This is a genomic window from Streptomyces sp. NPDC006739 (assembly GCF_042869815.1).
GTDB lineage: Bacteria > Actinomycetota > Actinomycetes > Streptomycetales > Streptomycetaceae > Streptomyces.
This window is the reverse complement of sequence record NZ_JBIAGM010000018.1, coordinates 1-171,185: the sequence shown is the minus strand read 5'-3', so window position 1 is coordinate 171,185 and position 171,185 is coordinate 1. Positions and strand designations below refer to the sequence as shown.

At 71.0% G+C, this 171,185-nt stretch carries 137 protein-coding genes, 2 tRNA genes, 1 rRNA gene, 1 other RNA gene and 5 pseudogenes; 83 read left to right on the top strand and 63 right to left on the bottom strand.

Annotation, left to right across the window (positions count from 1 at the left end; translation table 11 throughout):
- Window positions 1–91 (top strand): 5S ribosomal RNA (gene rrf / locus ACFYMM_RS31140); the annotation flags it as partial.
- Window positions 92–213: 122 nt separating this feature from the next.
- Here rrf and ACFYMM_RS31135 read toward each other — a convergent pair.
- Genes ACFYMM_RS31135 through ACFYMM_RS31115 form a run of 5 tightly spaced genes read right to left on the bottom strand, consistent with a single transcriptional unit; the run spans window position 214 to window position 5,893 of the window.
- Window positions 214–1,524: a DUF58 domain-containing protein gene (locus ACFYMM_RS31135; RefSeq protein ID WP_388392416.1), complete on the bottom strand. Its 1,311-nt coding sequence runs from the start codon at window positions 1,522–1,524 to the stop codon at window positions 214–216.
- Window positions 1,524–2,513 (bottom strand): AAA family ATPase, encoded by a 990-nt coding sequence (locus ACFYMM_RS31130; RefSeq protein ID WP_388392444.1) that lies wholly within the window; start codon window positions 2,511–2,513, stop codon window positions 1,524–1,526. The genes ACFYMM_RS31135 and ACFYMM_RS31130 overlap by 1 nt, the downstream gene beginning before the upstream one ends.
- Window positions 2,513–3,709 (bottom strand): DUF4350 domain-containing protein, encoded by a 1,197-nt coding sequence (locus ACFYMM_RS31125; RefSeq protein ID WP_388392414.1) that lies wholly within the window; start codon window positions 3,707–3,709, stop codon window positions 2,513–2,515. The genes ACFYMM_RS31130 and ACFYMM_RS31125 overlap by 1 nt, the downstream gene beginning before the upstream one ends.
- A complete protein-coding gene (locus ACFYMM_RS31120; protein ID WP_388392411.1) occupies window positions 3,706–4,488 on the bottom strand; it encodes a DUF4129 domain-containing protein in 783 nt (260 codons plus the stop codon). Before ACFYMM_RS31120 ends, ACFYMM_RS31125 begins: the two co-directional genes overlap by 4 nt.
- Window positions 4,489–4,492: 4 nt before the next feature.
- Window positions 4,493–5,893, bottom strand: a complete 1,401-nt coding sequence (locus tag ACFYMM_RS31115; RefSeq protein ID WP_388392409.1) for a glycerophosphoryl diester phosphodiesterase membrane domain-containing protein — start codon at window positions 5,891–5,893, stop codon at window positions 4,493–4,495.
- Window positions 5,894–6,034: 141 nt separating this feature from the next.
- Between ACFYMM_RS31115 and mtnA the strand changes: the two genes are divergently transcribed.
- The 7 genes from mtnA to ACFYMM_RS31080 all read left to right on the top strand — a co-directional run bounded on the left by mtnA (window position 6,035) and on the right by ACFYMM_RS31080 (window position 14,719).
- Window positions 6,035–7,177, top strand: coding sequence for an S-methyl-5-thioribose-1-phosphate isomerase (gene mtnA / locus ACFYMM_RS31110; RefSeq protein ID WP_388392406.1), 1,143 nt, complete (start codon window positions 6,035–6,037; stop codon window positions 7,175–7,177).
- A gap of 4 nt (window positions 7,178–7,181) precedes the next feature.
- Window positions 7,182–7,871 carry a two-component system response regulator MtrA gene (gene mtrA, locus ACFYMM_RS31105; protein ID WP_198948386.1) on the top strand — a complete coding sequence of 230 codons (690 nt, stop codon included), beginning with the start codon at window positions 7,182–7,184 and terminating at the stop codon, window positions 7,869–7,871.
- Between the two features lies 1 nt (window position 7,872).
- Window positions 7,873–9,963, top strand: a complete 2,091-nt coding sequence (gene mtrB, locus ACFYMM_RS31100; RefSeq protein ID WP_388392403.1) for an MtrAB system histidine kinase MtrB — start codon at window positions 7,873–7,875, stop codon at window positions 9,961–9,963.
- Entirely contained in the window at window positions 9,953–11,794 is a 1,842-nt protein-coding gene (locus ACFYMM_RS31095; RefSeq protein WP_388392400.1) for an LpqB family beta-propeller domain-containing protein, read from the top strand. The genes mtrB and ACFYMM_RS31095 overlap by 11 nt, the downstream gene beginning before the upstream one ends.
- 106 nt (window positions 11,795–11,900) lie before the next feature.
- Entirely contained in the window at window positions 11,901–12,764 is an 864-nt protein-coding gene (locus ACFYMM_RS31090) for a ComF family protein (RefSeq protein WP_388392399.1), read from the top strand.
- A 314-nt stretch (window positions 12,765–13,078) separates the two neighbouring features.
- Window positions 13,079–13,771 (top strand): ribosome hibernation-promoting factor, HPF/YfiA family, encoded by a 693-nt coding sequence (gene hpf, locus ACFYMM_RS31085; protein ID WP_388392441.1) that lies wholly within the window; start codon window positions 13,079–13,081, stop codon window positions 13,769–13,771.
- A 201-nt stretch (window positions 13,772–13,972) separates the two neighbouring features.
- Complete coding sequence (locus ACFYMM_RS31080; protein ID WP_388392397.1) at window positions 13,973–14,719, top strand: response regulator; 747 nt, start codon at window positions 13,973–13,975, stop codon at window positions 14,717–14,719.
- Here the strand turns inward: ACFYMM_RS31080 and ACFYMM_RS31075 are convergent.
- Window positions 14,716–15,933 (bottom strand): winged helix-turn-helix domain-containing protein, encoded by a 1,218-nt coding sequence (locus ACFYMM_RS31075; protein ID WP_388392394.1) that lies wholly within the window; start codon window positions 15,931–15,933, stop codon window positions 14,716–14,718. The two genes, ACFYMM_RS31080 and ACFYMM_RS31075, sit on opposite strands and share 4 nt — an antisense overlap.
- A 117-nt stretch (window positions 15,934–16,050) precedes the next feature.
- Window positions 16,051–16,632 carry a GNAT family N-acetyltransferase gene (locus ACFYMM_RS31070; protein ID WP_388392392.1) on the bottom strand — a complete coding sequence of 194 codons (582 nt, stop codon included), beginning with the start codon at window positions 16,630–16,632 and terminating at the stop codon, window positions 16,051–16,053.
- 252 nt (window positions 16,633–16,884) lie between these two features.
- Here ACFYMM_RS31070 and secA point away from each other — a divergent pair, with 252 nt between their 5' ends.
- Entirely contained in the window at window positions 16,885–19,698 is a 2,814-nt protein-coding gene (secA, locus tag ACFYMM_RS31065) for a preprotein translocase subunit SecA (protein WP_388392389.1), read from the top strand.
- Window positions 19,699–19,912: 214 nt separating this feature from the next.
- Here secA and ACFYMM_RS31060 read toward each other — a convergent pair whose 3' ends face one another.
- Both ACFYMM_RS31060 and ACFYMM_RS31055 read right to left on the bottom strand, forming a co-directional pair.
- Window positions 19,913–21,115: an IS110 family transposase gene (locus tag ACFYMM_RS31060; RefSeq protein WP_388392387.1), complete on the bottom strand. Its 1,203-nt coding sequence runs from the start codon at window positions 21,113–21,115 to the stop codon at window positions 19,913–19,915.
- A 408-nt stretch (window positions 21,116–21,523) separates the two neighbouring features.
- A complete protein-coding gene (locus ACFYMM_RS31055) occupies window positions 21,524–22,060 on the bottom strand; it encodes an Rv3235 family protein (protein ID WP_388392384.1) in 537 nt (178 codons plus the stop codon).
- Between the two features lie 333 nt (window positions 22,061–22,393).
- On the opposite strand from ACFYMM_RS31055, the gene ACFYMM_RS31050 reads away from it, so the two are divergent.
- The 5 genes from ACFYMM_RS31050 (at window position 22,394) to ACFYMM_RS31030 (ending at window position 31,352) form a co-directional block, all read left to right on the top strand.
- Window positions 22,394–22,900, top strand: a complete 507-nt coding sequence (locus ACFYMM_RS31050) for a DUF6912 family protein (protein WP_388392381.1) — start codon at window positions 22,394–22,396, stop codon at window positions 22,898–22,900.
- Between the two features lie 54 nt (window positions 22,901–22,954).
- Window positions 22,955–23,626, top strand: a complete 672-nt coding sequence (locus tag ACFYMM_RS31045) for an HAD family hydrolase (protein WP_388392378.1) — start codon at window positions 22,955–22,957, stop codon at window positions 23,624–23,626.
- 702 nt (window positions 23,627–24,328) lie between these two features.
- Window positions 24,329–29,272 carry an NAD-glutamate dehydrogenase gene (locus ACFYMM_RS31040; RefSeq protein WP_388392376.1) on the top strand — a complete coding sequence of 1,648 codons (4,944 nt, stop codon included), beginning with the start codon at window positions 24,329–24,331 and terminating at the stop codon, window positions 29,270–29,272.
- Between the two features lie 132 nt (window positions 29,273–29,404).
- A complete protein-coding gene (locus ACFYMM_RS31035) occupies window positions 29,405–29,896 on the top strand; it encodes a GtrA family protein (RefSeq protein WP_388392373.1) in 492 nt (163 codons plus the stop codon).
- On the top strand, window positions 29,877–31,352 hold the full coding sequence (locus tag ACFYMM_RS31030) for a hypothetical protein (RefSeq protein WP_388392370.1): 1,476 nt from the start codon (window positions 29,877–29,879) through the stop codon (window positions 31,350–31,352). Before ACFYMM_RS31035 ends, ACFYMM_RS31030 begins: the two co-directional genes overlap by 20 nt.
- 63 nt (window positions 31,353–31,415) lie before the next feature.
- Here the strand turns inward: ACFYMM_RS31030 and ACFYMM_RS31025 are convergent, their stop codons facing one another.
- The 4 genes from ACFYMM_RS31025 to ACFYMM_RS31010 all read right to left on the bottom strand — a co-directional run bounded on the left by ACFYMM_RS31025 (window position 31,416) and on the right by ACFYMM_RS31010 (window position 37,311).
- A complete protein-coding gene (locus ACFYMM_RS31025; protein WP_388392368.1) occupies window positions 31,416–33,083 on the bottom strand; it encodes a glycosyltransferase family 2 protein in 1,668 nt (555 codons plus the stop codon).
- Complete coding sequence (locus tag ACFYMM_RS31020) at window positions 33,080–35,275, bottom strand: CDP-glycerol glycerophosphotransferase family protein (protein ID WP_388392366.1); 2,196 nt, start codon at window positions 35,273–35,275, stop codon at window positions 33,080–33,082. Before ACFYMM_RS31020 ends, ACFYMM_RS31025 begins: the two co-directional genes overlap by 4 nt.
- Window positions 35,276–35,519: 244 nt before the next feature.
- Window positions 35,520–36,326 carry an ABC transporter ATP-binding protein gene (locus ACFYMM_RS31015; protein WP_388392439.1) on the bottom strand — a complete coding sequence of 269 codons (807 nt, stop codon included), beginning with the start codon at window positions 36,324–36,326 and terminating at the stop codon, window positions 35,520–35,522.
- Window positions 36,327–36,396: 70 nt separating this feature from the next.
- Window positions 36,397–37,311, bottom strand: coding sequence for an ABC transporter permease (locus ACFYMM_RS31010; protein WP_388392363.1), 915 nt, complete (start codon window positions 37,309–37,311; stop codon window positions 36,397–36,399).
- Window positions 37,312–37,516: 205 nt separating this feature from the next.
- Here ACFYMM_RS31010 and ACFYMM_RS31005 point away from each other — a divergent pair, with 205 nt between their 5' ends.
- Complete coding sequence (locus ACFYMM_RS31005; RefSeq protein ID WP_388392360.1) at window positions 37,517–38,143, top strand: TetR/AcrR family transcriptional regulator; 627 nt, start codon at window positions 37,517–37,519, stop codon at window positions 38,141–38,143.
- A 92-nt stretch (window positions 38,144–38,235) separates the two neighbouring features.
- Here ACFYMM_RS31005 and galE read toward each other — a convergent pair whose 3' ends face one another.
- From galE to ACFYMM_RS30990, 3 genes are read right to left on the bottom strand one after another with little or no spacing between them, the layout of a single operon-like run.
- Window positions 38,236–39,216, bottom strand: coding sequence for a UDP-glucose 4-epimerase GalE (gene galE, locus ACFYMM_RS31000; RefSeq protein ID WP_388392357.1), 981 nt, complete (start codon window positions 39,214–39,216; stop codon window positions 38,236–38,238).
- A gap of 57 nt (window positions 39,217–39,273) precedes the next feature.
- Window positions 39,274–40,920, bottom strand: coding sequence for a glycosyltransferase family 2 protein (locus ACFYMM_RS30995; RefSeq protein WP_388392355.1), 1,647 nt, complete (start codon window positions 40,918–40,920; stop codon window positions 39,274–39,276).
- Window positions 40,921–40,964: 44 nt separating this feature from the next.
- On the bottom strand, window positions 40,965–42,254 hold the full coding sequence (locus tag ACFYMM_RS30990; RefSeq protein WP_388392352.1) for a glycosyltransferase 87 family protein: 1,290 nt from the start codon (window positions 42,252–42,254) through the stop codon (window positions 40,965–40,967).
- 52 nt (window positions 42,255–42,306) lie between these two features.
- Between ACFYMM_RS30990 and ACFYMM_RS30985 the strand changes: the two are divergent.
- A pseudogene (locus ACFYMM_RS30985) lies at window positions 42,307–43,017 on the top strand (glycosyltransferase family 39 protein); the annotation flags it as partial.
- Between the two features lie 983 nt (window positions 43,018–44,000).
- Here the strand turns inward: ACFYMM_RS30985 and ACFYMM_RS30980 are convergent.
- The gene (locus ACFYMM_RS30980) at window positions 44,001–44,501 is read right to left on the bottom strand and encodes a MarR family winged helix-turn-helix transcriptional regulator (RefSeq protein WP_388392350.1); all 501 of its coding nucleotides are present in this window, start codon (window positions 44,499–44,501) and stop codon (window positions 44,001–44,003) included.
- A gap of 93 nt (window positions 44,502–44,594) precedes the next feature.
- Here ACFYMM_RS30980 and ACFYMM_RS30975 point away from each other — a divergent pair, with 93 nt between their 5' ends.
- Window positions 44,595–45,008: an organic hydroperoxide resistance protein gene (locus tag ACFYMM_RS30975; RefSeq protein WP_388392347.1), complete on the top strand. Its 414-nt coding sequence runs from the start codon at window positions 44,595–44,597 to the stop codon at window positions 45,006–45,008.
- Here ACFYMM_RS30975 and ACFYMM_RS30970 read toward each other — a convergent pair.
- The 8 genes from ACFYMM_RS30970 to ACFYMM_RS30935 form a co-directional block, all read right to left on the bottom strand.
- Complete coding sequence (locus ACFYMM_RS30970; RefSeq protein ID WP_388392344.1) at window positions 44,998–46,272, bottom strand: hypothetical protein; 1,275 nt, start codon at window positions 46,270–46,272, stop codon at window positions 44,998–45,000. The two genes, ACFYMM_RS30975 and ACFYMM_RS30970, sit on opposite strands and share 11 nt — an antisense overlap.
- Window positions 46,269–48,494, bottom strand: coding sequence for a CDP-glycerol glycerophosphotransferase family protein (locus tag ACFYMM_RS30965; RefSeq protein ID WP_388392341.1), 2,226 nt, complete (start codon window positions 48,492–48,494; stop codon window positions 46,269–46,271). The genes ACFYMM_RS30970 and ACFYMM_RS30965 overlap by 4 nt, the downstream gene beginning before the upstream one ends.
- A 6-nt stretch (window positions 48,495–48,500) precedes the next feature.
- Window positions 48,501–50,702 (bottom strand): CDP-glycerol glycerophosphotransferase family protein, encoded by a 2,202-nt coding sequence (locus ACFYMM_RS30960; RefSeq protein ID WP_388392339.1) that lies wholly within the window; start codon window positions 50,700–50,702, stop codon window positions 48,501–48,503.
- Window positions 50,703–50,868: 166 nt separating this feature from the next.
- Window positions 50,869–53,133, bottom strand: coding sequence for a CDP-glycerol glycerophosphotransferase family protein (locus tag ACFYMM_RS30955; protein WP_388392337.1), 2,265 nt, complete (start codon window positions 53,131–53,133; stop codon window positions 50,869–50,871).
- A gap of 125 nt (window positions 53,134–53,258) precedes the next feature.
- Window positions 53,259–54,098, bottom strand: coding sequence for a carbohydrate ABC transporter permease (locus ACFYMM_RS30950; protein ID WP_388392334.1), 840 nt, complete (start codon window positions 54,096–54,098; stop codon window positions 53,259–53,261).
- On the bottom strand, window positions 54,095–55,438 hold the full coding sequence (locus tag ACFYMM_RS30945) for a carbohydrate ABC transporter permease (protein ID WP_388392332.1): 1,344 nt from the start codon (window positions 55,436–55,438) through the stop codon (window positions 54,095–54,097). The genes ACFYMM_RS30950 and ACFYMM_RS30945 overlap by 4 nt, the downstream gene beginning before the upstream one ends.
- A gap of 7 nt (window positions 55,439–55,445) precedes the next feature.
- On the bottom strand, window positions 55,446–56,831 hold the full coding sequence (locus ACFYMM_RS30940) for an ABC transporter substrate-binding protein (protein ID WP_388392329.1): 1,386 nt from the start codon (window positions 56,829–56,831) through the stop codon (window positions 55,446–55,448).
- 381 nt (window positions 56,832–57,212) lie between these two features.
- The gene (locus ACFYMM_RS30935; RefSeq protein ID WP_388392326.1) at window positions 57,213–60,731 is read right to left on the bottom strand and encodes an FHA domain-containing protein; all 3,519 of its coding nucleotides are present in this window, start codon (window positions 60,729–60,731) and stop codon (window positions 57,213–57,215) included.
- A 347-nt stretch (window positions 60,732–61,078) separates the two neighbouring features.
- Between ACFYMM_RS30935 and ACFYMM_RS30930 the strand changes: the two genes are divergently transcribed.
- The 4 genes from ACFYMM_RS30930 to ACFYMM_RS30915 all read left to right on the top strand — a co-directional run bounded on the left by ACFYMM_RS30930 (window position 61,079) and on the right by ACFYMM_RS30915 (window position 66,224).
- On the top strand, window positions 61,079–62,770 hold the full coding sequence (locus tag ACFYMM_RS30930; RefSeq protein WP_388392323.1) for a protein kinase: 1,692 nt from the start codon (window positions 61,079–61,081) through the stop codon (window positions 62,768–62,770).
- Window positions 62,771–62,888: 118 nt separating this feature from the next.
- Window positions 62,889–64,127 carry a serine/threonine-protein kinase gene (locus ACFYMM_RS30925; protein WP_388392320.1) on the top strand — a complete coding sequence of 413 codons (1,239 nt, stop codon included), beginning with the start codon at window positions 62,889–62,891 and terminating at the stop codon, window positions 64,125–64,127.
- A gap of 63 nt (window positions 64,128–64,190) precedes the next feature.
- Window positions 64,191–65,297 (top strand): peptide chain release factor 2, encoded by a 1,107-nt coding sequence (prfB, locus tag ACFYMM_RS30920; RefSeq protein ID WP_388392318.1) that lies wholly within the window; start codon window positions 64,191–64,193, stop codon window positions 65,295–65,297.
- A gap of 294 nt (window positions 65,298–65,591) precedes the next feature.
- The gene (locus ACFYMM_RS30915; protein ID WP_388392316.1) at window positions 65,592–66,224 is read left to right on the top strand and encodes an LPXTG cell wall anchor domain-containing protein; all 633 of its coding nucleotides are present in this window, start codon (window positions 65,592–65,594) and stop codon (window positions 66,222–66,224) included.
- A 94-nt stretch (window positions 66,225–66,318) separates the two neighbouring features.
- Here the strand turns inward: ACFYMM_RS30915 and ACFYMM_RS30910 are convergent, their stop codons facing one another.
- On the bottom strand, window positions 66,319–66,510 hold the full coding sequence (locus ACFYMM_RS30910; RefSeq protein ID WP_388392313.1) for a hypothetical protein: 192 nt from the start codon (window positions 66,508–66,510) through the stop codon (window positions 66,319–66,321).
- Window positions 66,511–66,736: 226 nt separating this feature from the next.
- Here ACFYMM_RS30910 and ftsE point away from each other — a divergent pair, with 226 nt between their 5' ends.
- From ftsE to ssrA, 5 genes are all read left to right on the top strand, one after another.
- Window positions 66,737–67,426: a cell division ATP-binding protein FtsE gene (gene ftsE, locus ACFYMM_RS30905; RefSeq protein WP_067235911.1), complete on the top strand. Its 690-nt coding sequence runs from the start codon at window positions 66,737–66,739 to the stop codon at window positions 67,424–67,426.
- Window positions 67,427–67,469: 43 nt separating this feature from the next.
- Entirely contained in the window at window positions 67,470–68,387 is a 918-nt protein-coding gene (gene ftsX / locus ACFYMM_RS30900; protein WP_388392310.1) for a permease-like cell division protein FtsX, read from the top strand.
- Window positions 68,388–68,454: 67 nt separating this feature from the next.
- A complete protein-coding gene (locus ACFYMM_RS30895) occupies window positions 68,455–69,627 on the top strand; it encodes a S41 family peptidase (protein ID WP_388392307.1) in 1,173 nt (390 codons plus the stop codon).
- A gap of 80 nt (window positions 69,628–69,707) precedes the next feature.
- On the top strand, window positions 69,708–70,265 hold the full coding sequence (gene smpB / locus ACFYMM_RS30890; RefSeq protein WP_388392437.1) for an SsrA-binding protein SmpB: 558 nt from the start codon (window positions 69,708–69,710) through the stop codon (window positions 70,263–70,265).
- Window positions 70,266–70,387: 122 nt separating this feature from the next.
- Window positions 70,388–70,773, top strand: a transfer-messenger RNA (tmRNA) gene (ssrA, locus tag ACFYMM_RS30885).
- A 29-nt stretch (window positions 70,774–70,802) separates the two neighbouring features.
- Here ssrA and ACFYMM_RS30880 read toward each other — a convergent pair.
- Entirely contained in the window at window positions 70,803–71,210 is a 408-nt protein-coding gene (locus ACFYMM_RS30880; protein WP_388392304.1) for a winged helix-turn-helix transcriptional regulator, read from the bottom strand.
- Between the two features lie 93 nt (window positions 71,211–71,303).
- Between ACFYMM_RS30880 and ACFYMM_RS30875 the strand changes: the two genes are divergently transcribed.
- On the top strand, window positions 71,304–72,242 hold the full coding sequence (locus ACFYMM_RS30875; RefSeq protein ID WP_388392301.1) for an NADP-dependent oxidoreductase: 939 nt from the start codon (window positions 71,304–71,306) through the stop codon (window positions 72,240–72,242).
- 90 nt (window positions 72,243–72,332) lie between these two features.
- Here ACFYMM_RS30875 and ACFYMM_RS30870 read toward each other — a convergent pair whose 3' ends face one another.
- The 6 genes from ACFYMM_RS30870 to ACFYMM_RS30845 form a co-directional block, all read right to left on the bottom strand.
- Window positions 72,333–73,343, bottom strand: a complete 1,011-nt coding sequence (locus ACFYMM_RS30870; RefSeq protein WP_388392298.1) for a LacI family DNA-binding transcriptional regulator — start codon at window positions 73,341–73,343, stop codon at window positions 72,333–72,335.
- Window positions 73,343–75,592: an alpha-xylosidase gene (gene yicI, locus ACFYMM_RS30865; RefSeq protein WP_388392295.1), complete on the bottom strand. Its 2,250-nt coding sequence runs from the start codon at window positions 75,590–75,592 to the stop codon at window positions 73,343–73,345. The genes ACFYMM_RS30870 and yicI overlap by 1 nt, the downstream gene beginning before the upstream one ends.
- Before the next feature lie 11 nt (window positions 75,593–75,603).
- The gene (locus ACFYMM_RS30860; protein ID WP_388392293.1) at window positions 75,604–76,425 is read right to left on the bottom strand and encodes a carbohydrate ABC transporter permease; all 822 of its coding nucleotides are present in this window, start codon (window positions 76,423–76,425) and stop codon (window positions 75,604–75,606) included.
- Window positions 76,422–77,387: a carbohydrate ABC transporter permease gene (locus tag ACFYMM_RS30855; RefSeq protein WP_388392291.1), complete on the bottom strand. Its 966-nt coding sequence runs from the start codon at window positions 77,385–77,387 to the stop codon at window positions 76,422–76,424. Before ACFYMM_RS30855 ends, ACFYMM_RS30860 begins: the two co-directional genes overlap by 4 nt.
- Window positions 77,384–78,676 (bottom strand): ABC transporter substrate-binding protein, encoded by a 1,293-nt coding sequence (locus ACFYMM_RS30850; protein WP_388392288.1) that lies wholly within the window; start codon window positions 78,674–78,676, stop codon window positions 77,384–77,386. Before ACFYMM_RS30850 ends, ACFYMM_RS30855 begins: the two co-directional genes overlap by 4 nt.
- A 187-nt stretch (window positions 78,677–78,863) precedes the next feature.
- Entirely contained in the window at window positions 78,864–80,189 is a 1,326-nt protein-coding gene (locus ACFYMM_RS30845) for an MFS transporter (protein ID WP_388392287.1), read from the bottom strand.
- Window positions 80,190–80,275: 86 nt separating this feature from the next.
- Between ACFYMM_RS30845 and ACFYMM_RS30840 the strand changes: the two genes are divergently transcribed.
- The 3 genes from ACFYMM_RS30840 (at window position 80,276) to ACFYMM_RS30830 (ending at window position 83,288) form a co-directional block, all read left to right on the top strand.
- The gene (locus ACFYMM_RS30840; RefSeq protein ID WP_388392284.1) at window positions 80,276–81,250 is read left to right on the top strand and encodes a LysR family transcriptional regulator; all 975 of its coding nucleotides are present in this window, start codon (window positions 80,276–80,278) and stop codon (window positions 81,248–81,250) included.
- Between the two features lie 353 nt (window positions 81,251–81,603).
- The gene (locus ACFYMM_RS30835; RefSeq protein ID WP_388392282.1) at window positions 81,604–82,254 is read left to right on the top strand and encodes a hypothetical protein; all 651 of its coding nucleotides are present in this window, start codon (window positions 81,604–81,606) and stop codon (window positions 82,252–82,254) included.
- Window positions 82,255–82,277: 23 nt separating this feature from the next.
- Complete coding sequence (locus tag ACFYMM_RS30830) at window positions 82,278–83,288, top strand: hypothetical protein (protein ID WP_388392434.1); 1,011 nt, start codon at window positions 82,278–82,280, stop codon at window positions 83,286–83,288.
- Window positions 83,289–83,607: 319 nt separating this feature from the next.
- Here ACFYMM_RS30830 and ACFYMM_RS30825 read toward each other — a convergent pair whose 3' ends face one another.
- Both ACFYMM_RS30825 and ACFYMM_RS30820 read right to left on the bottom strand, forming a co-directional pair.
- Window positions 83,608–83,817 carry a DUF397 domain-containing protein gene (locus ACFYMM_RS30825; RefSeq protein ID WP_388392280.1) on the bottom strand — a complete coding sequence of 70 codons (210 nt, stop codon included), beginning with the start codon at window positions 83,815–83,817 and terminating at the stop codon, window positions 83,608–83,610.
- A 7-nt stretch (window positions 83,818–83,824) separates the two neighbouring features.
- Complete coding sequence (locus ACFYMM_RS30820) at window positions 83,825–84,676, bottom strand: helix-turn-helix domain-containing protein (protein WP_388392278.1); 852 nt, start codon at window positions 84,674–84,676, stop codon at window positions 83,825–83,827.
- A 223-nt stretch (window positions 84,677–84,899) separates the two neighbouring features.
- Here ACFYMM_RS30820 and ACFYMM_RS30815 point away from each other — a divergent pair, with 223 nt between their 5' ends.
- Window positions 84,900–85,376 (top strand): ATP-binding protein, encoded by a 477-nt coding sequence (locus ACFYMM_RS30815; protein ID WP_388392275.1) that lies wholly within the window; start codon window positions 84,900–84,902, stop codon window positions 85,374–85,376.
- 41 nt (window positions 85,377–85,417) lie between these two features.
- Here the strand turns inward: ACFYMM_RS30815 and ACFYMM_RS30810 are convergent, their stop codons facing one another.
- The 3 genes from ACFYMM_RS30810 to ACFYMM_RS30800 are packed head-to-tail and all read right to left on the bottom strand — an operon-like array spanning window position 85,418 to window position 87,882.
- Window positions 85,418–85,903: a hypothetical protein gene (locus ACFYMM_RS30810; protein ID WP_388392272.1), complete on the bottom strand. Its 486-nt coding sequence runs from the start codon at window positions 85,901–85,903 to the stop codon at window positions 85,418–85,420.
- Window positions 85,904–85,912: 9 nt separating this feature from the next.
- A complete protein-coding gene (locus tag ACFYMM_RS30805; protein WP_388392270.1) occupies window positions 85,913–87,523 on the bottom strand; it encodes an alpha/beta hydrolase in 1,611 nt (536 codons plus the stop codon).
- Between the two features lie 41 nt (window positions 87,524–87,564).
- Window positions 87,565–87,882 (bottom strand): hypothetical protein, encoded by a 318-nt coding sequence (locus ACFYMM_RS30800; protein WP_388392268.1) that lies wholly within the window; start codon window positions 87,880–87,882, stop codon window positions 87,565–87,567.
- Between the two features lie 428 nt (window positions 87,883–88,310).
- Between ACFYMM_RS30800 and ACFYMM_RS30795 the strand changes: the two genes are divergently transcribed.
- From ACFYMM_RS30795 to ACFYMM_RS30760, 8 genes are all read left to right on the top strand, one after another.
- The gene (locus ACFYMM_RS30795; protein ID WP_388392265.1) at window positions 88,311–89,693 is read left to right on the top strand and encodes a nitrate/nitrite transporter; all 1,383 of its coding nucleotides are present in this window, start codon (window positions 88,311–88,313) and stop codon (window positions 89,691–89,693) included.
- A 102-nt stretch (window positions 89,694–89,795) separates the two neighbouring features.
- The gene (locus ACFYMM_RS30790) at window positions 89,796–90,956 is read left to right on the top strand and encodes a uroporphyrinogen-III synthase (RefSeq protein ID WP_388392263.1); all 1,161 of its coding nucleotides are present in this window, start codon (window positions 89,796–89,798) and stop codon (window positions 90,954–90,956) included.
- A gap of 295 nt (window positions 90,957–91,251) precedes the next feature.
- Window positions 91,252–91,851 carry a CGNR zinc finger domain-containing protein gene (locus tag ACFYMM_RS30785; protein WP_388392261.1) on the top strand — a complete coding sequence of 200 codons (600 nt, stop codon included), beginning with the start codon at window positions 91,252–91,254 and terminating at the stop codon, window positions 91,849–91,851.
- Window positions 91,852–92,181: 330 nt separating this feature from the next.
- Window positions 92,182–92,703, top strand: a complete 522-nt coding sequence (locus ACFYMM_RS30780; RefSeq protein WP_010039908.1) for a sigma-70 family RNA polymerase sigma factor — start codon at window positions 92,182–92,184, stop codon at window positions 92,701–92,703.
- A gap of 59 nt (window positions 92,704–92,762) precedes the next feature.
- The gene (locus ACFYMM_RS30775) at window positions 92,763–93,533 is read left to right on the top strand and encodes an anti-sigma factor family protein (RefSeq protein ID WP_388392258.1); all 771 of its coding nucleotides are present in this window, start codon (window positions 92,763–92,765) and stop codon (window positions 93,531–93,533) included.
- A 73-nt stretch (window positions 93,534–93,606) separates the two neighbouring features.
- Window positions 93,607–96,030 carry a HelD family protein gene (locus ACFYMM_RS30770; protein WP_388392256.1) on the top strand — a complete coding sequence of 808 codons (2,424 nt, stop codon included), beginning with the start codon at window positions 93,607–93,609 and terminating at the stop codon, window positions 96,028–96,030.
- Between the two features lie 331 nt (window positions 96,031–96,361).
- Window positions 96,362–97,777, top strand: a complete 1,416-nt coding sequence (locus tag ACFYMM_RS30765) for an NAD-dependent malic enzyme (protein ID WP_388392255.1) — start codon at window positions 96,362–96,364, stop codon at window positions 97,775–97,777.
- Between the two features lie 307 nt (window positions 97,778–98,084).
- Window positions 98,085–98,366, top strand: coding sequence for an HU family DNA-binding protein (locus tag ACFYMM_RS30760; protein ID WP_004000874.1), 282 nt, complete (start codon window positions 98,085–98,087; stop codon window positions 98,364–98,366).
- Between the two features lie 273 nt (window positions 98,367–98,639).
- On the opposite strand, the gene murA is transcribed toward ACFYMM_RS30760, so the two are convergent.
- On the bottom strand, window positions 98,640–99,980 hold the full coding sequence (gene murA, locus ACFYMM_RS30755) for a UDP-N-acetylglucosamine 1-carboxyvinyltransferase (RefSeq protein WP_388392254.1): 1,341 nt from the start codon (window positions 99,978–99,980) through the stop codon (window positions 98,640–98,642).
- A gap of 252 nt (window positions 99,981–100,232) precedes the next feature.
- On the opposite strand from murA, the gene ACFYMM_RS30750 reads away from it, so the two are divergent.
- From ACFYMM_RS30750 to ACFYMM_RS30715, 8 genes are all read left to right on the top strand, one after another.
- On the top strand, window positions 100,233–100,805 hold the full coding sequence (locus ACFYMM_RS30750; protein WP_388392252.1) for a YqgE/AlgH family protein: 573 nt from the start codon (window positions 100,233–100,235) through the stop codon (window positions 100,803–100,805).
- A gap of 29 nt (window positions 100,806–100,834) precedes the next feature.
- Window positions 100,835–101,110, top strand: coding sequence for a DUF3039 domain-containing protein (locus tag ACFYMM_RS30745; RefSeq protein WP_388392251.1), 276 nt, complete (start codon window positions 100,835–100,837; stop codon window positions 101,108–101,110).
- 96 nt (window positions 101,111–101,206) lie between these two features.
- Entirely contained in the window at window positions 101,207–102,838 is a 1,632-nt protein-coding gene (locus ACFYMM_RS30740) for a beta-N-acetylhexosaminidase (RefSeq protein ID WP_388392249.1), read from the top strand.
- Between the two features lie 222 nt (window positions 102,839–103,060).
- Window positions 103,061–103,954 carry an FAD binding domain-containing protein gene (locus ACFYMM_RS30735; protein WP_388392248.1) on the top strand — a complete coding sequence of 298 codons (894 nt, stop codon included), beginning with the start codon at window positions 103,061–103,063 and terminating at the stop codon, window positions 103,952–103,954.
- Complete coding sequence (locus ACFYMM_RS30730) at window positions 103,951–105,750, top strand: 2Fe-2S iron-sulfur cluster-binding protein (RefSeq protein ID WP_388392246.1); 1,800 nt, start codon at window positions 103,951–103,953, stop codon at window positions 105,748–105,750. Before ACFYMM_RS30735 ends, ACFYMM_RS30730 begins: the two co-directional genes overlap by 4 nt.
- Window positions 105,747–108,056: a xanthine dehydrogenase family protein molybdopterin-binding subunit gene (locus tag ACFYMM_RS30725; RefSeq protein ID WP_388392243.1), complete on the top strand. Its 2,310-nt coding sequence runs from the start codon at window positions 105,747–105,749 to the stop codon at window positions 108,054–108,056. The genes ACFYMM_RS30730 and ACFYMM_RS30725 overlap by 4 nt, the downstream gene beginning before the upstream one ends.
- A gap of 343 nt (window positions 108,057–108,399) precedes the next feature.
- Window positions 108,400–109,563: an SUKH-4 family immunity protein gene (locus ACFYMM_RS30720; RefSeq protein WP_388392240.1), complete on the top strand. Its 1,164-nt coding sequence runs from the start codon at window positions 108,400–108,402 to the stop codon at window positions 109,561–109,563.
- A 360-nt stretch (window positions 109,564–109,923) separates the two neighbouring features.
- A complete protein-coding gene (locus tag ACFYMM_RS30715) occupies window positions 109,924–111,081 on the top strand; it encodes a trypsin-like serine peptidase (RefSeq protein ID WP_388392238.1) in 1,158 nt (385 codons plus the stop codon).
- Between the two features lie 109 nt (window positions 111,082–111,190).
- Here ACFYMM_RS30715 and ACFYMM_RS30710 read toward each other — a convergent pair.
- Window positions 111,191–111,262, bottom strand: a tRNA-Cys gene (locus tag ACFYMM_RS30710).
- Window positions 111,263–111,413: 151 nt separating this feature from the next.
- Here ACFYMM_RS30710 and ACFYMM_RS30705 point away from each other — a divergent pair.
- From ACFYMM_RS30705 to ACFYMM_RS30695, 3 genes and pseudogenes are all read left to right on the top strand, one after another.
- A pseudogene (locus ACFYMM_RS30705) lies at window positions 111,414–112,873 on the top strand (MFS transporter).
- 175 nt (window positions 112,874–113,048) lie between these two features.
- Window positions 113,049–114,851 (top strand): DEAD/DEAH box helicase, encoded by a 1,803-nt coding sequence (locus ACFYMM_RS30700; RefSeq protein ID WP_388392235.1) that lies wholly within the window; start codon window positions 113,049–113,051, stop codon window positions 114,849–114,851.
- Between the two features lie 480 nt (window positions 114,852–115,331).
- Window positions 115,332–115,973 carry an IclR family transcriptional regulator gene (locus ACFYMM_RS30695; RefSeq protein WP_388392231.1) on the top strand — a complete coding sequence of 214 codons (642 nt, stop codon included), beginning with the start codon at window positions 115,332–115,334 and terminating at the stop codon, window positions 115,971–115,973.
- A 9-nt stretch (window positions 115,974–115,982) separates the two neighbouring features.
- On the opposite strand, the gene ACFYMM_RS30690 is transcribed toward ACFYMM_RS30695, so the two are convergent.
- Complete coding sequence (locus tag ACFYMM_RS30690) at window positions 115,983–117,527, bottom strand: PucR family transcriptional regulator (RefSeq protein ID WP_388392229.1); 1,545 nt, start codon at window positions 117,525–117,527, stop codon at window positions 115,983–115,985.
- Window positions 117,528–117,763: 236 nt separating this feature from the next.
- On the opposite strand from ACFYMM_RS30690, the gene ACFYMM_RS30685 reads away from it, so the two are divergent.
- From ACFYMM_RS30685 to ACFYMM_RS30675, 3 genes are read left to right on the top strand one after another with little or no spacing between them, the layout of a single operon-like run.
- The gene (locus ACFYMM_RS30685) at window positions 117,764–118,528 is read left to right on the top strand and encodes a chorismate synthase (protein ID WP_388392226.1); all 765 of its coding nucleotides are present in this window, start codon (window positions 117,764–117,766) and stop codon (window positions 118,526–118,528) included.
- Window positions 118,525–119,634: an o-succinylbenzoate synthase gene (gene menC, locus ACFYMM_RS30680; RefSeq protein ID WP_388392223.1), complete on the top strand. Its 1,110-nt coding sequence runs from the start codon at window positions 118,525–118,527 to the stop codon at window positions 119,632–119,634. The genes ACFYMM_RS30685 and menC overlap by 4 nt, the downstream gene beginning before the upstream one ends.
- A 50-nt stretch (window positions 119,635–119,684) precedes the next feature.
- Entirely contained in the window at window positions 119,685–120,476 is a 792-nt protein-coding gene (locus tag ACFYMM_RS30675; protein WP_388392220.1) for a S16 family serine protease, read from the top strand.
- Window positions 120,477–120,519: 43 nt separating this feature from the next.
- On the opposite strand, the gene ACFYMM_RS30670 is transcribed toward ACFYMM_RS30675, so the two are convergent.
- From ACFYMM_RS30670 to ACFYMM_RS30660, 3 genes are read right to left on the bottom strand one after another with little or no spacing between them, the layout of a single operon-like run.
- The gene (locus ACFYMM_RS30670; RefSeq protein WP_388392217.1) at window positions 120,520–120,702 is read right to left on the bottom strand and encodes a hypothetical protein; all 183 of its coding nucleotides are present in this window, start codon (window positions 120,700–120,702) and stop codon (window positions 120,520–120,522) included.
- A gap of 11 nt (window positions 120,703–120,713) precedes the next feature.
- On the bottom strand, window positions 120,714–121,298 hold the full coding sequence (locus tag ACFYMM_RS30665; RefSeq protein WP_388392215.1) for an ArsR/SmtB family transcription factor: 585 nt from the start codon (window positions 121,296–121,298) through the stop codon (window positions 120,714–120,716).
- 59 nt (window positions 121,299–121,357) lie between these two features.
- Window positions 121,358–121,843, bottom strand: coding sequence for an Lrp/AsnC family transcriptional regulator (locus ACFYMM_RS30660; protein ID WP_388392212.1), 486 nt, complete (start codon window positions 121,841–121,843; stop codon window positions 121,358–121,360).
- Window positions 121,844–121,966: 123 nt separating this feature from the next.
- Here ACFYMM_RS30660 and hppD point away from each other — a divergent pair, with 123 nt between their 5' ends.
- Entirely contained in the window at window positions 121,967–123,112 is a 1,146-nt protein-coding gene (gene hppD, locus ACFYMM_RS30655) for a 4-hydroxyphenylpyruvate dioxygenase (RefSeq protein ID WP_388392210.1), read from the top strand.
- Window positions 123,113–123,173: 61 nt separating this feature from the next.
- Here hppD and ACFYMM_RS30650 read toward each other — a convergent pair whose 3' ends face one another.
- Window positions 123,174–124,634, bottom strand: a complete 1,461-nt coding sequence (locus ACFYMM_RS30650) for a tetratricopeptide repeat protein (protein ID WP_388392209.1) — start codon at window positions 124,632–124,634, stop codon at window positions 123,174–123,176.
- A gap of 91 nt (window positions 124,635–124,725) precedes the next feature.
- Between ACFYMM_RS30650 and ACFYMM_RS30645 the strand changes: the two genes are divergently transcribed.
- Window positions 124,726–126,132, top strand: a complete 1,407-nt coding sequence (locus ACFYMM_RS30645) for an FAD-binding oxidoreductase (protein WP_388392206.1) — start codon at window positions 124,726–124,728, stop codon at window positions 126,130–126,132.
- Between the two features lie 17 nt (window positions 126,133–126,149).
- On the opposite strand, the gene ACFYMM_RS30640 is transcribed toward ACFYMM_RS30645, so the two are convergent.
- A complete protein-coding gene (locus ACFYMM_RS30640; RefSeq protein WP_388392204.1) occupies window positions 126,150–126,563 on the bottom strand; it encodes an SsgA family sporulation/cell division regulator in 414 nt (137 codons plus the stop codon).
- 241 nt (window positions 126,564–126,804) lie between these two features.
- On the opposite strand from ACFYMM_RS30640, the gene ACFYMM_RS30635 reads away from it, so the two are divergent.
- Both ACFYMM_RS30635 and ACFYMM_RS30630 read left to right on the top strand, forming a co-directional pair.
- Entirely contained in the window at window positions 126,805–128,154 is a 1,350-nt protein-coding gene (locus tag ACFYMM_RS30635; protein ID WP_388392202.1) for an RDD family protein, read from the top strand.
- Between the two features lie 57 nt (window positions 128,155–128,211).
- Window positions 128,212–128,817 carry an RDD family protein gene (locus ACFYMM_RS30630; protein WP_388392199.1) on the top strand — a complete coding sequence of 202 codons (606 nt, stop codon included), beginning with the start codon at window positions 128,212–128,214 and terminating at the stop codon, window positions 128,815–128,817.
- On the opposite strand, the gene ACFYMM_RS30625 is transcribed toward ACFYMM_RS30630, so the two are convergent.
- Entirely contained in the window at window positions 128,804–129,088 is a 285-nt protein-coding gene (locus tag ACFYMM_RS30625; protein WP_388392196.1) for a hypothetical protein, read from the bottom strand. The genes ACFYMM_RS30630 and ACFYMM_RS30625 overlap by 14 nt on opposite strands.
- Before the next feature lie 418 nt (window positions 129,089–129,506).
- On the opposite strand from ACFYMM_RS30625, the gene ACFYMM_RS30620 reads away from it, so the two are divergent.
- Together ACFYMM_RS30620 and ACFYMM_RS30615 are read left to right on the top strand one after the other, a co-directional pair.
- Window positions 129,507–131,867 (top strand): immune inhibitor A domain-containing protein, encoded by a 2,361-nt coding sequence (locus ACFYMM_RS30620; RefSeq protein ID WP_388392193.1) that lies wholly within the window; start codon window positions 129,507–129,509, stop codon window positions 131,865–131,867.
- A gap of 121 nt (window positions 131,868–131,988) precedes the next feature.
- Entirely contained in the window at window positions 131,989–132,321 is a 333-nt protein-coding gene (locus tag ACFYMM_RS30615; protein WP_388392190.1) for a hypothetical protein, read from the top strand.
- 26 nt (window positions 132,322–132,347) lie between these two features.
- Here ACFYMM_RS30615 and ACFYMM_RS30610 read toward each other — a convergent pair whose 3' ends face one another.
- Together ACFYMM_RS30610 and ACFYMM_RS30605 are read right to left on the bottom strand one after the other, a co-directional pair.
- Window positions 132,348–132,938, bottom strand: a complete 591-nt coding sequence (locus tag ACFYMM_RS30610; protein WP_388392188.1) for a nicotinamidase — start codon at window positions 132,936–132,938, stop codon at window positions 132,348–132,350.
- Between the two features lie 98 nt (window positions 132,939–133,036).
- Window positions 133,037–134,383: a nicotinate phosphoribosyltransferase gene (locus ACFYMM_RS30605; RefSeq protein ID WP_388392185.1), complete on the bottom strand. Its 1,347-nt coding sequence runs from the start codon at window positions 134,381–134,383 to the stop codon at window positions 133,037–133,039.
- Between the two features lie 8 nt (window positions 134,384–134,391).
- On the opposite strand from ACFYMM_RS30605, the gene clpS reads away from it, so the two are divergent.
- From clpS to ACFYMM_RS30560, 9 genes are all read left to right on the top strand, one after another.
- A complete protein-coding gene (gene clpS / locus ACFYMM_RS30600; RefSeq protein ID WP_388392182.1) occupies window positions 134,392–134,757 on the top strand; it encodes an ATP-dependent Clp protease adapter ClpS in 366 nt (121 codons plus the stop codon).
- Between the two features lie 11 nt (window positions 134,758–134,768).
- The gene (locus ACFYMM_RS30595; protein ID WP_388392180.1) at window positions 134,769–135,374 is read left to right on the top strand and encodes a DUF2017 domain-containing protein; all 606 of its coding nucleotides are present in this window, start codon (window positions 134,769–134,771) and stop codon (window positions 135,372–135,374) included.
- A gap of 361 nt (window positions 135,375–135,735) precedes the next feature.
- Window positions 135,736–137,154: an amino acid permease gene (locus ACFYMM_RS30590; RefSeq protein ID WP_388392177.1), complete on the top strand. Its 1,419-nt coding sequence runs from the start codon at window positions 135,736–135,738 to the stop codon at window positions 137,152–137,154.
- A 98-nt stretch (window positions 137,155–137,252) separates the two neighbouring features.
- Window positions 137,253–137,675: a Mov34/MPN/PAD-1 family protein gene (locus tag ACFYMM_RS30585; RefSeq protein WP_388392175.1), complete on the top strand. Its 423-nt coding sequence runs from the start codon at window positions 137,253–137,255 to the stop codon at window positions 137,673–137,675.
- 99 nt (window positions 137,676–137,774) lie between these two features.
- Window positions 137,775–137,870, top strand: coding sequence for a putative leader peptide (locus ACFYMM_RS30580; protein ID WP_322725075.1), 96 nt, complete (start codon window positions 137,775–137,777; stop codon window positions 137,868–137,870).
- A gap of 130 nt (window positions 137,871–138,000) precedes the next feature.
- Window positions 138,001–138,279, top strand: coding sequence for a MoaD/ThiS family protein (locus tag ACFYMM_RS30575; protein ID WP_388392173.1), 279 nt, complete (start codon window positions 138,001–138,003; stop codon window positions 138,277–138,279).
- Between the two features lie 18 nt (window positions 138,280–138,297).
- Window positions 138,298–139,248, top strand: coding sequence for a PLP-dependent cysteine synthase family protein (locus ACFYMM_RS30570; RefSeq protein ID WP_388392171.1), 951 nt, complete (start codon window positions 138,298–138,300; stop codon window positions 139,246–139,248).
- 287 nt (window positions 139,249–139,535) lie between these two features.
- Window positions 139,536–141,608 (top strand): putative Ig domain-containing protein, encoded by a 2,073-nt coding sequence (locus tag ACFYMM_RS30565; RefSeq protein ID WP_388392169.1) that lies wholly within the window; start codon window positions 139,536–139,538, stop codon window positions 141,606–141,608.
- Between the two features lie 129 nt (window positions 141,609–141,737).
- Window positions 141,738–142,244: a hypothetical protein gene (locus ACFYMM_RS30560; protein ID WP_388392166.1), complete on the top strand. Its 507-nt coding sequence runs from the start codon at window positions 141,738–141,740 to the stop codon at window positions 142,242–142,244.
- Window positions 142,245–142,256: 12 nt separating this feature from the next.
- On the opposite strand, the gene ACFYMM_RS30555 is transcribed toward ACFYMM_RS30560, so the two are convergent.
- On the bottom strand, window positions 142,257–142,715 hold the full coding sequence (locus ACFYMM_RS30555) for a type II toxin-antitoxin system PemK/MazF family toxin (RefSeq protein ID WP_388392164.1): 459 nt from the start codon (window positions 142,713–142,715) through the stop codon (window positions 142,257–142,259).
- 226 nt (window positions 142,716–142,941) lie between these two features.
- On the opposite strand from ACFYMM_RS30555, the gene ACFYMM_RS30550 reads away from it, so the two are divergent.
- Complete coding sequence (locus tag ACFYMM_RS30550; protein ID WP_388392162.1) at window positions 142,942–143,694, top strand: MBL fold metallo-hydrolase; 753 nt, start codon at window positions 142,942–142,944, stop codon at window positions 143,692–143,694.
- A 98-nt stretch (window positions 143,695–143,792) separates the two neighbouring features.
- Here ACFYMM_RS30550 and ACFYMM_RS30545 read toward each other — a convergent pair whose 3' ends face one another.
- On the bottom strand, window positions 143,793–145,004 hold the full coding sequence (locus tag ACFYMM_RS30545; protein ID WP_388392431.1) for a PTS transporter subunit EIIC: 1,212 nt from the start codon (window positions 145,002–145,004) through the stop codon (window positions 143,793–143,795).
- A gap of 163 nt (window positions 145,005–145,167) precedes the next feature.
- Window positions 145,168–146,481 (bottom strand): PTS transporter subunit EIIC, encoded by a 1,314-nt coding sequence (locus tag ACFYMM_RS30540; RefSeq protein ID WP_388392159.1) that lies wholly within the window; start codon window positions 146,479–146,481, stop codon window positions 145,168–145,170.
- Between the two features lie 161 nt (window positions 146,482–146,642).
- On the opposite strand from ACFYMM_RS30540, the gene ACFYMM_RS30535 reads away from it, so the two are divergent.
- The 4 genes from ACFYMM_RS30535 to rdgB all read left to right on the top strand — a co-directional run bounded on the left by ACFYMM_RS30535 (window position 146,643) and on the right by rdgB (window position 149,032).
- Window positions 146,643–146,900, top strand: coding sequence for a glucose PTS transporter subunit EIIB (locus tag ACFYMM_RS30535; protein WP_388392428.1), 258 nt, complete (start codon window positions 146,643–146,645; stop codon window positions 146,898–146,900).
- A 93-nt stretch (window positions 146,901–146,993) separates the two neighbouring features.
- Window positions 146,994–147,731 (top strand): ribonuclease PH, encoded by a 738-nt coding sequence (rph, locus tag ACFYMM_RS30530; RefSeq protein WP_388392156.1) that lies wholly within the window; start codon window positions 146,994–146,996, stop codon window positions 147,729–147,731.
- 148 nt (window positions 147,732–147,879) lie between these two features.
- A complete protein-coding gene (locus tag ACFYMM_RS30525; protein WP_388392154.1) occupies window positions 147,880–148,275 on the top strand; it encodes a hypothetical protein in 396 nt (131 codons plus the stop codon).
- Between the two features lie 154 nt (window positions 148,276–148,429).
- Entirely contained in the window at window positions 148,430–149,032 is a 603-nt protein-coding gene (gene rdgB, locus ACFYMM_RS30520; protein WP_388392151.1) for an RdgB/HAM1 family non-canonical purine NTP pyrophosphatase, read from the top strand.
- 42 nt (window positions 149,033–149,074) lie between these two features.
- On the opposite strand, the gene ACFYMM_RS30515 is transcribed toward rdgB, so the two are convergent.
- Both ACFYMM_RS30515 and bcp read right to left on the bottom strand, forming a co-directional pair.
- Window positions 149,075–149,159: transfer RNA gene (locus ACFYMM_RS30515), tRNA-Leu, on the bottom strand.
- Between the two features lie 415 nt (window positions 149,160–149,574).
- Complete coding sequence (gene bcp, locus ACFYMM_RS30510; protein WP_388392148.1) at window positions 149,575–150,042, bottom strand: thioredoxin-dependent thiol peroxidase; 468 nt, start codon at window positions 150,040–150,042, stop codon at window positions 149,575–149,577.
- Window positions 150,043–150,135: 93 nt separating this feature from the next.
- Here bcp and ACFYMM_RS30505 point away from each other — a divergent pair, with 93 nt between their 5' ends.
- Both ACFYMM_RS30505 and ACFYMM_RS30500 read left to right on the top strand, forming a co-directional pair.
- Window positions 150,136–150,465 carry a DUF3618 domain-containing protein gene (locus tag ACFYMM_RS30505; protein ID WP_388392145.1) on the top strand — a complete coding sequence of 110 codons (330 nt, stop codon included), beginning with the start codon at window positions 150,136–150,138 and terminating at the stop codon, window positions 150,463–150,465.
- A 9-nt stretch (window positions 150,466–150,474) separates the two neighbouring features.
- Window positions 150,475–150,831 (top strand): GroES family chaperonin, encoded by a 357-nt coding sequence (locus ACFYMM_RS30500; protein WP_388392142.1) that lies wholly within the window; start codon window positions 150,475–150,477, stop codon window positions 150,829–150,831.
- 54 nt (window positions 150,832–150,885) lie between these two features.
- On the opposite strand, the gene ACFYMM_RS30495 is transcribed toward ACFYMM_RS30500, so the two are convergent.
- Window positions 150,886–153,654, bottom strand: a complete 2,769-nt coding sequence (locus ACFYMM_RS30495) for a transglycosylase domain-containing protein (RefSeq protein ID WP_388392426.1) — start codon at window positions 153,652–153,654, stop codon at window positions 150,886–150,888.
- A gap of 781 nt (window positions 153,655–154,435) precedes the next feature.
- Between ACFYMM_RS30495 and ACFYMM_RS30490 the strand changes: the two genes are divergently transcribed.
- The 4 genes from ACFYMM_RS30490 to ACFYMM_RS30475 all read left to right on the top strand — a co-directional run bounded on the left by ACFYMM_RS30490 (window position 154,436) and on the right by ACFYMM_RS30475 (window position 158,027).
- A complete protein-coding gene (locus ACFYMM_RS30490) occupies window positions 154,436–155,236 on the top strand; it encodes an ABC transporter permease (RefSeq protein WP_388392140.1) in 801 nt (266 codons plus the stop codon).
- 94 nt (window positions 155,237–155,330) lie between these two features.
- Window positions 155,331–156,140: an ABC transporter permease gene (locus ACFYMM_RS30485; RefSeq protein ID WP_388392424.1), complete on the top strand. Its 810-nt coding sequence runs from the start codon at window positions 155,331–155,333 to the stop codon at window positions 156,138–156,140.
- Window positions 156,141–156,178: 38 nt separating this feature from the next.
- Complete coding sequence (locus ACFYMM_RS30480) at window positions 156,179–157,162, top strand: ATP-binding cassette domain-containing protein (RefSeq protein ID WP_388392137.1); 984 nt, start codon at window positions 156,179–156,181, stop codon at window positions 157,160–157,162.
- Window positions 157,163–157,253: 91 nt separating this feature from the next.
- Window positions 157,254–158,027, top strand: a complete 774-nt coding sequence (locus ACFYMM_RS30475) for a DUF1707 domain-containing protein (RefSeq protein ID WP_388392135.1) — start codon at window positions 157,254–157,256, stop codon at window positions 158,025–158,027.
- Window positions 158,028–158,096: 69 nt separating this feature from the next.
- Here the strand turns inward: ACFYMM_RS30475 and ACFYMM_RS30470 are convergent, their stop codons facing one another.
- Complete coding sequence (locus ACFYMM_RS30470; protein WP_388392132.1) at window positions 158,097–159,431, bottom strand: SGNH/GDSL hydrolase family protein; 1,335 nt, start codon at window positions 159,429–159,431, stop codon at window positions 158,097–158,099.
- 172 nt (window positions 159,432–159,603) lie between these two features.
- On the opposite strand from ACFYMM_RS30470, the gene ACFYMM_RS30465 reads away from it, so the two are divergent.
- Window positions 159,604–160,983, top strand: a complete 1,380-nt coding sequence (locus tag ACFYMM_RS30465; RefSeq protein WP_388392130.1) for a DUF445 domain-containing protein — start codon at window positions 159,604–159,606, stop codon at window positions 160,981–160,983.
- Between the two features lie 90 nt (window positions 160,984–161,073).
- Window positions 161,074–162,636, top strand: a complete 1,563-nt coding sequence (locus ACFYMM_RS30460) for an MFS transporter (protein WP_388392128.1) — start codon at window positions 161,074–161,076, stop codon at window positions 162,634–162,636.
- Between the two features lie 41 nt (window positions 162,637–162,677).
- Here the strand turns inward: ACFYMM_RS30460 and ACFYMM_RS30455 are convergent, their stop codons facing one another.
- Window positions 162,678–164,141, bottom strand: coding sequence for an alginate lyase family protein (locus ACFYMM_RS30455; protein ID WP_388392126.1), 1,464 nt, complete (start codon window positions 164,139–164,141; stop codon window positions 162,678–162,680).
- A gap of 160 nt (window positions 164,142–164,301) precedes the next feature.
- Window positions 164,302–164,604: a hypothetical protein gene (locus tag ACFYMM_RS30450; RefSeq protein ID WP_388392124.1), complete on the bottom strand. Its 303-nt coding sequence runs from the start codon at window positions 164,602–164,604 to the stop codon at window positions 164,302–164,304.
- A 149-nt stretch (window positions 164,605–164,753) separates the two neighbouring features.
- Between ACFYMM_RS30450 and ACFYMM_RS30445 the strand changes: the two genes are divergently transcribed.
- Window positions 164,754–165,197 carry an Hsp20/alpha crystallin family protein gene (locus tag ACFYMM_RS30445; protein WP_388392421.1) on the top strand — a complete coding sequence of 148 codons (444 nt, stop codon included), beginning with the start codon at window positions 164,754–164,756 and terminating at the stop codon, window positions 165,195–165,197.
- A 297-nt stretch (window positions 165,198–165,494) separates the two neighbouring features.
- Here ACFYMM_RS30445 and ACFYMM_RS30440 read toward each other — a convergent pair whose 3' ends face one another.
- From ACFYMM_RS30440 to ACFYMM_RS30430, 3 genes are all read right to left on the bottom strand, one after another.
- Window positions 165,495–166,037: an MOSC domain-containing protein gene (locus tag ACFYMM_RS30440; protein WP_388392122.1), complete on the bottom strand. Its 543-nt coding sequence runs from the start codon at window positions 166,035–166,037 to the stop codon at window positions 165,495–165,497.
- A 149-nt stretch (window positions 166,038–166,186) separates the two neighbouring features.
- Entirely contained in the window at window positions 166,187–166,390 is a 204-nt protein-coding gene (locus ACFYMM_RS30435; protein ID WP_388392418.1) for a DUF397 domain-containing protein, read from the bottom strand.
- A gap of 14 nt (window positions 166,391–166,404) precedes the next feature.
- Window positions 166,405–167,250, bottom strand: coding sequence for a helix-turn-helix domain-containing protein (locus ACFYMM_RS30430; RefSeq protein ID WP_388392120.1), 846 nt, complete (start codon window positions 167,248–167,250; stop codon window positions 166,405–166,407).
- A gap of 205 nt (window positions 167,251–167,455) precedes the next feature.
- Here ACFYMM_RS30430 and ACFYMM_RS30425 point away from each other — a divergent pair.
- Window positions 167,456–167,854, top strand: a pseudogene (locus tag ACFYMM_RS30425) (ATP-binding protein); the annotation flags it as partial.
- A gap of 59 nt (window positions 167,855–167,913) precedes the next feature.
- Here ACFYMM_RS30425 and ACFYMM_RS30420 read toward each other — a convergent pair.
- Together ACFYMM_RS30420 and ACFYMM_RS30415 are read right to left on the bottom strand one after the other, a co-directional pair.
- Window positions 167,914–171,062: pseudogene (locus ACFYMM_RS30420) on the bottom strand (DUF3427 domain-containing protein).
- 39 nt (window positions 171,063–171,101) lie between these two features.
- Window positions 171,102–171,185: pseudogene (locus ACFYMM_RS30415) on the bottom strand (transposase); the annotation flags it as partial.

Sequence of the window (171,185 nt, the reverse complement as noted above, 5' to 3'; positions counted from 1 at the left end):
GCCCGGTTACATTCCGAACCCGGAAGCTAAGCCTCACAGCGCCGATGGTACTGCAGGGGGGACCCTGTGGGAGAGTAGGACACCGCCGAACAATTCTTGGGAAAACCCCGCATCGAAAGATGCGGGGTTTTCTGCGTTCACAGCCCTTCAGAGCCCTTCAGGGCCTTTCCAGAGCTCTTTGGGGGGTTTTGCTTTTTTTCCCGGACGGCCACCTCAGAGTCGACCCGCCGCCTTCAGAGCCAGATAGGCGTCCGCCAGCGCCGGAGCCAGATCATCAGGCGTCGCGTCCACCACCGTCACACCGTGCCGACGCAGTTGCTCGGCCGTACGATGACGTTCCGCCTGCGCCTGAGCCGCTGCCGCGGCCTCGTACACGGCCTCGGTGCTTCCGCGAGCCGCCCCCATCCGGGCGACATGCGGGTCGGCCACGGACGCCACCAGCACCGTATGCCGTTGGGTGAGCCGCGGAAGGACAGGGAGCAGGCCCTCTTCGACAGGTGCCGCGTCGAGCGTCGTGAGCAGGACGATCAGGGAGCGTCGCGGAGCCGTACGAAGTGCCGTGGCCGTGAGACCACGGGCGTCCGTCTCGACCAGTTCCGGTTCGAGCGACGCCATCGCGTTCACCAGGGACGGCAGAACGTCGCCGGCCGAGCGGCCCTGCACCAGAGCGCGGACCCGGCGGTCGTACGCCAAGAGGTCCACCCGGTCGCCTGCACGCGAGGCGAGCGCCCCGAGGAGAAGCGCCGCGTCCATGGAGGCGTCCAGACGGGGTGCGTCGCCGACGCGGCCGGCGGACGTGCGGCCGGTGTCGAGAACCAGCAGGATGTGCCGGTCACGTTCGGGACGCCAGGTGCGAACCGCGACCGTGGTCTGCCGGGCCGTGGCACGCCAGTCGATGGAACGGGTGTCGTCACCGGGGACGTACTCGCGCAGGCTGTCGAATTCCGTGCCTTCGCCGCGAGTCAGCACACTGGTGCGGCCGTCGAGTTCACGCAATCGGGCGAGTTTCGACGGCAGATGCTTTCGGCTGGCGAAGGGGGGCAGGACCCGTACCGTCCAGGGAACCTTGTGGGTGCCCTGCCGGGAGAAGAGGCCGAGGGGGCCGTACGAGCGGATGGTCACGCGGTCCGCCCGGCGATCGCCTCGACGGGTGGGGCGCAGGCGCGTCGTCGCACGTCGGCGCTCGCCTGCCGGCACGGAGAGGCGGTGACGGGATGCGGCGACCTCCGTGCCCGGCTGCCAGCTGCTCGGCGGCCAGGCGTCCCTCAGCTCGGCGCGCAGCAGGCGGAAGGAGGGGTTGGTGACGGTGAGCGTGACGTCCGCGGCCTCGCCCAGACGCGCGGAGGTGTCGCCGGACCGGGACAGCACGAGACGGCGTACGGGTGCCGCGAGCGCGAAGTCGCAGGCACAGGCCAGGGCCAGCGGGCCGTTGACCGCGAGGAGCCCCGTCCAGCCCGGTTCCCAGATACCGACGGGGAGGGAGCCGAGAGCGGCCAGGAGAGCGGCTCGTCCGGTGAGGGCCATCAGCGGGGCACCGGGACGTGGGCGAGGATCGCGTTGATGACGGAGTCGGCGGTCACGCCCTCCATCTCCGCCTCCGGGCGCAGCTGGATCCGGTGGCGGAGCGTGGGCAGAGCCAGGGCCTTCACGTCGTCCGGGATGACGTAGTCACGGCCGGTCAGCCAGGCCCAGGCGCGTGCGGTGGCGAGGAGAGCGGTGGCGCCGCGCGGGGAGACGCCCAGGGTGAGGGACGGTGACTCGCGGGTGGCGCGGCAGATGTCCACCACATAGGCCGTGATCTCCGGAGAGACGGCCGTCTTGGCGACGGCGGCTCGGGCCGCCTCCAGGTCCGCGGGACCGGCGACGGGGCGTACGCCGGCGGCGCGCAGGTCGCGCGGGTTGAAGCCCTCGGCGTGCCGGGTGAGGACGTCGATCTCGTCCTGCCGGGACGGCAGAGGGATCGTCAGCTTGAGCAGGAAACGGTCCAGTTGGGCTTCGGGCAGGGGGTACGTCCCCTCGTACTCGACCGGGTTCTGGGTCGCGGCGACCAGGAACGGTTCGGGGAGCGGGCGTGGCGTGCCGTCGACCGTGACCTGACGTTCCTCCATGGCTTCCAGCAGGGAGGACTGGGTCTTCGGCGGGGTGCGGTTGATCTCGTCCGCGAGAAGGAGGTTGGTGAAGACGGGGCCGGGCTGGAAGGAGAACTCGGCGGAGCGGGTGTCGTAGACGAGCGAGCCGGTGACATCGCTCGGCATGAGGTCCGGGGTGAACTGGACGCGTTTCGTGTCGAGTTCGAGCGCGGAGGCAAGCGTGCGGACGAGCAGCGTCTTGGCGACTCCGGGGACTCCTTCGAGGAGGACGTGTCCGCGGCACAGGAGCGCGACGACGAGGCCGGTCACGGCGGGGTCCTGGCCGACCACGGCTTTGGCGATCTCGGCGCGCAGGGCTTCCAGGGAGGCCCGGGCGGTGCCCGCGTCCCCGGTGTACCCGGCGTTGTCAGTGGTCGGGTCCATCATGGACGGCGTACCTCTCTTTCGAGGGCGTCGAGTTGATCGGTGAGTGCGATGAGGGCCGCGTCGTCGCCGGGCGGCGGTCCGAACAGGAGGGAGTGCAGGTTCTGTCCGTCGCTGTGCAGGTGGGCGGAGAGGGCGGGCAGCAGGGCCTCGGGCGCGTGCGCCTGCGGGACGGGAACGCCTACGAGGGGGGCGAGACGAGTGCGGGTGGTGGAGCGCAAGGCGGCGGCCGCGCGGTCGCGGGCGTTGGCCTTGCGGTAGAGGCGGGCGCGGCCTTCGACGGTTTCCGAGGCGCGGATCGCGACGGGGAGTCTTTCGGGCACGAGGGGACCGAGGCGACGTGCCCGCCAGAGTGCCGCCAGGGCTGCCGCGACGAAGAGCTGCAGGATGCCCCACAGCCAGCCCGAGGGGAGTAGGTCGAGCAGGCCTTTGCGTCCGCTGTTCCCGGTGGCCGAGGTGTCCGAGAGGGAGGGGAGGTACCAGACCAGATGGTGGCGGGAGCCGAGGAGTTGGAGGGCGAGCGAGGCGTTGCCCTGCTTGTCGAGGCGGTTGTTGAAGAGGATGTCGGGCGCGCCGAGGACGATGGTGTCGCCGCCTCCGGATGCCGAGGGCACACGGACCAGGGTGGCCAGGCGTTCGCTGGGGTAGCAGGAGTCGGCGTCGAGGTGGGTGGTGGTGTAGCGGATGCCGCCGGTGTCGGCGCTGCCCGCGCGCCGGGCGTCGGGCAGGGCGCAGTCGGGGTCGAGCGTCGAGCGGAGGCTGGTGGCGGGGTCCGCGGTGACCCCGGGGGCGAGCCGTTCGATGGACCAGCCGCCGGCGGCGATGAGGACGGTGCGTGCGCCGGAGGCGGCGGTCGCGGAGTGCAGCGCGGTCTGCTGAGGTCGTGTCAGCAGGTCGGGGGTGGCGACGAGGAGGGTGGTGTCCGGGCCGGCCGTGGCGCGTGCCTGGCCGAGAGTGGTGACCACGCGGGTGGACACGCCCCGGGCGGCGAGGAGTTCGGCGACGGCGCGGCTGCCGTAGGGGTCGGCGGAGCGCGGGTCCAGCTCGCCGTGGCGGGCGGTGGAGCGGACGGCGGCGATGGCGACGGCCGCCACCAGGAGCAGGACGAGGGCGAGTACGACGCCTCGCGAGCGGGTCCACACCTGGCGGGCGGTGGGCGCTGCCGAGGTGGTCGGGAGGGCGGCCTCGACGGTCATTCGGCTGCCCCCTGGCGCGTGCTGGCGGCCGTGCTGTGGACGCTGCTCGTGAGGACGGGCCTGGTGCGTTCCAGTTCGGCGTCGAGTTCGGCGATGCGGTGGTACGACTGCTGGCTCGCCCTGCGTCCGCCGTATGTGACGTCGTCGAACTCCCGGGCGGCGGCGCGCAGTCGGTCGGCGTGGGACGGAAGGAGGCGTCCGGCCTCGGCGACTGCCTCGTCGGCGGTGCGGCCGGGGCGCACGTCGAGCAGGGCCCGCTCCTCCAGGGCGCGGACGACGGCCCGCATGCGTTCCTGGACGGCCTGGTTCCAGTGGCCCTGGGCACCGTGTGCCTCGCTGGCGGCGCGGTGTTCGGCGGCGCTGCGGGGGCGGTCGTCGAAGAGGGGGACGGCGGAGGCGGGTCGGCGGCGTGGAGTGCCCAGGCGCCACCAGAGGGCGGCCAGGACCACGACGACGGCCAGGACCACGATGACGAGGCCCAGGGTTCCGCCGGGGGTCGCGGACGCGGCGGTGCTGAGGAGGCGGTCGACCCAGTGCCAGAACGCGGTCAGGGCGCGCTGGAGCAGGCCGGGGTCGTTCTCGTGGTACATCCGCTTGGACAGCTCGCGGCGCGCCGCCTCCCGTGCGGGGTCGCGGGGGGTGGTCACGGGTGGCTCGTCGCCCGAGTGGGCCAGTGAGAGCACGCCCGTGGCCTGGGCGCGCAGCAGGCAGCGTGCCGCTGATGCGGCGGCGCTCGGCAGCGCAGGTGCCGTGGTGAGGACTCCCCCCGTCAGGCTCACCCCGTCAGCTCCCGGGGGTGGGGCCGGCGACGGCGGTGCCGTAGTCCTGGACTCCGGCGGCGCGGGCCAGTTCGAGGTCGAGGGCCTCGCGGCGGATGCGGTGGTCGATGTAGAGGAGGACGGTGACACCCGCGTTGATCGGGAGCGTGACCATGGAGCCGATCATCGAGCCGATGCCGCTGACGATCAGGAACGTCCAGCCGAGGTGTCCGCTGCCGCTGGTGTTGAAGATGCTCACGGCGCCGCCACCGCCGAGTATGCCCGCGAGCAGGGTGAAGGGGATCACGACGAGCGACGAGACGATGTTGGCGATGATCGCGGCGAGCAGCTGGATGCCCAGGACGCGCCACCAGGAGCCGCGGACCAGTTTCACGGAGCGGCTCATCGCCTTCGTGATGCCCTGCTTCTCCAGCATCAGTGCGGGAGAGGCGAGGGAGAAGCGGACCATCAGCCACAGCGTGACGATGCTCGCGCCGAGCACGCCCAGGACGATCAGCGCGACGGTGGCGGCGCTGCTGCCGCCGAAGACCCCGACGACGATGCCGGGCAGTGCGCCCAGGAGCAGTACGCCGACCACGATGACCATCAGCAGCCCGAGCAGGCCGAACAGCCTCACGACCTGTGGGCGGGCGTCCCGCCAGGCCTCGCCGGCGGTCACCGGCTTGCCGAGGACGGCGCGGCTGGTGACGGTCGTCAGCAGGGCGGTCGCGATGATGGTGCCGACGATGGAGATCACCGCGACGACGCCTGTGCTGATCGCGACCTCGGTCAGGGCGCGGACCACTTCACCGAGGGTGGCGCTGGGGTCGTTGAGGGTGCCGGTGGTCGCCGTGTCGTTGAGGACCAGACCCTGCAGGAGGATCATCGCGACCTGCGTGACGGCGCCGACCGTCAGCGAGATGCCGAGGACGGTGCGCCAGTAGGTGCGCATGGTGGAGACGGCGCCGTCGAGGATCTCGCCCACGCCGAGCGGGCGCAGCGGGATGACACCGGGCTTGGCGGCGGGCGGCGGGCCGCCCCAGCCGCCGCCCCAGGCTCCGTGGCCGGGCGTGCCGTATCCGCCGGGGGCCCCGTATCCGCCCTGGCCTCCGTAACCGCTGCCGTGGCCTCCAGGGGGCCCGTAGCCTCCGGGGCCCGTGGGGGGCCGGCCGCCCCAGCCCGGGCCGGGCGGCGGGGGTGGTGGGGCCTGCCCGGGGGCCGGGGGGCCCGTGGGCGCGGACCACTGGCCTGCGGGCGGCTGCTCCTTGGACCACTTCGAGCCTGGGCCCTCGGGGTCCGCTCCCGGCTGCTCGGCGGGTTGTGCCGGCCCAGGGCGGTCGGTGGGCTCGGCGGGGCCGGACGCGCCGGGTTCCCGCCCGTCGGACGGCGAGGATCCGGGCGAGGCCCAGCCCGGAGTGTCGTTCATCGAAGCTCCTTCACGGTGCCCGTCCGCGGGACGCGGCGGCAGGTTGGCAGCCATCGTGCCATGGGGTGGGCGCCCAGGTACCGGCCGCGGTATGGGCTGGGCACCTTCAATTGTCCGCCGGATACGGGGCAGACTGACTGCATGGCTGATCAGTACGCGCAAACCGGCGAGGACAAGCGGCTGACCGAGATACCGGTGATCCGATGGGAGGAACCACCTGAAGGTCCCGTGCTGGTCCTCCTCGACCAGACGAGGCTGCCGGCCGAGGAGGTCGAGTGGGTGTGCACGGACGCGTCGGCGCTGGTCGAGGCGATCCGTTCGCTCGCTGTGCGTGGGGCGCCGCTGCTCGGCATCGCGGGGGCCTACGGCGTCGCTCTCGCTGCCGTGCGGGGATTCGACGTGGACGAGGCGGCGGTGGCGCTGGCCGGTGCCCGGCCCACCGCGGTGAATCTGTCCGTCGGCGTGCGCAGGGCCCTTTCCGCTCACCGGGCCGCGCTCGCCCAGGGCGGGGACTCCGAGTCGGCGGCCGGTGCGGCGCTGGCGGCGGCGCGGGCGCTGCACCAGGAGGATGCCGAGGCCAGCGCCCGGATGGCGGCGCACGGGCTGGCGCTGCTGGATGAGTTGCTGCCGGGTGGCGGGCACCGGATCCTCACCCACTGCAACACCGGATCGCTGGTGTCGGGCGGCGAGGGGACGGCGTTCGCGGTGGCCCTGGCCGCGCACCGGGCCGGGCGGTTGCGGCGGCTGTGGGTGGACGAAACGCGTCCGTTGCTGCAAGGTGCTCGCCTGACGGCTTACGAGGCGGCCCGCAGCGGGATGGCGTACACCTTGCTCACCGACAACGCGGCAGGTTCCCTGTTCGCGGCGGGCGAGGTGGACGCGGTGCTGATCGGGGCGGACCGGATCGCGGCCGACGGTTCGGTGGCGAACAAGGTGGGGAGCTATCCGCTCGCGGTGCTCGCGCGGTACCACCATGTGCCGTTCATCGTGGTGGCACCGGTGACGACAGTGGATCCGGAGACGCCGGACGGGGCGTCGATCGAGGTCGAACAGCGCCCCGGATTCGAGGTGACCGAGATCACAGCACCGCAGGTGCCGGTGGCGGGAGCGGGAGGCGGGATTCCGGTGGCACCCCTGGGGACCCAGGCGTACAACCCGGCGTTCGACGTGACGCCGCCCGAGTTGGTGACGGCCATCGTCACCGAGGAGGGCGCCGTTTCGCCCGTGACCGCCGAGGCTCTGGCGGAGCTGTGTGCCAGGTCACGCCAGGTAACGATTAGCTAATGGGATGATGTCGTTTATGAAGGGACGAGTCCTTGTCGTCGACGACGACAGCGCACTGGCCGAGATGCTCGGCATCGTGCTGCGTGGTGAAGGTTTTGAGCCGTCTTTTGTAGCCGACGGCGACAAGGCGCTGGCCGCTTTCCGTGAGACCAAGCCCGACCTGGTGCTGCTCGATCTGATGCTGCCGGGCCGGGACGGTATCGAGGTGTGCCGCCTGATCAGGGCGGAGTCCGGGGTGCCGATCGTGATGCTCACGGCCAAGAGCGACACCGTCGATGTCGTCGTGGGCCTGGAGTCGGGCGCCGACGACTACATCGTGAAGCCGTTCAAGCCGAAGGAGCTGGTCGCCAGGATCCGTGCGCGGCTCAGGAGGTCGGAGGAGCCGGCGCCGGAGCAGCTCGCCATCGGTGACCTGGTCATCGACGTGGCCGGGCACTCCGTCAAGCGGGACGGGCAGTCCATCGCGCTGACCCCGCTGGAGTTCGACCTGCTGGTCGCGCTCGCGCGCAAGCCCTGGCAGGTCTTCACCCGTGAGGTGCTGCTGGAGCAGGTGTGGGGTTATCGGCACGCGGCGGACACGCGGCTGGTCAACGTGCACGTGCAGCGGCTGCGCTCCAAGGTCGAGAAGGACCCGGAGCGGCCGGAGATCGTGGTGACCGTGCGTGGTGTCGGTTACAAGGCCGGACCGAGCTGACGTGTCCGGGGACAGTGCCGCTTCGGCTCCCGGCCGGTCCGGGGACCGGCCGGGGCGGCCTGTCGGCCGGAAGCCGGCGGGTTCGCGCTGGGGACGCCTCCTCGAGGGCGGGTTGTTGCAGGGCGGGGTGCAGGGCAGTCCGGTCCTGCGGCTGTTCATGCGCTGGGTGCGGCGGCCGTTGCTGCCGGTCATGCGGCTGTGGCGGCGCAACATCCAGCTCAAGGTCGTCGTCACGACCTTGCTGATGTCGCTGGGTGTCGTCCTGCTGCTCGGCTTCGTGGTGATCGGACAGGTGCGCAACGGCCTGCTGGACGCCAAGGTGAAGGCCTCGCAGAGTCAGGCCTCCGGTGGCTTCTCCGTGGCCAAGCAGAAGGCCGACGAGGCCGCCAGTGGTACCGGGGACAGCGCCTCGGCGACGGACGGGCGGCAGTCGCAGAACGTCATCCCGTGGATGAGTGACCTCGTCGAGTCGCTGTCCAGCGGTGGTCAGGGTGCCTTCGACGTCGTGACGCTGCCGGTCGGTGACGACAGCGCCGGTGGTGGTCGCAGCCCTCGTGGTTCCGGGTCCGTCGACCCGTCCGCCAGCGTGCCGGGGGACCTGCGCGACCGGATCAACAGCAGTACGACGGCCGCCCAGAGCTACACCCGCATCATCTACAGCGACGGCAAGGAGTCCCAGCCGGCCCTGGTCATCGGCAAGCAGGTCAACGACCCCAACGGTGACCCGTACGAGCTGTACTACCTCTTCCCGCTCACGCAGGAGGAGAAGTCCCTGAGCCTGGTCAAGGGCACGCTGGCGACGGCCGGGCTCTTCGTCGTCGTACTCCTCGGGGCGATCGCCTGGCTCGTGGTGCGGCAGGTCGTCACGCCGGTGCGGATGGCGGCCGGGATCGCCGAGCGGCTGTCCGCCGGGAAGCTCCAGGAGCGGATGAAGGTCACCGGCGAGGACGACATCGCCCGTCTGGGCGAGGCCTTCAACAAGATGGCGCAGAATCTCCAGTTGAAGATCCAGCAGCTGGAGGACCTGTCGCGGATGCAGCGGCGGTTCGTGTCGGACGTGTCGCACGAGCTGCGTACGCCGCTGACCACCGTGCGAATGGCCGCCGACGTCATCCACGAGGCCCGTGAGGACTTCGATCCGGTGACCGCGCGGTCGGCCGAGCTGCTCGCCGACCAGCTGGACCGGTTCGAGTCCCTGCTCGCGGACCTGCTGGAGATCAGCCGCTTCGACGCGGGCGCGGCGGCGCTGGAGGCCGACGCGATAGACCTCAGGGAGGTCGTGCGGCGGGTGGTCAGCGGGGCCGAGCCGCTCGCCGAGCGCAAGGGCACACACATACGTGTCCTCGGTGACCAGCAGCCGGTCGTGGCCGAGGCGGACGCCCGGCGCGTGGAGCGGGTGCTGCGCAACCTCGTCGTGAACGCCGTCGAGCACGGGGAGGGCAAGGACGTCGTCGTGAAGCTGGCTTCGGCGGGCGGGGCGGTCGCGGTCGCGGTGCGCGACTACGGCGTCGGCCTCAAGCCCGGCGAGGCGACCCGGGTCTTCAGCCGCTTCTGGCGGGCCGATCCGGCACGCGCGCGTACCACCGGCGGTACGGGCCTGGGGCTGTCCATCGCCCTGGAGGACGCCCGGCTGCACGGCGGCTGGCTGCAGGCCTGGGGCGAGCCGGGCGGCGGGTCGCAGTTCCGGCTGACCCTGCCCCGCACCGCCGACGAGCCGCTCAGGGGCTCGCCGATACCCCTGGAGCCCAAGGACTCGCGTCGCAACCGGGGGCTCGACGACGCCGGGCTCCCGCGCGGGGGCGAGGAGAAACGGGCGACGGTGCCGATGCAGCAGGGCGGCGGTCAGCCGCCGCTGCCGCCGCGCCCCTCGATGTCGCCGAGACTGGCCTCCGTCACCCCCGCGGCCGACCCCACCGCCCTGCCCGGCAACGGCAACGGCGCGCGTGTGGTGCCACGGCCGGCCGGACCCGTACGGCGCCAGGACGACAGGCCGGCCGGTGCGGCGCCCCGTGAGGAGAGCGCGGGCCGGCCGGACCCGGCCGCCGGGGCGCAGGACTCGAACACGTCAGGGGAGGCATTTCGTGGGCGCTGAGCGCGAGGGGGGCGCCCGGCGCCGACCGGTGCGCGCGGTGGCGTACGCCGCCTGCGGGGCCGTACTGCTGGCCGGGTGTGCCTCGATGCCCGACAGCGGGGACCTGCGGGACGTCGACTCCACGCCGCGGCAGGACACACAGGTGCGCGTCTTCGCGATGCCGCCGAAGGAGGACGCCGCGCCCGGGGAGATCATGCAGGGCTTCCTGGAGGCGCTGACCAGCGACGACCCGAACTACGACACGGCGCGCAAGTACCTGACCGCCAAGGCCGCGCGGCAGTGGACGCCCGAGCGGTCGGCCACGGTGCTGGCCAACGGGCCGAGCATCGAGTCCCTCCGTCAGGCGGTGGGCCGGGAGGACCCCGACAGCCTCACCTACGTCCTCGCGGGCAACCGGGTCGGCACCGTCGACGCGCAGCAGGCGTACGCCCCGGCCGGCGGCCCGTACAGCGGGAAGGTGCATCTGACGCGGGACCGCAAGAGCGGACAGTGGCGCATCGACACGCTGCCCGAGGGAGTCGTCATGGGTAAATCCGACTTCCAGCGCAACTACACCTCCGTCAATAAGTACTACTTTGCGTCCGACACCGTGGTCGGGGCGAGCGGGCAGCCGGTGGCGGTCGCCGATCCGGTGTTCCTGCGCACGCGTGTGGACCCGATGACGCAGCTGGTGCGCTCGCTGATCAACGGGCCGACCAGCTGGCTCCGGCCGGTGGTCAGATCCACCTTCCCGACCGGTACGGCGCTGAAGAAGGGCGTGTCCGGGCTGACGCCCGACGACCAGAACAGGCTGACGGTGCCGCTGAACGCCAAGCCCGCCGCGATCGGGGCGGCCCAGTGCACCCAGATGGCGGCCCAGCTGATGTTCACCCTGCGGAACCTGACGCCCACGCTGGAGTCGGTCGAGTTGCAGGGCGCCGACGGCAGCCGACTGTGCGACCTGAGCGAGCGGCGGGCCGAGGAGATCGCCTGGCACGGCGCGACGAAGCACCCCGAGTACCTGTACCTCCTCGACGGCAAGCACCGGCTGGTGCGGATGCCGGCCGCGGGCGACAGCAGCAGCGCCGTGCAGGTGCCCGGCGCGCTGGGCGAGGGCCCCAAGGACCTGCGGTCGGTCGCGGTCTCGCGCGACGAGCACAGCGCGGCGGGGGTCAGCGGCGACGGCAAGGCGCTGTACGTCACCTCGATGGCGTCCGGCGGCTCGCTCGGTGACCCCGTGGTCACCAGCCAGGGGCCGACCGAGGACGACCGCTTGACGACGCCGAGCTGGGACGCCCGCGGTGACCTGTGGGTGGCCGACCGCGATCCCCGCAGGGCCCGCCTGTACATGGCGGAGCAGGGCGCCGGCCAGCCGGTGGAGGTGCGCGTACCGGAGCTGTCCGGCCGGATCAAGGACGTCCGGGTGGCCGCCGACGGCGTGCGGATCGCGCTGGTCGTGGACAACGGCGGCAAGCAGTCCCTGCTGATCGGCAGGGTCGAGCTGGACGAGAAGTCCGGGAAGCGGCCGCAGGTCTCGGTCCTGGAACTGCGTTCGGCGGCTCCCGACCTGGAGGAGGTCACCGCCGTGGCATGGGCCGGGGACAGCCGGCTGGTGGTGGTCGGCAGCGAGCAGGGCGGTGTGAAGCAGATGCGGTACGTGCAGGTCGACGGCTCCACGCCGAACGGTCCCGCACCCGCGGCTCTCACCGGGGTGACGACGATCGCCGCCTCCGAGGACGAGCGGGTGCCGCTGGTGGCCTACTCCAAGGACGACGGGATCGTCCGGCTGCCGTCCGGGGCGCAGTGGCAGAAGGTGGTCAAGGATGGCTCCGCGCCGGCCTATCCGGGGTGACCTCTCACTCGTGTGAGTGACGTATTGCGCGCGCCTCTCGGAGTTGTCCACAGGGACTTGTCCACAGGGGTGGTGGGCCGGCCCCGGCGTTGGCACAGTGGTGGGCATGAGGGGGTGGTGGCAGGACCTCACCGACCTGGTGCTGCTGGCCGAGTGCGGGGGCTGCGGGGCGTCTCGCACGGTGCTCTGCCCGGAGTGCCGTGCGGCCCTGCACGGATCCGCACCGCGCCGGGTGCGACCGGTGCCGGAGCCGCCCGGGATGCCGCCGGTGCATGCGGCGGCTCCCTACGCGGACGAGGTGAGGGCGACGCTCCTGGCCCACAAGGAACGAGGCGCCCTGGCGCTGGCCGGACCCCTGGGGGAAGCGCTTGCGGCAGCGGTCCGGGCGGGGCTGCGGGATGACCGGCGGGCCCGGGCGGGAGCCGAGGGCTCGGCGGTCGCCGGCGGCCGGCCCGCCGGTGTGCCCGTCCTGCTGGTGCCGGTGCCGTCCGCGCGCCGGGCGGTGCGGGCACGCGGGCACGACCCCGTCCGGCGGATCGCGCTCGCGGCGGCCGGGGAGCTGCGGCGCACCGGGACACCCGCCCGGGTGGCAGCCGTGCTGCGGCAACGGCGTGAGGTGGCCGATCAGTCGGGGCTCAACTCCCGGGAGCGGCTGGTCAATCTGGCGGGCGCGCTGGAGGTGACGGCAGGCGGCGCCCGGCTGCTCGCGGGCGGGCGCGTGGTGCTGGTGGACGACCTGATCACCACGGGCGCCACGCTGACGGAGGCGGCGCGGGCCCTGCGGGAGGCGGACCCCCGCGGCGGCGGGGCGGGGGGTGTGAACGACAGCGGGGCAACGGCCGTGTACGAGGCCGCAGCTCGGGAAGTAAGGGGGGAACAGCCGACGGCCGGATCAAGGACGGAGAGGGGGAGGTACCGCGCGGCAGTGGTGGCTGCCCCGCCGGATTCCTTCGAAATGAACCGGAACTGACTGCGAACTTGCATCGTTGCAGGTAGTGAGAGGACCAATTCACCGGAACGGAGGTACGCCGCAGTAGAGGGTGACGACATCCGTCCGGGCGAGATATGTTCGGTTGTGAGGGAAAGGCGCAGGCCACACCTCTCATATCCGAATGCCGTGTGTGGGTTTTCCGCAATCACCCGCTCCGGCGGGGTGGAGATCTTGCCCATGGGGGAGGAGGAGGTGGACGTCACCGAGTCCGAGGTTCCGGGGCTCACCGGAACTTGGTGCAAAAGGGAGATGCTCCGCCGATGGAGCGGAGTGATCCGGGAACGGAGTTCTGCGTGGACATCGTCGTCAAGGGCCGCAAGACCGAGGTGCCCGAGCGGTTCCGCAAGCACGTGGCCGAGAAGCTGAAGCTGGAGAAGATCCAGAAGCTCGACGGCAAGGTGATCAGCCTCGACGTCGAGGTGTCCAAGGAGCCCAACCCCCGACAGGCCGACCGTTGCGACCGAGTGGAGATCACGCTCCGCTCCCGCGGTCCGGTGATCCGGGCGGAGGCAGCGGCCAGCGATCCGTACGCGGCGCTCGACCTGGCGGCCGAGAAACTGGACGCTCGGCTGCGCAAGCAGCACGACAAGCGTTTCTCGCGGCGCGGCGCCCGCAGGATCTCGGCGGCCGAGGTTGCCGACCACGTCCCGGGCGCGGCGACGCTCAACGGGAACGGCAACCCTGTCCATGACGAGGACGCAGACGCGGTGCCGACCAAGAAGATCGGTTCGCTGGAGGTCAAGGGCGAAGGCCCGCTCATCGTCCGCGAGAAGACCCATGTCGCCTCCCCGATGAGCCTCGACCAGGCTCTCTACGAGATGGAACTGGTCGGCCACGACTTCTACCTGTTCGTCGACTCCGAGACCAAGGAACCGAGTGTCGTCTACCGGCGGCACGCCTACGACTACGGCGTCATCCACCTCAGCACGGACCCGATGGTCGCCCAGGCGCAGCCCCCCGCGGCAGGAGGCACCCTGGGCGGCTGACGTGCCGGCCGACGGCTGAGCCGGTGCCCCTGGAGCGCGTGTGCGCCCCCAGGGGCACCGGTGTGCGACCACTTCGCACCCCGCTCGTCACCGCGGTGTCGTCCGGGCATGAAATCATGGCCGTACCGGCCCAACGGATGGGTCGTTGCCTTGGGTTGGCGATGGCAGGACCACAGGCCACAGCCTTCAGGGGGAGGAACGATGGCGGAGAGCTTCGGACCGATGCGGGACGCGGATGCCGACGACAGTGTGGTCGGCATGGGCCCTGACGCGGGCCCGGCCCGCAAGGAGCCGATCAGAGTCCTGGTCGTGGACGACCACGCCCTCTTCCGCCGTGGTCTGGAGATCGTGCTCGCGGCCGAGGAGGACATCCAGGTCGTCGGCGAGGCGGGCGACGGTGCCGAGGCCGTGGACAAGGCCGCCGATCTGCTGCCCGACATCGTGCTGATGGACGTACGGATGCCCAAGCGGGGCGGTATCGAGGCATGCACCTCCATCAAGGAGGTCGCCCCCAGTGCGAAGATCATCATGCTGACGATCAGTGACGAAGAGGCCGATCTCTACGACGCGATCAAGGCGGGCGCGACCGGTTACCTCCTCAAGGAGATTTCCACCGACGAGGTGGCCACCGCCATTCGCGCGGTCGCCGACGGGCAGTCGCAGATCAGTCCCTCCATGGCGTCGAAACTCCTCACCGAGTTCAAGTCGATGATCCAGCGCACCGACGAGCGCCGGCTGGTGCCGGCGCCGCGGCTGACCGACCGTGAGCTGGAAGTGCTCAAACTCGTCGCCACGGGGATGAACAACCGCGATATCGCGAAGGAGTTGTTCATCTCCGAGAACACCGTGAAGAACCATGTCCGCAACATCCTGGAGAAGCTGCAACTGCACTCCAGGATGGAGGCCGTGGTCTACGCGATGCGGGAGAAGATCCTGGAGATCCGCTAGGACGGGCCCTGGGCCTGTCCTAGAGCGCGGCCGATTTCCCTGGTGAGGGATTCACGGAGGTCGGGTTCGGCCATGTGCTCCACCCGTACGTCCGTGCACTCCACCCAGCTCGCCGCCTCGACCAGGGCCTGGGCCACGGCCGGGACCGCCTTCGGCCCGTCCAGGGTGACCTGCCTGGCCACCAGGGTGCGGCCCTCGCGGGCCGGGTCGACGCGGCCGACCAGGCGGCCGCCCGCCAGCACCGGCATCGCGAAGTAGCCGTACACCCGCTTCGGCTTGGGGACGTAGGCCTCCAGGCGGTGGGTGAAGCCGAAGATCCGCTCCGTGCGCGCCCGCTCCCAGATCAGCGAGTCGAACGGGGACAGCAGGGTGGTGCGGTGGCGGCCACGCGGGGGTGTCCGCAGGGCCTCCGGGTCGGCCCAGGCGGGCTTGCCCCAGCCCTCGACCGTCACCGGGACCAGACCCGAGTCGCCGATCACCGCGTCCACCTGTTCGGCCTTGAGGCGGTGGTAGTCGGCGATGTCGGCGCGGGTGCCCACACCGAGGGACTCGCCCGCCAGCCGGACCAGGCGGCGCAGGCACTCGGCGTCGTCCAACTCGTCGTGCAGCAGCGTCTCCGGGATCGCGCGCTCGGCCAGGTCGTACACCCGCTTCCAGCCGCGGCGCCGCACACAGACCACCTCGCCGTACATCAGCGCGCGCTCGACGGCGACCTTGGTGCCGGACCAGTCCCACCAGTCGTTGGTCTTCTTCGCGCCGCCCAGCTCCGTGGCCGTCAGCGGGCCCTCGCTGCGCAGTTGCTTGATGACCTGCTCGTAGGCGCCGTCGGGGAGCTGGTGGTTCCAGTGCGGGCGGTTGCGGTAGGCGCGGCGGCGGAAGGCGAAGTGTGGCCACTCCTCCACCGGGAGGATGCAGGCGGCGTGCGACCAGTACTCGAAGGCGTGCGGCCGCACGGCGGGCGCGCCGGGGGGTGCCGGTGTCCAGTAGGCGGCCTCGACGTTCTTGCGGCCCACGGCGCCCAGGCGGGCGTAGGGGACGAGTTCGTGCGAGCGGGCGAGGACCGAGATGGTGTCGAGCTGGACCGCGCCGAGATGGCGGAGGACACCGCGGACGCCTGCCCGGCGGTCGGGCGCGCCGATGAAGCCCTGGGCGTGCAGGGCTATGCGACGGGCGTCGTCTGCTGAGAGGTCGGTGGCGGGGCGCGGGGTCGTCATGGTTCCGCACGATAGGGGGTGGCACTGACAGTGCGGGCTGAGCTGGGCGGTTCATGAGCGGCGGACGGCCGTGGCGGGCCGCCGTGCCCGCGTAATCGCCGCGCCCGCGCGGGACGACTACCGCGCGTGGGCCGGCGCCGGCAGGTACGGTGCCGCCGAGGGCAGGCCCAGATCCGAGGGGAGCAGGGACCCCACCCAGCAGTCGCGGCGGACGCCCCTGTTGTTGATCCCGGCGCGCAGGGTGCCCTCCAGGGTGAAGCCGGCGCGCTCGGCCACCGCGCGGGAGGGAGCGTTTCCCACCTCGGCCTTCCATTCGACACGGTCCACGGCCAGTGCGGTGAAGGCCCAGCGGGCGACGGCGAGGGTGCCCTCGGTGACGTAGCCGTGGCCGCGGTGCTCCTTGGCGGCCCAGAAACCGATCTCGCCGACGCCCAGGGCCCGCATGGTGAGGGCCAGCATGCCCGCCAGCTCGCCCCCGGACAGGAACGCGCCGAAGGTGAACACGGAGTCGTTCGCCCAGCCGTCGGGCACCATCCGCGTGGTGAAGCTCTCGGCGTGCTCGGGCAGATAGGGCGAGGGCAACTGGGAGATCCAGCGCTGGATGTCCGGGTCCTGGGCGGCCCGGTGGACAGCCTCGGCGTCGTGGAGGCCGACCGTGCGCAGCAGAAGGCGTTCGGTGGTGAGGGTGACGGGTTCCATCGGCCGATTCTGCTCGGGTCGCATGCCGGACGCCATGGGTTTTCGCGGTGAGTGACCGCGTGATCACATTTCGCGCAATTCCTGGCCGGGATGCGGCACTATCCGCAGGGCCGGGCCGTTGTTCCATTCGAAGCAGCCGTCGCGTGGCCGGGCCTCCCGGCGTGGCCGGGTCCTCGCATACGATGGCCGTTGCTCAGTACGTCACATGGAAACCGACCGTCCTAGGCCCGACCGGCAAGGAGACCAGCCCCCGTGTCCGTCCTCTCGAAGATCATGCGTGCAGGCGAAGGCAAAATCCTGCGCAAGCTGCACCGCATCGCGGACCAGGTCAACTCCATCGAAGAGGACTTCGTCGACCTCTCCGACGCCGAGCTGCGGGCCCTCACCGATGAGTACAAGCAGCGGTACGCCGACGGCGAGAGCCTGGACGACCTGCTCCCCGAGGCCTTCGCCACCGTGCGTGAGGCCGCCAAGCGCGTTCTCGGCCAGCGTCACTACGACGTGCAGCTGATGGGGGGCGCCGCCCTCCACCTCGGCTACGTGGCCGAGATGAAGACCGGTGAGGGCAAGACGCTCGTCGGCACCCTGCCCGCTTATCTCAACGCCCTCTCCGGAGAGGGCGTCCACCTCATCACGGTCAACGACTACCTGGCCGAGCGCGACTCCGAGATGATGGGCCGCGTCCACAAGTTCCTGGGCCTGACCGTCGGTTGCATCCTGGCCAACATGACGCCGGCCCAGCGTCGCGAGCAGTACCTGTGCGACATCACCTACGGCACGAACAACGAGTTCGGCTTCGACTACCTGCGCGACAACATGGCGTGGTCGAAGGACGAGCTGGTGCAGCGGGGCCACAACTTCGCCATCGTCGACGAGGTCGACTCCATCCTCGTCGACGAGGCCCGTACGCCGCTGATCATCTCCGGCCCGGCCGACCAGGCCACCAAGTGGTACGGCGACTTCGCCAAGCTGGTCATCCGCCTGAAGAAGGGCGAGGCCGGCAACCCGCTCAAGGGCGTCGAGGAGACCGGCGACTACGACGTCGACGAGAAGAAGCGCACGGTCGCCATCCACGAGTCCGGCGTCTCCAAGGTCGAGGACTGGCTGGGCATCGACAACCTCTACGAGTCGGTGAACACCCCGCTGGTCGGCTACCTGAACAACGCCATCAAGGCCAAGGAACTGTTCAAGAAGGACAAGGACTACGTCGTCATCGACGGCGAGGTCATGATCGTCGACGAGCACACCGGCCGTATCCTCGCCGGCCGCCGCTACAACGAGGGCATGCACCAGGCGATCGAGGCGAAGGAGGGGGTGGACATCAAGGACGAGAACCAGACGCTCGCCACGATCACCCTGCAGAACTTCTTCCGCCTCTACGACAAGCTCTCCGGCATGACCGGTACGGCGATGACCGAGGCCGCCGAGTTCCACCAGATCTACAAGCTCGGCGTGGTCCCGATCCCGACGAACAGGCCGATGGTGCGCAAGGACCAGTCGGACCTGATCTACCGCACCGAGGTCGCCAAGTTCGAGGCGGTCGTCGACGACATCGCCGAGAAGCACGAGAAGGGCCAGCCGATCCTGGTCGGCACCACCTCGGTCGAGAAGTCCGAGTACCTCTCGCAGCAGCTCAGCAAGCGCGGCATCCAGCACGAGGTGCTCAACGCCAAGCAGCACGACCGTGAGGCGTCGATCGTCGCCCAGGCCGGCCGCAAGGGCGCGGTGACCGTGGCGACCAACATGGCCGGCCGTGGTACGGACATCAAGCTCGGCGGCAACCCCGACGACCTCGCCGAGGCCGAGCTGCGCCAGCGCGGCCTCGACCCCGAGGAGCACATCGAGGAGTGGGCCGCGGCCCTGCCCGCCGCCCTGGAGCGGGCCGAGCAGGCGGTCAAGGCCGAGTTCGAGGAGGTCAAGGAACTCGGCGGCCTCTACGTGCTGGGTACCGAGCGGCACGAGTCGCGCCGTATCGACAACCAGCTGCGCGGTCGTAGCGGCCGGCAGGGCGACCCGGGCGAGTCCCGTTTCTACCTCTCCCTCGGTGACGACCTGATGCGCCTGTTCAAGGCCCAGATGGTCGAGCGCGTGATGTCGATGGCGAACGTGCCCGACGACGTCCCGATCGAGAACAAGATGGTCACGCGCGCGATCGCGTCCGCGCAGTCGCAGGTCGAGCAGCAGAACTTCGAGACCCGTAAGAACGTCCTGAAGTACGACGAGGTCCTCAACCGGCAGCGCGAGGTCATCTACGGCGAGCGCCGCCGTGTCCTGGAGGGCGAGGACCTGCAGGAGCAGGTCGTCCACTTCATGGACGACACGATCGACGCGTACGTCGGCGCGGAGACCGCCGAGGGCTTCCCGGAGGACTGGGACCTGGACCGGCTGTGGGGCGCCTTCAAGCAGCTCTACCCGGTGAAGATCACCGTCGAGGAGCTGGAGGAGGCGGCCGGTGACCGGGCCGGTCTGACCGCCGAGTTCATCTCCGAGTCCATCAAGGACGACATCCACGAGCAGTACGAGCAGCGCGAAGGGCAGCTCGGCTCCGAGATCATGCGTGAGCTGGAGCGCCGGGTCGTGCTGTCGGTCCTGGACCGCAAGTGGCGCGAGCACCTCTACGAGATGGACTACCTCCAGGAGGGCATCGGCCTGCGCGCGATGGCGCAGAAGGACCCGCTGGTCGAGTACCAGCGCGAGGGCTTCGACATGTTCCAGGCCATGATGGACGGCATCAAGGAGGAGTCCGTCGGCTACCTGTTCAACCTGGAGGTCCAGGTCGAGCAGCAGGTCGAGGAGGTCCCGGTCGAGGAGGCCGAGCCGGTCGCCGAGGGCGTGCAGGACACGGTGCCGGCGCAGGCGGGTGCCCGTCCCGAGATCCGGGCCAAGGGGCTGGACGCGCCGCAGCGGCGGGAACTGCACTTCTCCGCGCCGACCGTGGACGGCGAGGGCGGTGTCGTCGAGGGCGACTTCGCCGACGACGAGGAGCCGGTGCGTTCCGAGTCCGACGGTCTGACCCGCGCCGAGCGGCGCAAGCAGTCCAAGGGCGCCCGGCGCCGCAAGAAGTAGGAAGCCGACAGCGAGGCGTGAGTCGCCTCGCCGGCCGGGAAGGGCCGGGTCACCCCGAGGGGTGCCCGGCCCTTCGGCATGACGAGGGGAACTGGACGAGGGGTACTGGTGCCGCAACAGGCGACGTTCGCCCCGTCGCGACGCCCGGCACGCGCCCCCGCTCTCGAACCGGCTTCGCCGCCTCGGGCGGGGGGGGGTGCCTCTATGTCCTTCGTCAAGCGAGGCGAGGGGTTCGGTGTTCGTAGAAGGTGCCGTCGCGGAGCATCGCGAAGAGCACGCTGATGCGGTGCCGGGCGAGCCGGAGAAGTGCCTGGGTGTGGGTCTTCCCTCTGGCCCGGCACTTGTCGTAGTAGGTGCGGGAGGCGGGATCGTGCAGGGCCGCGAACGCGGACAGGAACATGGCTCTCTTGAGCTGGCGGTTGCCGCCTCTGGGGGCGTGTTCGCCGTGGATCGAGGTCCCCGACGACTTCGTGGCCGGGGCGAGTCCGGCATAGGAGGCGAGGTGGGCGGCGCTGGGGAAACTGGTGCCGTCGCCGACGGTGACCAGCAGGACTGCCGCGGTCCTGACCGCGACCCCAGGAATCGAGGTCAGGACCGGCGAAAGAGGGTGAGCCTCCAGCAACTCACTGATCTGGACTTCCAGGGCCCGGCGTTGGCCATGGACGGCTCCGAGCGAGCGGGCCAGCGATGGCACCACGATGTCCAGCGTGTCGGTGCCGGGGACGACGACGGTCTGCTCGTCCAATGCGTCGAAGACTTCGTCGATGAGACGGGTCGCCATGCGGGGAGCCTTGGGTCGGATGACCTCCACCAGCCTGCGTCGACCGGCTTTCCGCAGCGCGGCCGGGGAGCCGTAGCGTTCGAGCAGCCAGGTGACGGCCGGGTGGTCGAGCCGGGGGCCGAGGACCCGTTCCAGGCTGGGGTGGAACTGGGTGAGCAGGCCGCGTATGCGGTTGCTGGTGCGGGTGGCCTCGGCGGCGAGGTCCTGGTCGAAGCCAACAAGGACGGTGAGTTCGGCGGTGATCTCGTCGGAGAGTTCCAGCGAGCGCAGGGTGTGGGGCATAGTGCGAGCGGCGTCCGCGATGACCGCGGCGTCCTTTGCGTCGGTCTTCGCCTCACCCGGGTAGAGGTCGGCGATCCGCCGCATCGCGAGTCCCGGCAGGTAGGCGACTTTGCAGCCCGCGTCGCGGGCGACGGTCAGTGGCAGAGCACCGACCGAGGCGGGCTGGTCCACGATCACCAGCACGGTGCCGAACTTCGCGGTGAGCTTGTCGAACACCGCTCTCAGCCTGGGCTCGCTGTTGGGTAGCTGCTTGTCCAAGACCTTCTTGCCGGCCGGGGTGAGCCCGTGGCCGTGGTGAGCGGTCTTGCCGACGTCCAGAGCGAAGAACACGTCGACGTCGCTGATGTCGTACAACCCATCCTCCCGAACGGGGTTGGTGCAGTGCTGGCCAGGACGTTGGTGCCGTACTCGCGCATCCACGTTATGCAGACCTGCCACCCACGAGGTGCCGGGCGTTGCGCTCGGCGGGGCGGTAGTCGGACCTCTCATCAGCGTCTCCATCGGCACCCTCGGGCCCGGCGACACCACCCCCCAGGTCATCTCGGACAGGGGGACACAGTCATACCGGGCCCGGAGGCCAGCGGCCCTCTTGCAGGACCGCGAAGAAGATAACGGGGACCCCCTTCGCCGCACCGGGTACAGGCCCACGTACGTCCAGTACGAGGGCCCGCACCCGGCACTCCCCCAGCCTTCGGCCGGGGGGACCCCCAGAGCACGCACCGGACGCCGCTCCTTGACGGGCAGACGTTGCCTGCCGCGGCACTAGTCGTCGTCGCGGGGCGGGCGGGGGCCGCCCAGTTCCACGGCCGTGCAGCGCCAGCGCAGGTCCGGGCCCTGTTCCAGGCGGAAGGCCATGGCGCGCAGCCGGTCGCCGGCGGCGATGCGGGCGAAGACCTCGATGGCGCCGGTGCGCGGCACGTAGTAGCCGATGTCGCGGACGACGGGGCGGGCGCCGCGGGTGCGCAGGGGGCCGCGTTCGGCGAGCTGGGCCAGCTCGTCGTACGCGCGGCCCGCGGTGTGCCGGAGCATCCAGTGCACGGGCCGCCGGCCGCTCAGCACGGCCAGCAGACGGTCGGCGAACACATCGGTGGGGCGCAGGGGCGGCGCGGCCGTTTCCGGACCCGCACAGGCCGTGTCGGTGGCCGCGGGGACGGTGCCGGGGGCCGTGACCGCGGCGGGGGGCGCCGTACGGGTGTGGGGCGTCCGGGAGGGGGTCGCGGCGGGGCGGCGGGGGTCGCGGCGGCCCGGCGGGCGGGCGCCGGGGCGGGGCTGGGCGGTCCTGGTCATGACCTTGTTCAAGGGAGTCCCCGTTCTGCGGGCCCGGAGAGTACCGGGCGGTAACTTCCTGTCGGGGATCTTGTACGGGGCCGCGGGCGGCGGCGGCAAGGAAGCGGCGGCCCCCGTCGGACCGGCGGGCAGGTTCACTTATCCGGGTGACGGGGACGGTGCCGGAGCCCGTGGGGGAGCGGCCGGGGAGGGTGATGCGCGGGGTGCCGGGTGGACGCGTCCGGGGTCATGGGCGGGGACCCGAAAGGGGACGCCCGCACGTATCCTGAAGGTCCTCCGGGAGACGCGGGAATCGTTCTCGCCGGGGCCCAGCGGAGCCTTCGACCACGGAAAGAGCGGCCAGTCATGCGCGTCTACGTCCCCCTGACCCTCCCCGGCCTCGCCGAGGCGCACAAGACGGGCGAGCTGGGGACCGGTCCGTTCGTCGCGTACGCCGTCACGCCCGCCCTGCGCGAGTGGTACGTCTCCGACGACATCGAGGAACTGGAGTACGCGGCGCTCGGCCGGGCGGCGCTGGCCTCGCTGCGGCTGCTCGCGGCCGACCCGGGCGCTGCACGCCGCAGGGTCGTGGTCGCGGTGGACGTGCCCGACGGCGCCGCGAGTGCCGATCCGGACCGTGGACTCGACCCGGCCGCGGTCGGCGAGGTGCGGGTGAGCGGGACGGTGGCGCTGGCCAAGGCGGCCGCGGTGCACGTCGACGCGGACGACGCGGAGCAGGACGTGGCCGCGGCGGCGGGGGCGCTGGAGGCGGCGGACGGCGGGGACGACGACGCGCGGTTCGTCGTGGACGGGGCCGAGGACCACGAGCTGCTGTGGTACGCCACGCAGGAGGTCCCCAACCTGGTGCGCTGACGCCCCGAACGGCCGGCGTCACTGATTGTCAGTGGCGGCGGGTACGTTTTCGGTATGGGGAAGCACGCAAACGCGCACATCGTCTGGGACTGGAACGGAACGCTGTTCCACGACAATGACGCGATCATCGGGGCGACGAACGCGGCGTTCGCCGAGCTGGGGCTGGAGCCGATCACTCTGGAGCGGTACCGGGCGCTGTACTGCGTGCCCGTCCCGCGTTTCTACGAGCGGCTGCTGGGACGGCTGCCCACCGATGCCGAGTGGGAGGTCATGGACGAGGTCTTCCACCGGTACTACGTCGAGCACCGGGTGCGGTGCCGGCTGACCGAGGGCGCGGCCGAACTGCTGGCGGGGTGGCGGTCGGCGGGGCGCAGCCAGTCGCTGCTGAGCATGTACGTGCACGACGAACTGGTTCCGCTGGTGCGCGGGTTCGGTATCGAGCCCCACTTCATACGGGTGGAGGGGCGCGTCGGGCCGTCCGGGGGCAGCAAGGCCGAGCACATGGTCCGGCACCTCGAGGCCATGAGCGCGGTGGGCATCGAGGCGGTGCGTACGGTGGTGATCGGCGACGCCGCGGACGACGCCGTCGCGGCGCGTCACGTCGGGGCCCGGGCCGTGCTCTACACCGGCGGGTCGCACAGCAGAGCCAGCCTTGAGCAGGCCGGCGTTCCGGTGGTGGACACGCTGGCGGAGGCCGTGGCGGAGGCGGAGCGGCTGGCGGCCTAGTGCCGCGGCAGGCAACGTCTGCCCGTCAAGGAGCGGCGTCCGGTGCGTGCTCTGGGGGGAGTGCCGGGTGCGGGCCCTCGTACTGGACGTACGTGGGCCTGTGCCCGGTGCGGCGAAGGGGGTCCCCCGCCCGAGGCGGCGAAGCCGGTTCGAGAGCGGGGGCGCGTGCCGGGCGTCGCGACGGGGCGAACGTCGCCTGTTGCGGCATCAGTCCTCCGCTGCCCGGTACCGGGGTCGGAAGCCGTTTCGATACGCCACTCACCCCCTCCCCGCCCCTGTGCAGAACGTCAAAGTTCGACCCCCTGTTTTGTACACATACGGCTCATGACGGGGCGGGGGTGAGGAGCGATAGCCTGGGTGGCGTGATCAGCGCGATAGTTCGCGGGGGCCTCGGTGCCTCCGCCCTGCGCCCGGACAGCACGGAACATCTCCGTGACCGGGTGGCGGTCGCTGGTCTTCGCGGGCGGGAGGAGGCCGGACGGGCCTCCAGGACGCCGAGGACGGTCCGGGGCGTGGCGGTGCCGAGAGCAGCGTCACACCTGGTGGACGCGTCGAGAATGGCCGAATACCCCCCGCTCATCTCACCTCGCGGCATAGCGTCTGAACGGACCGGACACCCCGGGCCGTGGCGTCATACCGGGAGCGAAGAGACCGTACTTCCTTCTACGTCACGCAACGGCGCGCGACAGGAGCCAGAGGACAATGCAGACCAAGCTGGACGAAGCCAAGGCCGAGCTGCTCGAGAGGGCCGCCCGGGTAGCTGAGAACAGCCCGGTCGGGGGGCACCTACCGACTGGGACGACGAGCGAGGGCACTCCGGAGACCCCGGACCAGGAATCCGTGCTCGCGTTCCTCCAGCGCTACTACCTGCACACCGCCCCGGAGGACCTCGCCGGCCGCGACCCGGTCGACGTCTTCGGAGCCGCTGTTTCCCACTACCGCCTGGCCGAGACTCGCCCCCAGGGGACCGCGAACGTGCGGGTCCACACCCCCACGGTCGAGGAGAACGGGTGGACCTGCAGCCACACCGTGGTGGAGGTCGTCACCGACGACATGCCCTTCCTCGTCGACTCGGTCACCAACGAGCTGACCCGGCGCGGACGCGGCATCCACGTCGTCATCCACCCGCAGTTCGTCGTCCGCCGCGACCTCACCGGCAAGCTCATCGAGGTGCGGCCCACCGCCCCCGGCGACGAGCTGCCGCACGACGCGCACGTCGAGTCCTGGATCCACGTCGAGATCGACCGCGAGACCGACCGCGCCGATCTGAAGGAGATCACCTCCGACCTGCTGCGCGTCCTGTCCGACGTGCGGGAGGCCGTCGAGGACTGGGAGAAGATGCGCGACGCGGCCCTGCGCATCGCCGACCAGCTGCAGGACGAGCCCATCCCCGGCGACCTCGGCGGGCCCGAGGTCGAGGAGGCCCGCGAGCTGCTGCGCTGGCTGTCCGCCGACCACTTCACCTTCCTCGGCTTCCGCGAGTACCAACTGCGCGAGGACGACTCCCTGGCCGCCGTCCCCGGCACCGGCCTCGGCATCCTGCGCTCCGACCCGCACCACTCCGGCGAGGACAGCCACCCGGTCAGCCCCTCCTTCGAGCGGCTCCCCGCCGACGCCCGCGCCAAGGCCCGCGAGCACAAGCTGCTGGTCCTGACCAAGGCCAACAGCCGGGCCACCGTCCACCGGCCGTCGTACCTCGACTACATCGGCGTCAAGAAGTTCGACGCGGACGGCAACGTGATCGGCGAGCGCCGCTTCCTCGGCCTGTTCTCCTCGGCCGCCTACACCGAGTCCGTGCGCCGGGTCCCGGTCATCCGGCGCAAGGTCGACGAGGTCCTGCGGCTCGCCGGGTTCTCGCCCAACAGCCACGACGGCCGCGACCTGCTCCAGATCCTGGAGACGTACCCGCGCGACGAGCTGTTCCAGACCCCGGCCGCCGAGCTGCAGTCCATCGTCACCTCCGTCCTCTACCTCCAGGAGCGCAGGCGCCTCAGGCTCTACCTGCGCCAGGACGAGTACGGCCGCTACTACTCGGCCCTCGTCTACCTCCCCCGGGACCGCTACACCACCGGCGTACGGCTGCGGATCATCGACATCCTGAAGGAGGAACTGGGCGGAGTCAGCGTCGACTTCACCGCCTGGAACACCGAGTCGATCCTGTCCCGGCTGCACTTCGTCGTCCGGGTCCCGCCGGGCACGGAGCTGCCCGAGCTGAGCGACAACGACAAGGACCGCATCGAGGCGCGCCTGGTGGAGGCCGCCCGCTCCTGGGCCGACGCGTTCGCCGAGGCGCTGACCGCCGAGTGCGGCGAGGAGCGCGCGGCCGAGGTGCTGCGCCGCTACAACCACGCCTTCCCCGAGGGCTACAAGGCCGACCACCCGCCGCGCGCCGCGGTCGCCGACCTGGTCCACCTGGAGCAGCTCAGCGAGGACAGGACCTTCTCGCTGAGCCTGTACGAGCCGGTGGGCGCCGCGCCCGAGGAGCGCCGTTTCAAGATCTACCAGAAGGGCGGCTCGGTCTCCCTCTCGCAGGTGCTGCCGGTGCTGAGCCGGCTCGGCGTCGAGGTCACCGACGAGCGGCCGTACGAGCTGCGCTGCGCGGACCGGACCACCGCCTGGATCTACGACTTCGGCCTGCGCATGCCCAAGCCGCAGGGCGGCGCCGGCGGTGACTACCTCGCCGACGACGGCCGTGAGCGCTTCCAGGAGGCCTTCGCGGCGACCTGGACCGGCAAGGCCGAGAACGACGGCTTCAACGCGCTGGTGCTGAGCGCCGGGCTGAGCTGGCGGCAGGCGATGGTGCTGCGCGCCTACGCCAAATACCTGCGGCAGGCGGGTTCCACCTTCAGCCAGGACTACATGGAGGACACCCTCCGCAACAACGTCCACACCACCCGCCTGCTCGTCTCCCTGTTCGAGGCCCGGATGTCGCCGGAGCGGCAGCACGCCGGGCTGGAGCTGGTGGACGCCCTGCTGGAGGAGCTGGACGCGGCCCTGGACCAGGTGGCGAGCCTGGACGAGGACCGCATCCTGCGTTCCTTCCTGACCGTCATCAAGGCGACCCTGCGCACCAACTTCTTCCAGCGGACCGAGCAGGCCACCTGGCACTCCTACGTCTCGATGAAGTTCGACCCGCGGGCCATCCCGGACCTGCCGGCACCGCGCCCGGCCTTCGAGATCTGGGTGTACTCGCCGCGGGTGGAGGGCGTGCACCTGCGCTTCGGCAAGGTCGCGCGAGGCGGGCTGCGCTGGTCGGACCGGCGCGAGGACTTCCGTACGGAGATCCTCGGCCTGGTCAAGGCGCAGATGGTGAAGAACACCGTCATCGTGCCGGTCGGCGCCAAGGGCGGCTTCGTCGCCAAGCAGCTGCCCGACCCGAGCGTGGACCGGGACGCCTGGCTGGCCGAGGGCATCGCCAGCTACAAGACGTTCATCTCGGCGCTGCTCGACATCACCGACAACATGGTGGCCGGCGAGGTCGTACCCCCCAAGCACGTCGTCCGGCACGACGAGGACGACACCTACCTGGTGGTCGCGGCCGACAAGGGCACGGCGACCTTCTCCGACATCGCCAACGAGGTCGCCCAGTCGTACGACTTCTGGCTCGGGGACGCCTTCGCCTCCGGTGGCTCGGCGGGCTACGACCACAAGGGCATGGGCATCACCGCCCGCGGTGCCTGGGAGTCCGTCAAGCGGCACTTCAGGGAGCTGGGCGTCGACACGCAGTCCGAGGACTTCACGGTCGTCGGCATCGGCGACATGTCCGGCGACGTGTTCGGCAACGGCATGCTGCTCAGCGAGCACATCCGGCTGGTCGCCGCCTTCGACCACCGGCACATCTTCATCGACCCGGTCCCGGACGCGGCCACCTCCTACGCGGAGCGCCGCCGGGTCTTCGAGCTGCCGCGCTCCAGCTGGGGCGACTACGACACCGACCTCATCTCCGCGGGCGGCGGCGTCTTCCCGCGTACCGCCAAGGCGATCCCGGTCAACGGGCACATCCGCGAGGCCCTCGGCATCGAGGAAAAGGTCACCAAGATGACCCCGGCCGACCTGATGAAGGCCATCCTCAAGGCGCCGGTGGACCTGCTGTGGAACGGCGGCATCGGTACGTACGTCAAGGCCTCCACCGAGACCCACGCGGACGTCGGCGACAAGGCCAACGACCCGATCCGGGTCGACGGCGCCGACCTGCGCGTCAAGGTCGTCGGCGAGGGCGGCAACCTGGGCCTGACCCAGCTCGGCCGGATCGAGTTCGCGCTGCACGGCGGCAAGATCAACACGGACGCCATCGACAACAGCGCGGGCGTGGACACCTCCGACCACGAGGTGAACATCAAGATCCTGGCCAACGGCCTGGTCGCGGACGGCGACATGACCGTCAAGCAGCGCAACAAGCTGCTCGCCGAGATGACCGACGAGGTCGGCCACCTCGTCCTGCGCAACAACTACGCGCAGAACGTGGCCATCGCCAACGCCCTGGCCCAGTCCAAGGACATGCTCCACGCACAGCAGCGCTTCATCCGCCACATGGTGCGCGAGGGCCACCTCGACCGGGCGCTGGAGTTCCTGCCGACCGACCGCCAGATCCGCGAGCGCCTCGGCCAGGGACAGGGCCTGACCGGCCCGGAGACGGCCGTCCTGCTGGCGTACACGAAGATCACGGTCGCCGAGGAACTGCTGGCCACCACCCTGCCGGACGACGCCTACCTGCGCGGCCTGCTGCACGCGTACTTCCCGAGCGCGCTGCGCGAGCAGTTCGCCGAGCGGATCGACGGCCACCCGCTGCGCCGCGAGATCACCACGACCGTGCTGGTCAACGACACGGTCAACACAGGTGGTACGACCTATCTGCACCGGCTGCGCGAGGAGACGGGCGCGTCCCTCGAGGAGATCGTCCGGGCGCAGACCGTGGCGCGTACGATCTTCAGCTCGGCGCCGGTGTGGGACGAGGTCGAGGCGCTCGACAACCGGGTCGACGCCGCCGTCCAGACCCGCATCCGGCTGCACTCGCGCCGTCTGGTGGAGCGCGGCACGCGCTGGCTGCTGAACAACCGGCCGCAGCCGCTCCAGCTCGCCGAGACGGTCGACTTCTTCGCCGAGCGGGTCGAGCACGTCTGGCAGCAGCTGCCCAAGCTGCTGCGCGGCGCGGACCTGGAGTGGTACCAGCACGTGTACGACGAGCTGGTCGGCGCCGGCGTCCCGGACGAACTGGCCACCCGGGTCGCCGGGTTCTCCTCCGCCTTCCCGACGCTCGACATCGTCTCGGTGGCCGACCGCATGGGCAAGGAGCCGCTGGACGTCGCCGAGGTCTACTACGACCTCGCCGACCGGCTCAGCATCACCCAGCTCATGGACCGCATCATCGAGCTGCCCCGCGCGGACCGCTGGCAGTCCATGGCCCGTGCCTCCATCCGCGAGGACCTGTACGCGGCTCACGCGGCGCTGACCGCGGACGTCCTCGCGGCCGGCAACGGCACCTCGACTCCCGAGCAGCGCTTCAAGGCCTGGGAGGAGAAGAACACGGCGATCCTGGGCCGGGCCCGCACCACCCTCGAGGAGATCCGCGGCTCGGACTCCTTCGACCTCGCCAACCTGTCGGTGGCGATGCGCACCATGCGAACGCTGCTGCGGACGCACTCGTAGCCGTACGCCGTCGCGGACGCCCCGGGCCCAGGCCGGACCGGGGCGTTCCGTTTTTTGCCGATCCTTAGACAAAAAAGATCAACGAATTTACCGTTTCCTGCTAATCAACAGGTTTCGGATAGGGTCGGCGCTGTGACAGCCAACCTCACCGAGACCCGGCCGGCAGCCCCCGTCGCCGCCCCCGCCCCGGCTCCGGCTCCAGCCCGTCCAGTCAAGCGCGTCGTGCTGGAGATCGTGAAATTCGGGGTCGTCGGGGGCAGCGGTGTCCTCGTCAACTTCCTCGTGTTCAACATGCTGTTGCACGGGCTGCGCTGGCCGGCGATGACCGCGACGGTGCTGGCCAGCTGTGTCGCGATGGCGACCAACTACCTCGGCTTCCGCTTCTACGCCTATCGCGACCGGGCCTCGCGCACCCGTCGGCAGATCGCCCTGTTCTTCGTCTTCAGCGGTCTCGGCGTCGTCATGGAAAGCGGCCTGTTCTACGTCGGCTACCACAGCCTGGAGCTGACCGGGCCGTTCGGATCGAACCTGGTCAAGGCGCTGTCGATCGTCCTCGCCTCCGCCTTCCGTTTCCTGGTCTACCGCACCTGGGTGTTCCAGCAGGATGCGCACCACACCGCCTAGCACGGCGAGTGCCGGCCGGGCCCTGCCGCAGGCCGCCGCCGCACTCGTCCTGCTCCTGATGCTCCTGGTGATCGTCCGCCTTCCCTGGGCGGGCGATCTCGGCATGCACGCCGCCACCGTGCAGCGGCTGCGGCACAGCCTGCTGCACCCGGGCAATCCGCTCGTCGACGCGGACACGGCGAGCCCGTACTACTCGCCGTGGATGCTGGTCCTCGCCACCGTCGCCCGGCTCACCGGGCTGTCGGTGTTCGTCGTGCTGCGCATGGGCGCGGTGGTCGGGCTCGGACTGCTGGTCACCGGGGTGTGGCGGTACGTCCGGACGCTGAGCGCGCACCGTGCCGCGCCGGCGCTGGCGCTGCTGTGCCTGGTGTTCCTCTGGGGGCCGTCGCTGCTCAACTGGAGCGGCTTCATCGGCCTGAACTCGCTGGCGCTGACGATCGCGTACCCCAGCGTGTTCGCACTCGGGCTGTCCTTCCACTTCTGGGCGTGGCTGACGCGGGCACTGCGCGAGGATGCCGCGTGGGGGCGGTGGCTGTGGCTGGGGGCGCTGTGGTCGCTGATCCTGCTGTGCCACCAGTTCACCGGCGTGGTGGCCTCCCTGGGCGCCCTGGCCATGGTGATCGCGGCGCGGCCGGCCCGCGCCGTGCTGCTGCGGCTCGCCGCCGCGCTGGCGCTGGGCGTGGTCGTGCTGTGGCTGTGGCCGTACTACGACTTCTTCTCCCTCTTCTCCGCGGGCGGGGACCTGGAGGCCATCCACGAGCCGCTGTACGAGCACCTTCTCGGCCGGTTCGGGCTGGTGCTGCTCGGGGTGGCGGCGCTGGGCCTGCGCTGGCGGCGGGACCGCTGGGATCCGCTGGTGCTGTTCTTCCTGCTGGGCGTCCTGATGTTCGCCGCGGGCGGTCTGTCCGGCCACTACTCCTGGGGCCGGGCGCTGCCCGCCGCGCTGATCCCCGCGCAGCTCGCCGCCGCGCTGGAGGTCGTGTCGGCGGGGCGGCGGTCCCTCCGGACCGGGGTGGCGTGTGTGCTCGGCGCCGGTCTGGCCGTCGGGGCGTGGGCGCAGGCCGGCACCCTCGGGTACGTGACGGGACGGGCGGCGCTGCCGTCGCCCGTCGCGGCGAAGTACCAGACGCCGTGGGTCGGCTACCACTGGCTCACGCCGTGGGTGAAGTACGGCGATGTGGTGATGGCCCGGACGACTCCGGCACGCCAGATCCCCGCGTACGGGCCCTACACCGTGGCGCCGGGATATCCGGACATCTTCCTGCCGGACGCGGCGCGGCGGGAGGCGGCGGTGGAACGATACTTCGCCTCAGGTACCCCGGCGACGGAGCGTGCGGCCATTCTGCACCGGTACGACGTGCGCTGGGTGGTGGGCTCGCGCCGCCTGGCGGGGCCGGGCCTGCGCAAGGTGACCGGGGGACCGGCCCACCAGGTCCTGTACCGGGTGGTGCCCTGAGGCGCGGACATGACGCGCGGGCCGGTACTCGACGAGTACCGGCCCGCGCTCAGTTGCGCCCGCCTACCGCAGGACGCTCGACACCAGTTGGGCCGCCCGGCGCAGCTTGGGGTGCGCCACCCGAAGGGCGACGGGGCGGATGACACGGGCCGTTATGCCCACGGGGCGCCAGCGGATCTGGAGGCGGCCGGGGTTGCGGCCCTCCGGTTCGACGGTGACCGTGTGGGGCGTGGTACCGGAGTGGTAGTCCACCCGCGCCGTGCGGGTGGGGAACTCCAGGGGAGCCAGCAGCAGACCCGAGTTGGCGAGGCCCTGCTGGTCCAGACGGATCAGGGGGTGACGGATGCCCTCGAAGCCCTGCAGCGGTACCGGGGCCGCGGACAGGTCCACCTCGACCCGGCCCTCGAAGACGCCGGGCCGGACGGGGGCCAGACGGAAGGGGACCATCAGGCGGCGCCGGCCGGGGGCGACGATGAGGCGCGCGCGGTGCGGGCCCACGGGGAGGCGCAGACCCGGGTCGTAGGTGCGGATCGTCAGGGCGAGGGTGGCTCCCGGTCCCGGGGTCAGCTCCGTGATCTCGTGGCGGAACTGCGCGCTGGGGAAGGACCGGGTGTCCATCTCCAGGTCGGAGACGTCCAGTTCGCGGCGGGCGGCGTCGGAGGACGGGACGGTGTCACCCCAGTACACCGATCCGTCGGCGTCCGTGGTCACCTGGCGGGGGGCCACGTCGTGACCCAGGCCGCGTGCCGCCAGCTGGGCCTCGGCCAGCCGGCCGTCGCGCAGCAGCTGCAGGACGACCCGCTCCGGACGGGGCAGCCGCGCGTACGCGCCGGGGGACAGGGTGTCCAGGTACGGCGTGGTGATCTCCGCGAAGGACTCCAGCCACTCCGCGTCCCGGTAGGGCAGGTCACCCGCGTACATCCGGAAGTCGTGCTTGAGGAACTTGTAGTCCTTGTCCTCCCGCAGCGCCTCGTGCCCGCTCGCCACCAGGAACTCGTCGATCAGGTGCTGGACGTGGACGCGGTCGCGGACGTTGCTGAGCTTGTGCCGCTGGTTGGAGATCGAGGCCGCCTCGGCCGCCGCGTACGGCGCTATGTACCAGAGGTACACCGGGTCCGGGATGATCGTGAACGCCTTGGCCAGGCAGTACGCCTGGGCCGAGAACAGCTGGTCCTCGTAGTGGATGCCCTCGGGGAAGCGCAGGTCGTGGCGGTCCAGGAAGGACCGCGCGTACATCTTGCTGGTGGACAGGTGCTCGAACAGCAGCCGGGGGTCGGCCTCGATGCCCTCCACGGTGCGGCGCTCGGACACCAGGTGCGGCATCCAGGTCGAACGCTGTCCGGTGTCCACCCGGACCCGCCGGACGGCGCCCATGGTGAAGTCCACCTCGCGCTCGCGGTGCGCGGCGAGCAGCGACTCGACGGCGTGCGGCGGGAGTTCGTCGTCGCTGTCGAGGAACATCAGGTACGGCGCCCGGGCGATCTCGATGGCCCGGTTGCGGGGCGCGCTGCAGCCGCCGCTGTTCTCCGGCAGCCGCAGGTAGTGGACGCGCGCGTCCTCGGACGCCAGCCGCCGGGCCACGGCCGGGGTGTCGTCCGTGGAGTGGTCGTCGCTGATGATGATCTCGATGTTGGAGTGCGTCTGCGCACGCAGGGAGGCGACGGCCCTGGGCAGTCGTTCCGCGTCGTTGTAGACGATGACCGTCACCGTGACGTCGGGGGTCGTGGTCATGCCGTGGCCTCCTCGGGGCTCGGTGCGGGGGTGCGGTCCTCCACCGGGATCACTGGCGGCAGCGCCTCCTCGGGCTCGCCGAGGAAGACCCGCCGCACGACCCGTTCGGCGGCGCGGCCGTCGTCGTACTCGCAGAACCGGCGCCGGAAGGCGGCCCGCGCCTTCCTCGCGCTCTCGTCGTGCCAGGCACCGGAGGTGAGGATCTCGGTGAGTTCCTCCTGGGTGCGCGCCACCTGGCCCGGGGCCTCCGCCATCAGGTCGAAGTACACGCCGCGGGTCGTCGTGTACGTCTCCCAGTCGTCGGCGTAGATGACGATCGGCCGGTCGAGGTTGGCGTAGTCGAACATGATCGACGAGTAGTCCGTGACCAGCGCGTCGGCGGCCAGGCACAGCTCCTCGACGGGGTCGTACGACGACACGTCGATGATCCGGCCGGTGCGGCGCAGCCCGGTGAGCGGGGATGCGGCGCCGCCGTAGAAGTAGTGGGCGCGGACCAGCAGGACGGTGTCCTCGCCGAGGCGGTCGGCCAGCGCGGCCAGGTCGAGGCGGGGGGTGAACCCGGCCTCGTAGTCGCGGTGGGTGGGGGCGTACAGGACGGCCGTCTTGCCGGGCGGTATGCCGAGGCGCTCGCGGGCGGCGCGGACGTCGGCTGCCGTGGCGGTGTAGAAGACGTCGTTGCGCGGATAGCCGTAGTCCAGGGAGGTGTAGCGGGCCGGGTAGGCGCGCTCCCACATACGGGTGGAGTGGCTGTTGGCGCTGACGCTGTAGTCCCACTTGTCGATGCGGGCCAGCAGGGCGTTGAAGTCCAGGCCCTTGGCGGCGGCCGGGTGCTCCATCTGGTCCAGGCCCATGCGCTTGAGCGGGGTGCCGTGGTGGGTCTGGATGTGGACGGCGTCGGGGCGCTTGACGAACGCGTTGGGGAAGTTGACGTTGTTGACCAGGTACTTGGCGGTGGCCAGCGTCTCCCAGTAGCGGCGGGTGCCCGGGACCACATGGTCGGTGCCGGGCGGCAGGAGGGACGCGTTCTCGTTCGACACCACCCACACGGGGTGGATGTGCGGGGCGAGTTCGGCGAGCTTGGCGGCGATCGCGGCCGGGTTGCAGGCCACCCCGCGCTCCCAGTACGCGGCGAACACGGCCAGGTTCGGGTCGACCGGGCGGCACAGGGCGCGCCGGTACTGCTGGTCGCGGAGCTTGGCGCCGACCTGGCGCTTACGGGTGCGTACGGCCTTCTTGGCCGCGCGGCGGCTGCGGTTGGCGGCCTGGAACGCGCGGTACTTGGTGTACGCGCCCTCCTCCAGCAGGGCGTGCCGTACGCCCTCCAGACCCGCCGGGCGTTCGTGGTTCTCGGGGCGCCAGCGGACCGCGGCGAGGGAGGCGCGGCGGAAGAACTCGCGGGCCACCGCGTCGGGCAGGTTCTCGCCGGCGAAGGTGCGCACCAGGTCGCGCATCATCAGGTCGTAGAGCACCGTGCGGGCGGCGCGGCGGTCCCGGGTGTGGGGGAGCAGCGCCTCGTAGCGGTCGATGAGCGCGAACCGGTCCTCGGGGACGAGCGGCGGCAGGCTCTCGGGGCGCAACTCGCGGTTCTCGTAAGCCACCTGGTTCAGGCAGGCGATCCGGCCCGCGTGCAGCAGGGCCGCATGGGCGGCGTGCGGCTCGTCGTCGACGGCGAGCTGCTCCTGGTGTGCCCGCCAGAAGTCGGCGCGCAGGACGCGGTTGCCGAGCAGCGGGGTCAGGCGCAGCAGGTCGGCGGCCTCGTCCAGGGACAGGTCCTCGCGGCCGACGGCGGCGAGGAGGCGGCCGTCGCGGGACGGGGAGGCGGCGGTCTGCCAGGTGGTGGTGACATGGTCGAACAGGAGGACGTCCACCGTGTCCGGCAGTTCAGCGGCGCGCTCGGCGAGCAGCCGGGGCGTGCCGGCGGGCAGGCCGTCCTTGGCGTGCACGAAGTGCAGCCAGCGGCCGGTCGCCCGCGCCGCGCCGGCCACCCGGGCCGCCGCGTCCGAGGTGCCCTCCGGGAGCGGCACCACGACCGTCTCCGGGGTGTGTCCCTCGGCCGCCTCCCGCGCCCAGTCGCCGACGGCGGCGACGATCACCTCGGCGGTCGGCAACGGACGGGTGTCCAGCGCGTCTAGCAGCTCCGTCAAGTGTCCCTGGGCATTTGGCCCATGGACGATGACGCTGAGTTCTGGCATCGCGGTGGACTCCTTCATCTCGTCGTCTCCGGGCGCACCTTTCCCGTCATACTGTCATCAAGAAGATGAAAGGGATAATCGCGCTCGCCCCCGTGGGGGCTATGGAAGGAAGAGTGACTTTCTGGGGCTGTCGGTTTCGGTCCGGCTCGTCGGCGCGTGGCGCCTTACCGGCTTCCGATCTTGCCGGATGCCGGTCTTACCGGGTTCCAGTGTCTCAGGTTCCGGGTCTTACCCGTTCCCCGTCTTACTTGGTGCCGGTCTTGCCGGCCGTCTTCTTGTCGCCGCTGAAGTCCTCGTAGGCCTTCATGACGTCCTCGGTCGGTCCGTCCATGCGCAGCTCGCCGCGCTCCAGCCAGAGCACGCGCTCGCAGGTGTCGCGGATCGACTTGTTGTTGTGGCTGACCAGGAAGACCGTTCCGGCGCTCTGGCGCAGCTCGCGGATCCGTTCCTCGGACCGCTTCTGGAAGGAGCTGTCGCCGGTGGCCAGCGCCTCGTCGATGAGCAGGACGTCGTGGTCCTTGGCGGCGGCGATGGAGAAGCGCAGCCGGGCGGCCATGCCGGAGGAGTAGGTGCGCATCGGAAGGGTGATGAAGTCGCCCTTATCGTTGATCCCGGAGAAGTCGACGATGTCCTGATAACGCTCCTTGATCTGCTCGCGGGACATGCCCATGGCGAGGCCGCCGAGGTGGACGTTGCGCTCGCCGGTGAGGTCGTTCATCAGGGCCGCGTTGACGCCGAGCAGGGAGGGCTGGCCGTGGGTGTAGATGTGGCCGTTCTCCACCGGGAGCAGGCCGGCGACCGCCTTCAGCAGTGTCGACTTGCCGGAGCCGTTGGTGCCGATCAGGCCGATCGCCTCACCCTTGTAGGCGACGAAGGAGACCTTCTTGACCGCGTGCACCCGGCGCACGCCCGCCGCCTTCTCGGCCTGCTTGCGGCGCAGTATCCGGTTGAGGGCGGCGGTGGCGGAGCCGCGGCCGGCGCCGGTGCCGTTGACCCGGTAGACGATGTCGACGCCGTCGGCGATGACGGTGGGGACCGGGGCGCCGTCCACGACGGCGCCGGGCGCCTCGGAGCGGGGGGTGGAGTCGGTGGGGGTGTTGGAGAGGGTGTCGTTCACGTTCTCAGCCACGGCCGTACGTCTCCTCAGCCTTCCAGAAGTAGATGAAGCCGCCGACCCCGGCGAGCAGGGCCCAGCCGGTCGCCGCCGCCCACACGTGCGGGGGCAGCTGCTTGGCGTGGAAGCTGTCGATCAGGGCGTACCGCATGAGGTCGATGTAGACGGCGGCCGGCTGGGACTGCAGGACGACCGTCACGACGTGCGGCAGGTGGTCCGACTTGGTGAGCTTCGTGATGTTCCACATCACGCCGGACACGTACATCCAGGTGCGCAGCACGAACGGCATCAGCTGGGCGATGTCCGGGGTCTTCGCGCCCATCCGCGCGACGATCATCGACACGCCGGCGTTGAACACGAACTGGAGGACCAGCGCCGGGATGGCCAGCAGCCAGGACGCGGCGACGGGGATGCCGAAGCACAGCAGGATGACGACCAGGGCGGCCATCGAGAACAGCAGCTGCTGGAGCTGCTGGAGGCAGAAGGAGATCGGCAGCGCGGCGCGCGGGAAGTGCAGGGCGCGGACCAGGCCGAGGTTGCCGGAGATGGCCCGGGTGCCCGCCATGATCGAACTCTGGGTGAAGGTCCAGATGAACACGCCCGTGACCAGGAACGGGACGTAGTCCTTGACGCCGTGCTTGGTGCCGAGCAGGACGCCGAAGATGAAGTAGTACACCGCGGCGTTCAGCAGGGGGTTCATCACCTGCCACATCTGGCCGAGCTTCGCGTCGCTGTACTGGGCGGTGAGCTTGGCGGTGGCGAAGGCGGTGATGAAGTGGCGCCGTGCCCACAGCTGGCGGACGTACGCCGGCAGGGAGGGGCGGGCGCCACTGACCGCGAGGCCGTGGCGGGCGGCGAGCGCCGCGAGGTCGTCGCCGACCGGGGCCGGGGTCTGGGGCGGTGTGTGGAGAACCTGGCTCACATCCGCTGCTTTCGCTCGGGGGTGGGGTGCGTGCGTCCGGGCCGCCGCCGGGGCGCGGGGCGGGGGCTCCCGTCACCCGGCGGTTCCTTACGCTTCTCTTCACGTTTTCTTACGTCAGGACGGGTCCGTATCGTCGCAACGGGAGGGTAGGCCTATTCGACGTCGGAACGCAACCGTATCGTCGTTACGCCCTATGCTGGACCGCATGACGACGAACGCCGAGGAGCCCCAGACGCGTCCGCGCCGCCGCCCCCCTGCCGGCGCGGCCGTGCTCAGAGAGGACGTGACGGACGCCATCCGCGCGGCCGTCTTCGAGGAGCTGGCGGCCGTCGGCTACGCGCGCATGTCGATCGAGGGCATCGCCCGGCGGGCGGGTGTCGGCAAGACCGCCGTCTACCGCCGCTGGCGCTCCAAGCTGCACCTGGTCCTGGACGTGGTCTCGGCGCTGGCCGTCCTGGGCCTGCCCGTGCCGGACACCGGCTCCCTGGAGGGGGATCTCGCCCTTTTGTACGAGGTGACGTCCCGTGCCCTGCGTCACCCGGTGGCCTCGCAGATCATCCCGGACCTGCAGGCGGAGGCGGCCCGCAATCCCGAGATCGCCGAGGCCATGCAGAAGGCCCTGCGCGACGGTCAGGAGGGCGTGGCCAGCAAGATCATCGCGGCGGCCGAACGGCGGGGCGAGGTCCGCACGGGCATCGACGACGAACTGGCCCTCGACATGATCTCCGGCCCCCTCTACTGGCGTGCGGTCATCATCCGCACCCCGAAACTTCCCAAGGGCTATCTGGCCACCCTGGCCCGAGCCACGGCGGCGGCCCTCAAGGCGCTCTGACCGGACGGCCGGACCGGCCGGAGCCGACGGGCCCCGCGCGCGACGTCCAGGCGTCGCACACGGGGCCCGTCGGCTCCGGGTCAGGCGGCGGATCAGGCTCGGGCGGCCTCCGGGTGGAGCCGGACCCAGCCCTCCCAGGCCGAGGTGATCATGTCCTGCACGTCGTGCTTGGCCCTCCAGGACAGCTCCGTGGCGGCGCGGTCGGCGGAGGCGACGACGCGGGCCGGGTCACCCGGGCGGCGCGGGGTGACGGTCGGCGGGCGGTCGTAGGAGGTGATCGCGTTGATGTGGTCGATCATCTCGCGCACCGAGACGCCCTCGCCGCGGCCGATGTTGAGCGTCAGCTCGCGGCCGGGGGTGGCGCGCAGGGCACGGGCGGTGGCCACATGGGCCTCGGCCAGGTCCACCACGTGGATGTAGTCGCGCACACAGGTGCCGTCAGGGGTGGGGTAGTCGTCGCCGAAGATGCGCGGGGGCGTGTCCGCCGTGAGCCGTTCGAAGACCATGGGGATCAGGTTGAAGACGCCCGTGTCGGCCAGTTCCGGGGTGGCCGCGCCGGCCACGTTGAAGTAGCGCAGGCAGGCGGCGGACAGACCGGTCGCCCTGGCCGTCGCCCGCACCAGCCACTCGCCCGCGAGCTTGGTCTCGCCGTACGGGGACATGGGAGCGCAGGGCGTCTCCTCGGTCACCAGGTCCACGTCGGGCATCCCGTAGACGGCGGCCGAGGAGGAGAACACGAAGGACGGGACACCGGCCGCCGTCACCGCGTCGAGCAGGACGCGCAGGCCCTCGACGTTCTCCCGGTAGTAGTGCAGCGGACGGTCCACCGACTCGCCCACCTGCTTCTTCGCCGCCAGGTGCACCACACCGGTGACCTCGTGCTCGGCCAGGGTGTGCGCCAGCCGGTCGGCGTCCAGGGTGGAGCCCACCACCAGCGGGATCCCCTCGGGCACGCGTGCGGTGATGCCGGTGGACAGGTCGTCGTACACCACCGCCCGCTCGCCCGCCTCGGACATCGCGCGTACGACGTGCGCGCCGATGTAGCCGGCGCCGCCGGTGATCAGCCAGGTCATCTGAGGCCGTCTCCTCGTCAGTCGGCCCGCACCCATCGGCGGGCTGTTGTTCACTCCTCAGTGAAACAGGCGCCGCAGTCTGCCACGAACCACCTTCGTCGCTCCCTGGGCCCCCGCCGCCACCCGCAGGGCCAGCGCGCCGGAGTGGGTGGCGTACGGCTGCACGAGCAGCACACCGTGCCGGGCGCTCGCGACGGCGTGCCGGCGCAGCAGACCGGCGCCCGCGACGGCGTGCGCCGTGACGTCCCGGCAAGCGCCGTCCGCGAACCGCAGCCGCAGCCGCAGATCCCAGGTGCCCGCGCCCAGCGCGTTCAGGTCGACGGGCGCTTCGGCCGTCCAGCCCTGGTCACCGGCGGCCGTGAAGGCGACCGTGGTGCGCAGGGGCGTGTGTTTGTTCTCACGCGCCTGCCACTCCACCTCCACCTCCTGCGGTCCCGCCTGCGCCACCCGTCCGTACAGCTCGTGCAGTCGCAGCCGCAGCCGGGTCCCGCGCGCCCGGGGGCGCAGTTCCGCGTCCAGCGCGAAGGGGAGCACATGGGTGGGGCGGGTCAGGTAGGGAGCGAGCGAGACCTGGGGGAGGTCCTCCGACCAGACGGGGGTGCCGTCGTCGGCGCGTGCGTAGGGCGGGCGCAGCCGGGCCGGCCGGGCGGCGAGTTCCTTCAGCCGGGGCAGGTCACGGGGCTCCGGGGACTCCAGGACGATCCGGGCGAGCAGCGGGCCGGGCGCGGTCGGGTTGGCCTCCCAGTCGGTCGCGTCGTACCCCGAGAGATACGCCCGCGTGTGCTCCCACCAGGCGCGCCGGTAGTCCTCGCCGCGCAACCCCAGTTCGCGCACGTACATCCGCATCTCGTGGTCGAGGAACTTGGCACGGGCGGCCCGCGCCAGCTCCTTCTGCCCGGCGTTCAGCAAAATGTCGTACGCCATCGCGCACGCCCGGGTGCGTGCCTGCCAGTTGTCGATGCGCCCCCGGTCCAGGGAGAGCGACAGCTGCTCGGCGGACCGCCGCACGTGCCACACGTACACCGGGTCCGGGACCAGGGCGATCCGCGGCCCGGCGGCCAGCACGCGCGCGGTGAAGACGATGTCCTCGTAGAGGAAGCGGCCGTCCGGGAAGCGGATGTCGTTCTCCCGCAGGAAGTCGGTCCGGTACAGCTTGTTGACGCACAGCGTGTCGTGGACCAGGCGGGGGCGCTGGGAGGGGCGCGCGAGAACGGCGGGCTCGCCGTACAGGGGCGCCTCCCAGGGCTGCTCCTGCCCGGAGGGCAGCTCCCGGCGCACGCACAGGCCGCTCGCCACCTCGGCGCGCGCCTGAGTGGCCGCCGCGAGCAGTGCGTCCACCGCGCCGGGCGGCAGCACGTCGTCGCTGTCCAGGAACATCACGTACGGCGCCGTCACCGTCTCGATGCCGGTGTTGCGCGGGCTGCCGCAGCCGCCGCTGTTGACGCTGCGGCTCACCACCCGCAGCCGGGGTTCCTCTGCGGCCAGACGGGACAGCAGCGCGACGCTGTCGTCGGTGGAACAGTCGTCCACGGCGACGACCTCGCGGACCGCGGACCCCTGGGCCAGTGCCGACCGCACCGCGTCGAGGACGTGGGCCGCGTCGTTGTAACCGATGACGACGACACCCACCTGGTCGGTCGGTGAGGCGGGCGCGGTCGGCGAGGCTTGCGCGGTGCGCGGGTCCTGCCGGGTGTCTCTGTGCATGGGGTCCACGGGCCGTGAGAGTAAAAAATTCTGGTAATGGCCCGTTAAGAGTAGCTGGGGGCTCGCTTCGCAAGACGATCGGATCCGGCCCGGGGTTCCCTCATCGGCACGGTCTCCCCCGAAGGCGGCCGTCCGAAGCGCCACAACCGGACGAATGCCAGCACCGCGGCGGCCGTGAGCAGCCCGTTGCGGGCGAGCATCAGCAGACAGCCCGTCCAGGTGCCCGCCATGACCTCGTGGTAGAGCGCGGGGTAGGCGACGGAGGTCAGCACCGTCGCCGCCACGATCAGCGCGGCGACCGGCCGCTGGGTGGTGTGCCGCGAGGTCAGGCAGACGGCGGCCAGGCCCAGCAGCCAGATCATGTACTGCGGGCTGAGGACCCGGCTGGTCACGGTGAACAACAGGACCGCGGTCAGCGCCGCGTCGTACGGCGTCGCCGCGCTCCAGCGCCTGGCTCGCACCCGCCACACCAGCAGCAGCGCGAACGCGGCCGCGGTGAGCGCGAGCGACGCGGTCGCGACGGCGGACACGTACGGGCCGACGAGTTCCACCGAGCCGTACCGGTAGCGCGACGTACCGGGCCAGCCGGCATGGCGCGCCAGGTTGAGCGCCGTACCGCCGAGCGACTCGATCTGTACGCCCCGGCCGCCCTGCTGCCGCAGGAAAGCGAACGGGTTGTCGAACGACATCACGAAGAACGCCAGGGACACGGTCCCGGTGGCCGCCGCGCACAGCCACGCGGACCGCGTCCTGTGCCCCCGGTGCGTGCCGAACAGCACCAGCCCCGGCCACACCTTCACCAGCGCGCCCAGCGCCGCGAAGGCCCCGGCCGCGCGCGCGGAGCGCGACAGTGCCAGCAGGGAGACGACGGCCAGCGCCGTGACCGTCACGTCGTAGCGGGCGAGCGGGACGTGCAGCAGCAGCGGAAGACCGCAGGTCCACAGGGCCGCGCCGCGCAGACTGCGCCCCACACGCCCGCCCGCCCGCGCCAGCGCCCCCGTGACCAGCGCGTCGGCGGCCAGCGTGAGCACCACGAACGCCTGAAAGTACGTCAACCCCGGGACCAGGCCCGGCAGCAGCAGCACCACACCGGCGCCCGGCGGGTACTGCCACAGCGTGTCGTGGGCCGGGAAGGCGCCGTGGGACAGGACGGCGTACCAGTGGAAGTAAAGCTTCCACACCTCGCGCGCCACCGCTCCGTTACCCAGCACCGGCAGGCTGTCGTGGACGAGCAGCCACAGCATCAGGGCCCGGGTGGCGAGCCAGACGGCCGCGAGGAGGGGCAGGGGGCGGGCGGGGGTGGGCGGGACGAGGGCGTGAAGGCGGCGGTTCATCACGTGGGAGCCTAAGCCGCGCGGATGGTGTATCGACGGTGATACGCCGTCAATGCCGTGCAAAGGTTGGCTAATCGTAAAAGATCGGGCCGTGGTGAAGATCGCGCCTCTGGTGAAGCCCCGGTCGCGTCCGGCGAGTCCCTCGGGCGACGTGCCCCGCCGTACGGACCGGCGCGCGCCCGGCCGTACGCCGGTGCGTGTCGCGCGTCGGTTCCGGCATGTCCTGACCGTGTGCCCGCCGGCGCTGGTGATGCTGTTGCTCGGGCTCTGGGGGCTCGACCGGGGCGGGATGTGGCGTGACGAGGCCGTCACCTTCCAGGTCGCGCGGCGCACGGTGCCGCAGATCTGGCGGCTGCTGCACACCGTGGACGCGGTGCACGGCCTGTACTACCTCCTGATGCACGCCGTCCTCGCCGCGCACCCCGGCGAGGTACTGCTGCGGCTGCCCTCCGTGGCCGCCGCGACCCTCACGGCCGCCCTGGTGGCGGCGCTCGGCGCGCGGCTGGCCCGGCCCCGGGTGGGGCTGTGGGCGGGGCTGCTGTACGCCGTCACACCGATGGTCGGCCACTACGCGCAGGAGGGCCGCTCGTACGCCCTGGTCGCGGCCGGGGCGACCGGGGCGACGCTGCTGTTCGTGCGGGCGGCGGGAGGCGGGCGGTCCTGGTGGGCGTACGGCACCCTCCTGGGGCTCACCTGCTGGCTGCACGAGTTCGCGGTGCTGCTGCTGCTCGCGCACGCCTGTTCGCTGGCGCTGGGGCGGGTGGGCCGGCGGGTGTGGCGGGGGTGGGGGTGTGCGGCGGGGGCCGTGGTGCTGTCGCTGCTGCCGATGGTGGCGGTGTCGCGGGCGCAGTCGGCGCAGGTGGCGTGGCTGCGGGAGCCGACGGTGCAGACGGCGCAGGGGTTGTTGCGGGCGTTCGTCGGGGTGACGCCGGTCGTGTACTGGGTGTGTCTGGGGCTGGCGTTCGTGGGGGCGGGGAGGCTGGTGGGGCGGCGCGGGGAGGTCACCTGCGCGGCTGTGGCGCTGCCGTTGGCGGTGCTGCCACCGGTGTCGTTGATGCTGCTGTCGCGGTGGTCGTCGCCGCTGTACGTCGACCGTTATGTGCTGTACGCGCTGGCCGGGGCGCCGCTGCTGGTGGCGTCGGGCGCGGACCGGGTGGCCGGGTCCCTCGGGCGGCTGTGGCCCGGTGTGACGAGGAGGTGCCGGTGGCGGTCACCGCGGTCGGCGAGGACACGATCGTTCTCTTTCCCGATTCTTGCCTTCGGCGGCCTGCTGGCCATCGCCCTCGTCCCGCTCCTGCAGTTCCCCCTCCTTCGCGCCGACCGTTCCCCTGACCACCGGCCCGACAATCTGGCCGCCGTCTCCCGGGCGGCCGCACGTGTACTGCGTCCGGGTGACGCCGTGCTGTTCCTGCCGTCCCACGCAAGGGGGACGGCCTTGGCGTACCCGGGGCCCTTTCGGGGGACACGGGACGTGGCGCTCGCCCAGAACGCCGCGGCTTCCGGCACCCTGTACGGCCGGGAGGCCGCGCCGCGTGTGCTGCGGCCGAGGATCGCCGGGCTTCACCGGGTGTGGGTGGTCGCCGAGCGGGACGTCGCGGCCGGGCGATGGGTCCCGAGCGACCCCGTCGAGCGGCTGAAGATCGCCATACTGGACGAGCGGTTCGCGCCGGCCGGCGGCGAGTCCGTGGGGGACGGCGTCACCGTGCGGCTCTACGTCCGAGCGGCTCCACGTCCGCGAAGCCGCCCTCAGTCGTCCCCGGCCACTACCGGTGCCGCCGCGTCCAGGGCACTCGTGAGCCGGTCGAGGCGCTCGCGCAGTTCGCCGATCTCGGCCAGGTCGAGGCCCGTCGCCTCGGCGATCCGGCGCGGCACCTGAAGGGCCCGCTCGCGCAGCTCGGCCCCTTCCCCGGTCAGCCGGACCTGTACCGAGCGCTCGTCGCGCGCGCTGCGCTCCCGTCGTACCAGACCCGCTCCCTCCAGCCGCTTGACCAGCGGGGACAGCGTGCCGGAGTCGAGCCGCAGATGTGCGCCGAGCGTCTTGACCGGGAGGTCGCCCTGTTCCCACAGCACCAGCATCACCAGGTACTGCGGATAGGTGAGGCCCAGGTCCTTGAGGATCACGCGGTAGACGCCGTTGAAGGCGCGCGACGCGGCGTGCAGGGAGAAGCAGATCTGGCGGTCCAGGCGGAGCCAGTCGGCTTCGGAGGTGGTGGCGGTCATGGGTCCAGGATAACTCCGGCGGACCATTTAGTTGTGCACAACTTAATTGTGTGCTCTACTGGGTCTCGCAAGACACCGTGCCAGCACGGACCCCACACCACTTCAGAGGGATGGTTCTCCATGGACGCGCTCTACACCGCTGTCGCCACCGCCACCCACGGCCGTGACGGTCGCGCCGTCTCCAACGACGGCAAGATCGACGTCAAGCTGGCCCCGCCGGTGGAGCTGGGCGGCAACGGCGAGGGCACCAACCCGGAACAGCTCTTCGCCGCCGGCTACGCCGCCTGCTTCGGCAGCGCCCTCGGCCTCGTCGGCCGCCAGGCGAAGGTCGACGTCACCGACGCCGCCGTGACCGCCGAGGTCGGCATCGGCAAGCAGGGCGAGGGCTTCGGCCTGAAGGTGACGCTGCGCGTGGAGCTGCCCGACACCGTGGACGAGGCGACCGGCCGCAAGCTGGTCGAGACCGCCCACCAGGTCTGCCCCTACTCCAACGCCACCCGCGGCAACATCGAGGTCGACCTCGTCATCGAGTAAGTCCGGCGAGGTCGGACTGCCGCCCCTGCGCCGGAAGCGTCACCGACCGCCGTCCCAGGGGCTCCAGCAGCAGCGGCACTCCCACCACCGGCAGCAGCCAGGCCAGCACGATCAGCCGGCCACCCCAGACGTTGATGTCGGGGTGGCCGGCCTGCGTCATGATCCCGGTGCCCGCCGCCGCCAGCAGGAAGCAGCCGAACGCGGGCCGTCGCACGGCACCCCACGCACCCGCCGCCAGCCCCGTCACGAAGAGCGGCTCCTTGAACTGCCGGCGCAGCCACTCCTTCCAGAAGTCGCCCTCCAGGTGCAGCAGCTCCGGCCAGGGGTGCGCCCGGTCCGGGCGGGCGTAGTGGTTGGTCAGCAGGTCCTGGACGCTGTCGGTCTCCGTGGGGTAGTGCAGCAGCCGGGCGAGCAGCAGCGTGCCCAGCACCGCACAGCAGCCCGCCGCCGCGATCGCCACCACTCCGCGCCCCGGCGCCCGGCCCCGCCGACGGCGCCACAGCGCGACCGCGCCGCCCGCCCCGGCCAGGCCCACCCCGAGGAACAGCGCCTGCGAGTGCTTCACCGTGAACAGGACGAGCAGACAGCCGGCGACCAGTGCCGTACCGGCCCGGGCCCGCCCGCTCAGGGCCAGGGCGCAGCCCCACACCGCCGTCAGGGTCAGCGCCATCATCAGGCCCTCGGTCATCGGCCGCATCGCGGTCGTCCCGCACGGCAGGACGTAGTAGAGGGCCTGGCCGGTCAGCGCGAGCGGCACGGGCAGCGACAGGGTGCGCAGGACCAGGAAGACCAGGACCCCGCCCGCCACCGCCAGGACCACGCTCGCCAGCCACACCCCCCAGGTCACCCCGAACGCCGAGACGAACGGCAGCAGGAAGGCCGGATAGCCGGGCCGCACCTCGAAGATCCGCCGCAGGCGCGGCGCCACGAACGGCACGATGTGCCCGTCCGTCTGCCCGGCCCGCAGCCGTCGCTCCACCTTCGGCCACTGCGCCGCCCGGCACCGCGCGAGCGCCCCCCGGGTCGGGCTCGGCCGGTGGAAGCGCACCACGTCCACGCTCTGGTTCCGGCGGGCCCGGGACGCCCGGCCCGCGCACACCCAGTCGATGGTCGCGGTGGCCGCCTCCCGCTTGCCCGCACCGCCCAGGTCCAGCGCGTAGGAGACGTAGTTCTCGGAGTCCGGCGTGTCCCGGTCGGTCACGTTCGCGAGCTGGAGCAGCGCGAACACCGCGGCCAGCACCAGGACCCAGCCGCGCGCCCTCATGTCGAGGCCAGTTCGTCGCGGCCGGCGGCGGGACGGGGCACCCGGGCCGGCTCCGGACCGGGCATCGGCTGCCCGAGCAGCAGGGTCCGTACGACCCGTTCGGCGGCCCGGCCGTCGTCGAACTCGCAGAACCGCCCCCGGAAGTCCGCCCGCAGCCGCCCCGCCTCCTCGTCCCGCCACGCTCCGGAGGCGAACAGCCAGGCCAGCTCCCGGTAGGAACGCGAGACATGGCCCGGCGCCTCGGCGGTGATGTCGAGATAGGCACCCCGGCTCGCCGTGTACGCGGCCCAGTCGTCGGCGTGGACCACGATCGGCCGGTCCAGGTTGGCGTAGTCGAACATCAGTGCCGAGTAGTCGGTGACCAGCGCGTCCGAGGCGAGCATCACCACCTCGGCGTGCGGCTCGTCGGTCGCGTCGACCACGATCCCGCGCCGGTGCAGCTCCGCCAGGCCCATCCCGCGCGCGGGGCCGGTCGCCAGCGTCGGATGCAGCCGGACCACCAGGGTGTGCCCCTCGCCCAGGTCGGCGGCGAACCGGGCCAGATCGACCCGGTCCACATGACCGCCCCGGCGGTAGTCCCGGCGGGTCGGCGCGTACAGCACCACCGCGTGGTCCTCGGGAATGCCGTACCGGAACCGGAACTGCGCGGCGGCGGCCTCCGCGTCCTCACCGCCCTCGACCAGCACGTCGTTGCGCGGGCTGCCGGTGCGCACCGAGGTGAAGTGGCAGGGGTAGGCCCGCTCCCAGACCAGCTCGGAGTGCCGGTTGGCGACCAGGCTGTAGTCCCAGCGGTCGGCCCGGCGCAGTATCTGCGGCACGTCGAAGCCGTGCCGGGCGCCGGGCTTGCCCAGCAGATCGGCGCCCATGTACTTGAGCGGCGTGCCCTGATGCGTCTGGATGTGCACGCTGCCCGGCCGCTTGACCAGCGGACCGGGCCAGTTGACGTCGTTGACGAGGAACTTCGCCCGGGAGGTGACCTCCAGATAGCGCCGGGTGTCCGGCAGCACGTACTCGACGCCCGGGGGCAGCTGCTCGGCCGCCTCCTCGTCGCGTACGACCCACACCCCGCGCAGCTGCGGCGCGATCTCGCGGGCCTTGCGGTAGACGGCCTCCGGGTCGCCCAGCATCCCCCGGTGCGAGGACGCCGAGTACACGACGAGGTGCGGGTCCAGCGGGCGGTGCGCGAGCAGCCGCGCCAGCCCGCGCCGGGCCCGTACCCCCGCCGCCCGGCGCACCGGCGCCGCCCGCCGTCCCGCCTCCTGCGCCGCCCGCCCGGCCTGCCGTTTGAGCAGGTACAGCGGGTAACCGCCCTCCAGCTGCGCCACCTCGCCGTCGACCAGGGCGTCCTCGGGCCGGTAGCTGCGGAACATCTCCGCCGTACGCCGGAAGAACTCGGCCCGGTCCGACGGCGGCAGCCGGTCCGGCTTGGCCAGGATGTCCAGGCAGTGCTCGCCCATCTTGCGGTGCAGGTACGGCCGCCAGCTCCACAGCTCGGCGCGCGTGTCCACGAACCGGAAGACCCGTTGGTACTGCTCGTGGATGTCGAAGTGCTTGCGGCTGGTGGTGGACAGGATGTTGCCCTGGCGGCGCTGGCGGTAGTTCAGGCAGATCCGGTCGAGGGTGGCGATCTGCCGGGCGCTCAGCATGACCGGGAAGGTCCAGGGCGTGTCCTCGTAGTAACCGGGCGGGAACGCGAAGCCGTTCTCCTCGACGAAGTCCCGCCGGTAGACCTTGTTCCACACCACCATCAGCAGATCGAGGATCTCGGGGTGCTCACCGACCGTGAAGGTGCCCGCGCCCGCGTCGGCGAGCACCTCCGCCAGGACGTTGCGCCGGGTGCCGCCCCACCAGTAGGTACGCGCGTAGTCGAACACCAGCACGTCGGGGTCGCCGGCCTCGTCCAGGCGGTCGGCGATGGCGCGCAGCGCGCCCGGGGTGAGGGTGTCGTCGCTGTCGAGGAAGAACAGGTAGTCGCCGGTGGCATGCGGCAGACCCGCGTTGCGGGCCCGGCCCAGGCCCACGTTCTCGGGCAGGTGCAGCACCTTCACCCGCGGATCGCGGTTCGCGTACTCGTCGAGGATGGCCCCGCAGCCGTCCGGGGAGCAGTCGTCCACGGCGATCAGTTCGAGGTCGTTGAAGGACTGCAGGAGGACCGAGTCCAGGCACTCGCGCAGAAAGCCCTGCACCTTGAAACAGGGGATGATCAGGCTGAAGCGGGGCACGGCGGGTCAGCTCCTCACGAGGGTCGCGGCGGCGGGAGCGGGGATGCGCTCCGCGAGCGGGATCACGGGCGGGATCGCCTCCGGCGGCTCACCGAGCAGCACCCGCCGTACCACGCGCTCGGCGGCCCGGCCGTCGTCGAACTGGCAGAACCGCCTGCGGAACGCGGCCCGCCGCTCCTTGGACTCCGCGTTCGCGTACGAACCGTCGCGGAAGACCCGGGCCAGCTCCTCGGCCGTCCGCACGACCGGGCCCGGCGGCTCGGCCATCAGGTCGAAGTAGACGCCCCGGGTCTCCTGGTAGACCTCCCAGTCGTCGGCGTACACGACGATCGGCCGGTCCAGGTTGGCGTAGTCGAACATGATCGAGGAGTAGTCGGTGACCAGCGCGTCGGCGGCCAGGCACACGTCCTCGGCCGAGCGGTGCGCGGTGACGTCGATGATCCGGCCGCCGCTCGCGGCGAGACCCCGGTCGTAGAAGTAGTGGGCGCGCAGCAGCACGACCACGTTCTCGCCGGCCGCCTCGCAGAAGGCCGCCAGATCCAGGCCGGCCTCGAAGCCGGTGTGGTGGTCGCGGTGGGTGGGCGCGTACAGGACGGCCGTGCTGCCCTCCGGGACACCCAGCTCGCGCCGGACGCGGAGCACGTCCTCCGCGCCCGCCGTGCAGTAGACGTCGTTGCGCGGATAGCCGTACTCCAGCGCCTCGTACGAGCCGGGGAAGGCGCGCTCCCACATCTGGGTGGAGTGGCGGTTGGCGGAGAGGTTGAAGTCCCAGCGGTCCACCCGGTTCAGCAGCTTGGTGAAGCTGCCGGTCTGCGCGGCCACCACCGGGTACGTCGACTGGTCCACGCCCATCTTCTTCAGCGGCGTCCCGTGCTGGGTCTGCACGTGCACGCTGCCCCGGCGCTTGACCACGTCCTCCGCGAAGTTGGCGTTGTTCACCAGGTACTTGGCCCGGGCCAGCACCTGCCAGTAGCGGCGGCTGCCGATCACCGCGTAGTCGACGCCCTTCGGCATGGCGTGCGCCTGGCCGGCCTCGACGAGGAACACCGACCGGATGTGCGGGGCGAGTTCGCGGGCCTTGGCGTGGATGGCGGCCGGGTTGCAGGCGTAACCGCGGCCCCAGTAGGCGCAGTACACGGCGAGGCGGTCATCGAGGGGGCGGCGCAGATCGACGGCGTAGCGCAGCCGGGTGCGCAGCGCGCCGAGGCGCGGGGTGACCTCGGCGAGCCGCACCGCCACCTGGTTGGCGCCCCGCAGCGCGCGGAACGCCGTGTACGCCCCCGTGGCCAGCAGCCGGTGCTGCACGCCCAGCCTGCCGCCCGGCATCCGGAAGCCGGCCGGGCGGTGCCGGCGGTGCAGACGGCCGGCCCGGCGGAAGAACCGGCGGTGCCCGGACGGCAGCCGCTCCGGCCGTGATGCGGTCTTCAGGACGATGGTGAACAGCTGCTCGAACAGCGGTCGGGCCCGCTCGGCCGGAAGCCCGCTCTCGGCGGCCCGGGTCAGCACCAGCTCCACCTGGTCGAGCAGCTCGTGCTGGTGCGCACCCGGCAGATTGAGCCGGCTGCCCTGCCTGCGCAGCCGATGGCGTACGACCACCGAGCGCAGCACCGCGATCCGCTCGGCCGCCATGCCGACCAGGCCGCCCCAGCCGATGTCCGTGAAGTGGCTGTCGGGGAAGACCAGTCGGCGCTCGCCCAGGAAGGCGCGCCGGTAGAGCGCGCTCCACGCCGGGAACGGGACACCGGTCAGCCCGGGCGCCCGGTCGGGGGAGAAGGCGCCCTTCGGCGTCCCGGCCAGCAGCGGGGCGGCCGGATTGGTCGGCTCGCCCTCCCACCAGGGGGTCCGCTCGTGCTCGAAGTACAGCACGTCGGCGCCCGCCACCTCGGTGAGGCGTGCGTCCAGCGCCGCCAGCGCCCCCGGCACCAGGACGTCGTCGCCGTCCAGGAACAGCAGATAGGCGCCGGTCGCCGCCCGCATCCCGGCGTTGCGCGCCCCGCTCAGACCGGCGGAGGGCGGCGAGTCGACCGGGGTCACCCGGGAGTCCCGCTCGGCGTAACCGGCGGCCACCTCGGCGGCCGGGGTGTCCGGTGCGTCGCAGACCGGGATCAGCTCCAGGTCGCCGAAGGACTGGGCGAGGACCGAGTCCAGCGCCTGGGACAGCCGGCCCGCGACCCCATGGGACGGGACGATGATGCTGAAGCGGGGCATTCTGCTCTTTCTGTTGTCTCGCCTGGGCGCCCGGACGCGTGCGACCCGGCGCTCAGACCCTGCGGACGCGGCCCGGCCGCCCGTCCGGCCGCCAGGTGGAGGGCCGGGTCGGAGTGGGCCGCGAGGTGTTGGGGGGCATGGGAACTCCCGGTAGGGCAAACGGCGTTCAGTGGCTCTCGGTGACGGGCCCGGGAACGGAAGGTTGCGCGACGGTGGCGACCGGCGACTCCGGGAGGGCGGAGGCGGCCGACGGCACGGGGTGACGCTCGCCGAGCGGGGTGATCGCCAGCGGCTGCTCCGTCTCGCCCAGCACGACATGCCGTACGACCCGCTCGGCGGCGCGCCCGTCGTCGTAGGGGCAGAAACGCTCCCGGAACGCGGACCGCAGCTGGGCGGAGCGGGAGCCGCGCCAGTGGCCGGTGGCGAAGATGTCGATCAGCTCGTCCTCGCTGCGGGCGACCGCGCCCGGCGGACAGGAACGCAGGTCGAAGTAGGTGCCCCGGGCCGCCTCGTACGCCTGCCAGTCCTCGGTGTGCACGACGATCGGCCGGTCAAGGTTGGCGTAGTCGAACATGATCGACGAGTAGTCGGTGACCAGCACGTCCGAGGCCAGGCACAGCTGTTCGACGCTCGGGTGGGCGCTGACGTCGATGACCCGGCCGCCCCCGCCCAGCGGGCCGCCGTGCCAGTAGTGGGCGCGGGCCAGGACCACGAAGCGCGGGCCGAGGCGGCGCAGGATCCGCTCCAGGTCCAGCGCGGGGCGCTGGGTGCGGCGGTAGTCGCGGTGCGTGGGCGCGTACAGGATCGCGACCGCGCCCTCCGGGACGCCGAGCGACTCGCGCGCCCGGGTCACGTCCGCCGACGTGGCCCGCTGGAAGACGTCGTTGCGCGGGTAGCCGTACTCCAGCGTGGTGTAGCGGCCGGGGTAGACCCGCTCCCAGGTCAGGGTGGTGTGGCGGTTCGCGGACAGCACGTAGTCCCACTTGTCGACCCCCCGCAGCAACTCCTCGAAGTCCATGCCCCCGCCGACGGCCGGGCGCTCCTGGAGGTCGAGGCCCATGTGCTTGAGCGGGGTGCCGTGCTGCGTCTGCACGAACACCTGGCCGGGGCGCTTGCGCAGCCGGCGGTCGAAGTTGACGTTGTTCACCAGGTACTTGGAGCGGGCCAGCGCCGTCCAGTAGGCGGCCGTGCCCGGACGGATCCCGCGCGGCCCCGGCGGCAGGGTGTGCCGGTGCTCGGGACGGGCGATCCACGCGGTGCTGATCTGCGGGGCCAGGGTGCGGAACGCGACCTCCAGCGCGCCCGGGTTGCAGCCGTGGCCGCGGCCCCAGTAGGCGGCGAAGACGGCGCGGTCCGAGCGCAGCGGCAGGCGCAGTTGCACGCGGTAGTGCAGCTGGAGGGCGCCGGCCCGCAGCGCGCGGGCGAGCCCGGCGGCGAGCCGGAGGGTACGGAGGCGGGCGGACGCGGTCAGCTGGAGCGCGCGGTAGGTGCGGTGCAGACCGAGACGGACCAGGGTGTGGCGCAGCCGGGAGCGCAGCGGCACCGGGGCGCCCGGGGCGCGGTACCGGCGGCAGTGGGCGCGCGCCCGGCGCAGGAACTCGGCTCGGGTGCCGCGCGGCAGCCGGTCCCGCTTGGTGAACACCGTGGAGAAGTGGTCCATCATCCGGCGGTACAACAGCGGCCGCCAGCGGGCGAGTTCGGGCCGCTCCTCGACGAACGCGAACACCCGGTCGTACTGCTCGAAGATGTCGAAGTGCCGGCGGCTGGTGGTGGCGAGGATGTTGCCGCCCTGCCGGCGCTGCCGGTAGTGCACGCACACCCGGTCGAGCGTGGCGATCGACTCGGCCGCCATCAGGACCGGGTAGGTCCAGGGGGTGTCCTCGTAGTAGCCGGGCGGGAAGCGGAACGCGTGGTGCGCGAGGAACTCCCGGCGGTAGGCCTTGTTCCAGGCCACCATCAGCACCCGAAGCAGCCCCGGGCGGTCCTCCAGGCAAAAGGGTGCCGGGCCCTGTTCGGTCAGCTGCGGGGAGACCTTGTCGCCGGCCGCCCGGCCCGTCCAGAAGGTCCGCGCGTAGTCGTAGACCAGGACGTCCGGCTCGCCGGTCTCCTTGATCCGGTCGGCGATCGCCCGCAGCGCGTCCGGGGTGAGGGTGTCGTCGCCGTCGACGAAGACCACGTAGTCGCCGGCGGCCTGCTCCAGGCCCGCGTTGCGGGCGCCGCCCAGGCCCTTGTTCTCCGGCAGACGCACCGGCCGGACGCGGGCGTCGCGGGCCGCGTACTCGTCGATGATCGCACCGCAGGCATCCGGTGAGCGGTCGTCGACGACGATCAGTTCGAGATCGGGGTACGACTGCGAGAGCACCGAGTCCAGGCACTCGGACAGGTACGCCTGGACCTTGTACGCGGGGACAATGACACTGAACCTGGGCAAGGGACATCCATGGGTCGGTCGGCGCGGGCGTTCTGCCCGGGAACGGCCAATGGAGTGACTTGGTTACGGTTCGTACGGCATGTGGGGGACAAGGGGCGGGCCGGCGAGCGGCCCGCCCCGCACGTCTACTTGACCGCGCCCGCCATCACACCGGACACGAACTGCCGCTGGAACGCGAAGAACACGGCCAGCGGGATCACCATGGAGATGAACGCGCCGGGTGCCAGCACGTCGATGTTGTTGCCGAACTGCCGTACCTGCGTCTGCAGGGCGACCGTGATCGGCTGGCTGCCCGACTTGGTGAACACCAGCGCGACCAGCATGTCGTTCCACACCCACAGGAACTGGAAGATGCCCAGGCTCGCGATGGCCGGGCCGCCCAGCGGCATCACCACCCGTGCGAACAGGCGCAGTTCACCGGCGCCGTCCAGGCGGGCCGCCTCCAGCAGTTCGCGGGGGATCTCCGCGAAGAAGTTCCGCAGCAGGAACACCGCGAAGGGCAGGCCGAAGCCCACGTGGAACAGGATCACCCCGAAGATCGTCCCGAACAGGCCGATCTTCCCGAACAGTTCGGCGATCGGGATCAGGGCCACCTGCACGGGAACGACCAGCAGACCGACCACGGCCAGGAACCACCAGTCGCGGCCGGGGAACTCCATCCACGCGAACGCGTAGCCCGCGAGGGAACCGATCACCACGACGAGGACCGTCGCCGGGACCGTGATCAGCACGGTGTTCCACAGCGAACCGGTGATGTCGCTGTTCTCCAGCAGCTTCTGGTAGCTCTCGAAGGTGAGCTGGGACGGCTTGGCGAACACCTTCCACCAGCCGCTCGCGCTCATGTCCGCGGGCGCGCGCAGCGAGGAGATCAGCAGGCCGATGGTCGGCACCAGCCAGAACAGGCCCACGACGACGAGGAAGACCCGGACCAGCGCTCCGTTGAGCTTCTCCATGAGCCAGGTCATCGCCGCCCCTCCCGCCGCAGCCGTCGGATGTTGAACCACATCACCGGGATCACCAGGAGCAGCAGGAAGACCGCGATCGCGCTCGCGATGCCCGGCTGGCTCTCCGCGAAGCCCTTGCGGTACAGCTCCAGGGCCAGCACGTTCGCGTCGTCCTGGGAGGAGCCCGGCGCGATGATGAACACCAGGTCGAAGACCTTGAGCACATTGATCATCAGGGTGACGGTGACGACCGCGAGGACCGGCGCGAGCAGCGGCACCGTGACCTTCCGGAACACCTGCCACTCGTTGGCGCCGTCGACGCGCGCCGCCTCCAGCAGCTCCCGGGGCACGCCCGCGAGTCCGGCCGAGATCAGCACCATCGCGAAGCCCGCCCACATCCAGACGTACGATCCGATGATCGCCGGGGTGACCAGCGTGGGGCCGAGCCAGTCGACGCCGTTGTACGGCTCCTTGAAGTTGCTCGCGGGAAGCCGCAGCCGGGCCCCGTCGGCCTGCCCGGGAAGCGTGAAGGTGCCGTCGGCGGCGGCCTTCGTGGAGGCCACCACCTTGCCGTCCTTCACCGCCTCGATCCTCATCCCCGGGTAGCCCAGCTCGGACGGGTCGGGCACGCCCAGCCTGCCGACACCCTTGCCACGGGTGAAGTCCTGCCAGGTGGTGCCGGTGATCTTCCCGGCCTCCGGCTTCGCCGCCACCGCCCTCCTCGCGTCGTGGGGCATCTGGTCGGGAGCCACGCCCACGAGCGGCAGCGCGACGGCCCGCCCGGTGTGCACGGGCGCCGAGGTGAGGAAGCCGCCGCCGTCCGGCCGGAGCGGCGACTCACGGCCAGGGTGTGCTCTCGGGAACGCCGACGACTGGGCGAAGGTGTCGTGGACGCCCACCCACACCGCGTTGGCGACACCCTTGGACGGATCCTGGTCGTAGACCAGCCGGAAGATGATCCCGGCCGCCAGCATCGAGATCGCCATCGGCATGAAGACGACCAGCTTGAACGCCGTACCCCAGCGCACCCGTTCGGTCAGCACCGCGAAGACCAGACCGAGGGCCGTGGAGACCGTGGGCGCGAACACCACCCAGATGATGTTGTTCTTCAGGGCGGTGCGGATGCCGTCGTCGGTGAACAGCGCCTTGTAGTTGTCGAATCCGGCGAACCCGTCCCCGTTCGCGTTGCCGAAGCTGCGGATGACCGAGTACCCGATCGGGTAGACCACGAGCGCGCCGAGCAGCACCAGGGCGGGCAGCAGGAAGAGGGCTGCCACGGTCTTGCGGGTGCCGGTCACGCTCTTGCGGCTCTTCGGTGCGGCGGGGGCGGGCGCGGCCCCCGCCGCCGTGGCCGACGTCATCGCCGGATCAGCTCCCGTTCCCGTACGCGGCCGCCGCGTCCTTCTCCAGTTTCGCCTGGGCGCCGGCGACGTCCGTCGGGTTCTTCAGGAAGTCCTGCAGGTCCTTCCACTCGCCCTTGCCGGGGGTGCCGCCGAACGCCTGCGGGGCCTGGTCGGACATGTCGAAGCGGAAGTCGTCGCCGGACGCGATCAGCGCCTTGGCGATCTTCTGCTGCACCGGGTTCGGGTACGCCGAGTCCGGCACGTTCTTGTTCGGGGAGAGATAGCCGCCCAGCTTCGCCTGGATGGTCGCCGCGTCCGGGGAGGCCAGGAAAGTGGCCAGCGCCTGGGCCGCCTTGGAGTCCTTCAGGATGACGGCCGCGTCACCGCCGGAGACCACCGGCGCCGAGGAGCCGACCGCCGGGAAGGGGAACACCTTCGCGTCCGTCCCCACCTTCGCCTTGGTGTCACCGATGTTGACCTGAGCGAAGTCACCCTCGTAGACCATGGCCGCCTTCGGCTGGTCGCCGCCGGTGAAGGTCTGGGTGACGGAGGCCGGGAACTCGGTCTGCAGCGCGCCGTCCGCGCCGCCCGCGACATATTCCTTCTTGCCCCAGATCTGGGCGAGTGTGGTGAGCGCCTGCTTCACCGACGGGTCGGTCCACTTGATCTTGTGCTGGGCGAGCTGGTCGTACTTCTCCGGGCCCGCCTGGGACAGATAGACGTTCTCGAACCAGTCGGTGAGGGTCCAGCCGTCCGCGCCGCCGATCGAGAACGGCGTGACCCCGGAGTCGTAGACCGCCCGCGCGGCGGCCAGCAGCTCCTGCCAGGTCTTGGGTTCCTTGGCGCCCGCGCCCTCGAAAACCTTCGCGTTGTACCAGATCAGCGACTTGTTGGCGGCCTTGTAGTAGACGCCGTACTGCTTGCCGCCGACCTTGCCGATGTCCTGCCAGCCCTGCGAGTAGTTCTTCTGCAGCTCGTTGACCGCGTCCGCGCCGAGCGGATGGGCCCAGTTCTTGTCCACGGCCTGCTTGATGGCGCCCGGCTGCGGCAGCAGCGCGATGTCCGGCGGCTGACCGCCCGCGATCTTCGACCCGAGGAAATTGATGATCGGGTCCTGCGCGGGGACGAACGTGACCTTGGCGCCCGTGCGCCTCTCGAACTCCGCGAGGACCTGCTTGAAGTTCTTCTGCTCCGTGCCGGTCCAGACGGCGGCGACCTCCAGGCTCACGCCGTTCAGCTTCGGCAGGGTGACGGTGGAGCCGGGCTCGGCCGCCCCGCTGCTCTTGGGGGTGCCGCCGTCCTTCTTGTTGTCGCCGCCGCCGCACGCGGTGAGCGCGAGGGCTCCCGTGAGGAGGGCGGCGACGGTGGTGACGGTCCTGTTCGTTCGGATGGTGCTGCTGTTGCTCCGCATCAACTGCCCCGTTCTCCGTTCTCCGTTGAACGTCCGAGCACTGTCCCGTGGCGTCCGGTCTACGCCGCGCCACTTGACGGCGGCAAGAGTGCCTGCCGTGTCCACCGGGTCATCGTGACCGGCTCGTGACCAGGGGTGTATGCGCGAGAACCGGAGCCAGTGCTGCGACCGGAAAGGTTCACCGGCTCGCGACGCCCGGCACGGCACTCCCCCAGCCTTCGGCCGGGGGTACCCCCACGCCGCGTTGTCGCATCACCCGAGTACGTCCAGTACGCGGGCGACGCTCCGCCTTGCGATGTTCCCCCACTGCCTGAACGGCGTGGGAGGTGCCCCCAGCACCGGACGCCGCGAGCTTCTCGGCAAACCTTTCCGGCCACAGCACTAGAGCAGCGAGGGGACCTCGGCTGCCGACACCTCGCGGGCCGCCCGCTCCACCGCGCTGGCCAGCAGCGCCAGGTCGGTGGGCCCGTTGCCCAGTTCCCGTACCGGCCGGCGGGTCGGGGGGTCGCCCATGCGGTGCCACTCCAGCGGGACGACCGTCGGACGCTGGGTCGCGGTGCGTGGGATGCGCCCGGTCACCCGGCCCCCCTGGAAGGCGGATATCCGGCCGTCGGCGCAGGTCAGGTGACCGCGCCCCGGGGCCGGTTCGTCCGGGCCGGCCGTCGGCGCGTCCAGCGTGACGCGCAGGGTGGCCCGGCGGGCCGGTTCCGACTCCGCCGTACGGCCGTCCGTGCCGGTCGCCGCCACCAGGTGGACGCCGAGCCGCTCGCCCTCCTTGGCCACCGCCTCCAGCGCCCGTATCACCGAACCGGCGGCGGGCCGGCCCGGGGAGCCGAGGGCCGGGGAGACCAGGGCGTCCAGGTCGTCCACGACCACCACCAGCCGGGGCAGCGGCGGCGCCGCCTCGGTGCGTCCCCGGGCGGCCGACGCCGAGGGGCGCAGCCGCAGGGTGGAGCTGGGCGGGGTGTCGAGATCTGCGGCACCGGCACCGGCGCCGGCCGTGGCGGGCCGCCCGCCCGCCGTGCGCTGCGCGACGATCCGGCCCGACACCGCGCGCTGGGCGTGCCACTCGGCGAAGCCCATCCGGCCGAGCAGCTCCGCCCGCCGCTTCAGTTCGGCGCTCAGGGACTGCGCGAACTCCCGCATGCGCACCGGGTCGTTGGCGGTGAGGTGGGTCGTGACATGCGGTATGTCGGTACAGGGACGCAGGCCTTCGCCGCGTCCCGCGCCCGTGCCCACGCCGTCGCGGCCGTCGATCAGGACGATGCCGAGGCGGTCGGGGCGCTCGGCGGCGGCGAGCGAGGCGACCATGGCCCGCAGCAGTTCCGTACGGCCGCTGCCGGACGGTCCCTCGGCCAGCAGGTGCGGTCCGTCGGCCACCAGGTCGGCCACGACCGGGCCGCGCGGACCGGCGCCGAGCACGGCCCAGGCCCGGCCGCCCAGCGCGCCCGCGGTGTCGGCCGCGTCCGCCCAGCGCGCCATCAGCGAGGCCGGGGTGGCCCGCGCGAGCCCCAACTCGTCCAGCAGTCGCGCCGACTGGGGCAGCGGCGTCGACACGCGCGTGTGCCGCTCGCCGACGGGGCCGTCCGTGCGCAGCGGCGCGAGAGCCCGCGCGAACCGCTCCGCCCAGGCGGGGGAGACGGCGTCGACGGCGGCGAGGGCGCCGGGGCCGACCGGGCCGGCGGGGGAGGCGGCCGTGTCCGTCCGCGCCACCCGCATCAGATGCACGGCGGTCGCCACGTCCCCGCCGAGCAGCGCCACGGCGCCGCACTGACGGAACGTCGGCGTCACCGCGCAGGCCGCCTCGTACGTCTCCGCCACCGGCGAGGCGGGCGAGGCGGGCGGGGTCTCGGCGAGGCACACCACGTGGATACCGGCGCGCGGCCCCGCGACGGCCAGCCTGGCCACCGCCTCCCGCAGGGAGCTGCCTCCGGGGTCCCCGTCCACGACGACGACCGTGTACGGGCCCGGGAACCCGCCGGCACCCCCCGGCCCCAGGCTGTCCCTGGCCCAGGAGGGGCGGCGGGGGGTGGGGAAGGGACTGGGCGTCGCCGATGCCGATCCCGGCGTCGGTGTCGGGGCGTGCGTGGGGGCGGTGGGTCCGGCGGTCGGTTGGAGGGTGTGCCGGGCGGCCTGCCCCGGCACGGCACCCGTCCCGGCAGCGGCAGCAGTGGCGGCGCCCTGCCCGGTGCCGTCCTCCTCGGAATCCCGCACCCCCAGGTCCGCCGTACCGCCCGCGCCGCCGCTCGACGGTGCCGGCCGGCCGAGGGCCGCCGTGGTCGCCGCGTTCGCCGGTGTCGGGCGGGCCGTGCTTCTCCCGCTCGCCGCGTGGTCGTCCACCCGGCGCAGGAGTTCCTCCACCCGGGCCGCCGCCTGTTCGCGGTCGTAGGCCAGCAGCAGACGGCAGTCCTGGCCGTGGCCCGGTCGGACATGGGGGAGCCAGCCGAGCCAGGACCACTCGGCCGTGCGCTCCTCCACCGAGCGGGCGCGGTCCGCGCTGATCAGGACGATTTCCAGCAGGTCGGGGGAGTGCAGCGCGGCCAGCTGAGCCAGCACCGCGCGGGTCAGCCCGGACAGCCGGGGACGCGGCCCGGCCAGGCCCAGCGCCCCCGCCTCGCGCAGGTCCGCCGTCACCGGCACCGCGGGCAGCAGGGCCGAGCCGTCGGCGGCGGTCCGGTCGGCCGTGCCGACGCGCACGGTGAGCGCCTCGGGGTGGCCGGGCCCCCGCTCCCACAGCCGGGGCCCCGGGCCCAGGGCGGTCAGGAGCAGGGCGGCCGGATCCGGCCAGGTTTCGGGCAGCTGCGGGACATCGGCCGCCGGGGTCCCGGTCACCGCGGTCTCCGCCCCGCCGTACGCCTCCGGCGCGGCCGCCGGCTGCTCCCCGCGAGCACCTGCCAGCCGTCGCGCCCAGGCGCCCAGCCCGCTCCGCCGGCGCATCCCCGGCGGGACGTCGGTGCCCCGCAGCGGGGTGCCCTTGCGGGTCCCCCGAGCCTCGTCGAAGGCGTCCTCGCCGGCCCCGGCGATCCCGAAGCGGCCCGCGTGCGTGTCCCCGCCCCCCGGCGCCGCGTCCCGGCTCTCGAGGGCGGGCGCCCCGGCCTGCCCCGGCACGACCGGTTCCACCCGCCGGTGCTCCTCGGCCCCCGGGTCGGCTCCGCCCGAGGAACCCCAGCCCCCGGAGTCGTAGGCGTGCTGCGTGGTCCCGGTGGGGGCGTCGTCCGCCGCGCCCGGCGGAAGCACCCGCAGGCACCCCTCCCCGTCGGGCGCCGTCTCCACCCGGGCCCCCGGCCCCCCGGACGGCGTAATCCTCAGGGCCGATTCGCCGATCCTCAGCAGCGCCCCCGGAGAGAACCGCACCGGGTGCCCGTCCACCCGGGTGCCGTCCAGGGCCGTGCCGTTCGTGGAGCCGAGGTCGGCGACCGAGACGCGGCCGTCCGGGGCGACCGTGACGGCGCAGTGCAGCCGGGAGACGTCCGGGTCGTCGAGCGGGACGTCGGCGTCGGCGGAGCGGCCGACGGTGATCTGTCCGCCGTGCAGCAGATGGACCCCGCCCGCGTCCGGGCCCGCGACCACGTGCAGCCGGGTCGGGGCGTCGTCCAGCTCGGGGTGCGGCTCGGGCGCCGCCGGGCCGCCCAGGGCCAGGACGGCGCCGTCGACCAGCGGGGGCTCGCCCAGGGTGCAGCGGCGCGCGTCCAGCCGCTCGGCCCCCGCGTACAGCACGACCGGGGCGCCGCCGGCCTCCCGGCCCGCGCCCGCCTCCCCGGTGACCGCCGAGGCCAGCGCCGACGCCACCGCGGCCAGGTCCGTGCCCGTGGGCGCCGTGACCAGCACGTCGCGGCTCGCGGCGCGGCCCCGCTGCGGGGACGGGCCCAGCGGGTCTACGACGGTCAGCCGGATCTGCATCGCCGTCAGCGGTCCCTTCTGCTCTGCGCGGGGGCGGACTTCCCCCCACCCCACACGAGCATGTCGGCCAGTACTGCACGCATCCTCGCACCTGCCACTGACAACGCGCCCGTACCCCGGCGCCAAGTGATCTTGATTGGTCAGCTCTGCCCCTAAAAGTGCCTGACCGGTTCCGCACCCACGATCACTTGAGATCGGTCACGTCTGTGCCCTGGCAACCAGGAGACCGGGGCGAGCGTCTTTCCATCGAACATGCGCGGGAACGCATACGTAGTGCCCTACGGGGCGGCACTACAGTGGTTCGGAATCGGATATGCCAGGAAAGCAAGCAGCAGGGAGCACATGACGTGCGGCCGGTAGGCAGCAAGTACCTGCTTGAGGAGCCGCTCGGACGCGGCGCCACAGGCACCGTCTGGCGGGCCCGCCAGCGTGAGACCGCGGGCGCCGAGGCGGCCGTGGCCGGCCAGCCCGGCGAGACGGTCGCGATCAAGGTCCTCAAGGAGGAGCTGGCGAGCGACGCCGATGTCGTCATGCGGTTCCTCAGGGAGCGGTCCGTCCTGCTCCGGCTCACCCACCCGAACATCGTGCGGGTGCGCGACCTGGTGGTCGAGGGCGACCTGCTGGCGCTGGTCATGGACCTCGTCGAGGGCCCTGACCTGCACCGCTACCTGCGCGAGAACGGCCCCCTCACCCCCGTCGCCGCGGCGCTGCTGACCGCCCAGATCGCCGACGCGCTGGCCGCCAGCCACGCCGACGGCGTCGTCCACCGCGACCTCAAGCCCGCCAACGTGCTGCTCCAGCAGTACGACGGCCAGATGCACCCGCTGCTGACCGACTTCGGCATCGCCCGTCTGGCCGACTCCCCGGGCCTGACGCGCACGCACGAGTTCGTCGGCACGCCCGCGTACGTCGCGCCGGAGTCCGCCGAGGGCCGCCCGCAGACCTCCGCCGTCGACATCTACGGCGCCGGCATCCTGATGTACGAGCTGGTCACAGGCCGCCCGCCGTTCTCCGGCGGCTCCGCCCTGGAGGTGCTGCACCAGCACCTGAGCGCCGAGCCGCGCCGCCCCTCCACCGTCCCAGACCCGCTGTGGACGGTCATAGAACGCTGTCTGCGCAAGAACCCCGACGAAAGGCCCAGCGCCGTCAACCTGGCGCGCGGGCTGCGGGTCGTAGCCGAGGGCGTCGGCGTGCACTCCAACGCCGCCCAGATCGCCGCCGCCGAGGGCGTCGGCGCCCTGCTCGCCCCCGACCCCGCGCCCACCGCCGTACCGGGCGTCCCCGGCGCCGCCGACCCCACCCAGGTGCTGCCCACGGGCTCCCCGCAGGGGGCGTACGACCCGAACGCGGCGACCAGCCACCTCCCGCACACCGGCGGCCCCGCGGGCGCCGCCGACCCCACCGCCGTCCTGCCCCACACCGGCGCCGCCGACCCGACAGCGGTCATGCCCCCCATGCCGCAGACAGGCCCCGGCCAGCAGCAGCCCGAGCAGCCGCACCCCTGGCAGAGCCAGCTGCGCGCGGCCCGTGACCGCAACGAGCAGACGCAGGTCCAGTACCTCGACCCGGGCGAGGACCCGCTGCGCCGCCGCCCCCAGCGGCAGGCCGCCCGGCCGCAGCAGCAGCCGCGCCAGGCCCAGCCCCAGCAGCGCCCGCAGCCTCGTGGGCAGCAGCGACCCCAGCAGTACGCGCCGCAGCAGCCCCAGCAGTACGCCCCGCAGCAGCAGCCGCAGCGGTACGCCCCGCAGCAGCAGCCCCAGCAGTACGCACCCCCGGCAGAGCCCCGGCGGCCCGCGCGCGAGCCCCGGCCGCCGCGGCAGCGCAGCGCCAACCCGATGAAGATCCCCGGGCTCGGCTGCCTGAAGGGGTGCCTGTTCACGATCGTCATCCTGATCGTCGCGGGCTGGCTGATCTGGGACCTGACCCCGCTGCACACCTGGGTGGGCGAGGGCCGGGGCTACTGGCACGAGCTGAGGCACTGGACCGGCCAGGTGAGCCACTGGGTCAAGAGCCTGAGCGGATCGGGCGGCGGCAACTGACGACCGACCGCGAGTTTGTGCATTTGTCGACATCTGACGGGTGATTTCCGTCTCTGCGGTGAAGGTTGGCTCTTCGGGCGCGTAGTTTTAGCGACAACACGCGTCTGTAGGAGCAGTCTTGGCACGGAAGATCGGCAGCCGGTACACCGCCAACCAGATCCTGGGGCGGGGCAGCGCCGGCACGGTGTGGCTGGGCGAGGGACCGGAGGGGCCCGTCGCCATCAAGCTGCTGCGCGAGGATCTCGCCTCCGACCAGGAACTCGTCGGGCGCTTCGTGCAGGAGCGCACGGCACTGCTGGGCCTGGAGCACCCGAACGTCGTCTCGGTGCGCGACCTGGTGGTCGACGGCAACGACCTGGCGCTCGTCATGGACCTGGTCCGGGGCACCGACCTGCGCACCCGGCTGGACCGCGAGCGCCGGCTGGCGCCCGAGGCGGCCGTGGCGATCGTCGCGGACATCGCCGACGGGCTCGCTGCGGCGCACGCGGCCGGTGTGGTCCACCGTGACGTCAAGCCGGAGAACGTGCTCCTGGACATGCAGGGCCCGCTCGGCCCCGGCGGCGCGCACCCCGCCCTGCTGACGGACTTCGGCGTCGCCAAGCTGATCGACTCCCCGAAGCGGACCCGCGCCACGAAGATCATCGGCACCCCGGACTACCTCGCCCCCGAGATCGTGGAGGGCCTGCCCCCGCGCGCGGCGGTGGACATCTACGCGCTGGCGACCGTGCTCTACGAGCTGCTGGCCGGCTTCACCCCCTTCGGCGGCGGCCACCCGGGCGCGGTGCTGCGGCGGCACGTGACCGAGACGGTCGTACCGCTGCCGGGGATCCCCGAGGAGCTGTGGCAGCTGATCGTGCAGTGCCTGGCGAAGGCGCCGGCGTCCCGGCTGCGCGCCTCCGAGCTGGCCGCCCGGCTGCGCGAGCAGCTGCCGACACTGGCCCACATGCCCCCGCTCGACGTGGACGAGCCGGACCCGGAGTCCGACGAGGAGACCGCCGAGGCCGAGGACGCCCCGGCGCCCGCCGCCTCCGGCGAGCCGGTACGGCGCAGGGGCGCGGTGTCCCTCGTCCCCGGCGCCAAGCCCGACTCCAACCGCGACACGCATACGTCGATGAGGGTGCCCGGCCCCGACGAGCTGGCCGGCGGCGCACTCGGCACGGCCCGCGCCCCGCGCGCCGCCGGCGCCCCCCGCCCCGGCTCGGCCCGCCACCGCGCGGCCACCCGCCGGCGCCGGCTGACCCTGGCCGTGGCGGGCGCCGTCCTCGCGGCGGCGGTGGGCGTCGGCGCCTGGTGGGCGACCTCGGGGGACGATGCGGGAGCGCCTCCCCAGGACACGCACACCTCCTCGACGCCGTAGGCCCTGCCGTGTGACGCCGGACACCCGGCGTTCGCCCCTTGGCGGAGCCGTTACGCTGGAGGCGTGGCAGTCGTCGACGTATCCGAAGAGCTCAAGTCCCTCTCCTCGACCATGGAGTCGATCGAGGCCGTTCTGGACCTCGACAAGCTGAGGGCAGACATCGCCGTGCTCGAGGAGCAGGCGGCCGCGCCGTCCCTGTGGGACAACCCGGACGAGGCGCAGAAGATCACCAGCAAGCTCTCCCACCTCCAGGCCGAGGTCAGGAAGGCGGAGGCGCTGCGCGGGCGGATCGACGATCTCTCCGTGCTCTTCGAGATGGCCGAGGAGGAGGACGACCCGGACACCCGTGCCGAGGCCGAGTCCGAGCTGGCCGCCGTCAAGAAGGCGCTGGACGAGATGGAGGTCCGCACCCTCCTGTCCGGCGAGTACGACTCCCGTGAGGCGCTCGTCAACATCCGCGCCGAGGCGGGCGGCGTCGACGCCGCCGACTTCGCCGAGAAGCTGCAGCGCATGTACCTGCGCTGGGCGGAGCAGCACGGCTACAAGACCGAGATCTACGAGACGTCGTACGCGGAAGAGGCGGGCATCAAGTCCACCACGTTCGCCGTCCAGATCCCGTACGCCTACGGCACCCTCTCCGTCGAGCAGGGCACGCACCGCCTGGTGCGCATCTCTCCCTTCGACAACCAGGGCCGCCGGCAGACCTCCTTCGCGGGGGTCGAGGTGCTTCCCGTGGTCGAACAGACCGACCACATCGAGATCGACGAGTCCGAGCTGCGGGTGGACGTGTACCGCTCCTCCGGCCCCGGCGGCCAGGGCGTGAACACCACCGACTCCGCGGTGCGGCTGACCCACATCCCCACCGGCATCGTCGTCTCCTGCCAGAACGAGCGCTCGCAGATCCAGAACAAGGCCACCGCGATGAACGTCCTGCAGGCCAAGCTGCTGGAGCGGCGCCGGCAGGAGGAGCAGGCCAGGATGGACGCCCTCAAGGGCGACGGCGGCAACTCCTGGGGCAACCAGATGCGTTCGTACGTGCTGCACCCGTACCAGATGGTCAAGGACCTGCGCACGGAGCACGAGGTCGGCAATCCCGAGGCCGTCTTCAACGGCGAGATCGACGGCTTCCTGGAGGCCGGAATCCGCTGGCGCAAGCAGCAGGAAAAGTAACACTTTGTCGACATGACAACTGCCGCCCGAGAGGCGGCAGTTGTCTTATGTCTGGGTTTTACATCACACTCACAGGCTCCAAGTCCCCCCAAAGGCCACCCCACCGGACATCCCGCGCGCAACGGCCTTGACGTTGATATGAAAAGTGGGAAGGGTGAGCGTGGCATGCGTATCTCTGGGGCGCATGTGAACCGGGGGAACTGAGAGTTCGAGCTTGGTCAGCCGCCTCCGTCGATCACGGCAAGCCCCACAGCGCCGCCTCATTGACGATCAGCTACTGGGGGTAGCAACCATATGACCAAGAAGACGCGCATCCGGATCGCGCGGATAGCCGCGGGTGCCGTGATCGCGGGCGGTGCCTCGCTGACCGCCGCCGGCGCCGCCTCCGCCGCCGAGAACGACGGCTGCATTCTCTTCGTCTGCACCAACGACCCGTCGCCCACCCCGGGCCCGTCGGACACCGGCATCCCGACCGACGTCCCGACCGGTCTGCCCTCCGACCTGCCGACCGACCCGGCCACGCCGACGGCCCCTCCGACGGACGTGCCCACGGACCCGACCGGCAACCCCACCGAGCCCACCGACACCCCGACCCCGTCGGCGCCTCAGCCCTCCGAGCAGCCGACGTCCAGCCCGACGCACGGCAACGGCGGCGGCAACGGCGGCGGCAACGGGGGTGGCGGCGACAACAGCAACACCGGCCCGGACGGCGGCTCGGGCACCTCCGCGCAGGAGGCGGGGACCTCGGCCCTCACCGACACCGGCACCACGAACAACCAGACCCAGGGCAACGGCAAGCAGCTCGCCGAGACGGGTGCCGGCCAGACCGCGTTCCTGATCATCGGGGCCGCCACCATGATCGCCGGTGGCATCGGCTTCCGCGTCCTGCCGCGCCTCGTGGGCGGCCGGGGCGGCGCGGCCGCCTGACGGTAGCCGACCGGGTACGCAACGTATCCACGTCGTACGGCGAAGGGCCCGGAGCTTGGCGCTCCGGGCCCTTCCGCCGCTTTCCGGACTCGCGCTACGCGGTCTGGTGCGCCAGCAGCGCCACCGCGGCGATCAGCACCGCCAGCAGGGCGATCAACGCCATCGGGTTCAGCTGCGCGAAGAAATTCTCCTGCTGCAGCCGCTCGCGGTTGGCGCGGCACACCGGGCACCGGCCCTCACTCACGGGCGCCGCGCAGTTCGCGCACACCAACCGGTCGTACGTCATGCGCTCGCCCTCCTTGCACCGGCCATCACATGTACAACGCGTCGGGGAACGAGAACGTTCCCCCTCCACTGTGCCAGGTTCCCCTGGAGGCCGCGCGGGGCGGGGCGCAGCCCTTACCCGGCACAAAAATGCACAAGCTTCGCACAACCTCGACCGGCGCCTGCGCACCCGCACCCCGGTCGCGTATGGTCACGCTCATCTACCCCCGGCCAACCGTGGTGCATCCGTGATCCGATTCGACAACGTCTCCAAGGTCTACCCCAAGCAGACCCGCCCAGCCCTCAGGGATGTCTCCCTGGAGGTGGAGAAGGGCGAGTTCGTGTTCCTCGTGGGGTCCTCCGGCTCCGGAAAGTCCACCTTCCTGCGGCTCGTCCTCCGCGAGGAGCGGTGCAGCCACGGTCAGGTGCACGTCCTGGGCAAGGACCTCGCGCGCCTCTCCAACTGGAAGGTGCCGCAGATGCGCCGCCAGTTGGGGACGGTGTTCCAGGACTTCCGCCTCCTGCCGAACAAGACGGTCGCCGAGAACGTGGCCTTCGCGCAGGAGGTGATCGGCAAGTCGCGCGGCGAGATCCGCAAGTCCGTGCCGCAGGTGCTCGACCTCGTCGGGCTCGGCGGCAAGGAGGACCGGATGCCCGGCGAGCTGTCCGGTGGTGAGCAGCAGCGCGTCGCCATCGCGCGGGCCTTCGTCAACCGGCCCAAGCTGCTGATCGCCGACGAGCCCACCGGCAACCTCGACCCGCAGACCTCCGTCGGCATCATGAAGCTGCTCGACCGCATCAACCGGACGGGCACCACCGTGGTGATGGCGACCCACGACCAGAACATCGTGGACCAGATGCGCAAGCGCGTCATCGAGCTGGAGAAGGGCCGCCTCGTCCGCGACCAGGCCCGCGGCGTCTACGGCTACCAGCACTGACCGCCGTCTGAGATCCGTCCACGGAAAGGCTTAACCAGACGCCATGCGCGCCCAGTTCGTCCTGTCTGAGATCGGTGTCGGTCTCCGCCGCAATCTGACGATGACCTTCGCCGTCATCGTCTCCGTCGCCCTGTCCCTGGCCCTGTTCGGCGCTTCGCTGCTGATGAGCGACCAGGTGAGCACCATGAAGGGCTACTGGTACGACAAGGTCAACGTCTCGATCTTCCTCTGCAACAAGAGCGACGCCGAGTCCGACCCCAACTGCGCCAAGGGCGCGGTCACCGACGACCAGAAGAAGCAGATCCTCTCCGACCTGCACAAGATGCCGGTCGTCGAGAAGGTCGTCTACGAGTCGCAGGACGAGGCCTACAAGCACTACAAGGAGCAGTTCGGCAACTCCCCGCTGGCCAGCTCGCTCACCCCGGACCAGATGCAGGAGTCGTACCGGATCAAGCTCAAGGACCCGCAGAAGTACCAGGTCATCGCGACCGCCTTCGACGGGCGTGACGGTGTGCAGTCGGTGCAGGACCAGAAGGGCATCCTGGACAACCTCTTCGGGCTGCTGAACCTGATGAACCGGGCGGCGCTCGGTGTGATGGCGCTGATGCTGATCGTCGCGCTGCTGCTGATCGTCAACACGGTGCGGGTCTCCGCGTTCAGCCGGCGGCGCGAGACCGGGATCATGCGCCTGGTCGGTGCCTCGGGCTTCTACATCCAGGCACCGTTCATCATGGAGGCCGCGGTCGCCGGTCTGATCGGCGGCGGGCTCGCCTGCGCCTTCCTGGTCGTCGGCCGCTACTTCACCATCGACCACGGCATGGCCCTGTCCACCAAGCTCAACCTGATCAACTTCGTGGGCTGGGACGCGGTGTTCACCAAGCTCCCGCTGATCCTCGCCACGAGTGTGCTGATGCCGGCGCTGGCCGCGTTCTTCGCGCTGCGCAAGTATCTGAAGGTGTGACGCACGTCAAGAGGGCCGTACGGTCAACCGGCCGTACGGCCCTTTCCGTTGTCCTAGACTCACCCGCATGTCAGGCCGAGACCTGTTCTGTCAGCCCCGCCGCTTCCGCCGCGGGGCCGCGCTGACATTGGTCTTCGCCGGTGTCCTGGTCACCGGCGCCGCCACCGACGCCTTCCCGGACCTCGACCACCCCGGCCACAAGGCCGCCTCGGCCGACACCGCCGGTACGGCCTCCCACCCCGAGGAGGTCCGCAAGGCCGCCGCCGAGGCCATGGCCGACGGCACCTCGCCCATGGAGGCCGCCGAGCGGGCCGTCAGCCGCAGCGGGGACCGCTGGGCCGCGGTGTACTCCGAGGGCGAGTACCAGGAGTTCCAGGAGTCCCTGGACGGCGAGTACACGGGCGTGGGCCTGTGGGCACGGCGCGAGCGGGACGGCCGTATCGAGGTGTCCCGGGTGCGGGCCGGTTCGCCCGCGGCAGACGCCGGCATCCGGGGCGGCGACCGGCTGCGCAGCGTCGACGGGGAGAAGGTCGACGGGCGGCCGGTCACCGACGTCGTCTCGTTACTGCGCGGCGACGCCGACGACGCGGCCGCCGGCACCACGGTCACCCTCGGCCTCCAGCGCGGCACGCGCGCGTGGACCGAGACCCTGCGCAGGGCCCGGCTGTCCACCGACTCCGTGACCGTCCGCAAGCTGCCCGGCGGGGTCACCGTGATCAGGATCGCCGCGTTCACCAAGGGCTCCGGCGACGCCGTCCACACCGCCGTCCGCCAGGCCCCCGCCGCCGACGGGATCATCCTCGACCTGCGCGGCAACTCCGGCGGCCTGGTCACCGAGGCCGTCAGCACCGCCTCCGCCTTCCTCGACGGCGGCCTGGTCGCCACCTACGACGTCGACGGCACCCCCCGCTCCCTGCACGCCGAGCCCGGCGGCGACACCACCCGGCCGCTGGTCGCCCTCGTCGACGGCGGCACGATGAGCGCGGCCGAGATGCTCACCGGCGCCCTCCAGGACCGCGGCCGCGCGGTGGTCGTCGGCTCCCGCACCTTCGGCAAGGGCTCCATCCAGATGCCGAGCAGACTGCCCGACGGCTCGGTGGCCGAGCTGACCGTCGGCCACTACCGCACCCCGTCCGGCCATGTGGTCGACGGCCGGGGCATCACCCCCGACCTGGAGGCGGGCAAGCAGGGCCTGCGGCGGGCCGAGACGGTCCTGACGGGTCTGGGCGACCCGTCGTAGCCGACGCGCCCCCTGTCGGTTATCCGCTTCCCTCCCACCCCCTCCATGGTGCGAAAATGGTCGGCACTATGAGCAAGGGAATGTACGTACCGAAGGAGTCCCAGCCCAAGCAGGGCGGAGGGAACGGCGGCAAGGCCAGGGACGGCGAGAAGGGCGGCAAGCGCAAGATCGTCGCCCAGAACAAGAAGGCCCGGCACGACTACGCGATCATCGACACCTACGAGGCCGGGCTCGTCCTGACCGGCACCGAGGTCAAGTCGCTGCGCGAGGGGCGGACCTCGCTGACCGACGGCTTCGTCCAGATCGACGGCGGGGAGGCGTGGCTGCACAACGCCCACATCCCCGAATACCACCAGGGCACCTGGACCAACCACTCCGTGCGCCGCAAGCGCAAGCTGCTCCTGCACCGCGAGGAGATCGACAAGCTGGAGTCCAAGTCCCAGGAGACGGGTCACACGATCGTGCCCCTTGCCCTGTACTTCAAGGACGGCCGCGCGAAGGCCGAGATCGCGCTCGCCCGGGGCAAGAAGGAGTACGACAAGCGGCAGACCCTGCGCGAGAAGCAGGACCGCCGGGAGTCGGACCGCGCGGTCGCGGCGGCGAAGCGCAGGCAGCGCGGCGTCCAGCCCGGCGTCTAGCCCGACGCCGGTGGTGCGGCGGCGGGAATAGGCTGGCATCGTCGTGCGTTGGTCACGTACGATGGCAGCGCACTCCACAGCGAGTGCGCACCCCTCCACGGAGGGTCTTGAAAAATCAACATGGGGATGATCGGTTTCGACAGCGGATGTCGAAGCAGGGGAAGCGTGTCGAGGAAGCGGCAATGATCTCGTAAACCATATGTCGCAAAAAATAATCGCCAACACCAAGCGCGATTCCTCCTCGTTCGCCCTCGCTGCCTAATTAGCAGCTAAGCGAACTCCATAGGAGTGTCAGCCCGGGGCTGTTCCCGACCCGGATCCTGGCATCAGCTAGGGAACTAAACCTTGATCCCGGTCACGGGGTGAAGAGGGAAACCAAACAGTGACTGGGCCCGTCGGCGACTTGTTCGCGTGATCGCCGGGGCCGAGAAAATCACAGCGAACTGCACACGGAGAAGCCCTGATTCTGCACCGGTGGACGCGGGTTCGATTCCCGCCATCTCCACTCATCCCATGTGGGCGAAGGCCCCGACGCTCTCAGAGCGTCGGGGCCTTCGTCATGCGCTCGTCGAAGTCGGCCCGAGCCGCCTGGATGGTGGCGATGTTCGCCTGGGACCAGTCCGTGATGCGCTGGATCAGGGCGCCGGCCTCCTGGCCGAGCGGGGTCAGACGGTAGTCCACCCGGGGCGGGACGGTGGGGTGGACGACGCGGGTCAGCAGTCCCTCGCGCTCCAGGGCGCGCAGGGTCTGGGTGAGGACCTTCTGGGTCACGCCGTCCAGGCGCCGGCGCAGTTCGGTGAACCGCATCGGGCGGCCGTCCTCCAGGGCCACCAGCACCAGCATGGTCCACTTGCCGGCGATCAGGTCCAGTACGCCACGGGTGGGACAGTCCCGCAGGAAGATGTCCACACCGCCGTGTTTCCTCAGGTCGAAGCCGGTATCCATGAAGAGACTCGATATCAGCAAAGTGCCTTCTTCCGCAGCTGATCGGTCCGGGTGAGCATGGACGCACCGCGATCCCCCTGCCGAGGAGCCCCGATGTCCGCCCGTATGCACGCCGTCGTCCAGTCCGAGTTCGGCGGCCCCGAAGTCCTCGCCTACGCCGAGACCGACGTGCCCGAGCCCGGCCCGGGAGAGGTGCTGGTGAGGGTCGCCGGGGCCGGGGTGAACCCGGGTGACGCGGTGCTGCGGGCCGGACGGGTGCCTGGGCTGGTCGCTCTGCCCTGGACCCCGGGCAACGACGTGGCCGGAGTCGTCGAGCGGGTCGGCGAGGGAGTGACGCGGTTCGTGCCCGGTGACGAGGTGTACGGGATGCTCGCGGTCGGTCCGCACGGCGCCTACGCCGACTTCACCGTGGCCCCGGCCGACGCCCTCGCCCTCGCGCCCAAGAACCTCGACCTGGTCCACGCCGGCGCCGTACCGCTCGTCGCCATCACGGCCTGGCAGGCGCTGGCCGTCCTGGCCCGGGTCGGGCCCGGCGACCGGGTGCTGATCCACGCGGCGGCCGGCGGCGTCGGCCATGTCGCGGTGCAGCTCGCCAAGGAACTCGGCGCGCACGTCATCGGGACCGCCCGCGCCACCCACCACGACTTCCTGCGCGGCCTGGGCGCCGACGAACTGATCGACTACACCGCGACCGACTTCCGCGGCGCCATCGCCCCGGTGGACGCCGTCCTGGACCTGGTCGGCGGTTCCTACGGGGCCCGTTCCCTCGACGTGCTGCGGCCCGGCGGCCTGCTGGTCGGCGCGTCGATCGACCCGGGCGTGGACGAGCGGCAGGCCGAGGCGCGCGGCCTGCGCTACGTCTGGGTCACCGCCGAGCCCTCCGGCCGGACCCTCCAGCACATCACCGAACGCGTCGAGGCGGGCCGGCTCAAGGTCACCGTCCAGGACACCTACCCGCTGGCGGAAGCCGCGGCGGCCCACCGCGCGATCGAGGAGAAGCGCACCACCGGAAAGATCGTCCTCGTGCCGTGACAACGTCACCCCACCGCCGTCCCGTCACCCCACCGCCGTCCCGTCACCCCACCGCCGTCCCGTCACCCCTCCGCCGTCCCGTCCGTCCCGTCACCCCACCGTGCGCGGTGCCGTGCTCGCGCGTTCCGTCAGCCGGGGGGCCAGCAGAGTCACCTCGGGCGCCTCGGTGCCGCCCAGCTTGGCCATCAGCAGGTCCACCGCCCGCTCGCCGAGTTCGGCGGAGGGCAGGTCGACCGAGGTGACGGGCACGGGGAGGGCGGCGGCCAGCTCGTCGGGGCAGATCGCGGTGAGGGACAGGTCGGCCGGAACCCGCAGACCGAGCTGCTCGAAGGCGTCGAGCAGGGGTTCGAGGGCCGCCTCGTTGTGGACGACGACACCCGTCAACGCGGGCTGTTCGCGCAGGAGTCGCTCGGCGACCTGACGGGCCGCCGCCGGGGTCGCCCCGCACGGGTGGACGGAGGAGACGAGCCGGTGGCGGTCGGCGGCGGCCGTGAACCCCTGGACCACCCGCTGTGCGAACGCCGTGCGCCGCACGTACACCTCCGGCGGCGAACCGACCAGCGCCACCACCCGGTGCCCGAGCCCCGCCAGCCGCTCCACGCACAGCTCCCCGGCCGCCTTGAAGTCCAGGTCGACGCAGGTCAGCCCCGCCGCCTCCAACGGAAGACCGATCATCACCGACGGCCGGTCCAGCGAACGCAGCAACGGCAGCCGAGGGTCGTCGAGCTGGACGTCCATCACGATCAGCGCGTCGCACAGGGCGGTGTCCGCGACCCGGCGCAGCCCCTCCTCGCCCTCCTCCTGGGTGAGCAGCAGCACGTCGTGGTCGTACCGGCGGGCGCTGGTCACCACGGACACCGCGAACTGCATCACCACCGGGACATGGATGCCGGTCCGTAAGGGGATCACCAGGGCCAGCACGTTCGAGCGGCTGCTCGCCAGGGCGCGGGCGCCGGCGTGCGGCCGGTAGCCCAGCTCGCGGATGGACGCCTCGACGCGCCGCCGGGTCTGTGCCGAGATCGGGCGCTTGCCGCTGAGCGCGTAGGAGACGGTGCTCGGGGAGACCCCGGCGTGCCGCGCCACATCGGTGATCTTGACCATCAGTCCAGCTCCAGAGTGAGGAATCCGGTCCCGGCCCGCGCCCGCGCCACCCGGTCCCCGCAGGCCAGCGCCCAGGGCGCGGCGGGATCGGAGCAGGACGCCCGCAGCGTGTCCCCTTCCCGTACGACGGTGAAGGTGACGTCCCCGACCGGCACCGTCACCTGCGCGCCCCGCGCCGGCCGGTACGCCCGCAGCGTCACGCCGTCCGCGTGGGGGTAGTCGGGCCGGTCCTCCACCGCGCCCACCGGGATCACCGCCCCCGGCCTGACCAGCAGCGGCACGCTGGAGAACCCGTGCCGTTCGCGCACCCAGCGCGGACCGGTGACCGTCCGCCCGTCGAGGTGATGGGTCCACGTGCCCTCGGGAACGTAGTAGGACACCTCTCCCTCGTCGTCGAACACCGGCGCCACCAGCAGATCCGGCCCGAGCATGTACTGCCGCTCCAGGTGCGCGCACCCGGGGTCGTCCGGGAACTCCAGCACCATCGCCCGCATCACCGGCACGCCCTCGGTGTGGGCGGTGCGCGCGGCCTCGTACAGATAGGGCATCAGGCTCAGCTTCAGCCGTGTGAAGCGGCGCAGCACGTCCACCGACTCGTCGTCGAACAGCCACGGAACCCGGTAGGAGGAGCTGCCGTGCAGCCGGCTGTGCGAGGAGAGGAGCCCGAAGGCCAGCCACCGTTTGAACAGGGCGGGGGTCGGCGTGCCCTCGAAGCCGCCGATGTCGTGGGACCAGTAGCCGAAGCCGGACAGGCCGAGCGAGAGCCCGCCGCGCAGCGACTCGGCCATCGACTCGTAGGTGGCCTCGCAGTCGCCGCCCCAGTGCACCGGGAACCGCTGGCTGCCCGCCGTCGCCGACCGGGCGAAGACCACCGCCTCGCCCTCCCCCCGGTGCCGCCGCAGCACCTCGAAGACGGTGCGGTTGTAGAGGTAGGTGTAGTAGTTGTGCATCCGCTCCGGGTCGGAGCTGTCCGCCCACTCCACGTCGAGGGGGACGCGCTCGCCGAAGTCGGTCTTGAAGCAGTCGACGCCCTGCGCGAGCAGCGCCTCCAGCTTGGCCGCGTACCAGTCACGGGCGGCCTCGCTGGTGAAGTCCACCAGCGCCATGCCCGGCTGCCACAGGTCCCACTGCCACACGCTCCCGTCGGGCCCCCGCAGCAGGTGTCCGAGCGCCTCGCCCTCGGCGAACAGCGGCGAGCGCTGGGCGATGTACGGGTTGATCCACACGCAGACGCGCAGCCCGCGGTCGTGCAGCCGGGCCAGCATGCCCTTGGGGTCCGGGAACACCCGGGGGTCCCAGCGGAAGTCGCACCAGTGGTGCTCCCGCATCCAGAAGCAGTCGAAGTGGAAGACGGACAGCGGCAGTCCGCGCTCCCGCATGCCCTCGATGAAGGAGGTCACCGTCTCCTCGTCGTAGGAGGTGGTGAAGGACGTCGACAGCCACAGCCCGAAGGACCAGGCGGGAGGCAGCGCCGGGCGGCCGGTGAGGGCGGTGTACTTGCGCAGGATCTCCTTCGGGGTCGGGCCGTGGACGACGTAGTACGTCAGCTTCTGCGTCTCGGCGCTGAACTGCACCCGTGACACCGTCTCCGAGCCCACCTCGAAGGACACCTTGCCGGGATGGTCGACGAAGACGCCGTAGCCCGCGTCGGTGAGGTAGAAGGGGACGTTCTTGTAGGCCTGTTCCGTCGCCGTGCCGCCGTCGGCGTTCCAGACGTCGACGACCTGCCCGTTCCTGACCAGCGGCCCGAAGCGTTCCCCGAGGCCGTAGACGCTCGTGCCCACGGTGAGGTTCAGCTGCTCGCGCAGGTAGTGGGCGCCGGTCGCGTCCCGCATGATGCCCATGCCCCTGGGGCCGCTGGAGGTCAACACCCGGCCGTGGGCGAGGAAGTCGACGCGCCAGGGGCCGGTGCTCGCCACCCGGACCGACAGGGCGCCCGAGGTGAGGGTGGCGTACTCGTCGTCGTACGACGTCCGTACGGCGTGGTCGTCATGCCGTACCTCGAACCGCGGGCCCGGTGGCCGGCCGCCCTCGAAGTGGGTGAGGGTGACGCCGATGACGTCAGGCATGGGGGCGTGGACGCCGATCGTCACGACCGGTCCCCGCAGCAGGTCGCCGCGGTGGCGGACGGGCCGGCTCGGCGCGTGGATCTCCAGTCTGCCGTCCGCCTCGGTGACGTCGAGGACCTGCGCCGGGTGGGCGGCGGTGACGCCCTCGCGCAGCAGCCAGTAGCCGTCGGTGAACTTCAAGCGCACACCCCTTACTTGACCGCACCCACGGCGATGCCACGGGTGAGCGTTCGCTGGAAGACGAGGAAGAAGACGAGAGCGGGGAGCACGCCGAGCAGGGCCGCCGCGTTGGTCATGGTCGCGTCCATCAGGCGCTGGCCCTGGAGGACACCGAGGGCCACCGACACGGTCTGGTTGTCGTTGGAGATCAGCATGACCAGCGGGAGCAGGAACTCGTTCCAGGTCCAGACGAAGAAGAAGACCAGGAGCACTCCGAGGGTGGGGCGGCTGACCGGTACGACGATCCGCCACAGCACCTGCCACTTGTTCGCCCCGTCGATCCGGGCCGCCTCGATGATCTCGCGCGGGAAGCGGGCCAGCACGGAGGAGAGGAGGTAGGTGCCGAACGCCGACTGGATCACCGTGAACACGATGATCACGCTGAGCCGGGTGTCGTACAGACCGGCCTGCTTGCTCAGGTAGTACAGCGGGTAGACCAGTGCCTCCTGCGGCAGCACGTTGGCCAGCACGAAGAACGCCAGCAGCCAGGTACGGCCCCGGATCCGGCCGATGCCGATCGCGTACGCGTTGAGGACGGACAGGGCCACGGCCCCGACCGCCACCGAGCCGCTGATCAGCACCGAGTTGACGAGCTTGTGGCTGTAGTCGACGCGCTGCCAGAAGTCCTTCAGACCGCCCAGGTACAGGCCCCTCGGCAGGCTCAGCGGGCCGCTTCGGGAGTACTCCGCCGGGGACTTCACCGCGTTGAGCGCGACGATCGCGAACGGCACGATCATGAAGAGGGCGGCCAGGCACAGGGCCACGAGGACCGGGTAGCGGCGTACGGCGGTCATCTACGGGCTCCTTCCTCCGCGTCCTCCGCGCGGGTCTGGAACCTCAGCCCGGCCAGCGCCAGGACGAGGATGATCACGGTCAGCACGGTGGAGATCGCGGAGCCGTAGCCGACCTGCGTCTTCTCGAAGAACGTGGTGAAGGAGAAGTAGGACGGCACATCGGTCGCGCCGCCAGGGCCGCCCTTCGTCAGCACGTACACGGCCCCGAACACCTTGAGCGCGGCGATCGTGCACCAGGTCAGGACGACGTAGATCTCGGGCCGGATCTGCGGCAGCGTGATGTGCCGGAAGCGGCGCCACCAGCCGGCCCCGTCCAGCTCGGCCGCCTCGTACAGCTGCGGGTCGACACGCTGCAGCCCGGCCATGAACACGACCAGCGGGAACCCGAGCTGCACCCAGACCAGCACGCCCATGACGCTGTAGAGGGCGATGCCGGGATCGCCGAGCCAGTCCTGCCGCCAGCCGCCGAGGCCGACGGCCTTCAGCAGTTCGTTGAGGGAGCCGTTGTCCGGGGCGAGGATCCAGCTCCAGACGATGCCCGCGACGGCGACCGGCAGCACCTGGGGGAGGTAGAAGCAGGCTCGCAGGATCGCGGCGACCCTGCTGCCGAAGTGCTTGGCGACGTAGTCGAACAGGGCGGCGGCCAGGACCAGTCCCAGGGCCGTAGGGATCGCCGCCATCGCGACGACCATGAACAGGCTGTGCCGGAAGGACGCCCAGAACTCCGCGTCGTCGAACAGCCGGCGGTAGTTGGCGAGCCCGGACCACTTCGGGCCGCCCACGCCCTGCCAGTCGGTGAAGCTCACGCCCGTGTTCATCAGGAACGGCACGACGACGACGGCGAGGAAGGCGAGGACGCCGGGCAGCAGGAACAGGGCGTAGGTGTCACGGGGGCGGCGCGGCGGACCCGGCGGGCGCCCCCGGCGGGCCGCCCGCGCCCCGCGTTCGACGGTGACCGTCACCGCTTCGGCGCGCCGGCGTCGTACGCCTTCTGCAGCGCGCTGAGGTAGGCGTCCGGTTTCTCACCGCCGGTCATCAGCTTCTGCGTCTCGGAGACGAGGACGTCGTAGAAGCCGTTGACCGGCCAGTCGGGGTAGAAGGCGAGTCCGTCCCGCCCGCTGAGCGTGTCGAAGTTCTGGATCAGGGCCTTGGACTTCGGGTCGGTGACGGCGGAGGCGTCGGCCGCGAGGGGAACGCCGCCCTTGTTGCCCAGCAGGTTCTGGATGTCCTTCGACAGGGTGAGGTCGATGAAGTCGTAGGCCAGCTCCTTGTTCGCGGCGTTCTTCGGGACCACCCACAGGTTCCCGCCCGAGCCGAGCGTCAGGTTCGAACCGGGCCACAGGAAGGTGCCCCAGTCGAACGTGGCCTCCTGCTGGAAACGGCCGTACCACCAGCTGCCGGAGAACAGGATCGGCGCCTTGCCCCGGATGAAGGAGACGCCCGCGTCCTCGGCCTTGGCACTGGTGGAGTCCTTGCCGATGTACCCCTTCTTCACCCAGTCGGCGAAGGTGGTGGCGGCGTACGTCCAGGCCGCGTCATGGAAGTCCGTCTTCCCCTTGTACAGCTCGTACCTGTCCACCCAGGACCGGTCGGCCTTGGACAGGGCGAGCTGGTAGAGGTACTGCTGGGCCATGTACTCGGCGCCGGCGTTCGCCAGCGGGGTGACCTTGTGCCGGACGAACGTGTCCATGGCCGAGGTGAGCTGGTCCAGGGTGGTCGGCTGGGCGATCCCGTACTTCTTGAACAGGTCCTTGTTGAAGTAGACCATCGTGTACTCGGCGTAGTCGGGGACGCCGTACCACTTGCCGGAGCCCATGATCCCGGCACTGTCGTACTCGCTGGTCGTCCGGACCCCGGCGCTCAGCTTCCGGTCCCAGCCGCGCTTGGCCGCCTCGGCGGTCAGATCGGTGAGCAGCCCCTGCTTCGAGAGCAGACCGGCCGTCGCGTTGCCCTTGTTGTACTCCATGAGGTCCGGCGCGTCGGAGGAGTTGAGGACCATGGAGGCGGTCTTCTGGATCTGCTCGAAGCCCTTCTCCTCGAACTTCACCTTCACGCCCGGGTGCTGGGCCTCGAACTCGTGGATGGCCTGGTTCCAGGCCACGCCCATCGCGCTGTCGGGACCCTCGTAGTGCCACAGCTTGAGCGTCTTGCCGTCGGACCCGCCGCCGCCGGAGCCGCCGCAGGAGGTCAGGAGCAGTGCTCCGGACAGGATCACGGCCGCGGCCGCCATCCGCCTTCGTGCCGTCAACATCCAGTGCCTCCAGGGGAGTCGGATGGATCTGGATCTCTCATCGCGCCGCGTCCCACCGCATCGATCCGGTTCGGGTTCGACGCGATTCGACGCGCGATGTCGAAGCGCTTCGACGGAGGAAGGTATGTGGGGGCTGTGGGAGCGTCAATGGATGTAACAGGAATTGATTCAAGTGGCGCGAATTCGTTCAAGCGCTTCGATGACCCGACCGGTACGCCCCGGCCGCCGTGTGGATCAGCAGGGCTGTGACCGCCGCCGTGACCGGCACCGCGAAGCCGGTCGTGGGGGAGGCGTGCTCGGCCGTCCAGCCGCCGCAGGCCGAGCCGCAGGCCACCCCGGTGAGCAGCCCGGTGACGACCAGACTCATGCCCTCGTTGAGACGGCCCTCGGGGGTGCGCTCCTGCACCAGCGTCATCGCGGTCACCATGGTCGGCGCGGTCGCCATGCCCGCCGCGAGCAGGGCCACCGCCAGGGCGGGGAGGGAGCCGACGGTGCGGGCGGTGAGGAGGGGCAGGGACATCAGGGCGGCCATCCCCAGCAGACAGCGGGACAGGCGGGAGCCGACCGGCTTTCCGGCACCCGCGCCCCTGGCGCCGTACAGCAGGCCCGCCGCGCAGGAACCCGCGGCCTGGAGGGCGAGCACCACCCCGGCCGCCGCGCGGTGGCCCCGCCCGTCCGCGTAGGCGATCGTGACGACCTCCATCGAGCCGAACACCGCGCCGGTCGCCACGAAGCAGGCCAGCAGCGACGGCATGCCGGCGGCGCGCAACGGCGACGGCCCGGCCTTCGCCCGCCCCAGGGGCGGTGGCTCGCTCGCCCGCTGCGCGGTGAACAGCAGCATCCCGGCCAGCAGCAGGACGGCGCCCACGAGGGTGCCCGCCTCCGGGAAGAAGGTGCCGGTCAGGAACGAGGCCAGCACCGGCCCGAGCATGAAGCACAGCTCGTCGGCGGCCTGTTCGAAGGAGTTCGCGGTGTGCAGGGCGGCGGGTTCGTCGCGCAGCAGGTGCGCCCAGCGGGCGCGGGACATACCGCCGAGGTTCGGGGTGGAGGCGGTGCCGGCGTAGGCGGCGAACAGGGCCCAGTCGGGGGCGCCGTAGCGCACGCACAGCAGCAGCGCGAGGCTGCCGAGGACCGAGGCGAGCGTGGCCGGTACGGCGACCCGGGCCTGCCCGTACCGGTCGACGAGCCGCGCGATCCACGGCCCGGCGAGGGCGGTCGCCGCGAGCCCGGTGGCGGTGACCGCCCCGGCCAGGGCGTACGACCCCCGGGACCCGGCGATCATCACGACCGCGCTCACACTGAACATGCCCATGGGAAGGCGGGCAAGGAGGTTCCCGGCGGTGAAGGCGCGGGTGCCGGGGTGGCTGAAGAGGCGTCGGTAGACGCGGGTGCCGGGGTGGCTGAAGAGGCGTCGGTAGGCGCGGGTGCCGGGGTGGCTGAAGAGGCGTCGGTAGGCGCGGGTGCCGGGGTGGGCGAAGAGGCGCCGGTTGGCGCGGGGTGACATCGGGGGCATGCGGCCACGGTCACCCGGAGCGGATCACCGGGTCCAACACCTTCCGCTCCTCAATTGACGCACTCGTGTTGTAAATTGCCCGCTCGATGTCATCTCCTGCCCACATGGACGCCCGGCTGCTGCGCGCGTTCGTCACCGTCGCCGAGGAACTGCACTTCACCCGGGCCGCCGCCCGCCTCTACGTCGCCCAGCAGGCGCTCAGCCGGGACGTACGGCGACTGGAACGGGAGCTGGGAGCGGAGCTGTTCGTCCGCACCACGCGGCAGGTGACGCTCACGGCGGACGGTGAGCGCCTGTTGCCGTACGCCCGCCGGGTCCTGGCCGCCCAGGACGACCTGCTCGCCGCGTTCGGCCAGGCCCGGCCCCTGCTGGTGGACCTCAACTCCCCGGGCCCCTCCACCGCCCGCCACGTCCTGCACCGGGCCCGCGAACTCACCCCCGACTGCGAACTGATGGCCCGCTACGAGAGCGGCCTCACGGCGGCGGCGGCCGGACTCCTCGCCGGACGCCTGGACGCCTCCTTCGGTCGTTTCGCGGGCCTGGACCCGGCACTGAGGTCAGGTCTGGCCCAGCAACCCGTCCGGTACGAACCGATGGCGATCGCGCTGCCCGAGGACCATCCCCTCGCCGCCCTGGAGAAGGTGCCGCTGTCCGCACTGGCGGGGGAGACGGTGTACGCCGGTGCCGGGAACCCGGGCACCCGGGAGTGGACGGACCTGGCGCTCCGACTCTTCGAGGGACGCGGCATCCGGCTCGCCCCGCCCCTTCCGCCGGCGGTGGGGGAGGAGGAGTTCGAGCGGGTCATGAGGCGTACGCGGAACCCGGTGCTGGCGGTGGTGGGCTTCCCGGCGATGCCCTGGACGGTCCTGCGCCCCCTGACCGACCCGGTCCCGCTGTCTCCCGTGTCCCTGGTGTGGCGCAGGGGCCTGACGCATCCGGGTCTGGAGGCGCTGCGGCGGGCGGCGTCCGCGAACGCCGGTGGTGCGCGGGGGTGGCTGCGGCGGCCGGCCGGGGCGTGGCTCCCGGCGGTCGACGCCGAGGTGATGGGAGCCTCCGGCTGAGGGCCTGCTGCTGGGGGCCTGCGGCTGAGGGCCTGCGGCTTGGGGCCTGCGGCTTGGGGCCTGCGGCTTGGGGCCTGCGGCTGAGGTGGCGGTTCCTCTACCAATCCTTGGCCACCCCTTTGCGAAGGCCAATCGGCCCCTACTTCAGGCCTGTTCAGGCCTTGCGGAAATGTCACGGGACGGCACCAAAGCCCCGCCGGCCACGGCCAGTTGCCCGTCTTTGCCCTGCTGTACGCCATCTGTTCCGCTGGTGTCGCAGCAATTCGCTCTTTTGTCCAAGGGGCCGGCTCGATACGGTAATCGCTGCTTCTCGACCCCGGCCTCGGCCCCAACAGCCCCACCAGGAGCCCACCGTGACCCGCCGTTCCCGCCTGCTCACGACAGCCGCCGCCGGTGTGACGGCCGTAGCCCTCCTTGCCGGGTGCGGAGGAGGAGGCGGCACGAAGTCGAAGTCCGACGACAAGATCGCGGGCGCGGACACGGGGGGCTCGGCTTCGCCGAGTGCTTCGGCGCTGGTGGTGGCGGGGCGGCCGAAACTTGATATGCCCTCCGACTTGTCGTACACCTTTGACTGGCCCAAGACGGGTGACGCGGACAAGGACGCGGTCCTCTCGGACAGCGAGCAGTCCATCAAGGCCGTGGACCTCGCGATCGTTCACCAGAACGCGCTCGACAAGGCGTACCTCTTCTACTACGAGGGCGAAGCCGCCGCCGGCACACAGAACTTCATCCAGAACTATGTGGACCACAAGGCCAGCATTACTGGTGCTTACCGCTTTTACGCTCCCCAGGTAGCGGTCGCCAAGGGCGGCACCGCATCCCTCAGCTACTGCGAAGACCAGGGCAAGGCATACGTCAAGTATCTCCCGAACAAGGTCAAGAAGACCAAGGTCACCGCGAAGAGCTACGTCATCTACCACACATCGCTCAAGAAGAACGACAAGGGCGTCTGGGCGATCCAGAAGATCATTTCTCAGAGTGGGAGTGCCGCGTGCCAGCCCTGATGCGCAATCTCAAATCCTTCCCGATGCTGGCCGTCACGGGGATGTGCCTGTCGCTCCTGGCCCTCCCTGGCGTGGCGCGTGCGGATGACACGCTCGGCGGCAAGACGCAGAATTCGGGCAACCCGACACCGAAGGGTGACAGCAGCCCCGACGGAACGATCTCGGCCAGTGCCTCGGGTATCGTCTTCGACCTCTCGAAGAACGGCTCCGGAAACTCCGCAGGTCCCGTCACCTCCACGACATCCTGGACCCCACCCCCCTGCTGGTACGCCCCGAAGTTCACACCTGCTCAGCTGAAGTCGTACCTGGAGCCGATCTGGAATGCCGAGTCGACGGGCTATCAGTGGGATGCGCAGCAGCGCGACCGCTATGTCAACGGGAAGCCCTACAAGGACTTCAACAAAGACAAGGCCGACAAGGGCTACTGGTGGGACGCCTACGTCGACGAGAGCTTCCCGCCCGGATGGGACAAGTGCACCGAGCCCATCTTCTGGGTGGACAAGGGTGCCGCCCCGCCCGCCAACATACCGAACGCCGTAACCCCCAAGATCCTCGCCGAACTCGCCTACAACCAGATCCGTGTGCCGAGCACGAAGGTGACCCTGGCCCCGGCCGGTACGACGAAGGTCAACCTGCCCACCTGGGCCTGGCTGGACGGCGCCCAGTTCAAGCCGGTCTCCGTCACGGCGTCCGTACCGCTGCTGGGCATCTCCGCGACGACCACCGCCGAACCCGTCTCCCTGAAGATCGACCCCGGCACGTCGGACGCGGAGACGTACCCGGCCTCGGGCGTCTGCCAGATCAACAACGGCAGGATCGGCGAGGCCTATGCCAAGGGCAAGGCCGACGAGACGCCGCCCTGTGGAGTGAAGTACCTGCGCTCCTCGGGCACGGGCTCGTACCCCCTCAAGGCCACGATCACTTGGAAGATCAGCTGGACGGGCAGCGACGGCACGGGCGACACGTTGCCGGACGGCACCTTCGGCGCCACCCAGGACGTCGTCGTACAGGAGATCCAGGCCGTCAACCGGTGAGAGCCGCAACCGCCGCCCCGTGAGCCGAAACTGGGCCCAGCCTTCCCTGGCCGGGCCCAGTTGCCATGCCCGCCTGACCTCGACCGCCTCAACAGGAGCCCTTGTGACCCCCCGCCCTTACCTGCTCGCGAGGGCTGCCGCCTCGGTGACGGCCGTCATGCTTCTCGCCGGTTGCGGCGGAGGCGGAGGGGGAGGCGGTGGTGGCGTGAAGCCGAAGGAGAAGAGCACCGGGGCGAAGCAGCAGGGCAGGTCGCCCGAAGCCTAAAGCACCCGGTTGCACAAGAACGACAAGGGCGTCTGGGCCGTCGAGAAGCTTGCTTCAGTGAGGGGCAGTTCGAAGTGCCGGCCCTGAGTGCCGACTTTCCACGTATGCAAGGAAACCGGTCCAGGCCGAGCGTGTGACGGTGAGCCGAGGGCCGGTGGGGGTCTTGGAATCGCGGATGTGGATCGCGGTGGGGGCGGTGGCTATTTCGAGGCAGTTGGAGGCGTCGGGGCTGTAAGTGGACTTCTTCCAGTGAAGTTCGGACACGGTTACCTCACACGGTCTTGGCGATGCGATGGATCAGGTCACGTGACTCGGCCGGCGTGAGGGCGTTCGCTTCCATGCGGTCGAGAACGAGCCGGTACTTTTCCAACTGGGCCTCGGCATCAAGGAACTCGCAGCCGTGATGGGTATCCAGCTGCACAGTATCGAGTTGAGGAACAGGCCCTGCCAAGTAGTCGACGGACTGCCCAGTACCGGGAAACGAGCCCTTGCCGAACGGGATGACCCTCACGGTCACCTGGTCCAGCTCGCTCATTTCCAGGAGGTGCTGGAGTTGGCCGCGCACGGTGGCGGGGCCACCGTAGCCCATGTGCAGTGCGCACTCGTGGATCACTGCCGTGTACGGGGGCGGGTCGTCGCGGTGCAGAACTTCCTGCCGCTTGATCCGGTGACTGACCCGATGCTCGATCTCGTACTGCCGAAGCGAAGGCACGGCCTCGTTGAAGAGAGCCCGCGCGTGGTCGGTGGTCTGGAGCAGCGCAGGAATGTGGATGACCAAGGCAACGCGCAGTGCTGTCGCATGGTGTTCCAACTCGGCGAGGTCGATGAGACCGACAGGCAGGTGCTCCCGGTAGCCGTCCCACCAGCCGCGCGCCTGGCGTTGGGCCATCGCGGCAAGCGCATCCACGAGGTCGGCGTCCCCGCAGTCGTAGGCGTGTGCGAGGGATCGGACGCGGTCGGAACTGAGGGGACTGCGCCCTGTTTCGATCATGCTGACACGGCCTTGGTTGACGCCGAGCCGCGCGGCGGCGCTGGTTGCGGTAAGCCCCCCTCGCTCACGCAATTTCCGCAGCTCAGAACCCAGGCGCCGTTGGCGCAGGGTGGGGGTGCTACTGGGTGACAAGAGCCCTCCTATCGCTTCGCGGCGCAACGCTGGAGTACCCCGCACGAGGTAACTGTTAATGCATTTCCCTGAGTTTCTTGAGAAGTATCTCTAAGGCTGCGCTAGCGTACATCGCGCCGCCCAACTCCCCACCCCACAAGCGGAAGCGCACCTCCCCAGGCAGAGCCACCGCACGGCGTGGTCGTTGAGCGAGCCCCAGTCCCTTCTCTTGCCGGAGGTTTCCATGGGCACCGTATCCCTGCCCGACACCTGGGTGTACGCCCTTCGCCTGCCGCATGATCCCCGCGCGGCACGCGTCGCACGTATGACCGTACGCGCGGCGCTGAACGGTCACGGCAGAGGCGAAATCCTCGACACCGTGGAGCTGTTGACGTCCGAGCTGGTCACCAACGCCTACCGGCACACGAACGGCCCCGCCTCCCTACGGCTCACCGCCCTGGCGGACGGCCGGCTGCGGGTCGGCGTCTGGGACAGCCATCCCCGCATCCCCGCCCCCTTCGGCGAGCCACCCTGGGGCCGAGTCCCGCCTGCTCCGACGGAAGCGGAAGGCGGGCGCGGCCTGCGCCTCGTACAGGAATACGCCGACTCCTGGGGCGGCTGGCCGATCGGCGACGGCCCACTGGAGCGCGCCGCCGGGAAACTGCTGTGGTTCGAGGTGGGTGGCCAGCAAGGGGGTGGGACACGGACAGTGAGGGCCTGACCAGGACCTGTCCCCCGTCGGCGTCGTGCGGAATGGCGGCGTCAGGTCTTCGGATCGGAGGATGTGGGGACGCATCCGGAATCGATGCTGATGAACATCGACGACTCGTCCTGTACGCCAACCCCAACCCACCATTCGCCCTTGGGGAGTCTGGCTCCCACCCTGGCCGTCCCAGGGTCCGGAAGGTCGGGCGAGTATCCGGACTTGGTGAAGTGCGCCTTCGCCGCATCCATTACCGGCCCGGATGCCGCCTTGGGAACGTCGATCTTCAGAACGTAGTCGTAAGTGAACCTGTGCACACCAGGTGTCTCGGTCGTGCACTTATGCCAGCCACTGCTGTCGACCGACGTAGCTGCTGATCCGAGGGTCGGGCGGATGGCGTCGAGTGTCTCCTGCGCAAGCGTCTGCGCCTTCTTTATCACCGACTTGGGGTCGGTACCGACGATCCCCGCCCCTCCGCAGCCTGCTGTCGCCGCCAACGCTGCCACGGCCGCGGCCGCAGCTCCCTTGTGCAAGCGTTCCGTCATCTTCACAGCTCACCAATCGAAGAGGTCTTTTGAAGTGCGCACTGCATCCTTGCCGCTGGTCTTCAGATCGTCACTGACATCGCCGAGATCGTGCAACGAGCCATCCACGTCACCGCTCAGGAGGTCACCGCCAGCGCCAAGAACACTGTTCTCAGCCGTCGCGAACGCGTGCAGCGAGTCGCCTGCATGCTCGATCGGCGCTCCCGCGTCACCCATGGCGTGACCGGCGTTCTGCAGAACCGCACCGCTGAGATCAGGCGCCGTGGCCACACCGTCGGAGAGATTGGGCAGCGTGCCGATTTTCTGCTCCGTGGGCATCGCCGTGACCTCATTGCTCTGGCCGAGCACGATTTTCGTCATGTTGTCCAGGGATGGACCAGCATCCCAGTACTCGCTGTGCGCATGCGCGACCCCGCTTCCATCCCCAGTATCGAAGGTCCGACCGCCGAAGGTCGAGGAAGTCGGGTCATTGCCGAATCTGATGTGATGGTCGTCGCTCCACTCATGCGGAATGAGAGAAGCGGAGATCTCGGGAACGGGGTCGAATTTCGCCTTGCCCGCCCAGACGTGACTGGGGTCGAGGTGCAGATCGGACGCCTTGTCGACCGTGACTCCCGGGGACCCGACGAAGATTACGTCGTCGGCGTTCATTCCTGCATGGGCGAAGGCGTCGCCAACAATGGTTGAGCCGTAGCTGTGCCCGATAAGTGTCACGTGGCCCGCGCCGATGTGATTGACTTTGAGGGAGTTGACAAAGGCCGCCAGCTTGGGTGCCCCGTTGTCTGCGTTGGCCTGCCCGGCCGGCCCGGGAATGTCCCATTGCGGGGCATCATAGCCAAGCCAGTAGATCGATGCGGTGGAGCCGGATTTCTGCATGTTCGTATTGATATAGAGCGTCAGGGCTCGGTTCATATCACTCGAAGCACCATCGAGGCTCGATCCGGTGCCGGGCACGTAAACTGCCGTGTTCGCCGACTTGTCCGGATTTCCATATGATACGGCAATATGGCCGCTATCCACATTGTCGAAACCGAGCAGGAATATGTCCGACCTGTGCAGTGTGTCCTTCGGATTCGCTAGATGCTGCCAAAGGTCCTTCAATCGCTGCGGACAGTCCGGCCTCTGCACCTCCGCCTCAAGTCGAATCCGGTTGAGCTTGTCCGCCACCTCGGCAGGCAGCCCCTGAAACGCCGTCACATCATTTGGCGGGCACGCGTCCGAATACGCCTTCAGGAATTCCGTGTCATTCAGATGCTTGCGCAAATCATTCTTCACCAGCTTGATCGATGCCTGGTCCTTGTTTGCGACTGCTTGCTGAAACAGGGCCGCGTCGGCGGCTCCCATGGAGTACGGCTCGGGAATCTGGACGGTGTTGCCGAGCCCCGGGTGCTGCTTCTCCAGGACGGTTGCCAGAGCCTGTCGGCGCTGCAGCATGGGCAACTGGTCATCCAGCCAGCCGCACAGGGCAACCAGACTGGTCAACGGCTGGGTGTCGATGCCGAATCGAGCGAATTGGCTCTTGATCGATGATGCGCCGTGGCGCAGCCGGTCCTTGTCGCCCTTGAAAGATCCGATCGTCTTCAGTAGGGCATTCGGGTCGATGCCCGAGAAATCTGCCACGCCTTTCCCCCTGCCGCAGTCGCGTCCGTCGACCGTGCCGATCAGTGACCCTCAAGATCCATCCGCATCATCTTGGCCATGCCGGGAGGAACCTTGTCCGGGCACTTGGCGATCTCGGCGTCGAGTGCCGGGATGACCTCGTCGATCAGAGTCTTCATGTGTGTGCGCCGGCCTTCGAGTTCCGAATGCCATGCATCAGCGGCCTTGCCCACCCATACTTTTCCGGAACCCAAGTCCCGGGACGTCGTCTCCAGCAGCCTTCTGAGTTCTGCCGTCTGCGTCAGAAGATTGGCCCTTAGCGCCTTCAGTGCAGCAAGGCGCGGATTGTCCACCTTCGGCTGAACATCAGTGCTCCCCATGTGGCCCCCCAGAAAAGCCCCCGCTGGTCGTGCGGGCCCTCAGCATAACAACGGCTGACACAATGAGGTGGATGCGCCTGCTTGTACTGCCCTGGTGTGGGAGTTGATTATCCAGTCAGGTGGCGAGATATCGCCGTAGATTGGGCTGGACGAGCCGGCGGTGCCTGAGCCGTCCAGTTGTGGCGGCCCCGGCTCCGGCCGCGCGCCGAGGAGAGGGGCTCCGCCCGACCGGCACGGGCCCAGCCCGCCCCGCCCCGCCCCCTTCGCCGGCGGAGCCGCCCTCACCGGCCGCCCCCCGCCCGAGTGAGAGCAACGTTCCCTTCCGGTCACTCGCAGGCACAGGGTGGAAACGCGGCCTCCCTACCTTCGGGAGCATCACCGCTCATCACCGCCGGAGGACCTGAGCCCCGGAGCACCGTGGAGGCGTCATGACAGCCCCTAGTACAGCCCCCGCCGCGAGCAGCAGGGGAGGCCGCTGGATCCAGCAGTGGGATCCCGAGGACGAGACCTTCTGGAACGAGACCGGAGAGAAGGTCGCCAAGCGGAACCTCCTCTTCTCCGTCCTCTCGGAGCACATCGGGTTCTCGATCTGGACCATGTGGTCCGTGCTGGTGCTCTTCATGGGGCCGAAGTACGGGCTGACCCCCGCCGACAAGTTCCTGCTCACGTCGATGGTGACGCTGGTCGGGGCCGTCGTCCGGGTGCCGTACACCTTCGCCGTCGCGGTCTTCGGCGGCCGGAACTGGACGATCATCTCCGCCAGCCTCCTGCTCGTCCCGACGATCGCCGCGTTCGCGGTGATGAAGCCGGGGACGTCCTTCGACACGTTCCTGTGGATCGGCCTGCTGGCCGGCATCGGCGGCGGCAACTTCGCCTCCAGCATGACCAACATCAACGCCTTCTTCCCGCTGCGGAAGAAGGGCTGGGCGCTGGGGCTCAACGCGGGCGGCGGCAACATCGGCGTGCCGGTGATCCAGCTGATCGCCCTCGCCATCATCGGCGCCAGCGGCGGACCCCGCGTGCTGCTCGGGATCTACATCCCGCTGATCGTCGTGGCCGCCGTACTCGCCGCGCTGTTCATGGACAACCTGGCGACCGTGAAGAACGACACCGGCGCGGCGATCGACGCGGCGAAGGACGGCCACACCTGGATCATGTCCTTCCTCTACGTCGGCACCTTCGGGTCGTTCATCGGCTACAGCTTCGCCTTCGGGCAGGTGCTCACCAACCAGTTCGGCCGGACCCCGCTGCAGGCGGCGTACCTCACCTTCATCGGCCCGCTGCTGGGCTCCCTCATCCGGCCCGTCGGCGGCTGGCTCGCCGACCGCTACGGCGGCGCGAAGATCACCCTGTGGAACTACGTCGGCATGGCCGCCGCGACCGCCGTCCTGGTCGTCGCCAGCATGCAGAAGTCGCTGCCGCTGTTCGTCTCCGTCTTCGTCGTCCTGTTCGTGCTCAGCGGGCTCGGCAACGGCTCGACGTACAAGATGATCCCCGGCATCTTCCACACCAAGGCGCTGGCCAAGGGGCTGGAAGGGGAGGAGGCGGCCGCGTACGGACGGCGGCTGTCCGGGGCGTCCATGGGCCTGATCGGGGCGGTCGGCGCGCTCGGCGGTGTGGGCATCAACCTCGCCTTCCGGCAGTCCTTCCTCTCCTACGGCACCGGAACCGGCGCCTTCGTCGCCTTCCTCGCCTTCTACGGCCTCTGCTTCGCCGTCACCTGGGCCGTATACCTTCGCCGTCCGGCCGGGCAGACCCGCGCTACGGCGGCGGCGGAGGCGAAGCCGCAGCTCAACTACGCCGAGGTGTGACGTAACACCGGCGCAATCAAGTCGAACCGAGCCTGTCACGCGCCGTTGACAGGCTCGTTCGGCATGCAGGCCACGGGCGGCATGCGGCAAGGTAGGAGAGCCATGTACGACGAACAGCAGCGACCGACCCCAGGGCAGCACGGCCCCCTCGCCGGCTTCACGGTGGGGGTGACGGCCGCGCGCCGGGCCGACGAGCTGGGGGCCCTGCTCCAGCGGCGCGGTGCCGCCGTCGTCCACGCGCCCGCCCTGCGCATCGTGCCGCTCGCCGACGACGGTGAGCTGCTCGCCGCGACCAAGGAGATCATCGACCAGGCGCCGGACGTGGTGGTCGCGACGACCGCGATCGGGTTCCGGGGCTGGGTGGAGGCCGCCGACGGGTGGGGGCTCGGCGAACAGCTGATCGGACGGCTGCGCGGAGTGGAACTGCTGGCGCGCGGGCCCAAGGTCAAGGGGGCCGTACGGGCCGCCGGGCTGACCGAGGAGTGGTCGCCGTCGAGCGAGTCCATGGCCGAGGTACTGGACCGGCTGCTGGAGGAGGGCGTCGACGGGCGGCGGGTCGCCGTGCAGTTGCACGGGGAGCCGTTGCCCGGATTCGTGGAGGCGCTGCGGGCCGGGGGCGCGGAAGTGGTCGGGGTGCCGGTCTACCGGTGGATGCCGCCGGAGGATATCGGCCCCGTGGACCGGCTCCTGGACGCGGCCGTCTCCCGCGGACTGGACGCCCTGACCTTCACCAGCGCGCCCGCCGCCGCCTCGCTGCTGTCGCGGGCGGAGAAGCGCGGGCTGCTCGACGAGTTGCTGGCCGCCCTGCACCATGACGTACTGCCCGCCTGCGTCGGGCCGGTGACCGCGCTGCCGCTGCAGGCGCGGGGGATCGACACGGTGCAGCCGGAGCGGTTCCGGCTGGGGCCGCTGGTGCAGCTGTTGTGCCAGGAACTGCCGGGACGGGCGCGGGCGTTGCCGGTCGCCGGGCACCGGGTGGAGATCCGGGGCCACGCGGTGCTGGTGGACGGGGAGCTGAAGCCGGTGCCGCCGGCGGGGATGTCGTTGCTGAGGGCGCTGTCCCGGCAGCCGGGCTGGGTGGTGGCCCGCGCGGAACTGCTGCGTGCCCTGCCGGGCGCCGGACGGGACGAGCACGCCGTGGAGACCGCGATGGCACGGCTGCGTACGGCACTTGGGGCGCCCAAGCTGATCCAGACGGTGGTGAAGCGGGGGTACCGGCTGGCGCTGGACCCGGCGGCCGACGCGAAGTACGCCGACGCGTGAGCGACGGACAGCGACGGACAGCGACGGACAGCGACGGACAGCGACGGACAGTGAAGGACAGTGAAGGACAGTGAAGGACAGTGAAGGACAGCGACGGATAGCGGCGGACAGCGGCGGATGCCTGAACGACGGGTGTGAGTAGCGCGCCGCCCGCCCGGGGTTCGTGGGGGCCGTGACCGCCCGGCTCCACCCAGCCGCTGTACGAGGGGTTCCGGCAGCCCCGCCCGCCGGGCACTGTGGTCGGGGGAACGGTTTCTCCCACCCTGGTTTCCCTGTCCAAGGCGGTGGCAGGCACATGGCACTGGGTACGGTCTCGGTCTCGGCCCCCTACGAGCTGCGGTTCGACGCCGGGCGCAGCTGTCTGGATCTCCTCGCGACCACGCATCCCGGCGAACGGCTCGACGCGGTCGAGGCGTTGCGCGTCTGGATCGTCGGCGCCGGGCTCGTCCCGCCCCGTACTCCGCTGGCGCACGCCGACGCCTCCTGGCTCCTCGGGTTCCGCGAACTACGGGGTCACGTGAGCACGTTGGTGCGCGCCGGCGCGGTGGGCGACTCGCGGCCGTACGACCTCGCGCTCGCCCGGGTCAACGAGGCCGCCCGTGTCGCGCCGCCCGCCCCGCGTGCGGTGCGCGGCGAAGACGGGGCGTTCGTCCGGGCGTTGGCCGGCCCGCCCGAGTGCGCCGCATTGCTCGGGGCCGTCGCCCGGGACGCCGTGGAGCTGCTCACCGACCCGGTCGCCCGAGCGGCCGTCAGGGAGTGCGAGGGGGACAACTGCCCCCTCGTGTACCTGGACACGTCCCGGGGGCGGCGCCGGCGCTGGTGTTCCAGTGAGGTCTGCGGGAACCGTGAACGGGTCGCGCGGCACCGGCGGCGGGCGGCGCTCGCTCGAGCGTGAATGTCTCCTAAGCCCCTTAGGAGAGCTACGCCCCGGTCTGGCGCCGAAGTGATTTCGACAACACCGATGTTTGTTTCTGCTCGCCTGCGGGCAGCTCCCGCAACCCAGGCGATGTGTCGGAAATGTAAAGATCACGCAGTGGGAATGTGCACGCATGTCCCGCTCGTCACGTCACTCCGAAGAAATCTGTCACCCCGGTTTGAACGCCACGCGGGCCACATCCGTACGGGTGGGCGAGCGACCGACTGGGGGAACCCCCGGACACCGGAGGTGGGCGTGCGCAAGGATGCGGCCGTGGCCAATGAACGTGGAACGAGGGCCCGACATCGCATGTCCCAGCCCTCGGAACCTGACGAGGAGCTGATGCGTGCTCTGTACAGAGAGCACGCCGGACCCCTGCTTGCGTATGTCCTCAGGCTGGTCGCCGGAGACCGGCAGCGAGCCGAGGACGTCGTGCAGGAGACGCTCATCCGTGCCTGGAAGAACGCCGGTCAGCTCAATCGGGCGACCGGATCGGTACGCCCCTGGCTGGTGACGGTCGCTCGACGCATCGTCATCGACGGCCACCGCAGCCGGCAGGCCCGGCCGCAGGAGGTCGATCCGTCGCCGCTGGAGGTCATCCCCGCGGAGGACGAGATCGACAAGGCGCTGTGGCTGATGACGCTGTCGGACGCGCTCGACGACCTGACCCCTGCCCACCGGGAGGTCCTCGTCGAGACGTACTTCAAGGGTCGTACCGTCAATGAGGCGGCCGAGACGCTGGGCATCCCCAGTGGCACGGTGCGCTCTCGGGTGTTCTACGCCCTGCGGTCGATGAAGCTGGCACTGGAGGAGCGGGGGGTGACGGCGTGATGAGCGGATACGGGGGACACAGCGGATTCAGCACGGGTGGTCCGGGTATGTCTGGCCCCATGAGCCCCACCCAGGGACCGGTGCCCAACGAGCACGAAACCGTCGGCGCCTACGCCCTAGGCCTTCTCGACGACGCGGAAGCAACCGCTTTCGAAGCGCATCTCGCCACCTGCGAGTGGTGCGCGCAGCAGCTCGACGAGCTGGCCGGAATGGAGCCGATGCTGGCCGCGCTCGCGGACCTGCCGGGCTCCGGCAGCACACCGGCGATCGGCGAGTCGCTGTCCGCGAAGCCCAGCCCACGGCTGGTGGAGAAGCTGGTCGACGACGTCGCCGAGCGTCGCGCGGTCAAGCGCCGCCGCACCTTCTACATGCTCGCGGCGTCCGTCGCGCTGATCGCCGGCGGCCCCCTGGCCGTGATGGCGGCCACCGGCGGCGGCAACTCCGGCCAGAGCGCCACACCGCTCGCGGCCACCGCCAAGGACACTTTCAACACCATGTCCGACAAGGTGACGGCCACCGACCCGACCACCAAGGTCAGCGCGACCGTGGCGATGGCGAAGAAGGCCTGGGGCACCGGCGCGGTCGTCCAGATCAGCAACGTCAAGGGCCCGCTGAAGTGCTCGCTCATCGCCGTCGGCAAGAACGGCGAGCGCGAGACCATGACCTCGTGGTCGGTCCCGGAATGGGGCTACGGCATCCCGAACGCCAAGACCGAGGAGGCGAAGCAGCCGCTCTACGCCCAGGGCGGCGCGGCCTTCGCACCGAACGAGATCGACCACTTCGAGATCATGACCTTCGACGGGAAGAAACTCGTCAATGTGGCCGCGTAGCGCGGCCACATAGCCTCGGCGGGCCCCCTTCGCGTACGGTTGACGGCTGCCCAGCACGTCAGAAGGGGGCCCGGTGGCCGCTCAGGCTCAGCAGGAAACCGCGGTCGGCGCCGCACCGGACTCGGTGCGGGACCGCGAGATCAGCGTCGAACAGGAACACCTCGACCGGGTGTACCGGCGTCTTGAGGAGAAGATCCACGAGGCCGAGTTCCTGATGAACGACGCGGCCCAGCGCGGCCAGGTCGGCACGCCCGGCGCGCTGGCCGAGCGGGACGCCCAGGTCTTCCGCGCGGGCGTGCACCTCAACCGGCTCAACAACGAGTTCGAGGACTTCCTCTTCGGGCGGATCGACCTGCTGCCCGGCAAGGACGGCAAGAAGGGGCCGGACGGCGCCTACACCGCCGTCGAGCCGGCGGAGGGGGCGGTACGGGACGACCGTACGGCCGACATCGCCGAGACCCTGCACATCGGCCGCATCGGCGTCCTGGACTCCGAGTACGCGCCACTGGTCATCGACTGGCGGGCGCCGGCCGCCGCCCCCTTCTACCGCTCCACCCCGGTCGACCCCGGCCGGGTCGTACGGCGCCGGGTCATCCGTTCCAAGGGGCGCCGCGTCCTCGGTGTCGAGGACGACCTGATGCGTCCGGAGCTGACGGCCTTCCTCGACGGCCGTGAACTCCCCGTCATCGGCGACGGCGCCCTCATGGCCGCCCTCGGCCAGGCCCGCAGCCACACCATGCGGGACATCGTCGCCTCCATCCAGGCCGAACAGGACCTGGTCATCCGTGCCCCCGCGGCCTCCGTGACCTATGTCGAGGGCGGTCCGGGCACGGGCAAGACCGCCGTGGCGCTGCACCGGGCCGCGTACCTGCTCTACCAGGACCGGCGGCGGTACGCGGGCGGCATCCTGATCGTCTCGCCCACCCCGTTGCTGGTGGCGTACACGGAGGGCGTGCTGCCCTCGCTCGGCGAGGAGGGCCAGGTCGCCATCCGCGCCATCGGCTCCCTCGTCGACGGCGCCGAGGCCACCCTCTACGACTCCCCGGCCGTGGCCCGCGCCAAGGGGTCGTACCGGATGCTGAAGGTGCTGCGGAAGGCGGCGCGGGGGGCGCTGGAGCTGGGAACCGCCGCCCCCGCCCCCGCCCCCGGTCAGCTCGCCTTCGGCGACACCGACGACGACGGCCTGGCGGGGGCGGCGGCGCAGGCTCCGGCCGGTCCGCCGGCCCGGCTGCGGGTCGTCGCCTTCGGACGGCGGCTGGAGCTGGAGGCCGCCGAGCTGGACCGGGTCCGCCGCACCGCGCTGGGCGGCACCGCCCCCGTCAACCTGCTGCGCCCGCGCGCCCGCAAGCTGCTCCTGGACGCGCTGTGGGCGCGCTCCGGCGCGGCCGGCCGGCACACGGACCCGGAGCTGGCCGCCGAGCTGCGCTCCTCGTTCGACGAGGACGTGGCGAGCGAGGACAGCTTCCTGACGTTCCTCGACGCCTGGTGGCCGGAGCTGACCCCGAAGGCGGTGCTCACCGCCATGGCGGACGAGCGGCGCCTGGGCCGCTGGGCCCGCCGCATCCTCAACCCCGGCGAGGTCCGCAGGGTCGCCCGCTCCCTCAAGCGGGACGGCCACTCCGTGCACGACATCGCGATGCTCGACGAGCTGCAGTCGCTCCTCGGCACCCCGGCCCGCCCCCGCAAGAAGCGCGAGCTGGACCCGCTGGACCAGCTCACCGGGCTGGACGAGCTGATGCCGGTGCGTGAGGAGACACAGCGCGAGCGGGCCGAGCGGCTGGCACAGGAGCGCACCGAGTACGCGCACGTCATCGTCGACGAGGCGCAGGACCTGACGCCGATGCAGTGGCGCATGGTCGGCCGTCGGGGCCGGCACGCCACCTGGACGGTCGTCGGCGACCCCGCCCAGTCCTCCTGGTCCGATCCGGACGAGGCCGCCGAGGCCCGCGACGAGGCCCTCGGCAGCCGCCCGCGCCGCCGCTTCCAGCTCACGGTGAACTACCGCAACCCGGCCGAGATCGCCGAGCTGGCCGCCAAGGTGCTGGCGCTGGCCATGCCCGGCTCCGAATCCCCCTCCGCGGTGCGGTCCACCGGGGTCCGGCCCCGCTTCACCGTCGTACAGGACTCGCTGGACAAGACCGTGCGTGCCGAGGCCGAACGGCTGCTCGACCTGGTGGACGGCACCGTCGGCGTGGTCGTCGCCATGAACCGGCGCGCGGAGGCCCGGCGCTGGCTGGCCGGGCTCGGCGCGGAGGTCGCGCCGGACGGGCGGAGCCGGGACTGGGGGAGGGTCGTGGCGCTGGGCAGTCTGGAGGCCAAGGGCCTGGAGTACGACGCCACGGTCGTCGTGTCGCCCGCCGAGATCGCCGACGAGTCGCCGGCCGGGCTGCGCGTGCTCTACGTCGCGCTGACCAGGGCGACCCAGCAGCTGACGGTGGTCTCGGGGGAGCGGGACGAGCCGGACGCGGCGGGGGTGCCGGACCTGCTGCGGGACTGAGACCGCCGCCGCCGTTCCTGTGAACTTGACCCGAACTCCGGCGACGGGAATGGCCTTGCGGCATCTGTTTGTTAGCCTGGGTGTGGCACCGGCCCGATCCAAGCCCCCGGGCCCAACCTTCGTCGCTACGAGCGACCACTTGCCGCGAGGCGAGCATGGCGGGTCGGTGTCATGAACGTAGGAAGAGGCCCACGTCACCATCGTGTGACGTGGGCCTCTTTTCGCTGCGAACAATACGTTCGCAATCCAGCCGGGCTAACGCCTACTCGGCGGTAGGTGCGACGATCGGACGGCACTCTTCAGGACACGGTGAAAGCAGAGGAAGTCGGCCATGGCAACGGCGCCCAGCGTCTCCTACTCGATGACGGTCCGGCTGGAGGTGCCCGCGAGCGGAACCGCGGTCTCCCAGCTCACCACGGCCGTCGAGTCCCAAGGAGGCTCGGTCACCGGCCTCGACGTCACCGCTTCCGGGCACGAGAAGCTCCGGATCGACGTCACCATCGCGGCGACCTCCACCTCGCACGCCGACGAAATCGTCGAACAGCTGCGCGGCATCGAGGGCGTCACGCTCGGCAAGGTCTCCGACCGTACGTTCCTGATGCACCTCGGCGGCAAGATCGAGATGGCGTCCAAGCACCCCATCCGCAACCGTGACGACCTCTCCATGATCTACACGCCGGGCGTGGCCCGCGTCTGCATGGCGATCGCCGAGAACCCCGAGGACGCCCGCCGTCTGACCATCAAGCGCAACTCCGTTGCGGTCGTGACGGACGGCTCGGCCGTGCTGGGCCTGGGCAACATCGGCCCCAAGGCCGCGCTGCCGGTCATGGAGGGCAAGGCGGCCCTCTTCAAGCGGTTCGCCGGCATCGACGCCTGGCCGATCTGCCTGGACACCCAGGACACCGACGCGATCGTCGAGATCGTCAAGGCGATCGCCCCCGGGTTCGCCGGCATCAACCTGGAGGACATCTCCGCGCCCCGCTGCTTCGAGATCGAGGCGCGGCTGCGTGAGGCCCTCGACATCCCGGTCTTCCACGACGACCAGCACGGCACCGCGATCGTCGTCCTGGCCGCCCTGACGAACGCGCTGCGCGTCACCGGCAAGGCGATCGAGAACATCCGCGTGGTGATGTCCGGCGCCGGCGCGGCCGGTACGGCCATCCTCAAGCTGCTGCTCGCGGCGGGCGTGAAGAACGCCGTCGTCGCCGACATCCACGGTGTCGTGCACGCGGGCCGCGAGGACCTGGTGGACGCCCCGACCGGCTCGGCGCTGCGCTGGATCGCCGACAACACCAACCCCGAGGGCCTGACCGGCACGTTGAAGGAGGCGGTGCGCGGCGCCGACGTCTTCATCGGCGTCTCCGCCCCGAACGTCCTCGACGGCGACGACGTGGCCGCCATGGCCGACGGCGGGATCGTGTTCGCGCTCGCGAACCCGGACCCGGAGGTCGACCCGGCAATCGCACGTCAGACGGCCGCAGTTGTGGCCACCGGCCGCTCCGACTTCCCCAACCAGATCAACAACGTGCTGGTCTTCCCGGGTGTCTTCCGCGGTCTGCTGGACGCCCAGTCCCGCACGGTCAACACCGAGATGATGCTCGCGGCCGCGAAGGCTCTGGCGGACGTGGTGACCGAGGACGAGCTGAACCCGAACTACATCATCCCGAGCGTCTTCAACGACAAGGTCGCCGGTGCCGTGGCCGGCGCGGTCCGGGAAGCCGCCAGGGCGGTCAGCGCCCTGTCCTAGGCGTCCCGTAGGGTGCAAGGGCGCTGTGCGGGGTCTGTGACGATCCCCACGGCGGCCCCTGCTCCCGGCGCGTCGGGGAACCCGGGCCGTGGAGTGCCCCTCTAGGGTGTCGGCGGGCTCAGGCCGCTTTCCGTGTGACTCCCAAGGGTGTTCTCACGACTCCTGGGGGTGCCGGATTGGCTTTCCCGCCGCAGGTAGGGGCAGGATGCGTCTTCGGGCGCGAGCGCATCGGATTCCACCCAGCGCCTTACATGCGGCTCCGCCGCGTGGCACGCCTCAACGGCAAGAAGAACACGGGAGTAACAACATGAACCGCAGTGAGCTGGTGGCCGCGCTGGCCGACCGCGCCGAGGTGACCCGCAAGGACGCCGACGCCGTGCTGGCCGCGTTCGCCGAGGTTGTCGGCGACATCGTCTCCAAGGGCGACGAGAAGGTCACCATCCCCGGCTTCCTGACCTTCGAGCGCACCCACCGTGCCGCTCGCACCGCGCGCAACCCGCAGACCGGCGACCCGATCCAGATCCCGGCCGGCTACAGCGTGAAGGTCTCCGCGGGCTCCAAGCTCAAGGAAGCCGCCAAGGGCAAGTGACCTTGCCGGTCGTACGCCACGGGACGGCGTACGAGGCCCCCTAGGGCCCAGCAACGCCAATGGGGCGGCCCCTCCAAGGGGGGCCGCCCCATCGTCGTAGGACGTCTGCCGGTCAGGGGCGCGTGCGGTCAGCCGAGGGCCTTGCCGGGGAGTTCGACCTTCGCGCCCAGCTCCACCAGCTTCTCCATGCTGTGTCTGCCCGGGGGATGACCCCCGGACCCCCAGCCGGGGCCTGGGGGCGCCCCGGGCCGGAGGGTCAGGGGCGCGTGCCGGTCAGCCGAGGGCCTTGCCGGGGAGTTCGACCTTCGCGCCCAGCTCCACCAGCTTCTCCATGAAGTTCTCGTAGCCGCGGTTGATCAGGTCGATGCCGTGGACGCGGGACGTGCCCTGGGCCGCCAGGGCCGCGATGAGGTACGAGAAGCCGCCTCGCAGGTCCGGGATGACCAGGTCGGCGCCCTGCAGCTTGGTGGGGCCCGAGACGACGGCGGAGTGCAGGAAGTTGCGCTGGCCGAAGCGGCAGTCGGAGCCGCCCAGGCACTCGCGGTACAACTGGATGTGCGCGCCCATCTGGTTCAGGGCGGAGGTGAAGCCCAGGCGGGACTCGTAGACCGTCTCGTGGATGATGGACAGCCCGGTCGCCTGGGTGAGCGCCACGACCAGCGGCTGCTGCCAGTCGGTCTGGAAGCCGGGGTGCACGTCCGTCTCCAGCGCGATGGACTTCAACTGCCCGCCGGGGTGCCAGAAGCGGATGCCCTCGTCGTCGATCTCGAACGCCCCGCCCACCTTCCGGTAGGTGTTCAGGAACGTCATCATCGACCGCTGCTGGGCCCCGCGGACGTAGATGTCGCCCTCGGTGGCCAGCGCCGCCGACGCCCAGGACGCGGCCTCCAGCCGGTCCGGCAGGGCCGCGTGGGTGTAGCCGCCGAGCTGGTCGACACCGGTGATGCGGATCGTGCGGTCGGTGTCCATCGCGATGATCGCGCCCATCTTCTGCAGCACGCAGATGAGGTCCTCGATCTCCGGCTCGACGGCCGCGTTGGACAACTCCGTGACACCCTCGGCCAGTACGGCCGTCAGCAGCACCTGCTCGGTCGCGCCGACGGACGGGTACGGCAGCCGGATCTTCGTACCGCGCAGCCGCTGCGGAGCCTCCAGGTACTGCCCGTCCGCCCGCTTCTCGATGACCGCGCCGAACTGCCGCAGCACGTCGAAGTGGAAGTCGATGGGCCGTCCGCCGATGTCACAGCCGCCCAGACCCGGGATGAACGCGTGCCCGAGGCGGTGCAGCAGCGGACCGCAGAACAGGATCGGGATACGGCTGGAGCCCGCGTGGGCGTCGATGTCGGCGACGTTCGCGCTCTCCACGTGGGTCGGGTCGAGCACCAGCTCACCGGGCTCCTCACCCGGACGGACCGTCACCCCGTGCAGCTGCAGCAGGCCCCGTACGACTCTCACGTCCCGGATGTCAGGAACGTTGCGCAGTCGGCTCGGCGCACTGCCCAGCAGCGCGGCGACCATGGCCTTCGGTACGAGGTTCTTCGCACCGCGGACACGGATCTCGCCCTCCAGCGGGGTTCCGCCGTGGACAAGCAGGACATCGTCGTTGACGGTCATGAATCTCGCGTTCCGTGGAGTGGGGCAGGGCCAGAGAGAGACAGGGTAATCGTCGATTACCCCCCTCTAGTAAGCCCAAGTACCACCCGGCGGGGTCATGGCTGTGTCACAACACGAACGGTTTCCCACCGGGTACGTGCGGTCACCGGCCCGGGTGTACGCCAGGGGGCGCCTCCGTCGCCCTGAGCTGCGTTCACCCTCGGCGCCCGATTGCCTCCCCACGCGGAGGGAAGATGCGGGATCATGTCTGGCATGACCGAGGTGTCCTCGCTCACAGGGCGGCTGCTCGTGGCCACGCCCGCCCTGGCGGACCCGAACTTCGACCGCGCGGTGGTGCTCCTCCTCGACCACGACGAGGAGGGGTCCCTCGGTGTCGTCCTCAACCGCCCCACCCCCGTGGACGTGGGCGACATCCTGGAGGGCTGGGCCGAGCTGGCCGACGAGCCCGGAGTCGTCTTCCAGGGCGGCCCGGTGTCGCTGGACTCGGCGCTCGGTGTCGCGGTCATCCCGGGCGGCGGGAACACCGACCGGGCCCCGCTCGGCTGGCGCCGGGTGCACGGCGCGATCGGGCTGGTGGACCTGGAGGCCCCGCCCGAGCTGCTGGCCTCGGCCCTCGGCTCCCTGAGGATCTTCGCCGGTTACGCCGGATGGGGGCCCGGTCAGCTGGAGGACGAGCTGGTGGAGGGCGCCTGGTACGTCGTCGAGTCGGAGCCCGGCGACGTGTCCTCCCCCTCGCCGGAACGCCTGTGGCGCGAGGTGCTGCGCCGGCAGCGCAACGAGCTGGCGATGGTGGCCACGTATCCGGACGACCCTTCGCTCAACTGATGCCTGTGAGCTTCAGTACCCTGGCTGGTATGAGCACTCTTGAGCCCGAGCGCGGGACTGGTACGGGGACCCTCGTAGAGCCGACGCCACAGGTGTCCCACGGCGACGGCGACCACGAGCGCTTCGCCCACTACGTCCAGAAGGACAAGATCATGGCGAGCGCCCTCGACGGCACTCCCGTCGTGGCGCTGTGCGGCAAGGTGTGGGTGCCGGGCCGCGACCCGAAGAAGTACCCCGTGTGTCCCATGTGCAAGGAGATCTACGAGTCCATGGGCAGCGGCGGCGACGAGGGCGACGAGAAGTAATCCGCGGGTGCCGGGCCGGGCCCCGGGCACGCTTCGGCGTGCGCCGGGGCCTTCGCGGTGCCGGGCGGGTGACGAGGCGGTCGAGGGAGCCATCTGGTGGATGTGATTCCGGCGCCGCGGCGCCTGGTGCGGAACGAGCCCGGCCACGCGCGCCTGGACGCGCGGACCCGGCTGGCGGCGGGGCCCGGCACCGAGGGGGTCGCGCGCTGGCTGCGCGCGACCGTCGGCGCCGCGACGGGCCTGCCCTTTCCCGACGGCGGCCACAGCGGTGACAGCGGTGACAGCGGTGACGCCATCGTGCTGAGCGTCGAACCCGGTCTGCCCGCGGAGGGCTACCGACTCGTCCTCGACGGGCGGGCGCGCCGTATCGAGGGCGGCAGCGCGGCCGGTGTCTTCTGGGGCGCCCAGACCTTCCGGCAGCTGCTCGGCCCGGACGCGTTCCGCCGGGCCCCGCTGCGGGCGGAGCGGGACTGGGGCCTGCCGTACGTCACGGTCGAGGACGCGCCCCGCTTCGGCTGGCGCGGCCTCCTGCTCGACGTCGCCCGGCACTTCATGCCCAAGGACGGCGTCCTGCGCTACCTGGACCTGATGGCGGCGCACAAACTCAACGTGCTGCATCTGCACCTGACGGACGACCAGGGCTGGCGGATCGAGATCCGGCGGTTTCCGAGGCTGACCGAGGTCGGCTCCTGGCGGGCGAGGACGAAATTCGGCCACCGTGCCTCACCCCTGTGGGAGGAGAAGCCGCACGGGGGTTACTACACCCAGGACGACATCCGGGAGATCGTCGCCTACGCCGCCGAGCGGCATATCACCGTCGTCCCCGAGATCGACGTACCGGGCCACTCGCAGGCCGCCATCGCCGCGTACCCGGAACTCGGCAACACCGACGTCATCGACACCACCACCCTCTCCGTCGGGGACACCTGGGGAATCTCCTCCAACGTACTCGCCCCCACCGACACCACCCTGCGCTTCTACGAGGGGGTTTTCGAGGAGGTCCTGGAACTCTTCCCCTCGCGGTTCGTGCACATCGGCGGCGACGAGTGCCCCAAGGACCAGTGGAGGCTGTCACCGGCCGCGCAAGCCCGTATCGGTGAACTCGGGTTGGCCGACGAGGACGAACTGCAGTCCTGGTTCGTCCGGCACTTCGACACCTGGCTCTCCGCGCGCGGGCGCAGGCTCATCGGCTGGGACGAGATCCTGGAGGGCGGTCTCGCGGACGGCGCCGCGGTCTCCTCCTGGCGCGGCTACGCGGGCGGGATCGCCGCCGCGCGGGCCGGCCACGACGTCGTCATGTGCCCCGAGCAGCAGGTCTACTTGGACCACCGGCAGGCCGACGGCGCGGACGAGCCCGTCCCCATCGGCTACGTCCGCACCCTGGAGGACGTCTACCGGTTCGAACCCGTTCCCCCGGACCTCGGCGCGGAGCACGCCCGCCATGTGCTGGGCACTCAGGCCAACGTGTGGACCGAGGTGATGGAGGACCACGCGCGCGTGGACTATCAGACATTCCCCAGGCTCGCCGCCTTCGCCGAGGTGGCCTGGAGCCGCCTGCCCGCCCCGGCGGAGCGGGACTTCGCGGACTTCGAGCGGCGGATGGCCGCCCACTACCCGCGGCTCGACGCCCTGGGTGTCGGTTACCGGCCGCCCACCGGGCCACTGCCCTGGCAGCGCCGCCCCGGAGTGCTGGGCCGGCCCCTTGAGGGACCACCCCCGAACAAGTAAGGGAAAAAGCCTCGGACATCACCGAAGAGTGTCAATCGGTGTGCACCGGTGATGTCGCACGAAAACCGCCCAAACTGCTGGCGAGGTGGGCGAACGTCTCCTGGCCGACCCCCGCGTTCAGGTCTTGCGAAGATGTGCCAGAGTTGCCACGTCCGCCCTGTGAGCACGTACGGTACGGCCACACAGGCGGGACCAGTGGGGCAGCGGGAAGGGGCAGCCGGTTTGACCACGCACGCACCGCAGGCGGGGCAGGCCGTCACGCTGCCCACGACGCTGGACGAGGCGGTGGCGGCCCTCGCGGCCACGCCCACCGCCGTCCCGGTGGCCGGCGGCACCGATCTGATGGCCGCCGTCAACTCCGGGCAGCTCAGGCCGGCCGCCCTGGTGGGACTCGGCCGGATCAGCGAGATCCGCGGCTGGCAGTACCAGGACGGGCACGCGCTGCTCGGCGCCGGACTCACGCACGCCCGGATGGGTCGCCCCGACTTCGCGGCCCTCATCCCGGCGCTCGCCGCCGCCGCGCGCGCCGCCGGGCCGCCGCACATCCGCAACGCGGGCACCCTGGGCGGCAACATCGCCTCGGCCGCGCCCACCGGTGACGCGCTGCCGGTGCTGGCCGCCCTGGAGGCGACGCTGATCATCGCGGGCCAGGGCGGAGCCCGCCGGGAGATCCCGGTGTCGCACCTGCTGGCCGGCGTGGACATGCTGCGCGGAGGCGAACTCATCGGCTTCGTGCGCGTGCCGCTGCTGCACGCCCCCCAGGTCTTCCTGAAGGCGACCGGCCGTACCGGCCCGGGCCGCGCGGTCGCCTCGGTGGCCCTCGTCCTCGACCCGGCCCGGCGCGGGATCCGCTGCGCGGTCGGGGCCATAGCGCCCATGCCGCTGCGGCCCCTGGAGGCCGAGCAGTGGGTCGGCCGGCTCATCGACTGGGACAACGACCGCACGCTCGTCCCCGAGGCCCTGAGCGCCTTCGGCGAGTACGTCGCCGCGGCCTGCATCCCCGATCCGGCCCCGGAACCCGACGGCTCGGTACCGCCGCTTCCGCCCGCCGTACTGCACCTGCGGCGCACCGTCGCCGCGCTGGCCCGACGAGCACTGGGGAGGGCGCTGTCGTGACCGACGACCAGCACGGAGAGGCCCGGGAGGGCGCGCCCCAGGGCGGTGGCCGCTGGGACCCGCTGCCCCAGGGCGACTACGACGACGGCGCCACCGCCTTCGTCAAGCTCCCCGAGGGCGGCATCGACGCCCTGCTGTCCCGTGACAGCCCGCTGGCCGCGCCGGGGCACGGCTACGTACCGCCGCGGATAACGGCCGCCCCGGGCGGCGAAGCCGACGGCACCGGCCACTGGGCGATGCCCGCCGGTGGCGCCGAGTGGCCCGACCCGAACGCCGCGCCCCAGGAGCAGGCCGGCGACGACCGGTTCACCTACCGGCCCGCCGCCACCCAGCAGTGGACGTTCGAGGAGCCCACGGCGGCACCCGGCTCCGGTCACGATGTCACCGGGCAGTGGTCCATCCCCGTCGCCGGAGGCGACCTCCCGGACGAATCGGGCGAGTTCACCACCTCCGCGCTGGTCGAGCAGTGGGGTGGCACCCCTCCGGCCACCCTCCCCGGCGGCGCCTCCGCGCCCTGGGCGACCGAGCCGGCGGGACAGCCCTGGGCACCGGAGCCTTCGGCGGCCCCCGCGGAACACGGGCACGAGGGATTCCCGTCGCCCCCCGGGCCGTACGCCCACACCCACGGGGCCGAGGAGCCGGCCCGGTCCGCCCCGGCGCCCGAGGAGTTCCGGGCTGCCGAGGAGTCCCCTGACGCTGAGGAGAACCCGGACGCCCGGCAGGCCGTGGAGGCCACTGGGGCGCCCGCTGAGCCTCCGGTGGAGCGGGAGACGGCCAAGGACACCCCGGCCGAGCCGGAAGCCGCCGAGGAGGCCGAGGAGCCCGCGCCGGACGACGACGCCGACCCGGCGGCGGCGCACGAGCCGGACCCCGCGCGGGATGCCGCCGAGCGGGACGACCTCGCCGCGGCGGAGCCCCCGCACGACGACCACCCCCTCGCCTCCTACGTCCTGCGCGTCAACAGCACCGACCGCCCCGTCTCCGACGCCTGGATCGGTGAGTCCCTGCTGTACGTCCTGCGCGAGCGGCTCGGCCTCGCCGGCGCCAAGGACGGCTGCTCACAGGGCGAGTGCGGGGCCTGCAACGTCCAGGTCGACGGGCGGCTGGTGGCCTCCTGCCTGGTGCCGGCCGTGACCGCCGCCGGCAGCGAGGTCCGCACCGTCGAAGGACTCGCCGCCGACGGCCGCCCCTCCGACGTGCAACGGGCGCTCGCCCGGTGCGGCGCCGTGCAGTGCGGTTTCTGCGTGCCCGGCATGGCGATGACCGTGCACGACCTGCTGGAGGGCAACCCGGCCCCCACCGAACTGGAGGCCCGGCAGGCCCTGTGCGGCAACCTGTGCCGCTGCTCCGGCTACCGGGGCGTCCTGGACGCCGTCCAGGAGGTCGTCGCCGAACGCGAGGCACACGCCGGCCCCGACGGTGAGACGGACGCGGACGGCGCACGTATTCCGCACCAGGCGGCTCCCGGAGCCGGCGGCGTCAACCCGTCGGCGTTCGAGGCCCCCGGAGCGTTCGGCACTCCCGGATCCGCCAACGGAACGGGATCATCCAACGCGACGGGGTCCTTCGAGCCGGGGTCCTTCAACGACACGGGGTCCTTCCAGCCGGGGTCCTTCAACGACACGGGGTCCTTCGAGCCGGGGTCCTTCAACGACACGGGGTCCTTCGACACCTCGGGAGCGTTCGACGATCAACGACCGTTCGACGATCAGCGACCGTTCGACGACCGGGGATCCTTCGGCGCACCGGAGGGCCCGCACGACCGGCACTACGGCCAGGACGGAGGCCAGGCGTGAGCAACGATGCCGCCACGGCGCCCACCGCCGCGGAACCGGCCCCCGCGGCCGATCCGCTGCCGCACGGCCTCGGCGCCTCCCTGCCCCCCGCGGACGCCCGCGCCAAGACCGAGGGCACCTTCCCGTACGCGGCCGACCTGTGGGCCGAGGGCCTGCTCTGGGCCGCCGTCCTGCGCTCCCCGCACCCGCACGCGCGCATCCTCTCCATCGACACCACCCACGCGCGCGAGATGCCGGGGGTACGGGCCGTCGTCACCCACGAGGACGTGCCCGGCACCCCCCGCTACGGACGCGGTACGCCCGACCGCCCGGTGTTCGCCTCCGAGGTCGTACGCCACCACGGCGAGCCCATCGCCGCCGTCGCCGCCGACCATCCGGACACCGCGCGGATGGCCGCCGCCGCCGTCATCGTCGAGTACGAGGTGCTCGACCCGGTGATCGACCCCGAGCAGGCCTTCGAGGCCGAGCCGCTGCACCCCGACGGCAACCTGATCCGGCACATCCCGCTGCACCACGGCGACCCGGGCGCGGCCGGCGAGGTCGTCGTCGAGGGCCAGTACCGCATCGGCCGCGCGGACCCGGCCCCCATCGGCGCCGAGGCCGGTCTCGCGGTGCCCCGCCCCGACGGCGGAGTGGAGCTGTACCTGGCCTCCACCGACCCGCACACCGACCGCAACACGGCCGCCGCCTGCTACGGCCTGTCCTCCGATCAGGTGAAGATCGTCGTCACCGGTGTGCCCGGCGCCACCGCCGACCGCGAGGACCAGGGCTTCCAGCTCCCGCTCGGCCTGCTCGCCCTGAAGACCGGCTGCCCGGTGAAGCTGACGGCGACCCGCGAGGAGTCCTTCCTCGGCCACACCCACCGCCACCCGACCCTCCTGCGCTACCGCCACCACGCCGACGCCGAGGGCAGGCTGATCAAGGTCGAGGCGCAGATCCTGCTCGACGCGGGCGCGTACGCCGACACCTCCGCCGAGGCCCTGGCCGCCGCCGTCTCCTTCGCCTGCGGCCCGTACGTCGTCCCGAACGCCTTCATCGAGGGCTGGGCCGTCCGCACCAACAACCCGCCCTCCGGCCATGTACGCGGCGAGGGCGCCATGCAGGTGTGCGCCGCCTACGAGGCGCAGATGGACAAGCTGGCCAAGAAGCTGGGCCTGGACCCGGCGGAGCTGCGCCTGCGCAACGCGCTCGCGACCGGCGACGTACTGCCGATCGGCCAGACAGTGACCTGCCCGGCGCCGGTCGCCGAACTCCTCCAGGCGGTACGGGACTTCCCGCTCCCGGCGCTGCCCAAGGACGCCCCCGAGGACGAGTGGCTGCTGCCCGGCGGCCCCGAGGGCGCGGGCGAACCGGGCGCGGTGCGCCGGGGCGTCGGCTACGGCCTGGGCATGGTGCACATGCTCGGCGCGGAGGGCGCGGACGAGGTCTCCACGGCGACCGTGAAGGTCCACGACGGCATCGCCACCGTGCTCTGCGCGGCGGTGGAGACCGGCCAGGGCTTCACCACCCTGGCCCGGCAGATCGTCCAGGACACCCTCGGCATCGACGAGGTCCACGTCGCCCCCGTCGACACCGACCAGCCGCCGGCCGGGCCGGGCTGCCGGGGCCGGCACACCTGGGTGTCCGGCGGCGCGGTGGAGCGGGCGGCGAAGATGGTCCGCACCCAGCTGCTCCAGCCCCTCGCGCACAAGTTCGGCATGTCGACCGAGCTGCTCCAGATCACCGACGGCAAGATCACCTCGTACGACGGCGTCCTGTCGACGACCGTCACCGAGGCACTGGACGGCAAGGAACTGTGGGCGACCGCCCAGTGCCGCCCGCACCCCACGGAACCGCTGAACGCGGCCGGCCAGGGCGACGCCTTCGTGGGCCTCGCCTTCTGCGCCATCCGCGCGGTGGTGGACGTCGACATCGAGATCGGCTCGGTACGCGTGGTGGAGCTGGCCGTCGCCCAGGACGTGGGCCGCATCCTCAACCCCGCGCAGCTCGTCGCCCGGATCGAGGCGGGCGTCACCCAGGGCGTCGGCATCGCCCTCACCGAGAACCTGCGCACCCCGCGCGGGCTGGTCCGCCACCCCGACCTGACCGGCTACGCCCTCCCGACGGCCCTGGACGCGCCGGACATCCGCATCGTCAAGCTGGTCGAGGAACGGGACGTGGTCGCGCCCTTCGGTGCCAAGTCGGTCAGCGCCGTACCGGTGGTGACCTCACCGGCGGCGATCGCCTCCGCCGTCCGCGCGGCGACCGGCCGCCCGGTCAACCGCCTCCCGATCCGCCCCCAGGCCGCGGTGGTGACCGGGCAGTGAACGCCTCGCCGGCGCCGGTCGTGGCGCCGGCCGGCTGATCGTGCCGGGCCGCCGTCGGGCGCGGACCCCGCGGCGCACGCCGAGCTGATCCACGCCTGTCCGCTGCATCCCTCCGCGGCACCCGTCCGCTGCATGTGGACGTGATTCTCGCCCGGGAGCAACGGGCCAGGGCCGCCTGACGTCCTTTCCGACAGGGCGTTGTCAGTGGTGCGGCGTAGTGTTCTGGGCAGTGGGGGACGGCCGCTTCCGACGGGGAGGCCGGACGGCGTGACGTGCCCTGCCCGGGGACTCGTGCAGGAGGAGGCGCCGGGCACGTACGGACATCGAAATTCGCGGGGGAGCGATGAGCACGACCGACGCCGGTGCAGCGGCGATCACGCTGACCGAGGCAGAGCTGGACCGCTATGTCACACACGCGCCGACGCGCGGCCTGCTCACCGGCCCCGGACTGCCGCCGGACAGCGGCCTGTTGACCTTCTCACCGCTGCGCACGGACGGCCTGCGCACCCTGGCGGACGCCATGGACGGCCCCGGCCGCCTCGCGGAGGAGCTGCGCGACCGCCTGGTGATAGGAGAACTCCTCGGCCCGGCCGGGACGGAGCGCGAGTCGATCCTGCTCGACGGCGGCACGGGCGAGATCACGACGGCGTACCTCTTCGGCCCGACGACCCCGCGCCCCCTGGCGCCCTCCCTCTCCACGTTGCTGCGCTTCGCCGCGGTCACGGAGGAGTTGACGAGCCTGCGCGGCCGTTTCACCCGTCTGGCAGGCCAGTACGGCACCAAGACGGCGACCGAGGCGTCCCGCAGGCTCCTCGCGCTGTTCGAGGAGGGGACGGACGGCGAGGTCCCGCCGTACTGGAAGGCGGCCGCGCTGATCCGCCCCCTCGCGCTGGTCGTCGGCCCCGGCACCGCCGTCTCCGGCCTCGCCCTGGACGTCCCCGGCCGCCTCCTGGACCAGGAGTTCGGACCCGGCCGGATGGCCCGCTACGAGGAGGTGGACTTCCCGGCCACGCTCACCCACGAGCCGACCCGCCGCTTCCTGCGCGAGACGGGCCTGCCCGAGGACGCGGTGCTGTTCCACACCGACACGGACGTCCCGCTGCCCACCCTCACCGAGTACTTCACCGACGAACGCGCCGGCGACTACCCCCTCGACGACCTCCCGGCCCACGCCGACCACCTGATACGCCTCGGCCACCTGGTCGAGGACAACAGCCTGGTGGTCGACGGCACGACGGGCGCGGTCCTGAACTTCAGCGAGCCGGACGCGGCCCTGTACCCCCTGAACACCGACGTCTCCACGCTCGCGTTCACCCTCTGGCTCCTGCACCACGAGCGCATGATCGACCACCACCTGGCCCACGAGCTGACGACGGAGGCCTACGACCAGCTGGCCGCGACGATGCTCCAGGTCCTGTCCTCGCTCGACCCCACGGGCACGACGCCGGACACCGACTGGCACTACTGGACGGAACTGTTCCAGGACGAGGCGGGCGGCGTGCTCTGACCTGGCCGGTCATATGACTCGCTTTGCAGGTTCGTCTGTGCTGATCGTGCGGGCATGCGGCTCGCGCTGGCGTCGCCCGGTTCCTCGCCGCCCAGCACACCGCGCGCCCCGGCCAAAACCCACCGTTCCGCCCGACTGATCAGCTCACCAGAGAGCGAGTTGGCGGAAATCCCCAGATGCGAATCCGGCGTATCGATGGTGTCCTGGAACAGAGGCCTGGGATGCCCCCCGATGAGTCTCGTCCACGAACTGGGGCGAGCGCGCACCGGTCTGGCCCTTACTGAATCCCAGCAGCGTGCGCTAGTCGGCTTTGAACCAGCCGCGCCTGACCATCTTTCAGTCTCCGTTCGGAGGCATACGATGCTGACCAAGAAGCGGAAAACGCACCTTCGGTACCTCGCCGAAGAGAGCGAACGGCCGCTGACTCCATATGAACTGGCCCAGCGGCGGCCCATTTTCGGGACCGGCGAGCCACCTCCGGAGATGGCCGAACTCGCCAACCGCCAGAGGATCCACGTCTTTGCTGATGGGGCCCGCCCCGAGCCGACGGTTCACCGCGTCGATGGGCACGGGGACAGGCTGTGGCGCGTCGACGTGCCGGTCGGCCCCGAGGGCCAGGTCGCCCTGCCGGGCAGTACGGCCCTCCGTAGCGAGCCGGCGGAGTTGCTGTCGGAGATCGATCCCCACATGGGTGTGGGCTCCTGGCGTCCCGAATGGAACGACCTGTTCTACGTGCCGCGCGTCCTTCCCAGCCGCAGGCAGGAGCCTGTCCGGCGAATGCACGGCGGTCGGGTTCGGCTGGACGGCGTCCATGGCCTGGAAGGGGTTTTTGACCCTGACGACCGGTCGGAGCTCAACGAGACCAGCTTCCCCTGGGGCAATGTGGGGAAAATCATCAACAGTGAAGCACAGCACGGTTCAGGAGTTCTCATCGGCGACCGCCTTGTCCTCACAGCTGGTCACGCGGTGCCATGGGCAGATGCTGCTGCCGGCAATTGGTGGATGCGTTTCGTGCCCGCGTACTACAACGGCCAGTCTCTTCACGGTGCCGGCGTCGAATCCTACGTGTCGGACGTTCGGGGTTATCATCCGAGCGGACCGAACGGGGACACGGTGGGATACGACTGGGCGATCTGCCGGCTGTACGAACCTCTCGGATCCCAGCTCGGCTACTTCGGCGCCAAGACCTACACCTCCGCCTGGAACGGTCAGCCGTGGTGGATCAACATGGGTTATCCCATCAACATGTGGTTCAGGGGGGCCAGCTTCCAAGGCGGCATCCCGGTCATCGAGGCTGATGACGACATCAACGGAGGCCTCGAAATCGAGCATCAGGGCGACTGTACTCCCGGCAACTCCGGCGGCCCGATGTTCGCCTTCTTCGGTGACCAGGACCCGCGCGTCATCGCGGTCCAATACGGGTATCAGGCGGAGGACGAGGGCGGACCCGTCAATATCGCGGCCGGTGGAGCAGGCATGGTGACGCTCATCCTGTGGGGACGCTCGAACTGGCCCTGAAAGGGGTCGGCACGAGCAAGTCAGGACAGGGGGGAACTGAGACGGACGGCCATGAGGGCGGCCCCCTTCCTGGGTGCCGCCCTCTTGTTCTGCCAGGTCAGGCAGTCAGAGGCCGTGGCGGGAATCGAACCCACGTAACTCGCTTTGCAGGCGAGCCCCTGAACCACTCGGGCACACGGCCGTGTTGATGGGATGACCGTAGGGGGCCGTGCGGGGGCGGCTCAAGGGGTGCGGTGGGGCTGCAATGCGACTGCCATACCGCGTTCATGAAAGGGAGCGGGGGTGAGGTGCGACAGGGGTCAACGCGGGGTGCGGACCTTACTCTGGTGGGCATGAGTGTTCTTGGGTCTCACGACACCGGTGAGGGGGTGCTGGGGCGGGCGCACCGGGCGCTCAGTGTCGGGATCGTCTCGTGGTGCTGCTCATCGCCTTCGAGGCGACGGCCGTCGGGACGGCGATGCCCGTGGCGGCCCGGGAACTGGACGGGGTGTCGCTGTACGCGTTCGCGTTCTCGGGGTACTTCACGACCAGCCTCTTCGGGATGGTGCTCGCCGGGCAGTGGTCGGACCGGCGGGGGCCGCTCGGGGCCCTGGCCGCCGGGATCGGGGCCTTCGCTGCGGGGCTGGTGGTGGCCGGCACCGCCCAGGTGATGTGGGTGTTCATCGTCGGACGGGCCGTGCAGGGGTTCGGCGGGGGGCTGGTGATCGTCGCCCTCTACGTGGTCGTCGGCAGGGCGTATCCCGAGCGGTTGCGGCCCGCCATCATGGCCGCCTTCGCGGCGGGCTGGGTGGTGCCCTCGATCGTCGGGCCGCTGGCCGCCGGGGTGGTGACCGAGCGGCTCGGGTGGCGGTGGGTGTTCCTCGGCATCCCGGTACTGGTCGTGTTCCCGGTGGCGTTGGCGCTGCCGCAGATACGGCGGCGGGCCGGCGGGCCCGTGGCGGGCGGTGCCGGGTCCTTCGACCGGCGGCGGATCCGGCTCGCGTTCGCCGTCTCGCTGGGGGCGGGGCTGCTGCAGTACGCCGCCCAGGACCTGCGCTGGGCCGCCGTCCTGCCCGCCGCCGCCGGAGCGGGGCTCCTGGTGCCCGCCGTGCGCGGACTGCTTCCGCCCGGCACCTACCGGGCCGTGCGCGGACTGCCCTCCGTCGTGCTGCTGCGCGGGGTCGCCGCCGGGTCCTTCATCGCCGCCGAGTCCTTCGTGCCGTTGATGCTGGTGACGCAGCGGGGGCTGTCGCCGACGCTGGCCGGGTTCTCGCTGGCCGCGGGCGGCGGCACCTGGGCGCTGGGCTCCTGGCTGCAGTCGAGGGCGCGCGTGGAGCCGTACCGGGAGCGGCTGATGACCCTCGGGATGGTGCTGGCCGCGCTCGCGATCGTGGTCGCGCCCAGTGTGCTCGTGCACGCCGTGCCCGTGTGGATCGTCGCGGTGGCGTGGGGCGTCGGCTGCTTCGGGATGGGGCTGGTCATCTCCTCCTCCGGCGTGCTGCTGCTCAAGCTCTCCGCACCGCGGGACGCCGGCGCCAACTCCGCCGCCCTGCAGATCTCCGACGCCCTCTCCAACGTCGTCCTCCTCGCGGCCACGGGCGCGGCCTTCGCGGCCCTCGGCGGCGGGAGCGGTGGGAGCGGCGGGAGCGGCGGGAGTACGGCGCCGGCGACGGGCGCCTCCGCGGCCCACCCCGCCGCCTTCGCCGCCGTCTTCCTGCCCATGGCCGGGGTCGCGCTCGTCGGGGCCTGGGTGACGACCCGGCTGAGCGAACGGCACAGTGACCACCCGGCGACCGCCCGTGTTGTGACGTGAATCCCACCCACGGGCGACCCGCCCCCGTCCGCGCCTTGGCAGGCGTGGGCCGCCGGTAGGGTGGCCCGGTTGTCATACGTAGCCGAGCAGACCGACCCCTTTCCCGGAGACCGTGACTACCTCCCGCCCGTCATCCGCCCCCACCCTCAACGGAGAGCCCTCCGGGCCCACCCCTATGTCCGCCTCGTCCACCGCCGCCGCCACTCACTCCCATCACCTCTCGCCCGCCTTCCCCGGCCGGGCCCCCTGGGGTACCGCCAGCAAACTGCGTGCCTGGCAGCAGGGGGCGATGGAGAAGTACGTCCAGGAGCAGCCACGTGACTTCCTCGCCGTCGCCACGCCCGGCGCCGGCAAGACGACCTTCGCGCTGACGCTCGCGTCCTGGCTGCTGCACCATCACGTGGTGCAGCAGGTGACCGTCGTGGCGCCGACCGAGCACCTGAAGAAGCAGTGGGCGGAGGCCGCCGCGCGGATAGGGATCAAGCTCGACCCCGAATACAGCGCGGGACCCCTCGGGAAGGACTACCAGGGGGTCGCGGTCACCTACGCCGGTGTCGGCGTGCGGCCGATGCTGCACCGCAACCGGGTCGAGCAGCGCAAGACCCTGGTGATCCTCGACGAGATCCACCACGCCGGTGACTCCAAGTCGTGGGGCGAGGCCTGCCTGGAAGCGTTCGAGCCCGCCACCCGCCGGCTCGCGCTCACCGGTACGCCCTTCCGGTCCGACACCAATCCCATCCCCTTCGTCACCTACGAGGAGGGCAACGACGGGATCCGGCGGTCCGCCGCCGACTACACCTACGGCTACGGCAACGCGCTGGCCGACCACGTCGTCCGGCCCGTCATCTTCCTCTCCTACAGCGGCAACATGCGCTGGCGCACCAAGGCGGGTGACGAGATCGCCGCCCGGCTCGGCGAGCCCATGACCAAGGACGCGGTCAGCCAGGCCTGGCGTACCGCGCTCGACCCGCGCGGCGAGTGGATGCCCAGCGTGCTGCGCGCCGCCGACCAGCGGCTGACCGAGGTCAGGAAGGGCATCCCGGACGCCGGTGCCCTCGTCATCGCCTCCGACCAGGACTCGGCCCGCGCCTACGCCAAGCTGATCCGGGAGATCACCGGCCACAAGGCCACCCTGGTCCTGTCCGACGACGCCGGCGCCTCCAGCCGGATCGACGAGTTCAGCAACAGCGACGACCGGTGGATGGTCGCGGTGCGGATGGTGTCCGAGGGCGTCGACGTGCCCCGGCTCGCCGTCGGGGTGTACGCCACCACCATCTCCACCCCTCTCTTCTTCGCCCAGGCCGTCGGCCGTTTCGTACGGTCCCGGCGGCGCGGCGAGACCGCCTCGGTCTTCCTGCCGACCGTCCCGGACCTGCTCACCTTCGCCAACGAGATGGAGGTCGAGCGCGACCACGCCCTCGACAAGCCGAAGAAGGAGGGCGAGGAGGACCCGTACGCCGAGTCCGAGAAGGAGATGGAGGAGGCGAACAAGGAGCAGGACGAGGACACCGGCGAGCAGGAGCAGTTCGCCTTCGAGGCCCTGGAGTCCGAGGCCGTCTTCGACCGGGTCCTCTACGACGGCGCCGAGTTCGGCATGCAGGCCCACCCGGGAAGCGAGGAGGAGCAGGACTACCTCGGGATTCCGGGGCTGCTGGAGCCCGACCAGGTGCAGCTGCTGCTGCAGAAGCGGCAGGCCCGGCAGATCGCGCACAGCCGCAAGAAGCCCGACACCGAGGCCGACCTGCTGGAGCTGCCCGCCGAGCGGCGGCCCGTCGTCTCGCACAAGGAGATGATGGAGCTGCGCAAGCAGCTGAACACCATGGTCGGCGCGTACGTCCACCAGAGCGGCAAGCCGCACGGCGTGATCCACACCGAGCTGCGGCGGGTGTGCGGCGGACCGCCCAGCGCCGAGGCCACGGCCGGGCAGCTGCGGCAGCGGATCGCCAAGGTGCAGGAGTGGGCTACCCGGATGCGGTGAGCCCGCGCCCTCGGCGACGGGTGAGCCCGCGTCCTCGGCGACGGGTGAGCCCGCGTCCTCGGCGACGGGTGAGCCCGCGTCCTCGGCGACGGGTGAGCCCGCGCCCTCCGCGACCGGTGAGCGCCCGCGCTTTCTCGCGACCGGTGAGCGCCTCCGTCCGGTTGCGGGGGCGTGTGCAGAGGTTGTGCGCGCCGGGTGCCGCGCGCCGTACGTACCGGGACCAAAGCAAACACTCCTCCCCGGGCCGGTGCCCGGATTCTGGACGGAGACTTCCGCTCAGCGAACTCCCTTCGCTACTGTCCCGCTACGCACACGCCCCGTGGCAGCGCCGCCGCGGAGCGCAGCCGTGAAGCGACCGGGCCCGGAGCCGCCGGACCCTCCTGCCGATCGGCGGCCTCTGAAGCGCGTCGCCGACGGGACTCGGTGACGCATCCGTCGCGAAAAGGGGTCGCCGGCCTCACCACCTAAGGAGTGGGCGTCGTGACCGCGGAGACCTCTCAGACGCTCGACCGGGGACTGCGCGTCCTCAAGCTGCTGGCCGACACGGACCACGGGCTGACCGTCACCGAGCTTTCCAACAAACTGGGCGTGAACCGGACCGTGGTGTACCGGTTGCTCGCCACCCTGGAACAGCACGCGCTCGTACGGCGTGATCTCGGCGGGCGGGCCCGGGTCGGGCTCGGCGTGCTGCGGCTGGGACGGCAGGTGCACCCCCTGGTACGGGAGGCCGCGCTGCCCGCGCTGCGCTCGCTGGCCGAGGACATAGGAGCCACGGCCCATCTGACCCTGGTGGACGGCACGGAGGCGCTGGCCGTCGCCGTGGTCGAGCCGACCTGGACCGACTACCACGTGGCCTACCGGGCCGGTTTCCGCCACCCCCTGGACCGCGGTGCCGCCGGCAAGGCGATCCTCGCGGCACGGCAGTCGCCGCCGGCCGAACCCGGGTACACCCTCACCCACGGGGAACTGGAGGCGGGCGCGAGCGGTGCGGCGGCGCCGTTGATAGGGGTGACGGGCGTCGAGGGAAGCGTGGGCGTGGTGATGCTCGCGGACTCCGTGCCCGAGCGGGTCGGACCCCGGGTCGTCGACGCGGCACGCGAGGTCGCCGAGGCCCTGCGCTGAGAGCACGGCTCAGGCGCTCGCCCCCCTGAGCCCCGCCAGCGTCCTCAACTGCAGCCACAGCAGCAGCCGTTCGTCCGGATCGTCCAGGTCGACGCCGAGCTGCTCGCGCACCTGCCTCAGCCGGTAGCGGCAGGTGTTGGGGTGGACGGCGAGCAGCCGCGCCGCCCCCGCCATGTCGCAGCCCGCGTCGAACCAGCTGACCAGGGTACGGGCGTACTCGGTGCCGTGCCCGGTGTCGTACGCCAGCACCCGCCGCCACGCGCCGGCGCTCAACTCCCGTCGCTCGCCGAGCACTTCGGTCAGCCGCAGCAGGGTCACGCGCGGGCGCACGCCGTCCACCGTCGCCACTGGCAGAGCGTCGTCCAGCACCCGCAGCACCAGGTCGGCGTCGGCCCGCGAGCAGGCCGCCGAACCGACGTCCGCGACCACCTCGCCCAGCCCGGCCCGCACCGGCACCCGCAGCGCCTGCCCGGCCCGCCGCACGATGTCCTCGGCCAGCCGGACATGCCGTTCGGCGGGCGCCGGCAGCAGCGCGTACACCACCTGGTCGACCAGCACGCACGCGTGCCGCCCGTAGCGCGCCTCGCACTGCAGCCGTACGACGTCCAGCAGGCGCAGGGCGGTCCGCTCGGCGTCGGGCACGCTCGCGGGGGAGCCCAGCACGAAGGCGGCCACCCGGACCGGGCCCGCCAGGCCCAGGCGGAGCGCGGCCGACGGCGCGTCGGCGGTGCCGTCCAGCAGTCGGCGCAGCAGGTCGCCGTCCGGGTGCCGGGCCAGTTCCCGGGCGGCGCGGGCGCGCAGCAGGAGCAGCGCGGCCGTGGAGGCCCCCCGCACGAGGGTGTCCTCCGCGTCGGGGGCGAGGGTGCCGCCGTCGATCACCCAGATGGAGCCGAGCGTCTCGCCGCCGGCCCGCACCGGCATCGCCAGCCGGGGCAGTCCCGAGCCGGTCAGCGCGGGCAGCCGCAGCGGCCGGTCGGCGGCGAACAGCTCCCGGACCTGCTCGCTGTTGTCCACGCTGTCCGGCACCTGGAGGCCGAGGATGCCCTGGCGGCGGTCCTCGTCGACCGGCTGGCCGGGCACGGTCGAGTAGGCGAGGATCCGCTGCCGGGGGTCCTCGACGGCGGTGGCCCCGCCGGCCGCCGCCGCGATCGCGTCGGCCAGCGCGAACAGGTCACCGACCGCGCCGCCGGAGGGGGCGGGCCGGGCCTCGATGGCGGAGGCCAGCAGCAGGTGCACGTGGTGCCAGGCGGCGTCCTCGTCGACCGACAGGAGGGCCACCCCGTGCGCCCGCGCCTCCTCGGCCGGCCCGTCCGCGCCCCGCACGACCACCCCGGTCATCCCGGCCTCCGCCGCCGCCCGCACCAGCGGCCCGGCCTGCGCCGCCCGCACCCCGACCGCCAGCAGCAGCGCGCCCGGCGCCCGGGGGAGCGGGGCGCCGGCGTCGTGCAGGAGCACCTCGGTGACGGGCCGGGCGCGGTCGGCGGGGGCGGTGTGCAGGCGCGGCGCGGGGCCGCCGACCAGGGCGAGGAGGTCGCCGAGGGTGCGGGCGTCCATGGGATCCGTCCGTTCTCGTCGGTAAGGGTCGGTAAGGGTCGGTAAGGGGAAGGGTGACGCGAGGGCGGTGCGATGGCTCATGCGCGGCGGCGATGCGAGGGCTGACGCGGCGGGTGGGGCTGGTGGGTGGGCTGAGGGGCGCGGCCGGCTCCGCTTGGCCGATCGTGAAACGAACATAGGCGGGGTTTGGCCGGTCGGACAACACGCGGACCTCTTCGTGCTCCGACACTCGATCCATGACCGGAGCCGCCTCCATCCGAACCGTGCACGACGTCGCCGGACTCGCGGCCGTGGCCGCCTTCTTCGGCGACGTCTGGCGCACGCCCCCCGACGCCCCGCCCTACCCGGCCGAGGTGCTGCACAGCCTGGTCCACGCGGGCGGCGCCGTGCACGCCGCCTACGACGGGGAGCGGCTGGCCGGCGCCTGCGTCGCCGTCTTCTGCCCCGGCCACGAGGTCTACTCCCTGGTGGCCGCCGCCGACCAGGGCCTCGGGCACGCGGTGAAGCAGGCGCAGCGGGCCTGGGCCGTGGGTCTCGGCGCCCGCACCATGCGCTGGACCTTCGACCCGCTGATCGGCCGCAACGCCCGCTTCAACCTGGCCAAGCTGGGCGCCGTCGGCACGGAGTACCTCGTCGACTTCTACGGCCGTATGAGGGACGGCGTGAACGGCGGCGACGAGAGCGACCGGCTCACGGTGACCTGGGACCTCACGGCGCCGGTACGGCCGTACGAGCCCGGGGACCGGGAGGCGGCGCCGGCCAGTCACACCGCGCCGGACGGCGGCACCCTCGCCCGGCGCGACCTCGCCGACCGGCACGTGTGGTGCCGGGTGCCCGACGACATCGTCAAACTGCGCGGCGCGGACCCGCTGCTCGCCCTGCGCTGGCGGCACGCCGTGCGCGAGGTGCTCCAGGAGGCCGTCGCCCAGGGCTTCCGGGCGACGGGGATGTCCCGCGACGGCTGGTACACGCTCACCCGGACGAAGGAGGACGTGGCATGAAACTGGAGCGCGTGGAGGTCGTCCATGTGGCGATCCCGCTGGTCACGCCGTTCCGTACGTCGTTCGGCACGATGACGACGAAGGACACCTTCCTCCTCCGTGTCGTCACGGACGCGGCCGAGGGCTGGTCGGAGTTCGCCGCCGACCCGCAGCCGCGGTACTGCTCGGAGTTCGTGGCCGGCGCGGAGATCGTGCTGCGGGACTTCCTGCTGCCGCGCGCCGGCGGGCTTCCGCACCTCACCGCGGCGGCGCTGGGCCCCGCCATGGCCGGGATCAAGGGCCACGAGCTGGCGAAGGCGGCGCTGGAGACGGCGGTCCTGGACGCGGAGCTGCGCGCGTACGGCATGCCGTTGGCGACCTACCTCGGCGCCGTACGGGACCGGGTGCCGGCCGGGGTCTCGGTCGGTATCAAGGACTCGGTGCCCGAACTGCTCGACGACGTCGAGCGCTACCTCGCGGAGGGCTACGTCCGCATCAAGCTGAAGATCGAGCCCGGCTGGGACATCGAGCCGGTACGGGCGGTGCGCGACCGGTTCGGGGAGGCACTGCCGTTGCAGGTCGACGCGAACACGGCGTACCGCCTCGCGGACGCCGACCACCTGCGCCGCCTCGACGCGTTCGGGCTGCTGCTGATCGAGGAGCCGCTGGAGGAGGACAACCTGTACGGCCACGCCCGCCTCCAGCAGCGCCTCGCCACCCCCGTCTGCCTGGACGAGTCCCTGCACAACGCCCGCGACACCGCCTCCGCGATCGCCCTGGACGCCTGCCGGGTCGTGAACGTCAAGCCCGCCCGGGTCGGCGGCTACCTGGAGGCCCGCCGGGTGCACGACGTGGCCCACGCGCACGGGGTGCCGGTGTGGTGCGGCGGCATGCTGGAGACCGGGATCGGCCGCGCCGCGAACCTGGCCCTGGCGGCCCTGCCCGGCTTCACCCTGCCGGGCGACACCTCCGCCTCCGCCCGCTACTTCGCCGAGGACATCACCGAGCCCTTCGTCCTCGACGACGGCCACCTGGCCGTCCCGGCCGGCCCCGGAATCGGCGTCGAACCCCTCCCGGAGGCCCTGCGGCGCTTCACCCGCGAGCGACGGGACCTCTACCAGGCATGAGCGGGCTGAGGGGCCGTTGTCCGGAAAGAGACGTCCCGTAGATTGATCCTGTGCTCTCTCGCCTCACGCGCCCCCAGGCCGTCGCCGTCTGCGCCCTGCCCGTCGTGGCCCTGATCGCCACGGCGCTGTTCGCGCCGCTGCCGTTCTCGGTGGCGCAGCCCGGGATGACGGCGAACGTCCTGGGCAAGAACCAGGGCACCGCGGTGATCACGATCTCCGGCGCGCCGACCCGCGCGACGAGCGGACAGCTGCGGATGACGACCATCGAGGCGACCGGGCCGGACGCGCGGGTTTCGCTCGGTGACGTCGTCGACAGCTGGTTCCGCACGGACCGCGCGGTCATGCCGCGGGACGCGGTCTACCCGAGCGGCGACAGCGTCAAGGAGATCGAGCAGCACAACACCGAGCAGATGCGGCAGTCCCAGGACGCCGCCGCCCAGGCCGCCCTCAAGTACCTCGACCTGAGCGCCAAGGACGTCAAGGTCACGCTGAGACTCGCCGACGTGGGCGGCCCCAGCGCGGGGCTGCTGTTCTCCCTGGGGGTCATCGACAAGCTGCACGGCGACGGCGTCGGCGGCGACCTCACGGGCGGCCGCACCATCGCCGGCACGGGCACGATCACCGCCGACGGCACGGTGGGCGCGGTCGGCGGGGTGGCCCTGAAGACGCAGGCCGCGCGGCGGGACGGGGCGACCGTGTTCCTCGTTCCGAAGGACGAGTGCGCCGACGCGAAGGCGGAGCTCCCGAACGGACTGCGGCTGGTCGCGGTGACCACCCTGAAGGGAGCGGTGAACTCCCTGGTGGCCCTGCAGAAGGGAACGGGCCCGGTCCCGGGGTGCTAGCGCTGCGACCGGAAAGGTTCACCGGCTCGCGACGCCCGGCACGCTAGGCGAGGGCCGGTTTCGGGCCGCTCGGCGCGGCGAGGCGCAGGCCCACCTCCACGAGGGTCCAGCCCAGGCGGGCGCGGAGTTCGCGCGGGCGCCGGGCCTCGGTGGCGAGGCGGTGGGCGGCGGCCTGGGCGTGCAGGCCGGCGAGGTGCTGCTGGGCGAGCTGGGCGCTGATGTCCATGGTGGGGCCTCTCACTTCGCGTCGATGGGGAAGACGTGCGTGTGGACGCGTACGCGTTCCGTTTCCGGGGTGTCCTCGTCAGGAACGCGGTCGCGGTAGCTGTCGACCAGGTCGTGCATCCTGCGGACGAGTTCTTCGGCGAGGTCCGGCGTCAGTCGCAGACTCATGTCGCTCATGTCGGTGGCGCGCGCCCAGGCCTCGGACCAGTGGTCACGGGTGCCGAGCCAGGTGGACAGCTCACGGGCGTGGGTGTTCGCGATCTCGTGCAGGAACAGGTCGGCGGCGCCTCGCACCTCGGGGCCGGCGCCCTCGAACTCGGCGCTGTCGAAGACCAGTCCCTCGTCCACCGCCCGCCACCAGCGCTCCCGTCCCTTGCCATGGTCCGGGGCGTCCTCCACGAAGCCGTGCGCGGCGAGCTGGCGGAGGTGGTAGCTGGTGGCCCCGCTGGACTCGCCGAGCCGGGAGGCCAGTTGGGAGGCGGTCGCCGGGCCGCCCTGCCGTAGCGCGTTCAGCAACTGCATCCGCAGGGGGTGGGCGAGGCCGCGCAGGGCGCGGGCGTCCAGGCGGCGGTGCTTTCGGTCTTCCTGCTCCGTCATGAATACAAAGGTAGCGTTGCAAAGCTTCCTTTGCAACGCTTCTTTTGCATTCCGTGTGCTCAGTCCCCGGTCGGCTGCGACTCCTCCGCCGCCTGCTCCACCAGCGGGATGATCCGCAGCGGAACCGGGTTCTCCATCACGATCGCCGTGGAGGCGCGGACGATGCCCTCGAAGCCGACCACCCGGTCGATCACCCGCTGCAGATCGGCGTTGGAGCGGGCCACCAGACGGCACAGCATGTCCCCGCTGCCGGTGGTGGTGAGCAGCTCCAGCACCTCCGGGACGGTCGCCAGATGCGCCCGGACGTCGGCGCCCTGGCCCTGCCGGATCTCCAGCGTGGCGAACGCGGTCACCGGGTAGCCGAGGGCCGCCGGATCCACCTGCGGACCGAACCCGCGGATCACCCCGTGCGACTGCAGCCGGTCGAGGCGCGCCTGCACCGTGCCGCGCGCCACCCCCAGCCGCCGGGACATCTCCAGCACCCCGACGCGCGGCTCGCGTGCCAGCAGCACGATGATGCGGCCGTCCAGACGATCGATCGCCATCCTGCCTCCCGGGTTGGTCATCCTGTACAGAAACGCCGACCAAACGGCCGTAACACTATGCAGATTGCCCAGTGAGAACGGCAACCATTGCGCAGCTTGCAGACTGCGGTCACCCTTCCGCTTATGACGCAGACCACACACCACACTCCCGACACCGCCCGGCAGGCCGATCCCTTCCCGGTCAAGGGAATGGACGCGGTCGTCTTCGCCGTGGGCAACGCCAAGCAGGCCGCGCACTACTACTCCACCGCCTTCGGCATGCGGCTGGTCGCCTACTCCGGACCGGAGAACGGCAGCCGCGAGACCGCGAGTTACGTCCTGGAGAACGGCTCCGCCCGCTTCGTGTTCACCTCGGTGATCAAGCCCGCCACCACCTGGGGCCACTTCCTCGCCCAGCACGTGGCCGAGCACGGCGACGGCGTCATCGACCTGGCCATCGAGGTGCCCGACGCCCGCGCCGCGTACGCCTACGCGCTGGAGCACGGCGCGCGGAGCGTCGCCGAGCCGTACGAGCTGAAGGACGAGCACGGCACGGTCGTCCTCGCCGCGATCGCCACCTACGGCGAGACCCGCCACACCCTCGTCGAGCGCACCGGCTACGACGGCCCCTACCTCCCCGGCTTCGTCGCCGCCTCCCCGATCGTCGAACCGCCCGCCCAGCGCACCTTCCAGGCCATCGACCACTGCGTGGGCAACGTCGAACTCGGCCGGATGAACGAGTGGGTGGAGTTCTACAACAAGGTCATGGGCTTCACGAACATGAAGGAGTTCGTGGGCGACGACATCGCCACCGAGTACAGCGCGCTGATGTCGAAGGTGGTCGCCGACGGCACCCTCAAGGTCAAGTTCCCGATCAACGAGCCCGCCCTCGCCAAGAAGAAGTCCCAGATCGACGAGTACCTGGAGTTCTACGGCGGCGCCGGCGTCCAGCACATCGCGCTCAACACGGGCGACATCGTGCAGACGGTACGGACCATGCGCGCGGCCGGGGTCGAGTTCCTGAACACCCCCGACTCCTACTACGACACCCTCGGCGAGTGGGTCGGCGACACCCGCGTGCCGATCGAGACCCTGCGCGAGCTGAAGATCCTCGCCGACCGGGACGAGGACGGCTACCTGCTGCAGATCTTCACCAAGCCGGTCCAGGACAAGCCGACCGTGTTCTTCGAGATCATCGAGCGGCACGGCTCCATGGGCTTCGGCAAGGGCAACTTCAAGGCCCTGTTCGAGGCGATCGAGCGCGAGCAGGAGAAGCGGGGCAACCTGTAGCAGCCGGGCGACCTGTGGCAGCGGGGCGGCCTGCGGCAGCGGGGCGGCCAGGAGGCGGGGCTCACTCCGGCACCGGCTCGTCGGGCGGTTCCCCCAGCTCCCGCAGCGCCTCCTGGGCCACCGGCACCCGCAGCGGCGAGAAGTACGGGTTGGTCACCAGCGCCTCCCGCAGATCGCGCCGGGCGGACGCGGACAGCTCCAGGTCCCGTTCGATCATGCCCCGGTGGAAGGAGTACAGGGCGCTGCGCACCCCGCCGCCCTTCGTCCGGTCCGTGGCGACGGAGGCGTAGCGCAGCGCCTCCTCGTCCTCACCGGTCCGGTGCAGCGCCCAGCCCAGCGCGTCGGCGACCTCGATGCCGGGCTGGCGCTCCCATTCGGCCCGCAGCCGGCTCACGGCCTCCTGCGGATCGCCGTGGTCGGCCTCGAACCGCCCGATGAGCAGCTCCTCGTCGACGCCGCCCGCCACGCCCTCCCGGACCCGGGCGCGCAGCACCTCGTACTGCGCCTGGGCCTGCCGTTCCATGCCCATCGACTCGTAGTACTCGCCGAGCTCCAGGGCGTCCTCGGGGCCGTGCCGCCGGGCCAGGGCCGTCCGGTAGGCGGTGAGCGCCTCCGTGGTGCGGCCGAGCGCGGCCAGCGTCCGGGCCCGGCCGGTCAGCGCCACGGACTGGCCGGGGTCCAGCCGCAGGGCGGCGTCGAAGTGCCGCAGCGCGTCCTCGCGGTCACCGCGCTCCCAGGCCAGCTGCCCGGTCGCGGCCAGGTAGGCGGCCTGCTCGGCGGGCGACCGGGCGGCGGCGGCGGCGTCCGACAACTGGGCCGTCGCGTCCTCGCGCCACCCCCGGTCCCGGTAGACGGCGGCCGTCCGCGCCATCACCGCCGGACGCGCGGCGGCCCCGGTGCGCAGCCCGGTCAGCTTCTCCAGCGTCCGCCGGACCGCCTGGTAGTCGCCGAGCCCGTCATAGGCGTCGATCAGCGGCGGATACGACGTCCACCGCTTCGGCGCCAGCTTCAGCGCCTCCTCGCCCCACCGCCTGGCCGCCGGGAAGTCCCGGCGCGCGTCGGCCAGCGCGGCCAGCGCGGCCAGCGCCTCGGCGTTCCCCTCCTCCCGCGCCTTCAGCGAGGCCCGCAACGCCTGTTCGGCCCTCGGGTAGTCCGCCGCGTCGGCGGTCCGCCGGCCCCGCTCCACATAGGCGGCCCCCAGCCCGGCCCACGCCCGCGCGTCCCCGGGACGCGCCCGCACCAGGGCCTCCTGGCCCCCGATGTACGCCGTCAGGTCGGACAGCGTGGCCGGCACCCCGGCGGTGACGACCGCCGCCCGCCGGGCCCCGGGCCCGGACGCGGGCGGCGCGCCCCGCTGCGGCCGGTCCTGCGGCCACAGCGCCCACATCCCGCCGGCCATCACCCCGCCCAGCACGGCGGCGGCCAGCACCCGCCGCACCAGCCGCCCGCGCCGCGGCCGTGACGGGTCGGCCACCAGGGACGTACCGGGACCGGATCGCTGTGGGCTGTGCAGGGCGCTCATGGCGCTCACTGTGCGTCAATACGACGACCGCGTCCGGGTGGCTTAAGGGGGAGGCCCACGGGTTCACACCGATGGCCCCGAGTGCGACGCTGTGATCATGAGCCGTATCGAAGCACCGCGCGACGAGACGACCGGCAACCTCGTCGACCGACTGCTCACCGGTCTGCCCGCCGAGTCCGTCCTCACCGACCCGGACGTCACCGCCGCCTACGCCAACGACATGGCGAGCTTCTGCCCGGCCGGCGCCCCGGCCGCCGTCGTGCTGCCGCGCACGGTCGAGGAGGTCCAGCACGTCATGCGGGTCGCCACCGAGCTGCGCGTCCCGGTGGTCCCGCAGGGCGCCCGCACCGGCCTGTCCGGCGGCGCCAACGCCCTGGAGGGCTGCATCGCGCTGTCCCTGACCAGGATGGACCGCATCCTGGAGATCAGCCCCGTCGACCGCGTCGCCGTCGTCGAGCCCGGCGTCGTCAACGCCACGCTCTCCCGGGCGGTCGAGGAACACGGCCTCGCCTACCCGCCCGACCCCTCCAGCTGGGAGACGTGCACCATCGGCGGCAACATCGGCACGGCCTCGGGCGGCCTGTGCTGTGTGAAGTACGGGGTGACGGCCGAGTACGTGCTCGGCCTGGACGTCGTCCTCGCCGACGGCCGGCTGATGTCCACCGGCCGCCGGACCGCCAAGGGCGTGGCCGGCTACGACCTCACCCGTCTCTTCGTCGGTTCCGAGGGCTCCCTCGGCATCGTCGTCCGGGCCGTCCTCGCCCTGCGGCCCAAGCCGCCGCCGCAACTGGTGCTGGCCGCCGAGTTCCCCTCCGCCGCGGCCGCCTGCGACGCCGTGTGCCGGATCATGGCGGGCGGCCATGTGCCCTCCCTCCTCGAACTGATGGACCGTACGACCGTCAAGGCGGTCAACGACCTCGCCCACATGGGCCTGCCCGAGACCACCCAGGCCCTGCTGCTGGCCGCGTTCGACACCCCCGATCCCGCCCCCGACCTCGCCGCCGTCGGCGCGCTGTGCGAGGCCGCCGGCGCCACCCAGGTGGTGCCCGCCGACGACGCCGCCGAGTCCGAACTCCTCCTGCAGGCCCGGCGGCTCTCGCTGACCGCGCTGGAGGCGGTCAAGGGCACGACGATGATCGACGACGTGTGCGTGCCCCGCTCCCGGCTCGGCGAGATGCTCGACGGCGTGGAGCGGATCGGCGAGAAGTACGGCCTCACCATCGGCGTCTGCGCCCACGCCGGCGACGGCAACACGCACCCCACCGTCTGCTTCGACGCCCAGGACGCCGACGAGTCCCGGCGGGCCCGCGAGTCCTTCGACGAGATCATGGCCCTCGGTCTGGAACTGGGCGGCACCATCACCGGCGAACACGGCGTCGGAGTCCTGAAGAAGGAGTGGCTGGCGCAGGAGATCGGCCCGGTCGGCGTTCAGATGCAGCGGGCGGTGAAGCAGGTCTTCGACCCGCTGGGCATCCTCAACCCGGGCAAGCTGTTCTGACCGCCGCCCGCACTCCGTCACTGGGCGAGCAGCTGGTCGAGCGCGTCGTCGATCCCCAGCTGCCCGCCCTCGCTGCCCGGCGGCACCGCTCGCAGCGTGCGCTCCAGCCAGGCCGACACCTGGGCGCTCGGCGCCTGGAGCAGGGCGTCGCCGTCGGGTGAACTCAGCGCCACCAGCACGACGCCGCGCCCGTCGGCCTTCGCCGGCCACACCCGCACGTCGCCGTGCCCGCACGGCCGGAACACCCCCTCCACCAGGAGGTCACGGGCGAAGGTCCAGTGGACGGGGTGCTCGGAGTTGATGTGGAAGGCGATGTGGACGGCGTAGGGGTCGTCGGAGCGGTAGGCGAGCCGGGCCGGGACCGGGATGCTCCGCTCGGGGGACAGGACGAGCCTCAGTTCCAGCTCTCGTTCGATCACGGTATGACGCATGACGCGCATGTCCTCTCTCGGGCAGGTGTACGGGCCCCTGCGGTGGGCCCGTGCCAGGGGAGAGGCGGCGGGGGCCGGACCATTACGCCGGTCGGGGGGAATTTCCTTCCGGACCTGTGAAGGGGATGCACGGGGTTGCCCGGAAAGGGGTGGGTACGGCGGGACTGGCGGTGGGGGTTGCGCGGGTCTGATAGATGTGGAGGCTCCCAGTTGACCCCCGAGCAGATACGGGACGACGGACATGAGCGCCCCAACCCCGGCCCCCGGTGACGACAGGCCCCGCGAGGGCTACTACCCGGACCCGTCCATCCCCGGTTACGTCCGTTACTGGAACGGTGCCGCCTGGGTGCCGGGCACCAGCCGGCCGGCGCCCCGGGACGGCGAGTCGCCGGCCCCGCCGCCCGGCGCGCGCCCGGCGGCCGCCGCGGCCCCCGCGGTGGAGGAGACGGGCCCGCACTTCTTCGACGAGGACCCGGCGCCGTCGTGGGGTGCCGACCGCGCCCAGCAGTCGGGCTTCGGCGGGGACCCGGACCGCCGGGTGTCCTGGGGAGGGGACCCCAGGGTCCCGGCGGATCCCCCGGCGGAGGCGTCCGCGCCCTCCTCGGACGGCACGTTCGTCTTCCGCCGCCCCACCCCGGGCGACGCCCCGGCCGGCTCCCGGGACGAGGGCACGATGACGTTCCGCCCGGTGCGGGGCGGCTCCGCCGGACCGGCGGGCTCCGGTGGTTCCGGGGCGGGCCCGGCTTCCGGGGGCCCCGGCAACGCGGGCATCCCCGCCCAGGGCGGCGGCGCGGGCTTCGGCACGCAGGGGCCGGTCGGCGCGCCGCAGGCGTCGGGCCCCGGCTTCGCCGCCGGCAAGGCCGCCGCCGCCCGGGCGGCACAGTCGCAGTCACCGGCGCCGGCGGCTCAGGTGCAGACGCCCGCCCCCGCCGCCGTGGCACCCTCCCTGCCGCAGCAGCAGCCGATGGCCACCGGGGCCGGCGGCGGGCAGTCCTCCTGGGCCCAGCAGGTGCACCGGCTGGCCGGCGCCGGGGACGAACAGCCCCTGGCACCGTGGAAGCCGCCGGTGGAGGACGTGTTCCAGGCGGCGGCGCGCCGGCAGGCGGCGGCGCGGCCCGCCGGGCTCGGCAAGCGGCTGCTGGCCCGGCTGATCGACGGCCTGGTCCTCGGTGCGGTGACCGGTGCGGCGGCCGTACCGCTCGGGACCAGGGCGGCCGACCACGTCCGGCAGAAGATCGACGCGGCCAGGCTCTCCGGCCGTACCGTCACCGTCTGGCTGCTCGACGGCACCACGGGCACGTATCTCGGCATCGTCCTCGCCGTCCTGCTCCTCGCCGGTGTCCTCTACGAGGCACTGCCCACCGCAAAGTGGGGCCGCACGCTCGGCAAGAAGCTGTGCGGCCTGGAGGTACGGGACATCGAGGGCCACCAGCCCCCGGCCTTCGGCGCCTCCCTGCGCCGCTGGCTGGTGTACAGCGTCCCCGGCCTGCTGGGCATCGGGATCGTCGGGGTCGCCTGGTGCCTGTTCGACCGGCCCTGGCACCAGTGCTGGCACGACAAGGCGGCCCACACCTTCGTGGCGGCGGGCTGACACTCGTACGGTGGCCCGCCGGATGCGGAGCCGGGGCGTTCGCGGTCCACTCGGGCCATGAGCACCGAACCGCCCCACGGTTTTGGACCGGAGCCGCCGGAAGACGACCCGTTCAGGAAGCAGCCCCCGCCGGGCCAGGGGACGGGCTCGCCGTACGACACCCCGTACGGCGGCGGGCAGCCCCCGCCGCCCGGCGGCGGTGACCCGCTGGCCGGCATGCCCCCGCTCGCCGACAGCGGCAGACGCACCCTCGCCCGGATCGTCGACATGATCCTGGTCGGCATCGTCGTCTGGCTGCTCACCTGGGCGTTCGGGGTGCACGAGTACCAGATGAACGGCGACCGGGTCGAGGTCGCCAAGTCGTTCGCGCAGTCGGTCGTCGCCGTGGTGCTCTACGTCGGCTACGACACCCTGATGATCGCCAGGTCGGGGCAGACCCTCGGCAAGAAGTGGCTGCGGATGCGCGTGGCCAACCTGGACGACGGCTCCACGCCCTCGGTACCGGTCGCGCTGGTCCGCGCCCTGGTGCTGTGGGTCCCGTTCGCCTTCTGCTGCGCCTGCCTGTGGACCGTGATCGCGGGCGGCTGGAGCTTCTTCGACAAGCCCTACAAGCAGGGCCTGCACGACAAGGCGGCCAAGACGGTGGTGGTCAGCGTCCCCTGAGTGAGGACGCCGTCGGCTCCCGTACCGGCTCCACCGCGGCGGCGACCGGCACCCGCGCCCCGTCCGGCGCGCCGCCGGGCGGCGCCGTGGGCGTGCGTGGTCCGGGCAGCGGAACCGTCATCGCGACCAGCAGCCCCAGCGCGAGCGCGGCGAAGGCGATGATCGCGATCCCGAGGCCCGAAGTCGTCTGTGACAGCAGCAGCATGGCGAGCGTCGAGAAGATCACGGTGCAGGAACCGTAGGCGAGCTGTGCGGCGGTCGGACGAGGCATGGCAATCGTGTCCTCGGAAGTTTTGGGGGTGAGACGGGATGCCGGCCTGGCTTTCCACCGGCCTCCGGGCGTTCCACCGTTCGACTCTATTCGCGTGCATGCCCGAGCGGAACGTCCGGTAAGCGTGACCTAACCCACGGTACCGGTGCACAGGGGGCGCACGGAGTCATGGCGTCCACCAGGTGGACGCGCTCACGCGCCCGTCGAGCGGGACGCGAGCGCACTTGGCAAAGGCGGCACCAACCCCGTGCCAACACCCTCTAGTGCACTTGACCTGCTCAAGTCAAGATCTGTCTTTTCTTCTAAACCTCTAGTCAAATTACGGCACTTGACACACGCGTCGATCAGCCGCGCGCGGGCCCCTCCATGACCAGGACCCCATTCCCTCCGCGCGCGTGGACGCGGGGGAGGAACTCAAGTGACCAGCAGACCCTGGACGTTCAGAGCCGCCGCGATCGGCGTCTCGCTCGCGGCGGCCTCCGCCACGTTCTCCACCTTCGCCGTCGCGGAAGCGAGCACCACGGCGAAGCCCGCCTCCGTCACCCGGCACGACCCGCAGCCGGTGAAGCAGGAGTCGCACGACCTCGACGGCCCCCTGAGCAAGACCCAGAAGGCCCGGCACCAGGAGGCGCTCGACCAGGTCATATCCGGCAAGGCCCAGGTCAAGGACCGCAACGGCTCCCAGGTCGTCCAGCTCAAGAGCGGGAAGGGCGCCGGCAAGTACGTCGAACTGGGCCGGGAGAAGACCGACAAGATCTTCACCGTCCTCGTCGAGTTCGGCGACAAGGCCGACCCGAAGTACGGCGGCACGGCCGGCCCGCTGCACAACCGGATCGCCGCGCCCGACCGCACCAAGGACAACTCCACGGCCTGGCAGAAGGACTACGACCAGAAGCACTTCCAGGACCTCTACTTCGGCACCGGCAAGAAGACCGAGTCGCTGAAGAAGTACTACGAGAAGCAGTCCTCGGGCCGCTACTCGGTCGACGGCGAGGTCACCGACTGGGTCAAGGTCCCCTACAACGAGGCCCGTTACGGCAACAACGCCTGCGGCGGCCACACCTGCTCCACCGTGTGGAACGTGGTCGCCGACGGCGTCAGCGCCTGGGTCGCCCAGCAGAAGGCGGCCGGCAAGTCCGACGCCGACATCAGGGCGGACCTCGCCGGGTTCGACCAGTGGGACCGCTACGACCACGACGGCGACGGCAACTTCAACGAGCCCGACGGTTACATCGACCACTTCCAGATCGTGCACGCCGGCGAGGACGAGTCCGCGGGCGGCGGCGCGCAGGGCGAGGACGCGATCTGGGCGCACCGCTGGTACGCCTTCGGCACCGACGCCGGCGCCACCGGACCCGAGAACAACAAGCTGGGCGGCGCGCAGATCGGCGACACCGGCATCTGGGTCGGCGACTACACGATCCAGCCGGAGAACGGCGGCCTCGGCGTCTACGCCCACGAGTACGGCCACGACCTCGGTCTGCCGGACGAGTACGACACCGCCGGCGGCGAGAACTCCACCGGCTTCTGGACGCTGATGTCCTCCGGTTCCTGGCTCGGCACCGGCAGGGAGTCCATCGGTGACCTGCCCGGCGACATGAACGCCTGGGACAAGTTGCAGCTGGGCTGGCTCAACTACGACACGGCGAAGGCCGGCACGCAGTCCACCCACAAGCTGGGCGTCGCCGAGTACAACACCTGGGACAAGCAGGCCCTGCTGGTCACCCTGCCGGACAAGGAGGTCACCACCACCGTCGTGACCCCGGCGCAGGGATCGGCGCAGTGGTGGAGCGGCAGCGGCGACAACCTCAAGAACACGCTGACCCGTTCCGTCGACCTGACCGGCAGGTCCTCGGCCACGCTGAGCCTCGACGGCTACTACGACATCGAGGCGGGCTACGACTACCTCTACACCGAGGTGTCGGCCGACGGCGGCGCCAACTGGACCGCCCTGGACGGCACGGTGGACGGCCGGGCCATCCCGCGCGACGGCAGCGACAAGCCGGCCCTGACCGGCACGGTCGACGGCTACAAGAAGCTGTCGTACTCCCTGGACGCCTACGCGGGCAAGAAGATCGACGTCCGCTTCCGCTACCAGACCGACGGCGGCGTGTCCCAGAAGGGCTTCGCGGCCGACGAGATCACCTTGACCGCCGACGGGTCCGCCCTGTTCTCGGACAACGCCGAGAGCGCGGACCCGGCCTGGACGGCGAACGGCTTCTCCCGCATCGGCGCCTCCTTCAGCAAGGACTACAAGCAGTACTACCTCGCCGAGAACCGCCAGTACGTGTCGTACGACAGGACCTTGAAGGCCGGCCCGTACAACTTCGGCTACCTGACCACCGGCCGTCCCGACTGGGTGGAGCACTTCCCGTACCAGAACGGCCTGTTGATCTGGAAGTGGGACACCTCCCAGGCGGACGACAACACCAACGCCCAGGCCCACCCGGGCACCGGCCTGATCCTGCCCGTGGACGCGCACCCGGCCGCCCTGAAGTGGTCCGACGGCACGCTGATGCGCAACCGGTTCCAGGCCTACGACTCCCCGTTCTCGCTGGGACGCACCGACGCGATCACACTGCACCAGGCGGGCGTGGCCACCCGGATCCCCTCGCAGCGGGGCGTGTCGGTCTTCAACGACCACACCAGCACCTACTACGACGAGACGAACCCGACCGGTGGTGTCAAGGTCACTGACACCAACACCAAGATAAAGATCGTCAAGGAGGGCGAGAACGGCTCGACGATCTCGCTCCAGGTCGGCCCCGCAGTGAAGTAGTCTGCGTTTTCGCAGGTCAGAGGCGTATCGGCGGTGACCCCCTGGCGGGTCGCCGCCGATCGTGTTTAGGTGCGTCCTGTGGACTTCTTATTGACACCGACCGGAACGGGGAAGTGACCGCATGGCCGCAGGAGGCTTCTGCAAGCTGCCGAACGGCACCGTGGTGGTGGCGCTGAACCTGCCCGCCAGCACGGCCGACGGCTCGTTGGCCGTGCGCGTGCTGGTCCACGCCCACAACCGCGCCCGGGCCCTGACCCGGCTCCGCAACCTGGGCATGCGCGCCGTCTACCTGCGGGGCAACGCGGCCCCGCCGACCCCGGACGAGATCACCGCGGTGCTGCACCACCCCGACGGCCTGATATGGCGCACCGCCCCCGACAACGGTGTCACCGTCACCGAGCTGTGGCACCCGATCAGGGCCCTGCTGCGGCACCAGGAGGCGGCACGCGCGTAGGCCTCCGGCCGGCGCGGACCGCCGGCCTAGGCGACGACCGGCTTGCCGGACAGCTCCACGCCCGCCGCCCGCATCTCCTGCAGCGCCCGTTCCGTGGTCTCCGCGGCCACCCCGGCCGTCAGATCCAGCAGCACCTGGGTACGGAAGCCCTCCTTCGCGGCGTCCAGGGCGGTGGCCCGCACACAGTGGTCGGTGGCGACACCGACCACGTCGACCTCGTCGATCCCGCGCTCCCGGAGCCAGTCGGCCAGCGAGACGCCGTTCTCGTCCGCCCCCTCGAAGCCGCTGTACGCCGCCGCGTACGCCCCCTTGTCGAAGACGGCGTCGATCGCGCCGGAGGCGACGGCGGGCGCGAAGTTGGGGTGGAAGCCCACTCCCTCGGTGCCCGCGACGCAGTGCGCGGGCCAGGAGCGGACGTAGTCGGGGTTGTCGGCGAAGTGGCCGCCGGGCGCGATGTGGTGGTCACGGGTGGCCACCACATGCCGGTACCCGGCACCGGCCGCCTGCCCGATCAGCTCGGTGATCGCGGCGGCGACGTCGGCACCCCCGGCCACCGCGAGACTGCCCCCCTCGCAGAAGTCGTTCTGCACGTCTACGACGATCAAGGCGCGGCGCATGGTGGGTGTCCTTCGACTGTGGGTTAAGTAACTGAGCCTAGAGACTTCGACAGCGGTACGGGAGGGGGCGCGGGTGGTGCGCGAACGGCGACACCGCTCTAGCTACCCGAGCGCCCCTGGACGTACTCCGTCGGAATGACGGGTTCCCCGCGCGAGAGCTGCGTCGCGGACAGCGGCAGATTGGCGCGGGCGGCGGTGTGCCGGTCGCGGGGCGCGTCCAGGGACTCGCGGGCCACCACCGCGCCGCCCTTGACCAGCTCCACCAGCAGTTGCCGGTCGGCCAGCTCCGCGGGCACCGCCCCGGTGCCGACCACCTCGGCCTCCGCCACCCCCTGCGGGTCCAGCCGCCGGGCCGCCCACTTGCGTCCGCCGACGGAGGTCTTGCCCCCGCTGGACTTCTTCGCCACCGGCACCAGCGGCGCCCCCGGGTCGGCGGACTCGGCACGGGCCACCAGCTTGTAGACCATCGAGCAGGTCGGGTGCCCGGAGCCGGTCACCAGCTGCGTACCGACGCCGTACGCGTCCACCGGCGCCGCCGCCAGCGAGGCGATGGCGTACTCGTCCAGGTCGGAGGTCACCACGATCTTCGTGCCGGTGGCGCCCAGCTCGTCCAGCTGCTGCCGCACCCGGTGCGCCACCAGCAGCAGGTCGCCGGAGTCGATGCGCACCGCGCCCAGCTCGGGTCCGGCCACCTCCACCGCCGTACGGACCGCCTCGGCCACGTCGTAGGTGTCCACGAGCAGCGTGGTGCCCCGGCCCAGCGAGTCGACCTGCGCCCGGAAGGCGTCCCGCTCGTGGTCGTGCAGCAGGGTGAAGGCGTGCGCCGAGGTGCCGACGGTGGGGATGCCGTAGCGGAAGCCGGCCGCCAGGTCGGACGTGGTCGTGAAGCCGCCGACGTACGCGGCCCGCGCGGCGGCCACGGCGGACAGCTCGTGGGTGCGGCGGGCGCCCATCTCGATCAGCGGCCGGTCACCGGCGGCCGAGGACATCCGGGAGGCCGCCGCCGCGATCGCCGAGTCGTGGTTGAGGATCGACAGGATCACCGTCTCCAGCAGCACGCACTCGGCGAAGGAACCCTCCACCCGCATGATCGGGGAGCCGGGGAAGTACACCTCGCCCTCGGGATAGCCCCAGATGTCACCGCTGAAGCGGTAGTCGGCGAGCCACCCCAGGGTCTCCTCGTCGACGATCTTCCGCTCGCGCAGGAAGCCGAGGACGTCCGCGTCGAAACGGAAGTTCTCCACCGCGTCAAGGACGCGTCCGGTGCCCGCCACCACGCCGTAGCGGCGCCCCTCCGGCAGACGCCGGGTGAAGACCTCGAACACGCTGCGCCGTTCGGCCGTACCCGCCTTCAGCGCGGCCTGCACCATCGTCAGCTCGTACTGGTCAGTGAAGAGCGCCGTCGAGGGAACCTCCACCGGCAGCCCAAGGTCCGCTGTGTTCATGGCAACGCATGCTACTCCCATCTCGTCAGTGTGACGATTTGTGGGCCGCGTGGCAGCATGGCCATGTGACGTCACCCGCTCCCGTAGAGATCGAACGAACCGAGTCGGCGGAGGAGGTCTTCGCCGTCCCCGAGCCGGACGTCCCCTGGGTCACGATCGTCCACAACGACCCGGTCAACCTCATGAGCTATGTGACCTACGTCTTCCAGACGTACTTCGGCTACACCAAGGACAAGGCCACCAAGCTCATGCTCGATGTCCACCACAAGGGCCGGGCGGTCGTCTCCAGCGGTACTCGCGAGGAGATGGAACGCGACGTGCAGGCCATGCACGGCTACGGTCTGTGGGCCACCCTCCAGCAGGACCGGAAGTAGCGATCTCTTTCATGCCCGGAACCTTCGAACCGCTCCCCGGCGGCGGCGCGGCCGTCGCGCTCGACGACGTCGAGATCTCCATCATCCGGTCGCTGGCCGTCCAGCTGCTGGAACTCATCGGCCCCGGCCCCGCCGAGGGCGCCCCCGCCGACCCGCTCGCCGAGCTGTTCGCCGAGGGGCCGAGCGAGCCGCCCGCCGACCCGGTGCTGCGCCGGCTCTTCCCGGACGCCTACAGCGACCCGGAGCGGATGCCCGACTCGCCGAAGGAGGCCGAGGAGCGGGAGACGTACTCCGCGGAGTTCCGCCGCTTCACCGAGAACGACCTGCGGGCCGGCAAGCGGCACAGCGCCCTCGCGGTGATCCGCTCGCTGGACGCGCTGGCCGTCGAGGGCGGCGGCGGGGCGGTCCTCAAGCTCTCCCCGGACGAGTCCCGCCAGTGGCTCGGCGCCCTCAACGACCTGCGCCTGGCGATCGGCTCCCGGCTGGAGATCGTCGACGAGGACGACACCGACCTGCTCTACCGGCTGCCGGACGACGACCCGCGCAAGCCGATGGTGATGGCCTACCTGTGGCTGGGCGGACTCCAGGAAACCCTCGTCGCCACCCTGATGTCGTAGCTCGCGACCTTTATGTGTCTCTTTGTGGCGATTTTGTGTTCGCTCAGCGGACGCTCAAATCCGGATAACGATCCCGTCACCGTTCCGGCCTGATTCAGGGCGTTCGAGCGCTCTTTGTCCCCTTTTCCCTGTGCCGTGCGTCACATCGCCCGGGTGTGATCAGTGTTGCGGCCGTGATAAATCTTCACGACCGCCCGGCCGACACCACCCATGTCCGGCCGGGTGCGCCACCGAGCCGGCGACCGCCGGCCAGGCACGGGCGGGCTCGTGAGGCCCGCCCAGCTCCATCAATCCGGGGGGATCGAAACCCGCTCCGAGGCCGACGAAGGCCCGGGTCGGCATGGAGAAAGGCGCACCACACATGACCTCACAGCAGGTCACCGACGCCCCCGAGGAGGGGTACGAGCGCGGGCTCGGCAGCCGGCAGGTCCAGATGATCGCCATCGGCGGTGCGATCGGCGTCGGCCTCTTCCTGGGAGCCGGCGCGAACATCGCCAAGGCGGGCCCCAGCCTCATCCTGATGTACGCCCTCGCGGGCATCATCATCTTCTTCATCATGCGGGCGCTCGGCGAGCTTCTGCTCTACCGGCCGGTCTCCGGCTCGTTCGCGGAGTACTCGCGTGAGTTCCTCGGCCCGTTCTTCGGCTACTTCACCGGCTGGACCTACTGGCTGATGTGGGTGGTGACCGGCATGGCCGAACTGACGGCCGCCGCCATCTACGTCAACTACTGGTTCCCCTCCGTCCCCCAGTGGGTGACGGCCCTGGTCTTCCTGGTGGTCCTGTTCGTGGCCAACCTGATCTCGGTGAAGCTGTTCGGCGAGATCGAGTTCTGGTTCTCGATGGTCAAGGTCACCGCGCTGGTCGGCATGATCGTGATCGGCCTGGGCGTGCTCACCTTCGGCTTCAGCGCCGCCGGGGACACCGCCTCCGTGTCCAACCTCTGGCAGTTCGACGGCTTCTTCCCCAAGGGTGTCGGCTCCTCCCTGATGACCCTGCAGGGCGTGATGTTCGCCTACCTCGCCGTCGAACTGGTCGGCGTCACCGCGGGCGAGTCCGAGAACCCGGAGAAGACCCTCCCGAAGGCGATCAACACCCTGCCCTGGCGGATCGCGCTGTTCTACGTCGGTGCCCTCACCGTCATCCTGTGCGTGGTGAAGTGGACCGAGTTCGCGGCGGGTGTGAGCCCCTTCGTGAAGGCGTTCGCCATGATCGGCATCCCGGCCGGCGCCGGCATCGTCAACTTCGTGGTCCTCACCGCCGCCCTGTCCTCCTGCAACTCCGGCATGTACTCCACCGGCCGCATGCTGCGCACCCTCGCGGACAACGGCGAGGCGCCGAGGGTCTTCAGCAGGCTCTCCGCCTCCAAGACCCCGGCGCTCGGCATCACCGTCTCCGTCGCCTTCATGGGCATCGGCGTGATCCTCAACTACATCGTCCCGGAGAAGGCCTTCGGCTACGTCACCTCGGTGGCGACCGCCGCCGGCATCTGGACCTGGCTGATGATCCTGGTCAGCCATGTGCGCTACCGCCGCGCGGTGAACGCGGGCCGGCTGCCCGCCTCCGCCTTCCCGGCGCCGGGCGGCGCGGTGTGCAGCTGGATCGCCATCGTGTTCCTGCTGTTCGTCACCGGCGAGATCGCCTACGACGCCGACTCCCGGGTCTGCCTCTACGTGATGGCCGTCTGGGCGGCCGCGCTCGGCATCGGATGGCTGGTGCTGAAGTCCCGCAACCCGTCGGTCGCCGACCGCCGCGAGCCCGTCATGGAGAAGGTGGGCTGACCGCCCCCGGCGGAGGCACCCCTCGAACGCGTCCGGCATATGGGCCGCCCCGTACCACTCCTCGGTACGCGGCGGCCCCTTTGCTTATCCTGACCAGCATGCTGACTCTGACCCAGGACCTGTTCGACCGGATCGTCGCCCACGCGCGCCAGGACCACCCCGACGAAGCGTGCGGCGTGGTCGCCGGACCGGTGGGCACCGGCCGTCCCGAGCGGTTCATCCCGATGCTGAACGCGGCCCGCTCGCCCACGTTCTACGAGTTCGACTCGCAGGACCTGCTCAAGCTCTACCGGGAGATGGACGACAACGACGAGGAGCCGGTGATCATCTACCACTCCCACACGGCGACCGAGGCGTACCCGTCCCGGACCGACATCTCCTACGCCAACGAGCCGGGCGCCCACTACGTCCTGGTCTCCACGGCCGACGACGACGGCGCCGGCCCCTTCCAGTTCCGCTCCTTCACCATCGTCGAGGGCGAGGTCACGGAGGAGGACGTCAAGGTGGTGGAGAGCTACTGAGGCCCGCTCGATCCCCCTGATCTCGCTGTGCGGATGGAATCTGTCCGAGGCGTGAGATCACACCTCGGGAGCCCGGCCGGGAATCGATACGATGAGCCCATGGTTCTCCACGACGTGAGCGAGAAGACGCCGGGCGCACTGCTCGTGGCGCGGCTGCACGTCGACCTGTGCAGGCTCGCCAGCGCCATCTGTTGACGCTGCCCGCTGCCGCCGTACGGCCCGTGAGCCCCGGCGCGTGACATCCCGCTCCGCCCCGTTCCACTCCGCTCCACCCGCGCCGCCGCGCGCCCACAGACCCGACACCATCCGACAGGAGCCCGCAACCATGGCCATCGAGGTCCGCATCCCCACCATCCTTCGCACCTACACCGACGGCCAGAAGGCCGTGGAAGGGGCCGGGGACACCCTCGCCGAGCTGTTCGCCGACCTCGACACCCGGCACCCGGGCATCCAGGCCCGCATCGTGGACGGAGGCGAGCTGCGCCGCTTCGTCAACGTCTACCTCAACGACGAGGACGTCCGCTTCCTGGAGAGCATCAACACCAAGCTCTCCGACGGCGACAACGTGACGATCCTGCCCGCCGTGGCCGGCGGCATGGCCTGATCGGGCCGCTGACCACCGATGCGTTACGACTCCCCGCTGGCCGCGGTGGGCAACACCCCCCTGGTGCGCCTGCCGCGGCTCTCGCCGTCCGCCGACGTCCGTATCTGGGCCAAGCTGGAGGACCGCAACCCGACCGGCTCGGTCAAGGACCGTCCCGCCCTGCACATGATCGAGCAGGCGGAGAAGGACGGCCGGCTGACCCCGGGCTGCACGATCCTCGAACCCACCTCGGGCAACACCGGCATCTCCCTGGCCATGGCGGCCAAGCTCAAGGGCTACCGCATGGTGTGCGTGATGCCGGAGAACACCTCGCAGGAGCGCCGGGACCTGCTCGGCATGTGGGGTGCCGAGATCATCCCCTCCCCGGCGGCGGGCGGCTCCAACACCGCCGTGCGCGTCGCCAAGGAACTGGCCGCCGAGCACCCGGACTGGGTGATGCTCTACCAGTACGGCAACCCGGACAACGCCGGCGCCCACTACGCCACCACCGGCCCGGAGATCCTCGCCGACCTGCCCTCCGTCACCCACTTCGTCGCGGGCCTCGGCACCACCGGCACCCTGATGGGCGTCGGCCGCTACCTGCGCGAGAACAAGCCGGACGTCAAGATCGTCGCCGCCGAACCGCGCTACGACGACCTGGTGTACGGCCTGCGCAACCTCGACGAGGGCTTCGTGCCGGAGCTGTACGACGCCTCCGTCCTCACCACCCGCTTCTCGGTCGGCTCGGCCGACGCGGTCACCCGCACCCGTGAACTCCTCCAGCAGGAGGGCATCTTCGCGGGCGTCTCCACCGGCGCCGCCCTGCACGCGGCGATCGGCGTCGGCACCAAGGCCCTCAAGGCGGGCGAGAGCGCCGACATCGTCTTCGTCGTGGCCGACGGCGGCTGGAAGTACCTCTCCACGGGCGTCTACACGGCGGCCACCACGGAGGAGGCCATCGAGACGCTCCAGGGCCAGCTCTGGGCCTGAGGCCGGCCCGAGCCCCCTCCCCGCACCGGCCAACTACGCGCCAACCCCCTCCTATGAGGGGGCTAAACGCTGCCCATGGCGGGGCAAAGATCTTCCTCCGGTACTGCCGGGTAGCGGTCGCGCGGGGCTACCTTCGGCGCGCACCCTGTCATGTCACGCTCACTGCACGGAATCGGGTGCGTACGACCGTTTGAGTGTCATGCTCATGGCTGCGCGGTCGCCGCCGCTACGCGCGTCACGGGCCTGCCCACTGCGAGAACCCCCACTTCCCATGGAGGCAGTACCCCATGCGTGAGTCACGCCCGAGCAAGCGGAGACGGAGCCTGCGAAGACTCCTGGCCGTCGCCGTTCCCGCCCTCGCCCTCACCGTCGCCGGACTCGTCGCGGCACCCACGGCCGGAGCCCAGGCCGCACCCGCCGCCGCGCACACCACGTCCCGCACCGTCCAGAACGCCAAGGCCCTCACCGACCCGAAGCGGCAGACCTTCCACTCCACCGGCAAGGCCGGCCAGAAGGTGCCCACCACCCACCTGTGCGCCACCGCCGAGCCCGGCCACGCCTCCTGCTTCGCGCAGCGCCGCACCGACATCAGGCAGAGCCTGTCGGCCGCCCTCGCCGCCGCGCCCTCCGGCCTCAGCCCGGCCAACCTGCACAGCGCCTACAACCTGCCCTCCACCGGCGGTTCCGGCCTGACGGTCGCCGTGGTCGACGCCTTCAACGACCCCAACGCGGCCTCCGACCTGGCCACTTACCGCTCCACCTACGGCCTGTCGGCATGTACCGTCGCCAACGGCTGCTTCAAGCAGGTCAGCCAGACCGGCTCCACCACCTCCCTGCCGACCAACGACAGCGGCTGGGCCGGTGAAGAGGCGCTCGACATCGACATGGTCAGCGCGGTCTGCCCGAACTGCAACATCATCCTCGTCGAGGCCAACTCCGCCACCGACGCCGACCTCGGCGCCGCCGAGAACGAGGCCGTCGCGCTCGGCGCCAAGTTCGTCTCCAACAGCTGGGGCGGCTCCGAGTCCTCCGCCCAGACCGGCGAGGACACTTCCTACTTCAAGCACCCGGGCGTCGCGATCACCGTCTCCGCGGGCGACTCCGGCTACGGCGCCGAGTACCCGGCGACCTCCCAGTACGTGACCGCCGTCGGCGGCACCGCGCTGAACACCTCCTCCGGCTCGCGCGGCTGGACCGAGTCCGTCTGGAACACCTCCAGCACCGAGGGCACCGGCTCCGGCTGCTCCGCCTACGACCCCAAGCCGAGCTGGGAGACCGACACCGGCTGCTCCAACCGCATGGAGGCCGACGTCTCCGCCGTCGCCGACCCCGCCACCGGCGTCGCGGTCTACGACACCTACGGCGGCTCCGGCTGGGCGGTCTACGGCGGCACCAGCGCCTCGTCCCCGATCATCGCCGGCGTCTACGCCCTCGCGGGCACCCCGGCCTCCGGCGACTACCCGGCGAAGTACCCGTACGCCCACACCGGCAACCTGTACGACGTGACCAGCGGCAGCAACGGCTCCTGCTCCACCTCGTACTTCTGCACCGCCCGCACCGGATACGACGGCCCGACCGGCTGGGGCACCCCGAACGGCACCGCCGCCTTCACCTCCGGCAGCAGCGGCGGCGGCAACACGGTGACCGTCACCAACCCCGGCAGCCAGTCCACCACCACCGGCGGCTCGGTCAGCCTGCAGATCTCGGCCACCGACAGCGGGAGCGCGTCCCTCACCTACAGCGCCTCCGGCCTGCCCACCGGCCTGTCGATCAACAGCTCCACCGGCCTGATCTCCGGCACGGCGTCCACCGCCGGCACCTACCAGGTCTCGGTCACCGCCACCGACTCCACCGGCGCCTCCGGCTCCACCGCCTTCACCTGGACCGTCGGTGGCGGCGGCGGTGGCGGCTGCACCTCGGCGCAGCTGCTCGGCAACCCCGGCTTCGAATCGGGCAGCGCCTCCTGGACCGCCAGCAACGGCGTCATCACCAACGACACCGGTGAGGCCGCGCACAGCGGCTCCTACAAGGCCTGGCTCGACGGCTACGGCACCAGCCACACCGACACCCTGTCCCAGTCGGTGACCATCCCGTCCGGCTGCAAGGCCACCTACACCTTCTACCTGCACATCGACACCGCCGAGACCGGCAGCACCGCCTACGACAAGCTGACGGTGAGCGCCGGCTCCAAGACCCTGGCGACGTACTCCAACGTCAACGCCGCCTCCGGGTACGCGCAGAAGACCTTCGACCTGTCCTCGTACGCGGGCTCCACGGTCACGCTGAAGTTCAGCGGGGTCGAGGACTCCTCGCAGCAGACCAGCTTCGTCGTCGACGACACCGCCGTCACGACCAGCTGAGCGACACCGCATGACGGATCCCGCACACGGCAGGAGTATGCCGGGTGCGGGATCCGTTCGCGCCGGTGGTACGTCACATCTGCACCAGGAGCCGGTCGGCCGGCCCCAGCAGAAAGGCGGTCCCCCCCCATGCGCCGTACGACGCTTCACCGGACGTCCGTCACCGCCCTCGCGGCGGCGGCACTGCTCCTCACGGGCTGCGGCTCGCAGAGTCAGGACGCGAAGACCGGAAGCGGCTCGGTGTCACCCTCACCGGCCTCCTCGTCCCCCTCGTCCCCCTCGGCCACCGCTCCCACCGCTCCCTCCGGGACGTGCGCCCCGCAGACCCAGCTCACCGCCGCCGACAGCGGCCGTACCGTCTGCCTCGGACCCGGCAGCACCCTGCGCATCACCCTCGACGGCACCAAGGAACGCCCCTGGAAGCAGATCAGCGCCGACGGCGGCGCGCTCAAGGCGGCCAACCCGGGCTTCGTCATCCAGCCGGGCGACGCCACCGCCGCGTTCACCGCCGCCGCCCCCGGCACCGTCCACCTGACCTCGTCCCGCCCGATGTGCGCCCAGCCCACCGGCCCCGGCCAGGTGTCCTGCAAGGGCATTCAGGAATGGACGGTCACGGTCACCGTCCACGCCGGCTGAGGCCGCGCCCGCTCAGCGCGCGAGGTGGCGCACCTGGTCCCACAGGACCGGGTCGACCACGCCCACCCGCCGCCGGAACTCGGCCACCGGAACCTGCCGCAGCTCGTCGGTCTCCAGGAAGCTCGGCCGGCCGTGCGCGTCCCCGACCGAGCCCGGCGGCAGCGGGATCACCCCGGCACGCTCGTCGTGGTACTTGCTGGTGATCTTCGCGACCGTGGCCCGGTTGCCGCGCACGGCCAGCACCAGACAGGGCCGGTCCTTGGCGCCGGGACCGTCCTCGAAGGGCACGTTGGCCCACCAGATGTCCCCCGGATGCGGACGCCCCGTCCGCGCGTCCGGCCCCCCGGGGCGCCCCGGCGGCCGGGTGGTCCGGCGGGGCCCGCGGTGGCCGCGTCCCCAGCCGTCGACGAGCGTGGCGACGAGCGCGAGCAGTACCACCGCCGCGAGCGCCAGCCACCAGGACGTGTCCATAGGGACGACGTTACCGGCGTACGACTCCCATCGCGCGCCCTCTTGTAAGCCTCTTGCGCCCCGCGTCCAGCCGAACCGGTGACAGCACAGGTGAGTTCGCCCACAACAGCCCCTGGCGGAGGAGCGACCGGCCCTTACGCGCCTTACGCTCGACAAACCGCACGACCCCCGTCTGCCCCCCTTCCCGACATCCCCTCCCCGTCCCGCCAACGGAGGTTTCTGCTTCATGAAGCTCACCGTCGTCGGCTGCTCCGGGTCGTTCCCCTCCGTGGAATCGGCCTGTTCGAGCTACCTCGTCGAGGCCGACGGCTTCCGGTTGCTGCTCGACATGGGCAATGGCGCCCTGGGCGAGCTGCAGCGCCACTGCGGTCTCTACGACCTCGACGCGATCTTCCTCAGCCATCTGCACGCCGACCACTGCATCGACATGTGCGCGTACTTCGTGGCGCGCTACTACCGGCACGAGGGCGGCCGGGCCGAGCCGCTCCCCGTCTACGGTCCCGAGGGCACCGAACACCGGCTGACCACCGCCTACGCCGACACCCCCACCGCCTCCTCGATGAGCGAGGTCTTCGACTTCCACACGGTCAAGCCGTCCACCTTCGACATCGGCCCGTTCACGGTGCACACCGAGCGGGTCCGCCACCCCGTGGAGGCCTACGGCATCCGCATCGAGCACGGCGGGACGTCCCTGACGTACTCCGGCGACACCGGCGTCACCGACGCGCTGGACTCGCTGGCCCGGGACACCGACCTGTTCCTGTGCGAGGCCGCCTTCACGCACGGCAAGGAGAACATCCCCGACCTGCACCTCAACGGCCGCGAGGCGGGCGAGGCGGCGGCCCGCGCGGGCGCCCGCCGCCTGGTCCTCACCCACATCCCGCCGTGGACCGACCCGCAGGTCAACCTCGCCGACGCCCGCGAGGTCTTCGACGGCCCGGTGGAGCTGGCCGCCCCCCGGACCACGTACGAGATCTGAACCGTACGAGATCCGACCCCGTACGAGAACCGGCGCACAGCACAACGCCCGCCCCCGGAAGGGGCGGGCGCGGTCGTGCGGAGCGGGACTGCCGGGGACTACTTGGCCTCCGCCTTCGCCAGCTCGGCCAGCTCCTCGTCGCTCTCGCGGCCCGGCGTCGGCAGATTGAACTTCGTGATCGCGAACCGGAAGATCACGTAGTAGAGGACGCCGAAGCACAGACCCACCCCGAGCAGCCCCCAGGGGTTGGTGGCGATGCCCAGGTTCAGACCGAAGTCCACCGCGCCGGCCGAGAAGCCGAAGCCGTCCTTCATGCCCAGCGCCCAGGTCAGCGCCAGCGACACACCCGTGAGCACCGCGTGGATGGCGTACAGGACCGGCGCGATGAACATGAACGTGAACTCGATCGGCTCGGTCACACCGGTGACGAACGACGTCAGCGCGATCGAGAACATCATGCCGCCGACCGCCTTGCGGCGCTCCGGGCGGGCACAGTGCACCATCGCCAGACAGGCCGCCGGGAGACCGAACATCATGATCGGGAAGAAGCCGGTCATGAACTGGCCCGCGGTCGGGTCACCGGCCAGGAAGCGGCCGATGTCGCCGCTCTTGCCGTGGTAGTCGCCCGCCTGGAACCACGGGAAGGAGTTCAGCAGGTGGTGCATGCCGATCGGGATCAGCGCCCGGTTGGCGACACCGAAGATGCCCGCCCCGACGGCGCCCGAACCGACCAGCCACTCACCGAAGTTGTGCAGACCCGTGCCGAGGACCGGCCATATGTAACCGAAGACGATACCGATGACCAGGCCCGCGAACGCCGACAGGATCGGCACCAGCCGGCGGCCGCCGAAGAAGCCCGCCCAGTCCGGCAGCTTGGTCCGGTAGAAGCGCTGGTAGAGCAGCGCGACCACGAGCCCCATCACCACACCGCCGAGGACCTTGGCGTCCACCGGCGCGTTCGCCATGACGACCTTGCCGTTGACGACCGTCGCCACCTTGGGGAGGTTCTTGTCGGTGAACGTGCCCAGCACGTTCTTGAAGACCAGATAGCCGACGACCGCCGCCAGCGCCGTCGAACCGTCCGACTTCTTCGCGAAGCCGATCGCGATGCCCACGGCGAACAGGAGCGCCATGTTGTCGAGGATGGCGTTGCCGCCGGCCGCCATGAAGCCCGCGATCTTGGTGAGGAACGCGGGGAACTCCGGGCGGCCCAGCATGTCGGTGTTGCCGAGGCGCACCAGGAGCGCCGCGGCGGGCAGGACCGCCACCGGCAGCATGAGGCTGCGGCCGATGCGCTGCAGCACGGACATGACGCCGGCGCCCTTCTTCTTCTCGGCCGCGGGCGCGGCGGCACTGGTGGTGGTCACAACTTCCTCCAGGGGGGCGTCTCTGGTCTACACCACTCAGTGGTGTAGACCTGTTGTAGCACGGTGAAGGCGGTATAAGGAACCCGCGATTCCCGTCACCATTCGCTCACACCCTGGTGGTGTCCTCGACCTCCTCCTCCGGCTCACGCCCCGGCGTCCGCAGGTCGAACTTCGTGATCGCGAACCGGAACACGCCGTAGTAGACGACAGCGAAACACAGCCCGATCGGAACGACCGCCCACGGCCTCCGCGCCAGGTCCCAGTTGATCACGTAGTCGATCAGGCCCGCCGAGAAACCGAACCCGTCATGCACCCCCAGCGCCCACGTCACCGCCATCGACACCCCCGTCAGCACCGCGTGGACGCCGAACAGCAGCGGCGCGACGAACAGGAAGGAGTACTCGAGCGGCTCGGTGATACCGGTGACGAACGACGTCAACGCCACCGACAGCATCAGGCCGCCCACCTCCTTGCGTCGCTGCGGCCTCGCCGTGTGCGTGATCGCCAGCGCCGCCGCCGGCAGCGCGAACATCATGATCGGGAAGAACCCCGAGGTGAACTGGCCCGCGTGCGGATCGCCCTGCAGGAACATGTTGATGTCCCCGTGCACCACCGTGCCGTCCGGCTTGGTGTAACTGCCGAACTGGAACCAGACCGGCACGTTCAGGAACTGGTGCAGACCGAAGACGAGCAGCCCCCGGTTCGCCACCCCGAACACCCCCGCACCCCACGCGCCCGCCCGGTGCAGCCAGTCGCCGAACCCCTCCAGCGCGCCGCCGACCGGCGGCCAGACCCACAGGCACAGGACCGCGAAGGCGATCGCCACGAACGCCATGACGATCGGCACCAGCCGGCGCCCGTTGAAGAAGCCCAGCCAGTCCACCAGCCGGGTGCGATGGAACCGGGCCCAGCAGAAGGCCGTCAGCAGACCCAGGACGATCCCGCCGAAGACCCCGGGATTCTGGAACGTGAACGCCGTCACCGCCCCCGAACGCACCTGGCAGCCGATCCCCTCGACGGCCGCCGAGCCGCCCGGGCACCTCTCGGGAAACTCGTGCAGCACGCCGTAATAGACGAGGAAACCCGTCACCGCCGCCAGCGCCGTCGAACCGTCCGCCTTCCTCGCCATACCGATCGCCACCCCCACGCAGAACAGCAGCGGCAGCCCCAGCGAACCGTCGAGCAGCGCGCCGCCCGCCCCCTTCATCACCCGCGACACATCGGTCCAGCCGAGCCCCTGGTCACCGAACACATCGGGCTGGCCCAGCCGGTTGAGGATGCCGGCGGCCGGCAGCACCGCGATGGGCAACTGGAGACTGCGGCCCATCTTCTGCAGCCCCTGGAACAGACGGCCCCAGCGAACCCGGGCCGCACCGGCCGTGCCCTCGGCGCCGCCCCCGGCGCTGCTGTCGGCGGTCATGGATCCTCCGCACCCGCGGGTTTGGCGACCGTCGCCACGGTGGTGTAGACCAGTCGGCAGACGGTTCCGCTGTCGTGATCGTGATCGCCATCATTCGGTACGTACGGCAGGACCGCTCGCGAAGCTGGGCCAACTGTGGGTTACTGCGACAACCGGTTCGGATCAGGGAATTCAGGGAGCGGAACATGGCCAGCAAGGCTGAGAAGATCGTCGCCGGGCTCGGCGGCCTCGACAACATCGAAGAGATCGAAGGCTGCATCACCCGCCTGCGCACCGAGGTCAACGACCCCTCACTGGTCGACGAGGCCGCCCTGAAGGCCGCCGGCGCCCACGGCGTCGTCAAGATGGGCACCGCCATCCAGGTCGTCATCGGCACCGACGCCGACCCGATCGCCGCGGAGATCGAAGACATGATGTGAGCACACCCGCTCACCGGCCGGAGGCCCGGGGTGAAGGGGCTCTTCCCGAAACGGGGAGGAGCCCCTTCCGCCGCTACGGCTAGGCTCATCCGCATGTCTCGAACCGACGGCCGCACCGCCGAACAACTCCGCCCGGTCACCATCGAACGCGGCTGGAGCAAGCACGCCGAGGGCTCCGTCCTCGTCTCCTTCGGCGACACCAAGGTCTTCTGCACCGCCTCCGTCACCGAAGGCGTCCCCCGCTGGCGCAAGGGCAGCGGCGAGGGCTGGGTCACCGCCGAGTACGCCATGCTGCCCCGCGCCACCAACACCCGTGGCGACCGCGAGTCCGTCAAGGGCCGCATCGGCGGCCGCACCCACGAGATCAGCCGCCTCATCGGCCGCTCCCTGCGCGCCGTCATCGACTACAAGGCGCTCGGCGAGAACACCATCGTGCTCGACTGCGACGTCCTCCAGGCCGACGGCGGCACCCGCACGGCGGCCATCACCGGCGCCTACGTGGCGCTGGCCGACGCCGTCGCCTGGGCACAGGGCAGGAAACTCATCAAGGCCGGCCGCCAGCCGCTGACCGGCACGGTCTCCGCCGTGTCCGTCGGCATCGTCGGCGGGGTGCCGCTGCTGGACCTCTGCTACGAGGAGGACGTCCGCGCCGAGACCGACATGAACGTCGTCTGCACCGGCGACGGCCGCTTCGTCGAGGTCCAGGGCACCGCCGAGGCCGAGCCCTTCGCCCGCGAGGAACTCAACGCGCTGCTGGACCTCGCCGTGGCCGGCTGCACGGACCTGGCGGCCCTGCAGCACAAGGCGCTCGACGCGACCCTCACGAAGTAACCCGCACGACCGGGGGACGGGCGGGACCGGCGCGACGGACGAGGCCGGTGGTGCGGGCGGGCGCAGGCAACCCGGCCGCCCGCCACCGCGTCCCTAAGGATGTCCACGGGGGCCCCGCGCGGGCCTGACAAGGGGAGGGAACACACCCATGGCCGCGAGCCGACACCGACGTACCGCGATCGCCGCCCTCGGAGCGGCCGCAGCACTCACCGTCGGCCTTCTCAGCGGCTGCTCCGCCGTCAACAAGGCCCTGGACTGCGTGCACACCGCCGACTCCATCGCCGACAGCGTGACCGAACTCCAGCAGGCCGTGGAGAACGCGGCGAACGACCCCACGCAGGCCGACGCCTCCATCGCCTCGATCGAGAAGAACCTCGACAAGATAGGCGACAAGACGGACAACGTGGACGTCAACAAGGCCGTGGACCACCTGAACCAGGCGGTGGCGAACGTCCGCACCGAGATCAAGAACGGCGACAAAACCCCGGACGTCACCCCGGTCACGGACGCGGCCGGCGAACTGACCAAGGTCTGCACCCCCTGATACGGGCACTCCCCGATGCGGGCACTCCCCGATACGGGCACTCCCCGATACGGGCACTCCCCGATACGGGCACTCCCCGATACGGGCACTCCCCGATACGGGACCTCCCCGATACGGGACCTCCCCGATACGGGACCTCCCCGATACTGGGGGCATGACCCGCTTGATCCTCGCCACCCGCAACGCCGGAAAGATCACCGAGCTGAGGGCCATCCTCGCCGACGCAGACCTGCCCCACGAACTGCTCGGCGCCGACGCCTACCCCGACGTCCCCGACGTCAAGGAGACGGGCGTCACCTTCGCCGAGAACGCGCTGCTGAAGGCCCACGCCCTCGCCCGGGCCACCGGCCTGCCCGCCGTCGCCGACGACTCCGGCCTCTGCGTCGACGTCCTGAACGGCGCACCGGGCATCTTCTCGGCCCGCTGGGCGGGACGGCACGGCGACGACCGCGCCAACCTCGAACTCCTGCTGGCCCAGCTCTCCGACATCGCGGACCAACACCGGGGAGCCCACTTCGCCTGCGCGGCGGCCCTCGCCCTGCCGGACGGCACGGAACGGGTGGTCGAGGGCCGGCTCCACGGGACCCTGCGCACGTCCCCGTCCGGCACGAACGGCTTCGGCTACGACCCGATCCTCCAGCCGACCGGCCAGTCCCGAACCTGCGCCGAACTGACCCCACCCGAAAAGAACGCGATCAGCCACCGGGGAAAGGCGTTCCGGGCACTGGTACCGGTGATCCGGGAGCTGTTGGGCTGATGCACGGGTAAGGGGCCGTCCCGTGGGGCGGCCCCTCTGCTGTGCGGCCGGTGGGACTCGAACCCACACGGGTGTGAACCCACTGGGACCTAAACCCAGCATGACTGCCAAATTCCATCACGGCCGCTCAAAAACGGTCATCATGCTCGACCGGCAGCGTTCAGTGTACGGGTAGAGCGAGTTATACGGCGAGTGGCGCCCTCGCCTTCTGACGGCACCACGTCTCCGTCGACGCATGACAGTTGGGGCACAGGTACCGGAGATTTTCTCGGCGGTTGTCGCGCCATTCCCCGTTGACGTGGTCGATCTGCAGGGTGATCGGCCGCCCAAGCCACTCGCCCGTGTTGCCGCAGGTCTCGCATGCGTACGGCACCCCGATCTCGGCCAGGGCCCGGTGAAGCTGGGATCTGTTGGTCCGTCCGGCGTCGGGCGGCAGAACGACCAACACCCGGTGAGAGACGGGCTTGGGGGTGAAGCACTTGCGAGGGAAAGCGGCCCGCGCCCGGTCGCCCCGGTGCGGGCCGCCGTAGGTGGAGGGAGTGTCAGACCCCCAGGTCTTTGATGATCTTGGCGACGTGGCCGGTCGCGCGGACGTTGTACAGGGCCCGTTCCACCTTGCCCTCCTCGTCCACGACGATCGTGGAGCGGATGACGCCCAGGTACGTCTTGCCGTAGTTCTTCTTCTCGCCGTACGCGCCGTAGGCCTCGGTGACCGTCTTCTCCGGGTCGGCCGCCAGCGTGACCTTCAGGGACTCCTTCTCCCGGAACTTCGCCAGCTTCTCCGGGCTGTCGGGGGAGATGCCGATGACGTCGTACCCGGCGTCGGCCAGGAGGGAGAGGTTGTCGGTGAAGTCGCACGCCTGCTTCGTGCAGCCGGGGGTCAGCGCCGCCGGGTAGAAGTAGACGATCACCTTGCGGCCCTTGTGGGCCGACAGGGACACCTCGTTGCCGTCGGCGTCGGGGAGGGTGAAGTCGGGGGCCACGTCCCCGGGCTGGAGTCGCTCGCTCATCGGTCTAGCGTAACGGGGGGTCCTGACAGTGCGGCGGCGCCGAGAGCTGACAGACTGTCCGGGACACGCATCACAGACTTCGGAGGCCGTACGGTGGCGGACACGTCGGACAGCAGAACCCCGGCGCAGATCGAGGCGGACATCAAGCGCCGCCGCGAAGTGCTGGCCGAGACCCTCGACGAGATCGGGGTGCGGGTGCATCCCAAGACGCTCGTCGGCGACGCCAAGGCCAAGGTCGTCGCGAACGTCGACAACACGCTCGGACGGGCCTACGTCCAGGTCAACCGCGCCGTGAGCGAGGTCAGGGCCCAGTTCGTGGACGAGAAGGGCGCGCCCCGGCTGGAGCGGGTCGTGCCCGTCGCCCTCGTCGTCGTCGGGGTCGTGGGGCTGCTCACCCTCGGTTCCCGGCGCCGTAACAGGTAGGTTCGGGGCGTGAGCGCCAAGAGGAACGACAGCACCCCCCATCACGACAAGCTTCCCATCCGGATGCTGCACGACCGCGTCCTGGTGCGGCAGGAGGCCGGCGAGGGCGAGCGGCGTTCGGGCGGCGGCATCCTGATCCCCGCCACGGCGGCGGTCGGGCGCCGGCTGGCCTGGGCCGAGGTCGTCGCGGTGGGGCAGAACGTACGGACCGTGGAGCCCGGCGACCGGGTCCTGTACGACCCGGAGGACCGCGCCGAGGTCGAGGTGCGGGGTGTCGCGTACGTGCTCATGCGCGAGCGCGACCTGCACGCGGTGGCCGCGGACCGGTTCGAGGGGTCGGAGGACTCCACGGGCCTTTATCTCTGAATCCCCGAGCAGAAAGAGGGGGCTGGTGACCACGGTCACCAGCCCCCTCTTGCGTCATTGACCCGGTGGACCTCCCGCGCCCGCCGTGGTCCCGGTCGTGGTGCCGTCCGTGCCGCCGTTGTTCCCGCCGCCGGCGCCGTCACCCGCGGTGGTCCCGGCGTCGGTGCCGGCGGTCGTGCCGCCGTTGTTCGCGCCGGCCGTCCCGTTGCCCGCGGTCGTCCCGGTGGTGGTGCCGTTGGTGGTGCCCTGCGCCGTGTTGCCCGTGGTGGTGTTGCCGTTGGTCGTGCCGTTGCTGGGCGTGCCGGTCGCACCGCCGTTGTTCTGGCCGGCCGTCTGGCCCTGCGTCTGGCCCTGGCCGCCCTGGCCGCCGCCGGGGGTGGCGCCGTTGGTCGGGGTGCTGGTGCCGGGCTGCGTCGGTGCCTGGCTGGGCGGGGCCTGGACGTCGGCGCCCTGCTGCAGCTGGAGGTCGAAGTCGCCGGCCGGCTTGCCCTGCAGGGCGTCCTTGGTGAACTGGGCCCAGATGGCGGTGGGCGCGCCGCCGCCGTTGACGCGGGGCAGGCCCATCGCGCCGTACAGCGGCTTGTGGGCGGCCGTCACCGGGTCCTGGCCCATGACGGAGACGACGGTGGCGAGGTCGGGGGTGTAGCCCGCGAACCAGGCCGCCGTGTCCTCCTCGGCGGTGCCGGTCTTGCCGGCCGCGGGGCGGCCCGCGGCCTGGGCGGCGGTGGCGGTGCCGTTGTCGACCACGCTCTGCAGGATGGAGGTCGTGGTGTCGGCGGCCTCGCGGGGGACGGCCTGCCTGACCTGCTGGTCGGGCAGCTTGATGTCCTGGGCGCCGTTGGTGACCTTGTCGATCATCGAGTACGTGCCGTGCCGGCCGTGGTTGGCGAGCGTGGCGTAGGCCTCCGCCATGTCCAGGACGCTGGCGGTGGAGGTGCCGAGCGCGATGGACGGGTAGGGGTTGAGGTCCTTGGTGTCGGAGGGGATGCCGAGGTCGACGGCGGTCTGCTTGACCTTGGCCGGGCCGACGTCGACGGCCATCTGCGCGTACACCGCGTTGACCGACAGGTCGGTTGCCTTGCGCACGGTGATGTCGCCGTACGACTTGGAGTCCTCGTTCTCCGGCGCGTAGGGGCCGCCGCTCCAGCCCTGTACCGGCCGCTTGTCGGTGCCGTCGTAGTAGGTGTTCGGGGTGATGGTCTGGCCGTCCTGCGTGGTGGAGTTGTTCTCCACCGCCGAGGTGAACACGAACGGCTTGAAAGTCGAGCCGACCTGGAAGTCACCGCGGGTGGCGCCGTTGGTGTACTGCTTCACGTAGTCGACGCCGCCGTACATCGCGACGACCTTGCCGGTCTTGGGGTCGACGGAGGCGCCGCCCGCGCGGACGTAGTTGTCGACCTTGTTGTTCTTCTTGTCCAGCTTGTCCATCAGCTGCTGGTTGACGGCCTTGACGAAGGCGTCCTGCTTGTCCTTCTGCAGGGTGGTGGTGATGCGGTAGCCGCCCGCCTCCAACTGGTCGGCGCCGATGATGTTGTTGGTGGTGAGGTAGTTCTTGACCGCCTCGACGATGTAGCCGCGCTGGCCGGACAGGCCGGTGGAGACCGTCTGTTCCTTCGGCATCGGGAACTTCATGCCGGCGCGTGCGGACTGGCTGAGCCAGCCCTTCGTGACCATGCCGTCCAGGACGTAGTTCCAGCGGGCGACGGCGGCCGACTTGTTCTCGGGGTGGGCGACGACGTCGTACTCGCTGGGCGCGTTGACCAGGGCGGCGAGGTAGGCGGCGCGGGCCGGGTCGAGGTCGCGGGCGTCCTTGCCGTAGTAGGCCTGGGCGGCGGCCTGGATGCCGTAGGCGTTGCGGCCGAAGTAGCTGGTGTTGAGGTAGCCCTCGAGGATGTCGTCCTTGGACTTCTCGCGGTCCAGCTTGATCGAGATGAAGAACTCCTTGGCCTTGCGGGTGACGGTCTGTTCCTGGGCCAGGTAGTAGTTCTTCACGTACTGCTGGGTGATCGTCGAGCCGGACTGCTTGCCCTTGCCGGTCGCCGTGTTCCAGGCGGCGCGGAGCATCGCCTTGGGGTCGATGGCGGACTCGGTGTAGAAGTCGCGGTCCTCGGCGGCGAGTACGGCGTGCTGGGCGTCCTTGGAGACCTGGGCGAGGGTGACGTTCTCGCGGTTGATCTGGCCGTCGCGGGCCAGCTGGGAGCCGTCGGCGTAGAGGTAGACGTTGCTCTGCTTGGTGGCGAGCGCGTTGGCCGGCGGGATGTTGACCATGGAGTAGCCGAGGAAGAACAGGCCCATGATCAGCAGGATCCCGAACATGAAGGTGCCGAGGACCATGCGCCAGGTGGGGATGATCCGTCGCCATCCGGTGCGCTTGGGCCGCTTGCCCTTCTTCGCGTTCTTGCCGCCGCCGCTCCCGTTACCGGGGTTGCCCGGGGTGCTGGAGGGGGCGGCGGGACTGTCGAGGGCAGCTGTGGGGGATGTGGCTTGAGTGCCTGCGGTGCCTGCCGTGGCTGGAGCGCCTGAAGCGCCGGCGGCCGCGCCGGCCTGGGCGGCTGCCGCACTCGCGGCACTCGCCACGCCCGCGGCGCCGACGGCCGCCGAGGCGGCTGCCGCGCCCTTCGGGATCCGGGCCCGTGCGCCCGACTTGGGCGCCTGGGCCGTCTGGCCCGCCGGGGTGGCGTCGGAGGGCTGGGCGGGCCGGGGGACCTGGACGCGCCGGAGGACCTGGGTGCTCTCGCCGCCACCGGCGGCGGCGCCCGTCTCGGCCGTGGGGGTGGGCGCGCCGGCCCGGCCGCCGTTGTCCGCCGTGACGCGGCGCAGCACCTGCGTGCTCTCACCGGTACCGGCAGTACCCGCGGCACCGGCGGCCCCCGCTGCCTTGCCGTCGTCGCCGTCCTCGCCGTCCTTGACGTCCTTGACGTCCTGGACGGGCCGGAGGCGCTGGGTGCTCTCGACCGGACCGGCGCCGACGGCCGGCGGCCCCGCCTGCTCGTCCTCGTCCGCCCGCACGCGCCGGAGAACCTGGGTGCTCTCGGCACCGCCGGCCGCGCCGGCGCCCGCCGGGGCCTCGGAGGGCGCACCGGTCTCAGGGGCCGCCCCTGGGCCGGACGTCCCCTTCGCCCCCGGGCCTGCCCCCGTCGTGCCGCTCGTCGGCCCCCCTGCCTCGTCGCCACGGTCGCCATCGGCGGTCCTGGCCGCCGGGCTCGGCGAGCCGCCCGCCCGGTCCGCCCGGTCCTCCCGGCCGTCCCGGTCGTTCTCAGGTGCCGTAGGCGTCTCGTCCGCCCCGGAGGACTTCGCTGACGCCTGCTCCCCGACCTCCCGCTTCCCGGGCCCGTCGGCCGCCGGCGGCTTTCTCGTCGCGCCGCCCTGGTTCGGCTGGTGCGGCTGCGGCTCGTCGCTCATGTCGTGCACGGACTCCTGTTTCGCGTCGTACGTTCACGTACGCCTCGTACGCCATCTGCGCCCCCCGTTGAAGACTCTCGCACCAAGCGTTCCGTTCCCGGATTCCGGCACGCTTCCGGGCCGGAAAATGCGTGGTGTGCCACATGTCCGCCGGACTAGGATCCTGCGCTTCGGTGTCTGAGGTCTCGGGAGGTAGATCGACGTGGGCGCTGGACGGTTGTACGCGGCCGTCGCGGCGGGGGGTTTCCGACGATACGCGACGTATCGGGCGGCCACTGCCGCCGGGGTGTTCACGAACACCGCCTTCGGCATGATCCTCGTCTACACCTACACGGCCCTGTGGAACGAGAAACCGCACCTCGGAGGGTACGACAAGGCCCAGGCGGTCACCTACGTATGGATCGGACAGGCCCTCCTCAAAACTCTGGCCAACGGTGGCGGTGGCGTGGAGGGCGAGTTGATGGGACGCATCCGTACGGGGGACGTGGCGATCGATCTTTACCGGCCTGTCGATCTTCAAATGTGGTGGTTGTCCGCCGATTTGGGCCGGGCCGGTTTCGAGCTGCTGGGCCGTGGTGTGATCCCGTTCCTGGTGGGGGCGCTCTTCTTCGACCTGGCGCTGCCCACCCGGGTCACCGCCTGGGCCGCGTTCCTGGTGTCCGTGCTGCTGGCGATGCTGGTGAGTTTCGCCATCCGGTACCTGGTGGCGCTGTCCGCGTTCTGGCTGCTGGACGGCACGGGTGTGATGCAGCTGTCCTGGCTGGTGGGGTGGTTCTGCTCGGGGATGATCCTGCCGCTGAACGTGTTCCCGGGCGCCTTCGGCGATGTCGTACGGGCCCTGCCCTGGTCCTCGCTGCTCCAGGCGCCCGCCGACCTGCTGCTCGGGCACGCCGACCCGCTCGCCACCTACGCCTTCCAGGCCACCTGGGCGGTGGCGCTGCTGGCGGCCGGGCGGATGGTGCAGGCGGTCGCCACGCGCAGGGTGGTGGTGCAGGGTGGGTGAGACCGCCGGCCCGAAGGAGGGCGTCCGGCCGGGCGAGGACATCGGGTCGGGCGACGGCGTCCGGCCGGGCGAGGGCCTCCGGCCGGCGGAGGGGCTGCGGCTGGGGGACGGACTGCGGACGTATCGCCTGATCGCCGCGATGTGGATCCGTTCCACGATGGCCTACCGCGCCTCGTTCGCGATCACGACGGTCGCGAACTTCGCGGCGACCGCGCTCGACTTCGTCGCGATCCTGCTGATGTTCTCCCGGGTGCACGCCCTCGGCGGCTACTCGCTGCCCGAGGTGGCCTTCCTGTACGGCGTCTCCAGTACCACCTTCGGGCTCGCCGACCTGCTGATCGGCTCGATGGAGAAGCTGGGGGCGCGGGTGCGTGACGGCACGCTGGACACCCTCTTCGTGCGCCCGGCGCCGGTGCTCGCGCAACTGGCCGCCGACCAGTTCGCGCTGCGTCGGCTCGGGCGGACCACGCAGGGCGTGCTGGTCCTCGGCTTCGCGCTCGCGCGTCTGGACATCGACTGGACGCCGCTCAGGCTGCTGCTGATGCCGGTGATGCTGCTGAGCGGCTGCGCGATCTTCTGCGCGGTGTTCGTCGCGGGCGCCGCCTTCCAGTTCGTGGCGCAGGACGCCTCCGAGGTGCAGAACGCGTTCACCTACGGCGGTACGACACTCCTGCAGTACCCGCCGACACTGTTCGCGACGGATCTGGTACGCGGGGTGACCTATGTGCTGCCGCTCGCCTTCGTCAACTGGCTGCCCGCCACGTACGTGCTGGGGCGGCCGTATCCGCTGGGTCTGCCGCACTGGGTGGCGTTCGCCCCGCCGCTGGTGGCGGTGGGGTGCCTGGCGCTGGCAGGGGTGGCGTGGCGGGCCGGGCTCAGGTCGTATCGGAGTACGGGAAGCTGAAGAACTGCGTACGGGAAGCTGAAGGGCTGCCAAGGACTGTGGACGAACACTTCATCGAACTCGACGGCGTCGAAAAGGTCTTCGACGTGCGCAGGAAGACCGGCTTCCTCAAGCGGGAGCGGCGGCAGGTGCGGGCGGTCGACTCGATCTCCTTCACCGTGCCGCGCGGTGAGATGGTCGGCTACATCGGGCCGAACGGCGCGGGCAAGTCGACCACCATCAAGATGCTGACCGGCATCCTCACCCCGAGCGCCGGCCGGCTCAGGGTGGCCGGCATCGACCCGTCCCGTGAGCGTGCCCGCCTGGCGCATCGCATCGGCGTGGTGTTCGGGCAGCGTACGACGCTGTGGTGGGACCTCCCGCTGATCGACTCCTACCGTCTGGTGCACCGCATGTACCGCGTCCCGGACGCCCGTTACCGCGAGAACCTCGACCGCTGCGTCGAACTCCTCGAGCTGGGCGAGCTGTTGGACGTCCCGGTCCGGCAGCTCTCCCTCGGTCAGCGGATGCGCGGTGACATCGCGGCGGCCCTGCTGCACGATCCCGAGGTGCTCTACCTCGACGAGCCCACCATCGGCCTGGACGTCGTCTCCAAGGCCAAGGTGCGCGGCTTCCTGCGGCAGTTGAACGCCGAGCGGGGCACCACCGTCCTGCTGACCACCCACGACCTTCAGGACATCGAGCAGCTCTGCTCCCGTGTGATGGTCATCGACCACGGCCGGCTCGTGTACGACGGCCCGCTCGCCGGTCTGCACGAGGCCGGGGAGAGCGAGCGCACCCTGGTGGTGGACCTGGAGCGGGAGCTGCCGCCGATCGAGCTGCCGTCGGCGCGGGTGGTGCGGGTCGAGGGTCCGCGCCAGTGGCTGGCCTTCCCGGCGTCGGCGTCGGCGGCCCCGCTGGTCGCGCGGATCGCGGCCGAGTACCCGCTGGTGGACCTCTCGGTGCGGGAGCCGGACATCGAGGCGGTGATCGCCACCATGTACGCGGAGGCGGCGGACCGGGCGGAGCGGCCGGTCGCGTAGCCCGCGCCGGAGGAGGCCGGCGGGCCCGTGCGCGAGGAAGCTGCCGGGAAGCTCGTAGCCTGCGCCCGGGGAAGCTCGTAGGCTGCTGTCCATGACCGACGATGCCCCGGAACTGCGCGCCTCCGACGCCGATCGTGAACGAGTCGCCGAGGTCCTGCGGGACGCCCTGGCCGAAGGGCGCCTGGACATGGCCGAGTTCGAGGAGCGGCTGGAGGCGACGTACCGGGCGCGCACCTACGGTGAGCTGACGCCGATCACCCGGGACCTGCCCGTCGCGGGCGCGGCGGTGGCCCCGCCGGCGGTGTCCTTCCGCAAAGAGCCCGCCGAGAGCGGGAGTTGGGCGAGCCGTATCGTCGGGGGCGCGGGTTCCTCGACGGGCGCGGTCGCCGTGATGTCCGGCTTCCAGCGCAAGGGCCGCTGGACGGTGCCCAAGCGCTTCACCTCCTTCGCCTTCTGGGGCGGTGGTGAGATCGATCTGCGCGAGGCGAACTTCGCGGACCGCGAGGTGGAGATCACCTGCATCGCGATCATGGGCGGTATGCAGGTCGTCGTGCCGCCCGGGGTCGAGGTGGAGGTGCGGGGCATCGGGATCATGGGCGGCTTCGACCACAGCGAGGAGGGCGTGCCGGGCGAGCCGGGCGCCCCGCGCGTGATCATCAACGGGCTGGCCTTCTGGGGCGGGGTCGGTGTGGAGCGCAGGATCACCCGCGAGGAGCGGCTGCGCCTGAAGGAGGAGCGCCGTCCGGACAAGCTGGACCGCGGGGCCGGGCGCCACGAACTGCACGCGGCCCGGCACGAAGCCCGGCACGAGGCGCGCGAGCGCCGCCGGCAGGAGCGGGAACAGCGCAGGCACGGGCGGTACTGACCGCCGAGCCGTTGGCGGTGGGCGGTACTGACCGCCGAGCCGTCGGCCCCCCTCGATCAGGCTCGTCGGCTACAGCTCGGTCTGTCCGGCCCCCTTCAGCTGCCGCAGGTCGAAGGTGTCGGCCATCTTCGCGAACCCGGCGTCGCTGGGGTGCAGATGGTCCCCGGAGTCGTAGTAGGGGCGCAGCCGGCGCGGGTCGTAGGGGTCCCTGAGCGCCTTGTCGAGGTCGGTGTAGGCGTCGTAGACCTGTCCGGCCCGGATCTGTGCGTTGACCCGCTGCCGTACCGCCTCCCGGGCCGCCGTCCAGCCGCGGCGCCCCTGGAAGGGCATCAGGGTGGTGCCGACGGCCTTCAGACCGCGGGCGTGGGCCTCGCGGACCAGGGTGCGCAGGCCGGCGGTGATCCGGTCGGGGTCGGCGAGGCGGGGGTTGCGCAGGATGTCGTTGATGCCGAGGTCGATGACGACGACCTTGGCGTTCGTCCGCGCCAGCACGTCCCGTCCGAAGCGGCCGAGGCCGCTCTGGTTCTCGGCGGGCCGGCCCAGTCCGTCGGCGAGGACCTGGTTTCCGCTGATGCCCTCGTTGACGACGCTGTAGCGGGGCAGGTCCTGGCCGCTCTCGACGGCCGCGCGCAGCCGTCCGGCCAGGACGTCCGTCCAGCGGCGGTTGGCGCCCTCGGTCGAGGTGATGCCGTCGGTGATCGAGTCGCCGAGCACGACGACGGTGCCGGCCGACTCGTTGCTCAGGACGTCGAGGGCGGTCACATAGCGCCAGTACGAGGTCTGTCCGGTGTAGGCGCCCGCGCTCACGTCCTCGGTGCGGTCCCCCTCGGCGACGTACGACACCTGGCGAGCGTTCGGGTGGTAGGTGACCGGGCCCGACGGGGTGGGGGAGTAGGTGGTGACCAGGACGTCCGTGTCGTGCGGGATGGCGAGGCGCACGGCGTCGCTCAGCACCTGGTCGCCGGGCGGGATGACGACTGCGGGGGCGCCGTCGAAGGTGAGCTGCCGCATCGTTTCGGCGACAGCGGCGGCGGTGCCGTCGGCGGCCGCGAGGGCGAGGGAGGCGTGGGTGATGCTGAGTGCGGACTGGCCGTAGAGATTGGACAGCGTGACGCGGGCACTCGTCCCCGCGGCGTCCGTGTGGACGACGTTGCGCACCGAGCGGCCGGCCAGGCCCTCGGTCTCGGTGCCCGGCTCGCCGCCCACCGGGGAGGTGGCCCAGGAGGCGACCCAGGTGCCGGTGGAGGCGGGGGCGACGGTGGTCTCGTGGTGGCCACGGTCGTCGCTGAGGGTGGAGCGGGGGGTGCCGTCGCCGGCCGCCACGCCTGCGTAGATGGCGGCGGACAGGGCCACGACCAGCGCGACGATCGCGCTGATCAGGGCATAGCCATGACGCTTGGTCATGCTTGTGTTGTTCTCCTCGGGCGATGGGAGCCCGAGGCTCCGATCTGATGAGCGCATGATGCGTCATGGCTCCGCCCACATTGACGCCGGGAACTCCTGTTCTGTTCCGGGAGTAGGTCAGGAAGGGACAATTGTGTGCGGGATCACCGCACTGGTGGAACGGGTGGAGCTGATGGAACGCACGCAGACGGAAACAGCGGACGCGAACGCGGCGTACCGCGCGACGGGCAAGCCGTCCGGCACGTCGCCCGGCACGTCGTCCGGCGCGGGGGGCACGTCGTACCGCACCATGACGGCGTTCACGCCCGCGGACGAGGAACGGCAGCGCGGCGTACGGCGCATGAAGCTCACCGCGACCGGACTGCTGCTGTTCGTGGCCGTGGTCTACGTCCTCGCCAAGTGGGCCTCGAACGCGGGCGCCGGCCCCTGGACGGACTACGTCGCCGCGGCCGCCGAGGCCGGCATGGTCGGCGCGCTCGCCGACTGGTTCGCGGTCACCGCCCTCTTCCGCCACCCCCTCGGCCTGCCCATCCCGCACACCGCGATCATCCCCACCAAGAAGGACGCGCTCGGCGTCTCCCTCGGCGAGTTCGTCGGCGAGAACTTCCTCTCCCAGGACGTCGTACGGCAGCGGCTGCGCGCCGTCGGCATCGGCAGCCGGCTCGGCGCCTGGCTGGCCGACCCGGAGCACGCCGACCGGGTGACCGCCGAGCTGGCCACCGCGCTGCGCGGCGCGCTGACGGTGCTGCGCGACTCGGACGTGCAGGCGGTGGTCGGCGAGGCGATCACCCGCCGGGCCGACGCCCAGGAGATCGCGCCCGGCATCGGCAAGATGCTGGAGAAGGTCGTCGCCGACGGCGGCCACAAACGGGTCGTCGACCTGGTCGTCGCCCGCGCCCACGACTGGCTCGTCCTGCACGCCGACTCGGTGATGGACGCGGTGCAGGGCGGCGCGCCCGGCTGGACCCCGAGGTTCGTCGACAAGAAGGTCGGCGAGCGCGTCTACAAGGAGCTGCTGCGCTTCTGCGCGGAGATGCGGGACATGCCCTCCCACCCCGCGCGCGGCGCCCTCGACCGCTTCCTCGGCGACTTCGCCTCCGACCTGCAGTCCGACACGGACACCCGGGCGCGGGTGGAGCGGCTCAAGGGCGACGTGCTGGGCCGGGGCGAGGTCCAGGACCTGATCGCCTCCGCCTGGACCGCCGTACGATCCATGATCGTCTCGGCGGCGGAGGACGAGCGCAGCGAACTCAGGCTGCGTGTGCGCGCCTCCCTGCTCTCCCTGGGCGCCCGGATGGCCACCGAGCCCAAGGTGCAGGACAAGGTCGACAGCTGGGTCGAGGGCGCGGCGGTGCACGTCGTGACGACCTACCGCAAGGAGATCACCTCCCTGATCACCGACACCGTGGCCGGCTGGGACCCCGAGCACACCACCCGCAAGATCGAGGCGCACATCGGCCGCGATCTGCAGTTCATCCGGATCAACGGCACGGTGGTGGGCTCACTGGCCGGGCTGCTCATCTACGCGGTGTCCCGGGGGCTCGGAGCGTAGACGCCCTGCCAGGGGGCACCCGTCTCCCCGTCCTGGACGAGGTCCTTCGACGAGGTCCTTCGACGAGATCCTTCGACGAGGAGGGAGCCCATGGGAACAGCCGCGGCCGAGACCGGCCGGACCATCACCACCCGCATCCCCGCCCGGCTCGACCGTCTGCCCTGGTCCCGCTGGCACTGGACGATCGTCATCGGCCTGGGCACGGTGTGGATCCTCGACGGCCTGGAGGTCACGGTCGTCGGCAACATCGCCGCCCGGCTGTCCGAGCCCGGCAGCGGCCTGGCGATCTCCTCCGGCCAGGTCACCGGCCTCGCCGCCGCGCTGTACGTGGCGGGCGCCTGCTTGGGCGCCCTGTTCTGGGGCCGGCTGACCGACCGCTACGGCCGTAAGAACCTCTTCATGATCACCCTCGCGGTGTACCTGGCCGCGACCGCCCTGACCGCGGTCTCCTTCCAGTCCTGGTGGTTCTTCGCCTTCCGCTTCCTGACCGGCTTCGGCATCGGCGGCGAGTACGCGGCCATCAACTCCGCGATCGACGAACTGATCCCGGCCCAGTACCGCGGCCGCGTCGACCTGATCATCAACGGCAGCTTCTGGGTGGGCGCGGTCGGCGGCTCGCTGCTGTCGATCGTCGCGCTGAACACGCACCTGCTGGCAGCGAACGTCGGCTGGCGGCTGACCTTCGCGCTCGGTGTCGTCCTCGGCCTGGTCATCCTGCTGGTACGGCGCAACGTGCCGGAAAGCCCACGCTGGCTGCTGATCCACGGCCGCGAACAGGAGGCCGAGGAGATCGTCACCTCCATCGAACGGCGGATCGAGGCGGAGAAGGACGAGCCGCTCGCGGAGCCGCGGGGCGAACTGGAGATCCACCAGCGCCGTGGCGTCACCTTCCTGGAGATCGCCCGCACCGTCTTCTCGACCTACCGCAGGCGGGCCGTGCTCGGCTTCTCCCTCTTCATCGGCCAGGCCTTCCTCTACAACGCGATCACCTTCGGCTTCGGCGCCATCCTGACCAAGTTCTTCAACGTCCCGGCCGACCACACCGGCTACTACTTCGCCGTCATCGCGATCGGCAACTTCTGCGGCCCGCTGCTGCTCGGCAAGCTCTTCGACACCGTCGGCCGAAGGGTGATGATCTCCTCCACCTACCTGCTCTCCGGCATCCTCCTGTTCGGCACGGCCTTCCTGTTCGACCGGGGCTCGCTGAGCGCGACGACCCTGACCGCCTGCTGGTGCGCGGTGCTGTTCTTCGCCTCGGCGGGCGCCTCCAGCGCCTATCTGACCGTCTCCGAGATCTTCCCGATGGAGACCCGGGCGATGTCCATCGCCTTCTTCTACGCCCTCGGCACGGCGGCCGGCGGCATCAGCGGCCCCCTCCTGTTCGCCGACCTCACCAGCACCGGCAAGGTCGGCGACACGGTCCTCGCGTTCCAGATCGGCGCGTCCCTGATGTGCGCGGCGGGCCTGGTCGCGGCGGCCCTCGCGGTACGCGCGGAACGCCGCTCCCTGGAGGACGTCGCCCGCCCGCTGACCGCTGCGGCGGGCCGGGCGAAGGCGGCGGCGAAGGGGGAGCGGGGCAGGAAGGGCTCGCCCGGGTCCCCCGGTTCCCCCGGCACGCCCGGTTCACCTGGCTCGCGGACGGCCACGGCGTAGGGACGGCCACGGCGTAGCTACGACCCTACGACTCCGGGACCCTACGACCGCGTCCCCTCCTGCTCCGGCCCGCGCCCCCGGTCGCGGCGCCGCAGCAGGAGCAGCCCGCCCGCGACAGCGGTGACGCCCGCCGCCGCCGACCACCCGATGACCTCCTCGGAGCCGGTGGCGGCGAGCCCCTTGCCGGAGCCCGGGGCGGAGGCGGAGGTGCCGGTGGTTTCGGCGGTTTCGGCGGGATCGGGGGAGCCGTCCGCACGCGTACGGGCCCCGGCCCCCGCGCCTTCCGGGGCCGCCGGGGTCGGTGCCGCCGACGGGTCCGCCGACCGGTCCCGGGTGTACGCCAGCGTGCCGAAGCCGAGCTGGTCGTAGCCGCCGCTGTTGGGGCCGTAGTCCCCGCCCCCGCCCTCGGGCGCGGCCTTGGCGGCGATGCGGGTGAGGTAGGTGGCGGACAGGCCCCGGCGCTTGGTGTAGTGGTTGGCGATCATCGCCCAGACGGGACGGCTCATGGCCGGGCTGGCGGACGCCACACCGCTCGCGGTCTCCGACCCCGACCAGCCGCCGATCGCACCCTTGCGCCGGGTGTTCGCGGTGTACGGCACGCCCCCGCCCAGGCTCCACTTCGCCACGTACTGGGCGCCCTTGAGGAAACGGCTGTCGTCATAGCCGTACAGGTCGATGCCCTGGTTCCAGGCCATCTCGCAGACCGTACCCATCAGGCCGACGCCGAGCAGCGTGTGCCCCTGGTCGCGGCCGGCCTCCAGCCACTCGGCGAGCCCGTCGTCGTGCACCACGGGGATCGCGTGCCTGACCGCGCCGAGCCCGGCCCCGCTCTTGAAGTACTCCACGACCCGCTCCACCCTGGCCCGGTCGTCGCAGAAGATCCCGGTGGCCAGCACGCACGCCATGGCCGTCAGGTCCCAGTTGGGCCAGTAGTTGGTGATGACGGCGCCGTTGTGGTCGCTCAGGAAGGACTCGCTGAGCGGCGAGAAGACGTTCAGCAGCACCTTCTTCGCGCCGGCCAGGTCGAAGTCGGCGTGGTCGCGGACGAGTTCGGCGGCGTTGGCGAACTGGTAGCCGTACAGCCCCGCCGCCAGGAACCGGTCGGCGGACCCGCCGATCGAGGTCAGCTTCGCCGACCAGGCGTTGAGGACGGCCACCGCGGTGTCGGCGTGGGCCTTCTCGCCGCTGACGTGATAGCGCAGCGCGTTCTGGTAGGCGGCGTGGATGTCGTTGTAGAGGATCGCGTAGTTCTGCGGGCTGCCCCCGCCCCGGTACACGGTCGCCTGCGGATTGGCCCGCCAGCCCATCTGCGCGTGCCGGTTGGCGGTCAGCCTGGCGAACCCGGCCGTGTAGGGCGCGGCGCCCGCCTTCACCTTGGCCGCCATGCGCTCCAGATCGGTACGGGTGTGCAGGAGGCCGGGGTGCGCGAAGGCGCCCCCGGCACCCTCGGCGGGCGGCGCGGCCAGGGCGACGGCCGTGGCCTCGCCGCCCGTGGCCTTCAGCATGCTCCGACGGCTGAGCTCTCGAGTCACGTGCATGACAGGGAGACGGCGGCGGGGCGCGGCGGATAACAGAAACTCTCCCGGGACCTCTTCCGACGCTGGCCCGAGGCTCTTCCGAGGCCCTGCTACGGCTCCTTGCTACGGCTCCTGATCCGTGCCGGAGCTACGCCCGCCGGTCGGCGACGGCCCACGAAGCCAGCGCCACGGCCCCCGCGACCCCGAGCACGGACGGCCAGGCGCCGACCTTCCTGGCCAGCGGATGGGATCCGGCGAAGGCGGCGACGTACGCCACGCCCAGCGCCCCGGCGGCCTTCCCCCCGGCCCGCTTGCGCCACTGCTGAGCGGCGGCCGCCCCCGCGGTGGCCAGTACGACCCCGCCGAGCTGCCGCTTCTTGGTCCAGCGGGCGACGCCGTAGCCGCCCACGAGCCCGCTGGCCGCGATCACCGAACTGGGAACCTTCGCCATTTCCGCCTCCTCCGTCACTGCCCCGAAGGCTAACGCCCAGGCCACCGCCATCCCCGAACCTGAGCCAGGTCTTGTCAAGTTTCTTCGCCGGAGTTATATAAGAGTCGTAGGGCATCTCATCCAGTTCCTGAAGAGAGGAGTGACCCGTGATACTCATGCGTACGGACCCCTTCCGCGAACTCGATCGACTCGCGCAGCAGGTCTTGGGCTCCACCGGCTCCGCCGGCTCCGCCGTCCGCCCCTCCATGATGGCGATGGACGCCTACCGCTCCGGGGACGAGTTCCTGGTCCACTTCGACCTCCCTGGCGTCGCTCCCGAGACGATCGAGCTGGACGTGGAACGCAATGTGCTGAACGTCCGCGCCGAGCGGAGGTCCCCGGCCCCCGAGGACGCGGAACTGCTCGCTGCCGAGTGCCCGACGGGGACCTTCAGCCGCCAACTGTTCCTCGGCGAAACCCTCGATACCGACCGCGTCGACGCCTCCTACGAGGCCGGTGTCCTGACGCTGCGCATCCCGGTGACCGAACAGGCCAAGCCGCGCCGTATCCAGATCACCGGAGGAGACGCCGGCCGCAGGCAGATCAGCGGCTGAGACCGCCCGCCCGTCGGCCGCCCGCCCGTCAGCCGCCCGAGCGGCAGCCGACCGAACGCCCGCGTCCCGGGTTCCGCGTCCCGGGGACCGCCCGGGATGCGGCCCACTCCGTTCCCCTCGACGGCACCGTTGGCAGCTTTGGGCCTGCCTCCCGCCCTCGGCCTGCGGTATCTCCCACCCGGACCGGCCCAAATCCTCCACTTCCCGCACACAGACGAATGGGACGACCGGACGCCCCGCCCCCTCGCCGAGGACCACGGAGTGGCGACCTACGACGCGCGAGGGCGACGGCGGAACTCAGACCCGCTCAAGCACCCGGTACGGCGGCTCGGGCAACTCGACCTCGATCCGGTCCCCGGGCCGCACGACACCCCCGGTCACCACGACCCCCATGACCCCGGCCTTGAGCACGAGCCGCCCCTCGTCCCCGCGCCCGACGACCTCCTTCAGCAGCCCGCGCTGGAAGTTGTCGATCTGCAGACAGGGATTGCGCAACCCGGTCACCTCGACGACGGCCGCGTCCCCGAACCGCAACAGCGTCCCCACGGGCAGCCCGAGCAGATCGATCCCCCGGGTCGTGACGTTCTCCCCCAGCTCCCCGGGAGCCACCCGGAACCCGGCCCCGGCGACTTCCTCGAACAGCTCCTCATGAATGAGGTGAACCTGCCGGAGATTGGGCTGAGTGGGATCCTTCGCCACCCGCGACCGGTGCTTGACGGTCACCCCGGAGTGCACGTCCCCCTCGACCCCGAGCCCGGCGAGCAGGTTGATGCTCTCCCGATTGGGCTTGGTGAACGAGTACTCCCCGTTACAGCTGACCGCCGTGACCGTCCCACTCATCGCGGGCCCCCTTTTTCCCTGGACGACATCCGGCAGCGTACTCCGGCCGGTCATCAGGGCCTTTGCCCCGTTCGCCGCCGCCGGTGACGAAGTCACTGCACAGTTCGATGCTGGTCCCTGCTGCTACTGGCACTCGGCAGCGAGCAGTGTTAGCGCATCGGGGTAGGAGTGGAAGCCAGGGGGCCACCGTCCACAGCGGCTATGAAGGCCAGCCAAGCGGGCTCCCGGACGGATATGACCGGTCCGCCGGACTGTTTGGAGTCACGTACGAGAGCGCCGTCACCGGTCCATGCGCACTCGACACACTCGGTCCCGCTTCCGCCGCTGTAGGAGGACTTGACCCACCGATGCATCGGGTGTGCGGTCATCACGACTCCTTGCTTATGCGGTCGATGAACCCTGCCGAGGACTCGAGATCGAGTGCCTGAGCACTGAGATATTCGAACGCCAACCTATACCGCTGCAACTCGGGTTGCTTCTCCATGAAGAGGCCACCACCCAACAGATCCATGTACACGACGTCCAACTCGGGAGACGGCCCTCGAAGGATGGCGAAGCTCCCAACGGCCGCGGCGTGGGCGCCGGTTGAGAAGGGCAGAACCTGGACGGTGACGTGAGGCAGCCGTGAAACGGTGAGGAGGTGTTGGAGTTGCTCCCGCATGACGGCGCCTCCGCCGACTCGGCGTTGCAGGACCGCCTCATCGATCACGCACCAGATCTGCGGTGGATCGGCCCGCTTGAGGAGCTCTTGTCGCTTCATGCGGATGTCGACCATGTGCTGTACCTCGCGCTCGGCGCACTGCACTTCGGACGCACGATGAACAGCCTCGGCGTACGCACGGGTCTGCAGGAGTCCAGGGACGTACACACAAGCGTAGTGATCTTCGCGGACCACCTCGTCTTCCAGCGTGAGCATGAGATTCATCGACGCAGGGATCGGATCCGCAAGTGATCTCCACCAGCCCTGGATCCGTGCGCCCTTCGCCAGGTCGACCAGCGCGAGGCGTTCTTCGTCAGATGCACCGTATTCGCGGCAGAGTGCGTCAACCGCGGGCCACTTGACCGTCCCTTCCTTCGTCTCGTAACGGCTGAGCGTCGCCTTCGAAATACCGACCCGCAAACCTGCCTCTTCAAGGGTCAGGCCCTTGAGCTCGCGAAGACGGCGCAGGTCGGCGCCCAGTTGGCGACGACGAGTCGTGGGTCCGACAGGCATGTGTGTGAGCCCTTCCTATCGATCGGGCAAATCGTGCTGGCTGCCGCGACCGGACGGCAAGGTCGCGTGCGCCGGGGGCGCGCACTAGAAGGCTGCACTCCGATCCGGGCAGAGTGAGAGTTCCATTTTGAGAGTCTCAATGCAACCCTGTGTGTGCGCTCGATGACTTTTTGCAACTTACGGTCGTCTCAAAGGGAGTTGACGCATGACCTGCATGAGCTGCACGCCGAGGAAGCCGTGGAGCATTCCGTTCCTCGCCGAAGCCCAGGAAGTGGCAGCTCTACGCCGCGTTCTGCGCCTTCACCTGGGACTGTGGGGCCTGCCCGAACTGGTCGACCCGGCCCAACTGTGCGTCAGCGAGCTCGTCTCCAACGTGATCACGCACGTAGGTGAAGGAACCCCGACCACCCTCACCCTCTCCATGAACGGCACGCACCTGCGTATCGAAGTCCATGACCCCGACACCCGAGCCCTTCCGACGCTTGTCCGGGCGACCACCGATGCCGAAGCGGGACGCGGCATGGCCCTCGTCGACGCCGTCGCCGACCGCTGGGGTGTCCAGCCCCTCGTTGACTACAAGATCACGTGGTGCGAACTGGCGACTTCGGGCACACGGTCATGATGCAGACGCCGCCTTGGACTGGGCAGTCGGAGCTGAGGGCATCACCCAGCGCTGATTGCTGCGGAGAAAGACCAGACGTCGGCGGGGAGCTCATGCTCCAAGTCCCAGGTGATCGCCATTGGCTTGCTGCCGTTGTGCGTCCTGTAGGTGGCAGGGCCGAGGAGGATCCAGGGCTCGGATTTGCCGATGCTGTTCTCCTTGTAGCGGCGGAGGAATAGCAGGACGTGACTGCCCTGTCCGGCGTGGTTCTGGTAACGCAAGCCCGTCGGGGAGGTCTCGGATGTGTTGTTCTGGGACTCCCAGTGGTAACGGGTGGGGGTGATCGCGTAGTCCTTGTAGCGGACGTTGGGCGAGAAGTCCCGCTCGTTCTTCTCCGAGGTGATGAAGAGGGCGTCGGTCTTGATCTCCTCGACCCAGGACACACCCTGGGCGAAGACACCTGGCATCTGACCGCCCAGCCGCGCAACTCCGAGGGCCGCTAGGATTTCGGATCGGTTGTACGAACTGTGGACTTTGAGAGGCAGATGACTGAGCGTTCCATCGAGAGAGATCGGGAAGTGATCAGCCCGATCAAGAACGTACGCCAGTACCTGTTGCAGCTCTTCGCGTACCGCACCCTGGACGCGTAGGGACTCCAGGCCCTCCCGGTAGCTGGAGAAGCCGCCGGCCTTGTCCCAGAGGTTGAAGAACAACATGCGAGCGTACGTTTGCTCGGTCTGGGAGAGTGAATTGTAATCCGGGGCGTCGTCTGCAAGGAGGCGCAGATATACCTGAGCTCGCTCGGGGTCGTCCACGTGTAGGAAGGCGTGGACACGCTTCAAGAGGTCCTCTTCACCGGGCAGTGCATCGCCCTTGAGGAGCCCGGCTTTGCGTATGACCTTAGTCCAGGAATTCGCGCTCTTGTAAAGCTCTCTGATCTCCCGCCTGCTCTCGCGCAGGTAAGACGCAAGGGTGGGCGTGCTGTAGTCCCTCACTTCCTTCGCCAACGTGTTGATCGTGGCGCCGAGCTGCGTACGGATGTTGTCGAGGACGAGGTCCTTGGACTTGCCCTCCAGGATGATCTGGCAGCCAGACGGCAAGTGAGGGAAGTCTCGCTCGATGCTGTCGACCAGTCGAGAGCGGGAGAGATTGGTCAGCGCGCGGAACTGCTCCTCGAAGCGGAACTCCGCTCGGTGCTGCCCGATGAAGTCGAGGACGGTAAGGACCGGCTTGTTCGGAGTACGGCGTAGGCCACGTCCCAGCTGCTGAAGAAAAACGGTCGCGCTGTTCGTGGGGCGTAGAAGCAGCAGGGTGTCGACATCGGGGATGTCCAGGCCTTCGTTGAACAAGTCGACGGAGAAGATCACCTGGATCTTCCGGCCTTGAGGTCGTTAAGTGTTCGCTCGCGCTCGTTCGGGGGTGACTTGCTGTCGAGCGCTGCGGCTTGGATCCCCGCCCCGTTGAAGCAGGCGGCCATGAAGTGTGCGTGCGCCCTTGTCACGCAGAAGCCCAGTGCTCGCATGGATGACGGGTCGGCGATCTTCGCCTTGACCTGGTTGATGACGATCAGAGCCCGGGCATTGCTGGCCGTGTAGAGGTTGCCGAGTTCGTCCCGGTCGTAGGAACCAGCCCGCCAGTCGAGTTGCGACAGATCGGTGCCGTCCGGGACCCCGAAGTAGTGGAAAGGGCACAGCAGGTCGTTCTCCAGCGCTTCCCACAGCCGCATCTCGGCGGCGATTCGACCGCCGAAGAACTCGTCCTGCACGAAGACGCCGTCCATTCTCTCCGGTGTCGCCGTGAGACCAAGTAGTTCTACCGGATTAAAATGCTGAAGGATGCGACGGTAGGTGTTCGCCGTGGCGTGATGGAACTCGTCAATGACGATCACATCGAAGTGATCGGGGTTGAGTTGTTCCAACCGGTTGAGATTGAGGGACTGGACGCTGGCGAATACGTGCGTCCAGTCGCGAGGTTCCTGTCCGTTGTAGAGCAATTCGCCGAAGGAACCGTCGGCGAGCACCTCGCGATAGGTGCGCAACGATTGCTTCAGAATCTCCTTACGGTGGGCCACGAAGAGGAGCCGCGGGAGTTCTCCGCCACGCTGATCACGCAGTGTGCGGTAGTCGAGTGCCGCCATCACTGTCTTGCCCGTACCGGTTGCCGCCACCAGGAGGTTCTTGTGGTGATTGCGGATCTCGCGCTCGACGCGTAGCCGTTCCAGCATGTCCCGTTGGTGGGGGAACGGGCGTACTTCGAGACCCGAAATATTGATCTTTAGCTCACCGCCGGTCTCCTTGCCCCCTGCCAGGGCCAAGGCTTCAGCGAGGCGTTCCCCGTCGCGATCGGGGTCGTACGGCTCGAAGGCGACGTCGTCCCAGTAGGCGTCAAAGGTCGCCTCGAACTTCTCGAGCACCCTGGGGGTGGCCACGGACGACAACCGTACGTTCCACTCCAGGCCGTCAAGCAGTGCAGCCCTGGACAGATTGGAGCTGCCCACGTAGGCGGTGTCGAAGCCGGTGTTGCGGCGGAACAACCAGGCCTTGGCGTGGAGGCGAGTCGTTCTGATCTCGTAGTTGACCTTGACCTGAGCGCCGAATTCACGAACCAGCCGGTCAAGCGCGAACCGATCGGTGGCGCCGATGTAGGTAGTCGTGATGACGCGGATGGGGACGTCTCGCCTTTTCGCCGCACGCAGTGAGTCTTCGAGTACCCGTATGCCCTGCCACTTCACGAACGCGCAGAGCAAGTCGATGTGGTCGGCCGTGGCGAGCTCCGCGCGCAGTTCGGCGCCGAGGTTCGGATCCTCCGGGGCGTTGGTGATCAGCGCCGTCTCGGACAGGGGCGTGAGGGGGCGAATGGCGTACACGCCGGGTGCTTCCTGCTCGGCCAGCGCGAGCAGTTGCCGAGGTCCGTCGGCGATGGCGCCAACCATCTCGTCCACATCTGGATCGGGAGCGCTGGCCGCCAGCGAGCGCATGATCTGGTTGGCGACGGCCACCTGTTGGTCGTGGGGCAGTTGGGCCAACCTGAGTCTGACAGCCTCACCGATGTGCCGGGCGAGCACATGCGGGGTGGACTCTTCGCTGACCTCCGCGTCGATGGCCTTCCAACCGGTCGCGTCCAACTGCCTCATCTGTGCCTGGAGGCGACCGGTGATGAGTTCCTCGTACACACCGGCAACAGGCTGTGACAGCTCTCCTGGCTGAGTCATGCGCGGCCCCCTGATCCTCACGTGGCATCTAGTGCCGCATCAGGCAACGTTCGCCCTGTTCACGACCTCACGGAGGCGTTCGTCGGCGGCATGCTTGTTCCGCCAGATGATGTAGCGGCGGAT

Excerpts from the sequence above, each read along its gene's own strand:
- ACFYMM_RS30625 (WP_388392196.1), bottom strand. The coding sequence starts at position 129,088 with ATGCCTCGTCCGACCGCCGCACAGCTCGCCTACGGTTCCTGCACCGTG.
- ACFYMM_RS31045 (WP_388392378.1), top strand. The coding sequence starts at position 22,955 with ATGGGGAAGCACGCAAACGCGCACATCGTCTGGGACTGGAACGGAACG.
- ACFYMM_RS30575 (WP_388392173.1), top strand. The coding sequence starts at position 138,001 with ATGGCCATCGAGGTCCGCATCCCCACCATCCTTCGCACCTACACCGAC.
- ACFYMM_RS31005 (WP_388392360.1), top strand. The coding sequence starts at position 37,517 with ATGACGACGAACGCCGAGGAGCCCCAGACGCGTCCGCGCCGCCGCCCC.
- ACFYMM_RS31025 (WP_388392368.1), bottom strand. The coding sequence starts at position 33,083 with ATGACCACGACCCCCGACGTCACGGTGACGGTCATCGTCTACAACGAC.
- ACFYMM_RS30635 (WP_388392202.1), top strand. The coding sequence starts at position 126,805 with ATGAGCGCCCCAACCCCGGCCCCCGGTGACGACAGGCCCCGCGAGGGC.
- ACFYMM_RS30550 (WP_388392162.1), top strand. The coding sequence starts at position 142,942 with ATGAAGCTCACCGTCGTCGGCTGCTCCGGGTCGTTCCCCTCCGTGGAA.
- ACFYMM_RS30560 (WP_388392166.1), top strand. The coding sequence starts at position 141,738 with ATGCGCCGTACGACGCTTCACCGGACGTCCGTCACCGCCCTCGCGGCG.
- ACFYMM_RS30475 (WP_388392135.1), top strand. The coding sequence starts at position 157,254 with ATGACCGACGATGCCCCGGAACTGCGCGCCTCCGACGCCGATCGTGAA.
- clpS (WP_388392182.1), top strand. The coding sequence starts at position 134,392 with ATGCTACTCCCATCTCGTCAGTGTGACGATTTGTGGGCCGCGTGGCAG.
- ACFYMM_RS30630 (WP_388392199.1), top strand. The coding sequence starts at position 128,212 with ATGAGCACCGAACCGCCCCACGGTTTTGGACCGGAGCCGCCGGAAGAC.
- ACFYMM_RS30780 (WP_010039908.1), top strand. The coding sequence starts at position 92,182 with ATGTCCCAGCCCTCGGAACCTGACGAGGAGCTGATGCGTGCTCTGTAC.
- ACFYMM_RS30940 (WP_388392329.1), bottom strand. The coding sequence starts at position 56,831 with ATGCGGAGCAACAGCAGCACCATCCGAACGAACAGGACCGTCACCACC.
- ACFYMM_RS30640 (WP_388392204.1), bottom strand. The coding sequence starts at position 126,563 with ATGCGTCATACCGTGATCGAACGAGAGCTGGAACTGAGGCTCGTCCTG.
- ACFYMM_RS30750 (WP_388392252.1), top strand. The coding sequence starts at position 100,233 with ATGACCGAGGTGTCCTCGCTCACAGGGCGGCTGCTCGTGGCCACGCCC.
- ACFYMM_RS30610 (WP_388392188.1), bottom strand. The coding sequence starts at position 132,938 with ATGCGCCGCGCCTTGATCGTCGTAGACGTGCAGAACGACTTCTGCGAG.
- ACFYMM_RS30990 (WP_388392352.1), bottom strand. The coding sequence starts at position 42,254 with ATGAACCGCCGCCTTCACGCCCTCGTCCCGCCCACCCCCGCCCGCCCC.
- ACFYMM_RS30880 (WP_388392304.1), bottom strand. The coding sequence starts at position 71,210 with ATGGATACCGGCTTCGACCTGAGGAAACACGGCGGTGTGGACATCTTC.
- ACFYMM_RS30765 (WP_388392255.1), top strand. The coding sequence starts at position 96,362 with ATGGCAACGGCGCCCAGCGTCTCCTACTCGATGACGGTCCGGCTGGAG.
- ACFYMM_RS30450 (WP_388392124.1), bottom strand. The coding sequence starts at position 164,604 with ATGGCGAAGGTTCCCAGTTCGGTGATCGCGGCCAGCGGGCTCGTGGGC.
- ACFYMM_RS30715 (WP_388392238.1), top strand. The coding sequence starts at position 109,924 with ATGCTGACCAAGAAGCGGAAAACGCACCTTCGGTACCTCGCCGAAGAG.
- menC (WP_388392223.1), top strand. The coding sequence starts at position 118,525 with ATGAAACTGGAGCGCGTGGAGGTCGTCCATGTGGCGATCCCGCTGGTC.
- ACFYMM_RS30875 (WP_388392301.1), top strand. The coding sequence starts at position 71,304 with ATGTCCGCCCGTATGCACGCCGTCGTCCAGTCCGAGTTCGGCGGCCCC.
- ACFYMM_RS30790 (WP_388392263.1), top strand. The coding sequence starts at position 89,796 with ATGTACGACGAACAGCAGCGACCGACCCCAGGGCAGCACGGCCCCCTC.
- ACFYMM_RS30590 (WP_388392177.1), top strand. The coding sequence starts at position 135,736 with ATGACCTCACAGCAGGTCACCGACGCCCCCGAGGAGGGGTACGAGCGC.
- murA (WP_388392254.1), bottom strand. The coding sequence starts at position 99,980 with ATGACCGTCAACGACGATGTCCTGCTTGTCCACGGCGGAACCCCGCTG.
- ACFYMM_RS30545 (WP_388392431.1), bottom strand. The coding sequence starts at position 145,004 with ATGTCCGTGCTGCAGCGCATCGGCCGCAGCCTCATGCTGCCGGTGGCG.
- rph (WP_388392156.1), top strand. The coding sequence starts at position 146,994 with ATGTCTCGAACCGACGGCCGCACCGCCGAACAACTCCGCCCGGTCACC.
- ACFYMM_RS30745 (WP_388392251.1), top strand. The coding sequence starts at position 100,835 with ATGAGCACTCTTGAGCCCGAGCGCGGGACTGGTACGGGGACCCTCGTA.
- ACFYMM_RS30980 (WP_388392350.1), bottom strand. The coding sequence starts at position 44,501 with ATGGTCCGCCGGAGTTATCCTGGACCCATGACCGCCACCACCTCCGAA.
- ACFYMM_RS30935 (WP_388392326.1), bottom strand. The coding sequence starts at position 60,731 with ATGCAGATCCGGCTGACCGTCGTAGACCCGCTGGGCCCGTCCCCGCAG.
- ACFYMM_RS31080 (WP_388392397.1), top strand. The coding sequence starts at position 13,973 with ATGGCGGAGAGCTTCGGACCGATGCGGGACGCGGATGCCGACGACAGT.
- ACFYMM_RS31130 (WP_388392444.1), bottom strand. The coding sequence starts at position 2,513 with ATGGACCCGACCACTGACAACGCCGGGTACACCGGGGACGCGGGCACC.
- ACFYMM_RS30430 (WP_388392120.1), bottom strand. The coding sequence starts at position 167,250 with ATGCCTGTCGGACCCACGACTCGTCGTCGCCAACTGGGCGCCGACCTG.
- ACFYMM_RS30570 (WP_388392171.1), top strand. The coding sequence starts at position 138,298 with ATGCGTTACGACTCCCCGCTGGCCGCGGTGGGCAACACCCCCCTGGTG.
- ACFYMM_RS31135 (WP_388392416.1), bottom strand. The coding sequence starts at position 1,524 with ATGGCCCTCACCGGACGAGCCGCTCTCCTGGCCGCTCTCGGCTCCCTC.
- ACFYMM_RS30785 (WP_388392261.1), top strand. The coding sequence starts at position 91,252 with ATGGCACTGGGTACGGTCTCGGTCTCGGCCCCCTACGAGCTGCGGTTC.
- ACFYMM_RS30995 (WP_388392355.1), bottom strand. The coding sequence starts at position 40,920 with ATGCACAGAGACACCCGGCAGGACCCGCGCACCGCGCAAGCCTCGCCG.
- ACFYMM_RS30465 (WP_388392130.1), top strand. The coding sequence starts at position 159,604 with ATGGAACGCACGCAGACGGAAACAGCGGACGCGAACGCGGCGTACCGC.
- ACFYMM_RS30910 (WP_388392313.1), bottom strand. The coding sequence starts at position 66,510 with ATGACGTACGACCGGTTGGTGTGCGCGAACTGCGCGGCGCCCGTGAGT.
- ACFYMM_RS30605 (WP_388392185.1), bottom strand. The coding sequence starts at position 134,383 with ATGAACACAGCGGACCTTGGGCTGCCGGTGGAGGTTCCCTCGACGGCG.
- ACFYMM_RS30540 (WP_388392159.1), bottom strand. The coding sequence starts at position 146,481 with ATGACCGCCGACAGCAGCGCCGGGGGCGGCGCCGAGGGCACGGCCGGT.
- rdgB (WP_388392151.1), top strand. The coding sequence starts at position 148,430 with ATGACCCGCTTGATCCTCGCCACCCGCAACGCCGGAAAGATCACCGAG.
- ACFYMM_RS30800 (WP_388392268.1), bottom strand. The coding sequence starts at position 87,882 with ATGGGGAGCACTGATGTTCAGCCGAAGGTGGACAATCCGCGCCTTGCT.
- ACFYMM_RS30775 (WP_388392258.1), top strand. The coding sequence starts at position 92,763 with ATGAGCCCCACCCAGGGACCGGTGCCCAACGAGCACGAAACCGTCGGC.
- ACFYMM_RS30950 (WP_388392334.1), bottom strand. The coding sequence starts at position 54,098 with ATGACCTGGCTCATGGAGAAGCTCAACGGAGCGCTGGTCCGGGTCTTC.
- ACFYMM_RS30815 (WP_388392275.1), top strand. The coding sequence starts at position 84,900 with ATGGGCACCGTATCCCTGCCCGACACCTGGGTGTACGCCCTTCGCCTG.
- ACFYMM_RS30700 (WP_388392235.1), top strand. The coding sequence starts at position 113,049 with ATGTCCGCCTCGTCCACCGCCGCCGCCACTCACTCCCATCACCTCTCG.
- ACFYMM_RS30840 (WP_388392284.1), top strand. The coding sequence starts at position 80,276 with ATGTCATCTCCTGCCCACATGGACGCCCGGCTGCTGCGCGCGTTCGTC.
- ACFYMM_RS31070 (WP_388392392.1), bottom strand. The coding sequence starts at position 16,632 with ATGGAACCCGTCACCCTCACCACCGAACGCCTTCTGCTGCGCACGGTC.
- ACFYMM_RS31050 (WP_388392381.1), top strand. The coding sequence starts at position 22,394 with ATGCGCGTCTACGTCCCCCTGACCCTCCCCGGCCTCGCCGAGGCGCAC.
- ACFYMM_RS30565 (WP_388392169.1), top strand. The coding sequence starts at position 139,536 with ATGCGTGAGTCACGCCCGAGCAAGCGGAGACGGAGCCTGCGAAGACTC.
- ACFYMM_RS30455 (WP_388392126.1), bottom strand. The coding sequence starts at position 164,141 with ATGCTGAAGGCCACGGGCGGCGAGGCCACGGCCGTCGCCCTGGCCGCG.
- ACFYMM_RS30460 (WP_388392128.1), top strand. The coding sequence starts at position 161,074 with ATGGGAACAGCCGCGGCCGAGACCGGCCGGACCATCACCACCCGCATC.
- galE (WP_388392357.1), bottom strand. The coding sequence starts at position 39,216 with ATGACCTGGCTGATCACCGGCGGCGCCGGCTACATCGGCGCGCACGTC.
- ACFYMM_RS30660 (WP_388392212.1), bottom strand. The coding sequence starts at position 121,843 with ATGGCGATCGATCGTCTGGACGGCCGCATCATCGTGCTGCTGGCACGC.
- ACFYMM_RS30960 (WP_388392339.1), bottom strand. The coding sequence starts at position 50,702 with ATGCCCCGCTTCAGCATCATCGTCCCGTCCCATGGGGTCGCGGGCCGG.
- ACFYMM_RS30945 (WP_388392332.1), bottom strand. The coding sequence starts at position 55,438 with ATGACGTCGGCCACGGCGGCGGGGGCCGCGCCCGCCCCCGCCGCACCG.
- ACFYMM_RS30650 (WP_388392209.1), bottom strand. The coding sequence starts at position 124,634 with ATGAGCGCCCTGCACAGCCCACAGCGATCCGGTCCCGGTACGTCCCTG.
- ACFYMM_RS30760 (WP_004000874.1), top strand. The coding sequence starts at position 98,085 with ATGAACCGCAGTGAGCTGGTGGCCGCGCTGGCCGACCGCGCCGAGGTG.
- ACFYMM_RS30810 (WP_388392272.1), bottom strand. The coding sequence starts at position 85,903 with ATGACGGAACGCTTGCACAAGGGAGCTGCGGCCGCGGCCGTGGCAGCG.
- ACFYMM_RS30720 (WP_388392240.1), top strand. The coding sequence starts at position 108,400 with ATGAGCACGACCGACGCCGGTGCAGCGGCGATCACGCTGACCGAGGCA.
- ACFYMM_RS30685 (WP_388392226.1), top strand. The coding sequence starts at position 117,764 with ATGACCGGAGCCGCCTCCATCCGAACCGTGCACGACGTCGCCGGACTC.
- ACFYMM_RS30895 (WP_388392307.1), top strand. The coding sequence starts at position 68,455 with ATGTCAGGCCGAGACCTGTTCTGTCAGCCCCGCCGCTTCCGCCGCGGG.
- ACFYMM_RS30870 (WP_388392298.1), bottom strand. The coding sequence starts at position 73,343 with ATGGTCAAGATCACCGATGTGGCGCGGCACGCCGGGGTCTCCCCGAGC.
- ACFYMM_RS30615 (WP_388392190.1), top strand. The coding sequence starts at position 131,989 with ATGGCCGCAGGAGGCTTCTGCAAGCTGCCGAACGGCACCGTGGTGGTG.
- ACFYMM_RS30555 (WP_388392164.1), bottom strand. The coding sequence starts at position 142,715 with ATGGACACGTCCTGGTGGCTGGCGCTCGCGGCGGTGGTACTGCTCGCG.
- ACFYMM_RS31090 (WP_388392399.1), top strand. The coding sequence starts at position 11,901 with ATGAGGGGGTGGTGGCAGGACCTCACCGACCTGGTGCTGCTGGCCGAG.
- ACFYMM_RS30440 (WP_388392122.1), bottom strand. The coding sequence starts at position 166,037 with ATGAGTGGGACGGTCACGGCGGTCAGCTGTAACGGGGAGTACTCGTTC.
- ACFYMM_RS30970 (WP_388392344.1), bottom strand. The coding sequence starts at position 46,272 with ATGAGGGCGCGCGGCTGGGTCCTGGTGCTGGCCGCGGTGTTCGCGCTG.
- ACFYMM_RS30860 (WP_388392293.1), bottom strand. The coding sequence starts at position 76,425 with ATGACCGCCGTACGCCGCTACCCGGTCCTCGTGGCCCTGTGCCTGGCC.
- ACFYMM_RS30585 (WP_388392175.1), top strand. The coding sequence starts at position 137,253 with ATGCTGACTCTGACCCAGGACCTGTTCGACCGGATCGTCGCCCACGCG.
- ACFYMM_RS30915 (WP_388392316.1), top strand. The coding sequence starts at position 65,592 with ATGACCAAGAAGACGCGCATCCGGATCGCGCGGATAGCCGCGGGTGCC.
- mtnA (WP_388392406.1), top strand. The coding sequence starts at position 6,035 with ATGGCTGATCAGTACGCGCAAACCGGCGAGGACAAGCGGCTGACCGAG.
- ACFYMM_RS30830 (WP_388392434.1), top strand. The coding sequence starts at position 82,278 with ATGCTGGCCGTCACGGGGATGTGCCTGTCGCTCCTGGCCCTCCCTGGC.
- bcp (WP_388392148.1), bottom strand. The coding sequence starts at position 150,042 with ATGAGCGAGCGACTCCAGCCCGGGGACGTGGCCCCCGACTTCACCCTC.
- smpB (WP_388392437.1), top strand. The coding sequence starts at position 69,708 with ATGTACGTACCGAAGGAGTCCCAGCCCAAGCAGGGCGGAGGGAACGGC.
- ACFYMM_RS30795 (WP_388392265.1), top strand. The coding sequence starts at position 88,311 with ATGACAGCCCCTAGTACAGCCCCCGCCGCGAGCAGCAGGGGAGGCCGC.
- mtrA (WP_198948386.1), top strand. The coding sequence starts at position 7,182 with ATGATGTCGTTTATGAAGGGACGAGTCCTTGTCGTCGACGACGACAGC.
- ACFYMM_RS30470 (WP_388392132.1), bottom strand. The coding sequence starts at position 159,431 with ATGACCAAGCGTCATGGCTATGCCCTGATCAGCGCGATCGTCGCGCTG.
- ftsX (WP_388392310.1), top strand. The coding sequence starts at position 67,470 with ATGCGCGCCCAGTTCGTCCTGTCTGAGATCGGTGTCGGTCTCCGCCGC.
- ACFYMM_RS30975 (WP_388392347.1), top strand. The coding sequence starts at position 44,595 with ATGGACGCGCTCTACACCGCTGTCGCCACCGCCACCCACGGCCGTGAC.
- ACFYMM_RS31075 (WP_388392394.1), bottom strand. The coding sequence starts at position 15,933 with ATGACGACCCCGCGCCCCGCCACCGACCTCTCAGCAGACGACGCCCGT.
- ACFYMM_RS31040 (WP_388392376.1), top strand. The coding sequence starts at position 24,329 with ATGCAGACCAAGCTGGACGAAGCCAAGGCCGAGCTGCTCGAGAGGGCC.
- ACFYMM_RS30845 (WP_388392287.1), bottom strand. The coding sequence starts at position 80,189 with ATGCCCCCGATGTCACCCCGCGCCAACCGGCGCCTCTTCGCCCACCCC.
- ACFYMM_RS31020 (WP_388392366.1), bottom strand. The coding sequence starts at position 35,275 with ATGCCAGAACTCAGCGTCATCGTCCATGGGCCAAATGCCCAGGGACAC.
- ACFYMM_RS31030 (WP_388392370.1), top strand. The coding sequence starts at position 29,877 with ATGCGCACCACACCGCCTAGCACGGCGAGTGCCGGCCGGGCCCTGCCG.
- ACFYMM_RS30670 (WP_388392217.1), bottom strand. The coding sequence starts at position 120,702 with ATGGACATCAGCGCCCAGCTCGCCCAGCAGCACCTCGCCGGCCTGCAC.
- hppD (WP_388392210.1), top strand. The coding sequence starts at position 121,967 with ATGACGCAGACCACACACCACACTCCCGACACCGCCCGGCAGGCCGAT.
- ACFYMM_RS30580 (WP_322725075.1), top strand. The coding sequence starts at position 137,775 with ATGGTTCTCCACGACGTGAGCGAGAAGACGCCGGGCGCACTGCTCGTG.
- ACFYMM_RS31115 (WP_388392409.1), bottom strand. The coding sequence starts at position 5,893 with ATGAACGACACTCCGGGCTGGGCCTCGCCCGGATCCTCGCCGTCCGAC.
- ACFYMM_RS30595 (WP_388392180.1), top strand. The coding sequence starts at position 134,769 with ATGCCCGGAACCTTCGAACCGCTCCCCGGCGGCGGCGCGGCCGTCGCG.
- ACFYMM_RS30435 (WP_388392418.1), bottom strand. The coding sequence starts at position 166,390 with ATGCATCGGTGGGTCAAGTCCTCCTACAGCGGCGGAAGCGGGACCGAG.
- ACFYMM_RS30665 (WP_388392215.1), bottom strand. The coding sequence starts at position 121,298 with ATGACGGAGCAGGAAGACCGAAAGCACCGCCGCCTGGACGCCCGCGCC.
- ACFYMM_RS30525 (WP_388392154.1), top strand. The coding sequence starts at position 147,880 with ATGGCCGCGAGCCGACACCGACGTACCGCGATCGCCGCCCTCGGAGCG.
- ACFYMM_RS31125 (WP_388392414.1), bottom strand. The coding sequence starts at position 3,709 with ATGACCGTCGAGGCCGCCCTCCCGACCACCTCGGCAGCGCCCACCGCC.
- ACFYMM_RS30850 (WP_388392288.1), bottom strand. The coding sequence starts at position 78,676 with ATGTTGACGGCACGAAGGCGGATGGCGGCCGCGGCCGTGATCCTGTCC.
- ACFYMM_RS30690 (WP_388392229.1), bottom strand. The coding sequence starts at position 117,527 with ATGGACGCCCGCACCCTCGGCGACCTCCTCGCCCTGGTCGGCGGCCCC.